Raw genomic sequence first — 184466 nt, forward strand, 5'->3', positions numbered from 1 at the left:
GGAATGATATTGACAATGTCTCTTAAATCTTAAATAATAATTTATCACATAATTAACATTATGTTAAGTAATAAATTTAATTATAAGGGAGAGTTACTTATTCTCTCCCTTATTTACTACTTACCCCCTCCGGAGTTTACAGCATCAATCTTTTGTTTTAACTCATTCGCCTTGGCCTTATTCTCCGCCGTATGCGCAGGATCTGATTTTGCCCTGTAATAGTTCCTTAAATTTGTAAGCGCATTTACATCGTTCGGTTTAAGGTCGACTGCTTTTTGTAGGTATGGTTTTGCGGGTTCCAACATTTTGTCTGATTTTGCCATCTCCGCATCATATTGTTTCTGTGCACTCGACGGCAATTTTTGAGCAGCGTTAAACACATCCAACGCTGGCTGCATTAATGTGATACCTAAGTTCATATTAGCTTCAAAAAAGTCTGGATCTATTTCCAATGCTTTTTTGTAAGCATCAGCTGCTTTACCCTGGTTTTCTGTAGCACTTGCTTTTTCCTTGGTTTTGGTAGCATCATCTTTAGCTTTTGCAGCTCTCGCAATTGCAGCGTCAGCAACTTGTGAATAAGTTAAACCCAGGTAATAATACAGGTCCTTGTTTTTAGGATCAGTTGTTATCGCAGCTTGTATTTTCGACACCACATCAGCTTGTTTTCCTGATACCAATGCGATTTCAATTTCCCTTTTACGCAGTTCAGAATATTTAGGGAATTTTTCAATTCCTTCGGCTGCTATCTTCAATGCATTAGTTGTGTCTTTTGTAGTCAGGTAGATGGTCGTCATGTCATAATATGCCTTGGGAGCTCCTGAGTATTTGGTGGTAACAAGTTTTTTATAGTTATCCAACGCGTATTGATAATACTTAGGGTCTTTATCTGCGGCATTACCGGCGGAAAGTGCTGTATAATAAATAGCATTTGTATCGTCGGGCAAAATTGTGCGATAGTAATCAAATTCCTTATAAGCCTCGTCATACCGTTTACTTTGGTAATCCTTAACCCCCGCCGTTAACTTATATTGGGCAAGATTGATATTGGCATCGTCAATCAGTTTTTTAAATTCATTTTTGGTATCTAATTCTTTAGCTTTTTTAACTGCTTCATCTGCGGTAGCAAATAACGGTGCCGACGTTGTAGCGACGGTATCGTCAACCGCCAGCGACGAGTAGATAGCAGCTTTTAACGCGTGAGTTTGAGGCATAGTTGCCGTCTTTTCGTTGGTTGAAGCCTTGTCAATAGATGTTTTGGCATCTCCAAGACTCTTTTTGGATTGTGCCTGGATTGCGGCAACTTTTTGACCGCGCAAGGTGGCATAGTTGTCATAGGCTGATTGTGCGTCTTTCAGTTCGCCTTTTTGTGCAAAAGCCGCAACCGAAGCTATGCCTAAAAGGCATGTCATCAAAAGTTTCATTTTCATGATTTATTATTGATTGGTTAACTGTTTTAGTTTATTGTTTACCTTGTTAATTTCATCCTGGTTACCTGCCTGTGTATAAACTTGTTGCAATATCTGCAGGCAGTTTTTGTTATTTGGCGATATCTCATTGGCCTTTTCAAGCCATTGCGCAGCACGTGTGTTGTTTGCTGTGTTGCCCTGCTCCTGTTTTTTGGTGCTTTCTTTAAAGTACAATAGCCCCAGGTTAAATATCGGGTCGTAAGCCGAACTGTTCAAATCTATCGAATGTAAATATAAAGACTCTGCTTTATCATATTGGTTTAAATTGTCATAACAAACAGCGGCAACAAACGCAATATCGGCGTTATTTGAATTAATGTCAAGCAGCGCAGGTAACAATGGTGCTAATGACCGGTAGTCTTTCCTGTTACTGTAAATATTCGCCTCATCAAGCAGCAGGGTTTTATCATTTGGCAATAGTTTGCGGCCCTTTTTTATAATGGCAAGGGCGCTGGCGGTGTCTCCTAATAGTTTGTAGTTATTTGACGCGGCCTGCACATATTCAATTTTTGTACTGTCGGCATTTACCAGGTCGGCGTAGTTTTTTGCAGCGTCCTGCATATTGCCGAGTTTATTATTCGAAAATGCGATGTATGCTTTCAGCTCTTTAAAATTGGGCGCATACTTTTGTGCGTTGGTAAACAGCTCAAGTGCATTGTTGTAATCAGAGTTGCGCGTGTACGCAAAAGCCTTCCGGATATAAACGTTTGCCAAACATCTTTTTGAATAATCTATTTCGGCCTGGTATTTATAGGCCTTTCGCCTGGAAATAAGATTATCGACAAGTGAAGTTGTTTGTGCGAAAAAACTTGCCGGCTGGTTAAGTTTATTCAGCGTATCAATATACAATATGCTTGAATTAACAACTACCCGGTAAACCGTTTTTTCAATATCAGCGGAGTCAGCTTTATTGGTAATTAGACTATCGACGGATTTTTTGGCATTTGCCAGGTATTTCAAATCCTTTTTCTGCTTATAAAATGCCAGGCTATTAACTACCCCTTTAAGCACTTCTGTTTGGCAAAATGCAACAGAAGTGCTAAAGGTTAATAGTACTACCGGTAATATAATTTTACGGTAAATCATTAATTATTTTTTTGGTTCATCCCCTGCTGGCTCTTCCCCTGCAGCTTCTGTTGCTGGGTTTTCTCCGCCGCCGTTCTCTGTACCGGTGTTTTCAGCATTTTCGTCCACCTCTTTTTCTTCATCCTCATCATGCTCAATATTGGCTACCGATGCTATTTCGTCATCGCCTTTCAATGTTATCAACCTAACACCCTGTGTAGCACGGCCCATAGTTCTCAATTCACTAATGGCAATACGGATTAAAATTCCAGATTTGTTGATTATCATCAAATCCTCATTATCAGTAACACCTTTTATGGCAACAAGTTTTCCTGTTTTCTCAGTAATGTTTAAAGTTTTTACACCCTTGCCACCACGGTTGGTTACACGGTAGTCGTCAATGTCTGTACGCTTGCCGTAACCTTTTTCTGACACTACCAGCACGGTTGTTTCCGGGTTATCGATACTTATCATACCAACAACTTCATCTGCTTCATTTTCAAGCGATATACCTCTCACCCCGGTTGCGGTCCTGCCCATAGGCCTAACAGTCGACTCGTTGAAGCGAATTGCACGGCCCGATTTAAGCGCCATTACAATTTCGCTGCTGCCGGTAGTTAAAGTTGCCTCTAATAACGAATCGCCTTCGTTAATGTTAATGGCGTTAATGCCATTTGCACGAGGACGTGAATAAGCCTCGAGCGACGTTTTCTTGATGGTACCTTTTTTGGTACACATAATAATAAAGTTGTTCTCCAGGTACTCGGTATCTTTAAGGCTGATTAACTTAATGTAAGCCTTGATGTTCTCTTCCTTAGGTATATTGATGATATTCTGGATCGCACGACCTTTCGAAGTACGCGTTCCTTCCGGAATTTCAAACACCCGCAGCCAGAAACATTGTCCCGACTCAGTAAAGAACAACATATAATTATGGTTCGATGCTATCAGCAGGTGCTCAATAAAGTCGGCATCGCGGCTATTGCTGCCGATCGCGCCTTTACCACCCCTGCCCTGCCTGCGGTACTCGGTTAACGGTGTACGTTTAATGTACCCTTCACGAGATATCGTGATTACAACATCCTCATCCTCAATAAAGTCTTCCGTGTTCATCTCTGCCGATGAGTGTACCATTTCGGTTTTGCGCTCATCGCCATATTTATCGCGGATCTCAATCAACTCATCTTTAATTATCTGCATCCGCAGGCCTTCATCAGCCAAAATAGATTTCAAATAATCAATCAGTTTCATTAAGCCTTCGTACTCGTCTTTAATCTTATCGCGTTCCAGGCCAGTTAACCTTCTTAGGGTCATGTCCAGGATAGCGCGTGCCTGTAAGTCGCTGAGGCCAAATTGGGTAATTAACCCCTCTCTTGCATCATCAGGTGTGTTTGATGCCCTGATCAACTTGATTACCTCGTCCAAATGATCTAAGGCAATCAGCAAACCCTCTAAAATATGCGCGCGTTTTTCCGCTTCAGAAAGCTCAAACTTGGCGCGGCGGATTACCACCTCGTGCCTGTGTTCAACAAAATGGTGAATCAGGTCCTTCAGGTTAAGCAGCATAGGCCTGCCATGTACCAACGCAATATTGTTTATACTGAACGATGTTTGCAGGGCGGTGTGCTTATACAGATTATTAAGAACTATAGCAGCATTGGCATCGCGCTTTATTTCATAAACTACGCGGATACCTTCCCTGTTCGATTCGTCCCTGATAGCTGATATACCATCAATTTTCTTGTCGTTTACCAGTTCGGCAGTACGCTCAATCATCAGTGCCTTATTTATCTGGTAAGGAATTTCAGATACGATAATACGTTCGCGGTCGCCGTTATAAATTTCAATTTCAGCCCTCGAGCGGATAACTATCCTGCCGCGACCGGTCTCAAAAGCCTGGCGCGCCCCTTCATAGCCATATATGATTGCTCCTGTTGGAAAATCAGGGCCTTTGATGTGCACCATTAATCCATCAACGGTGATATCGCGATCATCAATAAGTGCCAGTGTAGCGTTAACAACCTCGGTAAGGTTGTGAGGCGCCATATTGGTCGCCATACCCACCGCGATACCCGATGCACCGTTAACCAAAAGGTTAGGGAATTTGGCGGGTAAAACAGTTGGTTCCTGTAACGAGTCGTCGAAGTTTAGCTGGAAATCAATAGTGTCTTTATTGATATCGGCAAGCATTTCTTCAGCAATTTTTTCTAGTCTTGCTTCTGTATAACGCATTGCCGCAGGCTGGTCACCATCAATCGAACCGTAATTACCCTGTCCCTCAACAAAGGGATAGCGCAGGCTCCAGTCCTGTGCCATACGAACCATGGCATCATAAACTGATGTATCGCCATGCGGGTGGTACTTACCCAGCACCTCTCCTACTATACGGGCCGATTTTTTGTAGGGCTTATTGTTGGCCAAACCCAAATCAAGCATGCCATATAAAACGCGCCTGTGAACCGGTTTTAAACCGTCGCGAACATCAGGCAATGCACGCGATACGATAACCGACATTGAATAATCAATGTAGGCTGCTCGCATTTCTTCATCAATATTTATGGAAATTATTCTGTCTTCTGGTGGGGTATTTCCGTTTCCTGTTTCTTCGGCCATTTTTTATTTCTCTGTAGATTCTTCTCTATAATCGTGTATAAAAAAAGTGTTCCTATACAACCCGCGAAGTTAAGAAAAATTATGGTTTTTACCACGAATGTTGGTAACAAATCCGCTGTGAATAAGTCCCCGATGCGGTTATCGCAGACATATTACCTCAATCATTAGAATTGGACCGATTGTCCTGACTTGATGACAGTAGCCTTATATCTTCATTACAATCAAATATCAATTCGTTTCTAATTTTTGACGATAACACATCGTTTTCAATCAACAATTTAACAACATCATGACTGTGAATTGCGCAGGTTGTTTTATTATACAAGGTTTCCAGCGGCGTAGCGCATTCTTTGGTTTTGTTAAAGCGATATATTGTTAAAATAGGGAATTTAAAATGGAAGTTTTTATTTTTTCTCCTTTACCGGATAATAAAATAAGCTCGTACAAATAAGGCGCACGACTGCTTTCACACTGCCCGTCATATGCAAAATTCTTTATACAAGCTTTTGTTATCTCGGCAGAAAAATCAATTTGGGGATTGTCTCGCAGCAAAAAATGGACCGCGCCGGTTCCTCTTCTTATCGAGCTTCTGAATTGTTGTTTGATAATTCTTGCTCCCGGCATTAAACTATTTCTTTTTCCAATACTCCACTACTTTATTGCCGTTAGGAAGCGTGCCGCTAAGGATTAACGTATCATTATGGATAGTATAAAGGTAATGCACCGTCACCCCTATCAGCTGCGAATCCTGCGAACTGTAGGTTTGCGTTTCTGAACAAGTGGCGGCAGTTACCGTGTAATCCCCAGTCTCATATTTATGTGGCTTTTCTCCCTTCTCCAGCAAAAACGACTCAAAGCTTTTTGAGCCGTATTTGCGCTGTAGCGAGTAATCTGTCGGCGCGCCCTCAGCTTTTCCATTGAATATGTCGCCGGCGTACTCCCAGGTACCTTTAAGCGGGTTGGAAGCATTGAATGATGTCATAACCAAGGTTAAGATAAATAAGCAACCTATTTTGTATGTTTTCCCTTTATTCATAGATATTTAAACACCGATTATTGATGGATATTGCAACGCCGCGCAGTATATGACAATGCATTGGTCGCTATTTAAATCCATGCTATTCCTTTTTTTAATAACGATATTGTCTTCTCCTCTTCGCTTCCAGCTTCGGGTTTATAGTTATAAACCCATTTGGCCGTGGGTGGCAAACTCATCAATATCGATTCTATCCGCCCGTTGGTCTCCAGCCCGAATTTTGTGCCTGCATCATACACCAGGTTAAACTCGGTGTAGCGGCTGCGGCGCTGGTATTGCCATAGTTGCTGCTGTTCGGTAAACAGTTTGTCGCGGTTACGCTTCACCAGTTCAGTATAAATGGGGATAAATGATCGGCCGAGCGTTTTTGAAAATTCAAAAATACTTTCCCAACTCAGGCCCTCTGAAGCAGTAAGGCGGTCGTAAAATATTCCTCCAACCCCTCTGGTTTCGTTGCGATGCCTGATAAAAAAATAATCGTCGGCCCAGGTTTTAAAACGGTTATAAAAGTCGTGATTAAAGCTATCGCATACCGATTTTAAATACGCATGAAAATACCGTGCATCGTCTTCGATAACATAATGCGGTGTAAGATCAATACCTCCGCCAAACCAGCGCAAAGGCTCGTGTTCCGGGCTTAGCGATGGCATTTCAAAATACCGGATGTTCATATGGATGATAGGCACCAATGGATGGTTTGGATGAATAACGATGGATACCCCGGTAGCAAAGAAATCTTCCTGGTCAACATTCAGCGCTTTCTTTACATTATGCGGCAGTTGCCCGTGCACCGCCGAAAAATTTACACCGCCTTTTTCAAAAACGTTCCCGTTTTCAATAATCCGGGTGCGGCCACCTCCCCCGCCATCGCGCTCCCATTTTTCCTCTTCAAAATGGCCAAGGCCATCGCATTGCTCCAGTGCAGCGCAAATCTCGTCCTGTATCAACTGGTATTCAGCGGCTATTTGTTCCTTGCTTATCATCGGGGCAAATTTAGTTGATTAGGTTGATTAAGTTTTAAAATTCATTAATTGAATTAAGAGCCTGTTTAAAAAGTATGAATTACCTAATAGTTTAGGACGTACAGCCAAGGTGACCAAGATTTAAATGAGACTGAGTCAGCAAACGGGTGCCGTTGGACAAAACAGGCAGTGGGTTGACAGGGTTGACACTTTTTACGAGTGATTTTTAGTATAAATAACTATATACAAGCTAGTTATATCAAAAATCATAACAATTTGGGTTGATATCTGTAAATAATTAACTTAGCTCGTATCAAATAGATATTCAATATTTTATGGAAGCTTTTTTGCCTTTACAATTTTTGGTCAGGAGATTTCCAGGTAATTTAAATCTTTGTTAAATGTTTCTTTCAATTGGCTCAACGCCACCAAAGCAAGAATGGTCAATATAGCCATCATTATATAACCGCTGTTAATCATTCCATAATGGCCTTTTAATGCCAAGAACGCCATATTGATAAGGATTAAAGACCCACGCACAAAATTGGGCACAGTTGTTGCCACGGTCGACCGAATGTTGGTGCCAAATTGTTCGGCAGCAATGGTGATAAACAACGTCCAATACCCCACCGCAAAACCCATAAAGAAGCAAAGCCACAGGAATTTTTTGCTCGATAAACCATCAGCATTCAGATAAACGACAACACTCACAGCCGACAGCAACAGGAAAATAAGCATAACCAGTTTTCTTGATTTGGCTGCCTGCGAAAGCAGCCCCGCAACTACACCGCCAAGGGCAATAGCAATGTATGCATATTGGATGCCATCACCCGCGTTTAACTTCTCCGTTGCATGCAGCGCAACACCAAATTCCGGTTGCAACGAAATCAGTACGCCTATAACATACCAGAGTGGCGCACCTATCAGTATGCAACATAAATATTTTTTAAACACGCCCCAACTGCTGAATAGCATAAAGAAATTGCCCTTTGATATCCCAGACTTATCTTCTATCCCTTTAAACATCCCGGATTCAAATGTCCCCACACGTAATAACAACAGCAGAAATCCTAACCCGCCTCCAACAAAATAAGCCGTATGCCAGTCATATTTTGATATCCAGTTTGCGGCAACTGCCCCAAAAAGCCCGACTGCAGCCACAACCATTGTACCATATCCTCTTTTTTCTTTACTTAAAGTTTCGCTAACCAAAGTCACGCCAGCACCTAACTCGCCGGCAAGGCCTACGCCGGCAATAAAGCGTATAGCAGCATACAGCGTTGGGTCGTGTACAAACCCATTGGCAAAATTTGCGATTGAATATAAAGCTATTGAGCCAAAAAGAACCTTTAACCTACCCAATTTATCGCCTAAAACGCCCCACAAAATGCCGCCAAGCAGCAAGCCAAACATTTGCCAGTTGATGATGTTTGTCCCTACGCTCAGCACATCACCTGGTTTAACGCCTATGTCAAGCAGGCTTTTCTTCCGTACTATTAAAAAAATCAGCAAATCGTATATGTCGACAAAATAGCCAAGGCTGGCTACAATAACTAAGAAAATAACATTTCTCTGGGCTTTGGCGGGGTTAACGTCAGTCATAAATTGTAATAATTGGGTTTGGCTAAAATAACAGAATTATTAGAAAATCAACTCAAAAAAGTTGACACAAAAAAACCCCTGTGGAGCAGAGGCTTTGTGTGAAACATCGGTTTCCTTCAATTATGCTTTTTTTACATTTACTGCCTGTAGTCCTTTTCTGCCTTCCTCCACTTCGTATGTAACGCTATCGTTATCTTTAATGGCATTTACGCCGCCCTGTACATCTTTAAAGTGTACAAAAAGATCTTTACCATCTTCGGTAACAATAAAACCATAACCTTTTTGTGTGTTAAACCATTTTACTTTTCCAGTTTTCATAAATAATTATAATTGTGTATTAAAAATTTGTGTTAAAGATTTAAAAACCAGACCCATACTGAATAAAATGGCATTATTATCAGAAGGATTTAGAAAAACCATCAGTTCAAATATATAAAATTATTAAATACCAAATAAAATTATTTATTTGGTTGTGGCGTCGTCCTTAAATAGGGTTTAACCTGTGTAAAACCTTTCGGAAATTTTGCCGGGATGTCTTCTGTCTTAATTGCGGGCACCACAATTACGTCTTCCCCGTCTTTCCAATCGGCTGGTGTTGCAACGCTGTATTTTGCTGTTAACTGCAACGAATCAATCACCCTTAAAATTTCCTGGAAGTTACGGCCGGTTGACGCAGGATAAGTAATCATCAGCTTTACCGTTTTGTCGGGAGCTATAATAAATAACGACCGCACAGTTGCTGTTAACGATGCATTTGGGTGAATCATATCATACGCCAAAGCTATTTCGCGGTTCTCATCCCCTATTATCGGGAAATTTACCTCAACGTTCTGGGTTTCATTAATATCGTTTATCCAGCCTTTGTGTGATTCAACAGAATCAACGCTCAAGGCGGCTACCTTAACATTCCGTTTGTCAAATTCGCTTTTTAACGATGCTGTTTTACCCAGTTCGGTAGTACAAACCGGTGTATAATCCGCCGGGTGCGAAAATAATACCCCCCAGCTGTCGCCCAGGAATTCGTAAAAATCAATTTCGCCCTGCGAAGTTTGTGCTTTAAAGTTTGGAGCTAAATCTCCCAATCGTAAACCCATAATATTAAATGTTTATTTATTTAAATAATATACTAAGGTAAGCGGATTGTTGAACTTATCAATATTGATTTTTATTTAATTCCATTAATTACATAGGGATTATAGTTTATTACATATTGTAGGGGCGAATTGCATCCGCCCTCGTCTGCCAAGTCAATTTACAGAATCTAACCAACGGCTGTGGCCCCACAGCCGTTTATTGAAGGGTGTCCGCAAGCAGGTGCAAAATATAGTTGATTACCCGTCCGCCAATGGCGAATGCAATTCGCCCCTACGCATAATCCCCCCCAACAATTCGCCCATATCATTGTTAAACAAACTAACTGCCTTAAAACGGCGGTCCCTCTATGAAGAGACATACCTATGATACCGGGATAATTGGCAATTGTGCGTTCCTGGCGCATGTAAACAAGAATACTAATATCGACTGGCTGTGTTGGCCACGCTTCGACAGCACTTTTATTTTTGGTGGTTTGCTGGATAAAGAGCAAGGCGGCTCATTCTCCATTTTACCTACTGACGATTACACATCGCATCAATATTACCTGGAGAATACCAATGTGCTGGCAACCGAAATAACTACGGCAAAAGGCGCCAAATACCGCATAACAGACTTTGCTCCACGATTTTACGAGCATCAGCGTTATTATAAAGCGCTGATGCTAATCCGTAAAATTGAACCGGTTGAAGGTACTGCGCAAATTGTTGTAAAATGCGACCCGGTATCTGACTACGGGCGTACAAAGCTGCATGTAAACCGCGGCAGCAACCATATACAGTTTTTGGGTGGTGATGAAAATATGCGGCTTACCACTAATATTCCCATTAGCTATGTTTTTGACGAGCAGCCTTTTGTGTTGAACGAATGCAAGTACCTGGTGCTTACATACGGCGAACCATTGGAAGCGCCGCTTGTCAGCACCGCCGAACGTTTTCTGCGCGAAACCACCCAATACTGGCGAACCTGGATAAAGCACTCATCCATAGCTACTTATTTTCAACCATTTGTCATCCGTTCGGCATTAGCGTTAAAAATTCACCAGTATGAAGATACCGGGGCTATTATTGCGGCCAGCACCACCAGTTTGCCGGAATCGCCGGGGAGCGGTCGCAACTGGGACTATCGCTATTGCTGGCTGCGCGATACATATTATGTGCTTACCTCGCTAAATCATATAGGCCACTTTGAAGAAATGGAGAAATATTTTAGTTATGTAACCGATATATCTTTCAACGAACATGAACGTTACCAGCCCCTTTATGGCATCACCGGTAAAAAGGATTTGGTGGAAGAAATACGTGAAGACCTGGTCGGTTATATGGGTAATCAGCCGGTACGCGTGGGGAACCAGGCATCGGAACACATACAGAATGATATTTATGGGCAGGTAATGATATCCCTGCTCCCTCTGTATACCGACCATCGTTTTATATTCTCTGAAAGGAAAGATTCCGTACGCTGGATTGAGTTTTTATTAAGCAAAATTGAGCGTACCATTGATGAAAAGGACGCTGGTATTTGGGAATTCCGCAACATGGCCAACATCCATTGTTACAGCAACCTGTTTCAATGGGCCGGAGCCTCAGCAGCCGAAAAAATGGCGTTAACTATAGACAATCAGGACCTGGTGAAAAGGGCGATAAAAGTTAAAAAACGCGCTGCCAAACATATTGAAAGCTGTTACGACCCGGTACGCAAAGTTTATACCAACTCAGCCGGCAACTCCAACCTTGATGCCAGCACCCTGCAGCTGATAATGATGAATTATCTCGACCCGGCATCAGACCGTGCCAAGGACCACTTAATTGCACTGGAAAAAGAGTTAAAAGCCAGTAATGGGTTATTTTACAGGTATTTATATAAAGATGATTTTGGTAAACCCAAAACTACATTCCTGATTTGCGCCTTCTGGTATATCGAGGCCCTGGCTTGCGTTGGCCGGATGGATGATGCAATGCGCGAATTCGAGAACATCCTTAAATATTCAAATCACCTGTTGTTATTCAGTGAAGACGTTGACGAAAACGATGGTAGCCAGTGGGGTAATTTCCCGCAGGCCTACAGTCATGTTGGTTTGATGAATGCGGCGTACAGGATTGCTATTAAGTTGGATAGGCCAATATTTTTGTGAAGTTAAAGGCGAAAGGTAAAGAGCAACTCATTCATAATCTTGCCATTGCGAGCGCATCGCGGCAACCGCGAACTTTACAGAGCGAAAAGAACGGTCTGCATTTTGCATGGCGGTTATGGATGCGTGCGGTTGCCGTGCTCGTTCCTCGCTCGCAATGAAAATTTTATATTATCTATAATATTTCCGGTGTGCACTCACCTCAATTCGCAATCCCGAGTTTCAATTTGTACCTAAACCCTCTCCCACTGAAAAAATTATTTTCCAGTTTCAAAACTTCGTGTGTTTTTTTCGATATCCAAAACCGTTCATAACCTTTACCGGGCGCATTATTGTCGTTATAATTATTCAGCACCCGGCAATCAATCTTTTCGCCATTGCTGCCGGTTAAATAGTCGCTTCCGGTAACGGTATAGGCAACCTCGGTCGATTTCTCAAACCCTGGATCGTAATAATTTATAATAAATACCCTGTTTTCTTTAAAGGGTAGCAACGAGTAGATAAGCATATCGGCATGCCAGTTAAGGTTGTATTTATTAAACGAACCGTTAAAAACCTTAATGGCTTCCGATTTAACCGAATCGGGTACGTTGGTCTTGTTATTCAAATTTGTGTACGAAACTTCTCTGGTTTCAAAATCAAGCTTAACAGAGTAGCCTAAACGCTTCCAATAAGCGTCTTGTAGCAATGTACTAAAATCTTTCGCGTTAAAAACACTGAGGCATTTATGCACAATCGTATCCATTTCCCACTGCTGGGTTACCGTAATGGCAGGTTTGTTATGATATTGCCCAGCCTGAACATTAAACTTAATAAGTGCAACCCGGATTGCCGCGCCATCTTTCGTTTTTTTACCGAATTGCAGATAGCTTATATCACCTTTTTGCAGGTTTTTTAGTTCGAGGGTGGCAGGTTCAACCCGTATTGTATCACCGGTTTTTGCAATGGCTGGAATTGTAAATGCGGATAAGGCTGCAATTAAAAACAGTTTCATAGTTATTCTTTTCCGGTATAGATTGACTTTCCGGTTTTATCTATGAAACAAACTCAATGAATGCTACAATATTTTAAACGCGTTGTGCGTAAAATGCCAATCATTCCCCATTTACCATCCATCAGTCACCTGCCGTTAATGAACCGGCACCGCCTCGGTAAAGCTCAATAACAACCTTCTCACCTCCGCCGGGTTGCGCAGGTAAAACTTGGCAGCAGAAACACTGCCACCAACTTTAATGGTTACAGCCGATTCAGGCAATGCTTTAAACACGTCTTCGTCTGTATAATCGTCACCAAAGGCAATAATAAAATCGTAGTCGTTTTTATCAAGCAGCATTAAAGCGGCTTTACCTTTATTTATCTCCATATTCTTAACTTCCAATACTTTATCACCGGGAAGTAACTGTAATCCTTTGTCACTTGCCAGGTATTTCAGGTTATTCATCAATTCGTTGGCACGCAGCTCACCCAGGCCACCCTGGGAATTGCGATAGTGCCATACCAGTGAATACGTTTTTTCTTCGATAAATGAGCCCGGCGTACGGTCCACATACGTTTCCAATACCGGGTAAATATCATGCTTCCAACTGTCCGACAGTCCGGATACCTTATGCCAGGATGTATTTTGCTGTTTAAACCACGAACCATGCTCCGCGATCAGGTAAATATTTTTTCCGTCAAACCATTCACCCAAATTTTCATGCTTGCGGCCGCTTATCAGCACCACCATGTTAGCAGGATCCTCGCTTAACCTGTCGATTATGGTGTGCAGTTCTTTATCCGGCGTTGCCTGGTTTATATTCGATTTGAAATTTACTAGAGTGCCGTCGTAATCTAAAAATATGATGCGCTTTTTAGTCTTATGGTAGCGGTTTACGATGGATTGTTCGGTAGAAAAGCTGACGTGACGTGTTTGCATTGAACGCTGCATCTGTTTTACTTCCTTCAGCCTGTCCATAAAAATTTTCACCCAATGGGTGATATTAAACTTACTTACCAACTGCCGCATAGTATGCATTCGCCGCCTCTGTTCACTCAATGGCATGTTAATGGCTGCTATAATTGCATCACATACTTCGGTGGTATTGTTTGGGTTAACAATAATAGCGTCAATTAATTCTTTCGAGGCGCCTGCCATTTCACTCAATATTAAAACACCGTCGTTATTTATACGGCTGGCCACATACTCTTTGCTAACCAGGTTCATCCCATCCCGCATGGGGGTAACCAGGCAAACGTCTGCCGAGTAGTATAGGGCCGATAAGGTTTCAATCGGGAACGAACGATAGTAGTAATGAATTGGGGTCCACTCCATATTGCGGTACAAGCCATTAATATTCCCCACCCTTTTATCAATCTCGTCGCGCAGGTGAGCGTATTGTGGCACTGTATCGCGCGATGGCACCACAATCATGTGCAAGGTTATTTTGCTGCAATATTCGGGGTGCAGCTGCAGCAATTGTTCAAAAGCCTGCAGGCGCTGCAATATGCCTTTGCTGTAATCCAATCGGTCGATGGATATAATGAGTTTTGTCCCCTTAAACGTCTCGTTTATTACGGCAACCTGTTCAATAACTTCTTTTTCAAGCGGTAACGAAGCATATTTTTTATCATCAATCCCCATCGGGAACGATTCAACTACTATAGAGCGGTCGCCACTCGTAATCACGTTTGCTGAAGATGTTACCGGCAGTATGCGGGTTGTAGCACCCAAAAAGTGGCGCACATCGTCAAATGTATGAAAGCCAATTAAATCGGCACCTAGCATCCCTTCCAGCAACTCTTTACGCCAGGGTATCAACCTGAACATTTCGTGCGACGGGAAAGGGATATGCAAGAAGAAGCCGATAGAAACATCAGGCATGGCCTTGCGCACCAGTTGTGGCAAAAGCATTAATTGGTAGTCGTGTATCCATATCACGTCGCCGGGTTCGGCAATAGCCAATATGACATCCCTGAACTTTTGGTTTACAATATTGTAATAATCCCAGTTCGATTCTTTATAAACGGCGTATGTTGACGTATAGTAATGAAATATTGGCCACAAAACATCGTTACTGAAGCCTTCATAATATTGGTTAATTTCTTCCTGGTCTAAAAATACCGGCACCAGGCTTAGGTCTTTCAGTTGAGAGGTTATTTGATCGCGGTCTTTTTCTTCGGCAACTTCAATACCCGGCCACCCAATCCATTTGTTATTTCCTTTTTTGTAAATTGATCCCAAACCAGTGGCGAGCCCCCCTTCGCTTGCAGCCGATGTATATTCATCACCTGTTTTCGAAATTTTTACGGGCAGCCTGTTTGAAACTATTATTGTTTTTGACATAAGTTAATGGGCACTAATTATCACGAATTAAATGAATACTGATTCTCACGAATTGAAACGAATTACACGAAGTGAAAAAGTGGTTCAGTTCGGGTACTTTGAAAAACTCATCGCTATTTGTGCTATCTTAACAAGGTTTATTCGCCTAAGTTGTTTTAAAAAAGTGCATTTTTATGTCATTAAAGCCATTTTTTCTAAAGTATGGCAATCGGCGGCAATATCGTTGTTGATTGATACAGGCTCATAACCCGCTGCAAATAAAATTCGTTAAATCCGATTTAAGTCGTACGTGTTAGTGCCCATTTAGATTCGTAAAATTCGTTTCAATTCGTGAAAATTAGTAAACAATAAAAAAGCCACCTGCAAATGCAGATGGCTTACATAATGTGTTATTAGTTAATAGTTATTTAACCTGTTTAAAAAACTCAACGTTACCTGAGTTTGCAACCCTTACCAAAATTTCGTGTTTGTCGTTTTTCAAATCAACAAAGTATGAAGTTGGCTCGATGTCGTTGTTTAAAGCTTCGTTAGCCTGGTAAACAATAACGTTGTCGGCAGTATAGCCTTTGTAGCTATCAGCAATCATTTTTTGCGATTTAGCAGGGATAGCTTTGTAAGAAACAGTTTGAGTTGTACCTAAAAAATCACCGGCCAAAGTGTAGAAAGCAGTTTTCTTCACACCGTCGATTAAAAAATCAACTTTCTGGCAGTTTTTAGTTACAGTCCAAACAGTGTTGGTTGCGCTGGCAAAATCAGAAGCAAACGCTTGCTGAACAGCATAAGAAGCGGCACCACCATCAACTTTTTTACCGCCATCACCAGCGAATACATTTACGCTGAATAAAGCAGCTGTTGCGATTGTTAAAAATATCTTTTTCATGTTATGTTAAATTTTAAATCCGCAACAAAAATAAACTAAAATTGATAATTGTGTAAATAAAAATGAATTTTTATGAATATTTTATAATAACCGTCACTTTAACACGATATTTTGAAATTATCATATTTTACTTAGTGTATTTTTTACAATATGTAAACGGAAAATTGCATCAAAAATGGCCCTCATTAAATAGTGACGCCTATTTTACAATAGCTTAACATGAAATTAATCACATTTTGGAAGTTTTGATGCCATTGCCTCTTTTTTTTCAAAAACGCGCAAATGAGGCGCCGGGTAAGAGAGAATAATAATTGCCAACCCACCACCGTACGGCTTCTACAACTATTCAAACTTTATCCATTATCCGCAAAACCCGGATATAGCGTCATCCCCCCATCCATAAAAATGGTGGTGCCGGTAATATAATCGGCATCATCCGATGCCAGCCAGGCTGCTAGCTTGCCGATATCTTCAGGTTTACCAATCCGATTATAGGGTATTAGGCTTAAAAGCTTTTCTAATGCCTCCGGTGTATCCCATGCCGCTTTATTTATTGGTGTTTGTATAGCGCCGGGCCCAATTCCTACTACCCTTATTTTATGCGGTGCCAGTTCCTGCGCAATACTTTTCATAAACATGCTGATACCGCCTTTGCTGGCAGCATAGTTTACGTGGCCAGCCCATGGGATAACTTCGTGTACGCTGCTCATGCAGATAATTTTTCCGGCCGCCCTGCTCCTGCCTTCAACCACTCCCTTGCGGACAAATTCTCGTGCAGCCTCACGCGAGCATAAAAACTGGCCGGTAAGGTTTACGTTGATGACCGTGTTCCATTGGTCTAGCGTCATATCAACAAACTTGGAGTCTTTTTGCAGGCCGGCGTTGTTTACCAAAATGTCAATAGTGCCATATCGATTAAACATTTCGGCAAACATGGCCTGCACCTCTGCTTCATGGCTAACATCCGCCTGAAAAGCAAAAGCCTCACCGCCTGCGGCCGTTATCTCGTTTACGGTTACCTCGGCCGCATCTTTGTTATGAGCATAGTTGATGACAACCCTGGCACCTGCCTGTGCCAGGGCTAGTGCCACACCTTTGCCTATGCCGCTGTCGGCGCCTGTTACCAATGCTGATTGTCCGCTTAATGATCGGGTTGAATTCATAGCTGTAATATTATTGATCTGTTATTAAGGTAATGTAATTTGTAAAAGAATGTTTGTGTTGTCCCGCGCTAACAATTTAAGATAATAATATCTCATATTCATTAGCTTTGGCCCAAAATCTAATCGCAATGGTATTTTTTTATTTCAGCCTGGCAATTTGCTTAATCACAATATTTCTAAATTTCTACCTCGTTATTGGGTTCAATAAAATAAAGCAGCTGAGCAGGCAGCCAATTATAGAGCCGGAAGTGCCGCTTGCCATAATCGTTGCTGTACGTAACGAAGAGGAAGACCTTGAAACGGCACTGAAAAGCCTTTGCAATATCAATTATCAAAGCTACCGGCTCATCGTGATAAATGACCGGTCGACCGACCGTACCGCCGAACTACTAAACGATTTTAAGAGCAGCTACCCACAGATTAATATAGTAACCATCAATACGCTGCCGGAAGGCTGGATAGGCAAAAATAATGCGATGTACCAAGGTTATCTCAGCAGCACGGAAGAATGGATTCTGTTTACAGATGCGGATATTGTTTTCCACCCTGATGCTATCAGCCGGGCGATGGGCTATGCGATACGCAATAAACTAGACCACCTGACGATACTGCCTGAAATGATATCAAGGTCGAGCCTTTTAAATAGTGTGTATGCCACATTTTGCATTATGTTGATGATGCATATGAAACCGTGGGAAGCCAAAAATCCGAAATCAAAATCATCTTCAGGTATCGGCGCCTTTAACTTAATTAGGCGCGACGCTTATGAAAAGATCGGCACACATGTTAAAATTAAGCTACGGCCAGATGACGACCTGCAACTTGGTATAAAAGTTAAACAGGCTAAACTGAAGCAGGATGTATTGGCCGGTAAAGGATACGTATGTTTGGAATGGTATAAAAACCTTAGCCAGTTTGGCAACGGGCTACTAAAAAACTCTTTTTCTGTATCTGATTATAAATTATCAATAGCAATTGCTAATGTGTTACTTGTCCTGGTGTCAATCGCTTTACCCATGCCGGTAATGTTCATTTTTGGCACGGCAAATATCAGGCTGATGGCCGCTGGCATGCTTTTGTTTCACATCATCTATATGTCGGTTATTCCGCCCAACAAATGGTGGTATGCATCCATGATCCCATTTTCCGGATTCTTTATTAGCTGGATAGTTTTAAGAGCATCGGTAATAACCGTAAAACAAGGTGGTATTTATTGGCGCGACAGCTTTTATTCGTTGAAGATGTTGAGAGACGAAAAATGAATTATTGTCAAGTTACAGTTGGCCTGATGAGAACTGAAGTCAAATCAGTTTAAACCCATCAACTCTGCTTAACGGCGTAGCCCTCCTGAACGCCTTTAAAAAAAATGATTTAATCCTGTGAAGAATCCAGGTTCAGGTTTTTTATATACTCATGAAACAAATGCAACGCCTTTCTTTTATCCTCCGTCAGCTCAAAATCAAGCTTGTGCATTAAGTAATCTTCCAAGTCAAAATCCGCCCGTTGAGGAAGTTCCTTTAGTAGCTCTGTCCGGTGTTCCAGACCAAATTTCAAGGCCTTATTAAACTCCTCCATAAAGCCCGTCGGGATAGGTTTGTTGGCAACCCACGCGGCAAACACAAACGGCAGGCCGGTAAATTTCTGCCATTCTTCGGCCAAGTCGTACACGTATTTATACCGCTGTTTTTTGCCAAAGGTGCGGTCGCCTATCTGTACAAATGCAGTATGCGGGTTGGCCGGGGCAGCATAGTCCGGCGCGTTCTTGATCGTCTGATGATCGGCCTTCCAATAATTTTTGAGCAATACGAGCGCCAGGTTATTTGATGAGCGCGACTCGGGGTCGAGCTGCAGTGTTTTGATATCTTTTGCTTCACAATTGCTAAAAATAAAAACTGAGTTAACCGGGCCGGATGCACCGATACAATAGTCGGAAACTATCTCCCAGCGGGGCAAGCTCAAAATGGCAGCAACCGGTATCAGGCCTATATCGACCTTATCGTCAATCAGTTTTTGAGCACAGTCCGATGGCATATCCAAGCTAAGTTCGATATCATTGATCACTTCGCTGTGTTGTATGCCGTATAAAAATGGTTTGGTATTGGTGTAGCTTACTGCTGATATTCGTATTTTGGTATCCAATGTGTTAAGATATTTTCAGGTGGTTGGCGTTGTTAAAGTCGGTAATTTCAAACTTTTTGCCATCGTAATTTACTTTATAAAGCACCAGGTTTTGGTGCGGGAAGCTGTCCATTTCGGTAAGCGGCCTTTCGGTAAGCAGGCATAGTAACAGCCGCATCGCGCGGCCGTGCATGCATATCAACACCGTCTTTTCTTCAGGATGGCTAATGATAACTTTTAGCGCTTCCTGCTGCCGGGCTTTTACTTCGTTGGGGCTTTCGCCGCCTTCAAATTTCGAGTCGAGCTTGCCATCCATCCAGTCGCGCATCAATTGTAAAAAAGCAGCTTTATTTTCAGTGGTGGCGGGTTGTCCTTCATGTATGCCCCAGGCCAGTTCATCCAGCCCGGATAATTTTTCATAAGGAATCCCTAAATCGATGAATTGCTGTATGCTTTGCTGCGTACGCCTTAACTCCGAGATATAAATTTTATCAAACGGTACATCCCCATAAGCCTCAAAAAATTGCCGGGCCTGTTTGCGCCCCTCATCGTTCAGGTTGGTATCCATGCCCCGCCCCTGCACAATGCCGCGTTTATTCAAGTCGGTTTGCCCGTGGCGGACGATGTATAGTGTTTTGTTCATTAGTTCAGTTGTTCATTAGTTCATTAGTTCATTAGTTGTAAGGCGGCGAACTTGCGAAGCGAATATTTTCTTGAATAATTATTTTATCTAATTTTTTTATTAAACCAAGCCCCAATGAACTAATGAACCAGTGAACGAATGAACTTAATTCACCACCGGCAATCGGTAAAATTGTGGTTTTGCCTCTTCAGGGAATTCAAAATTAGTATAGTCGGTAACCACGTTGTACAGCGTATCCCTTTCAATCGGTTCGCGCCCAACGTTCTTTATCAGTTCTACCAGTTGTTTGGTGCTCATGCCGGGATGTTGTTCTTCAGCGCCGGCCATGGAATATATCTTCGTGGTATCGTCTAGTGTGCCATCGATATCATTGACACCAAAGTTCAGGGACAACTGCGCAGTAGTACGGCTTATCATGGCCCAGTAAGCTTTTATATGGTCGAAGTTGTCCAAATAAATTCGTGCGATGGCATAGTTACGCAAATCCTCAACAACTGTTGATTCAGGCACGTGCGACATCTGGTTATCCTGGTTGCGGAATTTAAGCGGAATAAATGTTTGGAAGCCGCCTGTTTTATCCTGCAGCTGGCGCAATCTGTCCATGTGGTCAACACGATGCCAGTATTTTTCAATATGTCCGTAAAGCATGGTAGCGTTTGAGCGCTGACCCAGTTTATGCCATTCCTCGTGTATCGCCAGCCATTGGTCGCCTGTACATTTATCTTTCGCAATTTGCTCACGTATCTCTGGGTGAAAAATTTCTGCGCCGCCGCCGGGGATCGATTCCAAACCGGCATCAAGCATCTTTTTCATACCTGTAGCGTAGTCAATTTTAGCTTTCTTAAATATGTAATGATACTCAACAGGTGTTAAAGCCTTAACATGCAGGTTTGGCCTGTGGGCCTTTATTTTGCTAAACAGTTCACTGTAGAAAGCAACATCGTATTGGGGCAATACCCCGCCTACAATGTGCACCTCGGTAACCGGCTCGTCATCGTATTTTTTTACGATGTCCATCATTTCGTCCATTGTGTACTCCCATCCTTCCGATTTTTGCTTAATCAAACGGGAATACGAACAAAACTTGCAATCGTACACACAAAGGTTAGTTGGCTCAATATGGAAATTGCGGTTGAAATAGGTTTTTTTGCTGTGGCGTTTTTCGCGTATGTAGTTGGCTAACACACCCAAATAGCCCAGTTCACCTTCATCGTACAGCAAAACGCCTTCATCAAATGTAATGCGTTCGCCCTTCAGCACCTTTACGGCAATTTGTTTTAAACCTGCAGGCAGGTGCGGGTTTTGTAATAATATAAGCAGATTGTCTTCGGCTTCCATTAATTAATATTTGTGCAAAAATAGGAAATGTTAGTGTAATTGGGGTGTAATATAACAGGAGAATATTACAACCATTCATTGCCAGCATACAAGGGGAATTTTGCTATATTCGCTATTATGAATCCGCAAATAGAATTACAAACTTATAAATTCATCAAAGAAAACACCGAAAAATGGTATATCGACCTACCAAATTGGGAAGGTACTAAGGCAGAACTGGAAATGGTTGAAGGCGCAGATACCATGCTCGATTATGTAGGAAAGGGGACTTCGCCAGTTGAACTTATATTGGCTGAACAACCTTTCGATGGCTGTAATATTCTAAAATTAATCCATGATTATTCAAAAGAAATTGGTGGTGGCGGCATTTATTTACTGGCCGATTATGAAGGAGAAGCATTAAACCAGGAAATGTGGCTGTGCGAGGTTACCGAATGGGTATTTGAGAAACTGCCGCCATTTATATATTTCAAGAAAATATAGTGTTTTTTGGCTACGGGGTTTACATTTGCCTTTATGAAACCCGAAACTATCGCCATACACGCCGGCAACCATGTTGATGCATCATCAAAGGCGGTAATACAGCCTATCGTTTTATCTACCACGTTTGAACGCGCGGAAGATGGAACTTTCCCCGGCGGGCACATCTACAGTCGCGCAAGCAATCCCAACCGAGAATTGCTTGAGAATGTGATAGCCAAACTGGAAGGCGGTGCCGATGCTGCTGCGTTTTCATCGGGGAATGCGGCAGGCATGTCGGTTTTTCAGTCATTGGCACCGGGCACACATATTATTGCGCCTGATGACATGTATCACGGACTTCGCAACCAGCTCAAAATCCTATTTGCGGGCATTTTAAAGTTCGATTTTATCGACGTAAATGATATTGATACAGTAAACCGGCACCTGATGCCCGGTACAGGTTTAATATGGCTCGAGACGCCATCAAACCCGCTGCTTAAAGTAACCGATATAAAAAAGATTGTTGCGCTGGCGCATAAACACAGCATAAAGGTTGCAGTTGATAATACTTTCGCCACGCCTATTTGCCAGTTGCCTATTTCGCTTGGGGCCGACCTGGTAATGCATTCGTCCACCAAATATTTTGGCGGCCACAGCGACCTGATGGGCGGTGTACTGGTAACTGCTCAAAAAGACGATTGGTGGCAAAAAATAAGGGATGTACAAGTCTACGGCGGCGCCATCCCCTCGCCTATGGATTGCTACATGCTGGTTCGCAGTATTAAAACATTACCATACCGCGTACAGGGCCATGTTCATAATGCACAGTTGCTGGCAGAATATCTTGAAAAACATCCAAAAATTGAACAGGTAATGTACCCGGGATTGCCGTCGCACCCGCAATATCAAATTGCCAAAGAACAAATGCTTGGGTTCGGTGGAATGATTTCATTTACCGTTAAAGGAGGAGAGGCCGAGGCACGCCGGGTAATAAACGGGCTTAAGCTGTTTACCCGTGCCACCAGCCTTGGTGGTGTGGAAAGCCTTATTGAGCATCGCGCTACAGTTGAAGGCCCGGATACCAAAACACCTTTTAATTTATTAAGAGTGTCGGTCGGCCTGGAGCATATTGATGATTTGATTGAGGACTTGGAAGTGGCCCTGGGATAGTGATTGGTGGCTTTCTTTTATAACGAAAAAGATTTGTCAACTTTCTAAAAGCCGACAAATCTAATTTTTTTTTTTTGACAATCTATTTTAACCCTACTACCTAAGGATGTACCGTATTTGCTATCAGTGTAACTGCTGTTTGTGCATATAATTTACCGGTTACCCTGGCGCCCGTATTGAGCGATATAAGCGTTTTACTAAGGATAATTCCTTTAAAGTTTGCAGCTGTGCCAAGTGTTGCTTTGCCCGAAACCACCCAGAAAATATTTTTAGCTTGTGCGCCTCCCAACAAAGTGATTATAGCTCCGTTACTTATAGTAAGGTTTTTTGCTATCTGGAAAACCCAAATATCGTTTGGCCCGCCGCTTAACGTAGCACCCACGCCTGTTACTAAAACCCCGGTACCCCATTTGTATAAGCCGGGCCGCAAAGTATGCCCGCTAATATCGCCGGCATATTTTTCAACTATGGGCGATGGAATTGTAAGCCCGTTGGCCGTGGTAAATGCGGTTTTCATATCGGCTATAGCCGTCGTCATTTTCGACGGTGTGGGGGCAGCATAATTAGCAGCATACACTTTGCCGGTAACTATAGGAGTATGCGAAGATTGATTATCAGTTGCCATTATAAATCCAAACCCGGTGATGGCCGTTGCCGCTATGGGGCTTGTCCCAATATTACCGGTGATAGCCGTAACGCCGGTGGTTGTAATCCCGGTTTCAGTTAATATTGTAAAGTCGTTAGCTGTTTTTAAGTTTACGGGCGAGCTAACTGTTGCTGCAAGTACAGTAGATAAAGAACGGTTGGCCGAACTGTCGGCATTTGGCAGGGTAGCGTTTTCACTATCCTTTTTACACCCGGAGATGATTAACAAAAGACACATGGCAAAGCACGCTATAGGGTACCATGCCTTTAATAAATCAATGTTTTGCAGGGCCGGTTTACAGCATGCTGGTAAGTTTGTTTTTTCACTCATGATTAATAATTTAAATAATTGATTAATTAAAATATTTCAATGATTAAGTAGATGGCACAAACATACCTCTTACGAAAGCACAAAGTGTTACACAACTTTTTAAATAAGTTGCATAATTCACACGTTTAAAAGGAGGCAACGCTTAAGCGCTCAATAGTTTATAGCGGGATGGAGTTATCCCGGTAACTTTTTTGAATTGGTTAGACAAGTGTGCAACGCTGCTGTAATTTAGCGCCAGCGAAATTTGAGTAAGGTTAAGCTCATCGTAGCCAATAAGCTCTTTCGCCCGTTTTATCTTATTCAATATGATAAAATGCTCGATTGTATTACCCTGCTCTGCCGAAAATACATTAGCCATGTAAGTATAATTCAGGTTTAATTCTTCGCTTAAATAATCAGAAAAATTGGTCTTTAATTTGTTGTCGGTATAGCAAATCATGTTGATCACAACATTTTTTATTTTTTCGACGAGGATATTTTTCTTATTTTCCAGTAATTCCAATCCCGATTTAAGCAAGGCCTGCTTAAACCTTTTGATTTTTTCAACTGAAACGGGTCCTGTTGTCTCAGCTTTTCCTAATTCTATCAATGTCAAGCGCAGTCCTAGTTTTTTCAATTCAAATTCTACAACCATCTTGCACCGAACGCATACCATATTTTTTATGTAGAACTTCATTATAGATGAGTTAGAATTAATGAACGGGTGTAAGTTAAACGCCATTAAACGGATAGTATTGCAAAAAAAGCAAGGGTTAAAAACTCAAAAAATAGAGCTAAGGAGTATTCCATGTAGAAAAATGATAGTTAAGGTGGTTAATCTCAACTCAATCATCCTCTCTCCGCCACCGGAATAACCAACTTCAATGCCGACCAAATTTCATCAACTGCGCAAACCTTGATATCTACCAATCCGTTTTGCAACGCAAAATTGCGGATAATGTCTTCGGTTATGTCGGTTGCTATTTTAGATGCCCTTTTAGGCCACGACACCCAGATCATGCCGTTGGGTTTAATTTGACCCTTAAGTTCGGGCAGAAGATTTAAATATTCGTCTTTTTGTTTGGTAAAGAAATGGATAAAGTCTTTAGCCGCCGGCTCGCCATTGTTAATTGTTAAATCGGCAGGCAGATCGGTAAACAGGCTGAAATAATGTTCCGGGGCATTGATAAGCACCATATTGAACCCCGCTTTAATCCCCAGCTTTTTAGCCAGTGGGGTGCCGGAATATCCCGCCGGTTGTACCGCTATCTTGTCCCCCACTCCCATATGCCGAATTGTATTTTTTTATCAACCGGGTGACCAGCTTGTTTTAAAGTAAGCATAATTTGTCCGCGGTGATGCGACTCGTGCGAAACCAGGTAACCTAAAAATCCGGTCGCGTGGGGTTTGAACCCTTTCACTTTACCGTCAGGACCGGCCTTTTCAAATAGTTGCTCTATAGCAAGGCTGCTGGCTTTTAACGCCTCCTCAAGCTTTGCCTTACTGATATTGTCTTTTTCAACCTTATCCAGCCCGGTTAATAGTACCGGATCCGCTGCCTTTAGCCACATCAGCCTTACATTATGCATGTGTGCAAATTGCTCGCCAACCGTACGCCCTTTCGATGTTGATATATCACCCAAATTTCCCTTGTCAATTGCATCCAATAAATACAAATTAATGCGGTTATGAATTTGCCAGGTCTCGGTCAACACGTTCATACTTTCCTTTAGTTAAATTGTTTTAAATGGTGTTGCATGTGTGCCACATAGTCGGATGCGAGCCATTCAACGGTATGCAGGCTGGGCTCGGTTTTGCTATTGTCACATTGAGCCTGCAGCCGGTGTGTGGGGTAGTTTTCCAGCACCCTGATAATCTGCAGGTTTAATAGATTCCACAAGCCAAGTAATTCATTAACATTAGCATCCTGGTAATGTTGTGCATCAACCCATTCCACCTGCTCATAAGTCAGCTTAAAGTTTTCCTCATAGGTACAGCGCACAAAACGCTGCAGGTTAACCTGGGCACTGTCAATTAAATGGCCTATAATTTGTTTTTTGCTCCATTTATCCTGAGCGGGTTTAGTGGCCCAATCAATTGCGTCAGTATCCCGATTTAAGATATCGTTAACAACTTCTTTTAGTTGTTTTGTCGTGTCTGTAATCATGTGCCTGCGCTAACCCTAAAAATCTATTTAAAGATGGTTATTCGTTATTAATAATCAAAAAACTTTATCTTCAAAGCGTAAATATCTTCTATGGCCCTCAATTATATCTGGATTGCATTTTTCTTAGTAGCGTTTGTAATTGCGCTCATCAGGCTGATATTTTTTGGCGATACAGAAATATTTTCGCACCTGGTCAACGCAATATTCTCGTCCTCTAAATCGTCGGTTATGGACATTGCGTTGCCTTTGGCCGGTAACATGGCATTTTGGCTAGGCATTATGAACATTGGCGAAAAAGCGGGTGCTATTAACTTCCTGTCGCGTGTAGTTGGTCCATTCTTTAGCCGGCTTTTCCCTGAGGTACCGAAAAACCACCCGGCTACCGGCCAGGTGCTGATGAGCTTTTCGGCGAATTTATTGGGGCTGGATAATGCCGCCACACCGCTTGGCCTGAAAGCCATAGGCAGCTTACAAGAATTAAATCCCGACAAAGAAACCGCTTCAAACGCGCAGATAATGTACCTGGTATTGCTCACTTCGGGCCTGCAACTGTTGCCGGTTACCATCATCGCCCAGCGTGCTATTTTAAATGCAAAGGACCCGACAGATATTTTTATACCATGTATTATTGCCACGTTTGTTTCGGCCATCTCAGGCATGCTGCTGGTTGCCATTAAACAAAAAATAAACCTGTGGGACAGGGTAATAATTGGCTGGCTTGGTGGTATTACCTGCTTTATTGTTTTACTGGTTTGGTTTTTTACAGAGCATTTAACAAAAGGACAAATTGGCCAGGTATCAAAAGTAGCGAGCAACCTGATGCTTTTCTCAATACCAGTAATATTTATTACAGGCGCGATAGTAAAAAAAGTAAACGTTTTTGAATCTTTTATTGATGGCGCAAAAAGCGGCTTCGAAACATCGGTAAAAATAATACCCTACCTGGTGGCCATGCTTGTTGGCATAGCCGTTTTTAGAGCGTGTGGCGCGTTGGATTATATGAACGACGGTTTGCGTTGGGTAGTTACGCAACTTGGCCTCGATACCCGCTTTGTGGATGCCATGCCGGTTGCATATATGAAACCCTTAAGTGGATCGGGCTCAAAGGGAATGATGATCGATATTATGAAAACTCATAAGCCCGACAGTTTTCCAGGCCGGCTGGGCTGCATCTTCAATGGCTCTGCTGACACCACTTTTTACATTGTGGCGCTTTATTTTGGGTCGATAGGGATTAAAAAATCACGCTACGCCATTCCGGCCGGCCTGTTTGCCGACCTTGCAGGTATTATCGCGGCTATTTTTGTAGCTTATTTATTCTTTGGTTAACCTTTTTTAAACCCATAATTTATAATGATGTGATTTTTCATTTTCTTTTGCCGATAATTTGATTTTACGACGCAGGTAGTTTAAATTTAGTTTACAAGGCTAAATTATTGAATAATGAAAGAGGATTACGCTGCGCAGAAGAAAGCTAAAATTAAAACCACCCAACAGGGAATTGTGGTACTGTGGGTTTTTATCATAATTTTTATTTCGATAATAGTTAGGTGTGCCCGGTATTAAAAGAGTAACAGTTATTTACAGCTTTAAGGCTTGCAAAAAAAAAAGCAGGCCCGAAATATTCCCGGGCCCGCTTCAATCACTCTAAAACAATCACCTCTAATTAGAAGTATTTTTATTAATTGATCGATCAGGGTTGACCAATTCAATTATTTAGTCAAATATATCATTAATGTCTCTGCCTTAAGCATTTCAGTATGTCTTTTGACCAGCAGGTGACACAATGTAATTCTATTGTTCATGGTTAATGGTACATAGTTCATAGTAGCTACAGCCAAGCTAAAACTACTCGCAAGAACCTGCCACTAACATACTTTCGGCTATGAACTATCAACCATGAACTATTAACTGCCTAATACATCAACCCCTTGATAAATATATCAGCAAGTAGCAACCGTTTTGAGCGGATTTCTTCCAGGTGCTCTTTGTTGGGGAACATTGTTTTTTTGTGCGAAACTGATTTCACTCTTACACCATGAAGAGCATCAAGCAATAGCTCAACAATTTCAGTTGGGTTAGCTACGGGCTTTATTTTCCCCCGGTCAACTTCTGTTTTAATAGCGCTAACCAGCATATGCGTTTCCGATTCATGTACCTGCGTTACAATCTCCCAGATAGCGTCGGGCAGGTTTTGTTCGTTGAGCCTAAAGAAGTCGAAAAAATTATAGTTGGTTACAATAAATTCGTGTTGGGTATCTATCTGGAAAATAAAAGCCTCTTTTAAATCAGCAAAGGTATTTATCCTGTCGGTAAGCGATTTTAAATAGCCATCAGCCACTTTGCGCATCACTGCCACATAAAGCTGGCTTTTATCGGGAAAGTAGTAGTAAAGCAACGCTTTCGACATCGAAAGGTCGCCGGCTATTTCATTCATGGTAGTTTTCGAATAGCCAAAATGTAAAAACCTATGGTGGGCAGCCTCTAAAATTTTCTCCTTTTTTACATCCTGGTGGTCGTTAGCTGTAATCATTATTAACAATTATATAGTAATATACTTGTGCAAGGTAAAACTGGTTACTGAGTAAATCCTGACTTTTTTAACAAAACTATCAATTTTTCTAAACATATATACGATTTACCTATAGCAAGCGCTACAAACAACCGCAAAATTACGCTGAAATGATTAACACGGCTCCCGCCCCCGCTACAACAACGTCTTCAATTGCACCAATATAAGGGTCGAAAATGTCTGTTTTAGCAACCACAAACCTGCGTAGGTAATAGCTGCCAAAGGTGCAACCAAGCGCAACAGCCGACCCAAGAAGCGCGCCGACCAGGGCATTGTTACCCGTTGCCTTATAAATACTTGCACCCGCTAACGAGCCTGCCAGGCAACGACCAACTACCCCACCAACTGCAATCCGGTTGGGCGTATTGGGCAATTTATCGCCTACTACTTCACCCAGGGCCAGCAGTTTCATGCCCAAAGCAGCATTTGGCGACTGCATAAAGCGCAAAGGAGACCCTGCAAGGTGCTTCGACGGATGCTTGCTTAATATCTGGCAAGCAATAACCGGTGCAGAAGTGGTGCGCATACCTGCCAGTATGCCCAAGCCCAGTACTTGCCAAAATGGTTTTGTTATTTTTAGTTGTGTTGATGTTTTCATGATGGTATTTATAAGACAACAATCGTTCCCAAATGCAATTCACCTTGCGTTAAAGTTATTAAAAACCACAAGCCGCTATAAAACACAAAACGCCCCGGAAATCTCCGGGACGTTTTGTGTTAAGAATTTATTTTCAGTTATCAGGCAGTAGCTTCTTCCAACATGGGTTCAGCTGCTTTTTCCTTTTTACCGAAGAAAAAGTTTTTCATATTAACCCTGATGATATACATACAAGGCACTAATATCAGTGTGATTATGGTTGCAAAACCAAGACCAAATATCATTGTCCATGCCAATGGGCCCCAGAACGCCACGTTGTCGCCGCCAAAGTGAATATGCGGCTGAAAATGGGTAAACAAGCCAACAAAATCAATATTGAAACCAACTGCCAGTGGTATTAAACCTAATATGGCAGCAGTTGCGGTTAGTAACACCGGGGTCATACGGGTATGACCTGCTTCAACCACCGCATCGTGCAGGTTGGCGCCCTCAGCAATTAGCATATCAGTAAACTCAACCAGCAAAATCCCGTTTCGCACTACCACACCGGCAAGGGCAATTATACCGACACCTGTCATCACGATGGATATGGTCATACCGAAGATACTTACTCCCAGCAATACACCGATGATACTAAAGAATATCTCACTGATGATAATGAATGTTTTACCTACTGAGTTAAACTGAATCATCAGGATGATGAGAATAAGGCCAAATGATGTAGCCAATGCTCCTAATAAAAAGTTCATCGCTTCCATCTGGTCTTCCTGGCCACCGCCCATTTTTATCTGAATATTGTCTGCCTTTTTGAAAGTATTGATGGCACTTAAAATAGCGGCGTTAACTTCGTTAGCGTTGTATGGCTTTATTACACTCGACCCCAATGTTAACACCCGGCGTTGTTGCTTGTGCTTAATATTGCTATACGTATCGGTATAACGGATATCGGTAAAGGCGGAAATCGGCACCTGGCGGATGGAACCACCGGTCGCTAGATCGCGGTAAGTTATCTTCAAGTTTCGCAAGGCATCGATATCGCCCCTTTGACTTTCCGCCGCTCTTACCATTATTTTGTAATCATCTTCCTTTGTATTCCTGAAATCGCCAGCTTTTGCGCCGTAAATTGCTGCACCCAGATTTTTGTTGATCTGATCAGAAGTGATGCCTTCGCGGTTAGCGCGCTCCCTGTCAATATCAAATACTATCTGCGGCTTATCGTTTTGTACGTCAGGAATTAATCCTTCAATACCAGCTATATTTTGTTTGGCCAAATAGTTCTTAAGGCGATCACTTGTTTTAACCAGCGAATCCAGGTTATCGCCGATAATTTCAATACTAATATCCTTTTGCACCGGCGGACCTGAGGCTTCCTGCGAAACCGAAATTTTAACCCCCGGCACACCTTGTACCGAAGCGCGGATATTAGCCAGCACCTTTTTAGTATCCTTGCCTTCGCGTTTACCAAATTCAACAAAGGCAACGGTGATCTTCCCTTTGTTTTCGTAATCGCCCTGGTCTTCATCCTGCGGGTCGGTAACTCCTTTGGTAACGTTGGATATGATGGAAGTAACCAAGCCTTTATCAGGTTCTACCACCTGTGCTACCCGTTTTTCCAATTGCTCGGTCACCTTGTTGGTAGTAGCCTGGTCGGTACCGATAGGCATGGTGATATAAACGTAAGCAAAGTTGGGGTCGCCTGCCGGGAAAAATTCAACCTTTGGCGAGCGGGCTACCATAAAAAATATCGTTAAAATAAACAGTACAATCGTTCCCAAAAGGATCGTCACCGGTCTCCGAACAGCTTTTTCAAGTAAACCGGCATACCAGTTTTGAAAACGCGGCCATCCATTTTTTTGAAACCGATCTATCACTTTCAATAGAACGAAGTGGTTCAGGAGGTATAAAATGATAGCCAGCGCCATGAAATTACCCATACCCATGGTCCATTTACCAATTATAAACATCAAATAACTAAAAGCGGCTAATACCCCCAAAATCAATACCACACGACGGGTCTTTTTATCGAATTTTGGATGGTCATGCTCGCCTTCGTGGTGCGGTTTCATAAAGTCGACCGCAAAAACCGGGTTCATGATGTAGGCTACAACCAGCGAAGCGAGTAACGTAATAATTAAGGTAATAGGTAAAAAGAACATAAAGTGACCGATGAGGCTATTCCAGAATGCAAGGGGAACAAAAGGCGCAAGCGTAGTCATGGTACCCGAAAATACTGGTAAAAACACTTCACCTGCGGCCATTTTAGCCGCCTGCTTGATAGGCACTTTTCCGTTGGCAAAAATACGGTGAGTGTTCTCTATTACCACGATGGCGTCATCCACCACAATACCCAGCGCGAGCAGGAAAGAGAACAGCACGATCATGTTAAGCGTAAAACCTATAGCCGGCATTATTAAGAAGGCAATAAAGCACGAGAGCGGAACCGATAACGCCACGAATATGGCATTGGTGGTACCCATAAAAAACATCAGGATAACAGTTACCAATAAGAAACCAATCACAATTGTGTTGATTAAATCATTCAGCGTGGTACGGGTTTTATCTGATTGATCACCGGTTACTGTAATGTTCAAGCCTTTCGGGAAAACAGATTTTTGTTTCTGCTTAATCAGGTCATTTATTTTATCAGATGCCTCAATTAAGTTTTCGCCTGCCCGTTTGCTAACATTCAGGGTAATTACATTTTTAAATTTGGGATTTTCGTTGGTTTTTAGACGGGCATAGCTCTCCTGCAATAAAAATGAATCCTCTACATCGGCAATATCACGCAAGTAAATGGATTGTCCTTTTGGGTTTCTTATAGCCATCGCTTTCACTTCATCGGCATTTTTGAAATCCTGCCTGATGTCGATACTGCGGCGTACACCATCACTTTTAACCGTTCCGGCCGAACCAATGATATTCTCATTCCCTATGGCTTGTTGTATATCTCCAAAAGTTAATTGAGCCGCTGCCATTTTATTCATATCCACATTCACCTGGATTTCGGGCGTTAAAGCACCAACTTCGTCCACCTTCGAGATTTCTTTATAGCTTTCTATCTCGTCCTTCAAAAGATCCGCGTACTCCTTTAATTTTTTAAGGTCATAATCGCCGGATAAGTTAATGTAAAGGATAGGTAAATCAGCCACGTTGATGTCAGTAATTTGCGACTCCCGCAAATTCACGTCACCCTGTGGCAAATCCTGTTTGGATTTGTCCACGGCTTCCTTAACGTCTTGTTTAGCGTTACGAATGTCCACATTCGCCTGGAACTCGCAGGTGATGCTCGAAACATTTTGCAATGAGTTTGATGTTACCTTTTTTAACCCTTTTAACGATTTTAATTGCTTTTCCAATTGCCTGGTCACTAGTATCTCTACGTTTTGCGCAGATTGGCCATTGTAAACCGTGGTTACAAATACCTTTGATTGTGCAATGTCCGGAAAGTTTTCTTTAGGCAGGTTGTTGTAGCTGATCAGCCCCAACACCGTAACTAAAAATATCATTACGTAAATGGCCGTCTTATTTTCAATGGCCCAACTTGAGGGCGCAAATTCTTTGTTCAGATCTTTCATAATAAACAATCAAATTATTAATAATTAATTACCCGACTGTACAGCCTTCACTTTGTCGCCCTCTTCAATATCTGTAGCGCCATCAGTAATCAACTGGTCACCGGCTTTTAAGCCCGATAAAATTTCCGACTGGCCTGCGTAAGTATTGCCAACTTTAATATTAACCCTTTTCGCTATGCCATTGTTATTAACAAATACGTAATCCCCATCTTCCGATTTTTGAATAGCTTTTACGGGGGCTACAATTGCCTGCAATTTGGTATAATTGGCTATTTGTATAATAGCCGTCATATTAGGGCGCAGTGTTTTCCGAACCGGCAATTTTATTTCCACGCCAAAACTGCGTGAAGTTGGATCAATAACCTTTGCCGCAAATGTAACTTTAGTAATCAGCGAATCATTGGCATCGGGTATCAATATCTTTACAGTATTACCAGTATTTACACTGCCTGCATAAGATTCAGGTACATCAGCCTTTACTTTTAATATGTCAGCATTTACAATACGTATGCCGGTAGTACCGGGTTGGGCAACCTGGCCTAATTTCAGGTCCATCTGGTCGACAGTGCCATTAATTGGCGAAGTAATTCGGAACTGGTTAGCTTGCTGACGCAATGATGAAACTTGTTTTTGTGAGCTTTGCAAGGCAGTTTGGGCCTGCAGGAACTGCACTTCAGTTCCTATTTTTTGATCCCAAAGATTTTTTTGCCTTTCAAACAGCGTTTTATTTAAAGCTACCTGGGTTTCAGCCTGAGCTATGTTTTGATTCAATACGCTGTTATCCAGCTGAACCAACACCTGGCCTTTACTTACATGTTGACCGGCTTTTACGTAAAGACCGGTGATAGAACCTGGCGATTGGGGATAAGCCATGACGTTATCCTGGGCATCTATTTTTCCCTGTATTTGTACGAAGTTGCTAAAATTGGTTGTTTTTAATATCACGACACCCACATCAGTAGTTTTGGTAGAGTCGCCTCCTCCCACCTCAGCCTGTAGTTTGGTGATTTGTGCACTAATGGATGCTTGCTGTTTTTTAAGATCAGCAAGTTCCGTTTTTTTATCTTTCGGTTTGCTCGAGCAGGCCGCCAGTAAAATTAAAGCTGGTATGTATAGTAATTTTTTCATTGTGCTATATTATATTGTGATTGATTATTGTATTCTTCCGTATGCTTTGTCAAGGTCAACTTTGCTTACTAAAGCATCGTAAAGACCCTGTATGTATGAATTATCTGCATCCTGCACAGCAGTTTGCGCCTGTGTAACTTCGATGCTCGAGCCTACCCCTTGCTGGTACTTAATCTTCGATACCCGCAACACTTCTTCAGCCAAAGCCATGTTTTTCTTTTGGTCGTTTAATGTTTGCAGACCATTTATATAAGCTATCCGCGCTTGGTTAACCTGCAGGTTTACTGTATTCTTCATATTGTCCAGGTCGTTCTGCGCCTTCAAAACCGTAATTTCCGATTGCTTTAACTGGTTCCGGTGCTGAAAGCCAGTAAAGATTGGTACGCTTAATGACAGCCCTATATAACTTGAAGGGTAGTTAGTGCTAAAAAGTTTACTAAAGCTATTGTCCTGGTAAGCTGAAGAGATGTTGCCATTTGCGGTCAGCTTAGGTAAAAATTGGCCTTTTTTACTTTTTAAATCATATCCGTAAAGTTTCTTCTGGGTTTCGAGTAAATTATATTCAATGCGGTTACGATAAACGGTGGTATCATTATTTGCATCAGCTGCCGATGCCTCGATCTTCACATCTTCAAGCTTATCGCGCAGAGTCAAAGCTTTATCAACCGGCATGCCCATCTGGAATTTAAGCAACTGGTAATTAATCTCAAGCAGGCGGATGATATTTTCCTGCCGTGTAACCTGCGAATTATATTGCACCGTTAAACGGTCAACATCTATCTTTTCCACAAAACCTTGCTTATTCCGGGCTACTGTCTCGTCAAGTTGTTGTTTAAGCTGTGCGATGTTCGCTGCGAGCAGTTTTAATTGCTCAACACTAACCAGTACCTGGTAATAAGCCTTTGTTACATTTACACTTGCTTCAATTTTGGTGCGTGTATAGCTTCGGTTGTAAAGTTCTTTATAAGTCTTACGCCCCTGTAAACCAACAATATAGTTAGGGTCGAAAAGAATCAGACTTGCATTGAGCCCTAAGCTTGCGTTATATTTCTGCGTGAAGCTAAAAGCCACGTTATCAGGTTCATTCGGAATAGCGATTACACCGTTAGTACCCGAAACCCCCTCATTGTGTAATATAGTGTAAAGTTGTTTGTTACTGTTAGGAAACAGTATCTTGGACGTTTTAATATAGTCCTGGAAACTTGCTGCTCCGGTAATTTGCGGCAACCCCTGCCCAATAATTTCCTTAACATGATAGTCGGCGCTTGTAACGTCAAGATTAGCATTTTTTACATCAAGCTGGTGCTCATACGCATAATTTACACAATCCTGTATCGTAAAATTATATCGCTGCGTATCCGGCGGCGCCTGTTGCGCATACCCGGTGAGGGCAAATCCGCATGCAAGCATTGTTATTATTAGTATATGTTTCATTGTATATAGTTGTGATTTGTGTGTTTTAGTTTTATGCTGATGTAAACTTAGGCCCTGTTAATGACAGCCCTATGTCAGCAGTGTTATTCATCGTTTATATTTTTATATTGATTTAAAAGTTTGTAACCTTTAAGTGTGCAAATGCCATAGTTAAAATGCTCTAAAAATTGCACCTGTACCTTCCATGGGTTAAATTCGGCTATCGGGAATTCCTTGGTATTAAAACCCAGTTCCACCTGGGCCACCCGCATCCTTGCCAATATCCTTACGTCAATATCCGGCCGAATGTAACCCTGCTTAATACCTTTTGTTAAAAGTTCTTCCAGTGTAGTCACTATCACTTCTGCTTTAAACTTTTGAAACTGTGCCCAGGCATCCGGATGATATTTTTGCATATCATGAATCACAATCGGGTTAATCCTGGAAAAAATATCCTCCGAGCACTTCATCATGTTGATCATCTCTTCAATCACATTGGCCGACTTGCTGATAATATCCTCCATCTGCTCCTCGTCTTCCTTCAGTTTTTTTGTTACCAAAGCAATTACCAGGTCGTTTTTATCTTTAAAAAACTGGTATATGGTTTTCTTCGACATACCCAAGTGCTTGGCTATATCGTCCATCGTTACGCTCTTGATCCCTGCTGTTAAAAACAGTTCCTCGCCGCCTTGTATTATTCTCTCTATTTGACTCATTGACTTTCAAAGTCAAAACTACGGAAACATTTTTAGATTCCAAAGTTTCCGAAAAAGAATGTGCGAATGTGCGGATTTATGATGTGCGGATGACAAACGAATGATGTGCTTATTGAAAAAACTGTATCCTAATCGTATATAATCCGCTGTAATGTTCTCGTTCGCACATCAACTTTTCCATCCGCACATTTGCACATCTGCACATCTGCACATCAATTACTATCTTTGCAAAAAAATCAAAGAACTAATGACCCTCACTCCTCTTTCGGCAATTTCACCTATCGACGGCCGCTATCGTAATACAACCGCAGAGCTTGCTGCTTACTTTTCTGAATATGCGTTAATCAAATACCGGGTGTTTGTTGAAATTGAATATTTCATAGCGTTGTGTGAACACCCCTTGCCGCAATTACAAAAGTTTGATAAAAATGTAGCAGAAAAGTTACGCAGTATTGTTAAAAATTTTAGTGAAGCAGATGCGGCAAGTATAAAAGAGATTGAGAAAGTCACCAATCATGATGTTAAAGCGGTTGAGTACTTTATAAAAAAGGAATTTGATAAACTTGGCCTCGAAGAATTTAAGGAGTTTATCCATTTCGGCTTAACGTCGCAGGATATTAATAATACGGCGGTTCCGTTGTCATTCAAAGAAGCGTTAAATAACTGCTATTATCCTGCTATAAATGAGGTTGTAAATTTGCTCAGGAAATTCGCTGCCGATTGGGAGAAGGTGCCTATGCTGGCCCACACCCACGGGCAGCCTGCATCGCCTAGCCGTTTGGGTAAAGAAATAATGGTTTTTGTGGAACGCCTGGAAAACCAATTAGGTTTATTAAAAGCTGTGCCCTATTCCGCCAAGTTTGGCGGCGCTACCGGTAATTATAATGCGCATAATGTCGGCTACCCTGAAATTGACTGGAAAGCGTTCGGCAATCATTTTGTAAACGACATTTTGGGTTTGAGCCGTTCGCAGTTTACTACCCAGATTGAGCATTACGACAATTTTGCAGCCCAATGCGATGCTTTAAAACGCATTAATAATATATTGATCGACCTCGACCGCGATATGTGGACTTACATATCAATGAATTATTTTAAGCAAAAAATAAAAGAAGGCGAAATAGGTTCGTCGGCCATGCCGCACAAAGTTAACCCTATTGACTTTGAAAATTCGGAAGGTAATTTGGGTATTGCTAACGCCTTGTTTGAACACTTTGCGGCTAAACTGCCTATATCAAGGTTACAACGCGATCTTACCGACTCGACGGTATTGCGCAACATAGGCGTGCCTGTAGGACATACGCTAATTGCCATCAAATCAACCATAAAAGGTTTAAACAAATTATTGCTTAACCAGGATGCCCTTAACGCCCACCTTGAAGCTAACTGGGCTGTTGTTGCCGAAGCTATACAAACTATTTTGCGCCGCGAAGGCTATCCAAACCCTTACGAGGCGTTGAAAGATTTGACTCGTACCAATACAAAGGTTAATGCAGAAACCATCGCTGAGTTTGTTGATGGGTTGAATGTGAGCGATGAAATTAAAAGCGAAATAAAGCGGATTACGCCACATACTTATACTGGTATATAAGCTTAAAGTATAAAGGTCAAAGGCAAAAGCTATTTAGCCTTAGTCTTTTTGCTTTGAGCTTTCTGCTCAAAGTCACCCACGGGTCATAACTGGTCGGGAAATAGTTTTAAATCAAAAACCTGCTTAAATTTGTTAGGTTATAATTAATAGAGATAAGAAAATGAACATCAACGTATATACAGAATCAACCCCCAATCCGGCGACTATGAAGTTCATTGTGAACAAGTTGCTTATAAACGGCAGTGTTGACTTTGCTACAAAAGAGAGTGCCGAAAAATCGCCCTTCGCAAAAGAACTTTACAAGTTTTCGTTTGTAAACGGTGTATTCTTCGCCAGCAATTTTGTAACTGTTACCAAATTCGAGGACGATAACTGGGACGATATCCTGCCAATATTAAAAGAATTTGTAAAAGGCGCTGTTGAAGCTGAGTTAAAAGTACAGGACGAAGAGCAGCCCGAAGCCGGCGATTTTGAAGGTTCGGACATAGAAGTTAAGATCCAGCAGATATTACATGACTATGTTCGCCCCGCTGTTGAGCAGGATGGCGGCGCAATCAGCTATAAATCATTTGATGAAGGTGTGGTGACCGTTGAGCTGCGTGGCTCGTGCAGCGGCTGTCCGTCATCAACCGTAACGCTTAAAGCAGGTATTGAAAATCTACTTAAAAGAATGGTGCCTGAAGTAACTGAAGTAGTTTCTGAAGCGCTATAAAAATATACACCGATTTCACGAATTGAAACGAATTTCACGAATTACATTGCCATTGTGCCTTTAAAATTCGTGAAATTCGATAAAATTCGAGTTGATTCGTGGTGATTAAAAGTATTTTTTAATTACACCTAACATTTCATCCGTTATCTTTCCGTTTGTGGCCAGCAATTCCCGGCTGTTCAATATCTCATCGCCACCTTTAAAGTTTACTACTTGTCCACCTGCCTGCCGCACTATTAAAACTCCTGCAGCAACGTCCCATGGGTTAAGGTTGTACTCATAAAACGCATCAAACCTGCCGCAGGCCGTGTAAGCCAGGTCAACAGCGGCTGAGCCTAAACGACGCAAACCATGGCAGCTTTTCATTAATTCAGTGAACAAACCGATATAAGCCGGTTGTTTGGTAAAATCGTGATATGGGAAGCCGGTAGCTAACAAACTTTGGTCAATTGTCGGGCTGTCGCTGGTTTTAATTGTGTTGCCATTCAAGTAGGCTGGAGAACCTTTCCACGCATAAAAACATTCATCCATATTCACTTCGTAAACTACGCCTAATACCAACTCGTCGTATTCCTGCAAAGCGATGCTTACCGAATAAACTGGCAAGCCATGGATAAAATTGGTAGTACCGTCAAGAGGATCGATGATCCAATTATAGCGTTCTCCTGTTTTGTTGATGGTTTTTTCTTCAGTGATAAAGCCAGCTTCGGGTAATACGTCCGCCAATGCTTTAACAATTATTTCTTCAGCAGTTTTATCAACGTATGATACCAGGTCATTAAGCCCTTTCAGCTCAATTCTGTCGGCACTAAAGGTTTTTCGCTGCTCCCTTATAAAGCTGCCCGCTTGTTTCGAAATTTCAATTACACTATTTATTATTTTTTCTAATTCCATAATTAATCAAAGAATAGAACGAATGTCAGGAATTTAATTGAAACGAATTTTAGTTGACAAGAATTCTCATGAATTTTATCGAATTTTTTATGGTAGCGGAAGTTACAGCGACAATTTTTAATCAACTCAAAAGTAGAACATGCAAATTATAAATAAATTACGAAAACAAGCCAAAAAAGTGAAAATCCTGTATCGCTTGATTATCAGTAACTTAAATTTAATATAATTTTAATTCGATGATAATCAGTGTGTTCCATAGCGTTCGGGGTGTTCCGCGTGTAAAAATGGAACACCGGAACGCTGTCTGAACCTGCATTAACTTAGTGCTCGTTAGCCTCCTGATGCCGCAAAGCCAGGCTAAACGAGAAAGCCTTATGAATAAAGTAGCTAGCAAAAAAAAGGCTCAATCCGGCAAGTGGTCTTGCTACCCGCGGATCCATATTCAAAGCCTTTATGAATATTTTCAAAATAGCCCAATTGGCGAAGAAACCGATGATAGCTACTGACAAGAATCTTATAAGTTGTTTTAATGACGATGATTTTGATTGCGAGAAAACAAAATACTTCGTCATTATAAAGTTAACTATCACGCCAATACAGTAGGAAATTGCCAATGAAAGTGTGTAATTACGAGTCGTGAAAAATATAATATGATAAGTTTTTTGAACCAGGAGGTTATGATAAAGCAGGTTAAATGCTAAGTTATCAACCAAAAAACCCAATCCCGCCGAAAAAACAAACCTTACAATATGGTTATCAAGCAATTTATTCCCCAGGTTAATCTCAGCCATGCTTTAACTGAGTCTGGCTCTTTTTATAGCCGGTAAAAATCAATGCAGCCCCACCAAGTACCATCAATACCGAAATCATTTCGGCTTGTGTAAAGCTAATGCCTGCTACATGATATTGCGTGTTTACACGTATCCGTTCAATAAAAAAACGTTCAACGCCGGCCAGTATCATGTAAATACCGAACATTACGCCTGGCGCTTTTATCCTGTCGCGTATTTTCCAAAGGAAAAAGAACAGTAAAATACACATAACAAATTCATAAAACGACGTTGGATATACCGGCATTGACAACACCCGGTTAAACTTGCCCGTATCGCCCGGAATTAAATTACCTACGTTGTTAACATTATGCGGAAAATTAAAACTCCACATCCAGTTTGGCATCCACTCAAGCCAGTGCGGCTTAGGGTTAAGGTTATCAATCCCCCAGTCCCCATCTCCCGACATCTGGCAGCCTACACGGCCAATACCGTATGCAAGCATCATTCCCGGTCCGCCAATATCGAGCATATTAAGTGGCTTAATACCATGTTTATTGGCTATATACAAAACGGCGGCACCGCCGCAAATCAATCCACCGTAAAACGTAAGGCCGCTAAAGCCTATCAGCATACCGACAGGGTCTTTCATGAATTCACCCCAGTTTTCCAGCGCGTTAAATACTTTAGCCCCTAAAAAACCAAAAACTGCCGCCCAAAGCAAAATGCTTCCCATCAATTCAGCGGGGTGTACAGTAACGTTTTCTGTTTTTGGGGTTGGTAACCGTTGTTTTTTATTTTCGTAATATGCCCAATACACAAACACGGCTGCGCCAATAATACCACCCAGCCAATTACCGCGCGGTGATAATAAAAATGCCTGCGGGTCATCAACCAATGTATGAAAATTGAGTGCAGAATCAACCAGTTTATAGCCAATTATAAAACCAAAAATGCCATTTCCAAGCAATTCGGCAAACGATGCAGGCGCACCGATGGTCACCATTTTTTTAAATGAATGGATAACGCCTAATTTCTCTTTCCGTTTAAACTCTTGTACAAAGGCCCAATACCCGCCCATGAATGCGATGGCCACAAAAAAACCAAACGTTTGTATTATCTGTAAAAACGGAATTTCGAGCCCGGTAAGGTAACGTATAAGATAAAATAGATTTGGAAACATCGTTTATAATTTGGGAGCAAGATAAGGTTAATGGGCCAATATTTCTTCGCTTTCAGTTATTTCAACATCACCGCCGGGTGATATTTTTGTTAAGTGCACCGTTTTTAATTCGTTTACCAGTAAGGGGTCGTATTCAGTTTTTACTTTCACATAATTACGGGTAAAGCCATGCATAAAACCATCCTTAATATCGCCCTCAAACAATACTTCATCCATTTTACCCAACTGGCTTTCGTAAAACGCCCGGCGTTTTTTGTCTGATAATATGTGCAGCATTTTACTTCGGTCTGCACGTGTCGATCCCGGTACTACCCCGCTCATGTCGCTGGCAAGCGTGTTTTCCCTTTCAGAGTAAGTAAACACATGCAGGTATGAAACGTCAAGGTCGTTCAGAAAATTATAAGTGTCAATAAAATCCTCGCGTGTTTCGCCCGGGAAGCCCACTATTACATCGACACCAATACAGCAATACGGCATCAGCTGTTTTATTTTGGCTACCCTGCTGACGTACAAATCGCGTTTGTAGCGGCGGCGCATCAGGCCCAGTATTTTATCGCTGCCCGATTGCAGCGGGATATGAAAATGCGGCACAAAACGGTCGGACTGCGCCACAAACTCAATAATTTCGTCGCTGAGTAAATTGGGTTCGATAGACGAGATACGGAACCTGTTAATTCCCTCAACTTTGTCCAGCGCCTTTACCAAATCAAAAAACTTGTCGGCGCGCTGACCATCCCTTATGCCGAAATCGCCCAGGTTTACCCCGGTTAAAACAATTTCTTTTACACCACTGGCTGCTATTTCCATCGCCTGTTCAACCACATGTTCAATAGTATCACTGCGGCTGTTGCCCCTGGCTAGCGGGATGGTACAAAACGAGCAGGAGTAATCGCAACCGTCCTGCACTTTTAAAAATGTACGGGTGCGGTCGCCGATGGAAAAGCCGGGGACAAAATCTTTTGCTTCGGATACCGGCTGGTTATGAACCACCGCTTTCGCGTTTTTTGTTAAATCGGTAATGTAATCAACAATCTGAAATTTCTCAGCGGCACCCAAAACCATGTCCACACCTGGTATTTCGGCAATCTCCTTTGGTTTAAGCTGGGCATAGCACCCTACTATGGTGACGTATGCATTAGGCGATATCTTTAAAGCCTCTTTAACAACCTTTTTACACTTTTTATCGGCATTGTCAGTTACCGAACAGGTGTTAATAACAAATACGTCGGGCGTATCGGTAAACTCAACCGTATTGAAACCAGCGTTGTTAAACTGGCGCCCAATCGACGATGTTTCCGAGTAATTAAGCTTACAGCCTAGCGTATAAAATGCTACTTTTTTATTCATTTTTAAAGCGTGCAAAGATACTTATTTTGATGCTAATTTTTGATTTTAAAATTTTTGACTGCCTGCACAAAATCGAAATTCCGAAATCGGAAAGCGGTCTTATCAAAATGTCGCTCCAAAACGCTATTTTTGCGCGATAAATGGAACACATTCGTAATTTTTGCATAATAGCACACATCGACCACGGTAAGAGTACACTTGCCGACAGGTTGCTTGAATATACAAATACCATCACCCAGCGCGAATCGCAGGCACAATTGCTTGATGATATGGACCTGGAGCGTGAGCGCGGCATTACCATAAAAAGTCATGCCATTCAGATGGATTATATCCTCGACGGGCAAAAATATACGCTGAACCTGATTGATACACCCGGGCACGTGGATTTCTCGTACGAGGTTTCGCGTTCTATAGCAGCCTGCGAAGGCGCTTTGCTGATTGTGGACGCCGCGCAGGGCATACAGGCGCAAACCATATCGAATTTATACCTTGCTTTGGAAAACGACCTGGAAATTATCCCGGTTTTAAATAAAATGGACCTGCCAGGCGCTATGCCAGAGGAGGTTAAAGACCAGATTGTTGAACTAATTGGCTGTAAACGCGAAGAGATTTTGGCCGCATCCGGCAAAACCGGCATGGGCGTACACGATATATTAGAGGCTATTGTTAAAAGAGTGCCCCCTCCTGTCGGCGATCCTGAAGCGCCATTGCAGGCTTTAATATTCGATTCTGTTTTCAACTCGTTTCGCGGTATTGTCGCTTATTTTAAAGTGGTAAATGGTGAAATACGCAAAGGCGATAAAGTAAAATTCTTCGCTACGGAAAAACAATACCTGGCCGATGAGGTTGGCACGCTGAAATTGAAGCAGTTACCTAAAGACGTCATTAAAACAGGCGACGTAGGATATATTATCTCGGGTATAAAAGAGGCCCGGGAAGTAAAGGTTGGCGATACAATTACCCGCGTAGACCGGCCGTGTGAAGCAGGAATACAGGGTTTTGAGGAAGTTAAGCCAATGGTATTTGCCGGTATTTACCCGGTTGATACAGATGACTACGAAGAATTGCGCGAAGCCATGGCCAAACTGCAATTGAATGATGCGTCATTGGTTTTTGAACCGGAATCGTCTGCCGCTCTAGGCTTCGGTTTCCGTTGCGGATTTTTGGGTATGCTCCACATGGAGATTATCCAGGAGCGATTGGAGCGCGAGTTTGATATGACGGTAATTACCACCGTGCCCAACGTATCATACCTGGCCTACACTACCAAAGGCGACGCTATTACGGTAAATAACCCATCCGACCTGCCCGACCCAAGCCGTATTGATTATGTAGAGGAACCGTATATAAAAGCCACTATTATTTCGAAATCGGAATTCGTGGGGCCGATTATGTCGCTTTGTATTCAAAAGCGGGGTTATATTAAAAACCAATCATATCTAATGTCCGACCGTGTTGAGTTGATATTTGAGATGCCGATGGGCGAGATAGTTTTTGATTTTTACGACAAACTAAAAACTATTTCAAAAGGTTATGCATCGTTCGACTATCACCAAATAGGTTACCGCAAATCAGACCTGGTACGTTTAGATATCCGTTTAAATGCGGAGCCTGTTGATGCTTTATCGTCGCTGATATTCAGGGGAAACTCCTACGATTTCGGCAAAAAAATCTGCGAAAAGTTAAGGGAACTTATACCACGCCAGCAGTTTGAAATTATTATACAGGCATCCATCGGCGCTAAAATTATAGCCCGCGAAACTGTTAAAGCTTTGCGTAAGGACGTTACCGCCAAATGTTATGGTGGTGATATCAGCCGTAAACGTAAGCTGCTGGAAAAACAGAAGAAAGGTAAAAAGCGCATGAGGCAGGTGGGAAATGTGGAGATACCACAGAGTGCATTTATGGCGGTGTTGAAGTTAGACTAAATTCCCAACCTCTAAAAGGTTGGATTGTATGGAAAAGTATTTTAAAACAACCTTTTGGACAATATTCGGTTTAAGGGATTTAATTAACCTTGGTGATTTTGTTTACGGGGAGTTTATAATTTATGACGGTAATATACCAGCATATCATGTTAATTGCTTTCGCAAAAACTCCGTTTCTGATGCGCTGGTAAATCAACTGCTCGCCGGAGGAAAAGAATCGATAGAGAGTGCGATACGCAAGATAAATGGAAAACAGGGAACGAAACTGAACTTTGGTAAAAGTCCTTTGTTAATAAGAATAGAAAAAAAAGAAGAAATTGTAGAATTGGATCTTCCTCCATTGCCAGAGAATTGGATCAAAGACATCCTAATATGAAGTTGTTAGACGGAAAATACGTATCAGAAAAACTCAAAGGCGAAATAGCTGAGTCGGCTGCTAAAATACTGGCTGAAACCGGGCGTAAACCACATTTGGTGGCTGTGCTGGTTGGGCACGATGGCGGCAGCGAAACTTATGTGGCCAGCAAAATAAAAAATTGCGAAACTGTAGGTTTTAAATCGACGCTCGTACGCTACGAAAGTGACGTAACAGAAGAGGAATTGTTAGCCAAAGTAGCTGAGCTTAATGCAGATGCTGACATTGATGGCATTATTGTTCAACTACCCCTACCAAAACATATAGACCCTGAGAAAGTAACCGAAAAGATCGACCATCGCAAAGATGTGGACGGCTTTCACCCGGTGAACCTTGGCCGCATGCAGCGTAACCTGCCATCGTTTATCCCCGCAACGCCCTATGGCATTACTTTGATGCTGAAAGAATACGGCATCGAAACTGCAGGCAAATATTGCGTGGTGGTTGGTCGCAGCAATATAGTAGGCTCGCCCATGAGCATCCTGATGGCGCGCAACACTACCCCTGGCAACTGCACGGTAACCATCTGCCACAGTCGTACACCTGATATCAAAAAGTTTACGCTTGATGCTGACATCTTGATTGTAGCCATCGGGAAAAAGAACTTCATCACCGCCGATATGGTAAAAGACGGCGTGGTAGTTATTGATGTCGGCATGAACCGCGAAACCAGCACTTTGACCAAATCGGGCTTTAAGCTTTACGGCGATGTTGATTTTGAAAATGTATCCCAAAAAGCATCATGGATTACCCCGGTACCGGGTGGAGTGGGATTGATGACCATTATTGGTTTATTAAAAAACACATTGGCTTCGGCTAATAAGGAAGTTTACCCTTAGTTGAGTTTTTTAATTGATGTTTCTAACTGAAAACGAATAGTTGCCGGAACCGACGGCTAAAACAGCCCTCTCGTTTTCAAATTTTAATATTTTGATATCACGCCGGTTTAATAATGAATGGCCATTTTCGCTCACTACGGAGTTTTTACGTGCGGGTAAATAAATTACTGCCGTTGAGTTAGCGGGAATGCTGGTTTGCATCGTAAACAATCCTCCATTCGTCTTCCATCTATTGGCTATCATTCCGTATGGGGATAAATAACTTGCGTTCGCCCAGGTGACATCCCCAACAGGTTCGGGCCTGATAACAATCTTATCAAATGCTATTGAATTTGAATCAGGCTTAATACCACCAAGGCCACTATAAAACCATTCCATTAAGTGGCCAAGCATAAAATGATTGTTTGACGATATCCGGTTGCCCTGCCATGATTCGGTAAGCGACGTGGCCCCGCGGGCTAATTGATAGCCATATCCGGGAACATCCGACCGGCTATTCATATCAAATATCACGTCTGACCGGCCCGCATCGTCCAGCACCCTTAAGAGGTATCGATATCCAATGTCGCCGGCCGTTAGTCCGTTATTATGCAGGCGAATGTCTTTCACTATATTGTCAATAACAGCCGTTTTATAGCCTGCTTCAACAATGCCTGTGTATACGGCCATAGCATTTGCAGTTTGGCTGCCTGTACCATATTGAAAGGTCTGCTTATCGAAAAAAGTGTTATTAAATGCTATTTTAACATCATTGGCTAACGTATTATATTTAATCGCATCGCTTGTTTTTCCTAAAAAGGTTGCTACTTTCGAAAGTATAGTAAGGTCATAATAGTAAATAGCCGATCCGGTTATTCCTGGTGGCGTTAATTGTGATACTCCCGGATCGCCGGGCCCGAGGTCATACCAGTCACCAAGGCCAAAATAAAGTAAATTATTTTTTGACTGTTTCTGCAGGTAAGCCGCGTAACGGGTCATCATGTCATAGCTTTCTGACAACACCTGTTTATCGCCATACCACTGGTAAATATAATAGGGCATTATTATGCCGTTACTTCCCCATTCGGGCGAGTTTCGAAATCCACCACCGAATTCAACATATTCCGGCGCTATGTCAGGGATTAACCCGTCGGCGGTTTGTGAGTTTATCATATCCCTTACCACTTTACGGCATAAGGTTGCAATATCATAATTATACCGGATGGACGGCCCAACCAGGTGAGCTTCTTCCAGCCAGCCCAGTTTCTCACGATGAGGGCAATCTGTAAATACGCTGGCGGTATTACTCCTGATAGCCCAGTCTATAAGTTTAAAGGTCTTGTTGAATAAATCATTGGAACAGCTAAAAGTCCCGACACTGGTGGCTGAATTACGGGTGTGTAAGCTTTTTATTGCTGATATTACCGGCAGATGCATCCCATTGGGCTCACCTTGCGGAACAGCGCCCTCAACCTGTATGTACCTGAAACCATAGTACATAAACTGGGGGTGCCAGGTTTCGATGCCATTACCATTTAGTGTATATTTAAAGTAAACAGGTGTTCCCACAGCTTCCTGGGTAACCAGGCCGTCATCGCTCAGCAGTTCAGCCGGCGTTACCTTAACCACTGCCCCTTTATTGCCACTAACTTTTATAAACGGAATAGCCGAAGCATTTTGTCCCATGTCATACACCCAAACGCCCGGCTTTGGCTGCGAGATTTTTACCGGAGAAAACTGGTCAAATATCTTCAGCGGGTCTTCAGCTTGCGCATCCAATCGCCCGGGTCCGTCAACAACAATTGCATTCTTCCAACTAGCGTCGTTAAACCCAACCCGGTCCCAGCCGATTTGCTCAAAATTTGCATCATAATCTTCGCCGCCATAAATACTTGAAAAAATAACTGGACCCGGGGTGGCTTTCCATGACTGATCTGTGATGATGTTTTCTTCAGTCCCGTCCTGGTATTGCAAAGCAAGCCGGCAAATCATTTTAGGATACCCAAAAGCGCTTTTCAGCTTATGGTATCTTTCGCCTGGCATGTAATAAAATCCATTTCCAAGCATTACACCCACGGCATTCTTTCCTTGCTTCAATTCATCAGTTACGTCAAACGCCACGTAAAGGGCATGCTTATCATATTTTGTCCATCCGGGATCTAAAAAGTGATCGCCAACCTTGTTACCGTTAAGTCTTAAATCGAATTGCCCTAACCCGGTTATAAAAATGGTTGCCTTTTTTAGCTTTTTATCTACTACAAATTCTTTTCGCAGTATCGGTAAAATGTCACTGCCTTTATTCCATCGTTTGTCGTTTGTATTTTCGATACCCGGATTTAGCACTAAAGAATCCGGCATCTTTTCATAGGCAATCCAACTGGCGCCCTTCCAGTCCGATTTGGATTGTAATCCCATTTGCCACTTTGCTATCTTGCTCCAGCCAGATGTTTGATGATGATTGTCCCAAACTATTACTTTCCAATAATAGGTTTTCAATGGGTCCAGCTTTTTGCTGGCGAATGGTATTTGCAGCGATTGCTTTGACAATACTTTTTTTGAATCCCAAGTATTGCCAACGTTTTTTTTCAAATGCTCAACATCATCAGCAACCAAAATTCTGTAAGCTATTTGTTTCAAATTGCGCTGCTCACCCCCGATCTGCCAACTCAATGCAGGATTTTGGGTATCAACACTTATCGGGTCAATACCATGTTCACAAGTTAGATTAGATATAAAGGGTTGGGCCGATATACTAAAACTGATGCAAAGAAACGAAAGAATTGAAATGATTTTATTCATTTAGCATAGCTTATATATCGCTGATTAATTGAGGCTTGTGGCCATATCATCGGTCAATTAATACCCACTTGTGTCCCTTATCTTATCTCAAATATTCTGCCGGAATCTGATGGTTCACATTTTCATCAGCCCAGGCCATTGAGGTTATGCGCCAGTGGTCGTTATCCAAAATAAATTGAATATAATTTATACCTCTGGGTGCATTTGCGGTTTCATGATAGGTAAAACTGTATTCGTAAACGCTCAAGCGTTGAGCAACCTTACCAAACACTTCAGTTTGCGAGTAAAGCTCACGCTGCATAAATTGCAGCATTGACCCATCAGCTATCTGGGATTCAAACGATTGGATATATTCATCTATAGTAAAGATAACAGGTTTGCTAAAACTGTTGTTTATCAAAAGTCCGTTTTCATAAAATAGTTCCTTTACTGTTTCCAAATCGGGCATCTCGCCATCCTGGAAACTCAACGACTCATAAAAATCTTCGGTTATATAATCTATTCCTCTTTGGTTCATTTATTAAATACTTTTTTTATATCATCCCAAACAGTTGGCGTGCCAACATATACTGTGTTGTTTTCTATTTTAGCAGGATAAGTTTTTACGTAATCATTAACCCCTTTGCCGGTTTTTAAATCAAAAGCGTAACCATGCAGAGGGCAAATAATCTTTCCGTTTTCGCACCAGCCCTCACTCAAATCAAATCCGGCATGCGGACATTCTGCGGATACAGCATAAACTTCGCCGCCGTATCCTACCACGCAGATACCTTTATTGTCAATTTTAATTTTTTTAATAAATGGCTTACCGGCGTCTTCAACATCCGGCACGGGGTACCACTTCATACGTGCTAAAAGTCAATTTTTAAGTTCATCAGTGATGGGTTTTTCATCACATCATCCATGTTGGTAATAAGGGTAACCCTTTTCCTGTCAGCCGAAACAATGGCCTTGGGATTGTTTACTTTTTTTACAGGTTTTGCAAAGTTAAGAATTACTTTATAAGGCATGTCAATCAGCATTGCCTTGGCCATTGAAAATGCAGATTGTGTTTTCCTTAAAAATGCATTAAATTTTTCCTTGTCGATGATGCGGTAAAATTTATGCGGTGTTATCTCGTAGGTGTAATAATCCTCGCCTGCCACCAATTGCTGGGCATTAAAACCCATAGGGGCCTTCTCCCCTTTTTGCAGCGATTTCAGCTGGCTATTCATTGATATTTTTGAAATATGCTTAAGGTAGTATTCCAAATCGGCGGCATTTTTAGCCACGTGATTTATACTGACCTTCATTATGCTTTTTTTCAAATCCATTTTTACGTGCAGATCACTGGCTTTAACCATGGTGGCTTCTTCGGCTGTCATTTTTTGCTGTATACTGTCGGGAAGGGCAGTATAAAAATTCAGTGTGGTATCTTTTACCAGCGAAAATTGAGGTGTTTCTTTAACCGAGTCAGACATTAGGTTCATCAGTACCGATACAGCGCTGCCCATATCAAAGCCATAAACAACGCTGCATGAGCCATCTTGTTTAAAGTTGTATTGCTCTTCAATATCCAGACAAGACGAAAAGCAAAGCAACACGAAAAATAGTACCAGGAAGTAAAGTTTTTTCATATTGCAAAATTTTAAGTAATAATAGAGAAAATTGCTGAAAGGTAAAAGGGTAAAGGCGAAAGGTTTTTTCAAATTATCTGCTTAAAATCACCTTTCTTCTTTCGTCTTTATCCTTTCATCTCAAAATCATACCTTTGCACCTTCAAATTATGGCACACCAAATACCGGACGACGGCACATTACTTCCTTTAATGGAAGAGTTTTATACGATACAGGGGGAAGGATACAATACCGGCAAGGCTGCTTATTTTATCCGCCTTGGCGGCTGCGATGTAGGCTGCCACTGGTGCGATGTAAAAGAAAGCTGGGACGCCGAGCTCCACGCACTAACATCTGCGGATCAGATAATTGAAAATGCATCCAAACACCCGGCTAAAGCTGTGGTTGTTACCGGCGGCGAACCGCTGATTTATAACCTCGATTATCTAACCGCCGGCCTGCAAAAACAAGGCATCAAAACATTTATTGAAACTTCCGGTGCCTACCCACTTTCAGGTAATTGGGATTGGATTTGCCTATCTCCTAAAAAATTCAAAGGCCCGATGCATTTGGTGGCAGCAAATGCAGATGAACTTAAGGTGATCATATTTAATAAATCCGACTTTGCATTTGCTGAGGAAAACGCAAAATTGGTTTCACCAACATGTAAACTGTTCCTGCAGCCCGAATGGTCAAAATCAAAAGAAATGACCCCGCTTATTGTGGAGTATGTAATGAACAACCCCCAATGGGAAATATCGTTGCAAACGCATAAGTATTTGAATATACCATAGTTCGGTGAGAGTCAAGAATCATGAGCCAAGAATTAAGACTTGAAAATATCTGGTTTTTTTCTGTCGATTAAAATTTAGTGATTTTCTGCTCTTTTTATCTCGATTCTTGAGTGTTGGCTCTTGATTCTTCAAAAAAACGTAACTTAGGATAGAAAAACACGTATCAAAACCAATGAGAGTTACTTTCTTCTCGGTTCTGTTAGTATTTATATCCAATTTTATATCCGCCCAGCAGAGGCAATACTCTACCACCGATAGAGCCGCTATTAAATATTTTGCTTTGGCAAATACAAATTTAGACGACCACATGTATGATGAGGCTGTTGAAAATCTGCAAAAGTCCGTAGAGGCAGACGACAAATTTGTTGAGGCTCATGCAGTTTTGGGCGATGTTTTGCGGCAGATGCGCCGCTACAAAGAATCTATAGATCAATTTCATAAAGTAATTGTTTTAAATCCAGAGTTTAATCGCGCCGTCTATCTCAAAGTCGGCGAACTGGAGGTGAATAGCGCACAATATGAGCTTGCGCAGCACCACCTGGAAAAATATCTAACCTATCCAAACATCACTACCCAAAACACTTACTATGCGCAAAAACTCATAGCTGACTGTAAATTCAGCATACAGGCAATTGCCCACCCGGTGGCGTTTAAACCAATTAATCTTGGCCCCGAAATAAATACCCCTGCTGATGAATACCTGCCCGTCGCCACTGCCGATGAAGGCACACTGATATTTACCCGGAAAATAAACAACAATGAAGATTTTTATAAAAGCAGCAAACTAAATAGCAAGTGGCAAACGGCCACCTATTTAAGCGACCTGATTAACACCCCGCAATACAATGAAGGGGCTGAATCCATATCGCAGGATGGCAAATACTTGTTTTTTACGGGCTGCAACCGTCCTGATGGTCTGGGCCGCTGCGATATTTATATAGCACAGAAAAAAGGCGACGACTGGGGTAAACCCGTTGACTTAAGCCCGCCTGTAAACACAACGGGCTGGGAATCGCAACCGTCCATAAGCGCCGACGGTAAGACGCTCTACTTTGTAAGCAACCGCAAAGGAGGCTACGGGGGCTACGATATTTGGAAATCAACCCTTGGCGACAAAGGCTGGGGCGAACCCGAAAACCTTGGGCCTAACATCAATACCATTTATGACGAACAATCTCCGTTTATTCATCCCGACGATAGTACATTTTATTTTTGTTCGAACGGGTGGCCGGGCCTTGGCGGAAAAGATTTATTTGTAAGCCGCTTAAGCAAAGATGGCAAATGGCAAAAGCCCGAAAACCTGGGGTACCCCATCAATTCAAGCGGTGATGAAAATGGGCTGACATTAACGGCGAATGGCAGCTATGCTTTTTTCTCGTCGAATAATTTAAATGGTTTTGGTGGGTATGATATTTATACATTCGAGTTACCTCCAAACCTCCGGCCCAACCTGGTTACTTATGTAAAAGGCACAGTAAACGATGCCAAAACAAAAGCGCCGCTTGAGGCAGCTGTGGAGATTATCGATTTGCAAAAGAACCAACCCGTTTTCCAGGATTACAGCGATGCTGATGAAGGAGACTTTTTAGCCACCTTAACTGCCGGCAAAAACTATGGATTGAATATTTCAAAATCGGGGTACCTCTTTTACTCGGCTAATTTTTCTTTGGTCGGGCACGAACCCAAGACCGCATTTAATATTGCCGTTTTGCTCGATCCCATTGAAATTGGCAATAAGGTTGTATTAAACAATATATTTTTCGATACCAATAAGTTTGATTTGAAACCGGAATCTGTTGCCGAATTACAACAACTGCTCTCATTTTTAACCCTAAACCCCACGCTGCATATAGAAATATCGGGACATACCGATAACGTGGGTAACGACCAGCTTAACCAAACGCTTTCCCAAAACAGGGCAAAGTCGGTTTATCAATACCTTATCGACAATAAAATTGATGCCGGCCGGCTTGTTTTTAAAGGCTACGGTAAAACGCAGCCAATTGCTGTAAATGATACCGATGAGGGTCGCCAAAAAAACAGGCGGACTGAATTTAAGATAATTGCGAAATAGAGATTAATTAACCGGAGATTAGAGATTAGGTAAAAATATAATGCCTTTTTTCGAAATTGATTCATCACTTATGAAAATCGTATTGCTTAGTGTTTTGTCGGTTATTTTGTTTGCAGGTTTAGTAATTCGGCAACCTGGTTATGCAGGTAAGCCCTGGCAAAATAAAGCACAGCATATCCCCGGCAAAATTGAATGTGAGTTTTATGATTTGGGTGGCGAAGGTGTTGCATATCATGATGACGACAGTGTAAATAACGGCAGCGGGAAACTTAACCCGGCCAGTGGCAGCTATCTAAACGAATTCAGGATGCACGAGGGTGTTGATATATCGTACACCAAAGAACATGACATCGACAATAATCCATATAGTATAGTTCTGCCGAAAATGGGCCAGCTTTATGTCGGCTGGACAAAGCCCGGCGAATGGATTAAATACACTGTTCAAGTTGACCGCACAGCCATTTATAAAGTTGGCTTGATGTACACTGCCAACGGTGATGGAGTTATTGCACTTGATTTAGATGGAAAAGAAATCGTCAAAGATTTAAAAATTACCACAACCCACAATGATAGCGACACTGTTAAATGGCGGCAATGGCATCATTGGAATAAAGCCGATTCACTTACATCCATAAAACTTGCGAAAGGTGCACACGTCCTTACGCTGCATGTGGTTGGTAATGGCAATATGAATTTTGATTATTTGGAATACAGATAGTGGTCAACCAGTAAATATAAAAGGCCTTCAGACGTTATCCGAAGGCCTCTTGTATTTTATATTACTTATCGCGTTAATTCCCCATTTCCGAGATAAACTTTATACGCATTAACTGTATTTCTTCAATTGTGTAATCATCACTTCCAAGTTCGGCCAGTGCCTCTTCTGTCGAATCTACTTCTGCCGTGCGGAAATAATCAAACACTTCCTCCTGTTTATCTTCATCTATCACTTCGTCGATGTAATAGTTAAGGTTAAGTTTGGTGCCGGAATTGACAATAGTTTCCACTTCTTTCAATATCTCTTCGTACGACAATCCTTTTGAAGCAGCTATATCGTCCAAATTTAAATGCCGGTCGATATTCTGGATGATGAACACTTTAAGTGCTGATTTATTAGCAGCACTTTTTATCACCATGTCAACAGGGCGATCTATGTCATTATCCTCAACATATTTTTGGATAAGATCGGTGAAAGGCTTGCCAAATTTCAGGGCCTTCCCTGCTCCTACGCCCGATATTTGTTTCAGTTCGTCATTGGTGATAGGGTAATGCGTACACATCTCCTCTAATGACGGATCCTGGAAAATAACGAATGGTGGCAGACCCTTTTGCTTGGCTAGCTTTTTACGCAAATCCTTAAGCATCTGCAGCAATTCGGTATCCAAGGCACCGCCGCCGCCTTTAGGGCCGTCAACTTCATCGTCATCGTCAGTAGCGCCCATGGGTTTGTTCAATACAAACCGGATGCTGTAAGGGTTGTCAATAAACGAGTTGCCTAATTTGGTTAACCGCAACAGGCCGTACTGGTCAATATCTTTGGACAGGAAATTGTTCAGCAGCGCCTGGCGCATCAGCGAATCCCAAAGGTTTTTACCGTCTTCTTTGCCTGAACCAAAATAATCAAGCGAATCGTGCTCGTAATTTTTTATCTGGGCATTGTCATCGCCCATCAATATGCTGATGATGTGATGGTCATCAAACTTCTCGCCTATTGTTTTAACCAGGCTTAAGGCTTTGTGCAGGTGCAACTCGCCGTCAAAATGCTCTTTAGGGCCGCAGCAATTGTCGCACATGTTATTACAGCCTGCCTCGTTAAAGTTTTCACCAAAGTAATGCAACAACTGCTTACGGCGACAAACCGACGATTCGGCGTAGTCGATAACTTCCTTAAGTATCTGGGTACCAATTTCGCGTTCCGAAACAGGCTTGTCCTTCATAAACTTCTGCAACTTATCGATATCTTTTTCCGAATAAAAAGCAACACAAACACCTTCGCCACCGTCGCGTCCGGCACGACCGGTTTCCTGGTAGTAGCCTTCCATACTCTTAGGCACATCGTGGTGGATCACATAGCGCACATCGGGCTTGTCGATACCCATACCGAATGCAATTGTTGCAACGATAACATCAACATCCTCCATTAAAAACTTGTCCTGCGTGTCTGCACGTACCTTAGGATCCAAGCCTGCGTGGTATGGCAGGGCCTTTACGCCGTTTAAGTTTAATGCCTCGGCTACTTCTTCAACCTTTTTGCGGCTTAGGCAATATATTATGCCCGATTTACCCTGGTTTTGCTTAACAAACTTTACTATCTCCTTTATTACGTTACGCTTGGCACGCACCTCGTAAAACAGGTTCGAGCGGTTAAACGACGATTTGTAGATAGTAGCATTGTTCATCTGCAGGTTTTTCTGAATATCCTGCTGAACTTTTGGCGTAGCGGTTGCTGTTAAGGCTATAATTGGAATATTATCCCCAATATTACTGATTACCTGGCGTATCTTGCGGTATTCTGGCCTGAAATCATGCCCCCACTCCGATATACAGTGCGCTTCATCAACAGCTACGAATGACACGGTGTTGAGACGCAAAAAATCAATATTTTCCTGTTTGGTTAGTGATTCAGGGGCAACGTAAAGTAATTTGGTTTTTCCGGCCAGCACATCGTCTTTAACACGTAGTATATCAGCTTTGGTAAGCGAAGAATTTAAAAAATGGGCGATGCTGTCTGAACCACCGAAGGCCCTTAACTGGTCAACCTGGTTTTTCATTAAAGCAATTAACGGCGAGATAACTATCGCAGTTCCCTCACTCATTAACGCAGGCAATTGGTAGCACATTGATTTGCCACCACCCGTGGGCATAATTACAAACGTATCGTTCCCGGCTAGTATGTTTGTTATAATCGCTTCCTGCTCTCCCTTAAAGTTGTCGAACCCAAAAAAGTTCTGGAGATTATCAAAAAGCGACTTCTTAGTTTCTATCATTGCAGATGTATTCTTTTGATTGTATTTAAAAGTTTAAAGTAACAAAAATTTCTCAATAAACGATGGATTTTATTAAAAATTTTATATAAAAATGATTATTCTGTGAAAAACAATTTGTTTATTTATCCCGTTTAACTTCTATAGCTTGCAGGGCTGCTTTATTTAGTTTTATTTAATTCATATATTACAAATTATTGTTCAATTTTGCCCTGCGTTTACCAAATTAAACTATGGTTAATTGGCTGTAAACAAAATCGAAAAAAATGGCTGCGATAGCTTCACTGGCAATGCCAAACAAACAACTTAAACAAAAATTGTTTAACAAACATGAATAAAAACTACTATGCCATCATTATGGCGGGCGGTATCGGAAGCCGTTTTTGGCCCATAAGCCGCACATCTCACCCTAAACAATTTATTGACATCCTGGGAACCGGCAAAACTTTGATACAAAACACTTACGATCGTTTCCTCAAAATATGCCCCAAAGAAAACATTTACGTAGTTACCAACGAGATTTACACCGGCCTTGTAAAAAAGCAATTGCCGGATATGACCGACGACCAGATACTAACCGAACCGGTAATGCGTAACACGGCGCCTTGCGTGGCTTATGGTTCGTTCAAAATAGAAAGCCTTAACCCGGATGCTTGCATTGTAGTTGCCCCGTCCGACCATTTGATACTCGATGAAGCTGCATTTATCAGCAGCATTGAAAAATCACTTGAAACGGCGTCTAAAAATAATTGCCTCGTAACCCTTGGTATCAAACCTTCGAGGCCTGATACCGGTTATGGTTATATTCAATATACCGAACAAAGCCTCAACAATGACTTTTTTAAGGTAAAAACTTTTACAGAAAAGCCAACCCTGGAAATTGCCAAAACATTTTTGCAAAGCGGCGACTTTTTATGGAACGCCGGCATATTTGTATGGTCGGCTAAGGCAATTGTAAACGCCTTCAGCAATTATCTGCCTGACATGCACGAGATTTTTGCTGAAGCCCGACCTGTTTACAACACCAGTGACGAAAAAGCTCATATCCATAACTCCTACCTGCAGTGTACCAATATTTCCATCGACTATGGTATTATGGAAAAAGCGGATAATGTTTACGTATTGCCTTCCGAATTTGGCTGGAGTGACCTGGGCACCTGGGCGTCCATATACGACCTTGCCGAGAAGGATTATGTAGGCAATGCTGTTATCCCGTCGGAGAAAGTTATTATGTACGATTCCTCGAATTGTATGGTTAACGTACCCGGCGAAAAACTGGTAATATTGCAGGGGCTACATGACTTTATAGTAGTTGAATCGAACAATACGCTTTTAATATGCCCTCGCGACCAGGAGCAAAACGTCAAAAAGGTTGTTGCCGATGTGAAGCAGCAATTTGGGACGAAGTATATTTAGGCGAGGCCCCCCAGCCCCCTAACGGGGGAGCAAAAAACAAAAGGCCGGTTCGAAAAACCGGCCTTTCTTTTTACCCATTGCTATTCAAAGCCCCCTTTAGGGGGTTTGGGGGCCTAAACGTTGCCTTATCGCCTCATATAAAATTATCCCCGTTGCCACCGAAACGTTCAATGATTCGATTTCTCCATACATTGGTATTTTAGCCAAATGGTCGGCTATACGGATGATGTCGTTGCGCACACCGTCTTCTTCCGAGCCCATAACTATTGCTGTTGGAACGGTATAATCGGGTTTATAAATGTATTCCTGCGTTTTTTCGGTGCAGCAAACCAGCTGAAGGCCCGATTCCTGCAAAAACTTTACAGTTTGCATAAAGTTGTCGTGTCGGCAAACCGGTATTTTGTATAATGCTCCTGCCGATGTTTTTATGGCGTCCGGGTTTATTTGTGCCGAACCTTTTCCGGGCACCACAATCGCATGTACCCCGCTGCACTCTGCTGTACGGGCAATTGCGCCCATGTTACGCACATCCGTAATAGAATCGAGCACCAATATCAGCGGCACCTCTCCTTTTTCGTAAACAGCCGGGATGATATCTTCTATCTTTTGGTAGATGATTGGCGAAATAAATGCAATCACACCCTGGTGATTTTTCATGGTAATGCGGTTGAGCTTTTCTACCGGTACCTGTTGCGCTGTGATATTATATTCGTGCAACAATGCCCGCAATTCGTTTAAAAGCTCGCCGCCAATGCCTCGCTGTATGTATAAAGATTCTATCTCTTTGCCTGATCGGATGGCTTCAATCACCGCCCTGGTTCCAAAAACTACCTGGTTACTCTCTCGGGGCTCTCTTGTGTTATATGACATTTAAAAATTAAAATAATATTGCAAAAATAGCCATATTTATTGATTTGAGCACTTATTGAACCAATAGACTATTTTGGTCTTTTTAGAATAGTTAACAATCCAAAACTTTATTAACATTCAGTTAAATAACTGTAAACCAATAGCTATATAAAGTTACTAACATTTTGCAAACATCAGATGTTAGGCGTATGCATTGAATCAGAGCTTTCTTTGAACGATTTTTATTGCCAAAAATCGCCGGATGTTGAATAATCCTAAAACATTCCCGTCAACTTTTGTATATTTTTGTTGTCCCATGAATTTTGATAACGATAGCGCAGGCAACAAGCAGAACACAACCGACAGGAGAAGCAGGATTACTAACCCAACCCCATATAGCGGGCTTGGGAAACTTCCGCCCCAGGCAATCGACCTGGAGGAGGCAGTACTTGGCGCATTGATGCTCGAAAAAGATGCATTATCTTCAGTAATTGATATTTTAAAGGCGGACGTTTTTTATAAAGACAGCCACCAAAAAATATTTGCGGCAATACGGACTTTGTTCGAAAAATCATCGCCGGTTGATATCTTAACGGTAACAGCGCAATTGCGCCAATTGGGCGAACTCGAAATGATAGGCGGCGCCTATTACATCACGGAACTTACCAACCGCGTTGCTTCTGCAGCCAATATCGAATACCACTCCCGTATCATTATCCAGAAATTTATCCAGCGGGAATTGATAAGGATTTCGACGGAAGTTATTCAAAGCGCTTATGAAGACACTTCGGACGTGTTGGATTTGTTAGATAAAGCGGAGAAAAACCTTTTCGAAATCGCCCAAAATAACCTCCGCCGCGATTCGCGCAAAATGGATGATTTGATGCATGAAGCATTAAAAGAAATCGAAGCGTTAAAAGATAAAAAAGACGGACTTACTGGTGTAGCTTCCGGCTTTACCGATCTGGATCGCATGACCTCGGGCTGGCAAAAATCCGACCTGGTTATTATAGCAGCCCGCCCCGCGATGGGTAAAACCGCGTTTGTATTAACCTGCGCACGAAACGCGGCTGTTGACTTTAATAAGCCGGTAGTTGTGTTCTCGCTTGAAATGTCCTCGGTTCAGTTGGTTAACCGTTTAATATCCGGCGAAACTGAAATTGAGCAGGAGAAAATTCGTAAGGGCAATATGGAAGAGTGGGAATGGCAACAAATCCACTCCAAAATCGGAAGGCTGGAGGCAGCTCCGTTAATTATTGATGATACCCCTGCGCTAAACATTTTTGAATTCCGCGCCAAATGCCGCCGTTTAAAATCACAGCATGATATCCAGTTAATAATAGTCGATTACTTGCAGCTAATGCACGGTAAGGCAGCTGATGCCAAAGGCGGTGGTAACCGTGAGCAGGAAATTGGTAGTATATCGCGTGCACTGAAATCTGTTGCTAAAGAATTAAATGTCCCAGTGTTGGCTTTGTCGCAGTTAAGCCGTGCGGTTGAAAGTCGACCTGGTGGTTCAAAAAGGCCAATGCTATCAGATTTGCGTGAGTCAGGTTCAATTGAGCAGGATGCGGATATGGTGCTGTTCCTGTACCGCCCTGAATACTACGGATTGGAAGTTGATGAGGACAATATGCCTACAGCTGGCGTCGGTGAGGTAATCATCGCCAAGCACCGAAACGGTGAAACCGGGCGTGTAAGGCTGAAGTTTGTTGGTAAATTCGTTAAGTTTACGGACTTAGACCAGGGAATGGATGGCTCATTCTCGCCGGCAAATGCATTCTCCGGCTTAGCCCCATCACAGGATTTTGAAAAACAAAGTAACTTTATTATCCGCCCGTCAAAAATGGATCAGATGGATGATGACGATGGGCCGGTGCCGTTTTAGGCGAAGCCCTCCAGTCCCCTGAAGGGGGAGTTTTTGATTATCCACTTTAATTTTGGTTCCCCCTTTAGGGGGTTAGGGGGCTGACGAACTATACCAGTAGCCCCAGCACCACCCCAATAACAATAACCACGGGAGTTTTAATCTTCGTGAAATTCAAAATCAAAAACGAGCAAATCATTATTAAATAAGCCATCCAGTCGAGTCCAAATGGCCGCACTAGTAAAATAAGCGCTGTCGCCATAAATCCTACAGCCACAGCATTTATACCGCTAAGCGAGTTTTTTATCCGGGTTATCTTTTTCAAGTCATTCCAGAACGGAACGATAAATAATATTAGGATCAATCCCGGCGCATTGATACCGATAACCGCAACCAAACTACCAAAAACCTGGCCGAGAAGGCCAGCGCCTTTATTCCCCATACTAATGGCACCTAAAAACGATGTGAATGAAAACGTCGGCCCCGGCAAAGCTTGCTGAAGCGCATAGCCCGAAAGGAACTCTGAATTGGTGAGATAATGTTTAACGCCAACAAATTCGGTAAACATTAGTGGCACCAGCACCTGCCCCCCGCCAAAAATCAGGATGCCATTTCGATAGAAATTTTCGAACAGACGAATAGGCAAGCTGAATACCGATGTTTGGTTAATAACCGCGCCAAGTGCTGCAAACAACAACAGGATACCGATGAAGTAAGTTACCTTATTGGGGTTTACGTTCGAAAATAGTTTCACCCGCAGCTCGTTTTCCTGGGGCTGCGTTTCAAGCGCCGATGATATAATCCCGCCTAATAAAACAAGCAAGGGGAACGCGTAAGCATTTTGTAAAATAAGCGTAGCAATCAGCGAACCTATGGCCAGCATTGTGCTTACCCTTGTTTTTAAAAACCTGTTTGCAAAACTATAGGTGGCATAAGCGACAATTCCAACCGCTATTGGCTGCACAAAACGCAGTATTTCTGCGAATTTTTTTGACTTATCAGCAAATAATTTATAGCTGATGGCTGCAAGGCACATAATAGCAGCCGAGGGAAGCACCCAAATAAAAAAGGTAATAATAGCCAGGCGCAGCCCTCCTACCTTCCAGGCAATGCCAACCAGTGTTTGGGTTGATGAAGGGCCCGGCAGCAATTGAGCCAGGGCATTCAGTTCCATCAATTCTTCTTCAGTAACATATCTCCGCTTTTCAACAAACTCGCGCAGCAAAACTGCTATATGCGCCTGTGGACCGCCAAAAGCTGTGAACGTGTATATAATTACATCTCGAAGAAAAATGAGGTGCCTTTTGTTCATTGGGGTTAGTTCATGGTTGATGGTTCATAGTTTATAGCCTGAAAGTAGATGGTTGTTGAGTATTTAGTTTGAAGTTCGCGTTTAAATAGGCCCAGTCTAAATGAAGCTATCATGAACTATGTACCATCAACTATGAACTGCAGCTCAATATTCGTCAATTAACTCATCATAAACGCCTTTCAATTCCGAAAATGCATGATTATCGCGCTTATCACGGGCTACTGTCATGCCGGCTTCGTAGGTATTTATGGCATCCTGCTTGCGGCCAAGGGCTTCGTATAATTTACCCAAATGGTAATAAGTGCCTACATAATCATGATGATTGGTTATTAGGTCTTCGTAATACCCAAGCGCCTTATCTGTTTGATTGATACGCAGATACTCTGTTGCCAGCGCGTATTTAAGGAACGGGTCGCCCGGCTCATTTTTAATAAATTCCAATAGCTTCTCTAATCTGCTTATCTGCATTTTAAACTCTCTCTTTTTTAACTAAATTTGCACAACCGATTTATAAATGAAAAACAATTTTGAGTCATTTATCTTTAGGTAATCAATCTATAAACAACAGTACGATGAAAATCCTGGTTTGCATAAGTAATGTGCCTGATACCACTACAAAAATAACTTTTACTGATAATAACACGCAATTTAATAACAACGGCGTGCAGTTTATACTAAATCCTTACGACGAAATTGCACTTGCCCGTGCAATTGAGCTTACCGATGGCGACAATGGCTCTGTTACCGTGATAAATATTGGGGAAGCAAGTACCGAGCCTACGATTCGCAAGGCATTGGCTATCGGTGCTACAGATGCCGTACGCGTAAATGCCAAAGCTCACGATGCCTGGTATGTGGCTTCGCAAGTTGCAGCTTATGTAAAAGCAAACCCGTATGATTTGATACTGACAGGCCGCGAATCTATTGACTATAATGGCTCGAAAGTGGCAAGTATGCTGGGCGAATTGCTGGATTTACCATCGGTATCAATCATCAAAAAATTAGATATCGACGGCGATAATATCACCATTGAACGCGAAATTGAAGGTGGTAAAGAAGTATTGACGATCCCCTTGCCCATTGTTGCCGGTGCCGCAGAAGGCGTGGCCGAACCAAAAATACCAAACATGCGCGGCATCATGTCGGCGCGTACCAAGCCACTAACCGTTATCGAGCCGGTCGGGGTTAAAACATTATCCGAAATTATCAGTTATGAGACACCTGCACCGCGTGGCCAGGTTAAACTGATTGCTGCCGATGATCCCGCGAAGCTGGTTGACTTATTACACGACGAGGCCCGGGTAATCTAACAATAAGCCTTAACCAAATTATTTATCTAAAGATTTATTATGCCAGTTTTAGTATATACCGAAAACGCCGAAGGGAAATTTAAAAAATCAACGTTCGAAGCTGTTTCATATGCGCGCGCCATTGCCGATCAGAATAATACCAATTTAGTGGCTATCTCTATTGGCGATGTAAGCAACGACCAATTGACCGCGCTTGGCAAATATGGCGCCGAAAAGGTGTTGAATGTTTCGAACGCTAAATTGAAAAACTTCATTAACCAGGCCTATGCTTCCGTTATAGCCGACGCGGCTAAAAAGGAAGGCGCTGATATCGTAGTATTATCAAATTCATTTTCAGGTCGTGGCCTTGCTCCCCGTGTCGGTGTAAAATTACAAGCTGGCGTTGCTGACGGCGCGGTTGCGCTGCCAGAACAAACTGGTGGCAAGTTTACTGTTAAAAAGACCGCTTTTTCGGGTAAGGCTTTTGCTATAGTTGAGTTAACTTCAGCCAATAAAGTAATATCGCTAACACCGAACTCTTATAAAGTTGTTGAAAAAGGCGGCGCGGCAACAGTTGAAGACTACGCAACCGAAGGCAATGCATCGGATTTTAAAGCCATAATTAAAGAGATTGTGCGCTCGACCGATAAAGTTTCCCTGCCCGATGCTGATATTGTTGTATCTGCAGGTCGCGGGTTAAAAGGGCCTGAAAACTGGGGCATGATTGAGGAACTGGCAGGTTTGCTGGGTGCTGCATTGGCGTGCTCAAAACCAGTGTCTGACGCCGGATGGCGCCCGCATAGCGAACATGTTGGCCAAACAGGTATTGCTGTCAGTCCAAATTTGTATATTGCAATAGGAATTTCGGGCGCAATACAACACCTGGCTGGTGTAAGTTCGTCGAAAGTTATCGTTGTGATAAACAAAGATCCTGAGGCGCCGTTTTTTAAAGTAGCAGACTTCGGTATTGTTGGCGATGCCTTTGAAGTAGTACCAAAATTGATTGCAGCTGTAAAAGAATACAAAGCTTCGGCATAAAGATGTGTTGTGATGGGTAATGATATGAAAAAAATAAAACTGGACATTGTTGGTTTATCGTACAGCCAAACGCAGTCTGGTGCTTATGCTTTGGTTTTAGGCGAAGTAAGCGGCCGCAGGCGCCTGCCAATTATAATCGGCAGCTTCGAGGCGCAGGCCATTGCTATCGAGATTGAGAAAATGACGCCCAGCCGGCCCTTGACCCACGATTTATTTAAAAGCCTGGGTGAGGCCTACAATATTAAAATACAGGAGATTGTGATTTACAATCTTGTCGACGGCATTTTTTACTCCAAACTGATTTGCACCGATGGTAAAAAATCGGTTGAAATTGATGCCCGTACCAGCGACGCCATCGCCGTAGCGGTACGTTTCGATTGCCCTATTTATACTTTCGAATTTATTCTTTCAACTGCAGGAATAGTAATAGAAGGAAACGATTTTGTTTACCTTGAGAACATCAATGAAACAAAAGAAGAAAAGACGGCGGCAACAACATCCTCTGCAGGTGGCTTTGCAGCACTGAGCACCGATGAGTTGCGAACAAAGCTACAGGAGGCACTCGCGGAGGAGTCGTACGAGAAAGCTGCCAAGATACGCGATGAACTTAACCGAAGGAAAGCATCATAGTTCCGCCTTATCACCATCTCTGGAATTTTAACAAACTCTGCTATTGAAGCTTCGTGATTTTGCAATTATTTCACTACTTTCCGGCTTTAATTACCGAATTGTACATTTATTGTTTTAAACCAGCGCTCTATGAATATTAAGTTCCGCTTAATACTAATGAATTTTATGCAATTTTTCGTGTGGGGGGCTTGGTTGCTAACTATCGGAGCGTATTGGTTTCAAAATAAGCATTGGTCGGGTGCCCAATTTGGTGCGATATTCTCTACAATGGGGATCTCTGCCATCTTCATGCCCGCCCTTACCGGTATTATTGCAGACCGGTATATAAACGCCGAAAAGCTTTATGGAGTAATGCATATTTTAGGGTCTTTAACGTTATTTTGCCTACCCCTCGTAACTAACCCAACTACATTTTTTTGGGTAATTTTGTTAAATATGGTGTTTTACATGCCAACCTTGTCGCTATCAATAACAGTAGCTTATTCTGCATTAAAAAGGGCAAATATAGATGTGGTTAAAGAGTACCCCCCTATTCGTATTTATGGAACTATAGGCTTTATAGCAGCATTATGGACAGTTAGCATTACCCATAGCGAAACAACCTCAAACCAGTTTTATATTGCCTCTGCGGTTGCCCTTACCTTGGGAATTTTTGCATTCACGCTGCCTAAATGCCCTCCACTTTTCAAAAAGACCGGCGACAAATCATTTGTTAATATGCTGGGTTTAAATGCATTCTCACTATTTAAAACTCCGCGGTTTGCTATATTCTTTGCCTTCTCGCTTTTGTTGGGTGCGGCTTTGCAGCTAACAAATGCTTACGGCGATACATTTCTCCACGATTTTAATAATATGCCCGCATATAAGGACTCGCTTGCTATGAAATACCCTGCTATTATCATGTCAATATCACAGGTATCAGAAACGCTTTTCATCTTAGCAATACCTTTTGTCCTTCGGAAATTCGGAATTAAATATGTTATGCTAATAAGTATGCTTGCATGGGTATTAAGATTTGGGCTCTTCGCTTTTGGCGACCCGGCAGGTGGCTTATGGATGATAGTTTTATCATGTATAGTGTACGGCATGGCGTTCGACTTCTTTAATATATCGGGCTCATTGTTTGTTGAAACGCAAATCGGGCCTGAAATAAGAGCAAGTGCGCAAGGCTTGTTTATGATGATGGTAAACGGATTTGGAGCCTTCTTCGGGAGTATACTCAGCGGTTTTCTTATCGACAAATTTTTTACACTGGCAGACCATAGCAAAAACTGGCACGGCATATGGCTCAGTTTCGCAGGATATGCCCTGGTAATTGCAATTATTTTTCCGTTTGTGTTCAGGTACAAACACACGCCGGAACTTGAGCGCGCCATAGAAAATGCTTAAAAAACCTTTTGCTGTACTGGTTGGTATTCGCTACATTTAAGACGCTATTGAAATCCATTTAAAAAATGAAAAAACACTACCGCCAGGAAAAAGACTGCCTCAACTGCGGTACCATTTTAGAAGGAAAATATTGCCATAATTGTGGCCAGGAGAACCTGGAACTAAAGGAAAGCTTTGGCCACATGATGAACCACGCTATCAGCGATTATTTTCATTTCGACCACCAGTTTTTTCATACCCTAAAGCCCCTGCTGTTTAAACCGGGGTTCCTTACTAACGAATACATAAACGGGCGGCGCGCACAGTACCTGCACCCGGTTAAAATGTACATATTCATCAGCATCGTTTATTTTTTGCTGCTTTTTAATACCGGGCGCGAAAGCGATTTTGTAAAGATTGACGAAAATGGTAAAACACCGGCGGCAACTTCAAAGCATATTGATTCGTTGCGCCGGTCACTTGCCAAAGACCATAATTTGAGTGCAGCCCAAAAAACTAAAATAGTTAACGACGAAATTAAACACAAGGCCGACCTAAAAACCAAAGCGGGCCCAGATACCGTTGACAGAAACTTCAAATCGGGGTTGCTTATCATTACAGCCGATAGCAGCTATAAACAATACATTGCCAAGCAACAAAAGCTGCCAGAAAGCAAACAAGATAGCTGGTTTGCAAAGCTTTATAATAAAAAGGCTTTCGATTATAAAACAAAATATGGGACACGTTCAAAGGAAGTATTTTACGAAGAGGTAAGGCATAATATTCCAAAAATGATGTTCCTGATGCTTCCGTTGTTCGCCCTGATATTAAAAATTACCTTTTGGCGCAATAAAAAGTTTTACGTGGAGCATCTGATATTTGCTTTCCACCTGCACTGTTTCATTTTTATCTTTCTGGCGATGCTAATTCTGCTATTGAAAATAACACCTGAAAATGAAACATGGATTGGTATAGTCAACCTTATTGGAGGCATTTATATGATGTGGTATGCGTACAAGGCGCTGAAGGTTGTATATCAACGTAGTACGTTCCGCACGATAACCAAGTTTATCGGTATTTATATAAGCGATATGGTCGTGTTCATATTTTGCTTTAGCCTGGTGTTACTGGTATCGGCGCTGCTGCTTTAGTCGCCAAATGCATCCAGGGCAATGGTAGGTTTTCCGCTATTGTCAAAAGCACCCAGGCCATAACCTTGCCAGTTATAAGCTTCAGGTTCCCAGTAAAAAACGCCAAGTCCGTTGCTGCCAGATACCGAGTTTACTTTGGTAATAATGTCTGTCAGGAAATTACGGCTCGCATCGGGCGATGATGCCGGCATGCCCACCTCAACAACCATACACGGTGTAGAATAACGGCTCACCATATCATTTATATTAGCCAGGCATTTGCTGTCATAGTCCGCCCAGTTATCAACCGAAGGGTAAAGCGACATCCCTATAATATCCCATTGTGCCCCGTTTGTCTTTAAACCATCAAACATCCAGCGGAAAAGGCTATTATCATAACCATTCGAAATATGCACGATTACTTTAGTAGTGCTGCTCACTGATTTTACAGCAGAATATCCAGCCTTTATCAGCACGGCAAAGTTTGCCATACTTTTTGAAGCACGACCATCTTCCCAAAGCATGCCATCATTGGTTTCGTTGCCAACCTGTACCCAATCAGGCGTGATACCGTTAGTTTTTAAGGTATTCATTACACTTACCGTATAATCATGCAACGTTGTTGTTAAGTTGGCAAAATCGAGTGCTGCCCATGCAGCGGGCTTTGGCTGTTTGCCGGGGTCGGCCCAGCTGTCACTGTAATGAAAGTCAATCATAATTTTCATACCGGCAGCCTTTGCACGTAATGCTTTCGCAACCAAATCGGCAGTATTGCACCAACCATTGGCGGGATTAACCCAAGCCCGCAGCCTGATGGAGTTAAAGCCAAGACTTTTCATTAAACCAAACAAATCCTGCTGGTTACCACTTTTATCATAAAACTTAACGCCCGTGGATTCCATCTGCGTTACCCAGCTGATATCAGCGCCTTTGGCAAATGCGGCTGAAACTACGGGCGGTTTATAGGTTTCGGGCGGGGTTGGCGGCGGATTGCCTCCTTTGCTCGAGCAGGATATGATCAGTAATAACAGACCACTGTAAACCCACAATACCTTTTTCATGCTGGTCTTTTTTTTAGATTATAAATTGGTATAACAAATATATAATCCCGGCATTAAAAATAAAATGTTTATTTAACATTTATTATTCAGCGTTACAACGAGTTGATTGATACCGGCAGAACAACGTACAAAACAGTCGGTACTTTCGCCTGGTAATGGGATGCCGTTAAGCAAATGAAAGTTGGTATAAGAAGCCGTAACCAGACTTTCGTTCGCCTCACCTACACGGCGAAGCCCTCATGTAATAATCCTCTCCAAAGTAGAGGACTTAAGCTTCGCTCTTGAAAATTTCTTTTTTAGAACCCTCTATTATTGCATTTAATAATTAGCGACTCAAGTATATTTAATCGCTGTAAAAATAAAACACCTGATAATCAGTATGTTTCATAGCGTTCCGGGTGTTCCGCTGGTAAAAACGGAACGCTTTGCCGGCATGCGAATGATTTTAAAGAATGAAAAAAGATGTGTAAAAAGCCGCGGATATTTGGCTTTTTACACATCTTTAACCACATTTCTAATGTGTTCTATAATCTTCCTGTCCTTGACGGTACTGTATTTGAGATAAAATTAAAGCTTTGTGTTTGGTCGCCAATTTGAATTTTAAACTCGCCTGCTTCAGTAACCGTTTTGCTAATGTCGTTTACAAAAGCTAAATCTTTAGCTGTGATTTTAAAGGTGACGGTTTTGCTCTCACCTGGTTTAAGACTTATTTTATCATATGCCCTCAAACGTTTGGTGTCGGGTGCAATGCTCGCATACATCTGGCTGGTGTACAACAAAACCGACTCTTTACCTTCAACGGTTCCTGTATTTTTCACATCGATAGTAACCGTTAAAGTTTCGTTTGCCTTTAAGTTAGGTTTGCTCAAATGCAGGTTGCCATAGCCAAACGTGGTATAGCTTAAGCCGAAACCAAACTCATACAGCGGGTTATAACTGTGGCTGTCATCAGAGTTGCCATTCTCCAGGTTTTTGCGGTAATAGTTGTTTAAAGAGTTCGGGTATTTCGGGTAAGTAACCGGCAGCCTGCCCGACGGGTTGGCATCACCAAATAAAATACTCGCCAGTGCGTCTCCCCCTTCGTTACCTGCCAGGTAAGTCATTACCGTTGCGGCAGACCGGCTCTCGGCCTGGGTAACAATACGTGGCCTTCCCTCAGCTAAAACCAGGATAACCGGCTTACCTGTTTTTGCCAATTCCATAGCCAACTGGGTTTGTGCCCAAGGCAGGTTAAGGTCGTCAATATTCCCTACGTTTTCGGTATAAGATAATTCGCCTAAGCAAAGTACAATCACATCGGCATTTTTAGCCGCCTTTACCGCATCATTTACATTCTTAAGACTATCAAAAGTGGCCCCCGGCTCGTAACTTACGTTACCCTTGCCAATTTTCTGCTGAATCGCTTCTAAAATGGTGTTTTTATCGGCTGCAAACTTATCGGCCTGGTCGCCTTGCCAGTTATAACTCCAGCCACCATCCAGCGAGCGCATGGTATTAGCGGTTGGGCCGGTTACCAGCACTTTGATATTCTTTTTAAGCGGCAGTATATTATTGTTATTTTTTAGCAACGTGATAGCTTCCGTAGCTGCCTGCACGCTCACCTGCCTGAACTCATCGGATCCGAATTTTGGATAATCATTGGGGTTGCCAACAGGCCTTTCAAACAAGCCTAATTGATATTTCACCTTCAATATGCGGTGAACAGCTTCGTTTACGCGTGCCATCGATACCTTGCCTTCGTGCACCAACTCAATTAAATAGTTGTAAAAACTGTACTCATAGGGTACCATGCTCATATCTATACCGGCATTTACGGCAATCATTACTGCCTCTTTTTGTGTAGCTGCAATGTGGTGGCGGTCGTGCAGGTATTCGATATCGCGCCAGTCGCTTACAGCTATGCCATCAAAATGCAGTTCGCCGCGCAACACATCGGTTAGCATATATTTACTGCCGTGGATGGGCACACCATTTATCTCGCCCGAGTTGATCATAATTGTCCTTGCTCCTGCCTTAACCGCTTCGATAAAAGGTGGTAAAAAGTATTCACGCATGTAACGATCAGGTATCCAGGCTGGCGTGCGATCTTTGCCACTTACCGGGTAGCCGTAACCCAGGTAGTGTTTCATACACGCTGCAACGTGATATTTATCGCCAACGTCATTGCCCTGGTAGCCTTTAATAATAGAGGTGCCCATGGTTTTTATCAGGTAAGGGTCCTCCCCAAAAGTTTCATAAATACGCGGCCATAATGGTGATTTTCCCAAATCAAGCACCGGCGAATAGTTCCAGGGGATATAGCTGGCGCGAGTTTCGTAAGCCGTTATCTCGCCGGCTTTGTAGGCAATGTCCCTGTTAAAGGTGGCCGCCATGGCAATTTCATGCGGAAAAAGTGTGCTGCCTGCAGTGTATGTAACACCATGTATCGCGTCGATACCGTATATGACCGGGATTTTCAACCGGTCCTTAGCCGCTTCAGCCTGTATGGCTGATACAACTTCGTACCAATGTTCGCGGGTATAAGCCTGGCCACTCACGTTTAATATTGAGCCGACATGATATTTTAAAATAGCTTCCTTTATTTTCGCAGCATCAATTTGATGTGCCCCATTGGTGGTGGTTGATACTACGTCTGATGTCACCTCCGTCATCTGCCCTACTTTTTCTTCGAGCGTCATTTTGGCGATCAAGGCATCAACTTTTTTGTCGATATCGCTCCCTTGTGACTGGCCCTTTTTGGGCTGGGCAGCCAGCAGCAGCACGTTAAAACATACTGCGCTTAAAATAAAAATTATCCTTTTCATGATTATATTGGTTTGGTTGATTGGTTTTATTTTGATTTTCTAAATTCAGCCTGCAACGCCTCTATCGCATTTGCTAAATAAGCAAACGGTGCATTCCAGTTTATTGCTATTTCGTTTGCCGCATAAGCGCGGTCGTCATCTATGTAGGCTTCGTCAGGGTTGGTCGATGGTACTTTTATCCCATCCTGCATGCCGGGGTTAGCGCCGCCCGCCAATAAACCTGGTATTGGGTCAGCAATGCCATCAGCTACTGACGGCCGGTGATGTGGGTGTATAGGCATTTTACTGCCGTAACCGGTTATGTACGAGTAACCCGCGCCGTTTCTGCCTAAAATGTAATCAAGGTTGGCAAGAGCATAGTCCAGGTATTTTTTATTGGGTGATAAGCGGTAAGCCTGTATCAGCAAAATCCCTTCATTTGCCGCTTCCGAGTTGCTGCCCCAACCAAAATGCCTGGCAGATTTGTTCATCACGGTTTGATAGGCCGTTTCATCTGCACCAGCTATCATATTATCGGCTGCAGCCAGTAATCGTTTTTTAATTTCTGATAGTTCCTTTGGGCCATTTGGACCGAACGCTTTGTTGTTTTTTAGGAGCGTATAGTAACCCAGAAGCTTTACCTGGCTCCAGGTGGGCACCGGCATCGTAGTATCGGGCAGTAAATTTATGTCTTTTAAAAAGCCAGGCTTCTGAGTCGCAACCGTGAGTTCGGATGCTGCCCAAATAAATTCGTCTTTAAAATTGCGGTCACCATAAGCGCCGGTGGCTACTTTGGGTTCAAACTGTTTGTTCATGGTATCCTGGTTGTAAACCACATTGGGGTTTTTCACCGCCCAGTCCCATGCTTTGCTTGCTTGTGTTAAACAGGAATCGGCCAAACCCGGCAACTGCGTTTTAAACTTACTGAAAACCCTGCTGGCCTGCGCCAGCACGGCGGCAAAATCGAGCGTTGCTGCAGTTCCTTTTTGCACTACGAACCGCGGTTCCGTGCTTTTATCGGGCATTTCCATTTTATCAAATGCCGCATTGGTTAGTTTGTGGTACACCCCGCCGTCCGCCGGGTCTTGCATGGTGAGCATCCAGCGCATGTTCCACAGTACTTCATTCAGTATATCCGGCAAACCATTACCGCTTTCGGGAATGTTCAACTTCACAGTTTTCATGTAAGCAGGAAAATCCTCGTATAATGACAATAATGTGCTTGTAGTAATCCCGCTGTTAACTATGTATTTGTTATAATCGCCGGCGTCGTACCAGCCCCGGGGCGATGAAATAACTGTGCCCGCCGGGCGGCCGCTGTTCGCTGCAGATGCATGGATTAATACGCTTGTATCCGGGTGCCCCTCTGCCCTGCTCCATTTGCCCGCATATTTTTCATTTAGGGCGATGGACGCACGCATAAAATAGTAAGCTTTTATAGAAGCCGCCGCAACATCGTGGTACACAGCTCGTTTAATTTCAAATGGAAACGAATAGCCCGAGCCAGGCACATAAAGCAGATATTTGCCTGCGGTTTTAAATTCGGAAAAGTCGGCAATTCCGGTATAAGCTCCTCCAAATGTCGGCTTAATTGATTTTTTCAATTTGCCGGCATATACATTCTTTTTGGCAGTCGTCTGGATATAAAAATCATCGCCTTTACTGTTTAATACAATACCGATTTTGGGACCGGCCGGATAAAAACCGGTTTGATTTAACCGGACGTTAACGCCTTCGTTGCCAGTTTTTTGCTGTGAAAAAGCAGGCTGAACACCAAAAACAAAAGCCGCCGCAAGCAGGCAACAGTAGTTTTTTATATACCCTTGCAAATATTTATTACACATAAATAGAAACACTTGTTTAATATCGCCTATAAATGGTTTATAAAGATAAGTGTAACTTGTACAATAAGTATAATACTAAATTGGCAATAACCGGCGAAAAATATAATACTAAACAAGCATTTAAGTAATCAGAGCACGATCGATAGTTTGGGATTAAGCAAAAAAGGCCCGCTTTTCAAGCGGGCCTCACATCATATATTTTGAATGTTATATTTTAAGCAGCGGTATTGCCAAACTTAAATTAAACAAACTAACCTTGGTTTGTGAGCTGCCATAAGTTTGCTTGCTAAGTCCTGCTTCGTAACGTAAGTCGACCGATATGTTTTTAATATCGATTCCTGCACCGAATACCCACGCGTAATTTTGATCTCTATAATCGAGCGAGGTTGCGTTACCTACAGCTGTACCGAAGCTTTGGCTTTTGTTAATGGCAAATGACACCAGCGGGCCTGTATAAAAACGTCCGCCAAAACCAAACGCACCAATTTTGCCCCCAAATAAAAGCGGCACGTCAATACTGGTAAATTTCGCTTTTACCTCGGTGCCATTGTCTGTAATTTGAACATTTTTGCCGGTTACATAAAGTTCGGGTTGGAAATTAAAGCCCAAAGCCCCAACCCTCGCCCATAATCCGCCTAAATACCCGGCACGGTTACCTGTGCTGAATGTTGAACCTGCTGATGATGATAAGCTTGCAAAATTCACACCGCCCTTAATACCTAACTGGAACGATGGTATAACCTGCGCCGAACTAAAAGTAAACGCAGCTGTAATTGTTATTAAAGTAAGAATTAGTTTTTTCATAGTGATTAATAAGGAGTTTATAAATAAAATAGTTGATTTTAAATAGTGTAGGAATGGCCTTAAATTAGCAATATCCGGTATACATTAATCAATTTAATGTATACCGGATATTTTGGTAGAATCTGCGATAAATGTAGAACAAATTTTATTAATCCAAAAAGAATTATAAAAATTTAGAAGCTTAGTTTTCCCTGGTAGTAATCTAATATTTTAGTGCGTATTAGATAGTCGTACCGGGCGTTAATCAGGTTTACATTAGCTGCGTCAAGGTTGTTTTTAGCGATAATGAATATGTCGGATGTGATAACACCAGCGTCAAATTTTGTTTTCTGGGCATCGTAAAGCGACTGGTAAGTCACAACCTGATCATTGAGAATCTGCAAGCGGTCGTATGCGTTGTTCATGTTTGCATGGGCCTGCTCTATCTGTTGCTTTAGCTGAATTTGCGTTGAGCTGTTGTTATTCTGTGCATCAAGCAAATCAAGTTTAGCGCGCCTTACATTATTCCTGCTTTGAAAATAATTCAAGAAAGGTACCTGCAAATTAAGACTTGGGCCGTATAGCCTGTTGTCTTTAAACTGCGAACTAAAGCTTGCCGGCGGTTCGTTGCCGTTAGGTAAGTTTGAGTATTGGGTAGAGGTTCCGTAACCTAATGATAATGTTGGGTAATACTTCCCTTTGGCAGCCGAAACTTCTTTTTCAGCCGATTTTACCCTAAGGTCTGACGCTTTAACCAATGCTAAGCTGCTTAGCGCAGCCGAATATATTTCATCAGGGTTTGATGGATAAAGTCCGGGCGAATTATTAGCCTGCAAACGTTCCAATCTTATGTCCTTTTTATAAGCTACGTTCATAGCTTCCAGCAAGTTAATTTTGGCTGTTAACACCGCTGTTTGCGCGTTGTAAATGTTTATCTGGTCGGTACTGTGTACCCCTTTAATATTATAGTATTCGGCTGGCGCAATACTACCGGCATCATTTAAATTTTTTTCGCGGTCAAGGTTTACTTTCGAGGCATCAAACTGCAACTTGGCCTGGCTCAATTGATCTTCGCTGTTGAGTTCTATGAAGTACAAAGAAATTATAGTCAACGTGGTTTCGTTCTTAACCTCCTGGAAATCCATTTTTCCCGCCTGGTAGGCCAATGAATTTTGCCTGATGGAATTTATCGCGCTTAGGCCGTTAGATAAAAGAATATTACTGTTAAGAGAAAACTGTGCAAATTTACTTTGTGATGCACTAACTGTCACACCTGAAGTGTTGGTACCCCGACCGTAAGTAATATTATACCCCGCCTGTCCATTTAAATTTGGCAACAGGTATTCGCGTGCCTGGTCCCAGGAAATCTTGTCGCGAAGCATTTGGGTTTCACTTTTCTTTACGCTAAGGTTATTAATAATGGCAATATTAACACACTGCTGCAAGGTTAAGACGCTATCAAGCTGCGTTTGTGCAGGCTGGGCTTTTGCAATAACTGTTGCGGATAAGATTAAAAGGACTAAAGATATTTTTTTGAAAAACATGATTATGATGATATTTACTGCCGGTATTTTTAGAATTTATGTGATGATTCTACTCTGCCGTCTAAAAGGTTAATTATTCTTGAGCCGTATTCGGCATTTTTTTCTGAGTGTGTTACTTGGATAATAGTTACTCCGTCTTCCTTATTCAGCTTACGGAATAATTCCATAATTTCCTCGCCTTGTTTGGAGTTTAAGTTACCAGTGGGTTCATCGGCCAATAATAGTTTTGGTCTTGCAATAAGCGCGCGGGCTATACCCACCAACTGCTGCTGACCACCTGATAATTGCGCGGGGAAAAGGTCTTTTTTACCTACGATCTGGAAACGGTCGAGCATATCGGCAACCATAGCTTTGCGCTCGGTGCCCTTAAAGTCCTGGTAAATTAATGGGGTCTCGATGTTTTCATAAACGGTAAGTTCGTCTATCAAATGGTAAGCCTGGAACACAAAGCCGATATATTGTTTATAAAGGGCCGAACGTTGTTTGTCTTTCAATTGATGAACAGCATTGCCCACGAAATAGTGAAATCCTTCAGATGGTTCATCAAGCATGCCGATAACATTCAGCAACGTTGATTTGCCCGAGCCCGACGGGCCCATGATAGAAATAAATTCGCCTTCTTCAACCTCAATGTTAATGTCGTTTAATACAATATTCTTGTTGCCGCCGGCCTGGTAGTACTTTGAAATATGCTGAAGTGATAACATGTGTTTTTAATTAATGAATTAGTTATTTGGTGAATTATCGAGTTGCTAATTTATAATAACTATTTGAAATTAATTATAGCTATCCCGTAATTCGGGCACATAGGCATCAATAACATACCAAACTTTTAATATGTTAAATATCAAGTTTTTATGTATTGAACTTTAGCTAAAAACTGTTCGCTTATGTAACATGAGGCGTACGGTTATGATACAAGTTGAAGATTGACGAATTGTGAGCTGTTACGAATAAACCAACTGGCGTCAGTAATAAAAATGGCTTTGCCTTCATGTTCCAGGAGCTTGGAGAACGAGTTGTCATCTTGTTTTAAAGTTAACACAATATCCACTCATACCGCTGCTCCATCAGCTTTTTTCCGAACGTAATTGATTCCACTTCGTCTGTTAAAACAAAGCCCATTTTTTTATAAATAGCGGCTGCGGTTATTTGTTCTTCTGTTGTCCAGAGGAAACATGTTTTATAACCTTTTTCCTTTAAAAAATCCGTAAACAACATCGTTAGCGTTTTGCCTAGCCCTATACCGCGATATTCGGGTTCTAAAATAAAAAAACGCAATTGCGCCGCATTATTTTCACGATGCATTAAAAGCAAAAAACCAACTATCCTGCCTTTGTGCACAGCAACCCATACCCTATCCATATCAGGGTCGTAATGTTTATGAAACTCATACAGGCCGGCAGCGACGTAAGCCTCAAAGCTGGTTGAAAAATTGTACTCTTTACAGTATAACGCTCCGTGCATCCAGGTTACATAGCCAATATCGCCGGGCCGAAGGAAAGTACGGATAGTAATGTCATTTAAACTAATATCGTGATTCATGTTATTTGTGGGGTCTATTTTCAAAAATATTCCTGATGGCCTCCATATGGCCGGTTAAGGCCATAATATCTGCTTCGGTAAATCTTGACAGCATATCTTTTACCTGGGCTTGTGAAGTATCATTTAATCCCCAAAAAATATCACTCCCTTTCGACGACAGCTGCAATTTAAATACCCTTCCATCCTGCTCAGACTGTTTTTTTAGGATAAGCCCCTTTTTTTCGAGATTTTGAAGCAGCCTGCTTAGATAGCCTTTGTCGAGATTTAATAAATCGATAAGGTCGCTGGCGGTCATCCCATCGGGATGATGGTACAGTTCGAAGATAATACGCACTTCGGTTAGTGAAAACTCGCTGTCGAGATATTTATCCAACAAACCAATTACCGATGTATAAAAACGGTTGAACGCCCTGATGCGGGCTACATATTCGTCTATCATTATAAAAACATAGAGACATCGTTGACAAAAGCAACTATATTTATCTACCTCCATTGAAAATTTACAAAATAGCGTATCGCGCGCCTGAAATTTGGGTACCGGGTATGAATTTTGGCATATTGCTTACAATAGCGTTCTCGCCAATTCTCAGTAGTTAAAATGCTGATTTTATTTAATAAATAATTTTCCTGATTTCTTTTTACCCCTCATTTTAACTCAATCATGTTCATAACTATCAATAAATCAACTCATACAACCTCCGGTTCTACGAATTATTACCCTATTTCACTAAACCATAAATCCGGGACTATTTCATTCTTCGTTAATTGTAATAGCAGTGTAAATTTTAACCACCGCGACAATTGATCAACAAACTAAAAAATCACGATGATGAAAAAGACAATCAAAAAAATCCTTCTTTACAGCCTCGGTACCTTTTTGTTTCTCGTTTTGGTTCTTGCTGTTCATATCTATTTCGTCTATCGCCCGGCTCCTAACGCAAACACAAGGGTAATGGCACGCATTGATATTAAGCAACCGATAAGCCAGGATGATGCCAACAAAATCACCTCATGGATGGCGCATGAAAAAGGAATTGACCACGCGGTGGTAAACGCACAAAACAGGAACGTGGTGTTCACCTTCTTCCCGTTAAAAACTACCGGCGATCGGGTCACCCAAGATTTAAAATCAAATTTTGCGCTTAAAGCCGAAAGATTTGTCCCAAGCGGCGAACAAATGAAGAGCGGGTGCCCTGTGGCTTCTACCTCTTATGCTTACAAAATATATAAAGTAATCTCAAACATAATTTAAAAACAAAACCCATGAAAAAAGTATCAAACTTATTATTTGCGGCAACGGCATTGTTAGCAGTACTGGCAATTGAATCGTGCAGCAATAAATCAAACAATGTTACACCGGTTAAACCTACGCTTTATGATTCCCTTGGCGGAACTGCTATGGTTAATGACCCTGCGAAAGCAGGGACTATGATTGAAAAAGGCCGGTTAGGCATTCGCTCAGTTATCGACAGTACAATTTTCGTAATTGCAGGCGATAGCAGGATCAATGGCCATTTCACCGTGTTGCTGGCCGAAGTTACAAAGGGCGACCTTTCCGGCTTTACTGAGTTGAGCGACAACCTTACAACCTTTGTTGCCGTAGCTACAGGTGCAAAACATTATACATACAACGGCATGAGTATGACTGAAGCGCACGATCCGGCAAAAAATTCACGTATGAATGGAAAAGCTTCCAGCGCTGATTTTGACGCATTTGTGGATGATTTGGTAAAAGGCGCTAATAAAAACGGACTGCCTGCAAATTTGCTTGGTTCAGTAGGCAAAATTGTTGTTAGCCTAAAGGCACAGGTTGTTCAAAAGTAATTGCAATAGTTGGTTTGTTTAATCTATCGAAAAAGCCCGGATTTATTCCGGGTTTTTTCATTAATAAAACTACGCAATGCCTAATGACAATTGCGTGACAGTAAAATTGTATTTCTTAACAACCGAAGCGCTTAAAATAACGTAATTAATTAAAAATCAGGTATATGAAGATAATAAAACCTATCGATATCGCTCATTTTTTCGCAATTGGCATCAATTATAAGAAAGCTGATGCGAGCATAAGAGGCCAATTTGCCATCTGTAACGAAGGTTATCAGCGCATTTTGGAACTGGCTCCTGCTTATAATATCGATAGTTTATTTGTTTTATCAACCTGCAACCGAACAGAAATTTATGGATTCGCGCCCAATTCAGACTTGTTAATTGACCTTTTATGTACTCAAACCAAGGGTGACAGCGAAACATTTGCCGAGCTGGCTTATTCAAAAAATGGTGCAAAAGCAGTTGAACATTTATTTAACGTTGGCGCCGGTTTAGATTCGCAAATACTGGGTGACTATGAAATAACCGGACAACTAAAACAGGTGATTAAGCTGTCAAAAGCTCATGGGATGTTAAATTCATTTTTGGAACGGCTGGTCAACAATGTATTGCAATCATCGAAAACGGTAAAAAACGAAACCAAATTAAGCGGCGGGACTGTTTCTGTTTCATTCGCAGCTATACAATACATCAAACGTCATGTTGAAATTAACCACGCTACAAAAATTTTACTTGTTGGTACAGGAAAAATCGGACGTAATACTTGCAAAAATCTGGTCGATTATTTAAAAACCAGCAACGTTACACTCATCAACAGGTCAGAAGACAAGGCCGCACAACTCGCTGCCGAATTAGGCTTAAAATGCGCCCCCTTATGTGATTTGGACGATCACATCAAAACATCTGACATTATCCTGGTGGCCTCAAACGCCTGTGAACCAGTTGTGTTAGCCTCGCATCTTGTAAATTGCGGCGAGAAGCTTATTATCGATCTATCGGTGCCTTATAATGTAGAAGAATTTGCAGCCACCCTCCCTAACATCACTTTAGTTAACGTTGATATGCTTTCGAAACTTAACGATGAAACTTTGAAAGCACGTGAAGCAGAAAAACCAAAAGCTCAGGAAATAATCGCCATACAAATGGACGGCTTTATGGATTGGTATACGATGAGCAAGAATGCCCCCGCATTAAATGCCATTAAAACCAAGCTAAGCCAAATATACCAGCAACAAGAAACCAGTCTATATCGAAATAGTGTGCGTTCCATCTTTGTTGATGAGAAAAAAATACAGTGCGTTGTTAAAATGGCTGCAAATAAAATGCGCCGTGATAATCTTCAGGGCTGTTATTACCTGGAAGCTATTAATGAGTTTATGGCAACTGCATAAATCAGTTTCGTTCCGCCGGGTACTATACAACTCCACTTTAATTATGATCGTTGCCGTCTTATCGTAATACTTTATTTGATGCTGTATATACTATTAAAAATCAGATTGTTTTGTTTCAATCTGTGTACTAATTTCACCTGATATCTTTAGGGTTGGTGCGGTTATCTGCGCTTTTGTTATAGTTGCCGGTAATAAATAATATCACTATGATTAATAGGATTTTTAGCATCAGCTTGTTTTACAATCCGCCAAACCAGTCTATCCATTTTTTAATCAACGCCGTCCTGTCCTTTAAATACTTGGGGCCAAAGAAGATACTCGACCAATCATCAAAATTTTCGTACTGAAAGCCCAGGTAAAACACCCAAAAGCCGAACCCCAGACATTGTATAGCTTTCAACTCATCGTCGTGAAGCGGCCTTCCTTTTCGGTAATTTTCAACAAATAAAGCAAATGCGCGTTCGGCCTCCCCGCGCGATATTTTACCGTAAGTGGCTTCTAAAAAGTAGTGAATATAAAACGACATTATATCATTAGCGAGGTAGCCCTTGCCGGCAAAATCAAAATCGAAAAAGGTAATCTGGTTATTACTATCGAAATGGAAGTTCTTTGGCAGAAAATCGTACTGGCAATAGCCGTAGCTAAAATTATTATAATTGAATTGATTGAGCCGGGCAATTACCTTTTTGGCAGTACTTGTTAAATAATCATATTCATCCGGCAGGTCAGTAAATGCCGGTTTAATGGTTTCAAGCGGACTGGTAATTGTACTTTCAATACTAAATGATATCCTGCTGTTTTTCAGATCAATATCGGAAGTTAGATTATGAATCGCTGCCATTTCTTGCCCCAGTACGGCCAACTGCGCATCATTCATATCGTTTATAACCTGGCCTTGTGCGAAACTAAATAATACGCCGTGCCGCGTGCCCTCTATCGCATTAAAAGTTTGAATTTTATGACCAGATAAATCGGCAACCGGATACGATACTTTCGCACCTCTTTCAGCAAGTATAGTAAGCAACTCTACCTCGCCTGCTATCTCATCAAGTTTACGATGGGCATCGCGGTAAATTTTAAGAATGTATTTATCTGCCGGATCTTCAATAATGTAAGTATCGCTCACATTGTGAATGAGCAAACGACAAGCCGTATCGGAAAATCCATAACATTTTGAAATAAAACCATTTAAAGCCTTTGCCGAAAGTGTAGAATACTGCGCGGGGAAAATATCCATTGTTGATCCGGTGATTGTATAGCGCGCAAAAGTATCAATTACCTTTCAGCTTTCGCCGTTAACCTTTCAGCTTTTACCCCCTTTTAGATATTTCCCTTCTTCAATTCGTCCGCAGCAAAATTAGCCGCACGGGCAGTTAAAGCCATATAAGTTAATGACGGGTTTTGGCAGGCAGACGAAACCATACAGGCACCATCAGTAACAAACACGTTTTTAGCATCCCAAACCTGGTTATGCTCGTTCAACACCGATGTTTTCGGGTCGCGGCCCATGCGGGCGGTGCCCATCTCGTGGATGCCATCGCCTACGTTATGCCCCCTGTCCCACGATTGAACGTTTTTTACGCCTGCATTTTCCAGCATTTCGCGCGCCTCTTTTACAATATCAACCCGCATTTTTTTCTCGTTGTCTTTTATTTCGGCGTCCATGGCCAAAACCGGCAGGCCCCATTTGTCTTTCCTGTCTTTATCCAGCGTTATTTTATTGTCGTGGTACGGTAGCAACTCACCAAACCCACCAATGCCGATGGTCCATTGCCCGGGTTCGGTAATTGCCTCTTTAAAGGCTGCGCCTACGTTCAACTCTGCAACATTCCTGCTCCACCCCTCGCGGCTTGCTGCTCCCTGGTAGCCAAAGCCACGCATATAATCGCGCTTGGTATCGCCGGGCAGGTTGGCAAACCTCACTAAATAAATACCGTTCGGCCTCCTGCCAAAATAATATTTATCCTCATATCCTTCAATGTTGCCAGATGCACCCAGGTTATAATGATGATCCATTATGTTATGCCCAAGTTCGCCACTACTACTGCCCAAGCCATCGGGCCAAATATCAGTTGCCGAATTCATCAATACCCATGCGCTGTTCAGTGTTGATGCATTTACAAACACAATTTTTGCATGGTATTCGTAGGTTTGGTGGGTTTCAGCGTCAACTATTTCAACGCCCGTTGCTTTTTTTGAGTTTTTATCGTAGATGATTTTGGTAACAACGGAAAAAGGCCTTACCGTTAAATTACCGGTTGCCACAGCCGCCGGCAAAGTTGACGATTGCGTGCTAAAATACCCCCCAAACGGGCACCCTTCCCAGCAACGGTTCCTGAAATGGCAGGCAGTTCTATCCGGAATTGCCTCGGTAAGATTAGCGCTGCGGCCAATTATCATATGGCGGGTGTTGTTGTAGTGTTTTTTCAAACGTTCAGCTACATCTTTTTCCACCACATTTAAATCCATCGGCTTCAAAAAATGACCATCCGGTAGTTGCGGCAGGCCTTCTATCGAACCATTTACGCCAGCAAATTTCTCTACATGATCGTACCACGGCGCAAGGTCTTTATAGCGTATGGGCCAGTCAATTGCCCAACCGTCTTTGGCATTAGCTTCAAAGTCAAAATCGCTCCAGCGATAGCTTTGGCGTCCCCATAAAATAGAACGGCCACCCAACTGGTATGACCGCCACCAGTTAAATGGCTTTATTTCGGTATAGGGTGCGTCCTGTTCGTTGGCCCAATAATCCATAATCGGCTCGTAAGCGCCCCAGTTGCGCGAAATAACCGGGCGCGCATGCCGCTCCGTTTGCGTCGGGTTGCCGCGGTGTTCAAGTTCCCAGGGGTCTTTTGCGGCAGATTTATAATCTTTTAAATGTTCAAAATTACGCCCGCGCTCCAGCATTATGGTTTTTAGCCCCCGGCCGGTAAGCTCTTTGGCTGCCCAGCCGCCACTTATACCGGATCCGATTACAATCGCATCATAGGTGTTATTGATTTTAGCCTTGCCGTTGATGTTTACAGTATCTGCTGCCATGTTTTGCGTTTGTTGGTTTGCATGTGTGAAATCGATTGCATAATTGGTTTTACAATAATATCAAAATGCATTAACTAAAACAATGTTGTAATTGTATTATGAACATTTATGTCTTTGATTCCCGTCGCGTATAAAACCATACATCCACATTAGCGTTATACTACAAAATTTAGTAATTTGCGCTATATTTACTACAATGAGCATAACCACCTATGGCTTACAGGATATAAAAAAAGAAATTCAGCACTTGCCGCAAGAGCAGGTTGCCGAGCTTTGCCTGCGCCTGGTGCGTTATAAAAAGGAAAACAAAGAATTGCTGGCTTACCTTTTATTTGAAGCAAATGACGAACATGCATTTGTTGAAAAAGTAAAGGCCGAAGTTGGCTTTATGCTTAGCCAGTTGCCTTCACATAGCTATCTCGCTTCAAAAAGTGTGCGTAAGGTATTGAGGCTGATAAGCAAGTACACCAAGTTCATGGCATCAAAACCGGCTGAAATAGAACTACTGCTTAATTTTTGCAATAATTACCTGCAATACATCAACCGCAACACCTCGTACAAACCGCTTCGGATGATACTGGTTAGGCAGGTGCAAAAAATAAACGCCAGCATAAATAAACTGCATGAGGATTTGCAGTTTGATTACAGCCAGGAGTATAATACCTTAATTACAGCGGCTGAAAATAAATTCCCATGGTTTTACAAGAATGACTATTTGTTGTAACATCTTTGGTGTTTTAAAATCTAACCAATAAATTAACTGATAGTGGCAGAAAAAGAAGCAGCTTTTAAGAAGATTTACGAAGCCAATTCAAAAAAAATCTACCATTTGTGCTACGGTTATACAGGTGATGATGACGCTGCGAGCGACCTTTTACAGGAAACCTTTTTAAAAGTCTGGCAAAACCTCGACAAATTCCGCAACCAGGCCATGATATCGACCTGGATATACCGTATTGCTGTTAATACTTGCCTCACCTACTTGCGGTCGGAAAAACGACAGGCAAAAGACGAGCTTACACCCTTAATATCTGAAACAAAAAAAGAAGAAGTATCTGAAAAAAACGAGCAGGTGGCGCTGCTCTATAAGTGCATATCGAAGTTGGAAGAATCAGAAAGAATTATTATTACATTGGTACTTGATGAGGTGCCATACCCCGAAATCGCTGAAGTTTCGGGGATATCAGAAGGAAATCTGCGGGTGAAAATTTATCGTATTAAACAAAAACTAACCGAATTGTATAACCACTATGAAAGAATTTGAGCATTTAATGTCGGTTTGGCAGGGACAGCCAAAACACGACAAGCTTTCGGTGGACGAGGCGTTAAAGCAGGTGAAGAAAGGGATACGCGGCATAACCAGTAAACTTTACTGGGGTATTGTTGCCATGATTGGGTTGATAGTTTGCGCCTTTATTATAACTTTCTTTTTTGCTTTCCGCTCTCCCGCCACTATAGTCGGCATATTGCTGATTTTAGTAACCATGCTGCTATACTTGTCCCTTATAGTACGCCACTACCACATCTTGAACAAGCACGACCTCACTCAAAACCCAACGGAATACCTCAATACGCTTAAAGAATATCAAAAAAACCGCACCAAAACTATCGGCTGGTTTTACTATGTTTTTATGCTGATGATAAGCACTGGCCTGGCGCTGTATTTTATTGAGGTATTGGAGGATGCACCCACCTACTTTAAACTGGTAACCTATGGCTCTATCATCATTTGGTTTTTGTTTATAACCTTTTATTTAAAACCGAGGATGTTTAAAAATGAAGAGGAAAAGCTAAATTTAATGATCGACAGATTGATTCGCCTGCAGGAGCAGTTTGATTAGTCTTAATTTGAAAATTTGATGATGTGTTGATTTGAAAATTATTATTCTTGTACCTAGGTTTTCAACAAGTTCAAATTGGCAAACATTCAAATCAAAAAAGTACAGCTCTCGCAGGCTGATACGCTATTAACTTATAGCAAAAAAACATTTTACGAGTTTTTCGCTCATTTAAATGAGCCTGCAAATATGGAGGCCTACTCTTCCGTTGCGTTTACAATGCAAAATATGCAAAGCCAGCTTAGTAATCCGGATTCTGAATTTTATTTTGCAATGCTCGATAACGTAATCGTCGGCTATATGAAACTAAATTTTAACGACGCGCAAACAGAATACAAGGATAAAAATGCGCTGGAAGTTGAACGTATTTATGTATCAGGGGAGTATCATGGTAAACAAATCGGGAAGCAATTACTCGATTTTGCCTTAAACACAGCCCGAAGCAAGCAATTTGCCTACGTATGGCTGGGCGTATGGGAACACAATGAAAAGGCTTTGGGTTTTTATAAACACCAAGGTTTTGAACTTTGCGGCAGCCATGATTTTATGTTGGGTGATGACAAGCAGACGGATTTACTAATGAAGAAAGAACTATGATTTTTTGGATTTATTTGATGGCAGGATATCTTCAGTCCGCTTAAATCTTATAATCCAATAAATCCTAAGAATCTTAGTTCAGCCACGCATAAAAGGGTTAAAGTTCCTCGTTCCAATCTCCATGCCTGCCGCCCGGCAAACCGTTTTATCGCCAAATTTGAAGTTTATTTTGTCCATTGCCTGGTAAAGCCTTATTTGTTCCTCGTTGTCTTCAAAAAGGTTTATCTGGTAACTTCCGGTTGCCAGGTTGCTTAGCCTTACTCCTATTAGTCTTATCGGCCGGTGCTGGTTCCAGGCTTTTTTCAGCAGGTTTTTCACACCGGGTATCAGTATGTGTTCGGCGGCAGTTAGTGGTATTTTTTCCTGTTGGGTGTGGGTCTCAAAATTGGCATAACGCACTTTTATAGCCAGGCAGGATGCCAGTTTGTTTCCCTTGCGCAATTTGGACGATAATTCTTCCGTCATCGAAACAAGTATAGTTTCAATATTTTGCCTGTCGGCGATGTTGGTATGAAAAGTGTGTTCAGTTGATATAGATTTACGTTCGCTGTGGGGGATGATCTCACCATGGTCAATGCCCTGCGCCTTTTCCCAGATAAAGCGGCCCATTTTGCCAAAAACAGATTCCAAAAACCGAATATCCATTTTTTGCAGTTGACCAATGCGTTCAATTCCATATTGAAAAAGTTTCTGACTGGTGCTCTCGCCCAATCCCGGAATTTTAGTAATGGATAGTGGTGCTAAAAACTGTTTCTCAGCGCCGTGTGGAATATACAGCTGCCCATTAGGCTTAGCCTGGTTGGTAGCCATTTTGGATACCGTTTTGCCCGACGACATGCCGAAAGATATTGGAAGTTCGGTATCCTTCATTATTTTTTGTCGTAACTCGGATGCATGCTTGTAGCAATTATGAAAGCGGTCCATGCCGGTATAATCGACATAAAACTCATCTACTGATGTTTTCATAAATAGCGGTACCGCGTTATTGATAATGTCAGTCACCTCGCGACTGGCCTCGCCGTAGCGCCCGTGTGAGCCCCGCAAAAATATAGCATGCGGACAAAGCTTATATGCCTGTTTTGTTGGCATCGCCGAATGGATGCCATATTTACGCGCTTCATAGCTACAACTTGCTACCACTCCCCGCTCAGCCGAGCCACCTATAATTACAGGTTTGCCAATCAACGACGGGTCGAATTTTCGCTCTACTGAGACGAAAAACGAATCGAGGTCGATATGCATAATGATGCGTTTGGCTGACATGAGCCAAATGTAGCAAATACTAATATAATTAGCAAATGCAAATAGAGGTAAAACACGAAAGGCTAAGCTTAAAAGGTTTTTTGATTTTACTTGGGTAACTGCTTCATGTAATCTGCAATATCCTGTTCGTTCTTATCTTCAGATTTGCCCATGCTTTCAACAATATTCTCCCGCTCTTTTTCGCTGCGGTTTTGGCTTAGCTTCTTTTTGGCCTGCAAGTCGTCCACAATAATTTGGAAGGCAACAATACCTTTCATCATTTTACTTTTATAATCGTCCGAAAGGCTTTCGTACTGTTTTAAATAATCGGCCTCATAATATTTAATGGTTTCTGCAAGTAAAGCAGCTTTTTCATCCTCATTATCTAATATAACGCAGTTGCCATAAGCGTGAACAGCAAGGTAATTCCACGTTGGTACGTTCTGTTCTTTTTCGTAGTTTTTAGGCGAGATGTATGCGTGTGGTTCGGTAAATATCACCAGCGATTTATTGTCGATAATATCTGCTGATTGCGGGTTGGCTTTGGCAAGGTGTGATTTTAAAATAACTTTATCATTCACTCGAGTTATAATGAACGGCAGATGCGTAGCAACCGGTACACCATCTTTAGCAGTGATTATTGTGGCGAAGCTGTAGCGCTGCATGAAGGCCACTATTTCTTCGATATCTTCAAACTTATTGATAGATGGGATAAACATGCAGTAAATTTAGCGATTGCGGTTACTTCAATAAAATTTGATTCAGCAGATTTTCTGGTAGATTAATAAATCGTGTATTACCATTAAGAAACAACTCGCAATCGCACTCACCCTTAACCATCGATGTGATATGTTTATACTAATCAAAGTACGACCATTCCCGCGACCTCGGCGAATAAATGAAGCGGCCTTTGGTATCCCAGTGAATTTCTGTGGCTGTTCTAAAAATTAATCTAAATTCCTCTTTTTCAGTATAGATACAAAGCCTGCCTAAATCGTCTATTTCAATGGAAATGACAAAATCAGAGTTCAACTTAGCCCCTCCAGCATCCTCTTCAACACAGCTTGCGCCGCCCATACCCTATTTGCCGCTTCATGAACCACAATTGATGCTGGCCCGTCGAGTATTTCGGATGAGAGCTCTAAATCACGCCTTACAGGCAAACAATGCATCACTTTAGCCTCATTGGTAATCTTTAAACGCTCATTAGTCAGCATCCAATCTTCATTTACCAGCGTAACTTGCCCATAAGGCTCGTAAGCCGACCAGTTTTTCACGTAGATAAAATCGGCATCAGCCAATGCTTCATCCTGGTTATTGGTAATTGTTGCACCTTTTGTAAAATCCGCACAAAGCTCGTATCCTGCCGGTTGGGCTATAGTAAACTCAACATCAGCCTTACACATCCATTCAGCAAATGAATTCGGCACAGCCTGCGGTAAAGGCTTGATATGCGGCGCCCAGGTCAATACAACCTTGGGGCGGCTGCGGGTTTTAAGCTCTTCAATGGTTATCAAATCGGCAAGGCTTTGCAATGGGTGACGTGTTGCCGATTCCAAACTAACCACCGGTACGCCGCAAAACTGCACAAACTTATTGAAAATCATCTCGCTATAATCCTCATCCCTGTCTTTTAAACCAGGGAAGGAACGCACACCGATGATATCAGCATATTGTCCCATCACGGCAGTTGCCTCACGAATATGTTCAACTGTAGTGCCATTCATTATTACATTGTCGCGCAGTTCCAATGCCCAGCCTTCTTTGTCCATATTCAACACCATCACGTTCATGCCCATGTTAAGCGCGGCTTTTTGGGTGCTCATACGGGTGCGAAGGCTCGGGTTTAAAAACACCAGGGCCATGGTTTTATTTTCACCCAAATCCTTATATGCGTAGGGGTTTTCCTTCAAATGCAGCGCCTCTTTCACAAGTGCGTTTACATCAGGAACATCATTTACAGAGGAAAATAGTTTCATAGGCCCCAAACCCCTAAAGGGGCTTTTAAATAGTTAAACAATATTTATAATTTCTTGCCTCTTCATTCCCCCTTGAGGGGGTTAGGGGGCTAAAATAGTTCCAAATGCTTCTAAAAATCTGTCGGCATGTACCTTCGTCAAATTCAGAGCAGGTAATAGCCTTACCACGTTTGGTTTAGCCTCGCCGGTAAATATATGGTGTTTAAATAGTAACTCTTTACGCACGTGCGCAAATTCAGCCGGCAGTTCGATGCCGATCATCAGTCCGCGACCACGTACTTCGGTAACCTGTTTAAATTTACGAACTTCCTCCATTAAATAACCGCCCACTTCGGCTGCATTTTGCATCAGGTTATCGCGTTCCATTACTTCCAATACCGCTAGGCCAGCCGCACATGCCAAATGGTTACCGCCAAAGGTAGTGCCCAACATACCGTAAGCCGGTTGTATTTTGGGCGATATGATAATACCTCCTATAGGGAACCCATTGCCCATGCCTTTTGCCAGGGTGTAGATATCTGCATCAACGCCTGCAAAATCATGAGAAAAAAACTTGCCGGTACGCCCATATCCGCATTGCACCGAATCAGCGATGAACACAGCGTTATTAGCGTCACAAAGCGAACGTATTTTTTGCAAAAAACTTTCCGGCGCAACCTGTATGCCGCCTACTCCCTGTATGCCTTCAATAATTACCGAGGATATTCCATTTTCTGCAAAAGCATGCTCCAAAGCCGCTTCGTCCTTCCATGGTAAAAATATTACGTTCTCTGTTTCATTAACCGGGGCAATAATCTTAGGATTGTCCGTTGCCGAAACCGCCAGAGATGTACGACCGTGAAAAGCGCCTTTAAAAGCTATAACTTTCTTTTTTCCATTATAAAATGAAGCCAGTTTTAATGCATTTTCATTAGCCTCTGCACCCGAATTACACAAAAACAGCTGATAATCTTCTTTGCCGGATACATGACCCAACTTCTCAGCAAGCTGTTTTTGCAATGGAATTTCTATCGAGTTCGAATAAAAACCAATTTGGTGCAGCTGGTCCTCCAGGCGTTTAACATAATGCGGGTTGGTATGGCCGATAGATATTACGGCGTGGCCGCCGTAGAGGTCAAGATATTCATTTCCCTTATCGTCATAAACCAGACTGCCAACGCCTTTTACAATGTTAATTGGATTTATAGGATATACGTCAAATAGTTTCATAGGCCACAAACCCCTAAAGGGGCTTAAAATTTTGTTATTACTTTAGTTAATTCAACGGTTTTGTCACCCAGTCGTTCTCCCTTTAGGGGGCCAGGGGGCTAAAACGCTGTTGCTTTCAGTCTTAACCCCGCTTTTTCATCTAACCCAAACATCAAATTCATATTCTGCACCGCTTGTCCAGACGCACCTTTCAATAAATTGTCAATAATACTTATTATCAAAAGCTTACCACCGTGCTTTTTAACCTGCAAAAAGCACTTGTTGGTATTCACAATTTGTTTCAGATCTATATTATGGCTGGTTACATGTGTAAAAGCATGTGTATCATAATATTGATGGTAGAGCTTTAACGCCTCTGCTTCTGATAACTCGCAATCAATATACATCGATGCTATTATCCCGCGGGTAAAATCACCACGATATGGAATGAAGTTTATCGGCTGGTTAAAACCGGGTTGCAATTGTTTTAATGATTGTCCTATCTCGTTCAGGTGCTGGTGTTCAAAAGCCTTGTAAACCGAAAGGTTATCATTTCTCCAGGTAAAGTGCGAAGTTGGCGATAAGCTTTGTCCCGCGCCGGTAGAACCAGTGGTTGCGGTGATATGCACCTCCCCTTTTAGCAACCCTTTTGATGTAAGTGGCAACAGCCCCAATTGCAAACAAGTAGCAAAGCAGCCGGGATTAGCAATATTCTGTGCCTGTTTGATGGCTTCCTTGTTTAATTCGGGCAAACCATACACAAAGGTCTTAGTCCGGGTTTTATGGCCAGAGGCATCGTTGCTCAACCTGAAATCCTGGCTAAGGTCGATTATCTTTATGTCGGCCGGGATTGGGTTGGCTTCCAAAAACTTCTTCGCGTCGCCATGGCCCACACACAGGAACAGCACATTGATATTGTACGCCAGTTCGGCTGCAAATTTCAGATCCGTATCGCCAAATAAATCGGTGTGCACGTCATAAACATGGTTGCCTGCGTTGCTGATGCTGTGCACAAATACCAGCTCAACATTCGGATGGTTGATAAGGATGCGCAGCATCTCGCCACCCGTATATCCAGCACCACCGACGATGCCTGCTCTTACTTTGGTTTTTGAAATGTTCTCTGCTCCCATTACCTTACGAATTAACTTTATGATATATCATTACCTGGTTGCCGAATATTTTCGAGAAACCTTTTACGTCTTCACCGCTCCATGCATTGTTCATCTCGCCGTAACTTCCAAATTTGTTCGACATCAGATCATGTGCTGACTCAATACCTATTACCTGGAACCGGTATGGATGCAGTTGCACAAAAACTTTCCCACTAACGTTTTGCTGGGTATCGCTCAAAAATGCTTCGATGTTGCGCATAATCGGATCGTGGAACTGTCCTTCATGCAACCAGTTTCCATAGAACGATGAAAGCTGGTCTTTCCATGATAGTTGCCATTTGGTAAGCACGTGTTTTTCTAAAGTATGGTGGGCTTTAATAATCACCATTGGCGCAGCTGCCTCAAACCCTACACGGCCTTTTATGCCGATGATAGTATCGCCAACATGTATGTCGCGGCCAATTCCGTAAGGTTGGGCAATCGCTTGCAGCGCCTGTATAGCTTTAGTCGGATGGTCAAATTTCTCGCCATCAATGCCAATTAGTTCGCCCTTTTCAAATAACAGTTCGATATCCCTCACTCCTGTTTCGCTAACCTGCGTAGGCCATGCTTCTTCAGGCAACCCAAGATTTGACGTTAAAGTTTCCTTACCACCAACCGAAGTACCCCAAATACCTTTATTAATAGAATATTTAGCTTTTTCAAAATTCATCTCCACGCCATGATCTTTCAGATATTGAATTTCGGCCTCGCGGCTTAACTTTAAATCGCGTATAGGCGTGATGATTTGAACTTCAGGAACAAGGATGTTGAATATCATATCAAACCGCACCTGGTCGTTTCCCGCGCCGGTGCTGCCGTGGGCAACAAATTCGGCGCCTATTTCTTTTGCATAGTTAGCAATGGCTGTTGCCTGGCTGACACGCTCAGCGCTTACCGATAGCGGATAAGTGTTATTTTTCAATACGTTGCCGTATATCAGGAAGCGAACGCAGGTATTGTAGAAATTTTCGGTTTCGTCTACCACATGATGACTTGTAACACCCATTTTGTAGGCGCGTTCTTCAACACCCTTCAATTCATCTTCGCTAAAACCGCCGGTGTTTACAATTACACTGTGAACTTCGTAACCTAAGTCCTGTGTTAAATATATGCAACAAAACGAGGTGTCTAATCCTCCGCTATACGCTAAAACAACTTTCTTTTTCATTGATGTATCTGATGTAGAGACACAATACTTTGTGTCCCTGAATTTATATTATTACCTGATTACCCGTTCCGGATGAGACGCAAAATATTGCGTCTTTACGATTAATTTAATAGGCTGTAGAGAACTTTTCAATTCTGCGTTTTATCGCATTCTCAATGCGCTCCAACAACGTAGCTTTGTGCGTAATCTTTTTCATTTTGTCCTCGTACTCCTTCTGTTTTTCAGCCGGGTCGAACAACATGGCGGTGCACATGCAGTTTTTGCGGCCCTTGCTCGTCAATATATCGTAATTGACACAGCTTTTGCAACCGGCCCAAAAATCCTCGTCCTGCGTAAGCTCCGAATAGGTTACCGGTTCATAACCCAGTTCGGAGTTAATTTTCATAACCGCTAATCCTGTGGTAAGCCCGAATATTTTTGCGTTGGGATATTTTTTACGCGACAAATTGAAGATATTTTCCTTTATCGCTTTGGCAAGGCCTTCTTTCCTAAACTGCGGACTAACAATCAAACCGGAATTGGCCACAAAATCGCCGTGGCTCCATGTTTCGATGTAGCAAAAACCAGCCCATGTGCCATCTTTATGGAATGCAATTACTGCTTTGCCTTCCAGCATTTTGTTGGCTACGTATTCAGGTGAACGTTGTGCGATGCCTGTTCCGCGTGCTTTGGCCGATTCGGCCATCTCATCGCAAATTTGGGGGGCAAAATCAACGTGCTGGGCAGTTGCAACCTGTATATCAAAATCTTTAATCATTATTAATGGAAAAATTACCGTTAAATTAATTGCCTTTTACAGCGTTAATAACCAGATGATTTTTGTGGGATAAAAGCGCAAAGTATTGCGTCTTTAAGAGGCTCGGGATGAGAAAGTATATCAAGCCCGTGGCATATACGGCCTTCGTCGTGACGGAGAAAATAAAAAAACGTTTGAAAGCAAAGCAGCGGCAACCGGCGCAAAAAGCGCTTTAGTTACGGGCTTATTTAAGCTTTGTTGGTTCATTTTTTTAGTTGCTAGTGGTGTTTTTTAAATTTTGTGCAAATTATCGCATTATTTTTTGCTTATGCAAGAAATAATTTATTTGATTACGTTAAGTTGATTGAGAGTTAATAATTGAATTGTTGATTGAGTTCATTTAGCTTGTCCAACAATATCATTCAAAATCATCTCCGCATGTACCCGGGAATTCTCGATAAACCACAAGTGCGTATCCATTCCACCGCAAACTACGCCCGCCAGGTAAAGACCCGGTAAATTGGTTTCCATAGTTTCAGGGTTATAATGGGGGATAAATTTATCGTTGGTTAAAGTTATACCCAGTTTCTTCAGAAATTCAAAATTTGGCCGATACCCGGTCATCGCCATAACGAAATCATTCGGGATGGTAACAGTGCCTTCCGGAGTCGCGATATCTACCACATGCTCACGCACAGCTGTAAGACTGGAATTGAAGTAAGCTTTTATACTCCCCTCTTTTATGCGGTTCAAAATATCAGGCCTTACCCAATATTTAACCCTGTGACTAACATCATCACCGCGAATAACCAGCGTGACCTCAGCCCCTTTGCGGTATGTTTCCAGCGCCACGTCGATAGCCGAATTGCTGGAACCCACTACCACTACTTTTTGCATTGCGTAATAATGCGGGTCTTTATAATAATGTTTTACTTTCGGAAGATCTTCACCAGGGATATCCAGTTTTACAGCAATATCATAAAACCCGGTTGACAGAATCACTTTTTTTGCTTGGTAAGTCGCCTTGCTGGTAGTTACCGTAAAAATGTCGTTCTCCTTGACCAACCCGGTTACTTCCTCAAACAGCTTAATGGGCAGGTTATTTGAAGTTGCCACCCTGCGGTAATACTCCAGAGCCTCGGCCCGGGTTGGCTTATTGCTGATGGTTACAAATGGAATGCCTCCTATTTCCAGTTTTTCCGATGTAGAGAAAAACGTCATAGTAGATGGGTAATTATATAACGAATTTACCAGACAGCCTTTTTCAACAATTAAAAAACTTAAACCGGCTTTTTGCGCAACAAGTCCGCATGCAATTCCTATTGGGCCGCCGCCTATGATGAGTATATCGAGCATTAGTTAGAAGATGTTTATTGCGAAGATAGTCGGTTTGGTTGATAGTTGATGGTTCATAGTTCATGACCGAATAAAAGAAGACAAAAAACCGACGAATGTTAAGGTGCGATGCCGTTAAGGATGTACTAATAAATTTGTTGCGGTTGTTGAAGTTTATTTTAACATTCAACATGCGGGCTTAAAAAGTTAATTCCACAAAAAAAGGGTAAGCTACTTTTATCGCGCCGCTCAACTCTCTACCCTTGCTGTGTTCCCACCCTGGGGGAGTTCAAGAGGAGCTGGCCGTAAAAGACTTACCCCGCCGCAAAGATATAAAAACCTTTGTTTCCGGTTAATAAATTGTTAAAAAAGAGGCTTTATTGTGATAAGGCACAGGTGTTTTAATGCTGAAATATTGTTATACAGTTAGTTACACTAAATTAAAAAAGACTGAATTGTACCGCGTTTACCGGCTTTTCGGCCATTACTGGGGCCTTTAGCTTCGAATTGATGAAAGTATTAAAGTCTAAACGGCGGTTAAATGGTATTTCTTTGTAAACTTTATAACAGTTGTCATGCCCTATCATGTCGCGGCGCAATATGGTTAACTTATCAACTTTAAATTCTTCGCGCCATTGCTGTTTGCTAACATAAGGCCAAAGTTTATTAAACGATTGCCCCGGCAAATTGCGCGCCATCACGATATGTGGCACAAATGTGCCACCACTAAAAAAACGTTTCAAATGTTTAAACCATAACGTGCTTTCCGGCGATTGTTCCAGCCGTGCATATATCGTTGGGTTTTCTTCCTGATGGAAAAAATCAAATCCATCAATGGCGGTTACCAGCGGCGGCAGGGTTAACAACTCGCGCTCCAGTTTGGGCAGCAGTGCTTCAATCCAAACAGGCTTTTTACGCGGCCATTGCTGTATGCTGACGTGCGCCTTTGAGTGCCGCCCATCGTAATTGCCAACTATAGCGGCACTGTCGTCTTTAATACGTCTTATGCGTTTGCAAATGCTGTCACTCGGTGTAAGCACTATAAGGTAGTCCTGGTAACCTGTCATAACTCGTCGTTTTTGATAAAACAAATATTACTAATAAATTTAGCATTTACAAATTGAATTGAAAATAAGTTAAAGTAATTTCATTCACCACTCACCTTAAAACGCAAGCAACTTATTACCAAAATGCAGTTCCCTGAAGATTTTCCATTCGGACTGTTCAGCAAAGGTATCGCGATGTAAAACGGTAAGGCCATTAACAATAAAGCGATGCTTTAAATCGCGATTTTCAAAATTGGGCCATAGTTTATTAAAAGCAGTTACCGGGATGTTGCGGGCAACAGTAATATGCGGCACAAAATTCGGAAGTTTTATACCCATTTGGATGGTTAACAACTTAAACCAGTTTTCGGCACGTTCGTTCATCTCAATTTTGGCGTAGATAGTCCGCACGCTACGGCCATTGCTGAAGTACGCAAAGCCATTAAGATATAGTTCAACAGGCGGCATAGTGCTAAGTCGTTGACCCATCCGAACAATTGCCGGCTGTGCCAAAAACGGCTTGCAACGCACCTGGTGAGTAACCGAAATATACGCCCTGCTATGCATCCCCTCAAAATGCCCGATTGCGTTTACCGAAGCCCGCTTATACCTGCTGATTTCCTTAACCAGCCCAGGCGGCAAAGAAATTATCATCAAATAATCGGCATAAGCATTCATAAACAGCAATTAAATTACATTGCTAAAATGCTAAATATTTTAGCATTTTCAATCTGTTGTTTATAAATATTTGTGGACTGGATTATTCGGGCTCACTTTTCTTCATTGAAGCATCTATCAACTTGTTCAATGTTAGCCCCTGCACCACTATCGAAAATATCACTATAAAATAGCTGCCGCAGAGTATTACATGCCGGTAAGGGCTTATTGGCAGTGATAGAGCCAGCGCAATAGAAATACCTCCCCTTACCCCGGCCCAGGTTAGTATATTGATATTTTTATAATTTACATTTAATGTTCGCCGTAAAAAGGTAAGCGGCAATATGATACTTATCCAGCGGGCAATTAGTATCAGTATAATTGCTATCCCACCGGTTAACCAATAATTGGTTATGTAAGGCAGGTTCACCATTTGCAGGCCGATCATCACAAATAGAATAGTATTCAGCATTTCGTCAATCAGTTGCCAGAATTTTTCGAGCGCTTCGTGCGAGCGTTCCTTTTCGTCAATATTAATTGTACGATTGCCCATAAACAGCCCGGCAGATACCACAGCAAGCGGAATGGATAAATCGAGATAAGTAGCAATAACCGAAATACTCATCACCGCCGATAGTGAAACCAAAACAATGGTCTGAAAATCGGTTATCGACTTCATGAGCCGGAAGGCAACAAAGCCCAATATTATACCCAGCGTAATACCGCCGACAACCTCACGCGCGAACAGTAGTGCTGTTTGCGCAAAAGTTATATTGTCTACCCCCGACTTTATTGCCTCTAATATGGTTATAAACAACACCAAACCGACTCCATCGTTAAATAACGATTCGCCCGATATAATAGTAGCAAGGTTGGAAGGTAGCTTTGAGGTACGAATGATCGCCCCGACAGCTACAGGGTCGGTAGGCGAAATTAGCGCGCCAAATAACAGGCAGTATACGAAAGACATGTGAATATTAAACAGCATAGTGCCATAATAAAACAATGCGCCAAATGCTGCCGTAGATATAATTACGCTGAGTGTGCTTAAAATAAAAACCGGTTTCAACTCCCGCCGCAGTCGTTTGGTGTTAGAGGTGAACGAACCGGCAAAAAGCAGGAAACCCAGCATGATGTTTAAAACAGTGCCCGAAAAATTGATGTGTTTTGCCAGCACAGTAAGATAACCGGCGATAGAAGGATTTAGCTTATCGACAGCAATAGTTACTATCGACACTATAATTGCGATAGTAATAATACCGATGGTGCCGGGCAGCTTAAAAAACCGGGCATTGAGATACGAGTAGAAAGCGCTTACAACAACAAGCAGCGCGATAATAAGGAATAGTCCCATTGATAATTAATTACCATAATAAGGTATTAACCGGCAAAATGTTTTACACGGGCCATTACCTATTTTGATGACTGGTTGGCCAGGCGCGTTTCGGTATTAAAGCTTCTTACTACAAGCCTGTTATCGCTGTTTTTATTAAAATAGTTTATAACCCAACTTATAAATATTATTCCCTTATTTGAGAAACCCGCCAGCGACATAATGTGAACCACTCCCCATAGCAGCCAGGCAAAAAAACCCTGAAAATGCAACTTGCCCAAATCTGCAACGGCCTTGTTACGGCCTATGGTGGCCAGTGTTCCCTTGTCTTTATAAATAAACGGCTCGGTAGGTTCACCTTTAATTAAATGAATTAAGTTTTTACCCAGCCACTGCCCCTGTTGTATCGCTGCAGGAGCCACACCGGGGTGCCCATTTGGGATTGCGTCGGTAATTATTGCAGCTACATCACCTATAGCAAAAATATTCTGATACCCCTTTACCCGGTTTATTTCATCCGTTTGTATGCGTGAACCACGAATAACAACATCAGCTGGAATGCCATTTGGGACTTCACCCTTCACTCCTGCCGCCCAAAGCACGTTCCGGGTTTTTATGGTTTTGCCGTTATCAATAGTTAAATAAAACCCGTCGTAGCTTTGCACATGGGCGCTGTTGTATATAATTACATCGCCATCAGTTAAAAACTTTTTAGCAGCCGCCGATGCGGGTTCAGTCATACCAGCCAATAGCCGGTCCTTACCTTCTACCAGGTAAACGCGCATATCATATTTGCTCAACCCGTGGTAATCTTTGCCTAAAATCAAGTGCCGCATTTCGGCAAGTGCACCCGAAAGTTCAACACCTGTTGGCCCGCCGCCGACTACAACAAAGGTCATTAGTGCAAATTTTTCGCGCATGTCGGTGGTAACCAGGGCAGTTTCCAAATTTTGCAGGATAAGACTGCGCAGGTTCAATGCCTCCGGGATATTCTTCATCGGCATCGCAAAATGCTCTATCTGTTCATTGCCGAAAAAGTTGGTATTTGAACCGGTTGCAATTACCAGGTAATCGTAATGGATGGTTCCTATATCGGTTGATATGGTATTGCTTTCCGGGTTTATCTTTTGCACTTCGGCCATATTAAAGCTGAAGTTTTCCTGTTTAGTAAATATTCTGCGGATAGGAAATCCTACAGAGTCGGCCGCGATTGAGCCGATAGCCACCTGGTATAACAGCGGCTGAAAAGTGTGATAATTATGCTTATCAAGCAACAGTATATCAACCGGTGCCTTTTTTAATTTTTGTGCTAATGCCAGTCCGCCAAATCCGCCGCCAATAATCACCACCCGCGGCCTGGAACCGCCATTTTTATCTTCAGATGTAACAGTAAACATATACGTTTGTAAAAATTCAATATTACACAATCTTTCATAAATGCATTGTAAACTTATTGTGTAGCCGTAATTATATACAATTTACTGACTTATCAGTTTTGGATATTGACGTATATTGATTTAAAGAGTATATTTGTCTGCTCCCGGCAATCCTTCTTTAATAACAAAATCAGCTATTTTTAACCATTTATTTAAATAAACAAGGTATTTTTTATTAATTTTACCGAAAATTAGCACGTAATGAAAGATTTTTAACTTTTAGTGTTGATAATTTGGGTAATATGAGCAAAATCAATACAGTTTCCACCAATAACAGCACTGATATTAATCTGTATGTTATTAAAATTGGCGGAAATGTTATAGATAATTCAGAAAACCTGCACAATTTCCTGAAAGATTTCAATGCACTCGACGGATTTAAAATACTCGTTCATGGCGGTGGCAAGGTTGCAACCCAGCTTTCCGAAACACTTGGTATTGAGCCAAAGCTGGTTGACGGTCGCAGGATTACAGACATTGAAACTTTACGTGTGGTAACCATGGTGTACGGCGGGCTAATTAACAAGAACATAGTGGCCCAGTTGCAACGCTTTGGCACCAACGCAATTGGTTTAACAGGCGCCGACGGGGATTTTATCCGTGCAAAGAAACGCCCGGTAAAAACAATAGACTATGGTTTTGTTGGCGATATTGATGAAGACTCGATAAATCCTAAAAACTTAAAGAATCTGATGGATGGCGGCTTTACCCCTGTTTTTTGTGCTTTAACACACGACGGCGAAGGGCAGTTGCTAAATACCAATGCCGACACCATTGCTTCGGCCCTGGCTGTAGCGCTATCGGGGTTATACAAAACAACCCTTATTTATTGTTTCGAGAAAAAGGGTGTATTGAAAGATATAAACGACGAGGAATCTCTAATAAAGGATATCAGCCCTAAACGTTACGAAGAATTGAAAACAGAACAAATTATACACAGCGGAATGTTGCCCAAGCTGGATAATGCCTTTGCAGCCATCTCGTGTGGTGTAAAGGGCGTAATTATCGGTCACTCAAACGACCTTGGCAAATTGAAAAATAACGAACCATTTGGCACACTTTTAAGCAGATACGAATGAATTCACAGCAACACATTGCCATATTAGGCAGCGGAAATATAGGGCTTTCATTAGCAAAAGGATTGGTTAAGGCAGGGATATGCAAGCCGCAGCAAATTTCGTTAACCCGCCGCAATGCGGGTGCACTGGCTCCGTATGCTGAGTTGGGCTACCATACTACTGACAATAACCTTAAAGCGGTACGCAAAGCTGACTTTATAGTACTGGCGGTTTTGCCGCACCAGCTAAATAAACTGCTTGATGAAATTAAGCCATCTATAAAGCCTGATAAACAACTGCTTATATCTGTTGTATCTGGTGTTAGCTGCGGCGACATTCGCACGCAGTTGGACCTAAATGTACAGGTTGTGCGTGCCATGCCTAATACTGCCATAGCTATAGGCCACTCTATGACCTGTATTGCTACCGACAACGGTACGCCTAAAAATATCAACTTCGTGCGCTCTCTTTTTGAAACTGTGGGTGTAACCATACAAATAAACGAGGAACTAATGACTTCGGCCACTGCTTTATGTGCTTGTGGTATAGCATTCTTCTTAAGGTCCATACGCGCAGCTTCGCAGGGTGGAACAGAAATTGGCTTCCACGCACATGATGCCTTAAAAATGGCTGCACAAACAGCAAAAGGCGCCGCCGACCTGCTCCTGCAACTGTCATCACACCCCGAACAGGAAATTGATAAAGTAACGTCGCCAAGCGGCTGTACTATTGCCGGGTTGAACGAGATGGAACACAATGGCTTTAGTTCAGCTATGATAAAGGGTATAAAACTCTCTGCTGCCAAGGCCGGCGACCTTTATCATAAGGAAGAATAAAATTACTTCATTTTGATAAAAATTTATCAAAACGATAGCATTAGCATCATAATCAACTTCAATAAAAAACCATAATAAGCTGTAGATTAAGCAACTAAATAGGTTTTTAATTAACGGCATCAATTTAGCGCTTCGCTACAGAAGCTTAGTTTTAAAATGTTAACAGTAGAAAAAATCGGCGGCACATCCATGTCCGCATTAAAAGATGTAATCCAAAACATCATCCTTTTTAACCGCAGCGGCGAGCAATTGTATAACCGCATTTTTGTTGTGTCAGCATTTTCGGGGGTTACCAACCTGTTGCTCGAGAATAAGAAAACCGGCGAGCCCGGCGTTTACCATAACCTGGCAAATTTTAAAGATTTTCATAAACCACTGAATGAGTTGGTAATAAAGCTTAAGCAAATAAACAAAACCTACGAAGATTTAGGTTTGAACATTGCCGAAGCTGACTCATTTATTGAAAAACGTATACAAGATGCACAAACCTACCTCGAGAACCTTGCTAACATCCTGTCATCGGGCTATGTAAGCAGCGAGGGAATTTTACAGGCAGCACGAGAGATTTTGGCATCTATTGGTGAGAGCCATTCTGCCTTCAATTTCACCAATATTTTGCGGCAGAGTGGCATTAATGCCACTCTGGTTGACTTGAGCGGCTTTAACGACCACCACTCCTACACAATCGACCAGCGTATTAAACGCGACCTGCAACATATTGATTTTGAGAAAACTATATGCATTGTTACCGGCTACGCCAAAGGCACTGAAGGTATTATGCGCGAATTTGACCGTGGTTATTCCGAAGTTACGTTCAGTAAGATAGCCGTGGCTGTTAAACCCGAGGAAGCCATCATCCACAAAGAATACCATTTATGCACTGCCGACCCTGTTTTAGTTGGTGTCGACAATTGCTACCCTGTAGGAAACACCAATTACGATGTTGCTGATCAGCTGGCCGATGTGGGCATGGAAGCCATTCACCCAAAGGCATCAAAGCCATTGGAAATCAATGATATAAACCTTCGAATTAAAAACACATTCGACCCTGAGCACCCCGGAACGCTAATAACCCGCGAATATATTTGCGAACACAAGCGCGTTGAAGTTATTACCGGCACTGATAAAGTAATTATCATCGACATTTACGACCCATCAATGGTGGGCACGCCGGGAAGTGACCTGGAGATTATGCAGTTATTCTATAATCACAACATCAGCTATAATTTTAAGGCTACCAATGCCAACAGCATATCGATAGTGATTTGGGAGAAAGATTTCAGCAAAAAGCTGATACACGAGCTGGAAGATAAATTTGAGAAAGTGACCGTTGAAAAAGCGGCCATGGTTTGCCTGATAGGCTCTAACATGGATAGGCCCGGGCTACTGGCTAAATCTGCGATGGCGCTTGCTGACAAACATATCAATATTAAGAGTGCCGGCTTCGCGTTGCGCAAGGTAAATATCCAGTTCTTAATTGACAGGGAGGACTTTGATACCGCTATAATCGCTTTGAACAAAGCTATGGGGTAATAAATCGACAGCCTGATGTACCTTACATACTTCATGCTGCTAATTTACAAAGCGTATTTGCCTTTAAATCGCCAAAAGTCTTAATTTAAAACATACGTACCCACGGCACCTGCGTTTAATGCCGACGACACTGCTTTTTTGCCAAAGGCAATATTAAAGCTGCGCGATGACGAGTCGTCATTATAAACTATCAGTACCAATTTACCATCGGGGTTAACAAATGCTACGTTTGGTAAACCCGGCAATAAATTTGATTCCACCCTTTTTGAGCCGGGCCTGACAAATTTGGCGGCATGGGCAATAATATAATATGCCGGGTTGCGGGTAACGGCGTCGCCTGTTATTGTTATAGCCCCTAAACAGCGGTTGCAGCCTCCAGTGGTATGCGGTTCCTGGTTTTGGTCGGCTGCCAAATTCCATTCAATCACATTGCGGCTCCAGTTGCGGGTAGCACCAACAATAATTTCCTTAACGTGAAATTTCAACTCATTTTTAAGGTTACCCGGCGACCCAACCCACTGTTCAGTAAAGTATAAGCCCTTGTTGGGATGCGCGTTATGTACAGTGGATAAAGCATCGATTTTACCGCCATATAAATGAAACGCCGAGCCATCTACATATTTGGCTGCAGCTTTATTATCCAATACCGATATCGGATAATCGGGCCGGTCGGCATTATGATCGTAAAGAATAATTTTTGTTTTGAGTTTAGCAGTGGCTAATGCTGGGCCTAAATCATTGGCAATAAAATCAGCCTGTTGTGGTGCTTCCATTACCATGCTGGGGTTGTTTTTGGGATTGAGCGGTTCGTTTTGAATGGTTAAAGCGTCAATTATTATGCCCCGTGCAGCCATCCCTGTAATGTATTTAATAAAATATTGGGCGTAGGTTTTATAATACTCCGGTTTCAAATTGCCGCCATATGTTTCTTCATTAGTTTTCATCCAGGCTGGTGGTGACCATGGCGATATCAATATTTTTAACTTTGGATTTATAGCCAGTATTTGTTTTAAAACCGGCATCAAATTTCCTTCATCGTTTGCAAGACTGAATTTTTTAAGCTCGGGGTCTGTTTCGCCTTTCGGCAAATCATCGTACGAAAAAACATGGTCGTCCAAATCAGACGAGCCCACACTTATTCGCAAATAACTTACACCAATAGCATTGCCTTGTGTGGTAAACAACTCATGTAAAAGCTTTGCTCTGCCTGCCGGTGTCATTTTGTTTATTAGCATTGCACTACCCCCGGTTAGGGCATATCCAAAGCCATCGATGGATTGATAAGCCTTTAATTTGTTGATCTTTATGGTTGGCGACTGATTTGAAACTGCCGACTGTGCAACTTTCTCCCGCTTAAATAATATTGAGTCTGTCGGGTCTGTAAGCCATAACTCAACGGCGCCATTGGTACCGGCGGTACTTTTTTTATGCTTATTTGCGGTCTTCTGACAAAAACCATCAGTTAACAAAAATGTTGAAAGCAGCAACGCAAGCGTGGTTCTGAAAATTGCAGGCATAATATAGTTAATAACTGGTTGTAAAATAGTGGCAGGCTAATATAACTAAAACGGCAATCTGAAATCATCTCGTTGCCGTTTTAATATATTTTGGTTAATGTTAGGTGTCTCCTTGTCGGTTTATTAACATATGGTAGATTCTCTTGGTAACTTCCGTGTATTAAGTTTGTTACAACGGTTTAGTTTTTTGTACTTTTACTTAATAATTAACTGCAAATATCCTTAACAGTTAAACGTGCTAATAACTAAACAAATACGGGCAATATTCCGTATAAAAGTTAATTTATTATTTAGCACAGGCAGCTAATTACTTTATTTAGCCGTATCTGAAAAAGAAAAACACTCATTAACGTTTATGAGGAATTACTTACTTGTTCTTGTTTGTTTATTGTTATCACTAAGCGGCTACAGCCAATGCGCGCAGGGTGTTAATGTATCTGCATCAAACACAAGTATTTGTTCGGGCAATAGCGTTTTGTTAACCGCCACTCCTTCGGGCGGCAACGGCCCCTTTACATATGTATGGAGCAACGGCGCCAGCGGCCCGACAACCACCGTAAACAAAGAAGGCACCTACAGCGTTACGGTAACATCGCCGGGTTGCCCGGGTGTTAGCGGTAAAATTACCATAAGTGTAGGTGTAAGCCCCAATGCACCCACCGTAACCGGCAATACTTTGGTTTGCCCCGGTACATCGGCCACACTGACTGCCAGCGGCCCCGGCGGCGCTTACCAATGGTACGATGCGCCCACCGGAGGTACCTTTCTATTTAGTGGCGACACCTATGTAACCCCAGCCATTAACTCGGGGATAACTTTTTATGTACAAACCACGATAAACGGCTGCCCAAGCCTGCGTACCCCGGTTTTTGTTAATGCAACGGGTAACCCGACTGTAAAAGATGCGACAGTTTGCTTCGGGAATGGAACTACGTTAACTGCCAGCGGAGGCAGCAGTTACGAATGGTATAGCTCGGCAAGCGGAGGCAGCCCAATAGCCAGCGGCGCGAATTTTGTAACGCCGCCGTTAACGACCAGCACCATCTATTATGTGGTAGCAGTAATAAGTGGATGTACCAGTGCCCGCACCCCAGTGAATGTAACCGTAACGCCTGCGCCGCAAACACCCGTTGTGCAGGGAAAATCGGTTTGTGCCGGGTCAAAAGCCAGCCTGCATGCTACGCCAGGGCCGGGCATCTTTGCCTGGTATGATGTACCAAGCGGTGGTACTGCCCTTATTTTAAGCCCCGATTACACAACACCGCCCTTAAATGTCAGCACAACCTACTATGTTGAAAATTCAATAAATAACTGTGTAAGTTCGCGGGTACCAGTTACGGTTACAGTTACTCCTATCCCAGCCGCTCCTAGCGATCAGATACAAACTACCTGCAAAGGGTCGTCGATTTTACTTACTGCCTCAGCCTCGCCACCAGCAACCGGTACGTACGAGTGGTATGATTTACCCGCAGGCGGAACGCTGTTGCAAAACGGGCTTACCTATCAAACACCGGTACTTAACTCCACAACAACCTACTATGTGTTGTATAACAATGGTGGCTGCACAAGTGCCCGCTCAAAGGTTACCGTGATTATAAACCCGCCTCCCGCCGCACCATCGGTAGCAGGTGCAATTATCTGCAATGGCTCAACAACTACCTTAACAGCTACAGGGCCCGGTGGATCTTATCAATGGTTTGATGTTGCCTCTGGTGGCGTACCATTGTTTACAGGCACTGCCTTTACTACCCCGGCACTAACCGTAACAACTAAATATTATGTACAAACAACTATAAGCGGTTGCGTTAGCCCCCGTAAAGCTGTAACTGTTACAGTTACCCCAGTAGTGAACCCGCCAAGTGCCGCCAATACGTCAACCTGTTCGGGTAGCCCGGCTTCGTTGACAGCGTCAGGCAGTACCGGGACTTACGAATGGTATGACGCTGCAACCGGGGGCACCCAGTTGGCGACAGGACAGGCATATACGACCCCGCCGTTAATAACAACTACAACTTATTACGTTCAAACAACCGTTAATGGCTGCACAAGTGCGCGCAAGGCAGTAACTGTAATAATAAATCCCGTTCCAACAGCACCAACGGCATCGGGCACAAACGTTTGCTCAGGATCAAAAGCAACTTTAACAGCAACTGCAGCAAGCGGCAGTATCGAATGGTACGATGCACCGACTGCCGGCAACCGGGTTAAAATCGGCCCGACCTTCATAACCCCGGCATTAACTGCAACCACCACTTACTATGTACAAAGTGTAGCAGGAACGTGTATAAGCAGCCGCACACCAGTTACTGTAACAGTTGGCTCAGCAATAACACCACAATTTAAATATCCGGCAGGTTCGGTTTGTTCGCTTACACCCGGTACAATTGCCCCTACCATTTTTGAGCCAGCAGGCGGTACATTCAGCGCATCACCGGCGGGGTTAACTATAGACCCTACAACAGGAGCGATAACAATAAGCAGCAGCACGCCCGGAACGTATACCATCACTTTTGTTGGGAATGGCAGTTGCTCAACTCCGGAAAAAGCCAGCTTTAAAATTTTTATAGCAGCTAATTCATCATTCTCGTACAGCAGCCCAACGTTTTGCCAGGATGCTGCCAATCCGCGTCCTAATTTCGGCGGGGTTGGGAGCGGCGGTAATTTTACCGCTGCGCCTGCAGGTTTGGTCATCAACAGCGCTACAGGAGAAATTGACCTGAAAAAAAGTGTGCCCCAGAAATATACGGTCACAAATACTATTACGGCTACCGGTGGATGCGGTGGAAGCACTTCAAGCACAGATGTGACGGTAGAACAGGCCGCAACCATTAGCGCCGGGCCCAATCAAACCGTTACCGCGGGCAGTGCAGTACAACTCGCGGGCAATGTAAGCGGTGTTCCAAAGGGTACTTGGTCGGGCGGGACAGGCTCGTTTTCAAATACTACAATACCAAACCCTGTTTATACACCCGGTGCGGGGGAATTATCCGCCACGCTTACTTTTACCTCTGATGACCCGGCTGGCTCATGTGGGCCAAAGTCGGATAAAATGACCATTACTTTTAAAAACGGGCCTGCCGCACCAACAGTTACCGGTAATTCAACCTGTTTAGGCAGCAGCGCAAATTTAAGTGCAATTGCGCCCGGAGGAACTTACAAATGGTACGACGCACTGGTTGCCGGTAACTTGTTATTTACGGGTGCTAACTTTACAACGCCTGTGTTATTGGTTAATACCACGTACTATGTTGAGGCTGTAAATAGCCTTGGTGTTACCAGCCCGCGTATATCTGTGCTCGTAACTGTTAATAATATCCCTGCAGCGCCGATTGTGCCACCAGCACCAATATGTGCCGGTAACACCGCTACACTTACTCCTGCCGATTTAACCGGAAATTTTGAATGGTACGATGCGGCGGCAGGTGGAAACCTTTTATCAAAAAATAGCACCTACACTACGCCGGCGCTAACAACTAATCAAACTTATTATGTGCAGGTAACCATTAATGGTTGTACCAGCCCGCGCACACAGGTAGATGTAACGGTATCGGCGCTTCCCAATGTAACCAGTGCATCAACAGGTACTGTTTGTAGCGGCAATGCTTTAAACTATACCATAACAGCAGATATTTCAGCGGCTACCTTTTTGTGGAGCCGCGCCGCCGTTGCCGGTATAAGTAATGCACCTGCAACAAACCAAACAAGTAATATCATCACCGAAACTTTATTAAATACAAGCGGTGCTGCTGTAAATGTCGCCTACATTATAACCCCAATAAATAATGGTTGCCCGGGTACTCCATTTAAATACGCGGTCACCGTTTACCCCACCCCAACAGTTACAAGCGGACAGCCGCCTGCCATATGTAATGAAGCACCTGTAAACTATAATATCACTTTTAATACCGCTGCCGATTTTGAATGGAGTCGCGCTGCAGTACCGGGGATAACGAATGCGGCAGTTTCTGGACAAAACACAGCTACCATTCGCGAAACTTTAATTAATACTACGGACGCACCAATCGTTGTTAAATATATCATCACATCACAAACACTAACCTGTACCGGTATTCCGTTTGAGCTGGATGTAACGGTGAACCCGTCGGTGAAGGTAACAAGTGCAGACGCCGGAGAGGCATGTAGCAACGTGCCGCAAAATTACGTAATAACTTCAAACATACCATCGGCAACATACATTTGGAGCCGGCTTGCAGTACCAGGCATCACCAATCCAACTGTCACCAATCAAACGTCGTCGACTATTACCGAAACTCTTGTAAACCACACTCCTGTTTCCATCAATGTATATTATGCTATTACTCCTTTTGCCAACGGGTGTCCAGGGAAAAGCTTTACCCTTGCAATATTTGTTCATCCGCAGCCTGATAAACCTGTTGCTAATACTAATGCACCTATATGTGTGGGCAGCACTTTGCAATTGCGTACAGGTGACGTTGCTGCTGGTACGTTTTTGTGGACAGGCCCAAATGGTTATTCATCTACCGACCAAAATCCGGATATCCCCAACGCATCGGTCGCTAAAACCGGTGTTTATAGTTTAACTGTTACCGTTAATGGTTGCTCGAGCGAGGTCTCAACAACACAGCTTGTAGAAATAAGGACACCTGGAATAGCCGATGCAGGCCCAGACCAGATCGTTTGTATAACAGACCCGGAAATCATACTAGCCGGCACTGTAAAGGGTGGAAGAGGAACAGGGATATGGTCGTCGCACAGTACCAATGCCGGAACATTTTCATCACTTACAGATTTAAATGCACACTATAAGCCATCTCAGGACGAAAAGAATGCCGGACAGGTTACTTTTACGCTCACTTCGACCAGCGACGATAATTGTGCAATTTCTACAGACGATGTTACCGTTTTTTTCGGGCCACTACCTGCTGTAAAAGCCGGGCCCGACCAAGCCGTCTGCGAACAGACGCCAACTATACAATTAGCCGGCTCGCCAATACTTGCGGGAACCCAGGCCCTGTGGACGTCCACCGGCCCGGGAGGAAGCTTTACACCATCGGCAACAGACTACAATGCAAATTATCTTCCCAGCGCGGCTGACGTAAAAGCCGGATTTGTTAACCTGGTGCTACATGTCACTAACCCCGGGCCGTGCCAGATTGAAACTGATACGATGAAGATAACGTTTATCCCGCCTGCAAAAGTTACTGCCGAAAAGTTACGATATGTACTACGCAATCGCACAATTACGCTGCACCCAAATGTAAGTGATAACAATGTACAATACTTATGGACGCCCAATATTGATATAAGCGATAATAAAATAAAAAATCCGATAATAACAGGTATTGTTGACCGCACTTATACGCTTACGGTTACAGACAGCCGCGGGTGCGTAAGCAGCGACTCAACTATGGTAAAGGTTTCGCCGGAGGTTGTTGTGCCTAACACATTTACGCCCAATAGCGATGGCGTAAACGACCAATGGAACATACAAGGCTTAATTGCATACACGGAAGCCACCGTTGATATATTTACCCGCTACGGCCAAAAGGTATATCACTCTATCGGCTATGATAAGCCATGGGACGGCATATACAACGGCAAACAGTTACCGGTGGGCGTTTATTATTACGTAATAGATACCAAACTCTTTAACCAGGTGCTTTCGGGCAATGTTACGTTGATAAGATAACAGGCCTAATTTAGGCCTGAAAGATAGGCTTCTGTAACTGCGTACTCCTTTTGATGTTGCTCGTCAGTATCTTCAGTCTGCATGTATTTCGCCCAACCCAATGGTGTTCCGCCGTATGCTTTGTCTGTAAGGTCGAGCCTGGCCCCTGCTTCAACCAGCAGCTTCACTGAATCCAGCGAACGGGAGCACACGGCCTGGTGAAGCGGCGTTGCTTGCGTGTGGAACCCGGTCCCTTTTTTAGGATAATCATTCGGGTCGACACCTAGATTTAGCAAATAAGCCACCATATCAGTTTTACCATAAAATGCTGCCATTGTTAACGCAGCTAAATTTTCGTCGTCGGTAGCTGAAGAGGCGAGGCGCACAACATCATCCACCCAATTAAGGCCTACGGCAGTGGTCAATGTTAGTTTGCTGCCGCGTTTTATAAGATGGGCTGCAGCTTCAATATTGCCATGCGCAAGGGCGCCTGAACAACCGTGTGGAGTGGCGCTAGCATCTATCAGTACATCCATTAGTTGTATTTGCACGCCACATTCCCGGGGTATTCGTCCGGTAGCTACCAGGCCAAGGGCATAATCAAGTTGCTTTTCAACGGTGTCGGGTGCATGTTTCTTTATCTCAGCTATCAGCAAAGCAGTAACCTCGACAATATTAGCCGGTAGTTTTTCATTGCGGATGGGATTGTCGGCGATAAACCATAGAAGATATGGGCTGTCGAAATAATCGCCTGATGGGTAGTTTAGCCGTTCAGTTATCAGGCGTGGATGCGCAGTTATCAAATCTTTCAGCACAGGTATATTGCCGCCGTCGACAGCGGCTATTGCTTCAAGAAATAAAGCGTCGCTAATTTTCGAAATGTCCATTATTATATCCTTTCAAATTTTGTTATCTGTTAGTAAGTGAGTTAGCGTTCCCGAATGTCAAACTTAAAAAAGATCAATCAAAATGTCCATTTCAATGAACCTCATTCATCATTGTAGTATAAATAACAAAATAAATATAACTAAAATGGAACCAAGAATTAATTTGTTTGAAAAAGGACAGAATGCGTTTAAAGCTATGTATGGTTTGGGAAGCTATCTTGCTAAATCGCCAATTGAAAAATCACTTTTAGATTTAATTTACTTTAGGGTATCGCAAATTAACGGATGCGGATTTTGTCTGGATATGCACTCAAAGAATTTACGCGCTAAAGGCGAAACCGAACAACGCCTTTATGTTATGGATGCCTGGCGCGATACCCCTTTTTTCACCGACCGTGAACGGGCTGCACTCGCCTGGGCCGAGGCTCTTACAAAATTAACCGACAACACCGTTTCCGATGAGGTTTTTGAACATGCAAGCAGCCAGTTTACCGAAGACGAATTGGTTGATTTAACCGTTGCTGTTAATACCATTAACAGTTATAACCGTATCAATATTGCGTTTCGCCCGCTGGTTGGTACATACAAGGTTGGTGATTTTGGCAGTCACTAAATACAAACCTCAACCAATTAATAACTATGCAAAAAGATACTCTGGATAAACGAGTATCTTTTGCGTGTTATTTCACTGGATAATTTAATATGGATAATTCAGGTCGATAACCCAGGCAGGCTTTCTATAAATATTTGTAAATAGACTATGGATGCAAAAATAAAATATATCGGCAAAATAAATTCGGCGTTAAAAACTATTGAGGACTGCCCGTTGCAGGGTAACGAAAATGCGCCGGATGCGGAAGTGATTATTTACCCGGAATTTATAGAAGGTATTAAAGACCTAAAATCAGGCGCCGAAATTTTGCTACTAACCTGGCTGCATGCCGCCGACAGAAGCGTTATAAAATGCTACCCGCGCAATAACATAGATGCCCCGGTTGTTGGCGTCTTTTCAACACGGTCGCGAGCCCGACCTAACCCCATCGGCATCCACCCGGTAACGGTTATTGATCTTTCTGCAGAAGGAGTGATTAAAGTGGCCGGCCTTGAGGCGCTTGATCAGACGCCGGTAATTGATATAAAACCATTGTTGAGATAATATCAGGTTTTCAATCAAAATTAAGGCCGGCTTTAGGCAGTGTGGATAACATCCATATAAAAACTAAAAATATTAGTATAACTTTACCGCAATGAACCGGGTAATGCAATTAGCTTTCGACTATGTGGAATTAACCAACACGGTGATTTTCCTAACTGGTAAAGCTGGCACAGGTAAAACAACATTCCTGCAACAAATAAGGCGGGATTGTAAAAAGAAACTAGCCGTTGTTGCTCCAACAGGCGTTGCAGCGATCAATGCCGGTGGTATGACCATTCATTCGCTGTTTCAAATTCCTTTCGGGCCTATTATCCCTTCGGGAGATGCAAAGCCGGACGCATATTACAGCGCCGAGAAAAGAGAATTACTGGAAAATCTTGAACTGCTTATTATAGATGAAGTAAGTATGGTAAGGCCCGATGTGCTCGATCAAATAGATCTTATACTCCGTAATATAAAGGAATGTCCATCGCCATTTGGCGGCGTGCAACTACTGCTCATCGGCGACCTTTCCCAATTGAGCCCGATTATAAGGGACGAAGAGTGGATTATGTTGAGCAGGTATTATTCAACCCCATATTTTTTCAGCAGCATAGTTATGCAGAAAGCGCCGTATGTGCGCATTGAACTCGATCATGTATACCGCCAAAAAGAGCAGGCATTTGTAGATATTTTGAATGAGGTGCGCAATCAGTCTATTAGCCCCAGAAGCCTGGAACTGCTGAATGCGAGGCACCAGCCGGGTTTTCGTCCCGCTAAAGACGACCCGTATATAACATTAACCACTCATAATGGGCTTGCCCAGCAAATCAATAGTGAATTTGTTGAAGCGCAGGAAGGTGATGAGTCTGAATTTACGGCAACAATAAGGGGCGAATTTCCGAAAGACGCCTATCCTACCGAAACCAACCTCAAGCTAAAGGTTGGTGCACAGGTGATGTTTGTAAAAAACGATAGCTCGGCTGAAAAGCTTTATTACAATGGGAAAATAGGTACCGTTACCAAGCTCGCGGCCGACATTGTTTTTGTTCAATGCGGAGAAAGCAAAGAAATTGCCGTGCAGGCCGTTGAGTGGACGAACGTTAAATACCAGATGGAAGAGCAGCAAATCAGCGAGACCACAGCCGGCAGCTTCGCCCAAATACCACTAAAACTGGCTTGGGCCATCACCATTCACAAAAGCCAGGGATTAACTTTCGACAGGGCTATTATTGATGTGAGCGAGGCGTTTGCCCATGGTCAAACCTACGTGGCTTTGAGCCGCTGTCGCAGCCTTTCGGGAATGGTACTGCGTAATCCCATCACTGCAAATAATATCATTGGTGATCCGGCAGTGGGGCGTTTTAATGAACAGGCAAAGCAGTTGCAGCCTGATGCTCAAAGGCTGGAACGCGACCGCGAACTTTACCGGCAGTTTCTGCTGGCGGAGTTGTTTGATTTCGGTGGCCTAAAAAGAAAATATAAAGGATTTGAAGAACTTATCCCTGATCTCGATCCGGCTATTATCGAAGTGGCGGAAAAATTTGTTCGGAGGTTATCGTTGTGTGATAATGACCGCATAAAAACGGCCGCTGCTTATTTTCTCGGTAAGCTGCGGGAGACGATAGAAAACCTTCATATTCAACTACCTGCATTTATAGGTCAATCGAAAGAAAAAGCCACCAAAGCTGACCAGCTTATCAATTGGGCCATGGCGCGTATTTCGCTTATGGAGCATTTTTCCGAATCAGATTTTACAGCCGACATTTATCTCGGATTAAAAAAATCTTTGTTGACCAACAAGTCGGGGGCATACCTGAAGGCGTTGAACGCCAAACCCAACGAAAAACTTTTTTTCCAGTTGATAACCTGGCGGGATACTGTTGCTGCCAAATACAACATTATGCCCAACATGGTATTATCCGAAAAGACATTGGAGACCATTGCCGAAAAGCTGCCGCCGGTGCTCAAAGCGTTGAGTGCTGTTAAAGGCGTAGGTCCGCAAAAGGCGGCTCAGTACGGGGCTGAAATTATAGCATTTATCCGTGCTTATGAATACGAACTGCAAGGGCAGGATGTGCAGCAGGCTAGTTTGTTTTAAGTTGCTAAAATTTCACACAAGCTTGTTACCCTTTAAGCCCCATTTCAAATGCCCCCAGCGCTATGTGCCTTAGTTTAACTACTTTGCACAAAACTACCAGTTGCAGCATCATAGGTAACCGTTGCTGCAAATATGCCATTAGCAAACGTAATTGTTGTCGATTGGCTTATAACACCGCTTTCTGTCGACGGGTCAACAATTTCTCCGGCGGCGATGTTACTTGCAAGGAAAATGGTTAGCTGTGTTGTCGGCCTGAAAATAGCATGCTGTGCAAGCGGGATAAATTGCGAATTGAGCAGGGCTTTGTCAATAGCTGTGCCATTTACCGAAACTGCCTGCACTAAACCAAATGAAAGGTCACTGCCTGGAGAATATTGATTGGTAACCTGGTAGGCATCTGGCCCGATAGGTACCGGGTTGGGCTGCGAAAAGGCGCCCGTCTTATCAAACGTGTAATTTTGCGAAGACTGTGCAGCTTGTTCGGTAAAGCTCGTTACCACTACAACGCCACTGTTGTTGGTTACAGATGCATAAACAGAATACGTCTCTTCATCCCAGGTCACAGCGTTACTTTCAAAAGGAGGAAAACTAACCCACGAAAAAGGAGCCTCGCCCTCCACTGTTTTAATTAAAACGATATTTTCTTTGGCGGCATAAATTGTTTGCAGGTCGGCTGCAGCGATGTTGATGTTTAATTGATAAGCAGGCATAAGGATAAAGGTTAAAGTTATTACTCAAAATAAAGTGAGCAATTATAATAAAAACTCATGTCAGTTTACAATATTTAACATTAAGAATTTTGATTTTAGCTTCTTTAAAATACGCTTAATCATCAGTTCCCGTTAGTTTGATTTATGTAACCCTGCACTAAGAACTGAAAGTTAAAACGAAACTTGTACCAGCGCCTTTTTTTGAGCTGAGTGTAATTGTGCACCCGATTGTTTGTGCCATATCTTTCACAAGATTTAAGCCCAGACCGTGTTTTGAGCTTCCAATGGTCAGGTTTTCTTCAAAGTTTTTAACCTGCTCATCGGTCATTCCGGGCCCGTTATCGCTAATTGAGAGTTTAAATTGATCGCTTTCTTCCCACGCTTTCCAGGTAATAGTTGCGCCTGGTGTTCCCTTTAACGCATTGGCAGCATTTTGCGTAAGGTTATGCATAATTGTCTTTAGATAGTTCTCGTCGGTACGAAGGATAAGGTTTTCATCTGATTGGTAAATAAAATTGATACCGGTAGTTCCTGAGAAAAAGTCTTTCAAATAAGAGAATAAACCAGTAACGGCGACGGTCGTTTTTTCGGGGCTAAAATTTTCCATTTGCCCTTTACTCCATAAAAGTATTTCTTCCATCACCTCCAAAAGTGCAACAGCCGACTTTGTGATTTTTGATTCCTGTTCAGCTTTTTGTTCTTCGCTTAACAAGCGTGCCTCCCGTTTTTGCAATTGTAAAAAGTTAACCAGGCTTACAATCGGGCTTCGCAAATCGTGGGTAATTATCGCAAAAAACTTGGCCTTCAGCTTATTTGCACTATCAAGCTGTTCGTTCAACTTTGTTAGGGCAATATTCTTTTGTTTACGAACCGCGCTTAGCCGGTAATAAAGTCCTCCTATAATCAGCATTATAACCAACCCGGCTAATAAAAGCAGAATGTTCCGCTGCTGAGATTGGGCTCGTGTTTTTTGATTTAGTATTTCCTGGTTCTTCTTTTGAATTTCATTCCTGCTTTCAAGTTCAGCAATTTTGTTTTTGTTTTGCTGTGAAAAAATGGAATCGGTAACATCCTGATAAAAGTTAAAGTTATCGTACGCGCCTTTATAGTCGCCGTTATGGTATTGTAATTCAGATAATATTTCGGTGTAATACGCCTTATCTTCAATATCGTTTCTGAGTTCGGTCATTTTTATAGCCTGCCTGATATACTTCTGGGCTATTTTTAAATCTTTTACCGAATCGGCGAAAATTATAGAATCGGGCTTGATTGATTTTAAAGCCCCAAAACGAACCATATAAAAATAGGCTACTCCTAAATTCCCCGTATTAATTGAGATTAGTTCATCATCACCCGGATATTTGTCCCATATCCTTTTGGCGGCTAAATGTAGTTCGATACATTTCCGGTAGTTGTCTTTATAAATTGTGGCCATGTTTGAATATATCCCAGCCACCAATTGCTCCTCCCCCAGTTGTTTAAAAATTGGCAATGCCTGATCATAGTATATTTTTGCCTGTAGCGGCATCCCGCGTCTAAGGTACGCCGACCCAATATCTCTCAGTACGCTGCCTTCACCCAATTTGTCGTTAATTTTTTTGTAAATCCTCAATGCATCAGCATTATACACACTATCGCGGTTATAATTCTTTTGAGCAAAAGCAATTATAGCCATGTGCTTATAACAATTTGCGGTAAGAGAGTCGCTGTTTATACTTTGCGCTATGTTGAGGCTTTGCTGGTAACAATCCATCGCCGATATATAGTCGGACTTATTTGTGTATTGCTGCCCGAGGGCTATCAATTCAAATGCTTTTGTTACTTTATCGCCTGGCTTAATATGCGCTACCACCTGCTTTAAGGAATCAATCTTTTTATTAGCCTGGGGTAAACAACAACTGAGGAACAAATAATCAGCAGGCAGATTAAAATTGATGTTTTAATATTCATTATAAAAGGGGTATTGGTTTCTAACAGAGGCAATTAAACAATCGCGTAAATCATGCTGCTTTTTTTATTGATACAGACTTTGCAATGTTTCTTTAAAGTTCCTTCCAACCGGTAACGTATAGTTATTTGCCAGTGTCACTTTTAGCGAATTGTATTGTTTTATATAATGTTTTTGAACTGCATAACTTCTGTGTATCCTGATAAAATTCGCAAAGCCCCGCTCCTTAATTAAATGGCTTAGCGATTCGAGTACCATATATCTTTTGCCTACGGTGTTGATGCTGGTGTAGTCCTTCATGGCTTCCAAATAAATAACTTCGTGCAATTGGAGCTTAATTTGGCGTGTACCTTCTTTTATAAAAATGGTATCAGCACCCAGTGTATGCGACAGTAGTTCAGATTTATTTCTTATCAAAAAATATTCCTGCAAACGATTTATCATTTTTTCAAATCGTTCTGACGTAAATGGTTTTACAATAAAGTCAAAGGCCTCTACTTCAAAACCATCTAAGGCGTATTCAGGAAAACTGGTAATAAATACACAGGCTGGAATTTGCATTAGTTGCCCCCGCAGTTGCAAACCGTTTAATTCGGGCATATCTATATCCAGGAATAATACATCGGGCGCTAATTTTATACAGGCATCTAATGCTTCTGCGGATGAAGAATAAGAACCTAATACCTTAATCTGCGGATAGTCTTTAAGAAACGACAAGGTCATTAACCTGTCTACCAGGTCGTCATCTACTACTATGCACGTTATGTCGTTGTTATGAACCATGTTATCGTAATAAATTATGATAATGAACTGTTTTCAACGGGTAAAATTCTTCAACCAACGTCACCGGCCGATTATTTATGTCGTTGGTAGAGTAGCACTTTTAAACGCCTGCCCGGATAGATAGATTTGAGATATAAATCTTATATCTATGAAAAAAATAAACCATTTGCCGGTGTTAATACTACTGTTAATAACCGCGTTTGATGCTTATTCGCAGCAAAATAACAAAATAAGTATTTTTGATAAAGTTAATAATACGACAACAAAAGCGAGCAATTTAATTGCCGTATTTCAACCATATTTATTAAAAGCGAGGCAACTTTTTTACGACAGTAAACAACTTGCCGTGGATGTAAAAGCGGCAACAAAAAACGCCCCCGGTAGCAATTCAACTAATCTAAGTTCTGCCGGCTACTCAAACTCAAGCGTTTCAACGCCAAACGCCCAGGGCAGTCAGGGCTCTTATTCCGCTAACGATGCCGGTAATACGGCAGGTGGCTCAGGCTCCTATTCATCCAATCAAAATACGAACAATAGCGCAAACCAATATAATCAAAATGCCGCGTTAAACAATAATAACAGCGTTTCCTCTCAAAATTACCTGGCCGGGCAAAGTTTGCCCATTAATAATCCACAATCGGTAAATAATGATGACACCGGCAATTTGGGTAACCAAAATAACGGCGTATATGGCAATTGCCTGGATGTGATGACTGGTACGGTGATGGGCATGGGTGAGGCCGCACAAAAACCAGGTGCGGTTGACTTAATGTTTTTCGCGCCTGCAGATGGCCAGAATACCTATTACCTGATGACACCCGGTTTTGCTAAAAATAATTCGACCGCGGGATACATGACCGAGCATGTAAGCGAACAGGCGATGCAGTGGAGTGATATTAATGAAAGCGAAGTGGCACTAACCAGGCTTACAATCGGGCAGTTTAATCAAATTCAAAACAACAGTCAAATTCAAAGTGCGGTGCGCAATGCACAAGGCTACGCCGCCTATTATGCATCGGTCGGTCAAAAACTTGACGGACAAGTTTTTGCAATAAAAATGCAGATGGACAGCCGGGAAGTTTACGGACTGATGGCTGTGATTAAACAAATTGGCACCAGCGGTAGCAGCGGCTACCTGAAAATAAAAATAAAATCAACAGGAATTGATACCAACAGCGATGGTACAGCAGATGCTAATGTTTATCAGCGCTAACTACCAAAAACATACTTATATGAAAAAAATAATTAACTATTCATTTATCCTCATTTTAACGGTCGTTTCGATATTTGTAGGTTGTAAAAAAAATAACCCGGTACCGGTCCCGGCAATAACGGCCATTTCGCCATCAACTGGTCTTGCCGGGATTGCGGTCACCATTAGCGGCTCTGGTTTCAATGCAACAGCTTCGGCTAATACTGTAAAATTTAATGGCGCGGCGGCCGTAGTTACATCGGCAAGCAGCGGCTCATTAGTTGTAACGGCGCCAGCTGGCGGAAGCACCGGGACTGTAATTGTAACTACAACGGGCGGAACAGCTACGGGGCCTATATTTACCTATTTAATGGCACCTTCTATTACGGCCATTAACCCTGCTTCGGGTAAGGCGGGTTCGGTAGTAACAATTACGGGGGTTAATTTTGATGCTGTACCGGCTAACAACATCGTTAAATTTAACGGCACTACCACAGCCATTACATCCGGAACAACAACCTCATTAGTGGTTACAGCCCCAGCGGGCGGAAGCTCAGGCGCCGTAACAGTAACTACGCCCGGGGGGACGGCTACCGGGCCGATATTTACCTATTTGCAGGCGCCAACGATAATAGGTATTACTCCCGCTTCGGCTACTGCGGGAACTCCGGTAACTATCACAGGGACAAATTTTGATGCCACCGTTGCCAATAACGCTGTTAGTTTCAACGGAACAGCTGCCGTAGTTACAAGCGCCACCGTTACACAACTGGTTGTTACCGTGCCGACAGGCGGGACCTCGGGAAATGTAACTGTTATCACGCCGGGTGGCACATCAAATGCATTCGGCTTCACTTACGCTACTGCTGGTCCTAATATATATGTGCTTGGTTCTGACACAAGGAGTGGTTTTGGCTACTGGAAAAACTTTGTGTTCACGCCTGTAGCAGATTGGTTAAACCCTTATTCGATGGTTGGCTCCGGCAACGATATTTATGTGGCCGGTCCATCCACAAGCGGCACCCCGACCTATTGGAAAAATGGCGCCGCCGTGCAACTTTCAGCACAAACCGGTTTTACATTTTCCATTTATGTTTCCGGTGCCGATGTTTATTGCCTTGGCGCAATTGGAACCACATACTATACCTGGAAAAATGGCACGTCAACGGCACTAAACACTAATAGCGTAACTGTTATTGGCTCAAACGCCAGTTCATATTTAAACAACGCAATTGCGGTAAGTAACGGGGATGTTTATGTAGCTGGCTCACGATACCTGGCTGGCACTACCACACTAAAGGCAACTTATTGGAAAAATGGCACTCCTGTTGATTTAACCGATGGGGTGCACGCCGGTAGTGCAAAAGCTTCAGCAGTATTTATTTCAGGCAGCGATGTTTATGTGGCCGGCACTGAAGAAGTGCGCGACCCTGTCACCGGTGGCATTATCAATCAGGCCCCACGCCTTTGGAAGAACGGTGTTTCAATATCGATTACCACCCCGGCAAACAGCCTATTTAACCGCGTATCCAGCATTTTGGTGAAAGGTGCAGACGTATACATCGGTGGGCAGTATAACGGGGCCGGAGCGGTTTGGAAAAATGGCACGTTGATAAATACTAGCACCTACGCGCTTGCAGAAAATGTTTCGTCGATATTCTTATACAATAACACGGATATCTATGTAACCGGGGCTTCCTCATCTTCTGGTAATAACTGCTACTGGAAAAATGGAAATTTTGTTGAAATGGACCCGGGATGTAATGTGGTAAGCTCAAGCTGTGCAAGAACATCTGCCAACCAGGTAGTAGCTATTTATGTTAAATAAAGCAATGAAAAGAATCATTACATACGCGGCGATAGTTATAACAGTGGCGTTCGTTTACTCCCCTGTTGGCCATTCCTTATCCCAACCGCGAAGGGCGGCAGACCAACCTGGCAATCTGCTGTATTGGGCGCAAAAGCTACAACAAAATATAAATCCGCAAATTACTTCTTACCAGCATAAAGACAATACGGTAAGCTGGGGCGACGAAGGTAAATCTCCGCAATGTTTTGCTGACTGCAGTGGATTTATCAATGCGCTAATGGCTAAAACTTTTAACTGGACAGACGATAATTTTAAAACTGAATGGGGCCACAAACGGATGTTCGCCCATCATTATTATGATGCAATAGTATCCGGCAGCCATTTCCGGCAGATAAAAAACATCAGTGGTATTCTTCCCGGCGATTTAATTGCCCTGCAGTACGCCGACCGATCGGAACATGAAGATAATACGGGCCACGTGATGCTGATTGCAGCCTTACCGAGGCCGCACAGGCCATCGAAAGTTATCGAGCCGAATACACAGCAATATGAAGTTGAGGTCATTGACTGCAGTAAAAGCCCACACGGCAAAACCGATTCCAGATTTAACTCAAACGGTGGCGGGTACAGTGGTTTGGGAAGAGGAAATTTCAGGCTATACACCAATGAGCAAGGGGATATAACAGGATACAGCTGGAGCACCGGAAACCCTAAGGAAGGTTTTAATCCTTATGAAAACCCGGTAGTAGTAGGTCGTTTTACTAATATTTAATCTATAAAGAAATGAACAGATTGTTTTACACTTTATTACTTATAGCCTTTGCTTTAACTGGCAATAATGTAACCGCACAAATTCGAACATTTAACCACAATGCCCGTATCATTTCGGCATCCCAACAGGATCAGGTCCAGGGGAGTATCTTATTTGCCAATAACAACGTCGTTCAGCAGTTACAGCAAGGATGGAATTGCAATATTTCGGAGGCTGCGGGCACTAAAATTAAGGTGGAGCTTTGGCAGGTGAGTTACAGCCCTGATAGGCAGGACAACCATTTCACCAACATAATCTTAGTGCAAAAGCTCGACGCCAACATATCGTACCAACAGGTGCAAAATGGTATTCAATACAACGCCAGCTATAGTTCTGTTAAGGGCAATGTGGTGGCTATTGCTTATACCACAGTTCCTGCAAATGCACAAATAAAATTCAGCGGGAAGCCGAATGATGGCGTACTGGCTAATATAACACATCAATTCAAATCGGATGCTAAAAAATACCTGGGCAACAATATTATCTACGGCATTTACTCATTGCCAAATCAGCAAAATAATTTGGCTGACATCAGCTTTAAGGTAGCGTCATCGGTAAAAGGCGATTGTAAAACGTGTTTCGGCTTTGACGACGTGTGGAATACCGTTTCAGACGCGGCAAATGATTTGGCAAATTTTGTAAAAGCAGCAGTTGATGGTACCGGCGAGGCTGTGAAAGACCTGGGAGAAACCATAGTGGTTAACAACGGGATATTCTTTGTACAATGTTTTGGAACTATCACAACCTTCCTGCAAACCGGAAATTTGCCCAAAGTGCGCATGCTGAGCGACTACGGAAATGCATACAAAATTGCCAATTCAACTATCTTTATGAATTCGCTCCCGCCCATAAATAAGATTATCGTCACCAATTTAATGTCGATTGATAAAAGGCCTTTTACTGTTCCAATTAAAAATGGCAACGATGTTTATATCTTGATGAACCTGGGGAATGCCTTTGATGATCCGTTAAACTACAATATGAACGGCTTTCCCGGCGATGTTTTTATTCACGAACTAACCCACGCCTGGCAAATATGGCACGTGGACGCATTACGATTATTCACAGATGGAGCAGTAAATCAATTTAAAAACACGGTTATGAGCAATCAATATCAATACAGTTGCGACGGGCATAACCTTGGAGAGTTGTACAATGAAGAGCAACAGGCTATGATTGTCCAGTTTTTTTATGTTACGCTTTTTTACAGGCCCAAAGGCATCGTAAAAAACGGGAACAATATCACTTGCGATTTTGAACAACCATGGGTAATACAACATATTTTACAAAATCAGCCGTCGAATGCGGACGAACAATTTACTGCGACGAAGCAAATTATGTTCGCCTCATTTGATAACAACATAGCCGTTAAAACCGGCGGAACTATTGAGCATTCATTGGCCATCCCGTCGAACGGGAACCGCGCAGACGGTAGTGGATATTTTTTGCCGGGAAAAAATAATAATTCTTTCTTTTATTATTCAAACAAAACCAGGGCAGCAAGCGCCAATTGGGGGGCAGTAAGAGATAAATATATAAAAGCCGGTTACGAATTTGGTGAATTAGGCTGGCCCGAACAAAACGAGACTTTATTGCCCGATGCTGCCGGCTTTTTTCAAAAATTCAATCACGGGTATATTTACTGGAGCCCTAAATATGGGCCATATGTTGTACTGAATAAAATCTTCGATGCCTGGAAAAATACGGGCTGGGAGAAAGGGAAATTAGGGTACCCTGTTTCTGATTACGTTACCTTGCCTCTTGACAGGATTAAGCAGGTTAGCTCGTACCGCGAGAAGGGCTATCAGAAATTTGAAGGCGGCGTAATTTTTTATACTGTACCCGATGCGGCTGTTATCCGGGAGATGTCAGGAAATAACAATTTCACCTCCGTTGTTTATGGAAACCCCGACAGGATAGTCACGATGAATAGAACAGGTAATAACGTTCAACCTGTTAAAGCAGAAGTAGACCCGCATGCCTCACAAACCAACGCCGGAAGGCCCTATAACAATGCAGGCGCGGAAAAAGTTGAAATAAACCCGCAACCGCTTCCTCCCGGAGGGACTGTGAGGCGAACTTCAGGCAGTATTCGGCCTGCCGACGTTCAAATAAACCCACAGCCGTTACCGCCTAAAAATGTAAAAAGCTCAACCGGTACTATTCAACCCTCCAGAGTTCAAATAAACCCGCAACCGTTACCACCCAAAACAACACATGAATAAAATGAAAAAGATTAACAGGTTACATATTTTGCTATTAACACTTGCGTTTATAAGCATAACTACGTTTACTTATGCCCAGGCTATAGTGGGTTCATGGAAGAAAAAGGAAGATATCCTGACAAAGGAAGACGGCAAAACAGTAAGTACTTTAAAGATGCTTGTAAAAAACATGCCCTGCTTTGCCAACATAATTTACACATTTACCGCCGATGGAAAAATGAGCGAACAGGCGAAAGATTGCACAATTGCATTGCAAAAACAAATTGCCGGGCAATTGAAAGCTTCACGTTGGAAAATGGCAGGCAATAAATTAATAATAGATGTAGGTGACGCAACTTCGCTGGTGAAGCACGCGGAATACCAAATAGAATTTATGGGAAGCAATGAAATGAGATGGACTTTTATTTATGCCGAAAACCCGGGCGTGCCCAATATTACCAGGGCCAGGCAAATGCAAACTACTTACACCCGGTTGTAACTATAAAAATATTGTAATACTATTTTTATCCGCTCGGGGCATGCTCCATAATGCCGGCGACAAACCAAAGCCTTAGGTCTTCACTTAAGGCTTTTATTGTATTATAAATTAATCGCCAAATTTTGATGCCGCAATTTTTAACCTTAAATTTAAAAAGCGGGCATAACCTCCGTTAAATCAAATTAAATGAAGCTAATTAAAATAATTAATCGCACCATAGCAGTCGCTGCGTTGTTTCAAATAGTATGGAACGTAAACCCAGTCACGGCACAAGTGCCAACCCGCGATCCTCATACGCCGGGTTATGTATCAGCTAAGGAATTAACAGATGGCGTCAATCCCCCGACCATTGCCAACGGGAATTTCATTATTGGGCCTACACACGATCCCGCTCCGGAATCGTTGGTTCAGGCTAACGTACCGCAGGGTACCATATACCGCTTTATCGTTGAGTCGAAGGATAGCAAAATTTATCCCGGCATTGCGCGGGAGCCAAATACATTTGGCACGGCTGATCCGGCAAATCCCGCTAAGTTAATCGTTACTACAAGTCATCCCGCGCCCTACACCCGCCAAGTGGCAGTGTATGTTCCAAAACAGTATATCGCTGGTAGCGCAGAGCCGTTTATAGTTGGCGCCGATGGACCCGACAACCTGCTTTTCACGGTATTAGACAACCTCATTGCCGAAGGCAAAGTGCCGCCGATGGTAGCCATCTCTATCGGTAACGGCAGTGGCGACGCCCAGGGCAGCGAACGGGGCCTGGAATATGATACCATGAGCGGCCTATATGCCGAATTTGTTGAAAATGAAATACTGCCGCTGGTGGAGAGTAAATGCCAGGTAAAACTAACCAAAGACCCAGCCGGTCGCGCTACCATGGGTGGCAGTTCAGGTGGGTCATGTGCCCTGATTATGGCGTGGTACCACCCGGAATTGTATCACCGTGTGCTTAATTATTCCAGTACGTACATAAACCAGCAGTGGCCCTACAACCCGAAAACGCCGCATGGCGCCTGGGGATTTCATGAAACTATCATCCCCAATAGCCGCCTAAGGCCGTTGCGGATCTGGATGGAGGTGGGCGACAGGGACTTGTTTAATCCAAATGTAATGCGCGATGGCATGCATGATTGGGTGCTTGCCAACGAAAATATGGCGAAAGTACTCGCTGCTAAAAATTATCAGTACCAGTTTATTTTTGCACGCAACGCCGGGCATGTTGATTATAAAGTAAAACAGCAAACACTCCCAGAAGCCCTGGAGTGGCTTTGGCGTGATTACCAACCAGCGAAGGTTGGGAAATGACCTACGTCAGTTGTCCAAGTCAGCTTTGCCTGTGCAAGAAGACATGAAGCGTTCCATTTTTCACAACGGAACACCCCGAACACTACGGAACACGCTGACTACCAGATTGATATCTTATTTTACCTGAATAAATAATTGATAATCAGGCGTTCCATAATCTAAAACTTACTGCTTATAATTTAATAGCGTTGAATAAATAAATGTAAAGGGTATATATACTAAAGCTACGCAAATACTTTATAACGTAATAAAAACCGGCTTTTATCAAATATACCACCTCAATCCCGGTCCGGGATTGAATTAAAAAGCCTCTTCAAATTTCTTTGAAGAGGCTTTTACTTGGTATCGCTTTAAGTCGGGATGGCAGGACGAGAACTAACCGCTATAAATGCCTGATAATTAATCAATTAAAACATAATTTTCAACTTAGGTGGGCGGTTTGGTATCCATGCCCTCTTGAGTTTAATTAAAGCATCTAAAGTACTTTAAATCAAAGCATTAAGTCTACAGTTCAAATTTACGGATTTTCAGCCTGAAAACGCAATATTTTGAGAGGAATTTAGATAAGTATTTGCAGAATAAAAGCCCGGGAATATTTAAGGTTGCCAACCATAAACCAACCAAAAGAGGCTGGCGCGAAACCGTTTCTTTGCCTGAAATTAATCAAACTACATGGCAGCTGAAATAATAACTAAAGAAGATTTAGAAGCATTCGGAAGCAAATTAATAGCAGAAATAAAAGGCATAATAGGAAAGCCAAGCGATGAACCGGCTAAGTGGCTAAAAAGTTACCAAGTCAAAAACCTGCTCAAAATTTCGCCCAACACCCTTCACAAACTACGTCTGGAGGGCACGCTTAAACCTACAAAAATCGGCGGCATCCTGTATTACAATCAACAGGATATCATGCAGGTATTGAACGGTACAAATAAAGGAAAATAAAAAATGTAATCGACCGACGTAATACTCGGGATAGTCGAGTTATCCGCACACCCCTACCCCCCGGTTGTCATGTGTCAATACAATCATAACCCAGGTATCCAAGGGACAAGCGTTATTATCTACATCGTTCCCACTACGGGATTCGCGCGCTCCTGCGCATAAAGTAGCGCTACATTAACGACCAACAATAATAGTGTGCTAAAAAATATCTTTACGCGCATAAAACTTTACTTTTCTAACTACAATTTATCAAAATACATTTTTAATTGCAATTCTGTCACTTCCTCACACTAGCCAGCGATAATTATCAAAGTTTAGTGCTATATTTTTTTGTTGATGCTTATAGTTTAATAAATTTTGCCTTCCCGACCGCGGAATTATCCGCATTGTTTACAACATCAACCATATAAGTACCTGGCAATAATCCACTTACATTTTCCTGCCAGGTTGGCTGCGCCGTTGTAATGGTTTTTAATACCTTGCCCATGCTATTGGTGATGTTGATACTGTATGACGGGTTGGTCCCCGTAAGATTAACGCTGTTTTGTACAATGGCCAGGTTAATGGTATTTACCGCCGGATTAGGGTAAATATTAACAGCATTGTTGTTAATGTCGCTAATATTTGCATACATCAATGTAATAGCTTTTGAATATGTTATTGTTCCGTTCAAATCTTCGAGCTTAATACGGTACATATCAGTAGCTATAGCAGGTTTTCTATCGGTGAAACTGTAAGTACCTTCATCGCTTGATGCAAAACCGCCAAGCACAGCATAATTTTTCCCGTTATCAGTGCTTCTCTCAACTGTAAAGTTGGTATAGAATTTTTCATTCTCTGTTTTCCAAACCAGTTCTGAGCCATTTGTCGTCTTCGATGCCGTAAAATTCAACAAATGCAGCCTCAACGCCTTGCTCTCGCGGATTACAAGAGTAAACCTGTTGGCACCAAAGGAGTTGGTATCGCTTTTCAGAATATTAAATACGTAGGCCGAATTATGTTTAATATCCAGCGAGTCCTTTTTATAAGCATCTTTCAACCATATTTCGTAGATCTCAGGAATATCTTTTAGCTCGGTACGGTTTATGGTATACTGGCCACTGGCGGTTGCGTTCACAGTTAACTTAATAGCCGTTCCGGATGCTTTTGGGAAAGGGACAAGGTTAATGGCCAAATCCTTATTATCCGACGATTTGCTCGAAAAACTCACCCCGCCACTGCCGGCCATGTGCTCCGAATCCTCATTGTCAACAAACTCATTTTTTGCCGAGCTGTCAAAACGCACAAGGGTTTCCTCAACGTTATCCGAATCTTTAAACAGTTCCAAACGCATATACCTCAGGTCGGGCTTAGAGTTCCCCACTGGGTGGGTGCTCAATAACAAAGTTGAGCCCGTAGCGGCAGTTGGGCCGGTTACCTGAGCGCTGGTTTTTGCTGCCTCATTAAAAGTTAACGACGCTGTTGCATCCTGGGCTTTCACGTAAAAACCCTGTCCGCTCGGAATGATGTTCGATCCGCCATTTACGCCCGAAACACCATCGTACGTAGCATAAATCTTAGTCGATTCGTTGAATATATAAATCTTACTGTTAACTTTTGGTGCATAAATGCCGGCTGCCGGATCAGTGGTGCTTCTTTTATCCCAGTCGATCGAACTGGCAAACGGATTGCCCACTAAATTATAGCCCGAATACCCGGTATTGCCTGGAACTGAGGTCCATTGTAATGTCGACTGCTGTGTATACCAATTGACTACAGTTACTGCCTGTTGGTTAAGCGTTCCCCTGGATACGAACAGGCCGGTTTCAGGTACGGTTGTGGGAACAAATTTTGTGGCCAGGTTGGTCAAATTCCCTCTATAGAACATCCAGAATCCGGTACCCACGTGTAAATTATAGGTACCATCAAAATCAACTCCTATAGAGTATAGGGTGGCGTTATTGATTTTATTTACCCCCCTGAAGTTGCCGCCATTAAAGGAACCGTTAGTAAAGGCCACATTATCCCTGTAAAGGTAAATGCTTGGATTGCCTGTTTTAGTCATCCCGCCAGATGTGCCGAGCGTTCCTGTGCTTGGCGTATACAAAGTAAGGTAGCTTAAATCGTAGTAGTAGTTGGTACCCACTTTTGCAGTATACACAGGAGATGATAAAAATCGGTAGCCACGATATTTTGACGCGCCGCCACTAATGTAACGTTCCACATTTAATTTACCGGTAATACTATAAGTTGATGGTATTGCCGCCACGCTTGCCGAAAGGGTCGACGAGCTTTTTAATGTCATATCACCGCTGCCGGTATTATCTATAACCAAATTACCCTTAGTAATAGTTAGTGTGTTATAAATATCAACCGGGCCGCCCGTAATGGTAACCGTGCCGGCGGCTGAGTTATTAACCGTCATGTTGCCTATTTCGGCTGTATTTACCGTATTAGTGCCATAGTAGCCCTGTGCTGCCAATGACCCGTTCCAGTTAATAGCTGATGCTGTGTTACTTGCATTTAAAATCCCGGTTCCGCCGGTTGAAGCGTTATTGTAAATATTACAGCCTACATTTAGCGTGTGTCCGTTTAAATTCAGATAGGCGCCGCCGGTGGCTATGGTAAGCGCGTAAATGCTTGCGTCGGCGGTTAGTACCGGGTATTTCCCTGAAGCCACTACAGGGATAACCATTTTGGTATTTCCATTAAATACCGGCGTAAATCCGGCATCCCAATTGTTTGTTTTTGTTTGGTCGGTTGGGGTTGTTCCGTCAAGGCCTGTCCAGGTAAATGTTAATGCACCAACCAATAAGGGAGCATTGGCTTGAAAGGAAACAACACTTTCGCCATAGTCACAAAACTCACGGGGGTGTGTTTGGTTATAATATTCGGCTCTGATCCAATCGGGTGTTTTCTCAACATTCGAAACCCGCACCTCATCCATCTTACCATTGTAAAAGTGTTCGTCATTAAATCCTCCGTTAGCTGTGCCGGTTCCGTGATCAAGCCCCATCGCAAGCATAAATCCGTTTGATGGAATCATTGTGGTTTCATTTTTGGCCATCACCACGCTACCGTACGCTACCCCGTCAACATAGTTTTTGAAATTGCCTGTGGCGGTACCGTCAAAAGTACCCTGTATATAGTGCCAACCTGTATTATCAACAGTGCCGCCTGTACCCAGGTTACCAACTATAGTACCTCCGGATATCCTGGTTTCAGTTTGTATCGCTCCCGATTTTACGCTTATCTTGTACCCGCCGCTGTTATTATTGTGGCCATAGTCCAATTCGTTGGATACTATCTTATTATCACTGCTGGTAGTGCCGGCATAATATACCCATGCCGATATGGTGAATGCTCCGTTAATATTTGGTGCCGTTCCAACATTCTGAATAATACTTGTATTTGTACCGTTAAAGCTGTAACCGCCACCGGCAATAGGCACTGCTGCTGCAATATGTATTTCATCGTTAGTTACTGTAGTATTTGCCTGCACCGCATTTCTTCCATTGCTTGTTGCATCTAAAACTGCAGCATTGGTTGAGGCTTCGTTAAAGTGGTACACTGCTTTATAGTCACTGGCCCAGGTAGATGCCGACCAAGTGGATGAATGGGCCGGTACTTTCGAACCAAAATAAAACGAGAGCGGAACATCTGTAGATGTTGCTGAAGGTATGCGAACCCATGCCAGTAAAATACCGTTTACAGAGTCGTAGGTATCAACCTGGTAATTTAATTCGGTTGTGCTGCCGGGTACAGTAAAAGCAAAATCATAGTTGGTGCCGGCAGTAAGGGCACCGCCGTTTCCCAACGGAAATTGCACCTTGTCGCCGCATTGGCCTAAAATTTTTAATCCATCATCCTGAATATAAACCAGGGCCGGAAAGTTCGATAAGGTTGAGGAAATACCGCCATTACTAATTTGTGATGTATACAAAATTATAGGCTTCATAAAGCCATAATCGCCTAAGGCAACCGGTGTTACCGTAACAGGGACAGTTGTTGTTGATGAAGAGCAGCCCGCGGTGTTGGTGACAATAAGCGTAATATTGTGGACGCCTGGGATTGACCAGTTTACCGTGTAAGGCCCTTTGCCTGAACCACTGGCAATAATACCGCCATCAAAATCCCAGGTAAAAGTTGAAGTTACGGGGTCGCTTCCTGTATACGTAATAGTTGCATTAGAGCCTACCGCTACTGTTGACGTTGCCGTAAAGGTTGATGTTGCCGCTGCGCTTACGGTTGCTGCTACCGCGGTACGGCTGCTTTCAAAACTACCCGATTTATACGATACGTAATACGTTGTATTGCTGGCTAAAGCAACGGTGTAATTGGGTGATGTACTTGTTTGAAGAGCCAAGCCTCCGCTTGAAGCCGCGTACCAAATATAAGAGCCGCCGGCTGGCGACCCGCCCGAAGCGCTGAGGGTTACTGAGCCGGTACCGCAGGTGGTGCCGGGTATGCCGGTTGGCGCGGCTGGCAATATTGTTACTGTTATAGATGTTGTTGCTGTTTGCAAAAAGCTATCTGTAGCTGTAGCTGTAATTGTATAGGTTGTACCAACCGTTAATGTGCTTGTAGCAAATGTTGCCGAATAAGTTGGGCCTGAAAGATCGGTCTGACTTGCCAGCGGCGACATAGTAAAAACTATTTTGCTTATACTTCCGCTGAAACCGGCAGCAGTAGCGTTAACGGTTATACTGGTGCCTAGTCCAAATGTTGACCCCGTTGTTGGCGAACTTATGGTTACTGTTCGCGCCGCAAAGGCACTATTTACCAAAAAAATCATTCCGGCTAGTACACAAAAAAACCGAAGTGGTCTTTTTGAAATAGTATCTGATAGTTTCATTAGGGCATTGAAAATTATCGTGATAAAGCATTACATCATGCCTGCTTAAGCACATTTTTGCCCTTTTTACGTAACGCCCCAAAAGAAGTTTGGTTATATTGAAAAAAAATAAATTAAAATAATTGCCTGCCAACCATAAGTTTAGTTTGTGCTTAAAAAGCTTAGGTTAGCCACCTTTTTCCACATTAAATATACTGGCGTATTTTTCGCATTGGTTTCATTATAATGGTAAATATTGGAAGGAAGATCCGATTATGCCGCATTGCCCTGAAGTCATGGAACAATCCTTTAAGACGGCTAGTTAAACTTTGATTGCTCTTTCCACCTGTCCTCATTTTAACCAGCACTTTATCCAGGTAAACTGCGGTTAATTTGCCCGCGTACAGGAACCGTAACATTAATTCATAATCTGCTGCAGTACCAAATCGTAGGCTATAGACACCAAACCGGCCAAACAATTCCCGTCTGCAATAAAAAGTGGGATGTGCCGGCATCCAGCCATATTCAAAATTCCGCCGTCTAAAACTGCTGGACCGCCATTTGCGAAGGACGTCTCCCTTTTCGTTAAGATATTCCAAATCGCCGTAGACAATATCTGTTCTATTTTTATTAAAAGCATCAGCAATTGAAACTAACACCATATTATCAGCGAAAAAGTCGTCCGCGTTAAGAATGCCAATGACATCGCCGGTGGCAAGCTCGATTCCTTTATTCATTGCGTCGTAGATACCACGATCAGGTTCGGAAATAAAGTGGCTGATACGATTTTTATAACTGTGGATAATATTCAGGGTTTTATCTGTCGAACCACCGTCAATTACAATATATTCGACATTACTGTAAAGTTGTCCTAACACTGACGTGATACAATCGCTTATCGTGTTTTCCGCGTTGTAGACAACGGTTATCAATGATATTTTCAAATCCTGCACTTGGGATATTTAACAGCGCAAATTATAAAAAATAGAACCATTTACATAATCACACATTTGTTCCAGGCTGTTACTATCGTACAATTATTCTCGTTGCAATTAAAAAATGGCTGGAAAAACTTGCGATTCCCGGCAATTTGAAACTTGTTTTCATTAAAATCTTACAGTTCTCGGTATAGCGTCGATCGCTACCCGAGACAAAAAAAATCAAAATCACCAGTGCATTATATTGACAATCGTCCGTGTTCAGGAATTTCATTTATTTAACATACCGGATAAAGTCCTTTGCGGGTGTGCTTAAAAAAGGTCAGGTTTCGAACCTTTAAACTTACCTGATTGCTATAGGGGACGCATTTCTTCTCCTTCATTCTGTTAATTCAGGTCGCATTAAAATTGCCAGCTCAATGCGAACTAAGCTATCTGACAAATCTTCTTAAAACTAAAATATTAGCAAAGATTTCTTCTGCATTTACAACGCAGATAATATCCCCGGATGAGGTTAAATCAAATATTTGTAGCATTATAAATAATGTTGCAAGAGTCGAAAATAAAGTGGTGGCTATGATGTTTATAACTATTAGTGATGTTGATAGTTTTATCTTTCGAACGTCCGTCAAGAATAATATCTTCGACCTCAATATTGAGCTACCCTAAAACTGACGTAATACAGAAATTATTGTTTCTTCTGCGTTAAAGACAACGGTTATGATTGGAGATTTTTAATCCCTTCTGTTAAAATACGTAGTTAATTATAACGCAAATTATGTAAATTTGAAGGTGCCACCTAATTAAAAATTTAACGAATATAGTGGTAAAATATGCGCCGACTGATTTGTGTTTATTCGATTCTGACTATTTATTTGGCACTGACGTCTTGTTCGACAAAACAGTATCACCTGCTTTTCAGGGAAAAAAAAGCACTTACAGATAGTGTTTATCAGGATGTTGGAAGTGTGAGCGATTACAAAATAAAACCTCAGGATATTTTGCAAGTAAGAAATTTGCAGGATGTAAACACTATTATTTATAATCCCGTTAATAGCAATACCATTAAAACTAGTCCTTTAAGTAGCAATAGTACCGAAAGCCAGACTTTTCAGGTTGATCAGGACGGGTTTGTGATACTACCGGCACTGGGCCGGATAAAAGTTGCAGGTTTCACAAGGTTGGAGGCCCAAAAAATTGTAGAGGACTCTTATCGGAAAAGTGTGTTTACTAACCCAATAATTGAGCTAAAGATAACCAGCCTTAAGGTAACTTTTTTTGGAGAAATTAAAAACCAAGGAAACCTCCCTCTGATAAAGGAACATACATCGCTAGTTGAAATGATCGGCTATGCAGGCGGTCTGACTGATAAGGCGGACGAAAGCAATATTAAAATTATAAGGGGGACCGAAAAAAATCCAAAGGTAATTTTAATCGACCTCGGCGATATCCAATCAATTAACGACCCAAAAGCTGTACTTCAAAACGGTGATATTATTTACATCGCGCAAAATAAACGATCGGCACGTAACGAAAACTTTCAGAACTTTTCGACCTCGTATCTACAGCCGGTGCTGTTGCTTTTTAACACAGCGCTGATTATTCTTACACTTGTCCGCCATTAAATGGAAGAGATAACCAAGATTCAGCCAAAGTTGCCAAGTCAAGAGATTGACTACGTTAAAATTGCCAAAGTTTTTTTGAGCAGATGGTATTTGATTGTTGGGGCTGTCGGGATTTGCATTATTGTTGCCAACGTTTACCTTTGGTATACGCCCAAGATATACGCAACTTCCGCCACGCTAAAATTCGAAGAAAAGAAATCGGAAATAGCTGACCTGATCAACGTACCCGGAAATAACGACCGGGCAAATACTTCAAAAATACAAAGCGAATCGATAGTCATTCAAAGTACGGCGCTGCTTACAAACGCAATAAGGCGGCTTGATTACCGGATCAGTTTCTATGTTGTTGGCCGCGTACTTAACAGAACAAATGAACTTTACCCCCAAAAGCCACTGAAAATTGAGCTGGTAAAATTCGATAGTTTGAATTTCTTTCACGACATTGTTACATTCCGGCCTGTAAATAACGATACTTTTAGCATCAGTTATATTGTTTCAGGTAAGGAGGTAAAAAATACCTATTCATACAACACGCCTTTCACAATCGGTCCTACTGCATTAAGTATTGGTAATCCAGGGATTTTACCGAAATCTGCACTTTTTCTTTTTAAGCTAAATTCGCCAGAAGATTTTGTTGGCCGGGTAAGAGGCGGCTTGCATACGAACGAAACTGCTAAAAATTCAAACATAATTTCCTTACAGGAGACTGACTCAAATCCTCAGTTTGCAGCAGATATCCTTAATGCCATAATGAAAGAATACTTGATTTATGATGTAAACCAACGGACAAAATCGGCTTCCCAAATGATCCGGTTTATTGACAGGCAACTAGATTTTCTTTCCAATGAGCTGAAAGGTTCGGATAACTCCATAAAGGATTTTCAAAGTAAAAAAAAGATCATGGATGTGACCTCGGTATCAACCAGGGTTATCGCGAAAGCGACGGACCTCGAGTCACAAAGTTCGGTATTAAAAATAGACCTACTTGCTATTGATCAGCTCAAACAGGAAATAATCAAGGCTAATGATAACCTGCTTCCCAATTTCAGCATGGGAGCGGTCGAGCATGAGCAGCTTAGTTCCGCAATTTCGAGTCTTAATATGCTAATCACCGAAAGAAAGAGCGCATTAAAAACGTACACTGCTAATTCAATATATATTAAAGATATTGACCAGCAAATACTTCAAATTAAGAACAATATTTTAAATAGCATAAATGCCACCCACTTGTTGATTGAGAACAAAATAAATTTCATTCAAAATCAATTGGGACCGGTAAACCGGCAAATTTCGGAGTTACCTGCCGCACAGCGCGACATGGTTAGCTTACAGCGTGATTTTGAGATCAATGACAAAGTTTATTCTTTCCTGTCAGAAAAAAAACTGGATGCCCAAATCAGTAGTGCCGGGATATTGCCAGGAGCCTCCATTGTTGACTTGGCACAACCTAACTTTAACCCAATTTCGCCAGACGAATCGGGCGTCAAACGCGCAGCGGAATTGTTCGGACTTGCTATCGGCTTCGGATTAATTATCCTGATAAGGATATTTAATCCCTATATTTATGACAAAGAAACGATCGAAAGCTTAACTACTATTCCAATTATCGGGGTTATAAGAAAATTCCCAGAGCCTATTGACGAGTACAGCACACAAATTCTGGCAATAAGTAAACCTAAATCCATTTTTGCCGAATCAGTCAGATCTGTCCGTACTAATCTAAGCTTCCTGGCCTCGGAAAAAAAAAGCAAAGTAATTTGTGTCACCTCCGAAGTTGCGGGTGAAGGGAAATCTTTCGTCGCGGTTAATCTTTCTAGTACCCTGTCACTAATTGATAAGAAAGTAATTTTGATTGGTGCCGATTTGCGGCGCTCAAAGCTACATAAGACATTCCATGTACCGAACGACATAGGGTTGAGTAATTACCTGGCAAATCAATGCAACGCTCAGGATGTGATTTTACATTCCAGCCAGAGCAATCTCGATTTTATGGTTTCAGGGCCTATTCCGCCAAACCCTTCGGAGCTTTTACACTCTGCGAGGATGACAGAATTAATTGCTGAACTTACTTCGATTTATGATATTGTGATGATTGACACAGCTCCAATTGGACTTGTTTCTGATGCCATACCCCTGATCAGGGCAAGCGATGTCAATCTATTTGTTATACGTTCGGGTAAATCAAAGTTTTACGCAGCAACCGTTCCGCAACGGCTGGCGCATGAATATCACCTGGAAAACACAGTAATTGTGCTTAACGCCTTCGCTCAAGACTTGCTGCATTCGAGATATTATACCACTAAATTTACAGGGGAAAACTATGGCTCGAAATATTACTATTACTCGGATTATACCGGATACGAAAGTTCGGGCTACTATATTGATAAGGATGAAGACAAATGGTGGCGCATAAAAAACTGGTTTAAAAAAGGCTGAATGCAATAAAGTATGGCTTTATTAACAAATAAAGATACCGCAAAATGGTACCCGGTTTGTACTAATCCACGTGCCGAAAAACAAGCTTACCAGGTATTAGTGAGCAAAGGTATTGAAACCTACCTGCCGTTACACCGCCAGCTTAAGCAGTGGAGCGACAGGAAGAAATGGGTTGAAGAACCCTTTATTAAATCGTACTTATTTGTGCGGATAAACGAGCACGAACAAACAGAAGTATTAATGACAAAAGGCATAGCCCGGTTTATATATTTTTCGGGCAGGATAGCATCAATGCCCGACCGGCAGATTGATGAACTTAAACTATTGATGGCAAGCCCCTATGAGTTGGAAGTTACCGCGGAGCATTTGCAGCCAGGGGAGAAAATTATAATTAAAGCGGGCCCGCTTAAGGGACTTACGGGCGAAATAATATCGTACCGCTCGCAAAAACAATTGGCATTGCGACTTGAAAACCTTGGTTATTCCATAGTGGTTTATGTGGCATCATCATTACTTGAAAGATTTTAAAGCAGATAATATAACGTTACATCCTGGTTGATATTCTGGGCTTTTTAGCCGGAATACAATGTTTGTAATAAGGTTTTAAACACCTGATTAATAATAAGTTTCAATTTTAAATTGTGACTTACGAAGCGAAGCTATGAATAAATATAACCTATGTGCAGGATTGCCGGAATAATTTCAAAACAGCTTTCAACTGGCGAGATTAGTAACAGCGTACAGGTAATGTGCAATGCATTGAAACATGGCGGGCCGGACGACCAAGGCATATTTTTAGCAGAGAAGGTAAATATGGCTTTTGGCCACCGCCGCCTTTCAATAATTGATTTAAGCCAGAATGGCCACCAGCCGATGGCAGATACGCAAAAGCGAGCCTGGATTACTTTTAACGGCGAAATATATAACTATCGCGACTTAAAAGTGCAACTATTAAAGTTAGGCGTACAATTTCATTCGGAGACTGACACCGAAGTTATTTTAACGGCATACTTGCAGTGGGGCACAGCGGCGTTTGCGATGTTACGTGGCATGTTTGCATTTGCGCTATATGATGTTGATAAAGGAGTAACTTACCTCGTTAGAGATTCGACGGGGATAAAACCACTTTATTACCATGCGGCTGACAGGCAGCTGATTTTTGCATCGGAAATTAAAGCCATCAAAGCGGCAAACTGCGCTATAGGACCCGACCAAACGTGGCCGGTAAGATTTCTGGCCCTCGGCCACATACCAGAACCGTATACAACTTTAAAGGATGTATTCAGCCTAAAAAAAGGACATTTTTTAGCCTGGAAACACGAGGAAAATAGCTTCACCATAAATTCGTATATCAATACTCAACAGGTAACTGCGTATATAACAGACATAGCGACAGCGCGGCAGCAAATTCATGACTGCCTAAAAAAAGCAATAAAGCGGCAGCTTATATCTGATGCGCCTTTGGGAGTTTTTTTGAGCGGAGGGATTGATTCAAGCCTGATTTCGCTGCTGGCGAATGAAGGTACCGAACACCTCAAAACAATTTCCATTTATTTTAATGAGAAAAACTATGATGAGCGTGTTTACCAAAACACAGTATTAGGAAAACTGAAAGGCGAAAAACTTGCACACCTTGTACAGCAGGCCGATTTTGAATCGAACTTTCCCCACATAATTTCGGATATGGATATGCCAACAACTGATGGCATTAACACTTGGTTTATAAGTAAGTACGCACGCCAGGATGACTTGAAGGCAGTGCTGTCGGGTGTTGGAGCGGATGAGCTTTTTGGTGGGTACCCATCATTTAACAGGATCGGATACCTGCAATATCTTCGAAAAATACCGGCTGCTTTACTTGGCGCAACCAACCTCCTCGGGGCTGATAGGTACCGGAAAATTTCCTTTCTAAAACACAATCATCCGTTGGCCGATTATCTTTTGTTACGCGGGCTGTTTGTTCCTGACGATATTGCCAAAATACTTGACGCAGACGTAAGACAGGTAAATCAAATTTTATTTGGTGAAAATTTGATGCCCGATTTGGGGCCTTATAATAAAGAACACGCCGCCTGGTTTGAAACCAACATTTATATGCAAAACCAACTGCTTCGGGATACCGATGTGCTGAGCATGAGCCACGGGCTTGAAGTAAGGGTGCCGTTTTTAGACGAAGATTTTCAGCGCCTGGTAAACAGTATTTCGCCTGAAATAAGATTTAACCAGCATCAACCCAAAAAGCTGTTAATTGATAGCTTTAACGGCCTGCTGCCGGAAACTATCTGGAACCGGCCCAAAATGGGCTTTACCTTTCCGTTACAGGAGTGGATGGGTAAGCATGCCGAAATAAGTAATGCCAATTTATATAAAGGAAAACTGGCGCAGGATGTAGTTAAAAGATTTAAAAAAGGCCAGTTGCATTGGTCAAAAATATTCGCCCTGTACCAAATTCAATTGAATGACTAAACGGGTAATCCTGTTTTCGTTGCAAACTTTCAGCACCACCGGTGGCATCCAAAAAATGACACGGACGCTGGCCCATTCGCTGCACTTGCTTGCTTTACGTAAAAAATGGGACTTTTGCCTTTGGTCGGCATATGATGCTGATAGTGATTTAATCCCGCAATATCTGCCCGCAGAAAAGTTTACTGGCTTTGGTACTAACCGGATGGCATTCGTATTAAAAACCATAACCGGGGCCAAAAAACCAGATGTTATCATCATCAGCCACATTAACCTTGCCCTTGTTGGCCTCCTTATAAAAATTCTTAACCCTAAATGCAAGATATGGTTGATTGCTCACGGTATTGAAGTATGGCGTCCTTTGTCGGTATTAAAAAATGTTTTTCTAAAGCGATGTGATAAAATTATATGTGTAAGTGATTTTACAAAGCAGCAGATGATAAAACGGCATAAAACCGACGATGCATTATGCGAAGTGCTTAACAATGCAGTTGACCCTTTTATTAAATTACCGGAAACGTTTACAAAACCCGACAGGCTGTTAAACAGGTACCAATTGCTAAGTACTACTCCTGTTATTTTTACGCTGACGCGCCTTGCATCAACTGAGCAGTATAAAGGGCACGATCAGGTTATAAAAGTTATAAGTAAATTGAAAGATAAATACCCGGGAATAAAGTATATCCTTGCCGGGCAATATGATCATAAAGAAGAAATTCGGATACAAAGGCTCATCAGCGAGGCTAATGTTGATGATCGGGTAATTCTTACCGGATTTATCGCCGAAGAGGAAATTCCTGATTATTTTTTACTGGCCGACCTTTTTGTTTTGCCAAGTAAAAAGGAGGGGTTTGGAATTGTGTTTATTGAAGCTATGGCTTGTGGCTTACCCGTTATTTGCGGTAATGCCGATGGAAGTGTAGATGCCATTTGTAACGGCGAGCTGGGTAGGGCAGTGAACACTGACGATTTGCCCGAGTTGGAAAACGCGATAACAGAATATTTAAATTGCCCGCTAACTACAGCGAAACGGCAGCACTTGCAGCAGGAATGCTTGAGGCACTTTAATGAAACCGAATATATAAACAGGCTCGAAAATATGTTGACTAATGAATGAAGCACTTCCCGACGAGTGGGATATTGAATTAACGCCGGAAAATAATATTCTGGACCTGAAGCTGAGGGATCTTTGGCACTATCGGGACCTATTGGTATTGCTGGTCAGGCGTGATTTTGTATCATTTTATAAGCAAACGATCTTAGGTCCCCTATGGTTCTTTATCCAACCGTTGTTCACTACCATTATTTATACCTTTATATTCGGCAACCTCGCAGATATACCTGTAGACCATTTGCCGCAGCCTCTTTTCTATCTGGCCGGAATAACGACCTGGAATTATTTTTCTGATTGCCTCACAAAAACCTCAACCGTTTTCACAACAAACGCGAGTTTGTTTGGCAAGGTATACTTCCCGAGGCTTATCGTACCATTAAGTATAGTAGTATCGAACTTAATACGCTTTGGTATTCAAATGGTGCTATTTTTATTAATGATGGCGTTTTATGCGTTAAAAGGTGCAAATGTTCACCCCAATTTATTTTGGTTACTTTTTCCTGTTCTCCTATTGCTAATGGCCATGTTAGGCCTCGGTTTGGGGATGATAGTATCAGCCCTGACAACAAAATACCGCGACCTAAGCTTTCTGCTTGCTTTTGGTATCCAACTGATGATGTATTTAACTACTGTAATCTATCCCTTGTCTTATGTAAAAGCAAAATATCCACACTACCAATGGCTGGTTGAGTACAATCCTATGACATCAATTATAGAAGCCTTCAGGTTTGGATTTCTAGGTAGGGGGACATTTACCATGGTATCACTCGCGGTAACAGCGACTATAACCACGGTCATCTTGCTGGCAGGCATCATAATTTTCAACCGAGTTGAGCGCACATTTATTGACACCGTATAATAATTATGCCAACAGTTATTAAAGCAGAGAATTTATCGAAAGCCTACCAGTTGGGGGAGATCGGGACTGGTACTATTTCCCGTGACCTGGAGCGCTTTTGGGCCAGAGTTCGCGGAAAAGAAGACCCTTTTTTAAAAATCGGGGAGGAAAATGACCGGAGCATAAAAGGTAAATCCGATGTAGTCTGGAGTTTAAAAGATTTAAACTTCGATATTGAGCAAGGCGATGCCGTTGGCATTATTGGCCGCAATGGTGCCGGCAAAAGCACGTTACTGAAGATTTTGAGCCGGGTTACGGCGCCGACCGCTGGATCAGTTAAAGTAAAGGGACGCATAGCGAGCCTGCTTGAGGTTGGCACCGGTTTTCACCCGGAATTAAGCGGCAAGGAAAATATTTATTTAAACGGAGCGATTTTAGGGATGCGTAAGGCCGAGATTAAAAGAAAATTTGATGAAATAGTCGATTTTTCGGGAGTTGGGCGATATATCGATACGCCAGTAAAACGCTATTCATCGGGTATGTACGTCCGGCTTGCTTTTGCCGTGGCCGCCCACCTTGAAAGTGAAATATTGATTGTCGACGAGGTGCTTGCGGTGGGTGATGCAGAATTCCAGAAAAAGTGTCTGGGCAAAATGAATGATGTAAGTAAAGGAGAAGGGCGTACCGTGCTATTCGTCAGTCATAATATGGACGCAATTATGCGGCTTTGTTCCCATGCGATATTATTAAAAAATGGATGTCTGACGGGTTACAGCCAGACCGACAAAATTATCGATCATTATCTCAGGGCGGATTTTGGGACAACCGCGATTCGAAAATGGGAAGGCAAACATATACCCGGCGACGGCACGGTCAGGCTGTTGGAAGTATTTGTTCATGATGAAAGTTTTAAGCCCGAAGAGAACTTCGAAATCACCGGAAAAATCGGCATTACTATAAAATACGAAGTGTTAAAGTCAGGATGCGTGTTTACCCATGGCATGAATTTATTTAATAGCCAGGGCGTCAACATATTGAATTCACATGACGTAACTTCCGCCTCGAGGAAACAGCCCAGGAAAATCGGAAAATATTCTTCAACCATGTGGATACCGGGAAATTTCCTGTCGGAAGGCACCGTCATTGCCGGCGTTGCCATATTCAACCCGGAGCCATTTTATTTACACTTCCAGGAGGCAGATGCAATTGCATTTAATGTTTTTGATAATTTAAACCCGGAATCGGCAAGAGGAAACTACGTAGGCGGTTTCCCTGGAATAGTCCGCCCGATTCTACAATGGAACACTTCATCGATATGAAACGAATAATAAAAAAAATCCTACCGGGAAAACTAGTCCGTACCATAAAAGAACTTGCCGGTGCCGATGAAAAAAATGGAGTTGACCTGGGAGATTACTACTTACTAAAGAAATCGGACGTTACCTATGCCCAGGATATGTTATACACTTTTCACAGTGCCGATTTTATGAAGGACCCCCATTTTCTCCATTCCTATGAACTCGGCAAACAGACTGACGGCGGCCATTTATTAAAAGACTACGACATTCACTGGCGAACTCATGTACAATGCTGGGCCGCGTCACATGCCGCTCTCCTTGAGGGTGATTTTGTGGACTGTGGCGTCAGCACCGGTATTTTTGCACGGTCGGTTATCAATTTCGTCGGCTTCCAAAATTTAAAAAAGAAGTATTATTTACTGGATACTTTTGCCGGAATGGATGAAAAATACAGTACCCCCCGGGAAATGGAAAGGCACGAAATTCTTGGCTATGGCAAAAAAGAGGGGCTTTACGAACAAGTTATCGAAACCTTCAAAGGTTTTAATGTCAAAATCATCAAGGGTCCTGTTCCTGAAACGCTGTGCGACGTCGATACAGACAAGGTATCTTATTTATCAGTTGATATGAACTGTGTCCAGCCGGAAATCGACGCGTTAAACTTTTTTTGGGATAAAATGGTCAGCGGCGGCATTATAGTGCTGGACGATTATGGTTTTGCCAATGCCAGCAATGATCAGAAAGAAGCCCACGATGCTTTCGCCAAATCAAAAGGAGTGATGGTCTTAACTCTTCCTACCTGCCAGGGCTTAATTATTAAACCCTGATAATTGCAATTACGATGAATATCTTAAAAAGAGCAATCAACAAAATTAAAAGGACCGTTCATGTGTCGCCGTCAAAATTTGACGCAACTGGCGAGCGCGTCGACATCATATATTCCAGCAAAGTCGACTTTCATTCGCTGGACATGTACCAAAAGAGCCATTACAAAAGATACGAATTCGCTACGAGCATCGTAAAACCAGGTGATATCTGTGGTGACTTCGCGTGTGGTACAGGGTATGGCTCAATTATGTTGGCTAGAGTTGCTCAATATGTTATTGGCGCAGACATAAACGAAATAGTAATAAAGGCCATAAAAAAAAGATATCGCACCACGAAAAAAGTGCAGTTTATCAACGCTGACTTGCTGAACCTTTGTTACGATAACTATTTTGATAAGGTCATATCTTTTGAAACTATTGAACATTTCACCGAAGAAAACATTATAAAATTGCTGAGAATTTTTAATAAAAGCCTTAAACCATGCGGAAATTTGATAATTTCCACGCCATATTTACAAGAAAAAGATGAGGCGGCAATTAAGCTTGGCCATCACCTCACATTCTATATTGATGAAAAAAAAATTATCGGTTGGCTAAGGGATACCGGCTTTGAGTTGTTAAGTTTTCGATACCAAAACTACGGTACTCACTTTATCGATTCAGCACTGGAAAAAAAAGACTTCATAATTTGCGTAGCCCAAAAAGTAAATAAAATTTAATGCCCAAAGTATCGGTCTGTATACCTGCTTATAACCAAGTGAACTACTTAAAAATAGCACTAAATTCGGTGCTTTTGCAAACATTCACGGATTATGAAGTAATTGTTACAGATGATACGCCGGGACCGATGGTTAAGGAATTAATCGACCAGTTTGATTTTGGTGGAAAATTACATTATTTTAAAAATCAAGTTAGCCTTGGTTCGCCACAAAATTGGAATGAGGCGATTGAAAAATCATCCGGAGAATATGTTAAGATCCTGCACCACGATGACTGGTTCGAACAAAACGACAGTTTGGAAAAGTATGTAAAGCTCTTGGACGACAACTCCGGTTGCGGAATGGCATTTTCGGCCTCGCTCGTAAAACTTGAAAATGGAAGACAGTGGGTACATGAAATTTCGGATGAGGATGTTGCTGAGATAAGCAGATCTCCCGCATCCTTGTTTCTGGGCAACAAAATCGGCAGCCCGAGTGCAGTTATTTTTAGAAAAACGGTATTTGAACCTTTTGACCCCAACTTGAAATGGCTCGTCGATATAGAATTCTACATTCGGGTTATTGGCAAAAATGCAGCTATTTGCTACTGCAGTGAAGCGTTAATTACTACGTTCGGTGCCACAGGCCGGGTCAGTGACATATGCATTGATAACCCTGACGTGGAAATCTTTGAAAATTTTTATGTGTTTGATAAAATCAAAGACCAGTTTTCCCTAAATAGGCGGCTTTATCTGGGTAGATGTTTGGGACACCTGTTGCTCCTTTGCCGAAAATATAAAATTTCGGCTGCCAGCCATATCCGGAGGTTTGGTTACACCGGACGAATTCCCTTTAGATTACTAATATGGCTGAAATTCGGTAAGTAAATTATGCAGGTGCCTCGTTTTTTAAAAAAGATTGCAAGTCACATCCTCAGGAAGGCCGGTTATAAAAAAATCACCGCGCCGGAAACAGCCTATATATTTGACAGAAGCAGAATGGGGAAACATTGCAAAATCGGCAAAGGAAGCTATATTTTCAACACAGACATCGGGGACTATACCTATTTGAGTACAAATGTCTCGCTGATGAATTGTAAGGTAGGTAAGTTCTGTTCAATCGGCCAAGGTGCAAGTGCTTGCCTGGGCAGACATCCCGCATCGAAATACGTAAGCACGCACCCGGCATTCTTTTCAACTAATAAACAAAATGGTATGACCTTTAGTGATACCAGCTATTTTGATGAGATGGGGAAGACCACAATCGGAAACGATGTTTGGATCGGCGTAAACGCGATTATTATGGATAATATTGACATCGGAAACGGTGCAATTATCGGGGCTGGCGCCGTCGTTACCAAAAATATACCGCCCTATGCCGTGGCTGCCGGCTCACCTGCTCGGATCATCCGGTACCGGTTCACTGAAAAAGAGGTCGATTTTCTGGAAGCCTTCAAATGGTGGGAGAAAGATGAAGATTGGTTAAGGCAGAACTTTAAAGATTTGCACGATATAGAGCTGTTTACGCGAAAATACGGAAATGATCATCGTTAAATTACAAGGAGGTTTGGGTAATCAGATGTTTCAATATGCCGCTGCTAAGGGTCAGTCAAAATCCGATGAGCCGATTTATTTTGATCATTCCTTCCTGGAAGAAAACTGTTTAAACGGTGAACATTTTACCGCAAGAAGTTATGAGTTAAATATTTTTAAAAATATAAATGTTCGCACAGCCAAAAAATGGCAACGGGAGATTTTTAGGAGCCACAAATTTTTATACCGGGCATCGAGGCGTTTTCTTAGTGACCGGATGCAATATGTATTTCAGCAGAATAATGAAATGGTTTCGTTTGGCGGTCAGCAACAATTTCGGATTCTCTACCTGGATGGTTACTTTCAGTCTCAGTCTTATTTTGAGAACAGCCAACAAGCAGTTTTTCAAGATTTTCGGTTTCCTGAACTGGATGCCCACAACGAAGCGCTAAAGAAAAGGATTTTCGAAACGAAAAATTCAATCAGCTTACATATCCGCCGGGGCGATTACGAAAAGTCAACTGTAATTGCCGGGATCCATGGCGTTTTGACGTTGGAATATTACCAGAATGCACTGGAAATTATGTGTGACAGGCACCGCTCGCCGGAGTTGTTTGTGTTTTCAGATGATACAGAATGGGCACGGTCAAATTTAGAAACAGCTAAGATAAAAGCATGTTATATTGAACACAACAACGGCGAAAATAGCTGGAAAGATCTGGCGTTGATGACATGCTGCAACCACCATATCATAGCCAACAGCAGCTTCAGCTGGTGGGGGGCCTGGTTAAATCCTAACCCTGAGAAAATAATCATTGCACCGAAGAAATGGTATAATGACCCGTTGTATAATTCGAGGGCCCAAACAATGCTGCCCGATACATGGATAACATTGTAAGTCAGCCTTTAGTCAGCGTAATTATGCCTGTTTACAACTGTGAACAGTTCATCGGGAATGCAGTTGAAAGTATTTTAAAGCAAACGCTAAATGATTTCGAACTTATTATAATTGATGATTTTTCAAATGACCAGACGGTGGTCATAGTAGAAAGTTATAATGATTGCCGGATCAGAATTTTTAAAAAATCGGAAAATACAGGGTATATCGCAAGCCTTAACCGGGGTCTGGAAATGGCACAGGGCAAGTATATTGCCAGGATGGACGGGGATGATATCAGCGACCTCAAAAGATTTGAAAAGCAAGTTTATTACCTTGATAACAATCCGGATATTGCCGGTTGCGGTACGTGGTATAGGATATTGGGTACAGATAGAATTATCAAAAATCCGGTAGCTCCAGATGATGTAAAAATTGCGCTATTGGATTATTGCGCTCTGGGACATCCCACTGTCATGATCCGGGAGCAATTTCTTAAAAAAGGAAAGTTTGCGTATGACCCATCGTTCTACCCGGCTGAGGACTATGAACTTTGGACTCGGATAGTAGCCTCAGGCAAACTATCGAACATACCCGAAGTATTATTATCCTACCGGATGCACCCAAACCAGGTTTCAGCAACTGCACAACAGATACAGGTCGCTAAGTCGTATCAATGCAAAATGAAGATGTTGCGTTACCTGGTGGATCCGGCGTCTGCTGAAGATCTCAAAAATATCAGGTTATTGGTGACCACTCAGGTAATTGGGGATGCGGACAGGCTTGGTGAAATGGTTGGCTGGCTTAGCAAACTGGAGACAATAAACGCCCGTTCGGAATTTTATGAGGATTCGAAGTTCAAAATCTATGTCAAAGAAAAAAAAGCTGGTATTGTCAGAACCTATTACCTTCATAATACCGTCTATAACTTGGGGGTGCTCAAGCAATTCAATAAGAATTTTTGCCAATATTTTACCCTAAATGAGCTAATTAGGTTCACATTGAAATGCACTTTGCCATGGAAGTGAGCTATCCGGATTTATTATGAGACAGCACATTGTTATGACGCGGCTTTTCGAATTTGGCGGAAGCAATACCTATTTAAAGACGCTGTTAAAGTATTTTGGTGGTGAAAAAACCATTCTTATATTACAAAACAACGCAGATATGGCGTACCTGGGAAACATCGAGATGCCAGAGACGTTTTGTGTAAGCGCGCAAACCGGTCTGCATGGTTATGCCCACCTTTCCTATCCATCGCTTTTATCAAACCTCAAAGAGCTCTTTTTTATTTTTATATCGGTGGCGCGGATTTTTTTTATGAGTCTGAAACATGGCTTTGCTGATTTGACAATCAGTGTTGTCGAGCCGGAAAAATATTTATACCTGCTTTGTGTGCCGTTTATAAAGGTCAACTATGTCCTTCACTCCACCCCTTCCCTAAGACATTCGATTTTTACAACCTATATCTGCAAATTTGCACTGAATAAGCGAAAGTGCATCACTACAGTATCAAACGCAAACAAGGAATTGCTTCTGCAACGTTGGAAGATTCCTCAAAAAAAAGAGGCTTTTGTACATGTGGTTTACAATTGCGTCGTTGAGCCCAGTGCTATCCAAACAGTAAAAACAAATGGCAAAAAATATATATTGACACTCGGCCATGTGGTAGCTTACAAAAACCCGGCAATTTGGCTGGAGGTCGCCCAATCGATTGTCAGTAAGTACCATGATGTCGATTTCATTTGGGTGGGCAGCGGCCCGTTGCTGGAGGAGTTTAGAACCGCAGCAGCGGCAGTTAGCGGACGAATCAAATTTCACGGGGCCGATTCGCACCCCGAATCCTATTTGGCATCGGCCATGATTTATTACCAGCCCAGCATTCACGAAACCCATGGTATTGCAGTTGTTGAAGCAATGTATCATCATCTTCCTTGCGTGGTTTCTGCTACAGGCGGGTTGACTGAGAGCATCACCGATCAGTACAATGGACTTTTAGTCGACCCATTTAATGCAAAAGAACACGTGAAAGCGTTGATCAGTATAATTGATCAACCAGGAGTGTGCAAAAAATTTGGTGAAAATGGTTATAAGCGCTACAAAAATCTTTTTAGCTTCAAAATCTTTAAAGCTAATATGGATGCTATCTACCTAAACTGATGGCCAATCTTATGGATACCGGCATTTCCGTTATTATTTGTTGTTATAACAGCAGCTCGCGGCTGGCAGAAACCCTAAAAAATCTTGCGTTGCAGAAAGTTCCTGATGATCTTTTGTGGGAAATCATTCTCGTCGACAACGCATCGACCGATGGTACCGCCCTTATAGCCAGGCAGGAATGGGACAAATTTAGTAAGGTACCGCTACGTTTGACAATCCTGGAAGAACGTAAGCCTGGCAAAAACTATGCATTCAGAACAGGGATCACCGCATCGAAATATTCCTATATACTAACTTGTGATGATGATAACTGGTTATCACCCGGGTATGTCGCCCGGGCATACCAAATTATGGGGTCAGATAATTGCATTGGAGCACTTGGAGGGTATGGGACTTTTGAACCCGAGCAGCCCGTTTCTACGGAAATTATGAGTTACGCAACTTATTATGTCAATGGTTCCCAATCAAACGCAGAATCCCGTCATTGGGTATATGGTGCAGGGTCGGTTTACCGAAAAAGTGTACTGACCGGCCTTTTCGAAAAAGGGTGGCAGCAAATAACTGTCGGAAGGAAAGGCAACAGTCTGATTTGCGGGGAAGATGTTGAACTATGTTTTGCGATCTACTTGAGTGGTTATAAAATCGTGGCAGATGACCGTTTATTATTTAAGCATTTCGTGCCCAAGCAACGGCAAAAAATGTTTTATATCAATAAACTTTCATACGGGCATGGTTATACGAACGTATTACTAAACGGATATTATTCGATTATAAACAATGATTTGCGGCCATTTAATAAAGTACTGGATGCATGGTTATTATCTTCGGCAAAGACGTTATTAAAATCCACGCTTATCATGCTTTACCAATCGGTACTGAACCGGGAGAAAGCAGTCATGGAACAACGGGCATTGCTGTTTAACGCGCATCTTGGTTGCTGGCAGGCACTTATCAGTAACCGAAAAAAAATCATAAAGCATCACCGGCAAATCAGCGCCCTGCTTTTACCGGCGGACACCAAAACAGAAAATAAAAGACAATGATCAAACAGGGTGACAGCGCAGAGGTTGATTTTGCGCCGGTTATTATGTTCATCTATAATCGGCCGGAGCACACCAGGAGAAGCCTGGAGGCTTTAAGCAGAAATTTAGGTGCAGACAGTTCGGTATTATATGTTTTCGCGGATGGTCCCAAAGAAAACGCAGCCTCGGCTGATTTGGATTTGATAGAACAGGCGCGGGCTGTAGCTCTTGAAAAGTCCTGGTGTCGCGAGGTGTGCCTTGTTGCCAGGGAAAATAACATGGACCTGGAGGATAACGTTATAGACGGTGTCACTCAGGTCATCAGCAAACATGGTAAAGCCATCATACTGGAAGATGATATCGTAACATCCCCGTATTTTCTAAAGTACTGCAACGATGGGCTAAAACTATATCAGTATGCGAAACAGGTATTTTCGATAAATGGGTTTATGTTCCCCATCGATTTCCAAACAGATATTGATACCTTCCTTTGTCCGGTGGCGACCAGTTCCTGGGGATGGGCAACATGGGCTGACAGGTGGGATCTGTTCGCGACGAATCCTGCTTATATCGATGAAATAAATAGTGAAAAGCTCTTGAAAGACCGGTTCAATGTGGGCGGCATGAACCAGGTATTCATGTTATGTCATATGAATACCTGGGATATCCGTTGGTATTACACCGCTTTCGTCAGAAATGGACTCGGCCTTTTTCCAACGGCATCACTTACAATGAATATTGGTTTTGATGGCAGTGGCACACATAAAGGTAACGAAGGGCTCGTACAGGAAATGGTGCAAGCGCCGATTACTCTTACCTACACTGATTCGATAAATTTGGCACACTACGTCAAATTGCTGAACTATGTAAAAATTGAGCCACTTCCATTAAAACAGCGGATAAAAAATAAAATTAAAAACTTCCTGCATTTAAAATAAGGCAGTTACGGACCGTCACCTTATTGTTATAAACTATGCCATATTCCCTGTTAAACAAAATTAAAGCAGCCGGCAAAAACCTGCTGATGTTGCCGAATTTTGTAGTAAAACTTGAAAACAATCTCGCTGTTCAGAAAATACTGGCAGCAAAGTCACTCATTAACTCATTTGATTATTCGGGTGACCTGCCGTTGTCCAATTACGAATTTTCTGTATTTTCCCAGTGGGGAGATGATGGCATTATACAATACCTGATTAACACGATAGATATACAGGAAAAATATTTTATAGAATTCGGTGTTGAAAATTACACCGAAGCCAACACCCGCTTCCTCTTAATAAACAACAACTGGGGTGGTCTGGTTATGGATGGGTCAAAGCCGAACATGGATGAACTCAGAAATTCCGAATTATATTGGAAATTCGATCTGAAAGTAAAGGATGTGTTCATCACCCGCGAGAACATTAACGGCTTGATCCAGGAACAGGGGCTGGCAAGGGACATCGGTATTTTAAGTATAGACATCGACGGCAACGATTACTGGGTGTGGGAGGCGATCACAGCCATAGAACCGGTTATTGTTATCGTTGAATACAATAGTGTTTTGGGGATCGAACATCCATGGACCGTTCCCTACCAGCCTGATTTTTACAGGACTGCCGCGCATTTCTCGAACCTGTATTACGGGGCCTCGCTGTTATCGTTATGTGATTTGGCGGAAAAAAAAGGGTATTATTTCACTGGCTGCAACAGCGCCGGGAACAATGCCTATTTCGTAAGGAAAGACAAAATAGGCCCGATTAAACCGCTAAGCCCCCTGGAAGGCTACGTTTGTTCCGTATTCAAAGAGTCGCGTAACGAACAAGGGTATTTAAGCTATTTAGCGGGGGCCGAAAGATTACAGCTGCTAAAGGGCATGTCAATTTATAACACCCGGACTACACAGACCGAAACTATCCGTTGAAGCTCGGCAGTTTTCGGCATTTAAAATTCAGGTATGATTGGGATCATATTTAATAAGTTAAAATTTATTTTAATCAGAAAACTGATTCCTGCAGTCCTCAACGGTCTGTTTTTCCTCCCCGCACGCAGGAAGGACACGCTCCTGTTGGTGAAATGTGATGGTATCGGTGACTACTTACTGTTCAGGGACTACCTCTATTTTTTAAGGGCATCTGAAAAGTACAAGGACCATCAAATATATTTACTGGCCAATACGGGAAGCAAAGAAATCGCCACTTACCTGGATTCAAAAATTATTGATGGCTTTTACTGGTATTCCGACAGCTTCTTTTTAAAATGGGACCTTGTTAAATTAATGTTCAGGCTTCAGCTGTTGAGGCCGGAGACGCTGGTATATACAAATTATTCACGTAGATATATCGTTGATGAACTAATAAGGAATATCAACGCGAAACATAAAATAGCAGTCGATGGCGACCTGATTAACGAAAACGCGGTACAGAAACAAAAGGCTGACAAATATTACTCTGTGCTGATATCCGTTAACCCCGCCCCTGCCCATGAGTTTGACCGAAATAGACAAATAATGGAAGCGCTTACGGGTGAAACAAGTATGGCAGCTTCAGCGATAATGAACAAAAGCGACTTACAGATAGTTCAAAATGACAGTGTCATTATTTTTACAGGCGCAGGAAGCATCGAGAAAAAATGGCCAGCGTCAAATTTCAACAAGCTTTGCGCGCAACTCATTTCAGATTTAACCATAAAGATCGTCGTAACCGGGGGAATTGATGAGGCGGCGGAAGCGGCCGTTATTGGTGAAGGTATACCTGCTGAAAGGCTGTCCTTCAGAACCGGGCTAAGTATTATACAACTTTGTGAATTTATCGGCGGAGCAAAAATGTTGATTTCCGGAGATACCGCAGCGGTGCACATAGCTGCAGCCCTGTCAGTGCCTGTCATATGCATTGCCAAAGGCGATCTTTACGGACGATTCATCCCATACCCGCAGCACGCTCCCGGCGTAATTCATCCCGTATTTCCGGAAGGCTACAAAGAAGACATTCGAAATTATACACAATTTTCAAATTATACTATGGCTGATGTCAGTGTTAACGATGTATATAAAGCAGCACGGGAAATTTTAACACGTTCAGGTAATAACTAAATATGACACTCCCTGACTTGAAAAGATACCGGGTTGCTTTTGAAGCGAATGGCACTAACCTGCCTTTGCAGTCCATTGAAGTTCCAAAGACCGGGCTCCTGAAAATCCTGCCTTCGGCGCCTGAGGGAAAAAGCGGCTGGCCATGGACGGAAGAAACCGCCCCCTCGCTTTACAATACTGAAATTTGCTGGCCCAGGATCACCATCGTAACGCCTACCTACCAGCAAGGTAATTTTTTAGAAGAGACTATCAGATCAGTACTTTTACAAAACTATCCCAACCTTGAGTACATTATTATAGACGGCGGAAGCAACGACCAAACCAGGAATATAATTGAGCGATATGCGCCCTGGATCAGCTTCTGGCAAAGCAAAAAGGACAATGGGCAGGGACAGGCAATAAATATGGGGTTTAGTCTTGGCTCCGGTCAATACTATGCCTGGATCAATAGTGATGATCATTATTTAAACAATGTGTTTCATCTGGTGGTTACTGTGTTTCTGAAGACGCATACTAAATTTGTGTATGGCTTTGGTCTTAATTACCAGGTGGATAACGGGTTATTAGAAATGGTTAAAATTTTACCGTTTTGGGATTATTTTATCAAGATACCGACGCTTATTCAACCCTCGACATTTTGGGATGCCGGAATTCATCAACCCATCTGGGAGGAACTGCATTGTTCATTGGATTTTGAATTATGGCTGCGGCTTGTAAAAGGGAATAAAAGACGGCTTATCAGGCAGCCCTTGTCCGTAGCAAAAGTCCATAGTGAGGCAAAAACGGTCAATCCTAAAATGCAGGCAAAATGGCAGGAAGATCACGAAAAAATCTGGTCTGCCGAAGCACATGGCGAAGTATATGAATGGAAAAGGATTAATTTCCTGAACAGGATAAGATTTAAAGTGTTCAAATTCTTCAAATTAGTATAACCGAAACTGCCGAGCCGATGCTTTTTAATTCACTGCTGTTCTTCCTTTTCTTTTCAATAGTTACTTCCTGCTATTATTTGTTGCCTTATAAAATAAGATGGATATGGCTGCTTGCAGCAAGCTGTTATTTTTATATGTATTTCAGGCCGCAGTATATCCTGATTATATTCTTTACGATTATAGTAGATTATATCGCAGGACTATTGATCGAACCTGCTACCGGAAAGAAAAGAAAATTATTTCTGCTAATCAGTATTGTCGTTAACGTTGGCGTCCTTGGTTTCTACAAATATTTCAATTTTATTTCAGAAAATTTCAACCTGCTCCTTGTTAGCTCCCGAACAGGTCCTATTCCGATGCTGGATTTTATTTTGCCAATTGGCCTCTCCTTCCATACGTTCCAGGCCATGAGTTATACGATTGAAGTCTATCGCGGACATCAAAAAGCCGAACGTCATTTTGGTATCTATGCCCTATATGTGATGTTTTATCCGCAAATGGTAGCCGGCCCAATTGAAAGGCCTCAACATATTTTACCGCAACTACATCGCTTAAACAAAGTGAACGATAGCAAATTTATTTCGGGCATTCTATTAATGGCTACCGGGCTATTCAAAAAAATGGTAATTGCTGACCGGCTTGGATTGTATGTGGACCCAGTCTTTTCCCACCCCCACAGCCACTCAGCCCTGGAACTATTGCTTGCAACCTATTTCTTTGCTTTTCAGATCTATTGCGATTTTAGCGGATATACAGACATCGCGATCGGTGCTGCACTTGTGCTGGGTGTCGAACTGATGAAAAATTTTAACATGCCTTATCTTGCGACCAATCTTGCCGAATTCTGGAAGCGCTGGCACATTTCCCTTTCCACTTGGTTCAGGGATTACCTTTATATCCCCCTGGGAGGTAACAGGGGACCCTTCTATTACACTTGTTTTAACCTTTTGGTTGTATTCCTTATCAGCGGCTTATGGCATGGGGCGAATTGGAAATACCTGGTCTGGGGTTTGCTTCACGGATTTCTCCTAATCGGGTACCAGGTGTTAAAAAAATTGCGCATAGAGGTGAAAGGCTACCGTTTCCTGAAATGGTTGCTGACCTTCAACCTGGTTTGCCTGGCCTGGATATTTTTCCGGGCAGATTCAGTCGGTGACGCTTGGTTTATTTTGAAAAAAATTAGTTCAGCGGGGGGGCTGACGTATACAGCAGGCCATATAATGGACTTGAGGGAAATAGGGTTTTGTATTATTTTGATGCTGGGTTTGGTTGCCGGAGAATGGTGCTTGCGTAAAAGCGGGGGGTATCCAAACTCTAAAAAGATAATCATTACGTTGTTATTACTTATCACTTGCTATTTCTTAGGCATATTTAACGAGACGCAATTTATATACTTTCAGTTCTGATGCGTAAATTAATCTGTTTGATGGTACTGGCCGGAAGCCTGTTGTTGTTCGTTATGGCGATGAACCAAACTTTTATTAACAAAGTCAAATACGACCGCTATTTTGACCATCTACCCCCCCCGACTGCAAAGCGCCGATCGTTATATGAACGGTTGTTTGTGCGATCTGACCGCTGGCGATACGGGGATTTATATGGCATGTCGTTTTTGCCGGGCTACAAATTCAAGCTGGAGCCGTACCGCCCCTATACCAGGGACACAGGAACGTCCCCGACCGGAAAAATACTTTATATTATTGGAGACAGCTTTCTGGCCGACAAGAAACTTGATCGTGCGTTTGATAATTTCGATGCTGTTGTGTTTTCCGACAGACGTTTTCCCTTCGGGCCTGTTATACTCGACAGCACAAAACAAAATTACCTGGTCATGGAATTTGCTGAGCGTAACCTGGTTGACTATGACATAAAAAAATCACTGGAAAGGAGATGGTCAACCGGGCAAATCTTGTCTAAGTCTTTTTTTAATACCATTACACCAAAAGAAACTGGTGGATCCGGCGTCCCGTCTGGTGTTATTGCCAGGATCAATAAGGCTATGTTCAACAAGGACCTTAGTCGGAACATCGAACTCCTGCTTTTTGATGATAAACTATTTACACCCGTGAAAGAGTTAAAAGCGGGCATCAACTATGATCTGTTTGGCAGGACAGTAAGAGAAACTGCCGTCAGCACAGATAAAAAGAGACTGCTGCTGAACATAACCGTGGACACTTCGTTCCGCGAGTCGGCCTTCCGGAATATAACTGATAGTGAAATAAATAAGATAAGCGAAAATCTAAATTATGCAGAAAAGTACTACTTGTCGGTAGGTTTTAAATCGGTTTTCTTATCCGTAGTTCCCAATGCAGTTTCCGTTTACGATGATAAGCGAATGCATTATAACCATTTGCTTGAACGAGTTGAGAAAAAGAACAGTTTTCCTGTGATTAGTATTTGGGACTTTTTCCGGGCGTCAACTCGTAATTTATACTATCGCAGCGATGCGCATTGGAACCCTGAGGGTCTTGATTTATGGGTCGACCAGACGCGCAAAGCCATCAATAAGTATTAAGTAAATGCCGACAAGTTTATAAATAACCGCATGAGAGCACTCTTTAAAAAAATCCTGGGACCAAAACTTGTTGCCAAGTTAAGAAAACAGTTCCCCTCGGAAATTCAACAAAAGGCAAATATGATGGAAATACAGCGGAAAGCTGCGTTTTACTCGTTGTTCGTTAAACCGGGTGACATTTGTTTTGATGTGGGAGCCAACATGGGTAACCGGATTGCACCCATGTTATATTTAGGTGCAAAAGTAATAGCTGTTGAACCACAGGAGAAATGTTATAATTACTTAAAACGAGAATTCGGTGACAAGATAGCACTTGTTCGAAAAGGTCTTGGAGAAGCAGAGGGTGTAAAACTATTCCACTTATCTGATGACACTACTTTATCTTCTTTTTCCAACGAGTGGATAACTTCGGTAAAAACTACAGGAAGGTTTAAGGAAAAAACGTGGAAAAAGGCTTTACAGACTGAGATGACCACCGTAGACTTGCTTATTGAAAAATACGGAATACCTTCTTTTATAAAGATTGATGTGGAAGGTTATGAATTAGAGGTACTTAAAGGACTTACTACGGCAGTTCAAATGATAAGTTTTGAATATACCGTTCCCGAGCAGCCCGATCGAGCTATAATGTGTCTGGACCGCATTGAAAAATACAATCCGAAAATCGAGTGCAATTATAGTATTGGGGAGGACCTTGTATGGGCGCTAAATGCGTGGGTCTCACCTGGCCAAATGAGAACTCATATTTTAACTACGGAATTTAACGACACCTGCTTCGGAGACATTTATGTACGTTCCCGGAAGTAAATAAAATCATTGAGACCATTTTTTTCAATCGTAATTCCTTTATTTAACTGTGCAGCATCACTTCAGCATACGCTGGACAGTATTTTATTACAATCCTTCCGGGACTACGAAATTGTTTTCATCGATGGCGCCTCTGCCGATGACACTTTACAAATTATCGACGCCTTCAGGATGCTCAATAGCACTGCAGGAGTAAAACTTGTTTCTGAAAAGGATAATGGTATTTATGATGCGATGAATAAAGGTGTAAAAATAGCTACAGGCGAATGGCTCTACTTTATGGGGAGTGATGATACATTCTGTTCAGCAAAAGTCCTCCTGGAAGTTTATGAAGAGATACAAAAAAAAGATGCAGACCTTATCTACGGAAATGTTTACGGAGCAATAACTAATATAGGATACATCTACGACACCAGGGCAAAAGTTTTGTCGACAGGGATACACCACCAAAGCGTATTTTACAAAAGCAATCTTTTTGAGGTTTTGGGTGAGTATAACCGGGAGTTTAAAATAGCCGCGGACTATGATTTTACCCTTAAAGTTTTCCTTAATGAGCGGTATAGCACAAGGTATATCAACAAAACCATAGCATATTATGGGGAAAACGGGTATAGCTCTCAAAATTTCGACTACAAATTTTTCAGTGGGCATTATAGGATTCTGGCGCGCAACGGTGCAACGGAAAAAATAGATTCACCTCAAAATTGCCTCGACAGTTCTATTTACTGCTGTTTGTACCTTGCCAAAGCGAAAAAAAATATGGGTGTTGCTTGGGGAAACTTACTATATTATATAACAGCGGCAAAGGGCCTGACACTGTATTTCAGGGTCAAAACATTATTACGTATGCTCATGTGGAGCATAAGGTCCAATTGAAAAACACCCCAATGAGAACACGAGCTGAAACCTTATTAATCACCCTAAAGTTAATTTTCTATTATGGAATTCCTTCTCATATCCTCTATTTTGGAGAATCGCTCGGGGACAATCTCCTGCTGACGACATTATCATCAGCGTTGGTTGAACGTGGGTATAAAAACATCTGGATAAAATGTAATCAGGAAGACATTTTTAAGTATAACCCATCAATCAGTAAAGTGTTACCCTTCGATTTTCTACTTTCAATACGTTTATTAAGGTTGTTTGGGACAAAACTTGTTTCCCCGGTTTACACTTATTACATCCATGAAAAAGACCAGGACGCAATCCCTCCGAAGCACATAGTTTTAGAGATGGCAGATTGTTTAGGATTGACCGGGCCGATAATCAACAAACCGATTTTTAATCTCGATCCGGCAGAAGAGAAAAAGGGCCGCATATTCCCCCGGCAAATAGCGATCGTAACTTCAACTTCCGGGGCCAAAATACCGATGCTAAACAAAGAATGGTCCATTGACAATTATCAGCAAGTGGTCGACAGCCTTTGCGAAAGCTATAACTTTATACAGTTAGGGGATCCCGCCGGCGCCCCGCTCAAAAATGTCCTTGACATGAGGGGGGCAACAACTATTAGAGAAAGTGCAGCCATCCTGAAAAATTCGATGCTTCTGGTAACTCATGTAGGGTTTATGATGCATTTAGCACGAGCGGTCGATTGCAGGGCGGTTATTATTTATGGGGGGCGAGAAAAACCCTGGCAATCCGGATACGAGTGTTTTGAAAATATTTCCAGCGCCCCCCCCTGCTCACCTTGCTGGTTGCACAATAAATGCGATTTTGAAAGGAAGTGCATGACGGTAATCTCTGCGGACTTAGCTGTAAAATCAATTAACATTCAATTAAGGCTCTATGGCACCTCTTTAGCAGCGGAAATATTGAATAATTAAAGCATGTTATCTGTAATCATTCCAACCTACAACCCCGATCAGAGCAGACTTGACCTTACACTTGACAGTCTGAAAAAACAAACCTTGCCATTTGACCGTTGGGAGCTAATTATTATTGATAACAATTCGTCTTTGCCTGTTAGCAAAATGGTCGACTTGAGCTGGCATCCGAACTGGCGCATAATATTTGAACGACGGCAGGGATTAACCTACGCGCGGACAAAAGGTTTTTTAGAAGCTTCGGGAGATATTCTCATAATGGTAGATGACGATAATATGTTGCATACCGACTACCTCAGTCATACATTGCAAATCTTTAGTGAATATCCGTTTATGGGGGCTGCCGGGGGGAAATCAATCCCACAGTTTGAACTTGAGCCACAGGTCTGGCTGAAAGAATTTTATGGAAATTTAGCGCTTAGAGATTTGGGCGAGGAAATTCTTGTTGATACCTGGAATAATACCTACCCGCGCGCTGCCCCTATTGGAGCAGGCATGGCCATCAGGAAACATGCATTGGACGGGTATATCAGTAAAATCACCTCAAATAAGAATGTCATTGCAGACCGGCAGGGCTCATCTTTAAGTTCAGGCGGGGATAACGATATCGTCCTGGAAATCCTTAAAGGCGGCTACCAGTCTGGTTATTTCCCATCTCTGACACTTACCCACATCATTTCCCGGGAAAGAACGAATTTCACCTACCTGGTCAGGCTGCTGAATAATATGAATAAGTCATGGGTAATGCTGCTCGCTTCCCATGGTATTTGCCCGTGGAAGAAAATCCCGGCTTGGTCTGTACCGTTAAGAAAAGCAAAGGCATGGTTTACTTATAAAGCCTGGTCGAACAAAGTAAACTATATCCGCTGGAGCGGCGCATGCGGGACGTTTGATGGCTTATCCGAAATTGATTAGATGACTGACAAAAGAAATGCATTTGATTTGCTAAGGTTGTTACTGGCCGCATGTGTACTTATTGGCCATGCAATTTTAATAGGAGGCTATGAGTTACAGGATCCCCTGGCGTTGTTTTCAAAAGGGCAGACAAATTTACCGGAATTCGGCGTAATGGGTTTTTTTGCCCTTAGCGGTTATTTAATTACCGCCAGCTTCGAGCGCTGCAAAAGTCTGGTAACTTTTGCCAGCCACCGCCTGTTAAGAATCTTACCCGCCTTTTGGGTTTGCCTGCTCGTGACCGGTTTTATTTTGGCTCCTTTAATCTACGTCCTGGAAGGGAACCCGGTCTCAAATTTTCAATTTACAGGCCCCGGAAGTGCAACAGGCTACGTAGTTAAAAATTCCCTCCTTAAAATCAGACAATGGGGGATTAAAGACGTTCTTGACCATGCACGCTACCAGGCCTCATTGGATGGTAGCTTGTGGAGCCTGTACCCCGAGATGCAGTGCTACTGCTTAACATTGGTTGCAGGTATTTCCGGGCTCTTTAATAAAAATAAAGTCCTATACATGTTATTTGCAGCTACAATCTTTGTTTTCTTTGCCATTAATTTCAATTTTTCGAAGAACTTCGGGCCGACGTTCCTGATCCTTTCCCCGGCCTTTAAATTATATGTTTCTTATTTGGCAGGGACACTCATTTATATGTTCCCTAAGTGGTTGATCTTCGACCGGAAAGGTACAGTTTTCCTTGTTGTTTTCACTTTAATGCTCGTCAGGTTTGGCGGATATAACATGATATCACCAGTGCTGGTCGCCATGACGCTTGTCAATGTTTTCGGCCTGTTTAAGTTCACCCTCAGATACGATGTTTCGTACGGGGTTTATATTTATAGTTTTCCTGTGCAGCAACTACTTTTTCAGCTTTTCGGTAACCATCTGAGTGTTTTGTTTTTTATCCTTTTTTCCTTTTCCGTAGCTATACCGATGGGTTTTTTGAGCTATATTTTCGTGGAAAGGCCGTTTATCAATTTTAAAAATAAAGCTAATCTTAAGTTACAGTGACGAATTCTTTTTCATACAGCATCAATCTAAGGTATGATTATCGCTGAACCATTGGGCGGGCTCGCCAACCGAATGAGGGTGATAGCTTCGGCGATCTTGCTGCAGCAAAAATTAAATACCAAGCTGATCGTTATCTGGAACGAGAATTATGAATTAAATTGTCCCTTTAATTTGTTATTTGAAGATTGCCCGGCGTTTACGATCCAGTCAAAAGAACGAAAATACAATTATATTAAAAGCTCTAACCAGACCACGCCTGGAAAAAAAATCCAGGCCGCATTTGTTAATAAATTAATCGGGATAGATTATTGTATACTTGATAATGATTTTTATAACCTGGTTTTCAAAGGGAAACTGGATGTTTACTTTGCCGCAAAAAATCACGGAATTACATACATCCAGACCTGTCAGGCATTCGGGGAAACCTTAAATGCACTTTCCTATTTCAAACCCGTTTTATCTGTCCGTGAAAAAATTCGTGATGTAGCCCGTCAGATTACCGCCTGTACAATCGGCGTTCATATCAGGAGGACTGACCACGACAATTCAATAAAATACAGTCCAATCGATTTGTTTGTACAAAAAATGCAGGCAGCAATGGCTGCTTGCAAAAAGACAACATTCTTCCTTTGTACAGATGACCCGGAAGTGGAAAAAATTGTCACCTCTTTTTTTTGCGAAAAAGTTATTGTTCATAAAAAAGAGCGTAGCAGGCAAACTGTCCGGGGAATGCAGGACGCCGTAGTTGATTTGTATTGCCTGTCAGCAACCAGTAAAATATTAGGATCTTATTGGAGTTCATTTGCCGAAATTGCCGCCGCACTTAATAATATTGAGCTCGAAATTGTGAGGATACCAGAATAAATTAATGCTTTCCATTCATCCTAAATATATACGATAACAATGTCCGTAATCGGAAAATTAATATACAGGCTTTATTTCCAACGCAAAAACGCGCGGGCAACTTTAAAAAAATTTGGTGGGGAAAAAAATTACCTGGGTATGCTGGCTGCGGAACAGGAAATGAAGTCCTATGCTTTAAACGATTTAGAAATAAACAGCGGTTTTAGTTTTAACGGGAAGTTCAAAATAAATTTTTTAACCGGCGACAGGTTTATTCATCAGACATTATTTTGTACCTATAGTTATTTTAAATTTTTAACACCGGCGGAATCGGGTAACTTTTCTGTTAATTATTACAGTGACGGGACCTTAAGCGGCGCCACACTGGCGATTCTAAAAAAAAGGTTCCCAAATATCCGGGTGATCGATGTTGATCAAACCAAGTTGGCCATTCAAAGTCGTTTGCCTGAATCCGAATTCCCATACCTGAATAAAAAGATAAACGCCCTTCCCTTATTTAAAAAACTGATCTACCCGCATCTCGAAAACGACGGATTATCCGCTTTTTTCGATTCCGATATGCTTTTTATAAAAAAGCCCATAGAATTTTTAAATTGGCTTCATGAAAAGTATGATCAAAGCAACAGAGCCTTCGGCATTCACGATGTAAGCCGAAGTTATGGTTACAGTGAATCGGAGATTTTAAAAATTTGGCCCATCCCCGTAAGAAACAATATTAATTCAGGAATGTACGCCCTGTATAGCGAACGTATGGATTTCTCGTTTATTGAAAGTATGGTAAAAGCGTTTGAGGATAACTTCGGGTCACAATACTATTTAGAACAGCTGATTACGGCAATCATTCTGGAAAAATCAACTGACCTTTATCTTGCCCCGAAATCCAGCTATATTGTTTTACCCACGGAGGACCAGGTAGAAAATCAAATCGGCACCCTACATCATTATGTTGACGAGTCCAAAGAATTCTATTTCAAAAAAAGCTGGAAAAAACAGGTATTAACATAAAACGCATTCCGGAAACCATATCATCCGCCGCCTACTTATAGTTGAAAACAACAATAACAGAACACAACGTTACCCCCCTGGTCTCCATCTGCATGCCGGCATATAATTGTGAAAAATATATCGGGGAAACGCTAAGGTGTCTATGTGCTCAAACATATCCTTCCATTGAAATCATTGTCGTCGATGATGGTTCAACTGATGCGACAATCCTAAAAATAAAAAACGTTGAGGATACCAGGATTACATGCATAAGTGTTGCCAACACCGGGGCATCAGGCGCAAGGAATATAGCTTACGGGCATTCAAAAGGGCAGTACATCATCTTTTTTGATGCCGATGATTTTGTCAAACCGGACTTTGTCACACTGCAATTAAAAAAAATTAACAATAGATGCGACGTGATCGTTTTATCGGCATGGGGACGTTTTTATAATGATAATATCGGCAGTTTCAATGAGGTGCCGATACCGTATGAAGAGATGGTTCTCGAAGAATGGATCAGTTATTACTGGTATAACAGCAGCCCAATGACAACACCGGGCAGAGCCCTGGTTCCAAAAAAACTTATTGAAAAAGCGGGGCTTTGGAATGAAACCCTGAGTCTGAATGATGATCTTGAATTTTATACGAGGCTTTTTATACAGGCTGAAAAGATAATGTTTAACCATGATGCATTTTTCTATTACCGATCAGGAATTGATGGTTTATCCAGTAAAAAAGGATTAAGTGCCTACCAGTCTTTATTTGATTCGGTACGATTATCTACCGAACTCGTATTAAAGGAAATGCCGTACACCCAGTCTGTAAGACAGGGGTGTGCGAATCTTTGGCAAAGCTTTGTTTACGAAGTTTACCCCAGAGAGCAGCAAATGGTCAAAATTGCCGAGCATAAAATCAGGGAGTTGGGTGGCGCAAAAATCCCTTACCCATCAGGGGGATATACTAAATTCGCCGCCTTATTGATTGGATGGAAACTAACAAAAATGCTAAAACAAATATTTAACGATGCCTGACGAATTAATCAACTATATCGGATCATATACCAACAGCGAAGCACATAACGACTATTTGTTTGAGCATTTTAAACATAAAACTGACACTATTAAATTTCTTAAGGATCACCGGGATTATATCGAAGCCGAAAATTTAGGCTTCGGAGAAAGGGCATTTACCTACATGTGGTATTTAATGATAAAGCACATTGAGATAAGCGGGATGAATCCTGTTTTTTTAGAAATAGGCGTCTTTAAAGGGCAAATAGTTTCGCTGTGGAGTTTGATTGCTAAACAGTTAAATATTACCGCTAAAGTTTATGGCATAACCCCATTGACAGGCAACCCTGTTCAAAAATATCCGTTAATCAGAAGAATATTAGCCAGGGTTTCAAAAAGATACAGGGACAACATGGTTAGTGGAAATCATTATGAGGATTCAGATTATTTTAATATCATTAGAAACTTGTTCAGCCATTTTGACCTGGACTTTAACCTTGTTAAATTGATAAAGGGGTATTCCACTGATGCCACCATTATCGAGCGTGTTTCGACGCAAAGGTTCGCTATAATTTATGTCGACGGTGACCATACCTTTGAAGGCGTGCTACATGATATAAAACAGTATGCTTGCCTGGTCGAAAAAGGCGGATTCCTGGTTATGGATGACGCCTCCTGTAATATACCCGGGACTAAATTCTGGAAGGGCCATAAATCGGTATCAGATGCCTGCAAAATAATTGATAAAATGCAATTTAAAAATATATTAAATATCGGTCATAACCGGGTTTACCAAAAACTATAATGGCAAGGTGTAAAATATATATTTTCACTTATAAAAGAAACCATCTACTACCCCGCGCGGTGCAAAGCCTGATTGGCCAACACTTTAAAGACTGGATCTGCGAGGTACATAATGATTGCCCGGAGGATATGTTTCCATCCCAATACGTGGAATCATTGAACGATCCCCGTTTTTTTGTAAAAAACCATTCGCGCAACCTTGGCGCTACTGCAAGTTTTAACCTGGCCTTCAAAGACTGCGAAGAAGATTATGTCAGCATCCTCGAAGACGATAACTGGTGGGAGCCGGATTTTTTAACGGAAATGATTTTTGTAATGGATAAAAATCCGACCATAAAGATTGCCTGGAGCAACATGCGTATATGGAAAGAAGAAGCAAATGATCAATGGGTAAATACCTGTGCGACCACATGGCCGGTTAACCGCGAGGATTCTTTTTTCGACTGGCCGGATTTCCGGCAGGCAATGGGTGCGTTACACTCCAACGGTGCCATGTTGTACAGGGGTAAATTCGCAAAAAAATATACCGTTCCTGATACTTGCGATTTTAGCATGATGGAAAGCGCGAGAGAAAGAACCTTCGAGTTTCCTATTTATCTTAAAAATAAGCCATTGGCCAATTTTTCACAGACTCTACAAACGAATCGCTCCGAAGACCCGCTGGTTTGGACAAACTGTCAGCTCATGCTACTGGGTAGTTTTATTCAGGCATCCGGCAATCAAAAAAAAACATTTTGTGAAACGTTGTTGTTTTACCGCAGAAAAAAGCCCTCTCCCGTTGCCAATTTCTTTTTGGTAACCATTTTTATTTTAAAAGACGCATCCTTTATGAAGTGTTTCAGCTTCGGTGATTGGCTTATTTTTATCCGGTGGCTTTTAAAAAATGGCCTTAAATTATCCCGGTTAAAAAGAAAACTAAGGTCGGGCCAAGATGTCTATGACCGGCTCCTCTCACATACCATTCATCTCAATCAATCTGTTCCGCATCAATCAACCAGATGAAATATAAAATTGGGATATTGTCACAATCGCATCTCTGCCGCAATCCACGTGTTTTAAAAGAAGCAATTACACTAAGTAAAAATGGCTATGAGGTCTGCATTTTGAACGTCGTATTTTCAAAACAGTTGCAACAACAGGATTTCGACCTTGTAGTGGACTATCCATCAATCAGTATCCAAAATGTCTCCGATCTTTCACTGAACAACTTTTATACCTTTTGCGATAAAGTAATTTTCAGACTCGGCGGTTTCTTTGTTAAATATCTGAAAATCGATAATCCAATGGCTTTAGGCTATGGAACGCATAAACATTTAAAAAAAAGCAAGGGCCTCAACGCTGATTTGTATATCTGTCATCAGGAATTGGCTGCGTATACAGGTACCAGGCTTATAAAAGCAGGTCGAAACGTAGCGTTTGACCTGGAAGACTGGTATTCAGCTGACCTTTTGCCAGCGGCCAGGGAAAAAAGGCCGGTCCGGTTGTTAAAAAAAATAGAATATATTGCCCTGACCCAGGGTTTGTTTTGCACCACTACCTCTCATGCTTTGGCAGATGAACTGGCGCGCGTTTACAAAAGCAAGAGACCGGAGGTGATCTATAACGTTTTTCCTTTTCAGGGCGATCTTCATAAAAGGCGAAAGAATTTTGCAAAATCCTTAAATCTGTTTTGGTTCTCACAGACTATCGGCCCGGGACGGGGTATCGAGGAGTTTATTGCATTGCTGAAATATCTGAACACCAAAATATCCCTGAATTTACTTGGTACTGCTGACCCCGTCTATAAGAAAAAGCTGCTTTCTTTAATTCCCAAACGGCATGAACTATATTTCCACGACCTGGTGGGGGAAAACGAACTTGCTCAAAAAATCTCAGATTTTGATATCGGGCTCGCTTTAGAGCTTGATCACCCTCCAAGCAGAAACTTTACAGTAACGAACAAATTTTTTCAATACCTGCAGGCAGGCTTGCCCGTTATCGCCACGGAAACCGCAGGTCAAAAAGAGATTTTTACCAAATTTAAGCCCGGCTTTATGTTACCCCAACACCCTGCAAAGGCTGATATTGACAGATTAATAGCCTGGCTCAATAACCCCAATGCTATACAAGCGGCGCGAACAGCGGCAGGAGCTGCGGCCCTGTATTTTTCATGGGATGCGGAATCCTCCAAAATATTACGTTTAACATCAAATGCACTTGAGCTCAAAAATCAGTTTACAGATTAGCCTTTCCCCGGGGGATTATTTACATAGTAAATATTTACTAAAACATCAGCTTGATATTTTATCAGGCCAGGTGGACGAAATATTATTAACAGTAGATACCAGACCCAGTAAGGGACGGTTTAGCAAGGATTGGGACCTTTATAAAGAGCGGCTTAACCATTTTCTAAAAGAGGAAATAGAAACGGCGTACAAAGTCCGGATTGTATTTGTCGACTATAGTACAGCTGTAAAATCAGCGATTGCGAGATATTTTTTTGGAAAGAACTATATCCCCGATAAGGACTTCAGAGGCGGACCATTTTATGCTTACTTTTTTGGGTTATTCGCGGCAGCCAATGATTTGGTTTTTCATTTAGATTCAGATATGTTTTTGGGCGGTGGTAGTCAGGTTTGGGTAAAAGAAGCTGCCGCCTATTTTGAAAATGACAATTCCTGTTTCATTGTCTCCCCTCTCCCGGGTCCGCCGCATCCGAAGGATATATTAATTAACCAGGTCATAAAGCATAAAATAGCCCCTTACACCTATGCGTTTGACGGAATGAGCACAAGAATATTCATGATTGATAAAGCCCGATTTAAAACACAAAAATTATTACCAAAAAAACCAAAAATCCGCGGTCAAATAAAAGCGATTGTTCAGGGGAACTCCAACGCCGACCTGCCGGAACATATCATTTCGATTTATTTAAAAAATAACGGGCTTGAACGAATCGATTTTTTAGGACAGGGGAAGGGGCTGTGGTCATTGCACCCTCCCTTCCGTACGAAGACTTTTTACGAAAACCTGGAAACGATAATAACTAATATTGAATCCGGTAACTTACCTGAAAAACAAAAGGGTTTTTATGATATCATTGACGAGATTTGTGATTGGACAGAGGCGCGCGAAACGCTTAAAAACAAACGGTGGTTTAATTGAAAAATTATGAAAACGCTGCTAAACAAGGTCCTGAGGCTTTTTTTATCGGAACAAAAAATCTGGGAGCTTAAAAACAGGTACCATATAACATCAATGGAATGGACTTTACTGAACGTAAAAAAACTTGGTTATTTTCCTCTATTCGCGGTTGATGCAGGTGCTTTTGATGGCGGGTGGACCATGATGTTTAAGAAAATTTTTCCCTCGGCCAATGTTTTAATGATTGAAGTCCAGCAGGATAAAGCCGATGCCTTGGAGGTTGTCTCAGGCACCCTGCCGGGGACGCGCTATCACATTGGCCTTTTAGGTTCAGCAAGCGGTAAGGAAGCCGTTTTTCACATAAATGAGACAGTAAGCAGCGTTCTCGAAGAATAGAAGCCAAACACCTTTAAAAAAGAATCCCGGCGGCTGGAAGCATTAGACAATATCATCCCAAATAGCAGCAACAATTTCAAACTCCCAGATTTTATTAAACTTGATGTTCAGGGTTACGAATTGGAGGTTTTGAAAGGCGCCTCAAATATTTTGGAAAGTATACAGTTTATCCTCTGCGAAGTATCGTTAATAGAAGTTAACAAAAACAGCCCCTTAATTGCTGAGGTAATTAGATTTTGGGACGAAAGGGACTTTATAACTTATGATATTTGCTCGTTTATCAGAAGGCCTTTGGATAAAGCTCTATGGCAAACAGATATCCTTTTTATCAGAAAAACACACTCTTTAATTCAAAATAAATATTGGGACTAAAAAGGGTTTTGATTATCTCCCCCTACTTTCCCCCGTCAAATACGGCAGATTTACAACGCATAAGGATGAGCCTGCCTTATTTTAAGCAGTTTGAATGGGACGCAACGATCGTAGCCGTTGATGAAAAATATGGTGACGTCGTGCAGGATGATTTACTTACCGAAAGTTTACCGGCTGACTTAAAAATTTATAAAGTAAATGCCTTTAGCAAATCGATTACTGCAAAAGTTGGGTTGGGCAGTCTTGCGTTGCGCTCACTATGGCCTTTTTTAAAAAAGGTGAATGAGATTTTAAAAAAGGAGCGGTTTGATCTTATTTATTTTTCAACAACCCAGTTCCCGCTGTGTATTTTAGGCGCTTATTGGAAAAAACGTTTTGGTGTTCCTTACGTAATTGATATGCAGGACCCATGGCATTCTGAATATTATCAAGATAAGTCCAAGGATCAGCGCCCTCCTAAATACTGGTTTTCCTACCGTCTGCATAAATTTCTGGAACCTATCGCGATGAAAGCGGCGAGCGGGCTGATCAGCGTATCGCCCGATTATATCAGCGATTTAAAAAACAGGTACCCGTCCATAAAAGACATACCGTCGGCCGTTATTACTTTTGGCGCGTTTGAACCGGATTTGAAAATAGCAAATGATAATCGGCATAAATTTGAACCCTTGCTGCAAACCGGGTTTATCAATATTGTGTACGCCGGCCGCGGTGGCATGGATATGCAAAAAGCTGTTACTCCAGTATTCCTGGCATTAAAAAAAGGGTTGGCCGAAGATGCAGCGGTATTCAGCAAGCTACGGTTTTATTTTATAGGTACAAGTTATGCACCTGCAGGAACGGGTAAACCCACAATTTTACCACTGGCGAAAAAAATCGGGGTCGATTCGCAGGTGGTGGAGATAACTGACCGCATCAGTTATTATCATACTTTACTAACCTTGCAACAGGCAGACGCTTTATTTATACCCGGTTCAGACGATCCAAAATATACGGCTTCGAAAATCTATCCATATCTAATGACAGGCAAACCGTTAATGGCAATTTTTAACGATCGCAGCAATGCCTCCGGAGTGATAAAGGCCTGTTCAAACGATGCAGTACTATTGACCTTCGAGGAAGATCCGGGTTGTTTGACGGATAGCATTCATCAGACTTTAACAAACTGGGCCGTTGGCCGGCTAAAGCCAATCACGCTGACTGCAATTTTTAAAAACTACAGCGCCGAAGAACTCACAGGCAGACAGGTTAAGCTGTTTGAAAGGGCTATTGAATATTCTTCAGCAGGAATAATAACCGGAGTAGTTAAGATCAAATGAAGAAGTTGGCAATTATTACAACCCACCCGATTCAATATTACGCCCCGGTGTTCAAACTTTTATCTGAGCGTCAGCGGGTTGCCATAAAAGTATTTTATACACTGGGCCAACAAGCAACGGACTTGCCTGACAAGGGATTTAAACAAAATATTAGTTGGGACCTTCCTTTATTGGATGGCTACGAATTTGAATGGCTTAAAAATACAGCAAACTCGCCGGGTTCCCATCACTTTAAAGGAATCGTTAACCCCGATGGCATTTCACGGATAAGACAATACCAGCCTGATGCTTTACTTGTTTTTGGCTGGGCCTATTACGGTCACCTAAAAATCATTCATCATTTCAGCAATAAAGTGCCAGTTTACTTTCGCGGCGATTCAACCATGCTGCTGAAGTCCGGCATACTCAAACAAATGCTGCGCACTGTTTTTCTAAAGTGGGTTTATAGGCATATCGATCATGCATTTTATGTCGGTATGAATAATAAACACTATTTTGAAGAGTACGGGCTAACCGGGCGTCATCTCAGCTTCGCGCCACATGCTGTAGACAATGAAAGATTTGCCGCAGACAGGACCCCGGAAGCCGGCGAACTGCGTTCGTCGCTTGGCCTCAACTCACACGACATCCTGGTGCTGTACGCCGGAAAATTCGAACCGGTTAAGAATTTACCATTGCTGTTATCCGCATTTTCGATTTTGGACAGGCGGAATGTTCATTTACTCCTCGCAGGAAGCGGCAGCAGTGAAGAAGAGCTTCGAACCGCAGCGGCCGGGCGGGGAAATATTCATTTTACTGGTTTTAAAAATCAGTCTTATATGCCGGTGCTCTACCAGGCCGCCGATCTGTTTTGCCTGTCATCGAAAAGTGAAACGTGGGGATTAAGTGTCAATGAAGCGATGGCGTGTGGAAAAGCTATACTAACATCAGACCAGGTGGGTTGCGCCGCGGACCTGGTAAATAGTAAGAGAAACGGCGCTGTTTTTGAAAGTGAAAACGTGAACAGCCTGGTCGAAAAACTAAAACAAATGACGGAAAACAGGGACTTATTGGTTACATTCGGGCAGCAATCAAGTTCCATTATTAAATCGTGGAATTTCGATGAAATTGCACAAGCCATCGAAAATAAATTACTTTGTGAAGACAGCTCCGGTGACCGGGGAAATTCCACGCATTTATGAATCAAGAAAATGACTACGCGAAGCACCTGTTACTGTTTCTGCCATGGATTGCTTCCTGGGTCTTCTCATTTTCACCTGTCACGTCGTTCCTGGTAGCCTGGTCAGGTTCATTTTTTATTTTTTATGTTACGCTAACCGGGAAAATCAAAGCGTTGCCGCAGGACCGAAGCATTCCCGAACAGATTATGCGGCCGATATTCATCATCCAGATAATTTTCGCCGGCTATATGAGTTGCACCTCGATCTTTTATTTTCTAAATATAATGGGCTACCAATACCTGCAGCAGGTAAAAGGTATATTACTGGTCGATCCGGAAAAATTAGCGCTTACAGCACAATGCCAGCGTTATTATTGCCTGGGGCATGCCGCTTTTGTTTCAGGCATATTGATATTTATGAACTACCCGGTGAAACAAAAATATTATATAGAACCCGGAAAATTAGCCGGCCTGGTGATGAAAACAGCCATCGTTTCATTCCCGGTTTCAATCATCTTTCAACGGCTTCCCGGGCTGGCGCAATTTTATTTCCAGCTCAGCTCGCTCAGCTTTATTGCGGGCACCCTGGCGCTTGCCTTTGCTATCCCATTGCACAAATTACCGAACACGATAATTTGCCTGGCGTTTTATCTTTTTAATTTTTACCAGGCTTTCATTTCGGGCTTTAAAGAACCTATTATTCTCAGCGTATTAATTTTAGGGCTGTTTCTCTATCCCAGCTATAAAAAATTAGTCACCATAATATTCGGACCGGTATTGATTTTGTTATTCATATTCCTGCCTTCCTACGTCGCCAGTTTCCGTCAAAATGCCTGGTCAGGCGAAGAAACCGCGGAAGATGCTTCCAAAATTGCATTGGATGCCACTTTGAATAATAAGGATGATACTAACTGGGATTTCCTAGTCTATCGGCTGAGTGAAATCGATATGTTTACTTCATTCGTTAAATCGACACCGCAAAACGTAGATTATTACGGCACACAATTGCTCAAGCAGTCCGGCATCGCACTCATTCCCCGTATTTTCTGGCCTGCGAAACCCAGCACAGAAGATTTGGTTATGGAGCGGGTATATGATGCACGGGTGGTTAACCGGAGCTCAGATGTTTCTGCTAAACCTGCTTTTATTGTAGATGCCTACTTATCGTATGGCGGGGTCGGTGTCTTTATATTCCTTTTTGCATACGGTGCTATCGCACAATGGATAGACGGTAAGGCAGAGGGCCTCTTTGGCGGTTATATTTTAGGTACGGCTCTTATCTTCAGCGGGCTTTTCCAGATATTCTGGCGTGGTCTGAGCTTTGAATTTTTAATTAATTCAGTATTTTGGAGTTATATAACCATGCACATCATATTTAAGTTGCTGCGCTCAAAAAATATACTTAAAGAAATATGAAGGTTTTACAAATCTGCGCAGCTTATAAACCTGCATATATTTATGGGGGACCGACCATGTCGGTAGCTATGCTTTCCGAGCATTTGGCAAAGTCGGGAATCTATACGGAGGTTTACGCAACAACCGCCAACGGGAAGGAAGAATTGCCGGTTGAGCCCGGGAAACCTGTAATTGTGGACGGCGTAATGGTTACTTATTTTAAACGGCTTACAAAAGACCACAGCCATTTTTCCCCGGCACTTTTTAAAAAATTGTCGCGGGAGGCAAGGGGATTTGATGTGATCCATATCCATGCCTGGTGGAATTTGGTGTCGTTGTTTGCCTGCGCAATCGCCGTTATACGAAAGGTGCCTGTAGTTATATCACCAAGAGGTACCTTAAGTATCTATTCATTTAACAATAAAAACACTGGTAAAAAATCATTCGTTCATTACATGATAGGCAGGCGGCTGCTAAATAGCTGCCACATACACGTAACCTCTGCATATGAAGCTGTGGCAATAACTGACATCGTTAAACCCAAAACTATCACCAACCTGCCAAATTTTGTAAAGCTGCCGCTAAAACCGACGGCGGTGCAAGTTGACCCAAGCATTTTCAGGCTGATATTTTTTTCCAGGATAGAGCAGAAAAAAGGGCTGGATATTTTGCTCAATGCATTACCTGGCGTCGATTTTCCCTATACCTTAACGATTGCAGGCGATGGCGATACCAACTATATCCACACCTTAAAAGCGCTGGCGGATAAAAACAGGGTTGCAGCCAATATCAATTGGATTGGCTTTAGGGGCGATGAAAAATTTAGGCTGCTCGCCGGGCATGATCTGCTGGTATTGCCCTCGCACGATGAAAATTTTGGCAACGTGGTCATAGAAAGCCTAAGCGAGGGAACCGCTGTATTGACAACCCCCCGTGTGGGTTTGGCCGGATATATTATCACAAATAATTTTGGATGGGTATGCGAGCCTGATGCCGAATCATTAGGCATTATGATCAACACTATTTACCCAAATAAAGAGAAACTCGGGATCATACGTTCAACTGGCCCCCGCATCATCAGGAAAGATTTTGATGAAAATAAGTTGGTACAACGCTACACCGAAATGTATAATAAGATTATCAATGGCTGATTACCAGGATTACGGGTTCCATAGTGGTGGCCCCACGCACAACCTGGGTTACCAGTTGGATGAACTGTTGGGAATGATTGATAAACCTAAAAATCAATACATCCTTGATCTGGGCTGCGGCAACGGTTACCTTGTGAATTACTTGGTCGGACAGGGTTACAATGCCTATGGGACGGATGCCTCCGAAGAAGGTATTACAATCGCAAAAGAAACAAACCCCGGCCGCTTTTTTGTGCAGGACTTATCATCTGGTACCCTGCCGTCACAACTGCAGGAAATACCCTTTGATACTATTATATCAACCGAGGTGATCGAGCATTTATACAACCCGCAGGCCTTTATTGATTTTTGTAAACAACAGCTACAACCAGGTGGTGAGCTTATTATCACAACGCCCTACCACGGATATCTAAAAAATTTAACACTGAGTATTTTTAACAAATGGGACAGCCATATGGACCCTCTATGGCTGGGCGGCCATATCAAATTATGGTCCAGAAAGACCTTGACAAGAGCTTTAACGAATTCCGGGTTCACCATTACCAGATTCAGGGGGTGCGGGAGATTTCCTTATTTTTGGAAAAGCATGATTATTAAGGCAAGGCTCTAATGACCACTCAGTTTTCATTTATCATCATCACATACAACGAAGAAATTCACCTGCCCCGGCTGCTGGCATCAATTAAAAATCTTGACGCGCCAGTTTTCGTGTTAGATTCCGGCAGTACGGATGCTACTGTCGCAATCGCAAAAGACTTTGGCGCGACGGTTTTACAACATGCCTTCGAAAACCATCCCAAACAATGGGATTTCGCGCTAAAGAATTTTGACGTCAGGACGCCTTGGGTAATTTGCCTGGACGCCGACCAGGTAGTTACCCCGGAGCTAAACAGCCGGCTAAGTTCCTTCAATGATGCAGATTACCGGGAGATAAACGGTATTTACTTTAACCGCAAAAACTATTTCAAGGGCCGCTGGGTCAGGAATGGCGGCTACTCCCCTTTTTATCTATTAAAAATGATACGTTTTGGTACCGGTTATTCCGATCTGAATGAGAATATGGATCACCGGCTAATCGTCCCGGGGAAGACTGTTATTTGGAAAGAAGGCTTTATTATCGAGGAAAATTTAAAAGAAAACAAAATCAGCTTTTGGATAGCCAAACACAACCGTTATAGTGATTTGGTAGCGCAGGAAGAAGTCGAGCGCCTGATGCAAATGCGTACGCAAACAGTAAACCCACAATTTTGGGGTACGCCGGATGAGCGTACTGCCTGGCTGAAACAACTTTGGTGGAGGTTGCCGCGGTATGTCAGGCCAATGCTTTATTTTATGTATCGTATCTTTTTCCAGCTGGGCATTTTAGACGGGCGTACCGGAGTAATTTTTCATTTCCTGCAGGCCTTTTGGTTCCGCCTGGTAGTCGATATCAAGATAGATGAAATATTAAAACAAGAGGAAGACACCAAAATTCCTCCCGAAAATAATTCATCGCCAGTGAAATTTGTGCTGGTATTTATTGCCCTGTTCGCCGTGTTTTATTATTTTAATATAATTTATTTCGGTCTTACTTCGCCGGGCAATCATTATAGTGCGTTCCTGGCAACCCATCTCAATTATATCCGCGGTTTAAGGTGGTTGCTATTAAAAAGCACCGTACAGGTGCTTGGCTTGTTTGGGTATACCGCCATCAGCAATGATTATGAATTATTGGTACCCGGGCACCAGGTCCTCGTGTTGGTTTATTCCTGCCTTGGGCTCGGCGTAATGAGCTTCTTTGCTGCGTTTGTACTCGCCTACCCCATAAAGTTTAAATCAAAAATCATCTTTCTCTTAAGCGGTCTGCTTGGTATACAGATTTTAAATGTCACCAGGTTGGTGTTGCTGGCGTTGTTCTGGAGCAGCCGTGAAAACAGGCTTATTGACCACCACACCATATTTAATATCATCTTATATATAATAATCTCCATAACGCTTTACTTCTGGGTAAAACGAAACGACGGTACAATACTTAACTCATGAAAAAACTTTCCATTTTTGGGTTTGCCTTATTCTTTTCAATCATGCTAAGCCATGCGCAATCAGTGTACCTGCCATATTCCTACCAGCTCGATCAAAAATTCAATCCGGTCATTTATTCGGTTAAAAGTCCGCTGCATACTTCGTTAAAGCCATTCCTCGTTGACAGCACGCTGGCTACGCTCTATAATGCCATTATGAACCGGGGGGTTGACAGTAGCCGCAGAACCTGGATTGCCCGTAAGTTGTTTAATGAGCATGTTTTTGACGTAAAAACAAAAAAGTATACTTTTTATGCCGATTACCTGCCCGATTTGACCGCGGGGCGTGATTTTAGCGATAAAATCAAAACTTACCTGAATACACGCGGTTTCCAGGTGGGCGGTACAATTGGCAGTAAATTCTCATTTTACTCAAGCGGTTTTGAAAACTCGGCGAGGTTCGCGGGGTATTACAGCGATGTAGTAAATAAAATCGCATTTGTGCCCGGGCAGGCTTACAGTCGCAGTTATTCCGGCCTCACACAAGGAAGCTCGGACTGGTCATATGCGACCGCAATTGTTTCTTACACGCCCATCCGGCAACTCAACATCACAATGGGTACTGACAAAACATTTATCGGCGATGGTTATCGTTCGTTATTGTTATCCGACTTTGCAGCCAACTACCCGCTGTTGCGCTTAACAGCCAACCTGGGCAACTTACAATACATGCTCATGTGGGCCAACCTGGAGGATATCAACCTGCCTAAATTTGACACTTTTGGCAGCAACCGCCGCAAATGGGCGGCTTTTCATTACCTTGACTGGAATATAACCAACAGGATTTCAGTTGGATTCTTTCATGCCGTGATTGCCCAGGAGGCGGATGATAACGGAAACTTTCACGGTTTTGACGCCAACCTGGTTAACCCGCTGTATTTTTCAGGAAAGATCGGGCCGGCGATGCAGCCGGATAATATACTGGCAGGGTTTACCGCAAAATATAAAATCCTCGACAAAGCTGCGTTATATGGACAGTGGTTGATGGACAACACCAATAGCGATGGTTACCAGCTGGGCCTCCGTGGCGCTGACCTGTTAGGTGTTAAGGGTTTAAACTACCTGGCAGAGTACAACAGCGTAAAGCCTTATACCTACATGAGCCCGCGGATAATTACCAATTATACCGACTACAGCCAGCCGCTGGGAGACCCGTTAGGTGCAAATTTCAGGGAGGCTATTGCTATACTGAATTACTCCACCGGGAACTTTGACTTTATGGGCCAGGTAAACTATGCCAGGTATGGCCGCAGCCCGGCTGGCAGCAATTATGGGGATGACCTGACTTACCCGCTATCGTCTGCCTCTATTTCAAACCATTCGATTGGCCAGGGCGTACCAACAACGCTTACTTATGCAGAGGGCACGGCTTCTTATCTCATCAATCCCAAATATAACCTGCGGTTTGAACTTGGCGGGCTGATCCGAAATGAAAAAAATGATGTAAGCAGCCGGAAAACCGTTCAGGTAACGTTTGGCCTGCGCAGTACCTTCCGTGGATTTTACCACGATTTTTAACATAAAAACAGCGATGCAGCAAACAGACCTGTCAACATACAATAATTTCCCCTTTCACCCGGGCGGGAGTGGCTTAAAAAGACTGTTGTGGTTTTATGTCAATGCAATTTTTCTTAAAAGCAGTTTCCAGCCGTCATCCCGTATAAAAGTTTTCTGTCTAAGGTTGTTTGGCGCGAAAATCGGCAACGGCGTGACCATAAAACCAGGTGTAAACGTAAAATATGCCTGGCACTTAAGCATAGCCAACCATAGTTGGATCGGTGAAAATGTTTGGATCGATTGCCTGGTTCCGGTTAACATTGGCAGCAACGTTTGTATTTCCCAGGGCGCTGTACTGCTTACCGGAAGCCACGACTATAAAAAGACGAGTTTCGATCTGATCACCGCAAGTATTACACTGGAAGAAGGTGTTTGGATCGGCGCATGTGCTGTCATTAACCTTGGCGTCACTGCAGCTTCCCACGCGGTTTTAACCAGCGGTTCCGTGGCCACTAAAAACCTTGATACCTATTCAATTTACCAGGGCAACCCTGCAGTAAAAGTCCGCAACAGAAATATTGCTTAAATGATGCCATCGCAACAACCAAACTTTCACAAAACTATTTTATGGACTATTGGGATAGCTGTATTGGCTATGGGTGTACTGCTGGTGTTAATTCCGCCGGCACTTTTTCCAGACCCGGCCAATGGTTTCCAGGTACTGCGCTGCATGCAACTGGGCGGCCCCTTTAACACCATGGTGGCCCCCGACCAAAGCGATATAGCTCAAAATTATACTGAGTTCATAACATGGTGGTCGCCCGGGCAATATTTGGTGCCGTATTTTTTTAAGTTGATTGCTGGCGTTAATACAGGGCAGGCTATGGCAATCACCGTTGCGTTGGGCCAACTATGTGGACTGGCCGGTTTTTACACCTTTTTTAGAAAAATTGGCTTTGCGCCTATGATATCAGCATTTAGCCTTTTATTTATTATTTGCCAGGTTGCATTTTTTGTTCCATATGTTTTTTATACCGGGGGGGAGATTCTGTTGTTTGCTTTTGAAGGCTGGTTTTTGTATGGCTGCGTTGCACTGCAAAAGCCGGACTGGAAATTATTGCTTTTCGTGCTTCTATCCGGCTGGATAGGCTTCTTTTTTAAATCTTCTTTTTTATGGATGTATGTCGCCGGTTCGTGCTGTTTATGGATACGCCTGTCAATGGGCAGTAAAGGCGTCGTGGAATGGATAAAAAGGGGTTTATGGATAGGTGTGCCTGCTGCATTATCGCTTGCAGCTATTTATATATTATTCCTTTCAAAAGGACAAAGCCCGGCGACGGTTTCAAAAGGGTTTAAACTAACTACAGCCACATTTAGCTTCCCGCTATCAACGCCGCTGCTTTCAGGATTCTCATTGGATGATTTTTTTCATGGGCTGCTGTATAACTTTGGGAAACCCATGTTTAGTCATTTCTGGTCGGTTGCGATTGTATTTAGCCTGGCCATATTAAGCTTGTTGTTAATTTGGGCACTGATAAAGTCCGTCCACAATAACAATTACCGGCTCTTTATTTTCGTTTTTTATTTCGGCGCATTATTGTTTTTTGGCTTTGCTTATCTAAAGCAACTGAACATATCTTACGAGGCCCGTCATTTCCGCATTATTGGTATACTGATAGCGCCGGGATTGATTTACATGGTAAGCAGGTTAAAGCGCGGATACCAATTGGCGTTTACGGTAGTTTGCCTGTGCATCGCCGGTTATAGTGTTAACTACGTGATAAAGGGTTATAATATCAACAAAAATCTCAGTGCAAAAGGCACAACAGGGATATCGCAGATTAACATCGACCAGCCATCATTAAACGCCATCATGAAGCTTGATAGGGAGAACAAAAATGCGCTATTTGTTTTTATAGCCAACGATGTAAGCCTGGAGATCCTGCGCAATCGTGTTATCAATCTTTCGCCTATTGGAGATGATTATAAAATTGATATGGATGACTACAAGTACGATGGGTTTGCCGGCCCATTATTTATCATTCTGCCCGAGACCTACAATGGCCCAAAGGAGAAGTTGGTAATGAAATCGTTTCCTGGGTATACTGGTTTTAACCTTTCTATGTTAAGCGATAAATATGTATTGTACGAAGCTAGGATGAAAAAATAACGTTAATCGCTTTTTTTGTTCTTTGATTCCTGTAACTGCCTGTCCTGGCCCCAATAATCCACCTGCATCCAATATTCAACATTTTTTTTCGATTTAACGAGATATACGCAACTGGCAAGCGTAACAATAGGTGCGCCGGTCGCCTCCTATCCATTGATGTCCCCCCATCAGTTTAGCAACATCCTTCCATCAAACATATAATTTCTCCCCTCTGCGGTCATATCAACAGCCTCCAATTTAAATGCCCAAAATACTGTTTAAGGTCACTAAATCCTGCTTCTTTTTTTCTCAAGCGTGGCCGTGTGATTTTCCGGCGTTTCAATTTTTACTGAATAAAAACTTAGCTACCGGCTAAATATAGCATAGCTTTTTATGTGTGTCGACCAGATCTGAGATTTTCAAGAAAAATATTTAGAACTTATTTTGAGTTTTCCTTGACGATTTGGCCAATAGTTCCTGTTGGTATTCCAAGTAAATAAAACAAACATATTGTTTTATTTACTTTCCGGTTCATCTGCAATTGAGGTTATAGATTATCTGTTAAAATAATTTATATGTTAGCTCGCAACATAAATAAGTTCTCATCATGTCTGATTCGATGGAAAAGTGCGCTCGCGGGCTTTTAGATTAATGAGCTTGTTTACACCTTACTTTTTGGGATTTCCATAACTGGGCTGCAGCTGTTTATGTTTAGCTAACGCATTTAGAATATTTAAAAAGCAGCGAGAATTAAATCTCTTGTTAGGTTTTGATGTAATAAATATAATATTCACCTCGCTGTTCTTACGTTGAAATGGACGAATTATGCGAAGGCCTTCTTCCCGTGAACAGATCTGTTTTTCTAATGCTACAAATGAGTGCCCCCCATTTTATTCATTAGAAACCATAGTTGGTGTTAGTCCTCAACAGCATTTAATTTATCCAGCTCCATCGTTCTAGCTAGCAAAAATTAAAATGGCGGGCTTAAAACAGTAACAGGTTTTTTAAATCCTATTGTTTTAAATAAGTCCCCCGCCATTTATTTTTTAAAGGAATCACCAAGATTGCGCATTTTTAGTAAGTTCTTTTCCGGATAGTAAATTTATAAAGTAGCGGGAATTAAAACGATACATAGGCTTTAACCTGATAAAAGGGATAATTATCCCGCTACTATTTCTTCGATAATGCATTCTAATAAAAAATCAGTGGTCTTAAACCAGTGAACTGGTTATTCTTTCCTATCGTTATAAACCAGTCCCCTCCATTTTAATCATTTAAAACCGTAACTGGCGTTAATGTTTAACAGCTTTAAATTAAAGCTCGCTTGATATTTTGGTAAAATTAAAATGACAGGCTTAGGATAGTTACAGGTATATAAATCCTATTGCTTCAAATAAGTCCCGTGCCATTTAATTCGCTAAGGTACGTCAGGAGTTTATACAGATTAGATCTGACCTTTTAAAACACAATATTATCCTGTTGGTATTTGGTAAACCCGTTGCCGAATCCAATATAATTTTATCAATTCTTTAATTTTCGGCTACGGCTGTTTCGGTTGATGTTTCCGGGACATCAATCAAATAGCCTGAGACGTAGTCTTTTGAGTAGCAACGGTCCTGATTTACGCACGCAAAAATTCTTAAAATTAGTTTGTTGCGAACCGCATTGATTGTCGACATTTTGGACTTCTTTTCCATCACAGTCTTTCTTTCGTAATATAACCGGATTTTTTCGTCATACCGTATCGCTTGCATCGCACAGATATGCAAAAGTGATTTCATTTTTTTATTCGCAGCTTTTGACACCCTCGCCCTTATCACCCCGGTTCCCGTCCCCGACTCTTTTTTAAAGGGCGCTACCCCTGAATAACACGCGAATTTCTTCGGGCTTTTAATGTTTTTAAACTCATTAGTGCATATCAACAATTGCACAGCCGATACCGGGCCAACTCCTGGCACCGAAGTGATGATTTGATTTAGTCTTTTTAAGCGATCGTCTGAATTAATGACCCTATCAATGGCGGTCCTTAATTCGGCTAAATCTGCCACGATTGCCTTCACGGTCCGCTTACAGCGCTCAGTGCTTAAAGTTTGCAATTCCTTATTAACAAAATTAGCTTGCTCCTTGAGCGGGTTTTTCATCATGACACCCACACTTGTCAGTCTGATCCACAAGGTATTTAAGCAAATTAGTTGTTGCATTATCAGACGTCGCTCACCAAGTAGCGGCAGCTCGTCCCGGTTTTTCCAGCTGTACTTGGCAATCCGGATAGAATCAATCTTATCATCTTTTCCTCTTATTAACCCCAGCGAGTTTTTAATATGAACTGCATTTCCTACATTGATATTTGCATTCAAGGACCTTAAGGAATTTACAAGGTGATTGCAATAAAAACCGGTGTCTTCCATGCAAAATACCGCCTTTGCAATTTTAAATCCTTCAAGGCATTCAAGTTCTTCTAAAAACCCAAGAATAGCTTCCGGCTCGTTCTTTGCCACCCTGTGAAATAATAAATCCTTCCCCTGCATCACTGCATAATCCAGTTTGTTTTTTGAAACATCAATACCAATGAAATAAGTATACTTTTTAGGTTTAACTGTTTTTTGTGCTTTCATGAATTATAAAACTATTGACGCGTTAATCCGAGATGGAAAATGCAACCTCGGGTAGTATGCAGTTTTCCAGTACCTGGTCACGAGCCTTAGAAAGAAAGTACAAATTTATAAAAAATAAAGTAAAAGCATAATTAAATAAATTATTCTTTTACTTTAATAAACCTTTACTTTAATAAAGACAAAAAATCATATATTTCACGCTTATTATATTTGTTTTACATCGAAAATAAATGGGTAAAACAAATTATAATCGCATCAAATCTGTGTTGGCTGAAAAAAATATGACAAACAAAGATTTGGCAGATACGCTCGGTGTAACCCGCGTTTCAGTTTCAAACTGGTGCACTAATGACTCCCAGCCGTCAATAAAAATGCTATTCGAAATTGCGGCAGTTTTAGATGTAGATGTAAGGTCGTTGTTGGTTAGTAACAAGCCTTAAATGAAAGGTTCCTGATTATACTTGTTGCAATTAATGTGTTTTGTAACTCGCCAGATCATTATACAGGCCGCGGAAGGTGCTCCGCAATCCAATAATTATCATTGATGTCTTATCATGAAATTCGGCATTCTTTTCATCCCTGAAAATGCCGCCAAGTTCAATCCGTAGGTTGTATTTAGGGTTTATCAAGTAAGCAACTTTACCCTCGGCGTAAAACATGTTAGTAGTTAAGCCCTGGCCAATATAATTTCCGTTTTGTTTAACCGCTAAAGTATAATCCTGGAATGGATCTTTTCCATAGTCAAATCCATCCGAATCCAGACCATAGTGACCGTAGTCAACTTCACCTGAAAAGTCAAATCGTTTATAAGAATAGTTCAACAAACCGACAAACTCCCTGAAATTGGCACCCCATGGATGTGCCAGCATTTCCCCATTTTCGGTATAGCTGATAATCGGGCCGCGTTCCGAATAGGTATATGGACGGGACGCATTGGTCTCGGCCAGGTAATTGAGCCCGCGCACACCAAATAGGTCGGCGCCCCGGAAACCAAATTGCCAACTGTACTTATTACGGTAGCCGCCCGGGTTTGAAAAAAAACTCGCGGACTCAAACTCGTCCAATGCAAACTGGCCATATGCTGTAATACCATCGGTAATTTTATACTTGCTGGTAAAGCCAATCAGGGCATTATCCGGAGAGCCGTTTAAAGCTTCAACCGGCCTTAGGAATATAATAGGGTTTACGTACGAAAAATCGAATGGTCGTGAATGGCCCGCATCATCTTTATTGTAAAAGATAATAGCGTCAAAAAAGCCAACTGAGAACCGGTTAGTAACGTTCCAGTCGAGATAATGAAAAACCCCGCCTTTTTTGCGGTTATTACCCGCGGCGTCTAAATCAACCGGATCGGTAAAACTGGCCCACATGGCCATGTACCTTACATTGCCAAGGGTTGCCGTTAACCTGAAGAATGGGTAAGGCGATGCCGCGTCTGACAGTAAAAGCGAACGGTAACCATCGCCAATAAATGTTTTGTCGCGCCCGGCCGAAATATTCAGAAAACTGGTGGGCGTATAAGATGCTGTTGCGGTGATATAATCCCAGTCGTATCCGTTTGCTTTATAAACTTTGGCGTAAGCCTGCCCGGGTATAATTCCGGTTTGATTAATGTAGGTAGCCAGGTATGGGGGCACAACCGCGCTATTTTCGTAACCCGCTACATAATAGCTGAATTTATTGCCAAACGTACCTCCAACCTGCAGACCGAGTGACACGTTGTTGGTATTCAGTTTATTCGAAAAATCCCTGCCAATGGCAAAATCGGGCAGCAAATCAGCATAAAATGTGGAGTTGGGGCCTTTATAATCAATTAAATGCTCGTTAAATAATTTAGCATAAACCCCGCCTTGCGATTTGCCATCGCTGCCGTAATTCATTAAAGAATCGTAGCGGCGTTTTATCACGGAGTCATCAGCAAAAAATGGCCTTAACGAACTGTGCTGCCTGGTTTTGGTTGAATAAACATCGGCATTAAGTTTTTGATAAAACTGGTACGAATACTGCTGATATATTGATTGTGACCGGGCTGCGCCAGCCACAGTTAGAAGCAACAGTAGAGCACCAAATATTTTCTTCATAATGCCGGTATTAGTTTTTATTCAAATCAGGAAAACTCCTCATGCAATAATATTCAATTTTATTGTAAATCCGGGACCACCGAAGCGTCAATAGTTTATTTAAATGAAATCAATTTTCAATTGTTTTGGTTCCACTTTGTAATTTGATAGTCCTTTGTTTTGCTTAAATTTAAACACCGTAATCTTTCAGCAATTCATTCCGGATTACGTTTTTATCCTGCTCAAGTTTTGCGTAAACAGCCTCGTAATGGTTGCACATATCAAAAACAGCCATGGCATATTTTCCCAGTATCGCTTCTTTTTCCTCAGGTACGGCATTTTTCAACCGGCCGGTCAGGTCAAGGATATTCAAATGGAGCTTGCGGCTTTGCGCGTTAACCGCCTGTATTTCGTTCGGTGTGAACGATACATTGAAATAAAGCGTGATCAGGTTATATTTCCAATTTTCAGCATTCAGCTTATCGAGATGAGCCGTAAATTGCTTCACCTCCGTTTTAAGTGACTCGAGGCTTGCCTCCCCTCTTGAGGTGTTAAAATTCTTCCAGAACTCGATGTTCTTACGGATTACAGCCATCATCTCCCCGTTCATATAATAGAAGTTCTCCCCTATTTCGATTTTCCTGTTTTGAAACTGGTTATTCACTTCGAAATTATGTTTTCTATTATCAGTAAAATAGTTGTTTATAGCTGCAACAATTTGCGCCAGTATAGCCCCCGTCATTCCTGACAAGGCGCTGACCCCGAATAATGCCAGATTTGTTTCCATAATGCGATAGGCCCAAAAATAAGAAAACAATCGCAAATACTAAAATAATTAGTAATTATAAGTGCGCTTCCGGCCTTTCATCAGCCTTTCTTTACAGTTTTGATTTTCATCAAAAACCGGGGCGACAATTTCCTTTCCCCATATTTTATTGCCGGCCTTCTGGGGATTAAACCGGAAGTGTTCGTTTCTGTCTGAAAAATAGCGGTCCATAGCTGCCTGGCACTCCTCGACAGAACTGTAGTCACTGTTATGGATAATGGCCCTTGCCATGCCGCTGAAGACGGATTCGATGACATTCAGGTATGGCGATGACGAAGGCAGTGGCGCAAGTTCAAATTGCGGCGTACCGTGCAGGCGGCGGTAGGTTTTTGTGTTGATTTTTTTAAGGTGCCCCATCAATATTTTCGACGAATGCCAGGACGCAGCGTCCCACGATAGGTACAGTTTGTCATCAGTTCGGTACTGGTCGCTCAGCACCCCTATAAGTTTGATCATTTCCGCGGTATTCTTTCCCCGCGAATAAAAATGGGTGACCTGGTTTGTGGAGAGCTCAAGTGCGGCGGTCATAACAAACCATCCTTTTCCCCGTTGAAACTTTGGGATTGATTTGATTTCCCCTGCTTTGGTCAGGGTCCGTCCCCCCCGGATCCTGATGCTGGCCGGTCCGTATTCGTCTATGGAGAAAAACTTTTCACCGGCCTTCAGACCGGATAGAATGCGTTTGATGTTGTCCAGCTTTGCCTTGAAATCTTTATCATGGCTGACGAGCCTTTCAATTGATCGCTGAAAACGGTAACCCATTATCCCCAGGTGATCGCCAATTGCATCTCTCGACAGGCTGCTTCCGTATTCCTTTGCGTAAGCACGTGACAGCGCTGCCAGGCTCCAGGCTGCACGGTTCTGGCCATGGTGCTTCGGGGTTTGCTGGAGAAGTTTGAGAATATTCGCCTGCTTCACCTTGTTGCTTTCCACAATTTTCGGGTTCACGAATGGCTTGCGCTGCAGGCCTTCCATGCCTTTCAACTTGTAGGCGGCTATCCATTTAAGGATTGATTCCTGGGATAGTTCAATCTGGGCCGAAATTTCTGCTATTGGTCTATTCAGGAAAGAATCCTGGATAATGACCGCCTTTCGCCACAACTCGGTGTCAGTAAAATGGCGCCATCCGTTAAGGACCTCCCAATCCGGTTCCGGGATTTTGGTAACATGTACCGGATAGTATTTGCAGATATGATTTTCTTTTTGCCATTTTTTAAAATATTTATAAAAGTTATTGATCGAGCAGCCTTTAGGATAAATGAGACGATAGCGTTTCCATAAATCAATTTTATACAGGCAGGTTGTCGTGGTTTCTTCAACCAGGCTGGGAAGAACGCTCAGCAATTCGTTATGATAACGTTCTTTGTGACTATTCCGGGGAAACTGACCACTCCATTCCGTGGCAAACTGACCAGGCAATTCCCTGGCGAACGGGTTCAGCGAGAGCTGTAAAAGCGTTGTGTTAAAAGTAGTTATTTAAAAG

The 184466-nt window shown here is 42.3% G+C and carries 158 protein-coding genes and 1 other RNA gene; 86 read left to right on the forward strand and 73 right to left on the reverse strand.

Annotation, left to right across the window (positions count from 1 at the left end; genetic code table 11):
• Positions 1 to 116 precede the first annotated feature (116 nt).
• The 8 genes from NAF19_RS11710 to NAF19_RS11745 all read right to left on the reverse strand — a co-directional run bounded on the left by NAF19_RS11710 (position 117) and on the right by NAF19_RS11745 (position 9838).
• The gene (locus NAF19_RS11710) at positions 117 to 1427 is read right to left on the reverse strand and encodes a tetratricopeptide repeat protein (protein ID WP_252790237.1); all 1311 of its coding nucleotides are present in this window, start codon (positions 1425 to 1427) and stop codon (positions 117 to 119) included.
• Between the two features lie 6 nt (positions 1428 to 1433).
• Complete coding sequence (locus NAF19_RS11715) at positions 1434 to 2552, reverse strand: tetratricopeptide repeat protein (RefSeq protein ID WP_252790238.1); 1119 nt, start codon at positions 2550 to 2552, stop codon at positions 1434 to 1436.
• A gap of 3 nt (positions 2553 to 2555) precedes the next feature.
• A complete protein-coding gene (gyrA, locus tag NAF19_RS11720) occupies positions 2556 to 5144 on the reverse strand; it encodes a DNA gyrase subunit A (protein WP_252790239.1) in 2589 nt (862 codons plus the stop codon).
• Positions 5145 to 5772: 628 nt separating this feature from the next.
• On the reverse strand, positions 5773 to 6126 hold the full coding sequence (locus NAF19_RS11725; protein WP_252790240.1) for a hypothetical protein: 354 nt from the start codon (positions 6124 to 6126) through the stop codon (positions 5773 to 5775).
• Positions 6127 to 6251: 125 nt separating this feature from the next.
• Positions 6252 to 7163, reverse strand: a complete 912-nt coding sequence (gene hemF / locus NAF19_RS11730; protein WP_252790241.1) for an oxygen-dependent coproporphyrinogen oxidase — start codon at positions 7161 to 7163, stop codon at positions 6252 to 6254.
• 345 nt (positions 7164 to 7508) lie between these two features.
• Positions 7509 to 8744 carry an MFS transporter gene (locus tag NAF19_RS11735; protein WP_252790242.1) on the reverse strand — a complete coding sequence of 412 codons (1236 nt, stop codon included), beginning with the start codon at positions 8742 to 8744 and terminating at the stop codon, positions 7509 to 7511.
• Positions 8745 to 8864: 120 nt separating this feature from the next.
• Positions 8865 to 9062 carry a cold-shock protein gene (locus tag NAF19_RS11740; RefSeq protein ID WP_090650362.1) on the reverse strand — a complete coding sequence of 66 codons (198 nt, stop codon included), beginning with the start codon at positions 9060 to 9062 and terminating at the stop codon, positions 8865 to 8867.
• A gap of 140 nt (positions 9063 to 9202) precedes the next feature.
• A complete protein-coding gene (locus tag NAF19_RS11745; protein ID WP_252790243.1) occupies positions 9203 to 9838 on the reverse strand; it encodes a peroxiredoxin in 636 nt (211 codons plus the stop codon).
• Between the two features lie 347 nt (positions 9839 to 10185).
• Here NAF19_RS11745 and NAF19_RS11750 point away from each other — a divergent pair, with 347 nt between their 5' ends.
• Entirely contained in the window at positions 10186 to 11970 is a 1785-nt protein-coding gene (locus tag NAF19_RS11750) for a glycoside hydrolase family 15 protein (protein ID WP_252790244.1), read from the forward strand.
• A gap of 199 nt (positions 11971 to 12169) precedes the next feature.
• Here NAF19_RS11750 and NAF19_RS11755 read toward each other — a convergent pair whose 3' ends face one another.
• The 4 genes from NAF19_RS11755 to NAF19_RS11770 form a co-directional block, all read right to left on the reverse strand.
• Positions 12170 to 12961, reverse strand: a complete 792-nt coding sequence (locus NAF19_RS11755) for a DUF3108 domain-containing protein (RefSeq protein WP_252790245.1) — start codon at positions 12959 to 12961, stop codon at positions 12170 to 12172.
• A gap of 135 nt (positions 12962 to 13096) precedes the next feature.
• Complete coding sequence (locus NAF19_RS11760) at positions 13097 to 15289, reverse strand: bifunctional alpha,alpha-trehalose-phosphate synthase (UDP-forming)/trehalose-phosphatase (protein ID WP_252790246.1); 2193 nt, start codon at positions 15287 to 15289, stop codon at positions 13097 to 13099.
• Positions 15290 to 15692: 403 nt separating this feature from the next.
• A complete protein-coding gene (locus tag NAF19_RS11765; RefSeq protein ID WP_252790247.1) occupies positions 15693 to 16169 on the reverse strand; it encodes a hypothetical protein in 477 nt (158 codons plus the stop codon).
• A gap of 353 nt (positions 16170 to 16522) precedes the next feature.
• Positions 16523 to 17332, reverse strand: coding sequence for an SDR family oxidoreductase (locus NAF19_RS11770; RefSeq protein WP_252790248.1), 810 nt, complete (start codon positions 17330 to 17332; stop codon positions 16523 to 16525).
• 128 nt (positions 17333 to 17460) lie between these two features.
• Between NAF19_RS11770 and NAF19_RS11775 the strand changes: the two genes are divergently transcribed.
• Positions 17461 to 18594: a glycosyltransferase family 2 protein gene (locus NAF19_RS11775; RefSeq protein ID WP_252790249.1), complete on the forward strand. Its 1134-nt coding sequence runs from the start codon at positions 17461 to 17463 to the stop codon at positions 18592 to 18594.
• A 109-nt stretch (positions 18595 to 18703) separates the two neighbouring features.
• Here NAF19_RS11775 and NAF19_RS11780 read toward each other — a convergent pair whose 3' ends face one another.
• From NAF19_RS11780 to mqnE, 3 genes are all read right to left on the reverse strand, one after another.
• Positions 18704 to 19471, reverse strand: a complete 768-nt coding sequence (locus NAF19_RS11780; RefSeq protein WP_252790250.1) for a menaquinone biosynthetic enzyme MqnA/MqnD family protein — start codon at positions 19469 to 19471, stop codon at positions 18704 to 18706.
• A 4-nt stretch (positions 19472 to 19475) separates the two neighbouring features.
• Positions 19476 to 20093, reverse strand: a complete 618-nt coding sequence (locus NAF19_RS11785; RefSeq protein WP_252790251.1) for a histidine phosphatase family protein — start codon at positions 20091 to 20093, stop codon at positions 19476 to 19478.
• Between the two features lie 144 nt (positions 20094 to 20237).
• Positions 20238 to 21431 carry an aminofutalosine synthase MqnE gene (gene mqnE, locus NAF19_RS11790; RefSeq protein ID WP_252790252.1) on the reverse strand — a complete coding sequence of 398 codons (1194 nt, stop codon included), beginning with the start codon at positions 21429 to 21431 and terminating at the stop codon, positions 20238 to 20240.
• A gap of 117 nt (positions 21432 to 21548) precedes the next feature.
• On the opposite strand from mqnE, the gene NAF19_RS11795 reads away from it, so the two are divergent.
• Both NAF19_RS11795 and NAF19_RS11800 read left to right on the forward strand, forming a co-directional pair.
• Complete coding sequence (locus NAF19_RS11795; protein WP_252790253.1) at positions 21549 to 21914, forward strand: DUF6717 family protein; 366 nt, start codon at positions 21549 to 21551, stop codon at positions 21912 to 21914.
• Positions 21915 to 21947: 33 nt separating this feature from the next.
• Positions 21948 to 23063, forward strand: a complete 1116-nt coding sequence (locus NAF19_RS11800) for a trans-sulfuration enzyme family protein (protein WP_252790254.1) — start codon at positions 21948 to 21950, stop codon at positions 23061 to 23063.
• Between the two features lie 100 nt (positions 23064 to 23163).
• Here the strand turns inward: NAF19_RS11800 and NAF19_RS11805 are convergent, their stop codons facing one another.
• The 5 genes from NAF19_RS11805 to NAF19_RS11825 all read right to left on the reverse strand — a co-directional run bounded on the left by NAF19_RS11805 (position 23164) and on the right by NAF19_RS11825 (position 26185).
• Positions 23164 to 24039 carry an ice-binding family protein gene (locus tag NAF19_RS11805; protein WP_252790255.1) on the reverse strand — a complete coding sequence of 292 codons (876 nt, stop codon included), beginning with the start codon at positions 24037 to 24039 and terminating at the stop codon, positions 23164 to 23166.
• A 142-nt stretch (positions 24040 to 24181) separates the two neighbouring features.
• Positions 24182 to 24715 carry a helix-turn-helix domain-containing protein gene (locus tag NAF19_RS11810; protein ID WP_252790256.1) on the reverse strand — a complete coding sequence of 178 codons (534 nt, stop codon included), beginning with the start codon at positions 24713 to 24715 and terminating at the stop codon, positions 24182 to 24184.
• A gap of 152 nt (positions 24716 to 24867) precedes the next feature.
• Positions 24868 to 25305, reverse strand: a complete 438-nt coding sequence (locus tag NAF19_RS11815; protein WP_252790257.1) for a DUF3052 domain-containing protein — start codon at positions 25303 to 25305, stop codon at positions 24868 to 24870.
• The gene (locus NAF19_RS11820) at positions 25284 to 25739 is read right to left on the reverse strand and encodes a DinB family protein (protein ID WP_252790258.1); all 456 of its coding nucleotides are present in this window, start codon (positions 25737 to 25739) and stop codon (positions 25284 to 25286) included. Before NAF19_RS11820 ends, NAF19_RS11815 begins: the two co-directional genes overlap by 22 nt.
• 8 nt (positions 25740 to 25747) lie before the next feature.
• A complete protein-coding gene (locus NAF19_RS11825; RefSeq protein ID WP_252790259.1) occupies positions 25748 to 26185 on the reverse strand; it encodes a DinB family protein in 438 nt (145 codons plus the stop codon).
• 90 nt (positions 26186 to 26275) lie between these two features.
• Here NAF19_RS11825 and NAF19_RS11830 point away from each other — a divergent pair, with 90 nt between their 5' ends.
• Positions 26276 to 27514, forward strand: coding sequence for a nucleoside recognition domain-containing protein (locus tag NAF19_RS11830; RefSeq protein ID WP_252790260.1), 1239 nt, complete (start codon positions 26276 to 26278; stop codon positions 27512 to 27514).
• A gap of 586 nt (positions 27515 to 28100) precedes the next feature.
• Here the strand turns inward: NAF19_RS11830 and NAF19_RS11835 are convergent.
• The 6 genes from NAF19_RS11835 to NAF19_RS11860 form a co-directional block, all read right to left on the reverse strand.
• Positions 28101 to 28718: a TetR/AcrR family transcriptional regulator gene (locus NAF19_RS11835; RefSeq protein ID WP_252790261.1), complete on the reverse strand. Its 618-nt coding sequence runs from the start codon at positions 28716 to 28718 to the stop codon at positions 28101 to 28103.
• A 139-nt stretch (positions 28719 to 28857) separates the two neighbouring features.
• Positions 28858 to 29355 (reverse strand): DUF4126 family protein, encoded by a 498-nt coding sequence (locus NAF19_RS11840; protein ID WP_252790262.1) that lies wholly within the window; start codon positions 29353 to 29355, stop codon positions 28858 to 28860.
• Positions 29356 to 29495: 140 nt separating this feature from the next.
• Positions 29496 to 32930, reverse strand: coding sequence for an efflux RND transporter permease subunit (locus NAF19_RS11845; RefSeq protein WP_252790263.1), 3435 nt, complete (start codon positions 32928 to 32930; stop codon positions 29496 to 29498).
• Positions 32931 to 32954: 24 nt separating this feature from the next.
• Positions 32955 to 34058: an efflux RND transporter periplasmic adaptor subunit gene (locus NAF19_RS11850; RefSeq protein WP_252790264.1), complete on the reverse strand. Its 1104-nt coding sequence runs from the start codon at positions 34056 to 34058 to the stop codon at positions 32955 to 32957.
• 24 nt (positions 34059 to 34082) lie between these two features.
• On the reverse strand, positions 34083 to 35492 hold the full coding sequence (locus NAF19_RS11855; protein WP_252790265.1) for a TolC family protein: 1410 nt from the start codon (positions 35490 to 35492) through the stop codon (positions 34083 to 34085).
• Between the two features lie 83 nt (positions 35493 to 35575).
• The gene (locus NAF19_RS11860; protein WP_252790266.1) at positions 35576 to 36187 is read right to left on the reverse strand and encodes a TetR/AcrR family transcriptional regulator; all 612 of its coding nucleotides are present in this window, start codon (positions 36185 to 36187) and stop codon (positions 35576 to 35578) included.
• Between the two features lie 247 nt (positions 36188 to 36434).
• Between NAF19_RS11860 and purB the strand changes: the two genes are divergently transcribed.
• Together purB and NAF19_RS11870 are read left to right on the forward strand one after the other, a co-directional pair.
• Positions 36435 to 37778: an adenylosuccinate lyase gene (gene purB / locus NAF19_RS11865; RefSeq protein ID WP_252790267.1), complete on the forward strand. Its 1344-nt coding sequence runs from the start codon at positions 36435 to 36437 to the stop codon at positions 37776 to 37778.
• Positions 37779 to 37938: 160 nt separating this feature from the next.
• Entirely contained in the window at positions 37939 to 38490 is a 552-nt protein-coding gene (locus NAF19_RS11870) for a NifU family protein (protein ID WP_252790268.1), read from the forward strand.
• A gap of 105 nt (positions 38491 to 38595) precedes the next feature.
• Here NAF19_RS11870 and NAF19_RS11875 read toward each other — a convergent pair whose 3' ends face one another.
• From NAF19_RS11875 to mtaB, 4 genes are all read right to left on the reverse strand, one after another.
• Positions 38596 to 39384 carry an inositol monophosphatase family protein gene (locus tag NAF19_RS11875; RefSeq protein ID WP_252790269.1) on the reverse strand — a complete coding sequence of 263 codons (789 nt, stop codon included), beginning with the start codon at positions 39382 to 39384 and terminating at the stop codon, positions 38596 to 38598.
• Positions 39385 to 39704: 320 nt separating this feature from the next.
• Positions 39705 to 40175 carry a GtrA family protein gene (locus NAF19_RS11880; protein ID WP_252790270.1) on the reverse strand — a complete coding sequence of 157 codons (471 nt, stop codon included), beginning with the start codon at positions 40173 to 40175 and terminating at the stop codon, positions 39705 to 39707.
• Positions 40168 to 41337 (reverse strand): prolipoprotein diacylglyceryl transferase, encoded by a 1170-nt coding sequence (locus tag NAF19_RS11885; protein ID WP_252790271.1) that lies wholly within the window; start codon positions 41335 to 41337, stop codon positions 40168 to 40170. The genes NAF19_RS11880 and NAF19_RS11885 overlap by 8 nt, the downstream gene beginning before the upstream one ends.
• A 27-nt stretch (positions 41338 to 41364) precedes the next feature.
• A complete protein-coding gene (gene mtaB, locus NAF19_RS11890) occupies positions 41365 to 42684 on the reverse strand; it encodes a tRNA (N(6)-L-threonylcarbamoyladenosine(37)-C(2))-methylthiotransferase MtaB (RefSeq protein ID WP_252790272.1) in 1320 nt (439 codons plus the stop codon).
• 140 nt (positions 42685 to 42824) lie between these two features.
• On the opposite strand from mtaB, the gene lepA reads away from it, so the two are divergent.
• Genes lepA through NAF19_RS11905 form a run of 3 tightly spaced genes read left to right on the forward strand, consistent with a single transcriptional unit; the run spans position 42825 to position 45866 of the window.
• Positions 42825 to 44612 carry a translation elongation factor 4 gene (gene lepA / locus NAF19_RS11895; RefSeq protein ID WP_252790273.1) on the forward strand — a complete coding sequence of 596 codons (1788 nt, stop codon included), beginning with the start codon at positions 42825 to 42827 and terminating at the stop codon, positions 44610 to 44612.
• A 28-nt stretch (positions 44613 to 44640) separates the two neighbouring features.
• Positions 44641 to 44988 carry a hypothetical protein gene (locus NAF19_RS11900; protein WP_252790274.1) on the forward strand — a complete coding sequence of 116 codons (348 nt, stop codon included), beginning with the start codon at positions 44641 to 44643 and terminating at the stop codon, positions 44986 to 44988.
• Positions 44985 to 45866 carry a bifunctional 5,10-methylenetetrahydrofolate dehydrogenase/5,10-methenyltetrahydrofolate cyclohydrolase gene (locus tag NAF19_RS11905; RefSeq protein ID WP_252790275.1) on the forward strand — a complete coding sequence of 294 codons (882 nt, stop codon included), beginning with the start codon at positions 44985 to 44987 and terminating at the stop codon, positions 45864 to 45866. Before NAF19_RS11900 ends, NAF19_RS11905 begins: the two co-directional genes overlap by 4 nt.
• A 9-nt stretch (positions 45867 to 45875) precedes the next feature.
• Here the strand turns inward: NAF19_RS11905 and NAF19_RS11910 are convergent, their stop codons facing one another.
• From NAF19_RS11910 to NAF19_RS11925, 4 genes are all read right to left on the reverse strand, one after another.
• Positions 45876 to 48644, reverse strand: a complete 2769-nt coding sequence (locus tag NAF19_RS11910; RefSeq protein WP_252790276.1) for a family 78 glycoside hydrolase catalytic domain — start codon at positions 48642 to 48644, stop codon at positions 45876 to 45878.
• 82 nt (positions 48645 to 48726) lie between these two features.
• A complete protein-coding gene (locus tag NAF19_RS11915; protein WP_252790277.1) occupies positions 48727 to 49161 on the reverse strand; it encodes a hypothetical protein in 435 nt (144 codons plus the stop codon).
• A complete protein-coding gene (locus NAF19_RS11920; RefSeq protein WP_252790278.1) occupies positions 49158 to 49490 on the reverse strand; it encodes a Rieske (2Fe-2S) protein in 333 nt (110 codons plus the stop codon). Before NAF19_RS11920 ends, NAF19_RS11915 begins: the two co-directional genes overlap by 4 nt.
• Before the next feature lie 5 nt (positions 49491 to 49495).
• On the reverse strand, positions 49496 to 50260 hold the full coding sequence (locus NAF19_RS11925; RefSeq protein ID WP_252790279.1) for a hypothetical protein: 765 nt from the start codon (positions 50258 to 50260) through the stop codon (positions 49496 to 49498).
• Positions 50261 to 50409: 149 nt separating this feature from the next.
• Here NAF19_RS11925 and NAF19_RS11930 point away from each other — a divergent pair, with 149 nt between their 5' ends.
• The 3 genes from NAF19_RS11930 to NAF19_RS11940 all read left to right on the forward strand — a co-directional run bounded on the left by NAF19_RS11930 (position 50410) and on the right by NAF19_RS11940 (position 53825).
• The gene (locus tag NAF19_RS11930; protein WP_252790280.1) at positions 50410 to 51033 is read left to right on the forward strand and encodes a 7-carboxy-7-deazaguanine synthase QueE; all 624 of its coding nucleotides are present in this window, start codon (positions 50410 to 50412) and stop codon (positions 51031 to 51033) included.
• 280 nt (positions 51034 to 51313) lie between these two features.
• Positions 51314 to 53107, forward strand: a complete 1794-nt coding sequence (locus NAF19_RS11935) for an OmpA family protein (RefSeq protein WP_252790281.1) — start codon at positions 51314 to 51316, stop codon at positions 53105 to 53107.
• A 70-nt stretch (positions 53108 to 53177) separates the two neighbouring features.
• Positions 53178 to 53825, forward strand: coding sequence for a carbohydrate-binding protein (locus NAF19_RS11940; RefSeq protein WP_252790282.1), 648 nt, complete (start codon positions 53178 to 53180; stop codon positions 53823 to 53825).
• Between the two features lie 73 nt (positions 53826 to 53898).
• Here the strand turns inward: NAF19_RS11940 and recQ are convergent, their stop codons facing one another.
• A complete protein-coding gene (gene recQ, locus NAF19_RS11945) occupies positions 53899 to 56091 on the reverse strand; it encodes a DNA helicase RecQ (RefSeq protein ID WP_252790391.1) in 2193 nt (730 codons plus the stop codon).
• 330 nt (positions 56092 to 56421) lie between these two features.
• Between recQ and NAF19_RS11950 the strand changes: the two genes are divergently transcribed.
• Positions 56422 to 57507, forward strand: coding sequence for a mannose-1-phosphate guanylyltransferase (locus tag NAF19_RS11950; protein WP_252790283.1), 1086 nt, complete (start codon positions 56422 to 56424; stop codon positions 57505 to 57507).
• Between the two features lie 96 nt (positions 57508 to 57603).
• Here the strand turns inward: NAF19_RS11950 and rlmB are convergent, their stop codons facing one another.
• Positions 57604 to 58377: a 23S rRNA (guanosine(2251)-2'-O)-methyltransferase RlmB gene (gene rlmB, locus NAF19_RS11955; RefSeq protein WP_252790284.1), complete on the reverse strand. Its 774-nt coding sequence runs from the start codon at positions 58375 to 58377 to the stop codon at positions 57604 to 57606.
• 295 nt (positions 58378 to 58672) lie between these two features.
• Between rlmB and dnaB the strand changes: the two genes are divergently transcribed.
• Positions 58673 to 60244 carry a replicative DNA helicase gene (gene dnaB, locus NAF19_RS11960; protein ID WP_252790285.1) on the forward strand — a complete coding sequence of 524 codons (1572 nt, stop codon included), beginning with the start codon at positions 58673 to 58675 and terminating at the stop codon, positions 60242 to 60244.
• A gap of 88 nt (positions 60245 to 60332) precedes the next feature.
• Here dnaB and chrA read toward each other — a convergent pair whose 3' ends face one another.
• Complete coding sequence (gene chrA / locus NAF19_RS11965; RefSeq protein ID WP_252790286.1) at positions 60333 to 61535, reverse strand: chromate efflux transporter; 1203 nt, start codon at positions 61533 to 61535, stop codon at positions 60333 to 60335.
• A 144-nt stretch (positions 61536 to 61679) separates the two neighbouring features.
• A complete protein-coding gene (locus NAF19_RS11970) occupies positions 61680 to 62003 on the reverse strand; it encodes a heme biosynthesis protein HemY (protein ID WP_252790287.1) in 324 nt (107 codons plus the stop codon).
• A 104-nt stretch (positions 62004 to 62107) separates the two neighbouring features.
• Here NAF19_RS11970 and NAF19_RS11975 point away from each other — a divergent pair, with 104 nt between their 5' ends.
• The 5 genes from NAF19_RS11975 to NAF19_RS11995 all read left to right on the forward strand — a co-directional run bounded on the left by NAF19_RS11975 (position 62108) and on the right by NAF19_RS11995 (position 67011).
• The gene (locus tag NAF19_RS11975; RefSeq protein ID WP_252790288.1) at positions 62108 to 62845 is read left to right on the forward strand and encodes an electron transfer flavoprotein subunit beta/FixA family protein; all 738 of its coding nucleotides are present in this window, start codon (positions 62108 to 62110) and stop codon (positions 62843 to 62845) included.
• Between the two features lie 39 nt (positions 62846 to 62884).
• Positions 62885 to 63862: an electron transfer flavoprotein subunit alpha/FixB family protein gene (locus NAF19_RS11980; protein WP_252790289.1), complete on the forward strand. Its 978-nt coding sequence runs from the start codon at positions 62885 to 62887 to the stop codon at positions 63860 to 63862.
• Positions 63863 to 63886: 24 nt separating this feature from the next.
• The gene (locus tag NAF19_RS11985; protein WP_252790290.1) at positions 63887 to 64492 is read left to right on the forward strand and encodes a bifunctional nuclease family protein; all 606 of its coding nucleotides are present in this window, start codon (positions 63887 to 63889) and stop codon (positions 64490 to 64492) included.
• Positions 64493 to 64621: 129 nt separating this feature from the next.
• Positions 64622 to 65881, forward strand: coding sequence for a nucleoside permease (locus NAF19_RS11990; protein ID WP_252790291.1), 1260 nt, complete (start codon positions 64622 to 64624; stop codon positions 65879 to 65881).
• Between the two features lie 65 nt (positions 65882 to 65946).
• Positions 65947 to 67011, forward strand: coding sequence for a DUF3667 domain-containing protein (locus NAF19_RS11995; protein ID WP_252790292.1), 1065 nt, complete (start codon positions 65947 to 65949; stop codon positions 67009 to 67011).
• On the opposite strand, the gene NAF19_RS12000 is transcribed toward NAF19_RS11995, so the two are convergent.
• The 8 genes from NAF19_RS12000 to NAF19_RS12035 form a co-directional block, all read right to left on the reverse strand.
• Positions 67008 to 68051, reverse strand: coding sequence for a glycoside hydrolase family 53 protein (locus tag NAF19_RS12000; RefSeq protein ID WP_252790293.1), 1044 nt, complete (start codon positions 68049 to 68051; stop codon positions 67008 to 67010). The genes NAF19_RS11995 and NAF19_RS12000 overlap by 4 nt on opposite strands.
• 524 nt (positions 68052 to 68575) lie before the next feature.
• On the reverse strand, positions 68576 to 70855 hold the full coding sequence (locus NAF19_RS12005; protein WP_252790294.1) for a glycoside hydrolase family 3 N-terminal domain-containing protein: 2280 nt from the start codon (positions 70853 to 70855) through the stop codon (positions 68576 to 68578).
• A 26-nt stretch (positions 70856 to 70881) separates the two neighbouring features.
• On the reverse strand, positions 70882 to 72678 hold the full coding sequence (locus NAF19_RS12010; protein ID WP_252790295.1) for a glycoside hydrolase family 9 protein: 1797 nt from the start codon (positions 72676 to 72678) through the stop codon (positions 70882 to 70884).
• Between the two features lie 207 nt (positions 72679 to 72885).
• Entirely contained in the window at positions 72886 to 73482 is a 597-nt protein-coding gene (locus NAF19_RS12015; RefSeq protein WP_252790296.1) for a porin family protein, read from the reverse strand.
• A gap of 173 nt (positions 73483 to 73655) precedes the next feature.
• Positions 73656 to 75005: a TolC family protein gene (locus NAF19_RS12020; protein ID WP_252790297.1), complete on the reverse strand. Its 1350-nt coding sequence runs from the start codon at positions 75003 to 75005 to the stop codon at positions 73656 to 73658.
• 29 nt (positions 75006 to 75034) lie between these two features.
• Complete coding sequence (locus tag NAF19_RS12025) at positions 75035 to 75712, reverse strand: ABC transporter ATP-binding protein (RefSeq protein ID WP_252790298.1); 678 nt, start codon at positions 75710 to 75712, stop codon at positions 75035 to 75037.
• A 331-nt stretch (positions 75713 to 76043) separates the two neighbouring features.
• Positions 76044 to 76550, reverse strand: coding sequence for a GNAT family N-acetyltransferase (locus NAF19_RS12030; RefSeq protein ID WP_252790299.1), 507 nt, complete (start codon positions 76548 to 76550; stop codon positions 76044 to 76046).
• Position 76551: 1 nt separating this feature from the next.
• Positions 76552 to 76989: a MarR family winged helix-turn-helix transcriptional regulator gene (locus NAF19_RS12035; protein ID WP_252790300.1), complete on the reverse strand. Its 438-nt coding sequence runs from the start codon at positions 76987 to 76989 to the stop codon at positions 76552 to 76554.
• Positions 76990 to 77376: 387 nt separating this feature from the next.
• On the opposite strand from NAF19_RS12035, the gene NAF19_RS12040 reads away from it, so the two are divergent.
• The 3 genes from NAF19_RS12040 to hemA all read left to right on the forward strand — a co-directional run bounded on the left by NAF19_RS12040 (position 77377) and on the right by hemA (position 79768).
• Positions 77377 to 77802 (forward strand): hypothetical protein, encoded by a 426-nt coding sequence (locus NAF19_RS12040; RefSeq protein ID WP_252790301.1) that lies wholly within the window; start codon positions 77377 to 77379, stop codon positions 77800 to 77802.
• A gap of 11 nt (positions 77803 to 77813) precedes the next feature.
• Positions 77814 to 78374 (forward strand): globin family protein, encoded by a 561-nt coding sequence (locus tag NAF19_RS12045; RefSeq protein WP_252790302.1) that lies wholly within the window; start codon positions 77814 to 77816, stop codon positions 78372 to 78374.
• A gap of 164 nt (positions 78375 to 78538) precedes the next feature.
• Entirely contained in the window at positions 78539 to 79768 is a 1230-nt protein-coding gene (gene hemA, locus NAF19_RS12050) for a glutamyl-tRNA reductase (RefSeq protein ID WP_252790303.1), read from the forward strand.
• Between the two features lie 238 nt (positions 79769 to 80006).
• Here hemA and NAF19_RS12055 read toward each other — a convergent pair whose 3' ends face one another.
• Positions 80007 to 81005 (reverse strand): phosphotransferase enzyme family protein, encoded by a 999-nt coding sequence (locus NAF19_RS12055; RefSeq protein WP_252790304.1) that lies wholly within the window; start codon positions 81003 to 81005, stop codon positions 80007 to 80009.
• An 83-nt stretch (positions 81006 to 81088) separates the two neighbouring features.
• The gene (locus tag NAF19_RS12060; RefSeq protein ID WP_252790305.1) at positions 81089 to 82807 is read right to left on the reverse strand and encodes a GMC oxidoreductase; all 1719 of its coding nucleotides are present in this window, start codon (positions 82805 to 82807) and stop codon (positions 81089 to 81091) included.
• A gap of 196 nt (positions 82808 to 83003) precedes the next feature.
• On the opposite strand from NAF19_RS12060, the gene NAF19_RS12065 reads away from it, so the two are divergent.
• From NAF19_RS12065 to NAF19_RS12080, 4 genes are all read left to right on the forward strand, one after another.
• On the forward strand, positions 83004 to 83531 hold the full coding sequence (locus NAF19_RS12065; RefSeq protein ID WP_252790306.1) for a hypothetical protein: 528 nt from the start codon (positions 83004 to 83006) through the stop codon (positions 83529 to 83531).
• Between the two features lie 42 nt (positions 83532 to 83573).
• On the forward strand, positions 83574 to 84071 hold the full coding sequence (locus NAF19_RS12070) for an RNA polymerase sigma factor (RefSeq protein ID WP_252790307.1): 498 nt from the start codon (positions 83574 to 83576) through the stop codon (positions 84069 to 84071).
• A complete protein-coding gene (locus tag NAF19_RS12075) occupies positions 84058 to 84648 on the forward strand; it encodes a hypothetical protein (RefSeq protein ID WP_252790308.1) in 591 nt (196 codons plus the stop codon). The genes NAF19_RS12070 and NAF19_RS12075 overlap by 14 nt, the downstream gene beginning before the upstream one ends.
• Before the next feature lie 75 nt (positions 84649 to 84723).
• Positions 84724 to 85242 carry a GNAT family N-acetyltransferase gene (locus NAF19_RS12080; protein ID WP_252790309.1) on the forward strand — a complete coding sequence of 173 codons (519 nt, stop codon included), beginning with the start codon at positions 84724 to 84726 and terminating at the stop codon, positions 85240 to 85242.
• Between the two features lie 78 nt (positions 85243 to 85320).
• Here NAF19_RS12080 and dinB read toward each other — a convergent pair whose 3' ends face one another.
• The 14 genes from dinB to NAF19_RS12145 all read right to left on the reverse strand — a co-directional run bounded on the left by dinB (position 85321) and on the right by NAF19_RS12145 (position 98480).
• A complete protein-coding gene (gene dinB / locus NAF19_RS12085) occupies positions 85321 to 86505 on the reverse strand; it encodes a DNA polymerase IV (protein ID WP_252790310.1) in 1185 nt (394 codons plus the stop codon).
• Between the two features lie 86 nt (positions 86506 to 86591).
• Entirely contained in the window at positions 86592 to 87203 is a 612-nt protein-coding gene (locus NAF19_RS12090) for an FMN-binding negative transcriptional regulator (protein WP_252790311.1), read from the reverse strand.
• A 139-nt stretch (positions 87204 to 87342) separates the two neighbouring features.
• The gene (locus NAF19_RS30745; protein WP_370362874.1) at positions 87343 to 87561 is read right to left on the reverse strand and encodes a hypothetical protein; all 219 of its coding nucleotides are present in this window, start codon (positions 87559 to 87561) and stop codon (positions 87343 to 87345) included.
• Positions 87513 to 88463 carry a Rossmann-fold NAD(P)-binding domain-containing protein gene (locus NAF19_RS12095; RefSeq protein ID WP_252790312.1) on the reverse strand — a complete coding sequence of 317 codons (951 nt, stop codon included), beginning with the start codon at positions 88461 to 88463 and terminating at the stop codon, positions 87513 to 87515. The genes NAF19_RS30745 and NAF19_RS12095 overlap by 49 nt, the downstream gene beginning before the upstream one ends.
• A gap of 81 nt (positions 88464 to 88544) precedes the next feature.
• Positions 88545 to 89672, reverse strand: coding sequence for an aspartate aminotransferase family protein (locus NAF19_RS12100; RefSeq protein WP_252790313.1), 1128 nt, complete (start codon positions 89670 to 89672; stop codon positions 88545 to 88547).
• 98 nt (positions 89673 to 89770) lie between these two features.
• Positions 89771 to 90784, reverse strand: coding sequence for an N-acetyl-gamma-glutamyl-phosphate reductase (argC, locus tag NAF19_RS12105; RefSeq protein WP_252790314.1), 1014 nt, complete (start codon positions 90782 to 90784; stop codon positions 89771 to 89773).
• 4 nt (positions 90785 to 90788) lie between these two features.
• Positions 90789 to 91976, reverse strand: coding sequence for an argininosuccinate synthase (gene argG, locus NAF19_RS12110; RefSeq protein WP_252790315.1), 1188 nt, complete (start codon positions 91974 to 91976; stop codon positions 90789 to 90791).
• Positions 91977 to 92082: 106 nt separating this feature from the next.
• Positions 92083 to 92736, reverse strand: a complete 654-nt coding sequence (locus NAF19_RS12115; protein ID WP_252790392.1) for a GNAT family N-acetyltransferase — start codon at positions 92734 to 92736, stop codon at positions 92083 to 92085.
• 372 nt (positions 92737 to 93108) lie between these two features.
• The gene (locus NAF19_RS12120) at positions 93109 to 94068 is read right to left on the reverse strand and encodes a YpdA family putative bacillithiol disulfide reductase (protein ID WP_252790316.1); all 960 of its coding nucleotides are present in this window, start codon (positions 94066 to 94068) and stop codon (positions 93109 to 93111) included.
• A 200-nt stretch (positions 94069 to 94268) separates the two neighbouring features.
• An RNA gene (gene ffs / locus NAF19_RS12125) (signal recognition particle sRNA small type) lies at positions 94269 to 94367 on the reverse strand.
• 120 nt (positions 94368 to 94487) lie between these two features.
• Positions 94488 to 95114: a 2'-5' RNA ligase family protein gene (locus NAF19_RS12130; RefSeq protein WP_252790317.1), complete on the reverse strand. Its 627-nt coding sequence runs from the start codon at positions 95112 to 95114 to the stop codon at positions 94488 to 94490.
• 96 nt (positions 95115 to 95210) lie between these two features.
• On the reverse strand, positions 95211 to 95771 hold the full coding sequence (locus NAF19_RS12135; RefSeq protein ID WP_252790318.1) for a 2'-5' RNA ligase family protein: 561 nt from the start codon (positions 95769 to 95771) through the stop codon (positions 95211 to 95213).
• 82 nt (positions 95772 to 95853) lie between these two features.
• Complete coding sequence (locus NAF19_RS12140) at positions 95854 to 97104, reverse strand: cation:proton antiporter (protein ID WP_252790319.1); 1251 nt, start codon at positions 97102 to 97104, stop codon at positions 95854 to 95856.
• A gap of 59 nt (positions 97105 to 97163) precedes the next feature.
• Positions 97164 to 98480 (reverse strand): NAD(P)/FAD-dependent oxidoreductase, encoded by a 1317-nt coding sequence (locus NAF19_RS12145; protein WP_252790320.1) that lies wholly within the window; start codon positions 98478 to 98480, stop codon positions 97164 to 97166.
• A 281-nt stretch (positions 98481 to 98761) separates the two neighbouring features.
• Here NAF19_RS12145 and argB point away from each other — a divergent pair, with 281 nt between their 5' ends.
• From argB to NAF19_RS12160, 3 genes are all read left to right on the forward strand, one after another.
• The gene (gene argB / locus NAF19_RS12150; RefSeq protein WP_252790321.1) at positions 98762 to 99598 is read left to right on the forward strand and encodes an acetylglutamate kinase; all 837 of its coding nucleotides are present in this window, start codon (positions 98762 to 98764) and stop codon (positions 99596 to 99598) included.
• Positions 99595 to 100413: a pyrroline-5-carboxylate reductase gene (gene proC / locus NAF19_RS12155; RefSeq protein ID WP_252790322.1), complete on the forward strand. Its 819-nt coding sequence runs from the start codon at positions 99595 to 99597 to the stop codon at positions 100411 to 100413. Before argB ends, proC begins: the two co-directional genes overlap by 4 nt.
• A 156-nt stretch (positions 100414 to 100569) precedes the next feature.
• A complete protein-coding gene (locus tag NAF19_RS12160; protein ID WP_252790323.1) occupies positions 100570 to 101946 on the forward strand; it encodes an aspartate kinase in 1377 nt (458 codons plus the stop codon).
• Between the two features lie 80 nt (positions 101947 to 102026).
• Here the strand turns inward: NAF19_RS12160 and NAF19_RS12165 are convergent, their stop codons facing one another.
• Entirely contained in the window at positions 102027 to 103463 is a 1437-nt protein-coding gene (locus tag NAF19_RS12165) for a glycoside hydrolase family 30 protein (RefSeq protein WP_252790324.1), read from the reverse strand.
• Positions 103464 to 103818: 355 nt separating this feature from the next.
• On the opposite strand from NAF19_RS12165, the gene NAF19_RS12170 reads away from it, so the two are divergent.
• A complete protein-coding gene (locus NAF19_RS12170; protein WP_252790325.1) occupies positions 103819 to 109134 on the forward strand; it encodes an Ig-like domain-containing protein in 5316 nt (1771 codons plus the stop codon).
• Between the two features lie 5 nt (positions 109135 to 109139).
• On the opposite strand, the gene NAF19_RS12175 is transcribed toward NAF19_RS12170, so the two are convergent.
• Positions 109140 to 110000: an ankyrin repeat domain-containing protein gene (locus NAF19_RS12175; RefSeq protein ID WP_252790326.1), complete on the reverse strand. Its 861-nt coding sequence runs from the start codon at positions 109998 to 110000 to the stop codon at positions 109140 to 109142.
• A gap of 145 nt (positions 110001 to 110145) precedes the next feature.
• Between NAF19_RS12175 and NAF19_RS12180 the strand changes: the two genes are divergently transcribed.
• The 3 genes from NAF19_RS12180 to NAF19_RS12190 all read left to right on the forward strand — a co-directional run bounded on the left by NAF19_RS12180 (position 110146) and on the right by NAF19_RS12190 (position 113236).
• Positions 110146 to 110613: a carboxymuconolactone decarboxylase family protein gene (locus NAF19_RS12180; RefSeq protein WP_252790327.1), complete on the forward strand. Its 468-nt coding sequence runs from the start codon at positions 110146 to 110148 to the stop codon at positions 110611 to 110613.
• Positions 110614 to 110760: 147 nt separating this feature from the next.
• The gene (tsaA, locus tag NAF19_RS12185; RefSeq protein WP_252790328.1) at positions 110761 to 111156 is read left to right on the forward strand and encodes a tRNA (N6-threonylcarbamoyladenosine(37)-N6)-methyltransferase TrmO; all 396 of its coding nucleotides are present in this window, start codon (positions 110761 to 110763) and stop codon (positions 111154 to 111156) included.
• A 91-nt stretch (positions 111157 to 111247) separates the two neighbouring features.
• Positions 111248 to 113236, forward strand: a complete 1989-nt coding sequence (locus tag NAF19_RS12190) for an HRDC domain-containing protein (protein ID WP_252790329.1) — start codon at positions 111248 to 111250, stop codon at positions 113234 to 113236.
• A 74-nt stretch (positions 113237 to 113310) separates the two neighbouring features.
• On the opposite strand, the gene NAF19_RS12195 is transcribed toward NAF19_RS12190, so the two are convergent.
• From NAF19_RS12195 to NAF19_RS12205, 3 genes are all read right to left on the reverse strand, one after another.
• Positions 113311 to 113946 carry a hypothetical protein gene (locus NAF19_RS12195; protein ID WP_252790330.1) on the reverse strand — a complete coding sequence of 212 codons (636 nt, stop codon included), beginning with the start codon at positions 113944 to 113946 and terminating at the stop codon, positions 113311 to 113313.
• A gap of 157 nt (positions 113947 to 114103) precedes the next feature.
• A complete protein-coding gene (locus NAF19_RS30750; RefSeq protein ID WP_252790331.1) occupies positions 114104 to 115798 on the reverse strand; it encodes an ATP-binding protein in 1695 nt (564 codons plus the stop codon).
• Positions 115799 to 115960: 162 nt separating this feature from the next.
• Entirely contained in the window at positions 115961 to 116677 is a 717-nt protein-coding gene (locus NAF19_RS12205; protein WP_252790332.1) for a LytR/AlgR family response regulator transcription factor, read from the reverse strand.
• A gap of 148 nt (positions 116678 to 116825) precedes the next feature.
• On the opposite strand from NAF19_RS12205, the gene NAF19_RS12210 reads away from it, so the two are divergent.
• From NAF19_RS12210 to NAF19_RS12240, 7 genes are all read left to right on the forward strand, one after another.
• Positions 116826 to 117890, forward strand: a complete 1065-nt coding sequence (locus NAF19_RS12210) for a hypothetical protein (protein ID WP_252790333.1) — start codon at positions 116826 to 116828, stop codon at positions 117888 to 117890.
• A 19-nt stretch (positions 117891 to 117909) separates the two neighbouring features.
• Positions 117910 to 119697 carry an IPT/TIG domain-containing protein gene (locus NAF19_RS12215; RefSeq protein ID WP_252790334.1) on the forward strand — a complete coding sequence of 596 codons (1788 nt, stop codon included), beginning with the start codon at positions 117910 to 117912 and terminating at the stop codon, positions 119695 to 119697.
• 4 nt (positions 119698 to 119701) lie between these two features.
• Entirely contained in the window at positions 119702 to 120451 is a 750-nt protein-coding gene (locus tag NAF19_RS12220; protein WP_252790335.1) for a hypothetical protein, read from the forward strand.
• Positions 120452 to 120462: 11 nt separating this feature from the next.
• On the forward strand, positions 120463 to 122715 hold the full coding sequence (locus NAF19_RS12225; RefSeq protein ID WP_252790336.1) for an LGFP repeat-containing protein: 2253 nt from the start codon (positions 120463 to 120465) through the stop codon (positions 122713 to 122715).
• Between the two features lies 1 nt (position 122716).
• Positions 122717 to 123193 (forward strand): hypothetical protein, encoded by a 477-nt coding sequence (locus NAF19_RS12230; protein ID WP_252790337.1) that lies wholly within the window; start codon positions 122717 to 122719, stop codon positions 123191 to 123193.
• A gap of 186 nt (positions 123194 to 123379) precedes the next feature.
• Positions 123380 to 124501: an alpha/beta hydrolase gene (locus NAF19_RS12235; RefSeq protein ID WP_252790338.1), complete on the forward strand. Its 1122-nt coding sequence runs from the start codon at positions 123380 to 123382 to the stop codon at positions 124499 to 124501.
• Between the two features lie 672 nt (positions 124502 to 125173).
• Complete coding sequence (locus tag NAF19_RS12240; protein ID WP_252790339.1) at positions 125174 to 125443, forward strand: helix-turn-helix domain-containing protein; 270 nt, start codon at positions 125174 to 125176, stop codon at positions 125441 to 125443.
• 340 nt (positions 125444 to 125783) lie between these two features.
• Here the strand turns inward: NAF19_RS12240 and NAF19_RS12245 are convergent, their stop codons facing one another.
• Both NAF19_RS12245 and NAF19_RS12250 read right to left on the reverse strand, forming a co-directional pair.
• Complete coding sequence (locus tag NAF19_RS12245; RefSeq protein ID WP_252790340.1) at positions 125784 to 130277, reverse strand: Ig-like domain-containing protein; 4494 nt, start codon at positions 130275 to 130277, stop codon at positions 125784 to 125786.
• Between the two features lie 185 nt (positions 130278 to 130462).
• Entirely contained in the window at positions 130463 to 131209 is a 747-nt protein-coding gene (locus tag NAF19_RS12250; protein ID WP_252790341.1) for a glycosyltransferase family 2 protein, read from the reverse strand.
• An 818-nt stretch (positions 131210 to 132027) separates the two neighbouring features.
• On the opposite strand from NAF19_RS12250, the gene NAF19_RS12255 reads away from it, so the two are divergent.
• The 44 genes from NAF19_RS12255 (at position 132028) to NAF19_RS12465 (ending at position 177503) form a co-directional block, all read left to right on the forward strand.
• Positions 132028 to 132819, forward strand: a complete 792-nt coding sequence (locus NAF19_RS12255; RefSeq protein WP_256484278.1) for a polysaccharide biosynthesis/export family protein — start codon at positions 132028 to 132030, stop codon at positions 132817 to 132819.
• Positions 132820 to 135255 (forward strand): GumC family protein, encoded by a 2436-nt coding sequence (locus tag NAF19_RS12260; protein ID WP_252790343.1) that lies wholly within the window; start codon positions 132820 to 132822, stop codon positions 135253 to 135255.
• 12 nt (positions 135256 to 135267) lie between these two features.
• Positions 135268 to 135783 carry a UpxY family transcription antiterminator gene (locus tag NAF19_RS12265; protein WP_252790344.1) on the forward strand — a complete coding sequence of 172 codons (516 nt, stop codon included), beginning with the start codon at positions 135268 to 135270 and terminating at the stop codon, positions 135781 to 135783.
• Positions 135784 to 135933: 150 nt separating this feature from the next.
• The gene (gene asnB, locus NAF19_RS12270; RefSeq protein WP_252790345.1) at positions 135934 to 137721 is read left to right on the forward strand and encodes an asparagine synthase (glutamine-hydrolyzing); all 1788 of its coding nucleotides are present in this window, start codon (positions 135934 to 135936) and stop codon (positions 137719 to 137721) included.
• Complete coding sequence (locus NAF19_RS12275; RefSeq protein WP_252790346.1) at positions 137714 to 138835, forward strand: glycosyltransferase family 4 protein; 1122 nt, start codon at positions 137714 to 137716, stop codon at positions 138833 to 138835. Before asnB ends, NAF19_RS12275 begins: the two co-directional genes overlap by 8 nt.
• Entirely contained in the window at positions 138828 to 139691 is an 864-nt protein-coding gene (locus tag NAF19_RS12280) for an ABC transporter permease (protein ID WP_252790347.1), read from the forward strand. Before NAF19_RS12275 ends, NAF19_RS12280 begins: the two co-directional genes overlap by 8 nt.
• 5 nt (positions 139692 to 139696) lie before the next feature.
• Positions 139697 to 140989, forward strand: coding sequence for an ABC transporter ATP-binding protein (locus NAF19_RS12285; RefSeq protein WP_252790348.1), 1293 nt, complete (start codon positions 139697 to 139699; stop codon positions 140987 to 140989).
• Entirely contained in the window at positions 140986 to 141795 is an 810-nt protein-coding gene (locus NAF19_RS12290) for a TylF/MycF/NovP-related O-methyltransferase (protein WP_252790349.1), read from the forward strand. The genes NAF19_RS12285 and NAF19_RS12290 overlap by 4 nt, the downstream gene beginning before the upstream one ends.
• A 14-nt stretch (positions 141796 to 141809) precedes the next feature.
• The gene (locus NAF19_RS12295) at positions 141810 to 142514 is read left to right on the forward strand and encodes a class I SAM-dependent methyltransferase (RefSeq protein WP_252790350.1); all 705 of its coding nucleotides are present in this window, start codon (positions 141810 to 141812) and stop codon (positions 142512 to 142514) included.
• Positions 142514 to 143380: a glycosyltransferase family 2 protein gene (locus tag NAF19_RS12300; RefSeq protein ID WP_252790351.1), complete on the forward strand. Its 867-nt coding sequence runs from the start codon at positions 142514 to 142516 to the stop codon at positions 143378 to 143380. Before NAF19_RS12295 ends, NAF19_RS12300 begins: the two co-directional genes overlap by 1 nt.
• A gap of 111 nt (positions 143381 to 143491) precedes the next feature.
• Positions 143492 to 144046 (forward strand): CatB-related O-acetyltransferase, encoded by a 555-nt coding sequence (locus tag NAF19_RS12305; RefSeq protein ID WP_252790352.1) that lies wholly within the window; start codon positions 143492 to 143494, stop codon positions 144044 to 144046.
• Positions 144033 to 144923: an alpha-1,2-fucosyltransferase gene (locus NAF19_RS12310; protein ID WP_252790353.1), complete on the forward strand. Its 891-nt coding sequence runs from the start codon at positions 144033 to 144035 to the stop codon at positions 144921 to 144923. Before NAF19_RS12305 ends, NAF19_RS12310 begins: the two co-directional genes overlap by 14 nt.
• Entirely contained in the window at positions 144908 to 145930 is a 1023-nt protein-coding gene (locus NAF19_RS12315) for a glycosyltransferase family 2 protein (protein ID WP_252790354.1), read from the forward strand. Before NAF19_RS12310 ends, NAF19_RS12315 begins: the two co-directional genes overlap by 16 nt.
• Before the next feature lie 16 nt (positions 145931 to 145946).
• Positions 145947 to 147062, forward strand: coding sequence for a glycosyltransferase family 4 protein (locus NAF19_RS12320; RefSeq protein WP_252790355.1), 1116 nt, complete (start codon positions 145947 to 145949; stop codon positions 147060 to 147062).
• Positions 147062 to 148105 carry a glycosyltransferase gene (locus tag NAF19_RS12325; RefSeq protein ID WP_252790356.1) on the forward strand — a complete coding sequence of 348 codons (1044 nt, stop codon included), beginning with the start codon at positions 147062 to 147064 and terminating at the stop codon, positions 148103 to 148105. The genes NAF19_RS12320 and NAF19_RS12325 overlap by 1 nt, the downstream gene beginning before the upstream one ends.
• The gene (locus NAF19_RS12330; protein ID WP_252790357.1) at positions 148102 to 149022 is read left to right on the forward strand and encodes a sugar transferase; all 921 of its coding nucleotides are present in this window, start codon (positions 148102 to 148104) and stop codon (positions 149020 to 149022) included. The genes NAF19_RS12325 and NAF19_RS12330 overlap by 4 nt, the downstream gene beginning before the upstream one ends.
• A 35-nt stretch (positions 149023 to 149057) precedes the next feature.
• Positions 149058 to 149987 carry a hypothetical protein gene (locus NAF19_RS12335; RefSeq protein WP_252790358.1) on the forward strand — a complete coding sequence of 310 codons (930 nt, stop codon included), beginning with the start codon at positions 149058 to 149060 and terminating at the stop codon, positions 149985 to 149987.
• 33 nt (positions 149988 to 150020) lie between these two features.
• Entirely contained in the window at positions 150021 to 151154 is a 1134-nt protein-coding gene (locus NAF19_RS12340) for a glycosyltransferase family 9 protein (RefSeq protein ID WP_252790359.1), read from the forward strand.
• A 2-nt stretch (positions 151155 to 151156) separates the two neighbouring features.
• Positions 151157 to 152086 (forward strand): glycosyltransferase family 2 protein, encoded by a 930-nt coding sequence (locus NAF19_RS12345; RefSeq protein ID WP_252790360.1) that lies wholly within the window; start codon positions 151157 to 151159, stop codon positions 152084 to 152086.
• Positions 152087 to 152289: 203 nt separating this feature from the next.
• A complete protein-coding gene (locus NAF19_RS12350) occupies positions 152290 to 153492 on the forward strand; it encodes an MBOAT family O-acyltransferase (RefSeq protein ID WP_252790361.1) in 1203 nt (400 codons plus the stop codon).
• The gene (locus NAF19_RS12355; protein ID WP_252790362.1) at positions 153492 to 154601 is read left to right on the forward strand and encodes a hypothetical protein; all 1110 of its coding nucleotides are present in this window, start codon (positions 153492 to 153494) and stop codon (positions 154599 to 154601) included. Before NAF19_RS12350 ends, NAF19_RS12355 begins: the two co-directional genes overlap by 1 nt.
• A gap of 30 nt (positions 154602 to 154631) precedes the next feature.
• Positions 154632 to 155408 (forward strand): FkbM family methyltransferase, encoded by a 777-nt coding sequence (locus tag NAF19_RS12360; RefSeq protein WP_252790363.1) that lies wholly within the window; start codon positions 154632 to 154634, stop codon positions 155406 to 155408.
• 9 nt (positions 155409 to 155417) lie between these two features.
• Positions 155418 to 156284 carry a glycosyltransferase family 2 protein gene (locus tag NAF19_RS12365; protein ID WP_252790364.1) on the forward strand — a complete coding sequence of 289 codons (867 nt, stop codon included), beginning with the start codon at positions 155418 to 155420 and terminating at the stop codon, positions 156282 to 156284.
• Positions 156285 to 156295: 11 nt separating this feature from the next.
• On the forward strand, positions 156296 to 157234 hold the full coding sequence (locus tag NAF19_RS12370; protein WP_252790365.1) for a glycosyltransferase family 9 protein: 939 nt from the start codon (positions 156296 to 156298) through the stop codon (positions 157232 to 157234).
• Positions 157235 to 157237: 3 nt separating this feature from the next.
• Positions 157238 to 158149 (forward strand): glycosyltransferase, encoded by a 912-nt coding sequence (locus tag NAF19_RS12375; protein WP_252790366.1) that lies wholly within the window; start codon positions 157238 to 157240, stop codon positions 158147 to 158149.
• The gene (locus NAF19_RS12380; protein ID WP_252790367.1) at positions 158150 to 159196 is read left to right on the forward strand and encodes an acyltransferase family protein; all 1047 of its coding nucleotides are present in this window, start codon (positions 158150 to 158152) and stop codon (positions 159194 to 159196) included. It abuts the gene before it with no gap.
• Positions 159197 to 159229: 33 nt separating this feature from the next.
• The gene (locus tag NAF19_RS12385; protein WP_252790368.1) at positions 159230 to 160060 is read left to right on the forward strand and encodes an O-fucosyltransferase family protein; all 831 of its coding nucleotides are present in this window, start codon (positions 159230 to 159232) and stop codon (positions 160058 to 160060) included.
• A 39-nt stretch (positions 160061 to 160099) separates the two neighbouring features.
• Complete coding sequence (locus NAF19_RS12390) at positions 160100 to 161065, forward strand: hypothetical protein (protein ID WP_252790369.1); 966 nt, start codon at positions 160100 to 160102, stop codon at positions 161063 to 161065.
• A 41-nt stretch (positions 161066 to 161106) separates the two neighbouring features.
• Entirely contained in the window at positions 161107 to 162078 is a 972-nt protein-coding gene (locus NAF19_RS12395) for a glycosyltransferase family 2 protein (RefSeq protein WP_252790370.1), read from the forward strand.
• Entirely contained in the window at positions 162071 to 162862 is a 792-nt protein-coding gene (locus tag NAF19_RS12400; protein ID WP_252790371.1) for a CmcI family methyltransferase, read from the forward strand. Before NAF19_RS12395 ends, NAF19_RS12400 begins: the two co-directional genes overlap by 8 nt.
• Positions 162862 to 163863, forward strand: coding sequence for a glycosyltransferase family 2 protein (locus NAF19_RS12405; protein WP_252790372.1), 1002 nt, complete (start codon positions 162862 to 162864; stop codon positions 163861 to 163863). Before NAF19_RS12400 ends, NAF19_RS12405 begins: the two co-directional genes overlap by 1 nt.
• Positions 163860 to 165086 (forward strand): glycosyltransferase family protein, encoded by a 1227-nt coding sequence (locus NAF19_RS12410; protein WP_252790373.1) that lies wholly within the window; start codon positions 163860 to 163862, stop codon positions 165084 to 165086. The genes NAF19_RS12405 and NAF19_RS12410 overlap by 4 nt, the downstream gene beginning before the upstream one ends.
• 70 nt (positions 165087 to 165156) lie before the next feature.
• Positions 165157 to 166005, forward strand: coding sequence for a hypothetical protein (locus tag NAF19_RS12415; RefSeq protein WP_252790374.1), 849 nt, complete (start codon positions 165157 to 165159; stop codon positions 166003 to 166005).
• Between the two features lie 6 nt (positions 166006 to 166011).
• On the forward strand, positions 166012 to 166380 hold the full coding sequence (locus NAF19_RS12420; protein ID WP_252790375.1) for a hypothetical protein: 369 nt from the start codon (positions 166012 to 166014) through the stop codon (positions 166378 to 166380).
• A gap of 33 nt (positions 166381 to 166413) precedes the next feature.
• On the forward strand, positions 166414 to 166752 hold the full coding sequence (locus tag NAF19_RS30755) for an FkbM family methyltransferase (protein ID WP_370362876.1): 339 nt from the start codon (positions 166414 to 166416) through the stop codon (positions 166750 to 166752).
• A 65-nt stretch (positions 166753 to 166817) separates the two neighbouring features.
• Entirely contained in the window at positions 166818 to 168071 is a 1254-nt protein-coding gene (locus NAF19_RS12425) for a glycosyltransferase (protein ID WP_252790376.1), read from the forward strand.
• Complete coding sequence (locus NAF19_RS12430; RefSeq protein WP_252790377.1) at positions 168068 to 169252, forward strand: glycosyltransferase family 4 protein; 1185 nt, start codon at positions 168068 to 168070, stop codon at positions 169250 to 169252. Before NAF19_RS12425 ends, NAF19_RS12430 begins: the two co-directional genes overlap by 4 nt.
• Positions 169249 to 170646, forward strand: a complete 1398-nt coding sequence (locus NAF19_RS12435; RefSeq protein WP_252790378.1) for an exosortase Y-associated Wzy-like protein — start codon at positions 169249 to 169251, stop codon at positions 170644 to 170646. Before NAF19_RS12430 ends, NAF19_RS12435 begins: the two co-directional genes overlap by 4 nt.
• Positions 170643 to 171776 (forward strand): XrtY-associated glycosyltransferase XYAG1, encoded by a 1134-nt coding sequence (locus NAF19_RS12440; RefSeq protein ID WP_252790379.1) that lies wholly within the window; start codon positions 170643 to 170645, stop codon positions 171774 to 171776. Before NAF19_RS12435 ends, NAF19_RS12440 begins: the two co-directional genes overlap by 4 nt.
• Positions 171769 to 172386 (forward strand): class I SAM-dependent methyltransferase, encoded by a 618-nt coding sequence (locus NAF19_RS12445; RefSeq protein ID WP_252790380.1) that lies wholly within the window; start codon positions 171769 to 171771, stop codon positions 172384 to 172386. Before NAF19_RS12440 ends, NAF19_RS12445 begins: the two co-directional genes overlap by 8 nt.
• Complete coding sequence (gene xrtY, locus NAF19_RS12450; protein WP_252790381.1) at positions 172386 to 173798, forward strand: exosortase Y; 1413 nt, start codon at positions 172386 to 172388, stop codon at positions 173796 to 173798. Before NAF19_RS12445 ends, xrtY begins: the two co-directional genes overlap by 1 nt.
• The gene (locus NAF19_RS12455; RefSeq protein ID WP_252790382.1) at positions 173795 to 175354 is read left to right on the forward strand and encodes a gliding motility protein RemB; all 1560 of its coding nucleotides are present in this window, start codon (positions 173795 to 173797) and stop codon (positions 175352 to 175354) included. Before xrtY ends, NAF19_RS12455 begins: the two co-directional genes overlap by 4 nt.
• A gap of 13 nt (positions 175355 to 175367) precedes the next feature.
• Positions 175368 to 175919, forward strand: coding sequence for a WcaF family extracellular polysaccharide biosynthesis acetyltransferase (locus tag NAF19_RS12460; protein ID WP_252790383.1), 552 nt, complete (start codon positions 175368 to 175370; stop codon positions 175917 to 175919).
• Positions 175920 to 177503, forward strand: coding sequence for a hypothetical protein (locus NAF19_RS12465; RefSeq protein WP_252790384.1), 1584 nt, complete (start codon positions 175920 to 175922; stop codon positions 177501 to 177503).
• Positions 177504 to 179011: 1508 nt separating this feature from the next.
• On the opposite strand, the gene NAF19_RS12470 is transcribed toward NAF19_RS12465, so the two are convergent.
• Positions 179012 to 180097 (reverse strand): transposase, encoded by a 1086-nt coding sequence (locus tag NAF19_RS12470; protein ID WP_252790385.1) that lies wholly within the window; start codon positions 180095 to 180097, stop codon positions 179012 to 179014.
• Positions 180098 to 180327: 230 nt separating this feature from the next.
• Here NAF19_RS12470 and NAF19_RS12475 point away from each other — a divergent pair, with 230 nt between their 5' ends.
• A complete protein-coding gene (locus tag NAF19_RS12475) occupies positions 180328 to 180537 on the forward strand; it encodes a helix-turn-helix transcriptional regulator (protein ID WP_256484280.1) in 210 nt (69 codons plus the stop codon).
• Between the two features lie 30 nt (positions 180538 to 180567).
• Here the strand turns inward: NAF19_RS12475 and NAF19_RS12480 are convergent, their stop codons facing one another.
• The 3 genes from NAF19_RS12480 to NAF19_RS12490 all read right to left on the reverse strand — a co-directional run bounded on the left by NAF19_RS12480 (position 180568) and on the right by NAF19_RS12490 (position 184402).
• Positions 180568 to 182178, reverse strand: coding sequence for a capsule assembly Wzi family protein (locus NAF19_RS12480; RefSeq protein ID WP_252790387.1), 1611 nt, complete (start codon positions 182176 to 182178; stop codon positions 180568 to 180570).
• A gap of 169 nt (positions 182179 to 182347) precedes the next feature.
• Complete coding sequence (locus tag NAF19_RS12485; protein ID WP_252790388.1) at positions 182348 to 182944, reverse strand: hypothetical protein; 597 nt, start codon at positions 182942 to 182944, stop codon at positions 182348 to 182350.
• Positions 182945 to 182992: 48 nt separating this feature from the next.
• A complete protein-coding gene (locus NAF19_RS12490) occupies positions 182993 to 184402 on the reverse strand; it encodes an IS630 family transposase (RefSeq protein ID WP_252790389.1) in 1410 nt (469 codons plus the stop codon).
• Between the last annotated feature and the right edge of the window lie 64 nt (positions 184403 to 184466).

The organism is Mucilaginibacter flavidus (assembly GCF_024055575.1).
Taxonomy (GTDB): domain Bacteria; phylum Bacteroidota; class Bacteroidia; order Sphingobacteriales; family Sphingobacteriaceae; genus Mucilaginibacter; species Mucilaginibacter flavidus.

Bases quoted from the DNA above. Each gene is read 5' to 3' on its own strand.
- NAF19_RS12145 (WP_252790320.1), bottom strand. From the start codon at position 98,480: ATGTTTACTGTTACATCTGAAGATAAAAATGGCGGTTCCAGGCCGCGG.
- NAF19_RS12435 (WP_252790378.1), top strand. From the start codon at position 169,249: ATGAATCAAGAAAATGACTACGCGAAGCACCTGTTACTGTTTCTGCCA.
- NAF19_RS11985 (WP_252790290.1), top strand. From the start codon at position 63,887: ATGAAAAAAATAAAACTGGACATTGTTGGTTTATCGTACAGCCAAACG.
- NAF19_RS11870 (WP_252790268.1), top strand. From the start codon at position 37,939: ATGAACATCAACGTATATACAGAATCAACCCCCAATCCGGCGACTATG.
- NAF19_RS11880 (WP_252790270.1), bottom strand. From the start codon at position 40,175: ATGGCTGAGATTAACCTGGGGAATAAATTGCTTGATAACCATATTGTA.
- NAF19_RS12010 (WP_252790295.1), bottom strand. From the start codon at position 72,678: ATGTGTAATAAATATTTGCAAGGGTATATAAAAAACTACTGTTGCCTG.
- NAF19_RS12325 (WP_252790356.1), top strand. From the start codon at position 147,062: ATGGCCAATCTTATGGATACCGGCATTTCCGTTATTATTTGTTGTTAT.
- NAF19_RS12295 (WP_252790350.1), top strand. From the start codon at position 141,810: ATGAATATCTTAAAAAGAGCAATCAACAAAATTAAAAGGACCGTTCAT.
- NAF19_RS12475 (WP_256484280.1), top strand. From the start codon at position 180,328: ATGGGTAAAACAAATTATAATCGCATCAAATCTGTGTTGGCTGAAAAA.
- NAF19_RS12460 (WP_252790383.1), top strand. From the start codon at position 175,368: ATGCAGCAAACAGACCTGTCAACATACAATAATTTCCCCTTTCACCCG.
- hemF (WP_252790241.1), bottom strand. From the start codon at position 7,163: ATGATAAGCAAGGAACAAATAGCCGCTGAATACCAGTTGATACAGGAC.
- NAF19_RS11825 (WP_252790259.1), bottom strand. From the start codon at position 26,185: ATGATTACAGACACGACAAAACAACTAAAAGAAGTTGTTAACGATATC.
- NAF19_RS12280 (WP_252790347.1), top strand. From the start codon at position 138,828: ATGAATGAAGCACTTCCCGACGAGTGGGATATTGAATTAACGCCGGAA.
- NAF19_RS11775 (WP_252790249.1), top strand. From the start codon at position 17,461: ATGGTATTTTTTTATTTCAGCCTGGCAATTTGCTTAATCACAATATTT.
- NAF19_RS12180 (WP_252790327.1), top strand. From the start codon at position 110,146: ATGGAACCAAGAATTAATTTGTTTGAAAAAGGACAGAATGCGTTTAAA.
- NAF19_RS12215 (WP_252790334.1), top strand. From the start codon at position 117,910: ATGAAAAAAATAATTAACTATTCATTTATCCTCATTTTAACGGTCGTT.
- NAF19_RS12245 (WP_252790340.1), bottom strand. From the start codon at position 130,277: ATGAAACTATCAGATACTATTTCAAAAAGACCACTTCGGTTTTTTTGT.
- NAF19_RS11740 (WP_090650362.1), bottom strand. From the start codon at position 9,062: ATGAAAACTGGAAAAGTAAAATGGTTTAACACACAAAAAGGTTATGGT.
- NAF19_RS12430 (WP_252790377.1), top strand. From the start codon at position 168,068: ATGAAGAAGTTGGCAATTATTACAACCCACCCGATTCAATATTACGCC.
- NAF19_RS11840 (WP_252790262.1), bottom strand. From the start codon at position 29,355: ATGAAAACATCAACACAACTAAAAATAACAAAACCATTTTGGCAAGTA.
- NAF19_RS11810 (WP_252790256.1), bottom strand. From the start codon at position 24,715: ATGAAGTTCTACATAAAAAATATGGTATGCGTTCGGTGCAAGATGGTT.
- NAF19_RS12330 (WP_252790357.1), top strand. From the start codon at position 148,102: ATGATCAAACAGGGTGACAGCGCAGAGGTTGATTTTGCGCCGGTTATT.
- NAF19_RS12265 (WP_252790344.1), top strand. From the start codon at position 135,268: ATGGCTTTATTAACAAATAAAGATACCGCAAAATGGTACCCGGTTTGT.
- NAF19_RS11835 (WP_252790261.1), bottom strand. From the start codon at position 28,718: ATGATTACAGCTAACGACCACCAGGATGTAAAAAAGGAGAAAATTTTA.
- NAF19_RS12075 (WP_252790308.1), top strand. From the start codon at position 84,058: ATGAAAGAATTTGAGCATTTAATGTCGGTTTGGCAGGGACAGCCAAAA.
- NAF19_RS11710 (WP_252790237.1), bottom strand. From the start codon at position 1,427: ATGAAAATGAAACTTTTGATGACATGCCTTTTAGGCATAGCTTCGGTT.
- NAF19_RS11805 (WP_252790255.1), bottom strand. From the start codon at position 24,039: ATGAGTGAAAAAACAAACTTACCAGCATGCTGTAAACCGGCCCTGCAA.
- NAF19_RS12170 (WP_252790325.1), top strand. From the start codon at position 103,819: ATGAGGAATTACTTACTTGTTCTTGTTTGTTTATTGTTATCACTAAGC.
- xrtY (WP_252790381.1), top strand. From the start codon at position 172,386: ATGACCACTCAGTTTTCATTTATCATCATCACATACAACGAAGAAATT.
- NAF19_RS12305 (WP_252790352.1), top strand. From the start codon at position 143,492: ATGGGGAAACATTGCAAAATCGGCAAAGGAAGCTATATTTTCAACACA.
- NAF19_RS11845 (WP_252790263.1), bottom strand. From the start codon at position 32,930: ATGAAAGATCTGAACAAAGAATTTGCGCCCTCAAGTTGGGCCATTGAA.
- NAF19_RS12355 (WP_252790362.1), top strand. From the start codon at position 153,492: ATGCGTAAATTAATCTGTTTGATGGTACTGGCCGGAAGCCTGTTGTTG.
- NAF19_RS11765 (WP_252790247.1), bottom strand. From the start codon at position 16,169: ATGAAAAAGATATTTTTAACAATCGCAACAGCTGCTTTATTCAGCGTA.
- NAF19_RS12445 (WP_252790380.1), top strand. From the start codon at position 171,769: ATGGCTGATTACCAGGATTACGGGTTCCATAGTGGTGGCCCCACGCAC.
- dnaB (WP_252790285.1), top strand. From the start codon at position 58,673: ATGAATTTTGATAACGATAGCGCAGGCAACAAGCAGAACACAACCGAC.
- NAF19_RS12090 (WP_252790311.1), bottom strand. From the start codon at position 87,203: ATGTTTATCCCATCTATCAATAAGTTTGAAGATATCGAAGAAATAGTG.
- chrA (WP_252790286.1), bottom strand. From the start codon at position 61,535: ATGAACAAAAGGCACCTCATTTTTCTTCGAGATGTAATTATATACACG.
- NAF19_RS12030 (WP_252790299.1), bottom strand. From the start codon at position 76,550: ATGAATCACGATATTAGTTTAAATGACATTACTATCCGTACTTTCCTT.
- NAF19_RS12375 (WP_252790366.1), top strand. From the start codon at position 157,238: ATGTTATCTGTAATCATTCCAACCTACAACCCCGATCAGAGCAGACTT.
- NAF19_RS12015 (WP_252790296.1), bottom strand. From the start codon at position 73,482: ATGAAAAAACTAATTCTTACTTTAATAACAATTACAGCTGCGTTTACT.
- NAF19_RS11930 (WP_252790280.1), top strand. From the start codon at position 50,410: ATGGCACACCAAATACCGGACGACGGCACATTACTTCCTTTAATGGAA.
- NAF19_RS12320 (WP_252790355.1), top strand. From the start codon at position 145,947: ATGAGACAGCACATTGTTATGACGCGGCTTTTCGAATTTGGCGGAAGC.
- NAF19_RS12235 (WP_252790338.1), top strand. From the start codon at position 123,380: ATGAAGCTAATTAAAATAATTAATCGCACCATAGCAGTCGCTGCGTTG.
- NAF19_RS12005 (WP_252790294.1), bottom strand. From the start codon at position 70,855: ATGAAAAGGATAATTTTTATTTTAAGCGCAGTATGTTTTAACGTGCTG.
- NAF19_RS11815 (WP_252790257.1), bottom strand. From the start codon at position 25,305: ATGGGAGTGGGGGACAAGATAGCGGTACAACCGGCGGGATATTCCGGC.
- NAF19_RS12310 (WP_252790353.1), top strand. From the start codon at position 144,033: ATGATCATCGTTAAATTACAAGGAGGTTTGGGTAATCAGATGTTTCAA.
- purB (WP_252790267.1), top strand. From the start codon at position 36,435: ATGACCCTCACTCCTCTTTCGGCAATTTCACCTATCGACGGCCGCTAT.
- NAF19_RS12370 (WP_252790365.1), top strand. From the start codon at position 156,296: ATGAGAACACGAGCTGAAACCTTATTAATCACCCTAAAGTTAATTTTC.
- NAF19_RS11715 (WP_252790238.1), bottom strand. From the start codon at position 2,552: ATGATTTACCGTAAAATTATATTACCGGTAGTACTATTAACCTTTAGC.
- NAF19_RS11990 (WP_252790291.1), top strand. From the start codon at position 64,622: ATGAATATTAAGTTCCGCTTAATACTAATGAATTTTATGCAATTTTTC.
- NAF19_RS12440 (WP_252790379.1), top strand. From the start codon at position 170,643: ATGAAGGTTTTACAAATCTGCGCAGCTTATAAACCTGCATATATTTAT.
- NAF19_RS11725 (WP_252790240.1), bottom strand. From the start codon at position 6,126: ATGACATCATTCAATGCTTCCAACCCGCTTAAAGGTACCTGGGAGTAC.
- NAF19_RS12220 (WP_252790335.1), top strand. From the start codon at position 119,702: ATGAAAAGAATCATTACATACGCGGCGATAGTTATAACAGTGGCGTTC.
- NAF19_RS12285 (WP_252790348.1), top strand. From the start codon at position 139,697: ATGCCAACAGTTATTAAAGCAGAGAATTTATCGAAAGCCTACCAGTTG.
- NAF19_RS11795 (WP_252790253.1), top strand. From the start codon at position 21,549: ATGAATCCGCAAATAGAATTACAAACTTATAAATTCATCAAAGAAAAC.
- NAF19_RS12100 (WP_252790313.1), bottom strand. From the start codon at position 89,672: ATGAAACTATTTGACGTATATCCTATAAATCCAATTAACATTGTAAAA.
- NAF19_RS12020 (WP_252790297.1), bottom strand. From the start codon at position 75,005: ATGTTTTTCAAAAAAATATCTTTAGTCCTTTTAATCTTATCCGCAACA.
- NAF19_RS11995 (WP_252790292.1), top strand. From the start codon at position 65,947: ATGAAAAAACACTACCGCCAGGAAAAAGACTGCCTCAACTGCGGTACC.
- NAF19_RS12035 (WP_252790300.1), bottom strand. From the start codon at position 76,989: ATGATAGACGAATATGTAGCCCGCATCAGGGCGTTCAACCGTTTTTAT.
- argC (WP_252790314.1), bottom strand. From the start codon at position 90,784: ATGGGAGCAGAGAACATTTCAAAAACCAAAGTAAGAGCAGGCATCGTC.
- NAF19_RS11850 (WP_252790264.1), bottom strand. From the start codon at position 34,058: ATGAAAAAATTACTATACATACCAGCTTTAATTTTACTGGCGGCCTGC.
- NAF19_RS11760 (WP_252790246.1), bottom strand. From the start codon at position 15,289: ATGTCAAAAACAATAATAGTTTCAAACAGGCTGCCCGTAAAAATTTCG.
- NAF19_RS12065 (WP_252790306.1), top strand. From the start codon at position 83,004: ATGAGCATAACCACCTATGGCTTACAGGATATAAAAAAAGAAATTCAG.
- NAF19_RS12120 (WP_252790316.1), bottom strand. From the start codon at position 94,068: ATGCTCGATATACTCATCATAGGCGGCGGCCCAATAGGAATTGCATGC.
- tsaA (WP_252790328.1), top strand. From the start codon at position 110,761: ATGGATGCAAAAATAAAATATATCGGCAAAATAAATTCGGCGTTAAAA.
- NAF19_RS11820 (WP_252790258.1), bottom strand. From the start codon at position 25,739: ATGAACGTGTTGACCGAGACCTGGCAAATTCATAACCGCATTAATTTG.
- NAF19_RS12095 (WP_252790312.1), bottom strand. From the start codon at position 88,463: ATGAAACTATTTTCCTCTGTAAATGATGTTCCTGATGTAAACGCACTT.
- NAF19_RS12195 (WP_252790330.1), bottom strand. From the start codon at position 113,946: ATGCCTGCTTATCAATTAAACATCAACATCGCTGCAGCCGACCTGCAA.
- lepA (WP_252790273.1), top strand. From the start codon at position 42,825: ATGGAACACATTCGTAATTTTTGCATAATAGCACACATCGACCACGGT.
- NAF19_RS12140 (WP_252790319.1), bottom strand. From the start codon at position 97,104: ATGGGACTATTCCTTATTATCGCGCTGCTTGTTGTTGTAAGCGCTTTC.
- NAF19_RS12340 (WP_252790359.1), top strand. From the start codon at position 150,021: ATGATTGGGATCATATTTAATAAGTTAAAATTTATTTTAATCAGAAAA.
- NAF19_RS11855 (WP_252790265.1), bottom strand. From the start codon at position 35,492: ATGAAACATATACTAATAATAACAATGCTTGCATGCGGATTTGCCCTC.
- NAF19_RS11980 (WP_252790289.1), top strand. From the start codon at position 62,885: ATGCCAGTTTTAGTATATACCGAAAACGCCGAAGGGAAATTTAAAAAA.
- NAF19_RS12000 (WP_252790293.1), bottom strand. From the start codon at position 68,051: ATGAAAAAGGTATTGTGGGTTTACAGTGGTCTGTTATTACTGATCATA.
- NAF19_RS11885 (WP_252790271.1), bottom strand. From the start codon at position 41,337: ATGTTTCCAAATCTATTTTATCTTATACGTTACCTTACCGGGCTCGAA.
- NAF19_RS12040 (WP_252790301.1), top strand. From the start codon at position 77,377: ATGATGAAAAAGACAATCAAAAAAATCCTTCTTTACAGCCTCGGTACC.
- NAF19_RS12335 (WP_252790358.1), top strand. From the start codon at position 149,058: ATGCCATATTCCCTGTTAAACAAAATTAAAGCAGCCGGCAAAAACCTG.
- NAF19_RS11770 (WP_252790248.1), bottom strand. From the start codon at position 17,332: ATGAATTCAACCCGATCATTAAGCGGACAATCAGCATTGGTAACAGGC.
- NAF19_RS12160 (WP_252790323.1), top strand. From the start codon at position 100,570: ATGTTAACAGTAGAAAAAATCGGCGGCACATCCATGTCCGCATTAAAA.
- NAF19_RS12410 (WP_252790373.1), top strand. From the start codon at position 163,860: ATGAAATATAAAATTGGGATATTGTCACAATCGCATCTCTGCCGCAAT.
- NAF19_RS11860 (WP_252790266.1), bottom strand. From the start codon at position 36,187: ATGAGTCAAATAGAGAGAATAATACAAGGCGGCGAGGAACTGTTTTTA.
- NAF19_RS12290 (WP_252790349.1), top strand. From the start codon at position 140,986: ATGAAACGAATAATAAAAAAAATCCTACCGGGAAAACTAGTCCGTACC.
- NAF19_RS11745 (WP_252790243.1), bottom strand. From the start codon at position 9,838: ATGGGTTTACGATTGGGAGATTTAGCTCCAAACTTTAAAGCACAAACT.
- proC (WP_252790322.1), top strand. From the start codon at position 99,595: ATGAATTCACAGCAACACATTGCCATATTAGGCAGCGGAAATATAGGG.
- NAF19_RS12190 (WP_252790329.1), top strand. From the start codon at position 111,248: ATGAACCGGGTAATGCAATTAGCTTTCGACTATGTGGAATTAACCAAC.
- NAF19_RS12225 (WP_252790336.1), top strand. From the start codon at position 120,463: ATGAACAGATTGTTTTACACTTTATTACTTATAGCCTTTGCTTTAACT.
- NAF19_RS11925 (WP_252790279.1), bottom strand. From the start codon at position 50,260: ATGAAAAAACTTTACTTCCTGGTACTATTTTTCGTGTTGCTTTGCTTT.
- NAF19_RS11915 (WP_252790277.1), bottom strand. From the start codon at position 49,161: ATGAACCAAAGAGGAATAGATTATATAACCGAAGATTTTTATGAGTCG.
- NAF19_RS11875 (WP_252790269.1), bottom strand. From the start codon at position 39,384: ATGGAATTAGAAAAAATAATAAATAGTGTAATTGAAATTTCGAAACAA.
- NAF19_RS12230 (WP_252790337.1), top strand. From the start codon at position 122,717: ATGAAAAAGATTAACAGGTTACATATTTTGCTATTAACACTTGCGTTT.
- NAF19_RS12420 (WP_252790375.1), top strand. From the start codon at position 166,012: ATGAAAACGCTGCTAAACAAGGTCCTGAGGCTTTTTTTATCGGAACAA.
- NAF19_RS11830 (WP_252790260.1), top strand. From the start codon at position 26,276: ATGGCCCTCAATTATATCTGGATTGCATTTTTCTTAGTAGCGTTTGTA.
- NAF19_RS11970 (WP_252790287.1), bottom strand. From the start codon at position 62,003: ATGCAGATAAGCAGATTAGAGAAGCTATTGGAATTTATTAAAAATGAG.
- NAF19_RS12455 (WP_252790382.1), top strand. From the start codon at position 173,795: ATGAAAAAACTTTCCATTTTTGGGTTTGCCTTATTCTTTTCAATCATG.
- NAF19_RS11750 (WP_252790244.1), top strand. From the start codon at position 10,186: ATGAAGAGACATACCTATGATACCGGGATAATTGGCAATTGTGCGTTC.
- NAF19_RS12175 (WP_252790326.1), bottom strand. From the start codon at position 110,000: ATGGACATTTCGAAAATTAGCGACGCTTTATTTCTTGAAGCAATAGCC.
- argB (WP_252790321.1), top strand. From the start codon at position 98,762: ATGAGCAAAATCAATACAGTTTCCACCAATAACAGCACTGATATTAAT.
- NAF19_RS12465 (WP_252790384.1), top strand. From the start codon at position 175,920: ATGATGCCATCGCAACAACCAAACTTTCACAAAACTATTTTATGGACT.
- NAF19_RS12390 (WP_252790369.1), top strand. From the start codon at position 160,100: ATGTCCGTAATCGGAAAATTAATATACAGGCTTTATTTCCAACGCAAA.
- dinB (WP_252790310.1), bottom strand. From the start codon at position 86,505: ATGTCAGCCAAACGCATCATTATGCATATCGACCTCGATTCGTTTTTC.
- NAF19_RS12055 (WP_252790304.1), bottom strand. From the start codon at position 81,005: ATGGATATTTTCCCCGCGCAGTATTCTACACTTTCGGCAAAGGCTTTA.
- NAF19_RS12275 (WP_252790346.1), top strand. From the start codon at position 137,714: ATGACTAAACGGGTAATCCTGTTTTCGTTGCAAACTTTCAGCACCACC.
- NAF19_RS11800 (WP_252790254.1), top strand. From the start codon at position 21,948: ATGAAACCCGAAACTATCGCCATACACGCCGGCAACCATGTTGATGCA.
- NAF19_RS12405 (WP_252790372.1), top strand. From the start codon at position 162,862: ATGGCAAGGTGTAAAATATATATTTTCACTTATAAAAGAAACCATCTA.
- NAF19_RS12470 (WP_252790385.1), bottom strand. From the start codon at position 180,097: ATGAAAGCACAAAAAACAGTTAAACCTAAAAAGTATACTTATTTCATT.
- NAF19_RS12210 (WP_252790333.1), top strand. From the start codon at position 116,826: ATGAAAAAAATAAACCATTTGCCGGTGTTAATACTACTGTTAATAACC.
- NAF19_RS11785 (WP_252790251.1), bottom strand. From the start codon at position 20,093: ATGAACAAAACACTATACATCGTCCGCCACGGGCAAACCGACTTGAAT.
- NAF19_RS30745 (WP_370362874.1), bottom strand. From the start codon at position 87,561: ATGGGCGGCGCAAGCTGTGTTGAAGAGGATGCTGGAGGGGCTAAGTTG.
- NAF19_RS12260 (WP_252790343.1), top strand. From the start codon at position 132,820: ATGGAAGAGATAACCAAGATTCAGCCAAAGTTGCCAAGTCAAGAGATT.
- mqnE (WP_252790252.1), bottom strand. From the start codon at position 21,431: ATGGAAGCCGAAGACAATCTGCTTATATTATTACAAAACCCGCACCTG.
- NAF19_RS12345 (WP_252790360.1), top strand. From the start codon at position 151,157: ATGACACTCCCTGACTTGAAAAGATACCGGGTTGCTTTTGAAGCGAAT.
- NAF19_RS12400 (WP_252790371.1), top strand. From the start codon at position 162,071: ATGCCTGACGAATTAATCAACTATATCGGATCATATACCAACAGCGAA.
- NAF19_RS11950 (WP_252790283.1), top strand. From the start codon at position 56,422: ATGAATAAAAACTACTATGCCATCATTATGGCGGGCGGTATCGGAAGC.
- NAF19_RS12425 (WP_252790376.1), top strand. From the start codon at position 166,818: ATGAGCCTGCCTTATTTTAAGCAGTTTGAATGGGACGCAACGATCGTA.
- NAF19_RS11920 (WP_252790278.1), bottom strand. From the start codon at position 49,490: ATGAAGTGGTACCCCGTGCCGGATGTTGAAGACGCCGGTAAGCCATTT.
- argG (WP_252790315.1), bottom strand. From the start codon at position 91,976: ATGAAAAAGAAAGTTGTTTTAGCGTATAGCGGAGGATTAGACACCTCG.
- NAF19_RS12485 (WP_252790388.1), bottom strand. From the start codon at position 182,944: ATGGAAACAAATCTGGCATTATTCGGGGTCAGCGCCTTGTCAGGAATG.
- NAF19_RS11900 (WP_252790274.1), top strand. From the start codon at position 44,641: ATGGAAAAGTATTTTAAAACAACCTTTTGGACAATATTCGGTTTAAGG.
- mtaB (WP_252790272.1), bottom strand. From the start codon at position 42,684: ATGAATAAAAAAGTAGCATTTTATACGCTAGGCTGTAAGCTTAATTAC.
- NAF19_RS12025 (WP_252790298.1), bottom strand. From the start codon at position 75,712: ATGTTATCACTTCAGCATATTTCAAAGTACTACCAGGCCGGCGGCAAC.
- rlmB (WP_252790284.1), bottom strand. From the start codon at position 58,377: ATGTCATATAACACAAGAGAGCCCCGAGAGAGTAACCAGGTAGTTTTT.
- hemA (WP_252790303.1), top strand. From the start codon at position 78,539: ATGAAGATAATAAAACCTATCGATATCGCTCATTTTTTCGCAATTGGC.
- NAF19_RS11905 (WP_252790275.1), top strand. From the start codon at position 44,985: ATGAAGTTGTTAGACGGAAAATACGTATCAGAAAAACTCAAAGGCGAA.
- NAF19_RS11735 (WP_252790242.1), bottom strand. From the start codon at position 8,744: ATGACTGACGTTAACCCCGCCAAAGCCCAGAGAAATGTTATTTTCTTA.
- NAF19_RS11910 (WP_252790276.1), bottom strand. From the start codon at position 48,644: ATGAATAAAATCATTTCAATTCTTTCGTTTCTTTGCATCAGTTTTAGT.
- NAF19_RS12360 (WP_252790363.1), top strand. From the start codon at position 154,632: ATGAGAGCACTCTTTAAAAAAATCCTGGGACCAAAACTTGTTGCCAAG.
- NAF19_RS12135 (WP_252790318.1), bottom strand. From the start codon at position 95,771: ATGAATGCTTATGCCGATTATTTGATGATAATTTCTTTGCCGCCTGGG.
- NAF19_RS12315 (WP_252790354.1), top strand. From the start codon at position 144,908: ATGGATAACATTGTAAGTCAGCCTTTAGTCAGCGTAATTATGCCTGTT.
- NAF19_RS12205 (WP_252790332.1), bottom strand. From the start codon at position 116,677: ATGGTTCATAACAACGACATAACGTGCATAGTAGTAGATGACGACCTG.
- NAF19_RS12060 (WP_252790305.1), bottom strand. From the start codon at position 82,807: ATGGCAGCAGATACTGTAAACATCAACGGCAAGGCTAAAATCAATAAC.
- NAF19_RS12130 (WP_252790317.1), bottom strand. From the start codon at position 95,114: ATGACAGGTTACCAGGACTACCTTATAGTGCTTACACCGAGTGACAGC.
- NAF19_RS12045 (WP_252790302.1), top strand. From the start codon at position 77,814: ATGAAAAAAGTATCAAACTTATTATTTGCGGCAACGGCATTGTTAGCA.
- NAF19_RS11975 (WP_252790288.1), top strand. From the start codon at position 62,108: ATGAAAATCCTGGTTTGCATAAGTAATGTGCCTGATACCACTACAAAA.
- NAF19_RS12480 (WP_252790387.1), bottom strand. From the start codon at position 182,178: ATGAAGAAAATATTTGGTGCTCTACTGTTGCTTCTAACTGTGGCTGGC.
- NAF19_RS11940 (WP_252790282.1), top strand. From the start codon at position 53,178: ATGAAAATCGTATTGCTTAGTGTTTTGTCGGTTATTTTGTTTGCAGGT.
- NAF19_RS12165 (WP_252790324.1), bottom strand. From the start codon at position 103,463: ATGCCTGCAATTTTCAGAACCACGCTTGCGTTGCTGCTTTCAACATTT.
- NAF19_RS12380 (WP_252790367.1), top strand. From the start codon at position 158,150: ATGACTGACAAAAGAAATGCATTTGATTTGCTAAGGTTGTTACTGGCC.
- NAF19_RS11755 (WP_252790245.1), bottom strand. From the start codon at position 12,961: ATGAAACTGTTTTTAATTGCAGCCTTATCCGCATTTACAATTCCAGCC.
- asnB (WP_252790345.1), top strand. From the start codon at position 135,934: ATGTGCAGGATTGCCGGAATAATTTCAAAACAGCTTTCAACTGGCGAG.
- NAF19_RS12300 (WP_252790351.1), top strand. From the start codon at position 142,514: ATGCCCAAAGTATCGGTCTGTATACCTGCTTATAACCAAGTGAACTAC.
- NAF19_RS12240 (WP_252790339.1), top strand. From the start codon at position 125,174: ATGGCAGCTGAAATAATAACTAAAGAAGATTTAGAAGCATTCGGAAGC.
- gyrA (WP_252790239.1), bottom strand. From the start codon at position 5,144: ATGGCCGAAGAAACAGGAAACGGAAATACCCCACCAGAAGACAGAATA.
- NAF19_RS12385 (WP_252790368.1), top strand. From the start codon at position 159,230: ATGATTATCGCTGAACCATTGGGCGGGCTCGCCAACCGAATGAGGGTG.
- NAF19_RS12255 (WP_256484278.1), top strand. From the start codon at position 132,028: ATGCGCCGACTGATTTGTGTTTATTCGATTCTGACTATTTATTTGGCA.